At 40.7% G+C, this 230,686-nt stretch carries 196 protein-coding genes, 2 tRNA genes, 3 rRNA genes, 1 pseudogene and 1 riboswitch (2 of these 203 cut by a window edge); of the genes and pseudogenes, 109 read left to right on the forward strand and 93 right to left on the reverse strand.

The window, feature by feature from the left end:
* Positions 1–483: the 3' portion of an ABC transporter ATP-binding protein gene (locus tag QZL88_RS13190; RefSeq protein ID WP_296941832.1), read on the forward strand. Its footprint begins 1,242 nt before the window's first position; the window shows 483 of its 1,725 coding nt (coding positions 1,243–1,725); its start codon lies beyond the left edge, outside the window; it ends in the stop codon at positions 481–483.
* A 3-nt stretch (positions 484–486) separates the two neighbouring features.
* Positions 487–2,259 carry an ABC transporter ATP-binding protein gene (locus QZL88_RS13195; protein WP_296941834.1) on the forward strand — a complete coding sequence of 591 codons (1,773 nt, stop codon included), beginning with the start codon at positions 487–489 and terminating at the stop codon, positions 2,257–2,259.
* A 280-nt stretch (positions 2,260–2,539) separates the two neighbouring features.
* Here QZL88_RS13195 and QZL88_RS13200 read toward each other — a convergent pair whose 3' ends face one another.
* The gene (locus QZL88_RS13200; RefSeq protein ID WP_296941836.1) at positions 2,540–2,791 is read right to left on the reverse strand and encodes a hypothetical protein; all 252 of its coding nucleotides are present in this window, start codon (positions 2,789–2,791) and stop codon (positions 2,540–2,542) included.
* Between the two features lie 1,257 nt (positions 2,792–4,048).
* Here QZL88_RS13200 and QZL88_RS13205 point away from each other — a divergent pair.
* The 11 genes from QZL88_RS13205 to QZL88_RS13255 all read left to right on the forward strand — a co-directional run bounded on the left by QZL88_RS13205 (position 4,049) and on the right by QZL88_RS13255 (position 12,343).
* Positions 4,049–5,467: a S8 family serine peptidase gene (locus tag QZL88_RS13205; protein ID WP_296941839.1), complete on the forward strand. Its 1,419-nt coding sequence runs from the start codon at positions 4,049–4,051 to the stop codon at positions 5,465–5,467.
* Positions 5,467–6,834, forward strand: coding sequence for an exodeoxyribonuclease VII large subunit (gene xseA / locus QZL88_RS13210; protein ID WP_296941841.1), 1,368 nt, complete (start codon positions 5,467–5,469; stop codon positions 6,832–6,834). The genes QZL88_RS13205 and xseA overlap by 1 nt, the downstream gene beginning before the upstream one ends.
* A gap of 25 nt (positions 6,835–6,859) precedes the next feature.
* On the forward strand, positions 6,860–7,912 hold the full coding sequence (locus tag QZL88_RS13215) for a WG repeat-containing protein (RefSeq protein ID WP_296941843.1): 1,053 nt from the start codon (positions 6,860–6,862) through the stop codon (positions 7,910–7,912).
* 19 nt (positions 7,913–7,931) lie between these two features.
* On the forward strand, positions 7,932–8,129 hold the full coding sequence (gene xseB / locus QZL88_RS13220; protein WP_296941846.1) for an exodeoxyribonuclease VII small subunit: 198 nt from the start codon (positions 7,932–7,934) through the stop codon (positions 8,127–8,129).
* Positions 8,126–8,797, forward strand: coding sequence for a 2-C-methyl-D-erythritol 4-phosphate cytidylyltransferase (locus QZL88_RS13225; RefSeq protein WP_296941848.1), 672 nt, complete (start codon positions 8,126–8,128; stop codon positions 8,795–8,797). The genes xseB (QZL88_RS13220) and QZL88_RS13225 overlap by 4 nt, the downstream gene beginning before the upstream one ends.
* Positions 8,798–8,866: 69 nt before the next feature.
* Positions 8,867–9,415 (forward strand): WG repeat-containing protein, encoded by a 549-nt coding sequence (locus QZL88_RS13230; protein WP_296945079.1) that lies wholly within the window; start codon positions 8,867–8,869, stop codon positions 9,413–9,415.
* Positions 9,416–9,434: 19 nt separating this feature from the next.
* Complete coding sequence (gene xseB, locus QZL88_RS13235; protein WP_296941846.1) at positions 9,435–9,632, forward strand: exodeoxyribonuclease VII small subunit; 198 nt, start codon at positions 9,435–9,437, stop codon at positions 9,630–9,632.
* A complete protein-coding gene (locus tag QZL88_RS13240) occupies positions 9,629–10,300 on the forward strand; it encodes a 2-C-methyl-D-erythritol 4-phosphate cytidylyltransferase (RefSeq protein WP_296941848.1) in 672 nt (223 codons plus the stop codon). Before xseB (QZL88_RS13235) ends, QZL88_RS13240 begins: the two co-directional genes overlap by 4 nt.
* A gap of 29 nt (positions 10,301–10,329) precedes the next feature.
* Positions 10,330–10,887: a hypothetical protein gene (locus QZL88_RS13245; RefSeq protein WP_296941850.1), complete on the forward strand. Its 558-nt coding sequence runs from the start codon at positions 10,330–10,332 to the stop codon at positions 10,885–10,887.
* An 8-nt stretch (positions 10,888–10,895) separates the two neighbouring features.
* A complete protein-coding gene (locus tag QZL88_RS13250) occupies positions 10,896–11,267 on the forward strand; it encodes a DUF1801 domain-containing protein (RefSeq protein WP_296941852.1) in 372 nt (123 codons plus the stop codon).
* A gap of 8 nt (positions 11,268–11,275) precedes the next feature.
* Entirely contained in the window at positions 11,276–12,343 is a 1,068-nt protein-coding gene (locus QZL88_RS13255) for a M20 family metallo-hydrolase (protein ID WP_296941855.1), read from the forward strand.
* Here QZL88_RS13255 and QZL88_RS13260 read toward each other — a convergent pair.
* The 4 genes from QZL88_RS13260 to QZL88_RS13275 all read right to left on the reverse strand — a co-directional run bounded on the left by QZL88_RS13260 (position 12,332) and on the right by QZL88_RS13275 (position 18,349).
* Complete coding sequence (locus QZL88_RS13260) at positions 12,332–14,308, reverse strand: KUP/HAK/KT family potassium transporter (protein WP_296941857.1); 1,977 nt, start codon at positions 14,306–14,308, stop codon at positions 12,332–12,334. The genes QZL88_RS13255 and QZL88_RS13260 overlap by 12 nt on opposite strands.
* Positions 14,309–14,591: 283 nt before the next feature.
* Positions 14,592–14,936, reverse strand: coding sequence for a hypothetical protein (locus QZL88_RS13265; RefSeq protein WP_296941859.1), 345 nt, complete (start codon positions 14,934–14,936; stop codon positions 14,592–14,594).
* A 1,002-nt stretch (positions 14,937–15,938) separates the two neighbouring features.
* Positions 15,939–16,088 carry a hypothetical protein gene (locus QZL88_RS13270; protein WP_006800180.1) on the reverse strand — a complete coding sequence of 50 codons (150 nt, stop codon included), beginning with the start codon at positions 16,086–16,088 and terminating at the stop codon, positions 15,939–15,941.
* A 1,019-nt stretch (positions 16,089–17,107) separates the two neighbouring features.
* The gene (locus QZL88_RS13275) at positions 17,108–18,349 is read right to left on the reverse strand and encodes a carboxypeptidase-like regulatory domain-containing protein (protein ID WP_296941861.1); all 1,242 of its coding nucleotides are present in this window, start codon (positions 18,347–18,349) and stop codon (positions 17,108–17,110) included.
* A gap of 157 nt (positions 18,350–18,506) precedes the next feature.
* Here QZL88_RS13275 and QZL88_RS13280 point away from each other — a divergent pair, with 157 nt between their 5' ends.
* The 5 genes from QZL88_RS13280 to QZL88_RS13300 all read left to right on the forward strand — a co-directional run bounded on the left by QZL88_RS13280 (position 18,507) and on the right by QZL88_RS13300 (position 21,068).
* Positions 18,507–19,163 carry a rhomboid family intramembrane serine protease gene (locus QZL88_RS13280; RefSeq protein WP_296941863.1) on the forward strand — a complete coding sequence of 219 codons (657 nt, stop codon included), beginning with the start codon at positions 18,507–18,509 and terminating at the stop codon, positions 19,161–19,163.
* Positions 19,164–19,308: 145 nt separating this feature from the next.
* On the forward strand, positions 19,309–19,638 hold the full coding sequence (locus QZL88_RS13285) for a hypothetical protein (RefSeq protein ID WP_296941865.1): 330 nt from the start codon (positions 19,309–19,311) through the stop codon (positions 19,636–19,638).
* A 53-nt stretch (positions 19,639–19,691) separates the two neighbouring features.
* Positions 19,692–20,366 (forward strand): OmpA family protein, encoded by a 675-nt coding sequence (locus QZL88_RS13290; protein WP_006800175.1) that lies wholly within the window; start codon positions 19,692–19,694, stop codon positions 20,364–20,366.
* A 201-nt stretch (positions 20,367–20,567) separates the two neighbouring features.
* Positions 20,568–20,816 (forward strand): GlsB/YeaQ/YmgE family stress response membrane protein, encoded by a 249-nt coding sequence (locus tag QZL88_RS13295; RefSeq protein ID WP_291107119.1) that lies wholly within the window; start codon positions 20,568–20,570, stop codon positions 20,814–20,816.
* Positions 20,817–20,843: 27 nt separating this feature from the next.
* A complete protein-coding gene (locus tag QZL88_RS13300; protein ID WP_291107116.1) occupies positions 20,844–21,068 on the forward strand; it encodes a hypothetical protein in 225 nt (74 codons plus the stop codon).
* 68 nt (positions 21,069–21,136) lie between these two features.
* On the opposite strand, the gene QZL88_RS13305 is transcribed toward QZL88_RS13300, so the two are convergent.
* Both QZL88_RS13305 and clpB read right to left on the reverse strand, forming a co-directional pair.
* On the reverse strand, positions 21,137–23,071 hold the full coding sequence (locus QZL88_RS13305; RefSeq protein WP_296941869.1) for a S9 family peptidase: 1,935 nt from the start codon (positions 23,069–23,071) through the stop codon (positions 21,137–21,139).
* A 179-nt stretch (positions 23,072–23,250) separates the two neighbouring features.
* A complete protein-coding gene (gene clpB, locus QZL88_RS13310) occupies positions 23,251–25,842 on the reverse strand; it encodes an ATP-dependent chaperone ClpB (RefSeq protein WP_296941872.1) in 2,592 nt (863 codons plus the stop codon).
* 835 nt (positions 25,843–26,677) lie between these two features.
* Positions 26,678–26,777: riboswitch (TPP riboswitch) on the forward strand.
* An 80-nt stretch (positions 26,778–26,857) separates the two neighbouring features.
* Between clpB and thiM the strand changes: the two genes are divergently transcribed.
* The 7 genes from thiM (at position 26,858) to pyk (ending at position 33,355) form a co-directional block, all read left to right on the forward strand.
* Positions 26,858–27,649, forward strand: coding sequence for a hydroxyethylthiazole kinase (gene thiM / locus QZL88_RS13315; protein WP_296941873.1), 792 nt, complete (start codon positions 26,858–26,860; stop codon positions 27,647–27,649).
* Between the two features lie 10 nt (positions 27,650–27,659).
* Positions 27,660–28,298 carry a thiamine phosphate synthase gene (gene thiE, locus QZL88_RS13320; RefSeq protein WP_296941875.1) on the forward strand — a complete coding sequence of 213 codons (639 nt, stop codon included), beginning with the start codon at positions 27,660–27,662 and terminating at the stop codon, positions 28,296–28,298.
* Positions 28,299–28,300: 2 nt separating this feature from the next.
* On the forward strand, positions 28,301–28,954 hold the full coding sequence (gene tenA, locus QZL88_RS13325; RefSeq protein ID WP_296941876.1) for a thiaminase II: 654 nt from the start codon (positions 28,301–28,303) through the stop codon (positions 28,952–28,954).
* Between the two features lie 83 nt (positions 28,955–29,037).
* Positions 29,038–29,847, forward strand: a complete 810-nt coding sequence (gene thiD, locus QZL88_RS13330) for a bifunctional hydroxymethylpyrimidine kinase/phosphomethylpyrimidine kinase (protein WP_296941879.1) — start codon at positions 29,038–29,040, stop codon at positions 29,845–29,847.
* A gap of 110 nt (positions 29,848–29,957) precedes the next feature.
* Complete coding sequence (locus QZL88_RS13335) at positions 29,958–31,220, forward strand: PLP-dependent transferase (RefSeq protein ID WP_296941881.1); 1,263 nt, start codon at positions 29,958–29,960, stop codon at positions 31,218–31,220.
* Between the two features lie 191 nt (positions 31,221–31,411).
* Positions 31,412–31,840, forward strand: coding sequence for a type II 3-dehydroquinate dehydratase (aroQ, locus tag QZL88_RS13340; RefSeq protein WP_296941883.1), 429 nt, complete (start codon positions 31,412–31,414; stop codon positions 31,838–31,840).
* Between the two features lie 48 nt (positions 31,841–31,888).
* Positions 31,889–33,355, forward strand: a complete 1,467-nt coding sequence (gene pyk, locus QZL88_RS13345) for a pyruvate kinase (protein WP_006800164.1) — start codon at positions 31,889–31,891, stop codon at positions 33,353–33,355.
* A gap of 96 nt (positions 33,356–33,451) precedes the next feature.
* Here the strand turns inward: pyk and QZL88_RS13350 are convergent, their stop codons facing one another.
* Complete coding sequence (locus tag QZL88_RS13350) at positions 33,452–33,805, reverse strand: cupin domain-containing protein (protein ID WP_296941886.1); 354 nt, start codon at positions 33,803–33,805, stop codon at positions 33,452–33,454.
* A 230-nt stretch (positions 33,806–34,035) separates the two neighbouring features.
* Here QZL88_RS13350 and QZL88_RS13355 point away from each other — a divergent pair, with 230 nt between their 5' ends.
* The 3 genes from QZL88_RS13355 to QZL88_RS13365 all read left to right on the forward strand — a co-directional run bounded on the left by QZL88_RS13355 (position 34,036) and on the right by QZL88_RS13365 (position 36,407).
* The gene (locus QZL88_RS13355; protein WP_296941888.1) at positions 34,036–34,680 is read left to right on the forward strand and encodes an O-methyltransferase; all 645 of its coding nucleotides are present in this window, start codon (positions 34,036–34,038) and stop codon (positions 34,678–34,680) included.
* A gap of 104 nt (positions 34,681–34,784) precedes the next feature.
* Positions 34,785–35,138 carry a 30S ribosome-binding factor RbfA gene (gene rbfA, locus QZL88_RS13360; protein ID WP_296941889.1) on the forward strand — a complete coding sequence of 118 codons (354 nt, stop codon included), beginning with the start codon at positions 34,785–34,787 and terminating at the stop codon, positions 35,136–35,138.
* Positions 35,139–35,141: 3 nt separating this feature from the next.
* On the forward strand, positions 35,142–36,407 hold the full coding sequence (locus QZL88_RS13365; RefSeq protein WP_296941890.1) for an FtsX-like permease family protein: 1,266 nt from the start codon (positions 35,142–35,144) through the stop codon (positions 36,405–36,407).
* Here the strand turns inward: QZL88_RS13365 and QZL88_RS13370 are convergent.
* Both QZL88_RS13370 and QZL88_RS13375 read right to left on the reverse strand, forming a co-directional pair.
* Positions 36,402–36,887, reverse strand: a complete 486-nt coding sequence (locus tag QZL88_RS13370) for a GNAT family N-acetyltransferase (RefSeq protein WP_296941891.1) — start codon at positions 36,885–36,887, stop codon at positions 36,402–36,404. The two genes, QZL88_RS13365 and QZL88_RS13370, sit on opposite strands and share 6 nt — an antisense overlap.
* 3 nt (positions 36,888–36,890) lie before the next feature.
* Entirely contained in the window at positions 36,891–37,310 is a 420-nt protein-coding gene (locus QZL88_RS13375) for a hypothetical protein (protein ID WP_296941892.1), read from the reverse strand.
* Between the two features lie 108 nt (positions 37,311–37,418).
* Between QZL88_RS13375 and QZL88_RS13380 the strand changes: the two genes are divergently transcribed.
* The 8 genes from QZL88_RS13380 (at position 37,419) to QZL88_RS13415 (ending at position 44,441) form a co-directional block, all read left to right on the forward strand.
* Positions 37,419–37,781: an MmcQ/YjbR family DNA-binding protein gene (locus QZL88_RS13380; RefSeq protein ID WP_296941893.1), complete on the forward strand. Its 363-nt coding sequence runs from the start codon at positions 37,419–37,421 to the stop codon at positions 37,779–37,781.
* 17 nt (positions 37,782–37,798) lie between these two features.
* Positions 37,799–38,395, forward strand: a complete 597-nt coding sequence (gene yihA, locus QZL88_RS13385; protein ID WP_296941894.1) for a ribosome biogenesis GTP-binding protein YihA/YsxC — start codon at positions 37,799–37,801, stop codon at positions 38,393–38,395.
* Between the two features lie 36 nt (positions 38,396–38,431).
* On the forward strand, positions 38,432–39,076 hold the full coding sequence (locus tag QZL88_RS13390; RefSeq protein ID WP_296941895.1) for a carbohydrate-binding family 9-like protein: 645 nt from the start codon (positions 38,432–38,434) through the stop codon (positions 39,074–39,076).
* A gap of 161 nt (positions 39,077–39,237) precedes the next feature.
* Entirely contained in the window at positions 39,238–39,885 is a 648-nt protein-coding gene (locus QZL88_RS13395) for a DUF47 family protein (protein ID WP_296941896.1), read from the forward strand.
* A gap of 12 nt (positions 39,886–39,897) precedes the next feature.
* Positions 39,898–40,935, forward strand: a complete 1,038-nt coding sequence (locus tag QZL88_RS13400; protein ID WP_296941897.1) for an inorganic phosphate transporter — start codon at positions 39,898–39,900, stop codon at positions 40,933–40,935.
* 37 nt (positions 40,936–40,972) lie between these two features.
* Positions 40,973–42,139 carry an acyltransferase gene (locus QZL88_RS13405; RefSeq protein WP_296941898.1) on the forward strand — a complete coding sequence of 389 codons (1,167 nt, stop codon included), beginning with the start codon at positions 40,973–40,975 and terminating at the stop codon, positions 42,137–42,139.
* 137 nt (positions 42,140–42,276) lie between these two features.
* A complete protein-coding gene (gene rpsA / locus QZL88_RS13410) occupies positions 42,277–44,079 on the forward strand; it encodes a 30S ribosomal protein S1 (RefSeq protein WP_291107217.1) in 1,803 nt (600 codons plus the stop codon).
* 125 nt (positions 44,080–44,204) lie between these two features.
* Positions 44,205–44,441 carry a hypothetical protein gene (locus QZL88_RS13415; RefSeq protein WP_006800149.1) on the forward strand — a complete coding sequence of 79 codons (237 nt, stop codon included), beginning with the start codon at positions 44,205–44,207 and terminating at the stop codon, positions 44,439–44,441.
* 69 nt (positions 44,442–44,510) lie between these two features.
* On the opposite strand, the gene QZL88_RS13420 is transcribed toward QZL88_RS13415, so the two are convergent.
* Positions 44,511–46,016 (reverse strand): catalase, encoded by a 1,506-nt coding sequence (locus QZL88_RS13420; RefSeq protein ID WP_296941899.1) that lies wholly within the window; start codon positions 46,014–46,016, stop codon positions 44,511–44,513.
* Positions 46,017–46,224: 208 nt separating this feature from the next.
* Between QZL88_RS13420 and QZL88_RS13425 the strand changes: the two genes are divergently transcribed.
* Entirely contained in the window at positions 46,225–46,521 is a 297-nt protein-coding gene (locus QZL88_RS13425; RefSeq protein ID WP_296941900.1) for a DUF2007 domain-containing protein, read from the forward strand.
* 42 nt (positions 46,522–46,563) lie between these two features.
* On the opposite strand, the gene QZL88_RS13430 is transcribed toward QZL88_RS13425, so the two are convergent.
* The 6 genes from QZL88_RS13430 to QZL88_RS13455 all read right to left on the reverse strand — a co-directional run bounded on the left by QZL88_RS13430 (position 46,564) and on the right by QZL88_RS13455 (position 55,888).
* Positions 46,564–47,760, reverse strand: coding sequence for an ABC transporter permease (locus tag QZL88_RS13430; RefSeq protein WP_296941901.1), 1,197 nt, complete (start codon positions 47,758–47,760; stop codon positions 46,564–46,566).
* A gap of 21 nt (positions 47,761–47,781) precedes the next feature.
* Entirely contained in the window at positions 47,782–48,951 is a 1,170-nt protein-coding gene (locus QZL88_RS13435) for an ABC transporter permease (protein ID WP_296941902.1), read from the reverse strand.
* 96 nt (positions 48,952–49,047) lie between these two features.
* Positions 49,048–50,040 carry an HlyD family efflux transporter periplasmic adaptor subunit gene (locus QZL88_RS13440; RefSeq protein WP_296941903.1) on the reverse strand — a complete coding sequence of 331 codons (993 nt, stop codon included), beginning with the start codon at positions 50,038–50,040 and terminating at the stop codon, positions 49,048–49,050.
* A gap of 123 nt (positions 50,041–50,163) precedes the next feature.
* Positions 50,164–51,555 carry a TolC family protein gene (locus QZL88_RS13445; protein WP_296941904.1) on the reverse strand — a complete coding sequence of 464 codons (1,392 nt, stop codon included), beginning with the start codon at positions 51,553–51,555 and terminating at the stop codon, positions 50,164–50,166.
* A gap of 299 nt (positions 51,556–51,854) precedes the next feature.
* Entirely contained in the window at positions 51,855–53,009 is a 1,155-nt protein-coding gene (locus tag QZL88_RS13450) for a Gfo/Idh/MocA family oxidoreductase (RefSeq protein ID WP_296941905.1), read from the reverse strand.
* 53 nt (positions 53,010–53,062) lie between these two features.
* Positions 53,063–55,888, reverse strand: coding sequence for an FAD-binding and (Fe-S)-binding domain-containing protein (locus QZL88_RS13455; protein ID WP_296941906.1), 2,826 nt, complete (start codon positions 55,886–55,888; stop codon positions 53,063–53,065).
* Between the two features lie 1,202 nt (positions 55,889–57,090).
* On the opposite strand from QZL88_RS13455, the gene eno reads away from it, so the two are divergent.
* The 6 genes from eno to pepE all read left to right on the forward strand — a co-directional run bounded on the left by eno (position 57,091) and on the right by pepE (position 64,126).
* Entirely contained in the window at positions 57,091–58,386 is a 1,296-nt protein-coding gene (gene eno / locus QZL88_RS13460; protein WP_296941907.1) for a phosphopyruvate hydratase, read from the forward strand.
* Positions 58,387–58,524: 138 nt separating this feature from the next.
* Complete coding sequence (locus tag QZL88_RS13465) at positions 58,525–59,553, forward strand: N-acetylmuramoyl-L-alanine amidase (RefSeq protein ID WP_296941908.1); 1,029 nt, start codon at positions 58,525–58,527, stop codon at positions 59,551–59,553.
* A 240-nt stretch (positions 59,554–59,793) separates the two neighbouring features.
* Positions 59,794–61,371, forward strand: coding sequence for a hypothetical protein (locus QZL88_RS13470; protein ID WP_296941909.1), 1,578 nt, complete (start codon positions 59,794–59,796; stop codon positions 61,369–61,371).
* 2 nt (positions 61,372–61,373) lie between these two features.
* The gene (locus QZL88_RS13475; RefSeq protein WP_296941910.1) at positions 61,374–61,904 is read left to right on the forward strand and encodes a hypothetical protein; all 531 of its coding nucleotides are present in this window, start codon (positions 61,374–61,376) and stop codon (positions 61,902–61,904) included.
* Between the two features lie 180 nt (positions 61,905–62,084).
* On the forward strand, positions 62,085–62,987 hold the full coding sequence (locus QZL88_RS13480; RefSeq protein ID WP_296941911.1) for a hypothetical protein: 903 nt from the start codon (positions 62,085–62,087) through the stop codon (positions 62,985–62,987).
* 431 nt (positions 62,988–63,418) lie between these two features.
* On the forward strand, positions 63,419–64,126 hold the full coding sequence (gene pepE / locus QZL88_RS13485) for a dipeptidase PepE (protein ID WP_296941912.1): 708 nt from the start codon (positions 63,419–63,421) through the stop codon (positions 64,124–64,126).
* A gap of 18 nt (positions 64,127–64,144) precedes the next feature.
* On the opposite strand, the gene QZL88_RS13490 is transcribed toward pepE, so the two are convergent.
* The 7 genes from QZL88_RS13490 to QZL88_RS13520 form a co-directional block, all read right to left on the reverse strand.
* Complete coding sequence (locus QZL88_RS13490; RefSeq protein ID WP_296941913.1) at positions 64,145–64,771, reverse strand: 4'-phosphopantetheinyl transferase superfamily protein; 627 nt, start codon at positions 64,769–64,771, stop codon at positions 64,145–64,147.
* Positions 64,771–65,568, reverse strand: a complete 798-nt coding sequence (locus QZL88_RS13495; protein WP_296941914.1) for a DUF5040 domain-containing protein — start codon at positions 65,566–65,568, stop codon at positions 64,771–64,773. Before QZL88_RS13495 ends, QZL88_RS13490 begins: the two co-directional genes overlap by 1 nt.
* Positions 65,569–65,657: 89 nt before the next feature.
* The gene (locus QZL88_RS13500) at positions 65,658–67,439 is read right to left on the reverse strand and encodes a biotin/lipoyl-containing protein (RefSeq protein WP_296941915.1); all 1,782 of its coding nucleotides are present in this window, start codon (positions 67,437–67,439) and stop codon (positions 65,658–65,660) included.
* 388 nt (positions 67,440–67,827) lie between these two features.
* Positions 67,828–68,391 (reverse strand): YdeI/OmpD-associated family protein, encoded by a 564-nt coding sequence (locus QZL88_RS13505; RefSeq protein ID WP_296941916.1) that lies wholly within the window; start codon positions 68,389–68,391, stop codon positions 67,828–67,830.
* An 840-nt stretch (positions 68,392–69,231) separates the two neighbouring features.
* A complete protein-coding gene (gene gltA, locus QZL88_RS13510; RefSeq protein ID WP_296941917.1) occupies positions 69,232–70,704 on the reverse strand; it encodes an NADPH-dependent glutamate synthase in 1,473 nt (490 codons plus the stop codon).
* A 68-nt stretch (positions 70,705–70,772) separates the two neighbouring features.
* Complete coding sequence (locus tag QZL88_RS13515; RefSeq protein ID WP_296941918.1) at positions 70,773–71,555, reverse strand: sulfide/dihydroorotate dehydrogenase-like FAD/NAD-binding protein; 783 nt, start codon at positions 71,553–71,555, stop codon at positions 70,773–70,775.
* Between the two features lie 260 nt (positions 71,556–71,815).
* Positions 71,816–73,471 (reverse strand): hypothetical protein, encoded by a 1,656-nt coding sequence (locus QZL88_RS13520; RefSeq protein WP_296941919.1) that lies wholly within the window; start codon positions 73,469–73,471, stop codon positions 71,816–71,818.
* A 271-nt stretch (positions 73,472–73,742) separates the two neighbouring features.
* On the opposite strand from QZL88_RS13520, the gene QZL88_RS13525 reads away from it, so the two are divergent.
* Complete coding sequence (locus QZL88_RS13525; protein WP_148401903.1) at positions 73,743–74,186, forward strand: hypothetical protein; 444 nt, start codon at positions 73,743–73,745, stop codon at positions 74,184–74,186.
* Positions 74,187–74,417: 231 nt separating this feature from the next.
* Here QZL88_RS13525 and QZL88_RS13530 read toward each other — a convergent pair whose 3' ends face one another.
* Positions 74,418–75,341 carry a putative sulfate exporter family transporter gene (locus QZL88_RS13530; RefSeq protein ID WP_296941920.1) on the reverse strand — a complete coding sequence of 308 codons (924 nt, stop codon included), beginning with the start codon at positions 75,339–75,341 and terminating at the stop codon, positions 74,418–74,420.
* Positions 75,342–75,345: 4 nt separating this feature from the next.
* Entirely contained in the window at positions 75,346–75,765 is a 420-nt protein-coding gene (gene ybeY / locus QZL88_RS13535; protein WP_194224399.1) for an rRNA maturation RNase YbeY, read from the reverse strand.
* Between the two features lie 213 nt (positions 75,766–75,978).
* Here ybeY and fbp point away from each other — a divergent pair, with 213 nt between their 5' ends.
* The 3 genes from fbp to QZL88_RS13550 all read left to right on the forward strand — a co-directional run bounded on the left by fbp (position 75,979) and on the right by QZL88_RS13550 (position 79,093).
* Positions 75,979–77,010 carry a class 1 fructose-bisphosphatase gene (gene fbp, locus QZL88_RS13540; protein ID WP_296941921.1) on the forward strand — a complete coding sequence of 344 codons (1,032 nt, stop codon included), beginning with the start codon at positions 75,979–75,981 and terminating at the stop codon, positions 77,008–77,010.
* 65 nt (positions 77,011–77,075) lie between these two features.
* On the forward strand, positions 77,076–77,627 hold the full coding sequence (locus QZL88_RS13545) for a YcxB family protein (protein ID WP_296941922.1): 552 nt from the start codon (positions 77,076–77,078) through the stop codon (positions 77,625–77,627).
* Between the two features lie 269 nt (positions 77,628–77,896).
* The gene (locus QZL88_RS13550; protein WP_296941923.1) at positions 77,897–79,093 is read left to right on the forward strand and encodes an MFS transporter; all 1,197 of its coding nucleotides are present in this window, start codon (positions 77,897–77,899) and stop codon (positions 79,091–79,093) included.
* A gap of 4 nt (positions 79,094–79,097) precedes the next feature.
* Here QZL88_RS13550 and QZL88_RS13555 read toward each other — a convergent pair whose 3' ends face one another.
* The 5 genes from QZL88_RS13555 to zupT form a co-directional block, all read right to left on the reverse strand.
* The gene (locus QZL88_RS13555; RefSeq protein ID WP_296941924.1) at positions 79,098–80,483 is read right to left on the reverse strand and encodes a hypothetical protein; all 1,386 of its coding nucleotides are present in this window, start codon (positions 80,481–80,483) and stop codon (positions 79,098–79,100) included.
* A 10-nt stretch (positions 80,484–80,493) separates the two neighbouring features.
* Positions 80,494–81,360 carry a hypothetical protein gene (locus QZL88_RS13560; RefSeq protein ID WP_296941925.1) on the reverse strand — a complete coding sequence of 289 codons (867 nt, stop codon included), beginning with the start codon at positions 81,358–81,360 and terminating at the stop codon, positions 80,494–80,496.
* 205 nt (positions 81,361–81,565) lie between these two features.
* Positions 81,566–82,420: a hypothetical protein gene (locus QZL88_RS13565; protein WP_296941926.1), complete on the reverse strand. Its 855-nt coding sequence runs from the start codon at positions 82,418–82,420 to the stop codon at positions 81,566–81,568.
* A 162-nt stretch (positions 82,421–82,582) separates the two neighbouring features.
* Entirely contained in the window at positions 82,583–88,144 is a 5,562-nt protein-coding gene (locus QZL88_RS13570) for an MG2 domain-containing protein (protein ID WP_296941927.1), read from the reverse strand.
* A 154-nt stretch (positions 88,145–88,298) separates the two neighbouring features.
* Complete coding sequence (zupT, locus tag QZL88_RS13575; protein ID WP_006800118.1) at positions 88,299–89,093, reverse strand: zinc transporter ZupT; 795 nt, start codon at positions 89,091–89,093, stop codon at positions 88,299–88,301.
* Between the two features lie 215 nt (positions 89,094–89,308).
* Between zupT and QZL88_RS13580 the strand changes: the two genes are divergently transcribed.
* The 6 genes from QZL88_RS13580 (at position 89,309) to QZL88_RS13605 (ending at position 94,814) form a co-directional block, all read left to right on the forward strand.
* Positions 89,309–90,037 (forward strand): type 1 glutamine amidotransferase, encoded by a 729-nt coding sequence (locus QZL88_RS13580; RefSeq protein WP_296941928.1) that lies wholly within the window; start codon positions 89,309–89,311, stop codon positions 90,035–90,037.
* Positions 90,034–91,422 (forward strand): MFS transporter, encoded by a 1,389-nt coding sequence (locus QZL88_RS13585; protein ID WP_296941929.1) that lies wholly within the window; start codon positions 90,034–90,036, stop codon positions 91,420–91,422. Before QZL88_RS13580 ends, QZL88_RS13585 begins: the two co-directional genes overlap by 4 nt.
* Before the next feature lie 559 nt (positions 91,423–91,981).
* Positions 91,982–93,268, forward strand: coding sequence for an Nramp family divalent metal transporter (locus QZL88_RS13590; protein WP_296941930.1), 1,287 nt, complete (start codon positions 91,982–91,984; stop codon positions 93,266–93,268).
* A 76-nt stretch (positions 93,269–93,344) separates the two neighbouring features.
* Positions 93,345–93,797 (forward strand): hypothetical protein, encoded by a 453-nt coding sequence (locus QZL88_RS13595; RefSeq protein ID WP_296941931.1) that lies wholly within the window; start codon positions 93,345–93,347, stop codon positions 93,795–93,797.
* Between the two features lie 23 nt (positions 93,798–93,820).
* A complete protein-coding gene (locus tag QZL88_RS13600) occupies positions 93,821–94,120 on the forward strand; it encodes a Dabb family protein (protein WP_296941932.1) in 300 nt (99 codons plus the stop codon).
* Position 94,121: 1 nt separating this feature from the next.
* Entirely contained in the window at positions 94,122–94,814 is a 693-nt protein-coding gene (locus QZL88_RS13605) for a DNA alkylation repair protein (RefSeq protein ID WP_296941933.1), read from the forward strand.
* Positions 94,815–94,865: 51 nt separating this feature from the next.
* Here the strand turns inward: QZL88_RS13605 and QZL88_RS13610 are convergent, their stop codons facing one another.
* The 15 genes from QZL88_RS13610 to pgeF all read right to left on the reverse strand — a co-directional run bounded on the left by QZL88_RS13610 (position 94,866) and on the right by pgeF (position 114,324).
* Entirely contained in the window at positions 94,866–97,079 is a 2,214-nt protein-coding gene (locus QZL88_RS13610) for a TonB-dependent receptor (protein ID WP_296941934.1), read from the reverse strand.
* Between the two features lie 107 nt (positions 97,080–97,186).
* Positions 97,187–97,645, reverse strand: coding sequence for a hypothetical protein (locus QZL88_RS13615; protein ID WP_296941935.1), 459 nt, complete (start codon positions 97,643–97,645; stop codon positions 97,187–97,189).
* Positions 97,646–97,889: 244 nt separating this feature from the next.
* On the reverse strand, positions 97,890–100,361 hold the full coding sequence (locus tag QZL88_RS13620; protein ID WP_296941936.1) for a bifunctional UDP-N-acetylmuramoyl-tripeptide:D-alanyl-D-alanine ligase/alanine racemase: 2,472 nt from the start codon (positions 100,359–100,361) through the stop codon (positions 97,890–97,892).
* Positions 100,362–100,380: 19 nt separating this feature from the next.
* Positions 100,381–101,361: a GSCFA domain-containing protein gene (locus QZL88_RS13625; RefSeq protein ID WP_296941937.1), complete on the reverse strand. Its 981-nt coding sequence runs from the start codon at positions 101,359–101,361 to the stop codon at positions 100,381–100,383.
* 188 nt (positions 101,362–101,549) lie between these two features.
* A complete protein-coding gene (locus tag QZL88_RS13630; RefSeq protein ID WP_296941938.1) occupies positions 101,550–102,323 on the reverse strand; it encodes a LytTR family DNA-binding domain-containing protein in 774 nt (257 codons plus the stop codon).
* Positions 102,324–102,336: 13 nt separating this feature from the next.
* The gene (locus tag QZL88_RS13635; protein WP_296941939.1) at positions 102,337–105,129 is read right to left on the reverse strand and encodes a histidine kinase; all 2,793 of its coding nucleotides are present in this window, start codon (positions 105,127–105,129) and stop codon (positions 102,337–102,339) included.
* Positions 105,130–105,657: 528 nt separating this feature from the next.
* Entirely contained in the window at positions 105,658–106,857 is a 1,200-nt protein-coding gene (locus tag QZL88_RS13640) for an acetate kinase (RefSeq protein WP_296941940.1), read from the reverse strand.
* Positions 106,858–106,861: 4 nt separating this feature from the next.
* The gene (locus tag QZL88_RS13645) at positions 106,862–107,827 is read right to left on the reverse strand and encodes a 3-hydroxyacyl-CoA dehydrogenase NAD-binding domain-containing protein (RefSeq protein WP_296941941.1); all 966 of its coding nucleotides are present in this window, start codon (positions 107,825–107,827) and stop codon (positions 106,862–106,864) included.
* A 17-nt stretch (positions 107,828–107,844) separates the two neighbouring features.
* On the reverse strand, positions 107,845–108,855 hold the full coding sequence (gene pta, locus QZL88_RS13650) for a phosphate acetyltransferase (protein ID WP_296941942.1): 1,011 nt from the start codon (positions 108,853–108,855) through the stop codon (positions 107,845–107,847).
* Positions 108,856–109,192: 337 nt separating this feature from the next.
* Positions 109,193–109,915: a hypothetical protein gene (locus QZL88_RS13655; protein ID WP_296941943.1), complete on the reverse strand. Its 723-nt coding sequence runs from the start codon at positions 109,913–109,915 to the stop codon at positions 109,193–109,195.
* A gap of 665 nt (positions 109,916–110,580) precedes the next feature.
* Positions 110,581–111,213 (reverse strand): hypothetical protein, encoded by a 633-nt coding sequence (locus QZL88_RS13660; protein ID WP_296941944.1) that lies wholly within the window; start codon positions 111,211–111,213, stop codon positions 110,581–110,583.
* A gap of 21 nt (positions 111,214–111,234) precedes the next feature.
* Positions 111,235–112,110: a carbon-nitrogen hydrolase gene (locus QZL88_RS13665; RefSeq protein WP_296941945.1), complete on the reverse strand. Its 876-nt coding sequence runs from the start codon at positions 112,108–112,110 to the stop codon at positions 111,235–111,237.
* Positions 112,111–112,193: 83 nt separating this feature from the next.
* Entirely contained in the window at positions 112,194–112,418 is a 225-nt protein-coding gene (locus tag QZL88_RS13670) for a hypothetical protein (protein ID WP_296941946.1), read from the reverse strand.
* 11 nt (positions 112,419–112,429) lie between these two features.
* The gene (locus tag QZL88_RS13675) at positions 112,430–113,467 is read right to left on the reverse strand and encodes an agmatine deiminase family protein (protein WP_296941947.1); all 1,038 of its coding nucleotides are present in this window, start codon (positions 113,465–113,467) and stop codon (positions 112,430–112,432) included.
* Positions 113,468–113,514: 47 nt separating this feature from the next.
* Positions 113,515–114,324, reverse strand: a complete 810-nt coding sequence (gene pgeF, locus QZL88_RS13680) for a peptidoglycan editing factor PgeF (protein WP_296941948.1) — start codon at positions 114,322–114,324, stop codon at positions 113,515–113,517.
* A 46-nt stretch (positions 114,325–114,370) separates the two neighbouring features.
* On the opposite strand from pgeF, the gene QZL88_RS13685 reads away from it, so the two are divergent.
* On the forward strand, positions 114,371–114,910 hold the full coding sequence (locus tag QZL88_RS13685; RefSeq protein ID WP_296941949.1) for a hypothetical protein: 540 nt from the start codon (positions 114,371–114,373) through the stop codon (positions 114,908–114,910).
* Positions 114,911–114,995: 85 nt separating this feature from the next.
* Here QZL88_RS13685 and obgE read toward each other — a convergent pair whose 3' ends face one another.
* The 6 genes from obgE to rnr all read right to left on the reverse strand — a co-directional run bounded on the left by obgE (position 114,996) and on the right by rnr (position 121,867).
* A complete protein-coding gene (gene obgE, locus QZL88_RS13690) occupies positions 114,996–116,153 on the reverse strand; it encodes a GTPase ObgE (RefSeq protein WP_296941950.1) in 1,158 nt (385 codons plus the stop codon).
* Between the two features lie 111 nt (positions 116,154–116,264).
* Positions 116,265–116,837 (reverse strand): adenylate kinase, encoded by a 573-nt coding sequence (locus QZL88_RS13695; RefSeq protein ID WP_006800095.1) that lies wholly within the window; start codon positions 116,835–116,837, stop codon positions 116,265–116,267.
* A gap of 68 nt (positions 116,838–116,905) precedes the next feature.
* Entirely contained in the window at positions 116,906–117,445 is a 540-nt protein-coding gene (gene hpt / locus QZL88_RS13700; protein ID WP_296941951.1) for a hypoxanthine phosphoribosyltransferase, read from the reverse strand.
* Positions 117,446–117,595: 150 nt separating this feature from the next.
* Positions 117,596–118,288 (reverse strand): AIM24 family protein, encoded by a 693-nt coding sequence (locus QZL88_RS13705; protein ID WP_296941952.1) that lies wholly within the window; start codon positions 118,286–118,288, stop codon positions 117,596–117,598.
* Between the two features lie 137 nt (positions 118,289–118,425).
* Positions 118,426–119,595: a heparan-alpha-glucosaminide N-acetyltransferase domain-containing protein gene (locus QZL88_RS13710; protein WP_296941953.1), complete on the reverse strand. Its 1,170-nt coding sequence runs from the start codon at positions 119,593–119,595 to the stop codon at positions 118,426–118,428.
* Positions 119,596–119,716: 121 nt separating this feature from the next.
* Positions 119,717–121,867 (reverse strand): ribonuclease R, encoded by a 2,151-nt coding sequence (gene rnr, locus QZL88_RS13715; protein ID WP_296941954.1) that lies wholly within the window; start codon positions 121,865–121,867, stop codon positions 119,717–119,719.
* Between the two features lie 190 nt (positions 121,868–122,057).
* On the opposite strand from rnr, the gene tsaB reads away from it, so the two are divergent.
* The 4 genes from tsaB (at position 122,058) to QZL88_RS13735 (ending at position 126,173) form a co-directional block, all read left to right on the forward strand.
* Positions 122,058–122,765 carry a tRNA (adenosine(37)-N6)-threonylcarbamoyltransferase complex dimerization subunit type 1 TsaB gene (gene tsaB, locus QZL88_RS13720; RefSeq protein ID WP_296941955.1) on the forward strand — a complete coding sequence of 236 codons (708 nt, stop codon included), beginning with the start codon at positions 122,058–122,060 and terminating at the stop codon, positions 122,763–122,765.
* Between the two features lie 135 nt (positions 122,766–122,900).
* A complete protein-coding gene (locus tag QZL88_RS13725; RefSeq protein WP_296941956.1) occupies positions 122,901–123,263 on the forward strand; it encodes a BlaI/MecI/CopY family transcriptional regulator in 363 nt (120 codons plus the stop codon).
* A gap of 19 nt (positions 123,264–123,282) precedes the next feature.
* Positions 123,283–125,004 carry a M56 family metallopeptidase gene (locus tag QZL88_RS13730; protein WP_296941957.1) on the forward strand — a complete coding sequence of 574 codons (1,722 nt, stop codon included), beginning with the start codon at positions 123,283–123,285 and terminating at the stop codon, positions 125,002–125,004.
* A 239-nt stretch (positions 125,005–125,243) separates the two neighbouring features.
* A complete protein-coding gene (locus QZL88_RS13735) occupies positions 125,244–126,173 on the forward strand; it encodes an energy transducer TonB (protein ID WP_296941958.1) in 930 nt (309 codons plus the stop codon).
* A gap of 209 nt (positions 126,174–126,382) precedes the next feature.
* On the opposite strand, the gene recG is transcribed toward QZL88_RS13735, so the two are convergent.
* Positions 126,383–128,479, reverse strand: a complete 2,097-nt coding sequence (gene recG, locus QZL88_RS13740; protein WP_296941959.1) for an ATP-dependent DNA helicase RecG — start codon at positions 128,477–128,479, stop codon at positions 126,383–126,385.
* 642 nt (positions 128,480–129,121) lie between these two features.
* On the opposite strand from recG, the gene QZL88_RS13745 reads away from it, so the two are divergent.
* On the forward strand, positions 129,122–131,125 hold the full coding sequence (locus tag QZL88_RS13745; protein ID WP_296941960.1) for a sulfatase-like hydrolase/transferase: 2,004 nt from the start codon (positions 129,122–129,124) through the stop codon (positions 131,123–131,125).
* 49 nt (positions 131,126–131,174) lie between these two features.
* Here the strand turns inward: QZL88_RS13745 and nagB are convergent, their stop codons facing one another.
* The 4 genes from nagB to QZL88_RS13765 all read right to left on the reverse strand — a co-directional run bounded on the left by nagB (position 131,175) and on the right by QZL88_RS13765 (position 137,347).
* Entirely contained in the window at positions 131,175–131,966 is a 792-nt protein-coding gene (nagB, locus tag QZL88_RS13750; protein ID WP_296941961.1) for a glucosamine-6-phosphate deaminase, read from the reverse strand.
* 94 nt (positions 131,967–132,060) lie between these two features.
* Positions 132,061–134,043: a glucosamine-6-phosphate deaminase gene (locus QZL88_RS13755; RefSeq protein WP_296941962.1), complete on the reverse strand. Its 1,983-nt coding sequence runs from the start codon at positions 134,041–134,043 to the stop codon at positions 132,061–132,063.
* A 52-nt stretch (positions 134,044–134,095) separates the two neighbouring features.
* Positions 134,096–134,920 carry an ROK family protein gene (locus QZL88_RS13760; RefSeq protein ID WP_296941963.1) on the reverse strand — a complete coding sequence of 275 codons (825 nt, stop codon included), beginning with the start codon at positions 134,918–134,920 and terminating at the stop codon, positions 134,096–134,098.
* Positions 134,921–135,289: 369 nt separating this feature from the next.
* Positions 135,290–137,347: an acetate--CoA ligase gene (locus QZL88_RS13765; RefSeq protein WP_296941964.1), complete on the reverse strand. Its 2,058-nt coding sequence runs from the start codon at positions 137,345–137,347 to the stop codon at positions 135,290–135,292.
* Between the two features lie 510 nt (positions 137,348–137,857).
* Between QZL88_RS13765 and QZL88_RS13770 the strand changes: the two genes are divergently transcribed.
* The 5 genes from QZL88_RS13770 (at position 137,858) to rrf (ending at position 143,193) form a co-directional block, all read left to right on the forward strand.
* Positions 137,858–139,384, forward strand: a 16S ribosomal RNA gene (locus QZL88_RS13770).
* A 199-nt stretch (positions 139,385–139,583) separates the two neighbouring features.
* Positions 139,584–139,657, forward strand: a tRNA-Ile gene (locus QZL88_RS13775).
* Between the two features lie 103 nt (positions 139,658–139,760).
* Positions 139,761–139,834: transfer RNA gene (locus QZL88_RS13780), tRNA-Ala, on the forward strand.
* 185 nt (positions 139,835–140,019) lie between these two features.
* A 23S ribosomal RNA gene (locus QZL88_RS13785) occupies positions 140,020–142,908 on the forward strand.
* Positions 142,909–143,084: 176 nt separating this feature from the next.
* A 5S ribosomal RNA gene (gene rrf / locus QZL88_RS13790) occupies positions 143,085–143,193 on the forward strand.
* The 16S, 23S and 5S rRNA genes sit together here with 2 tRNA genes alongside, the layout of an rRNA operon.
* 232 nt (positions 143,194–143,425) lie before the next feature.
* Here the strand turns inward: rrf and QZL88_RS13795 are convergent.
* From QZL88_RS13795 to QZL88_RS13815, 5 genes are all read right to left on the reverse strand, one after another.
* Positions 143,426–144,202: a Cof-type HAD-IIB family hydrolase gene (locus QZL88_RS13795; RefSeq protein ID WP_296941965.1), complete on the reverse strand. Its 777-nt coding sequence runs from the start codon at positions 144,200–144,202 to the stop codon at positions 143,426–143,428.
* A 131-nt stretch (positions 144,203–144,333) separates the two neighbouring features.
* On the reverse strand, positions 144,334–145,416 hold the full coding sequence (locus tag QZL88_RS13800) for a membrane dipeptidase (RefSeq protein WP_296941966.1): 1,083 nt from the start codon (positions 145,414–145,416) through the stop codon (positions 144,334–144,336).
* 98 nt (positions 145,417–145,514) lie between these two features.
* On the reverse strand, positions 145,515–146,618 hold the full coding sequence (locus QZL88_RS13805; protein ID WP_296941967.1) for a D-TA family PLP-dependent enzyme: 1,104 nt from the start codon (positions 146,616–146,618) through the stop codon (positions 145,515–145,517).
* 299 nt (positions 146,619–146,917) lie between these two features.
* Entirely contained in the window at positions 146,918–147,388 is a 471-nt protein-coding gene (locus QZL88_RS13810) for a RidA family protein (RefSeq protein ID WP_296941968.1), read from the reverse strand.
* 31 nt (positions 147,389–147,419) lie between these two features.
* The gene (locus QZL88_RS13815; protein ID WP_296941969.1) at positions 147,420–148,739 is read right to left on the reverse strand and encodes a gluconate:H+ symporter; all 1,320 of its coding nucleotides are present in this window, start codon (positions 148,737–148,739) and stop codon (positions 147,420–147,422) included.
* 610 nt (positions 148,740–149,349) lie between these two features.
* On the opposite strand from QZL88_RS13815, the gene prfB reads away from it, so the two are divergent.
* From prfB to QZL88_RS13840, 5 genes are all read left to right on the forward strand, one after another.
* Positions 149,350–150,463, forward strand: a protein-coding gene (prfB, locus tag QZL88_RS13820) for a peptide chain release factor 2 (RefSeq protein WP_296941971.1) whose coding sequence is annotated in 2 segments (ribosomal slippage) — positions 149,350–149,412 and positions 149,414–150,463 — 1,113 coding nt in all. Because the reading frame shifts where the segments join, the coding sequence is not laid out codon by codon here.
* 48 nt (positions 150,464–150,511) lie between these two features.
* Positions 150,512–153,280 carry a prolyl oligopeptidase family serine peptidase gene (locus tag QZL88_RS13825; protein ID WP_296941973.1) on the forward strand — a complete coding sequence of 923 codons (2,769 nt, stop codon included), beginning with the start codon at positions 150,512–150,514 and terminating at the stop codon, positions 153,278–153,280.
* Positions 153,281–153,407: 127 nt separating this feature from the next.
* Positions 153,408–154,601: a low temperature requirement protein A gene (locus QZL88_RS13830; RefSeq protein WP_296941975.1), complete on the forward strand. Its 1,194-nt coding sequence runs from the start codon at positions 153,408–153,410 to the stop codon at positions 154,599–154,601.
* A gap of 60 nt (positions 154,602–154,661) precedes the next feature.
* Positions 154,662–154,958, forward strand: coding sequence for a GNAT family N-acetyltransferase (locus QZL88_RS13835; protein WP_296941977.1), 297 nt, complete (start codon positions 154,662–154,664; stop codon positions 154,956–154,958).
* A gap of 47 nt (positions 154,959–155,005) precedes the next feature.
* Positions 155,006–155,224: a (4Fe-4S)-binding protein gene (locus tag QZL88_RS13840; RefSeq protein ID WP_296941980.1), complete on the forward strand. Its 219-nt coding sequence runs from the start codon at positions 155,006–155,008 to the stop codon at positions 155,222–155,224.
* A gap of 69 nt (positions 155,225–155,293) precedes the next feature.
* Here the strand turns inward: QZL88_RS13840 and QZL88_RS13845 are convergent, their stop codons facing one another.
* The 3 genes from QZL88_RS13845 to QZL88_RS13855 form a co-directional block, all read right to left on the reverse strand.
* Positions 155,294–156,268: a helix-turn-helix domain-containing protein gene (locus tag QZL88_RS13845; protein ID WP_296941982.1), complete on the reverse strand. Its 975-nt coding sequence runs from the start codon at positions 156,266–156,268 to the stop codon at positions 155,294–155,296.
* 195 nt (positions 156,269–156,463) lie between these two features.
* A complete protein-coding gene (locus tag QZL88_RS13850) occupies positions 156,464–159,124 on the reverse strand; it encodes a transglutaminase domain-containing protein (RefSeq protein ID WP_296941984.1) in 2,661 nt (886 codons plus the stop codon).
* Positions 159,125–159,194: 70 nt separating this feature from the next.
* Complete coding sequence (locus tag QZL88_RS13855) at positions 159,195–161,942, reverse strand: putative LPS assembly protein LptD (RefSeq protein WP_296941986.1); 2,748 nt, start codon at positions 161,940–161,942, stop codon at positions 159,195–159,197.
* A gap of 190 nt (positions 161,943–162,132) precedes the next feature.
* Between QZL88_RS13855 and QZL88_RS13860 the strand changes: the two genes are divergently transcribed.
* Together QZL88_RS13860 and QZL88_RS13865 are read left to right on the forward strand one after the other, a co-directional pair.
* Positions 162,133–163,410, forward strand: a complete 1,278-nt coding sequence (locus QZL88_RS13860; RefSeq protein ID WP_296941988.1) for a M64 family metallopeptidase — start codon at positions 162,133–162,135, stop codon at positions 163,408–163,410.
* A gap of 92 nt (positions 163,411–163,502) precedes the next feature.
* A complete protein-coding gene (locus QZL88_RS13865) occupies positions 163,503–164,216 on the forward strand; it encodes a hypothetical protein (RefSeq protein WP_296941990.1) in 714 nt (237 codons plus the stop codon).
* Positions 164,217–164,300: 84 nt separating this feature from the next.
* Here the strand turns inward: QZL88_RS13865 and QZL88_RS13870 are convergent, their stop codons facing one another.
* Together QZL88_RS13870 and QZL88_RS13875 are read right to left on the reverse strand one after the other, a co-directional pair.
* The gene (locus QZL88_RS13870; protein ID WP_296941992.1) at positions 164,301–165,083 is read right to left on the reverse strand and encodes an NUDIX domain-containing protein; all 783 of its coding nucleotides are present in this window, start codon (positions 165,081–165,083) and stop codon (positions 164,301–164,303) included.
* An 8-nt stretch (positions 165,084–165,091) separates the two neighbouring features.
* Positions 165,092–165,937 (reverse strand): hypothetical protein, encoded by an 846-nt coding sequence (locus tag QZL88_RS13875; protein WP_296941994.1) that lies wholly within the window; start codon positions 165,935–165,937, stop codon positions 165,092–165,094.
* Between the two features lie 382 nt (positions 165,938–166,319).
* Between QZL88_RS13875 and QZL88_RS13880 the strand changes: the two genes are divergently transcribed.
* From QZL88_RS13880 to QZL88_RS13900, 5 genes are all read left to right on the forward strand, one after another.
* Positions 166,320–167,768 (forward strand): HD domain-containing protein, encoded by a 1,449-nt coding sequence (locus tag QZL88_RS13880; RefSeq protein ID WP_296941996.1) that lies wholly within the window; start codon positions 166,320–166,322, stop codon positions 167,766–167,768.
* Positions 167,769–167,853: 85 nt separating this feature from the next.
* Positions 167,854–168,315, forward strand: coding sequence for a hypothetical protein (locus QZL88_RS13885; RefSeq protein ID WP_006801192.1), 462 nt, complete (start codon positions 167,854–167,856; stop codon positions 168,313–168,315).
* A 3-nt stretch (positions 168,316–168,318) separates the two neighbouring features.
* Entirely contained in the window at positions 168,319–168,819 is a 501-nt protein-coding gene (locus QZL88_RS13890) for a dihydrofolate reductase (protein ID WP_296941999.1), read from the forward strand.
* Between the two features lie 83 nt (positions 168,820–168,902).
* Positions 168,903–169,055, forward strand: coding sequence for a 50S ribosomal protein L34 (rpmH, locus tag QZL88_RS13895; protein WP_081852563.1), 153 nt, complete (start codon positions 168,903–168,905; stop codon positions 169,053–169,055).
* Positions 169,056–169,139: 84 nt separating this feature from the next.
* Entirely contained in the window at positions 169,140–169,637 is a 498-nt protein-coding gene (locus QZL88_RS13900; protein WP_296942003.1) for a CvpA family protein, read from the forward strand.
* On the opposite strand, the gene trxA is transcribed toward QZL88_RS13900, so the two are convergent.
* A complete protein-coding gene (gene trxA, locus QZL88_RS13905) occupies positions 169,630–170,067 on the reverse strand; it encodes a thioredoxin (protein WP_296942005.1) in 438 nt (145 codons plus the stop codon). The two genes, QZL88_RS13900 and trxA, sit on opposite strands and share 8 nt — an antisense overlap.
* 147 nt (positions 170,068–170,214) lie before the next feature.
* Between trxA and QZL88_RS13910 the strand changes: the two genes are divergently transcribed.
* The 9 genes from QZL88_RS13910 to QZL88_RS13950 all read left to right on the forward strand — a co-directional run bounded on the left by QZL88_RS13910 (position 170,215) and on the right by QZL88_RS13950 (position 179,172).
* Positions 170,215–171,045, forward strand: a complete 831-nt coding sequence (locus QZL88_RS13910) for a 1-acyl-sn-glycerol-3-phosphate acyltransferase (RefSeq protein WP_296942007.1) — start codon at positions 170,215–170,217, stop codon at positions 171,043–171,045.
* A 6-nt stretch (positions 171,046–171,051) separates the two neighbouring features.
* Positions 171,052–172,116: a GNAT family N-acetyltransferase gene (locus tag QZL88_RS13915; RefSeq protein ID WP_296942009.1), complete on the forward strand. Its 1,065-nt coding sequence runs from the start codon at positions 171,052–171,054 to the stop codon at positions 172,114–172,116.
* The gene (locus QZL88_RS13920) at positions 172,064–172,528 is read left to right on the forward strand and encodes a methylated-DNA--[protein]-cysteine S-methyltransferase (protein WP_296942011.1); all 465 of its coding nucleotides are present in this window, start codon (positions 172,064–172,066) and stop codon (positions 172,526–172,528) included. Before QZL88_RS13915 ends, QZL88_RS13920 begins: the two co-directional genes overlap by 53 nt.
* On the forward strand, positions 172,529–173,107 hold the full coding sequence (locus QZL88_RS13925) for a Maf-like protein (RefSeq protein WP_296942013.1): 579 nt from the start codon (positions 172,529–172,531) through the stop codon (positions 173,105–173,107).
* Between the two features lie 58 nt (positions 173,108–173,165).
* Positions 173,166–174,317 carry a HAMP domain-containing sensor histidine kinase gene (locus tag QZL88_RS13930; RefSeq protein ID WP_296942015.1) on the forward strand — a complete coding sequence of 384 codons (1,152 nt, stop codon included), beginning with the start codon at positions 173,166–173,168 and terminating at the stop codon, positions 174,315–174,317.
* Positions 174,318–174,409: 92 nt separating this feature from the next.
* Entirely contained in the window at positions 174,410–175,780 is a 1,371-nt protein-coding gene (locus tag QZL88_RS13935) for an MFS transporter (RefSeq protein WP_296942016.1), read from the forward strand.
* A 396-nt stretch (positions 175,781–176,176) separates the two neighbouring features.
* On the forward strand, positions 176,177–176,446 hold the full coding sequence (locus tag QZL88_RS13940; protein WP_296942018.1) for a co-chaperone GroES: 270 nt from the start codon (positions 176,177–176,179) through the stop codon (positions 176,444–176,446).
* 29 nt (positions 176,447–176,475) lie between these two features.
* Positions 176,476–178,110 (forward strand): chaperonin GroEL, encoded by a 1,635-nt coding sequence (gene groL, locus QZL88_RS13945; protein WP_296942020.1) that lies wholly within the window; start codon positions 176,476–176,478, stop codon positions 178,108–178,110.
* A 144-nt stretch (positions 178,111–178,254) separates the two neighbouring features.
* Complete coding sequence (locus QZL88_RS13950; RefSeq protein ID WP_296942023.1) at positions 178,255–179,172, forward strand: FkbM family methyltransferase; 918 nt, start codon at positions 178,255–178,257, stop codon at positions 179,170–179,172.
* Positions 179,173–179,192: 20 nt separating this feature from the next.
* Here the strand turns inward: QZL88_RS13950 and QZL88_RS13955 are convergent, their stop codons facing one another.
* Both QZL88_RS13955 and QZL88_RS13960 read right to left on the reverse strand, forming a co-directional pair.
* Complete coding sequence (locus QZL88_RS13955) at positions 179,193–180,302, reverse strand: glycosyltransferase (protein WP_296942025.1); 1,110 nt, start codon at positions 180,300–180,302, stop codon at positions 179,193–179,195.
* Positions 180,303–180,376: 74 nt separating this feature from the next.
* The gene (locus QZL88_RS13960) at positions 180,377–180,988 is read right to left on the reverse strand and encodes a hypothetical protein (protein WP_296942028.1); all 612 of its coding nucleotides are present in this window, start codon (positions 180,986–180,988) and stop codon (positions 180,377–180,379) included.
* 313 nt (positions 180,989–181,301) lie between these two features.
* Between QZL88_RS13960 and QZL88_RS13965 the strand changes: the two genes are divergently transcribed.
* The gene (locus QZL88_RS13965) at positions 181,302–183,515 is read left to right on the forward strand and encodes a RelA/SpoT family protein (RefSeq protein ID WP_296942030.1); all 2,214 of its coding nucleotides are present in this window, start codon (positions 181,302–181,304) and stop codon (positions 183,513–183,515) included.
* A 701-nt stretch (positions 183,516–184,216) separates the two neighbouring features.
* On the opposite strand, the gene QZL88_RS13970 is transcribed toward QZL88_RS13965, so the two are convergent.
* The 12 genes from QZL88_RS13970 to trpB all read right to left on the reverse strand — a co-directional run bounded on the left by QZL88_RS13970 (position 184,217) and on the right by trpB (position 195,989).
* The gene (locus tag QZL88_RS13970) at positions 184,217–185,827 is read right to left on the reverse strand and encodes a phosphoethanolamine transferase (protein WP_296942032.1); all 1,611 of its coding nucleotides are present in this window, start codon (positions 185,825–185,827) and stop codon (positions 184,217–184,219) included.
* A gap of 60 nt (positions 185,828–185,887) precedes the next feature.
* On the reverse strand, positions 185,888–186,661 hold the full coding sequence (gene trpA, locus QZL88_RS13975) for a tryptophan synthase subunit alpha (protein ID WP_296942034.1): 774 nt from the start codon (positions 186,659–186,661) through the stop codon (positions 185,888–185,890).
* Positions 186,658–187,275, reverse strand: a complete 618-nt coding sequence (locus tag QZL88_RS13980; RefSeq protein WP_296942036.1) for a phosphoribosylanthranilate isomerase — start codon at positions 187,273–187,275, stop codon at positions 186,658–186,660. Before QZL88_RS13980 ends, trpA begins: the two co-directional genes overlap by 4 nt.
* Positions 187,272–188,051 carry an indole-3-glycerol phosphate synthase TrpC gene (trpC, locus tag QZL88_RS13985; protein ID WP_296942038.1) on the reverse strand — a complete coding sequence of 260 codons (780 nt, stop codon included), beginning with the start codon at positions 188,049–188,051 and terminating at the stop codon, positions 187,272–187,274. The genes QZL88_RS13980 and trpC overlap by 4 nt, the downstream gene beginning before the upstream one ends.
* A complete protein-coding gene (locus tag QZL88_RS13990; protein WP_296942040.1) occupies positions 188,048–189,250 on the reverse strand; it encodes an MFS transporter in 1,203 nt (400 codons plus the stop codon). Before QZL88_RS13990 ends, trpC begins: the two co-directional genes overlap by 4 nt.
* Positions 189,250–189,822 carry an NAD(P)H-dependent oxidoreductase gene (locus tag QZL88_RS13995; RefSeq protein WP_296942043.1) on the reverse strand — a complete coding sequence of 191 codons (573 nt, stop codon included), beginning with the start codon at positions 189,820–189,822 and terminating at the stop codon, positions 189,250–189,252. The genes QZL88_RS13990 and QZL88_RS13995 overlap by 1 nt, the downstream gene beginning before the upstream one ends.
* Position 189,823: 1 nt before the next feature.
* Entirely contained in the window at positions 189,824–190,150 is a 327-nt protein-coding gene (locus tag QZL88_RS14000) for a chorismate mutase (RefSeq protein ID WP_296942045.1), read from the reverse strand.
* 10 nt (positions 190,151–190,160) lie between these two features.
* Positions 190,161–191,159: an anthranilate phosphoribosyltransferase gene (trpD, locus tag QZL88_RS14005; protein ID WP_296942047.1), complete on the reverse strand. Its 999-nt coding sequence runs from the start codon at positions 191,157–191,159 to the stop codon at positions 190,161–190,163.
* A 117-nt stretch (positions 191,160–191,276) separates the two neighbouring features.
* Positions 191,277–192,638 (reverse strand): TrpB-like pyridoxal phosphate-dependent enzyme, encoded by a 1,362-nt coding sequence (locus tag QZL88_RS14010; RefSeq protein WP_296945081.1) that lies wholly within the window; start codon positions 192,636–192,638, stop codon positions 191,277–191,279.
* Between the two features lie 82 nt (positions 192,639–192,720).
* Positions 192,721–193,332 carry an aminodeoxychorismate/anthranilate synthase component II gene (locus tag QZL88_RS14015; RefSeq protein ID WP_296942049.1) on the reverse strand — a complete coding sequence of 204 codons (612 nt, stop codon included), beginning with the start codon at positions 193,330–193,332 and terminating at the stop codon, positions 192,721–192,723.
* A 64-nt stretch (positions 193,333–193,396) separates the two neighbouring features.
* Positions 193,397–194,803 (reverse strand): anthranilate synthase component I family protein, encoded by a 1,407-nt coding sequence (locus QZL88_RS14020; protein WP_296942051.1) that lies wholly within the window; start codon positions 194,801–194,803, stop codon positions 193,397–193,399.
* Positions 194,804–194,807: 4 nt separating this feature from the next.
* A complete protein-coding gene (gene trpB, locus QZL88_RS14025; RefSeq protein ID WP_296942053.1) occupies positions 194,808–195,989 on the reverse strand; it encodes a tryptophan synthase subunit beta in 1,182 nt (393 codons plus the stop codon).
* A 269-nt stretch (positions 195,990–196,258) separates the two neighbouring features.
* On the opposite strand from trpB, the gene QZL88_RS14030 reads away from it, so the two are divergent.
* Positions 196,259–197,248, forward strand: a complete 990-nt coding sequence (locus QZL88_RS14030) for a metallophosphoesterase family protein (RefSeq protein ID WP_296942054.1) — start codon at positions 196,259–196,261, stop codon at positions 197,246–197,248.
* 8 nt (positions 197,249–197,256) lie between these two features.
* Here the strand turns inward: QZL88_RS14030 and QZL88_RS14035 are convergent, their stop codons facing one another.
* Complete coding sequence (locus QZL88_RS14035; RefSeq protein WP_296942056.1) at positions 197,257–197,868, reverse strand: polysaccharide deacetylase family protein; 612 nt, start codon at positions 197,866–197,868, stop codon at positions 197,257–197,259.
* 61 nt (positions 197,869–197,929) lie between these two features.
* Positions 197,930–201,394, reverse strand: a complete 3,465-nt coding sequence (locus QZL88_RS14040; protein WP_296942058.1) for a DUF2723 domain-containing protein — start codon at positions 201,392–201,394, stop codon at positions 197,930–197,932.
* A 210-nt stretch (positions 201,395–201,604) separates the two neighbouring features.
* Here QZL88_RS14040 and QZL88_RS14045 point away from each other — a divergent pair, with 210 nt between their 5' ends.
* The gene (locus QZL88_RS14045; protein ID WP_296942060.1) at positions 201,605–202,282 is read left to right on the forward strand and encodes a DUF6146 family protein; all 678 of its coding nucleotides are present in this window, start codon (positions 201,605–201,607) and stop codon (positions 202,280–202,282) included.
* Between the two features lie 174 nt (positions 202,283–202,456).
* Here the strand turns inward: QZL88_RS14045 and QZL88_RS14050 are convergent, their stop codons facing one another.
* The 3 genes from QZL88_RS14050 to QZL88_RS14060 are packed head-to-tail and all read right to left on the reverse strand — an operon-like array spanning position 202,457 to position 204,315.
* The gene (locus QZL88_RS14050; RefSeq protein ID WP_296942062.1) at positions 202,457–202,912 is read right to left on the reverse strand and encodes a thioesterase family protein; all 456 of its coding nucleotides are present in this window, start codon (positions 202,910–202,912) and stop codon (positions 202,457–202,459) included.
* A 6-nt stretch (positions 202,913–202,918) separates the two neighbouring features.
* Entirely contained in the window at positions 202,919–203,212 is a 294-nt protein-coding gene (locus QZL88_RS14055) for a DUF721 domain-containing protein (protein ID WP_006801155.1), read from the reverse strand.
* Positions 203,209–204,315 carry a DNA replication/repair protein RecF gene (locus QZL88_RS14060; RefSeq protein WP_006801154.1) on the reverse strand — a complete coding sequence of 369 codons (1,107 nt, stop codon included), beginning with the start codon at positions 204,313–204,315 and terminating at the stop codon, positions 203,209–203,211. Before QZL88_RS14060 ends, QZL88_RS14055 begins: the two co-directional genes overlap by 4 nt.
* Positions 204,316–204,976: 661 nt before the next feature.
* Between QZL88_RS14060 and QZL88_RS14065 the strand changes: the two genes are divergently transcribed.
* The 3 genes from QZL88_RS14065 (at position 204,977) to QZL88_RS14075 (ending at position 207,580) form a co-directional block, all read left to right on the forward strand.
* Positions 204,977–205,882 (forward strand): ATP-binding cassette domain-containing protein, encoded by a 906-nt coding sequence (locus QZL88_RS14065; protein WP_296942065.1) that lies wholly within the window; start codon positions 204,977–204,979, stop codon positions 205,880–205,882.
* 91 nt (positions 205,883–205,973) lie between these two features.
* Positions 205,974–207,302, forward strand: a complete 1,329-nt coding sequence (locus QZL88_RS14070) for an ABC transporter permease (RefSeq protein ID WP_296942068.1) — start codon at positions 205,974–205,976, stop codon at positions 207,300–207,302.
* A 59-nt stretch (positions 207,303–207,361) separates the two neighbouring features.
* Positions 207,362–207,580: a hypothetical protein gene (locus tag QZL88_RS14075; protein WP_296942070.1), complete on the forward strand. Its 219-nt coding sequence runs from the start codon at positions 207,362–207,364 to the stop codon at positions 207,578–207,580.
* A gap of 362 nt (positions 207,581–207,942) precedes the next feature.
* On the opposite strand, the gene QZL88_RS14080 is transcribed toward QZL88_RS14075, so the two are convergent.
* Both QZL88_RS14080 and dnaG read right to left on the reverse strand, forming a co-directional pair.
* Positions 207,943–208,617: a porin family protein gene (locus QZL88_RS14080; protein WP_296942072.1), complete on the reverse strand. Its 675-nt coding sequence runs from the start codon at positions 208,615–208,617 to the stop codon at positions 207,943–207,945.
* Positions 208,618–208,682: 65 nt separating this feature from the next.
* Positions 208,683–210,680: a DNA primase gene (dnaG, locus tag QZL88_RS14085; protein ID WP_296942074.1), complete on the reverse strand. Its 1,998-nt coding sequence runs from the start codon at positions 210,678–210,680 to the stop codon at positions 208,683–208,685.
* Between the two features lie 169 nt (positions 210,681–210,849).
* Here dnaG and QZL88_RS14090 point away from each other — a divergent pair, with 169 nt between their 5' ends.
* The 3 genes from QZL88_RS14090 to QZL88_RS14100 all read left to right on the forward strand — a co-directional run bounded on the left by QZL88_RS14090 (position 210,850) and on the right by QZL88_RS14100 (position 215,463).
* Complete coding sequence (locus tag QZL88_RS14090; RefSeq protein WP_296942075.1) at positions 210,850–212,460, forward strand: CTP synthase; 1,611 nt, start codon at positions 210,850–210,852, stop codon at positions 212,458–212,460.
* 122 nt (positions 212,461–212,582) lie between these two features.
* Entirely contained in the window at positions 212,583–214,517 is a 1,935-nt protein-coding gene (gene yidC, locus QZL88_RS14095) for a membrane protein insertase YidC (protein ID WP_296942076.1), read from the forward strand.
* 88 nt (positions 214,518–214,605) lie between these two features.
* On the forward strand, positions 214,606–215,463 hold the full coding sequence (locus QZL88_RS14100) for a beta-1,6-N-acetylglucosaminyltransferase (protein ID WP_296942078.1): 858 nt from the start codon (positions 214,606–214,608) through the stop codon (positions 215,461–215,463).
* Here the strand turns inward: QZL88_RS14100 and QZL88_RS14105 are convergent, their stop codons facing one another.
* Entirely contained in the window at positions 215,464–215,835 is a 372-nt protein-coding gene (locus QZL88_RS14105; RefSeq protein ID WP_296942080.1) for a 2-amino-4-hydroxy-6-hydroxymethyldihydropteridine diphosphokinase, read from the reverse strand.
* A 159-nt stretch (positions 215,836–215,994) separates the two neighbouring features.
* Here QZL88_RS14105 and QZL88_RS14110 point away from each other — a divergent pair, with 159 nt between their 5' ends.
* From QZL88_RS14110 to QZL88_RS14125, 4 genes and pseudogenes are all read left to right on the forward strand, one after another.
* Entirely contained in the window at positions 215,995–216,498 is a 504-nt protein-coding gene (locus tag QZL88_RS14110) for a hypothetical protein (RefSeq protein WP_296942082.1), read from the forward strand.
* An 88-nt stretch (positions 216,499–216,586) separates the two neighbouring features.
* Positions 216,587–217,462, forward strand: coding sequence for a hypothetical protein (locus QZL88_RS14115; RefSeq protein WP_296942084.1), 876 nt, complete (start codon positions 216,587–216,589; stop codon positions 217,460–217,462).
* A gap of 215 nt (positions 217,463–217,677) precedes the next feature.
* Positions 217,678–218,211: pseudogene (locus QZL88_RS14120) on the forward strand (phBC6A51 family helix-turn-helix protein); the annotation flags it as partial.
* A gap of 149 nt (positions 218,212–218,360) precedes the next feature.
* Positions 218,361–220,163 carry a hypothetical protein gene (locus QZL88_RS14125; RefSeq protein WP_296942086.1) on the forward strand — a complete coding sequence of 601 codons (1,803 nt, stop codon included), beginning with the start codon at positions 218,361–218,363 and terminating at the stop codon, positions 220,161–220,163.
* A gap of 51 nt (positions 220,164–220,214) precedes the next feature.
* Here the strand turns inward: QZL88_RS14125 and QZL88_RS14130 are convergent, their stop codons facing one another.
* Positions 220,215–222,278, reverse strand: a complete 2,064-nt coding sequence (locus tag QZL88_RS14130) for a UvrD-helicase domain-containing protein (RefSeq protein WP_296942088.1) — start codon at positions 222,276–222,278, stop codon at positions 220,215–220,217.
* 131 nt (positions 222,279–222,409) lie between these two features.
* On the opposite strand from QZL88_RS14130, the gene QZL88_RS14135 reads away from it, so the two are divergent.
* Positions 222,410–222,994, forward strand: a complete 585-nt coding sequence (locus tag QZL88_RS14135; RefSeq protein ID WP_296942090.1) for a phosphoglycerate mutase family protein — start codon at positions 222,410–222,412, stop codon at positions 222,992–222,994.
* A 4-nt stretch (positions 222,995–222,998) separates the two neighbouring features.
* Here QZL88_RS14135 and QZL88_RS14140 read toward each other — a convergent pair whose 3' ends face one another.
* Positions 222,999–223,760, reverse strand: a complete 762-nt coding sequence (locus QZL88_RS14140) for a LuxR C-terminal-related transcriptional regulator (RefSeq protein WP_296945083.1) — start codon at positions 223,758–223,760, stop codon at positions 222,999–223,001.
* A gap of 131 nt (positions 223,761–223,891) precedes the next feature.
* Between QZL88_RS14140 and QZL88_RS14145 the strand changes: the two genes are divergently transcribed.
* The 8 genes from QZL88_RS14145 (at position 223,892) to QZL88_RS14180 (ending at position 228,039) form a co-directional block, all read left to right on the forward strand.
* Positions 223,892–224,134 (forward strand): hypothetical protein, encoded by a 243-nt coding sequence (locus tag QZL88_RS14145; protein ID WP_296942092.1) that lies wholly within the window; start codon positions 223,892–223,894, stop codon positions 224,132–224,134.
* A 34-nt stretch (positions 224,135–224,168) separates the two neighbouring features.
* Entirely contained in the window at positions 224,169–224,543 is a 375-nt protein-coding gene (locus QZL88_RS14150) for a hypothetical protein (RefSeq protein ID WP_296942094.1), read from the forward strand.
* A 148-nt stretch (positions 224,544–224,691) separates the two neighbouring features.
* On the forward strand, positions 224,692–225,036 hold the full coding sequence (locus QZL88_RS14155; protein ID WP_296942096.1) for a helix-turn-helix domain-containing protein: 345 nt from the start codon (positions 224,692–224,694) through the stop codon (positions 225,034–225,036).
* Between the two features lie 303 nt (positions 225,037–225,339).
* Positions 225,340–225,945 (forward strand): BfmA/BtgA family mobilization protein, encoded by a 606-nt coding sequence (locus QZL88_RS14160; protein ID WP_296942098.1) that lies wholly within the window; start codon positions 225,340–225,342, stop codon positions 225,943–225,945.
* Positions 225,946–225,950: 5 nt separating this feature from the next.
* Complete coding sequence (locus tag QZL88_RS14165) at positions 225,951–226,832, forward strand: DUF5712 family protein (RefSeq protein WP_296942099.1); 882 nt, start codon at positions 225,951–225,953, stop codon at positions 226,830–226,832.
* 334 nt (positions 226,833–227,166) lie between these two features.
* Positions 227,167–227,454, forward strand: a complete 288-nt coding sequence (locus tag QZL88_RS14170; RefSeq protein WP_296942101.1) for a helix-turn-helix domain-containing protein — start codon at positions 227,167–227,169, stop codon at positions 227,452–227,454.
* Positions 227,451–227,729 carry a DUF3876 domain-containing protein gene (locus QZL88_RS14175; RefSeq protein ID WP_296942103.1) on the forward strand — a complete coding sequence of 93 codons (279 nt, stop codon included), beginning with the start codon at positions 227,451–227,453 and terminating at the stop codon, positions 227,727–227,729. The genes QZL88_RS14170 and QZL88_RS14175 overlap by 4 nt, the downstream gene beginning before the upstream one ends.
* A gap of 13 nt (positions 227,730–227,742) precedes the next feature.
* A complete protein-coding gene (locus tag QZL88_RS14180) occupies positions 227,743–228,039 on the forward strand; it encodes a helix-turn-helix domain-containing protein (RefSeq protein ID WP_296942105.1) in 297 nt (98 codons plus the stop codon).
* Positions 228,040–228,110: 71 nt separating this feature from the next.
* Here the strand turns inward: QZL88_RS14180 and QZL88_RS14185 are convergent, their stop codons facing one another.
* Entirely contained in the window at positions 228,111–229,331 is a 1,221-nt protein-coding gene (locus QZL88_RS14185; protein ID WP_296942107.1) for a site-specific integrase, read from the reverse strand.
* A 246-nt stretch (positions 229,332–229,577) separates the two neighbouring features.
* Between QZL88_RS14185 and QZL88_RS14190 the strand changes: the two genes are divergently transcribed.
* Both QZL88_RS14190 and mnmE read left to right on the forward strand, forming a co-directional pair.
* On the forward strand, positions 229,578–229,775 hold the full coding sequence (locus QZL88_RS14190; RefSeq protein WP_296942109.1) for a hypothetical protein: 198 nt from the start codon (positions 229,578–229,580) through the stop codon (positions 229,773–229,775).
* A gap of 500 nt (positions 229,776–230,275) precedes the next feature.
* Positions 230,276–230,686: the beginning of a tRNA uridine-5-carboxymethylaminomethyl(34) synthesis GTPase MnmE gene (gene mnmE / locus QZL88_RS14195; RefSeq protein WP_296942110.1), read on the forward strand. It continues 981 nt past the right edge of the window; only the first 411 of its 1,392 coding nucleotides appear in the window; its start codon is at positions 230,276–230,278; its stop codon lies off the right edge, out of view.

Below are 230,686 nucleotides of genomic sequence, written 5' to 3' on the forward strand. Positions count from 1 at the left end.
TTGCAAAAGAACGAATTGTTTACAGGAACTATCATAGACAACCTCCGTTGGGGAAAACCCGATGCTACGACAGAAGAGGTGGAGGAAGCTGCTAAAGCGGCACAGGCCCACGACTTCATAATGTCCTTTACAGACGGATACAATACACTCTTGGGAAGGGGTGGTATAAATGTATCAGGCGGACAGAAACAACGGATTTGTATAGCCCGCGCCCTGTTACGCAAGCCTAAGATTCTCATTCTCGACGATAGCACCAGTGCTGTGGACTCGGAGACCGAGCAAAAGATCCGCCACAACCTTGATAACCTGCTCCACGCCACAACCGTATTTATCATCACACAACGTATAAACACGATGCAGTCTGCCGACAGGGTTATTGTGCTCGAAGACGGAGAGATAGATGCCATCGGCAAGCCATCCGAACTGATAGAGAGATCGAAGGTATATAAGGAAATATATAACTCACAGCAAATAGCATTCTGAGATATGGCACACGGAGACCACTACAAGCATACAGGAAAACCAACGGAGGGAAGGAAAACATTCCTGCGGCTAATGTCATATCTTACCTGCGATAAGAAACTGCTCTCGGTGATCGGCTTTCTTATTATTGTCAGCATAGTATCCAGCCTGCTGGGTTCATATATGCTTCGTCCTATTATCAACGACTATATTCTGCCAGGTGATTTCAACGGGCTTGTAAAAATACTTCTCGTATTGGCAGGTATTTATCTGGCCGGGGTCGTAGCTACTTATATCCAGTACATTCTTCTGAATAAAATAGGGCAGAATACAGTGACCCGCATGCGTACCGACCTGTTCAAAAAGATGGAACAGTTGCCGATCAAATATTTTGATACTCATCAGCATGGCGACCTGATGAGCCGTTATACGAACGATATAGACCAGATAAGCACCGCACTTACCGACAGCCTGTCCGATATGCTTTCCAGCGCACTGATGCTGGTAGGCATCTTTGCCCTGATGATATACATCAGCCCGATACTAACGTTGGTAACCCTGATTACCGTTCCGCTTATGTTTATCAGTGCCAAACTGATCGTAAAGCGGAGCCGTAAGTACTTCAAGGCTCAGCAAGAGAGACTGGGTGAGGTAAACGGATACATCGAAGAAATGATAAGCGGGCAAAAGGTAATCAAAGTATTCGGACACGAAAAGAAAGTAGAAGCCGACTTCGATGTAATCAATCAGAATCTGAAAGGGAAATCTGAGAAAGCCCAGTTCTATTCGGGTATGATGATGCCCGTAATGCAGAACCTGAACACACTTAACTATGTCATTATTACTATTGTGGGGGCATTGCTTGCCATATTCAGAGGTTTTGATGTCGGTGGACTTGCCGCCTTTCTGCAATATTCACGCCAGTTCGGCCGGCCGATAAACGAGCTTGCGAGCCTGTACAACAGTATACAGGCTGCAATAGCAGGGGCTGAACGTATCTTTCAGGTGATAGATGAAGAACCTGAACAAGCCGATGCACCCGATGCTATCAGCCTCCGTAATGTAAATGGCGATCTGGAAATGAAAGACGTCTACTTCGGCTACAAACCTGAGAAACTTATCCTGAAAGGAGTATCCCTGCATGCTACTCTGGGGACTAAGATCGCACTGGTGGGTGAAACCGGTGCCGGTAAAACAACGATACTCAATATGCTGCCCCGCTTCTTTGATATCAAATCGGGAGAAATAACTATAGATGGTATTTCTACCCGGAATATCAGACGTGAAGATCTTCGCCGGTCGATGGCTATTGTTTTGCAGGATACTCATCTATTTACAGGGACTGTGCGCGAGAATATCCGCTTCGGTCGGCTCGATGCAACTGACGAAGAGGTAGTACAGGCCGCAAAACTGACAGCCGCACATTCTTTTATCAAACGTTTGCCGCAAGGTTATGATACTGTACTCGAAAATGATGGGGCAAATCTTAGTCAGGGGCAACGTCAGTTGCTCAATATTGCCCGTGCAGCTGTAGCCGACCCTCCGATACTACTGCTCGACGAAGCTACAAGTAATATCGATACTCGCAGTGAACTGCTTATACAGAAAGGGCTCGACCAACTGATGGAAGGACGTACCAGCCTGATTATAGCCCACCGCCTGTCTACAATCATGAATGCGGATAGAATTCTGGTAATGGATCACGGACAAATCATAGAGCAAGGCAGCCATAAAGAATTGCTGGATATCAAAGGCAAATATTATTCTTTATATCAGGAACAATTCGAAGAATTTTAATTTTTTTCTACGCGGAATTAAAATTCCTTGTATTCCTTTTGGCCAAAGCCCCAAAAGGAACCAAAAATGCTTTAGCGCCCCGCTTCAAAGGCCGACCCGTAACGGACTAAAAAACGAAACGGAAAAACTCGCACTAAACATTCTAAAATCCGAATTAGCAGATAAGCTCAAACACGTTTCCGTTTTTTCGGATTTTAGCCCCACGGGTACCCCGTCCGTGAAGCTAACGGCGCAGGCTGAAGCGTATTTATTCCAGAAAGAGCTTTGCTCTACTAGGGCGTCAGCAGACGCGCATTAGTTCCGCAGGCGGGGCACCCACACGGAGCAGACGGCGTGGAAAGGGACGGGGCGATAGCCCATTCGTTACTTTCAGCCGGCAAGCCGATTGTGGGTCGCCGAAGGACTTAGCGCTAGCTTTTTGCTTACTTTTGGGCAATGCCAAAAGTGAGGACAAGCCCGGGAGGGCGCGGAAGTCGTGAGCTAAAATTTCAAATAATGAACAAAGATGAAAGTTATGCTTAGTATAATTCAACGTTTTAAGTAGCGATGCAGAAATAAAATTTATTTTGGTTACGCCGAGTCACGAAAAACACCTAATGTAATTGAACTTTTTCATTCAACAGTATAGCCTTTAATGAATAATTGGTATTATTGTAAACTCTAATAATTACAACTAAAATAAACGACTAACAAGTATTATCTTTACTTTTGTATAAAACAAATAACAACATGAAAAAGGTAACATTACTTTGCGGCCTGCTCATCTCGGTCTCAGCCTTGCTTGCTCAGGATTACAACTACAAATTCCGACTGACACTCAAAGATAAAGGACAGACATCCTATACAATAGATAAGCCTGAAGAATTCCTTTCTCCCAAAGCAATCGAACGCCGCCAGAGACAAGGGTTTACTATAGATGCTTCCGACCTTCCAATTTCTTCGGAATATATCAAAGCCATAGAAAATGTCGGAGGAGTTATCGTAGCCAAAAGTAAGTGGATGAAAACAGTAGCTGTCCATTGCAGCGACAGTATGCTGGTAGATAAATATAAAGAACTACCCTTCGTATCCGATGCCCTCTTTGTCTGGAAAGGAAAACCGAAGGCTGAAACAAAAACGGACAGTATTGTGAATTATCCGTCCACAGAAACGGTAGCATTTGGCGACTACTATTCAAAATCAGGTACAAATATCGAGCTGAACAACGGGCAAGTCTTGCATGATGCCGGATTCAAAGGCAAAGGTATGACTATAGCGGTTATCGACGCCGGATTTAATCACTTACCTCAGATAGAGATGCTCAACAATCTGGATATAAAAGGATACAAAGGCTTTGTGTATGAAAACGAAGACCTGTTCAACAATGCTAACCAGCATGGACTAAATGTATTATCCTGTATAGGCACAAACAAGCCTATGCAGTTTGTTGGCACCGCGCCCGAAGCCGGCTTTTGGCTGTTTGGCTCGGAAGACTCCCGCAGTGAATTTCCAATAGAGGAAGATTATTGGGCTACAGCAATAGAATATGCCGATNCGTGAGCTAAAATTTCAAATAATGAACAAAGATGAAAGTTATGCTTAGTATAATTCAACGTTTTAAGTAGCGATGCAGAAATAAAATTTATTTTGGTTACGCCGAGTCACGAAAAACACCTAATGTAATTGAACTTTTTCATTCAACAGTATAGCCTTTAATGAATAATTGGTATTATTGTAAACTCTAATAATTACAACTAAAATAAACGACTAACAAGTATTATCTTTACTTTTGTATAAAACAAATAACAACATGAAAAAGGTAACATTACTTTGCGGCCTGCTCATCTCGGTCTCAGCCTTGCTTGCTCAGGATTACAACTACAAATTCCGACTGACACTCAAAGATAAAGGACAGACATCCTATACAATAGATAAGCCTGAAGAATTCCTTTCTCCCAAAGCAATCGAACGCCGCCAGAGACAAGGGTTTACTATAGATGCTTCCGACCTTCCAATTTCTTCGGAATATATCAAAGCCATAGAAAATGTCGGAGGAGTTATCGTAGCCAAAAGTAAGTGGATGAAAACAGTAGCTGTCCATTGCAGCGACAGTATGCTGGTAGATAAATATAAAGAACTACCCTTCGTATCCGATGCCCTCTTTGTCTGGAAAGGAAAACCGAAGGCTGAAACAAAAACGGACAGTATTGTGAATTATCCGTCCACAGAAACGGTAGCATTTGGCGACTACTATTCAAAATCAGGTACAAATATCGAGCTGAACAACGGGCAAGTCTTGCATGATGCCGGATTCAAAGGCAAAGGTATGACTATAGCGGTTATCGACGCCGGATTTAATCACTTACCTCAGATAGAGATGCTCAACAATCTGGATATAAAAGGATACAAAGGCTTTGTGTATGAAAACGAAGACCTGTTCAACAATGCTAACCAGCATGGACTAAATGTATTATCCTGTATAGGCACAAACAAGCCTATGCAGTTTGTTGGCACCGCGCCCGAAGCCGGCTTTTGGCTGTTTGGCTCGGAAGACTCCCGCAGTGAATTTCCAATAGAGGAAGATTATTGGGCTACAGCAATAGAATATGCCGATAGCGTGGGAGTAGATGTGGTAAATACATCGTTAGGATATAACAACTTTGATAAGCCTGCAAAAAGCTATACCCATAAAGATCTTGATGGTAAAACGGCTCTCATTTCACGGGCGGCAGACAAGGCGTCTCAGAAAGGGATGCTGGTAGTAATCAGTGCAGGCAACTCCGGCGATTCGGAATGGAAAAAGATAACCCCCCCATCCGATGCAGTGAATGTGCTGACTGTGGGTGCTATACAACGCGATTCCACAGTTGTCGGTTTCAGCTCGCGTGGCCTTACTGCCGACCTGCGGATCAAACCTGATGTGATGGCATTAGGACTAGGGGCGGCAACTATCGATGACAAGGGACATGTAAGTTTCAAGGCCGGAACTTCATTTTCATCTCCTATCATGTGCGGGATGGTCGCATGCCTGTGGCAGGCATTTCCAACATTGACTAACCGCGAAATAATAAGTATTGTACGCGAATCGTCCGACAATTTCGAAACCCCCGACCAGGACTACGGATTCGGCTTGCCCGACATGGGAAAGGCAATGTCTTTTGCCCAATCTTTAGCGGAAAAGAAAGAAAAAACAGCAAATCAGGTTAAAGAAGCTTCAAAGAAAAAGTGATGAACAATCAGGCTATATCTCTATATGAACTGAACAGCCTTATAAAAGGAGTGCTTAACGACACCCTCCCCGAAATGGTATGGATCAGAGCGGAGATGAGCGACGTACGGGTCAATCAGAACGGGCATTGTTATCTGGAATTTATAGAAAAAGACCGTGCAGGTAAAACGCTTGTGGCCAAAGCCCGCGGTATGATATGGGCAAATACCTTCCACCTGTTAAGGGCTTATTTCGAAAACTCTACCAAACAGACTTTTTCTTCGGGCCTCAAAGTATTGGTGCAGGTGAGTATCGAATTTCATGAGTTGTATGGTTTCAGCCTTACGGTTCACGATATCGACCCCAGCTATACGTTGGGAGACCAAGCCTTGAATCGGGCTACCATTCTCAAGCAGCTCGAAGAAGACGGAGTCCTTTATCTTAACAAAGAACTGGAATTGCCTCTTCCATTAAATCGCATCGCCATTATTTCTTCTCCTACAGCAGCGGGTTATGAAGATTTTCTCGATCAACTGCATAAGAACGCTTTTGGATTTGTATTTTATACAAAACTTTTTCCGGCCATCATGCAAGGCGACAGGTCTGAAGATTCTATTATTTCAGCTCTGGAGCATATATACGAATATCAGGATTGCTTCGATGCAGTCGTCATCATAAGGGGAGGGGGAGCTACATCCGATCTTAGCAGTTTCGATTCTTATCTCTTAGCTGCCAGTTGCGCTCAATTTCCACTGCCTGTTATTACGGGGATAGGACACGAACGGGACGAAACCGTTTTGGATATTGTAGCGCATACCCGGGCAAAAACGCCGACGGCAGTAGCTGAATTTCTGATCGCGAACCTAACGGAAACAGCAGCAGAGTTAACTGAAATATCTCAGGATATAGTATCTTTGGTTTCGCAACGGCTACAGGATGAAACCGTACGCCTGAGTGTATTCGAGACTAAAAATTCATTCGCCCTGAAAAGCTGGTACAAAGAACAGCTCACAGTCCTTTCTTCTGCCAGAAATGTATTGGCAAAAGGAATGATACGGATACAGCGCGAAAATCAGAATAAGTTTGTATTCCTCGAAGACAATTTGAAGAGAAAATCGTTACAGTTATTGAAAGATACCCAAAGCAAATTTTCCCTGCTGGAGGATAGTTTGAAGAGAAGTGCACAACAGCAATATAAAGAAGAATTAATTAGATTGGAAACGTTGGATAAACAGTTACATTTATCCTCACCCGAAAATATATTAAAAAAGGGTTATACCTTGACTATAAAAGACGGAAAAGTAGTAAAACAAAGCGGGATGCTAAGAAAGGGTGATGAAATCACGACTTTTTTCCCGGATGGAAAAGTAGAGTCTATTGTAAAATGAGGTTATACTCTCTTAAAATAACACTATGAACACAGATAAAAAACCGATTTCTTATTCTTATGCTTTCAGTTTTATGGACGGAATGGCGCATATAATACGCAAGTCGGGTACAGGATTTATAAATAAATACGGAGAACTGGCGGTTCCATGTGTCTACGAAATGGCATATAGCTATTTCGATGGACTGGCAATGGTCCAGAAAGACAAAAAAAACGGCTTCATTGACAAAGCCGGAAATACAGTTATCCCTATCCAATATGAATATGCCGATGCCTTTGCCGACGGTCTGGCAGGAGTTTCCAAAGATGGCAAATGGGGCTTTATAGATAAGCAGGGAAAGCAGGTCATCCCATATTTGTATGATGGCGTAAACTGGTTTTCGGAAGGTCTTTGCGGTGTATTTAAGGATGGTAAAGCAGGGGTAATAGACAAGCAGGGCAACGAAATTATACCTTTTGGCATCTATGAAGAGGTAATGGATTTTAACAATGGCCTTGCCTATGCCTGTAAAGACGGGCATGGCGGATATATCGACCGATCAGGCAATGAGGTTATCCCTTTTGTGTATGATTGCAAAGGCAGCGGTCTGTTTAAAGAAGGTCTTATCTGTATTTCGAAAGAGAATAAATGGGGAGTATTGGACAGTTCAGGCAACGAAGTTATCCCTTTCATCTATGATGATATGGCTGTCGAATTTTCCGAAGAACTCCTTGCTGTAGGAAAAAATGGGAAATACGGCTGTATAGATAAACAAGGAAGTGAAGTTGTTCCTTTTATATATGACGACCTGCGTAATTTCTCGGAAGGGCGCGCGGCTGCACGTATGGGAAATGTCTGGGGTTTTATAAATAAGGAGAATAAGGCGGTTGTGCCTTTTGCTTTCGAAACGGTTTACAGCTATTCCGAAGGACTGGCATTAGTCATGCAAAAAGGGCGCAATGCTTATTTTATAGATAAAAACGGAGAGGTCAATATTGCTTTAAAGAGAAGCTATAATATTCTCGATTATGCAAAGATGGGTTTTCTGGCTCTCGCTGTCGCAGGATTAGTCTTTATGCTAATCAGGGCATTGATATAGAATGAAATAAATAAATGATATGGCAAAGAAAGAACAAACATACGGAGAAGCGATGCAGGAGCTGCAAGACATTATGTACCGCATCGAAAATGAAGAACTTGATGTGGATGTGCTTCTCGAGGAGGTAAAAAAGGCCGCTACACTTATCAAATTCTGTAAAGATAAATTACAGAAGACTAATGTTGAAATACAAAAAATACTGGATAAAATAGAATGAGCAGCAAGAGTGTCATTATCGTTGCAGGCGGCAAAGGTTTGCGTATGGGAAGCGATTTGCCCAAACAATTTATCCCGATCGGGGGTAAACCGGTTTTGATGCGTACTATCGAGGCTTTTCACGCTTACGATAGCAATATTGTTATTATCCTTGTGCTACCTTACTCTCATCAGGTATACTGGAAAGAACTATGTGCCAATTACCATTTCGGGATACCACATACAATTGCGATGGGTGGAGAAACCCGCTTTCATTCGGTGAAAAACGGATTAGGATTGGTTAATGGAGGTATAGTGGCCGTACAGGACGGAGTGAGACCCTTTGCTTCAAAAGAAATGATTGCACGGTGCTTCGATGCTGCTGAAGAATATCAGGCCGTTATCCCGGTGATAGATTCAACGGATAGCCTTCGGGAGATGACTGAGGGTACAAAGAGCAAGATAATAGACCGTTCCAAAATTCGATTGGTGCAAACTCCACAGGTTTTTCATACGGATATATTGAAAAAGGCATATGAAACGGAATTCAAAGATACATTTACCGATGACGCATCAGTAGTAGAATCCATGGGTATAGATGTGCATCTGGTAAGAGGCGAGGTGACGAATATAAAAATTACAACTCCGCTGGATCTGAAGATTGGAGAGTTGATCGTGAGAGTTGAATAGTTTTGTTTTTTAATTAAAATAAATAGGCTGTGAATTTAGACAAGATACCGGAAGGCCGTNGGCGGATATATCGACCGATCAGGCAATGAGGTTATCCCTTTTGTGTATGATTGCAAAGGCAGCGGTCTGTTTAAAGAAGGTCTTATCTGTATTTCGAAAGAGAATAAATGGGGAGTATTGGACAGTTCAGGCAACGAAGTTATCCCTTTCATCTATGATGATATGGCTGTCGAATTTTCCGAAGAACTCCTTGCTGTAGGAAAAAATGGGAAATACGGCTGTATAGATAAACAAGGAAGTGAAGTTGTTCCTTTTATATATGACGACCTGCGTAATTTCTCGGAAGGGCGCGCGGCTGCACGTATGGGAAATGTCTGGGGTTTTATAAATAAGGAGAATAAGGCGGTTGTGCCTTTTGCTTTCGAAACGGTTTACAGCTATTCCGAAGGACTGGCATTAGTCATGCAAAAAGGGCGCAATGCTTATTTTATAGATAAAAACGGAGAGGTCAATATTGCTTTAAAGAGAAGCTATAATATTCTCGATTATGCAAAGATGGGTTTTCTGGCTCTCGCTGTCGCAGGATTAGTCTTTATGCTAATCAGGGCATTGATATAGAATGAAATAAATAAATGATATGGCAAAGAAAGAACAAACATACGGAGAAGCGATGCAGGAGCTGCAAGACATTATGTACCGCATCGAAAATGAAGAACTTGATGTGGATGTGCTTCTCGAGGAGGTAAAAAAGGCCGCTACACTTATCAAATTCTGTAAAGATAAATTACAGAAGACTAATGTTGAAATACAAAAAATACTGGATAAAATAGAATGAGCAGCAAGAGTGTCATTATCGTTGCAGGCGGCAAAGGTTTGCGTATGGGAAGCGATTTGCCCAAACAATTTATCCCGATCGGGGGTAAACCGGTTTTGATGCGTACTATCGAGGCTTTTCACGCTTACGATAGCAATATTGTTATTATCCTTGTGCTACCTTACTCTCATCAGGTATACTGGAAAGAACTATGTGCCAATTACCATTTCGGGATACCACATACAATTGCGATGGGTGGAGAAACCCGCTTTCATTCGGTGAAAAACGGATTAGGATTGGTTAATGGAGGTATAGTGGCCGTACAGGACGGAGTGAGACCCTTTGCTTCAAAAGAAATGATTGCACGGTGCTTCGATGCTGCTGAAGAATATCAGGCCGTTATCCCGGTGATAGATTCAACGGATAGCCTTCGGGAGATGACTGAGGGTACAAAGAGCAAGATAATAGACCGTTCCAAAATTCGATTGGTGCAAACTCCACAGGTTTTTCATACGGATATATTGAAAAAGGCATATGAAACGGAATTCAAAGATACATTTACCGATGACGCATCAGTAGTAGAATCCATGGGTATAGATGTGCATCTGGTAAGAGGCGAGGTGACGAATATAAAAATTACAACTCCGCTGGATCTGAAGATTGGAGAGTTGATCGTGAGAGTTGAATAGTTTTGTTTTTTAATTAAAATAAATAGGCTGTGAATTTAGACAAGATACCGGAAGGCCGTATTTTTCAGAATAATACACGTGAAGATATCAAGCGTTGGGGCAACCAACTCCAATATTTCCATTACATGCGTTCGAGAGGAGGGCATAACTGCGAAGGCGACTCTTTTTGTACCTACTTCAAATATGCCGATAGAGAAGATCTTGCGAAAAAGCTAGCGGAAATAGGGGTAACACTTAATAAGATTGAAGAAGGTTGTATTCCGTTTGACCCTACAGTCTCCTACTCTTTTGACGATCTGGACAAACTGAGAATTACGATCAATCATTTTATTGATCTGGAACAGCCTCAGCATGTTTCTATTTTGAATCATAAGGTACATATATGGGTATTACCCAACAGCTTCGAATTGTCGGTATCAGGAACAAAAGCAGGATTAGCATATAAGGTGTCGGAAGATGATTTTCAGGTTTGCTTAGCATTAGAGAAAATATTTGAATCGCTTGACTGGAGTACGATCATGGATAAGGATATTACACATCAGGTACATTGTATATCCAAGCAATTATATCCAGAACTATTCGAATAGGAAATGACATGATAGATATACTTTCAAATTATTACCTGAATAAGAAAGAACCTCAGAAAAGCTGCTTATTAGCCTTGCGTAGCATTATCCTGAATATGGACAAAGATGTTTCGGAGACTGTAAAATACGAGATGCCCTGTTTTTGTTACAAGAAAAAAATGTTTTGCTATTTGTGGACGGATAAAAAGACCGGCGAACCTTATATTTTAATGGCTGAAGGCAAGCTTCTCAACCATTCTGAATTGGAGCAGGGTAGCCGTTCGCGAATGAAGATATTGAGAATCGATCCGAATGAAGATCTGCCAATCGAAACCATTGAACTTATATTGAATGATGCATTGAATTTGTACAAAAACGGAATAATAAAAATCAAGAAATAAAACCATTTATGGAACACGATATCGACGCGCTATACTACAATGCTGTAGACTTATTGAAAGAAATGATAAAAACACCTTCTTTCAGTAGGGAGGAACATAATGTAGCTGAGGTTGTAGCAGCTTGTATGCGTAAAGCAGGTTATGAACCACAGCGAAAAGGGAATAATCTTTGGATACAGTCGAAAGACTTTGATGAGGCCAAGCCTACAATCCTTCTCAATTCGCATATAGATACCGTACGCCCTGTATCGGGATGGACTAAAGATCCTTTTACACCTGAGGTGGATGATGACACATTATTCGGGCTAGGGAGTAACGATGCCGGAGCTAGTTTGGTCTCTCTTCTTCATACATTCTTTATCCTGACTGCGAAGAAACAGGATTATAACCTTATATTCCTGGCCTCGTGTGAAGAAGAGGTTTCGGGAAAGGATGGAGCAGAAGCTATAGTATCCCTTCTACCCAAAATAGAATTCGGTATTGTGGGAGAGCCTACACAAATGAATCCGGCCATTGCAGAGAAAGGACTTCTGGTACTCGATTGCACTGCATACGGAAAAGCAGGTCATGCTGCCCGTAACGAAGGAGAAAATGCGATATACAAAGCGTTGAAAGATGTAGAGTGGTTCAGAACATATCAATTTCCCGAGGTCAGTGATCTGCTGGGTCCTGTAAAAATGACAGTATCGATGATCAATGCCGGAACACAACACAACGTAGTTCCCGACAAGTGTGATTTTGTAGTAGATGTCCGTAGCAATGAATTATATAGTAACGAAGAACTGTTCAACCTGATAGACCGGCAGACCGGATGCGAAGTGAAACCTCGTTCGTTCCGTCTCAATTCATCCCGTATCGCACTGGAAAATCCGTTTGTTCAACGTGCCATAATGATAGGGAAAGAACCGTATGGCTCACCTACCCTATCAGACCAGACATTTATGCCGTTCCCTACTCTGAAGATGGGACCTGGAGATTCGGCCCGTTCGCATACGGCAAACGAATATATCCTGCTCAGTGAGATACGGGAAGGGATAGAATTATACGTGAAACTACTCGACGGTTTACGACTCTGATTCTTCCGCCGATTGCTTCAGCAACTCTTTTAGCTGCTCCTCGGTATGATCGACCTGCCTTAACGGTACGGTTTCCACTACAGCCAGTGATGGGTCTATATCATACATCTGGGTGTCGGAAGTGGTGAGCTTCTTCACCAGATTATAGCAGGCGAGTACGATCTGACGCGACGGATTCATATGCACGTTGCGGAATATACGGTCCACTACCATATATTTGAAATCCCCTCTTTTATCATTTCCTTCCTGCATAGAAGGGTAACGTGTGGTAAGATCGACAAGTCCGTGGCGCTCCAGCTCATTTGCAATTAGTGTTACATACTTATCGGTATGAATACCCAGTTTAAATCCCGCTCTGATATTGATACGGAATACCTTTTTTGGCGCATACACTGTTGTTTCATAACTGAATTCGTATGGCTCATCGGTCCTCTTGATACGGACAAACCAATAAGTATCGGCGCGCTTAGGAGTTCCTTTAAATAAAGAGTACGCTATCTTACTTTCAAGGAAGTTCTTGTTGTTGGCTTTTACAATATATACCAAATGAGTTGCCGCTTTAGGTACGGTTTCATCCTTACTGATACGGATAATCTGATTGATATATTGTTCGTCTACCTGATCGTAAACTGTATAGTGGCGTTTAATCCTGCGTCCGTTATACCATGAGTACATAAACAGCAATAATATACCAGCTATAACGATAGGTACAAAACCACCATGGGCAAACTTCTGCATATTGGCAAGGAAGAAACTGAATTCAATAACCACAAAGAATAAAGTCAACGGAATACTGAACCACAAAGGTCTGTTATTCTTCATAAAATAAAGGAATAGCAGTACGCTTGTCATCAGCATGCTCAAGGTAATAGCAAGCCCGTAAGCCGCTTCCAGTTTCATAGAAGACTGCATGGTAAGAATGATAATGATACACAGCACCATCATCATATGGTTGATAGAAGGGATATATAGTTGTCCTTTTATATTAGTCGGATATTGAATTTTTACATTTGGCCAGATATTAAGGGAGATAGCCTCACTGATGACCGTGAACGAACCGCTGATAAGTGCCTGACTGGCTATAATAGCGGCAAGTGTAGCCATCAGCACCCCAATAAGGCTAAACCATTCGGGCATCATGGCAAAAAACGGGTTGATGTCGTGAGTTACTTTGCCGTGACTGTTAATTATCCATGCTGCTTGTCCCAGATAGTTGACTATAAGTGCTATCTTCACATATATCCACGATACGCGGATATTCTTCAGTCCGCAATGCCCTAAATCGGAATAAAGGGCTTCTGCTCCTGTAGTACAAAGAAATACGGCACCCAGTATAATCATGGTCTGGGGAACGGCAATGAGAAAGTTAATCGCATACATAGGGTTGAATGCCCTCAATACTGTGACGTCAGTGACTAGCTGGCTCATACCCATAACTGCCATCATCGTAAACCATACTATCATCAACGGACCGAAATATTTGCCCAGAGAGCCTGTGCCGAATGGCTGGACCAGAAACAGTAGGAGAACTATAGCTATAGTGACGGGTATAACAGGAATATGCGGGGCAATTGTATTCAGTCCTTCCACGGCAGACATTACGGTCATCGCGGGAGTAATAATTCCATCGGCAAGCAATGTGGCTGCTCCCAGCCCTGCCAGAACATATGCCCAACGGTATTTCTGCCGCACCAAGGCATATAGTGAGAGTATTCCACCTTCCCCTTTATTATCGGCGCGAAGGGTAATGATGACATATTTAAGGGTTGTCTGGATAGTCAGCGTCCAGATGACACAGGACACAGCGCCCAAAATATAATCGGGACGTGTAAGTTGTCCGGCAGGCAAGGCATTGAGTATAGCCCTCATCACATACAACGGGGATGTACCTATGTCGCCGAATACGATACCGATGGCAAGCGTTACACCGAGAGCGCTAAACGGGACTTTATGATTTTCTTTCATGCATTCTCATATTGAAAATTGCCCCAAAAGTACAAGATTATTCCATATAAAAGTACTATCTACGGTTAATTTTTCTTACAGTCTATAGATTGTCTATTCATCTCTTTTCAACTGACTTAAGAACTTCATACTATTTTACGGACAAATAAACTTCAGAGTTATCAACAGTTTTGAAGCACGAAAGTTTTAATATCAGGACTGACGTTTTTGTTTTTAATGTGATAAAAAAATAAAAACCGGATATTGTGTATCCGGCTTTAGGCTCAATTTATAAAGGAGAATATTATTTCATGGTGATATATTCTTTTGCACCTTGTATAAGCAATCCGATACCGCCTCCAAGCAATGCTCCAATGATGGCCATATCTATTATTCCACCTTTATCCCAAACGAAGGAGGTTACTACAATTCCTATAGGTAATAAGACAGCTCCGATAATCAGTGACCTCAATCCTGCACTTTTGCGATAGCCTTTCAGCCTGAACAGGGCGTCATCTATAGCTTCGTTGTTTCCGGGATAGTCGTAAGCCAATAATTCACGGATTTTATCCATATTGGTTATCTTCTTCTTTTTGAACAAGTGAAGTGCATCAGGGTACAAATCTCCCTTGTAATGTGTATTGTCCATAGTTTTGAAAATATTGTTTTGGTTTCTAAAAATAATGTTTGCGTAAGGTAAATGTTTTGATCATAATAGCCAAATAATGGCTAATCAAAAATAAGTTTTATCTTTTTCTGAAAGCTTTATCTATACTGTGAAAGAGAATATGAATAATGAAAAAGAAGTTGTCTAGACTTTTTCAATCTGGTAACATTATGAAAAAATACCCTCTTTGTCATTTTGAACAGAGTAAAAAATCTCTCGAGAAACGAGATGCTTCCTATCGTCAGCATGAAAAAAAGATATGAAAATAAAAGTCTAGACGACTTCAGTATTATAAAATAATGAATAATGCGAATCAGTAGTTGAGTTTAAAGGTTGAATTATACTAAGCATAACTTTCATCTTTGTTCATTATTTGAAATTTTAGCTCACTACTTCCGCGCCCTCCCGGGCTTGTCATCACTTTTGGCATTGCCCAAAAGTAAGCAAAAAGCTAGCGCTAAGTCCCTCGGCGACCCACAATCGGCTTGCCGGCTGAAAGTAACGAATGGGCTATCGCCCCGTCCCTTTCCACGCCGTCTGCTCCGTGTGGGTGCCCCGCCTGGGGAACTAATGCGCGTCTGCTGACGCCCTAGTAGAGCAAAGCTCTTTCTGGAATAAATACGCTTCAGCTTGCGCCGTTAGCTTCACGGACGGGGTACCCGGAGGGCTAAAAGACGAAAAAAACGGAAACGTGTTTGGGCTTATCTGCTAATTCGGATTTTAGAATGTTTAGTGCGAGTTTTTCCGTTTCGTTTTTTAGTCCGTTACGGGTCGGCCTTTGAAGCGGGGCGCTAAAGCATTTTTGGTTCCTTTTGGGGCTTTGGCCAAAAGGAATACAAGGAATTTTTAATTCCGCGTAGAAAAAAAGTATAGTACAATTCAACGTTTAATTCACCAATCAATTTAAATAGCCGATTGATACAAACAACATGGAGTAAGGCAAAAGTGTATGATGCCTTACTCCACGTTGTTTTTCAAGAGCTGTTATTTATGAGATCGACCCAAATAATAAGATAACAGCAGCGACCCTGCCTGCAAGGCAACTAATACCCAAAAGGCATTCTGCCTTCTGTTTTTTCGTTTCAAAGCTTTTAGTTCTTTCGTTTCTTTATCATTCAGTTCAAAATCTTCCATAATCCTCAAGTTTTTATAAATCAGATGTTAATTTAAATGGTTTATCTTATAGAAACAATCGAAATGCTGATTTTGATTAAAAATCGCGTATATTTTTCTTTAATTAAGGATTTAAAGGTATACGTAACAGTACGGATTGGTCATTTTTTTTGAAAAAAGTTTATCTATACAGTAAGCTATTAGCCTTTAGCTGTTAGCTTATAGCTCTTTGAAATGTTGATGGCCCCTACATTGGCTTCGCTTCGCTCTGTCGATTTTGACTCCGTCGATTTGCAATTCAATTCTCCCCTCGGGGCAGGGCTGTTAAGTTCTAATTTTTCATACCCTCTGTGTCATGTTGAACGGAGTGAAACATCTCGTTTCTCAGGGTCGAGATCCTTCGTTCCACTCAGGATGACAGCAGAAAATAACAGAACAAAGTAGAGAACTTAACAACCCTGCCCCGAAGGGAGGCTACAGAGAGGGTAAAAGCTAATTGTTAATTGCTCTTTGTGTTACCTTTACATACGCTTCGCTCCTGTGACCGTTGGTTGTTACCTTTTGGAAAAGGCTGTAGGGGCGGAATATCTTCCGCCCGAAATAGAAAAAGGTCTGCGGGCAGAAAATATTTGGCTCTGCCGATTTTCAATTCGGCCCTACAAGAGAATGCAAAACCTGTTACCTTTGTTACTTTTTAACCACATATGGTTAACAGATGCAAAAACAACATGATGAAAACAATAAAAAAACTGTCAGATGTGTCAGATTTTAACTAAATATAGTTAATAAACGTAAATAAAATGATGGGCGATGAGTTTTAAGTAGTGGGTAATGAGTTGAAAGTTATATGAGATACGAGTAGACAAGACACGAGATACAAGTTGTTAACTGATGACTGTTAACTGAAAAAAGTGTTACTTTTGTTACCTTTTGAAGGAAGATACGAGATGCTCTGCTCAGAATGACAAGCTAATTGTTAATTTTTCATTCTTAATTGTTTTCTGTGTTACCTTTTCGTTCTTCTCCTTTTATCTATCGGCTTATATAAAGATTAGTAGAGCTGCTAATGGAATAACTAAAGCATACTTGCCAAGGTAATATGGTATCCCTCTGGCCTTTTTAGGGGAGTTGTCGCCTAAAGAGAGTTCTCCGGTAAAAGCATAATTATTCCAGTCAGAATTGGACTCTTGATTGAAAGACCAGAAGTCCTCCTGAGTAGAATCAGGGAAATAAAACAGCTCCTGACAGTATCCGCTTAATTTCCGTTTTTTTATTTTTATCTGGTCAACAGTACCTATACAGTTAACATCACAGTGATAAACTATTTCTTCCTCATTTCCAAATTTATTCACCGCTCTGAATTTATAATAAGTATAGCAGTCTTTCATATAGTATTTGCCATTACTGGCTTTGGCAAACTCGAACCGCCCTACTTTTCTCAGTACCTGAACCATCTTTCCCAGATATCTTTTTGCAGGTTGCGATGCCAGAATAGAATCTACGGATTCTATCTCCATCGATTTAATGGTCATATCGCTTTTGTTGATCCGCACTTCTCCATTTGCCCAGCCATCTTTTCCGGCCAGAGGTTCTATATTCAATATTATAAGAGAGCTGTCCGATGTATATGTTCTTGTTGTCTCATTATTGATGCTTTTACCGAACGAGAGCAGGTGCGAGGCATGGTATTCAGCTCCATATAGTTCGGAGGTAGGGGTTACGGATTTTTGTAGTCGTCTGATGTCTACTATATTATATGTATAAGGTATCCGTTCCTTTTTTAAGGATTTCTTTAATACTTTTTCATCCAGAATGGTTGTGTATTTGAGGTATATCTCGTTTTGGAGTGTGTCGGTAGTTTTTGTTTGCAGGAAATGTAACAGGTATCCAACGGAGTGGTCTGTAACCAGATTCTTTTTGGTATTGAGCATTACTTCTTCTAGCAACATGTCTGCATCATACGGGCTGATAACAACCGGACTGAGGGAGACCGGATTCAGTTCCATGACAACAGTTGGCTGCTGCCGTAGGGCGGACTTCGATATGGACCTGGATTTGTAACCAATGCATTGGAAGTAGATGATATCCTCGCTGTCTCCGGGTATAGAAAACTGTCCGCTGGCATTGGTATATGCATATTCTTTCGATGAGGCTCCGTATTGGACGATAACGTCCGGAACAGGCTTTTTGGTATCCTTATCCAAAACAATACCATTGATAGGTGTTTGGGCAAGGGTATATATACATAGAAATAAGAGAGGGAATATAATTACTCTTTTCATCTATTCGCTATTTAGGTTGTTATCAGATAAACGTCGCTAAACAATATTTATTGAGATATTATATGACAAAAATCAAATTTATATCTTTCGGAATCAAAATCAACAACTAAATACTCTTTTTTATACCTTTGTCCTGATTATTAAAAATTGACGATATATGGCATTCAATATTGCGGATATACTACCTATCATTATCATCGTGCTTACTGTGCTTACCAGTATAAAGGGGTTTAATGATATGGCCTTCTTCGACAGGTATAAATTTGAAGTGGGAGCTATATTGGGTAAATCGAAACAGTGGGACAGGCTGTTGACTTCGGCAACATTGCATGGCGATTACATGCATCTCATTTTTAATATGATGACTTTGTATTTCTTCTCCGGTGTAATCATACAATCTTTGGGTATCTGGCAATATTTGACAATTTATTTCTTATCCATCATAGGAGGAGGCTTATTGTCCTTATGGGTTCACCGTAAAGAATATTATTATAGTGCTATCGGTGCTTCGGGTGGCGTTGTAGGCATCTTGTTTGCCGCCATAGCTTTATATCCGGATATGACGCTTGGGGTGATGTTTATCCTTCCCATGAAAGGATGGATCTTCGGAATACTCTATCTGGGATATTCCATATACGGTATGCAGACCAGACAAGGGAATATAGGACATGACGCGCATCTAGGAGGTGCTGCTATAGGGCTTATTCTGGCTATAGTTTTTGCACCGGTAATACTTCAGATCCATACATTATATATCGGAATAATGATAATTCCTTTGATTGTTTTGGCATATCTTGTTTTAAGAAAGAAATAATTGTACATTTGTTATGTTTTTTAACACAAACGGAATGACAAATCAAAATGTCTTAGTCTGTAAAAACTATTTCGTTCATTGAACATAGCACTTATTACTTTGTTATTAAATTATACATATATTTTGTAAGTAAAAAGCAATAATAATGAGCAACGAGAAAGACCTTATACAGTACGACGAGGATGATGCAGTAAAGTTTATACAGAACTATCTTCCCCAGGAAATGAAAGGAAAGTATACAAACGATGAGATAAATTATATCATCGATATTGTGTATGACTTCTATGATGAAAAAGGATTTATGAGCGATGAAACCGATGAAGAATCGGTTGTAAATATCGATGAAGATGAAATTGTCGCCTATGTCCTGAAATATACCAAGAAGGACAAAGTGAATAATTTCTCAGAAGATGAAATAGCCTTTATCATACAGGGAGAACTTGCTTATTGCGATTCAATAGGAATATTTGAATAAAGAAAATATCACAAACAAAAAGTATACAAATAATAATTAAAATTTTATCAATTATGAAACAGTTTTCAATTCTTGCAGCAATATTTATGAGTTGCGCAGTTATATTTTCTAGCTGTGGAGCTAGTGATACAGTAAAAGGTGGTGGTATCGGAGCAGGAGCAGGAGGAGCTCTTGGCGCAGGTATCGGAGCCATTATCGGTGGAGGTAAAGGTGCTGCATGGGGTGCAGGTATCGGAGCTGTAGTAGGAGGTACTGCAGGTGCTGTTATCGGAAACAAAATGGATAAACAAAAGAAAGAATTGGAACAGATCAATGGTGCTCAGGTTGAGTCTATCAATGACGGGCAAGCTATCAAAGTTACTTTCGAATCAGGTATCTTGTTTGCTACTAACTCAAGCACACTGAATTCTGCTTCTCAAAGTGCACTGACAAGCTTTGCAACTTCTTTGAACAACAATCCTGATACAGATGTTCAGATATACGGTCACACAGACAATACTGGTTCTGATGCGATCAATAATCCATTATCTGAAAAGCGAGCACAATCGGTTTATAACTTCCTTCAAACTAAAGGAGTGTCTGGTAGCCGTATGGTATCTCAGGGTTTCGGTTCTACTCAGCCTGTTGCTGACAATAGTACTGTTGCAGGAAGAAGCCAAAACCGCCGTGTTGAGATCTATATCCTTCCTAATGAAAAGATGATCAAAGACGCTGAACAAGGTAAGTAATAGCTTTGTAAATACAATAGATAAGGAGGCTGTTCATAACGAACAGTCTTCATTTTTTTATATAGCTGAATTTTTTGTCTGCTGAAGAAATAGCGAACTTTTTTAACATTCCGGATGTTATATAAATGACTGCTTTAATAAAAGCAGTAGGTTACAGGAGATTTCAAACTTCACAATATTAACAAGTAAATATAAGAAATTATGGGATTTATATGGTCAATTATAATCGGTATTCTGGCCGGATTTATCGCCGGCAAAATAATGAAGGGTAGTGGTTTCGGTCTTATCCTTAACCTTATAGTCGGAGTTGTTGGAGGTTTACTCGGCGGATGGATATTTACGTTGCTCGGCCTGGGTGTAAATGGTATTATAGGTAATCTGGTAATGTCCACAATCGGTGCAATTGTACTGCTTTGGATAATATCCCTGTTTAGCCGCAAGAAAGAATAGAATTACTAATTGATAAATAGAATAATTATGAAGAAAGTATTGATAGGAGCAGCTTTGGGTGCTGCAGCAATTTATGCAGTAAGCAGACTGTACAAACAAGGTAAATTAGACGGGTTTTGCGACGATATGAATAAATTTGCCAGCAAAGCAAAACGAAACCTGAAAAATGTAGCCGATGTAGGCAAGAATCAGGTGGAATATATCAAAGACCGTGTTGAATATGAGTTGAATAACGGAAAAGAGAGCAAATAATACACAGATAAGAAAATATAAGAATGGGTAACTTAGTTGTTACCCATTCTTATTATATATAGAAGATATTATTTCTTCTCTGCTTCCTGTTTCTCTTTCAAGTGTTCTCCTAAGAATGTTTCCATAGCGCGATAGAAATCGAATCTGTTTTCCTCGTTATGAAACCCGTGACCTTCATTATCCTTTACCATGTATTCGGTTTCTATTCCTCGTTTTTTCAGAGCCTCCACCATCTGGTCCGATTCGTCTTTATTTACACGCGGATCGTTTGCTCCCTGTGCGATAAATAACGGAGCTTTTATCTTATCTACATGAAATACCGGAGAAGAACTCGCCAGCAGAACACTATCCTTTTTCGGATCTCCCACCATTTCATACATCATATCTAGCATTGGTTTCCAGTATGGAGGTATCGTATTAAGGAATGTAAACAGGTTTGATACTCCTACATAGTCCACACCGCAGGTGTAGAGGTCAGGAGTGAATGTAAGGCCGGCTAAAGTAGCATATCCTCCATAACTTCCTCCATATATAGCAATCTTGTCGGGGTTAGCTATTCCTTTTGCTTTGAGCCATTCCACACCGTCCGTTATATCGTCCTGCATGGTTTTTCCCCATTGCTTAAATGATATTTCCCAGAACTTCTTGCCAAATCCGGTAGAGCCACGGAAATTCATTTGAAACACAGCATAACCTCTGTTTGCGAGAAACTGTATCTCAGGATTGAATCCCCATCCGTCTCGCGCCCAAGGCCCTCCGTGTGGATTAACTACTACAGGCAGATTTTTTGCAGTCTCCATCGTATATCCCTTCGGAAGTGTCAGGTATCCTTCTATTTCCAGCCCATCACGTGTTTTATATGTGATGCAGTTCATTGTTGCCATGTTGCTTTCATCCAGCCACGGGTAAATATCAGCGATATGTGTCAATATGTCTTTTTCCACATCATAGACATAATAAGCTCCCGGTGTCTTGTCATTGTACGTGCGGACAATAAGCATATTTTCATCCTTGTTCTTGCTGTTAATCCCAAACGGCTTGTTCGCTACCTTCGAAGATATTTTATCATATATACCTTTCAGCTTGTCGTCAAAGAAATGACGTTTGATACCATCGTGCCCCTGATATGCAACCAACTGCAATTTCTTGTCTTTGTTTGAATATGATGCTCCGGATATATCGTATTTCTCGTTTTCATAGAGTACCTCTTCTTCTTTCATTGTCTGAAAATCGAATACGATCAATGCATCTTTATCTCTGCCTATATTCGATGTTGCGTATAGCTTTTGATTGTCAGATGTAAAGAAATATGGGTTGAGCGTTTCTTTGAAACTGGTAGTTATAAGGACTTTGAAAGCATCCTCTTCTTTGTCTCTGTACAGAAGGCTTTGGTTCACTCCATCAAGCGAAAGGGCAACGCGTAATTTGCCATCATGGTCGGTCATCCATCCTTGGATATTGCCCGGATTTTCAGCAAGTATAGTCAATTCTCCCGTTTCAATATTCAAACGGTAAGGATCGAAGATCTGAGGATTTCGCTTATTTAGTCCGATAATAACCTCGCTGTCTATTTCCGGCAGGTCATCAATGATTTGAGTACGCACTTTTTCGAATGCAGTGAGTGGCAGAGGGTTGCTGCCATCTATATTCACGCCATAAAGCTGATAGTTTTCGTCACCTCCGGTATCTTTCAGGAACAGGATGCGATTGTTATTACCCCACAAATATCCGGCAATATCCCTCTCTGTTTCGGAGGTAATTCTTACGGCCGAATCTTGCCCTATTTTCTGCACATAGATATTCATCCTTTTTTCGTATGGAGCAGTATAAGAAAAGTATTTTCCATCAGGCGAAATCTGGTATGAGGCCTTTTCCGGGTTTCTGAAAAAATCTTCTAACGGTAATATTGGGGCCGGAACCGGGGCCTTATTGCACGAGGTAACTAACCCAAATGTTAAACAGAATAAAGCGATAATGCTAAATGTGAATGATTTCCTTTTCATAGTTAAAATGATTATATTACTACTATAAGTACTTGTCGTACAAATGTATTAAAAAATCACAAGATTAGTTTTTTTGTTTAAAAAAGTTCTTTCAGTGCCTTTTGTAGGTAATCCAGATGTCTTAAAACAGACAAATCCGGTTGATTAAGAAATCAATCGGATTTGTCATATCTGTCTTTTTAGTTCTTAAAACTCAACTCCCCATCCTTCATGTCTATTATGATGGGATTCTCCTTATCCACTGTTCCGGCAAGCAGTTGTCTCGATAGTGTATCCAGTACGGTACGCTGTATAACACGCTTAACAGGACGTGCCCCGAACTCAGGATCGTAACCCATTTGCGCAATTCCGGTAATAGCTTCTTCTGTAAATTCCAGTTTCACCCCATTGCCTTTCAGCATTTTCACTACGCCTTCGAGCTGCATGCGGACAACCTGTTCTATCTGTGCCAGATTTAATGGCTCAAACATAACTGTCTCATCGATACGGTTCAGAAATTCGGGGCGCATATTCACTTTTAGCATATCCAACACTTCGCGTTTGGTTTTCTCTACTACTTCGTCGTGGTTCTTTGGTGTTATTCCGGCAAAGTTTTCACGAATCAGGGGAGAGCCCATATTGGACGTCATAATAATGATTGTATTCTTAAAGTTTACTACGCGACCCTTATTGTCGGTCAGTCGTCCGTCGTCTAATACCTGCAATAAGATATTGAAAACATCAGGATGCGCCTTCTCTATTTCATCGAATAAGACTACCGAATACGGCTTACGGCGGATAGCTTCTGTCAATTGTCCCCCTTCGTCATAACCGACATATCCCGGAGGTGCCCCGATAAGCCGGGTAGCACTGAATTTTTCCTGATACTCGCTCATGTCGATACGGGTCATCATATTCTCGTCATCGAACAGGAATTCGGCGAGTGCTTTCGCCAGTTCGGTCTTACCCACACCTGTTGTACCCAGAAATATAAACGAACCGATAGGTCGTTTAGGGTCTTGCAGTCCTGCACGGCTACGGCGTATAGCATTTGATACGGCAGAAATAGCTTCATCCTGCCCCACAACACGCCTGTGCAATTCTACTTCGAGATTCAGTAATTTTTCCCGTTCGCTTTGCAGCATCTTGTTCACAGGGATGCCTGTCCAGCGGGAAACCACATCAGCAATATCGTATGAATCTACTTCTTCTTTTATCATTGCCTGATTTCCCTGCATTTCATGCAGTTGTCCTTGCAATTTACCAATACCATCTTCCAATTCTTTCAATTTACCATAACGTAGTTCGGCAACTTTTCCATAATCGCCTTCGCGCTCGGCTTTTTCCGCTTCGAATTTGGTGTCCTCTATTTCTATCTTGTTCTGCTGAATCTTATTGATGACTTCTCTTTCCGATTGCCACTTGGCTTTCAGGTCTTTCTCCTCATCTTTCAGCCTGCTTATTTCTTTCGATAGCTCTTGTTCCTTCAACTTGTCATTCTCGCGGCGTATAGCTTCACGTTCGATTTCGAGTTGTTTGATCCGGCGGCTCTTCTCGTCCAGTTCTTCCGGTACGGAATCCACTTCCATACGCAGTTTTGCCGCAGCCTCGTCCATCAGGTCAATAGCCTTGTCAGGCAAAAAGCGGTCGGATATATAACGGCTCGACAGTTGCACGGCAGCAATAATAGCCTCGTCTTTGATACGCACCTTATGGTGGTTTTCATATTTTTCTTTCAGTCCCCGCAGGATAGAGATTGCATCGGCCTCGCTCGGTTCATCTACCATTACAGTCTGAAAACGGCGTTCCAAAGCCTTGTCCTTTTCAAAATATTTCTGATATTCGTCAAGTGTAGTAGCACCTATCGAACGTAACTCTCCTCTTGCCAACGCCGGCTTTAAGATATTGGCAGCATCCATGGCTCCCTCACTTTTACCTGCGCCTACCAATGTATGTATCTCGTCGATAAATAAGATAATCTCCCCTTCCGACTTGGTAACTTCGTTCACTACAGATTTCAGTCGTTCTTCGAATTCACCTTTATATTTAGCCCCTGCAATCAGTGCTCCCATATCCAGTGAGTAAATCTGTTTGCTTTTCAAGTTCTCGGGAACATCGCCGCGTACAATACGATGCGCAAGCCCCTCTGCAATAGCGGTTTTACCCGTACCCGGTTCACCTATCAGTATGGGATTGTTTTTCGTACGGCGGCTAAGTATCTGCAATACCCGGCGTATCTCGTCATCGCGGCCGATAACAGGATCCAGCTTTCCGTCTTTGGCTCTTTGAGTCAGGTTTATAGCATACTTCTCCAAAGACTGGTAAGTGTCTTCGGCTGTCTGGCTGGTTACATTCGTTCCTTTACGTAGTTCATTGATTGCCAGTTGCAATCCTTTTTCGGATACGCCTGCATCCTTGAGCATCTGTGCCGCCGTGCTTTTGCCTGATAATACACCTAATAATATATGCTCGAGGGAAACATACTGGTCACCCATCTTCTTTGCATATTCAGCAGCTTTTTCCAGTGCAGCATTACTTTCGCGGCTGAGAAATGCTTCGCCTCCTCCCGAAACTTTCGGGAAAGAATCAACCTCTTTACTCAATACATTTGTTAAATGACCGGGATTAGCCCCCAGTTTCTGAAAGAGGAAATTTACGACATTTTCTCCGGTCATGATGACTCCCATGAGGATGTGAGCCGGTTCTATAGACTGTTGGCCTTTGTCTTTTGTGATCTCAATGGCTTTTTGTATCGCCTCCTGAGATTTGATTGTAAAATTATTGAAATTCATATGTTTAGTTTTTTTTGTTTGCTTATATTTAATAAAACTGTTGTTTAGTATTTGTTGTTCAAAATATTTGCCAAGTTGATATTTTTGACAAAATGTCATATTGTTCGTCGTTTTTAGTCTTACGCAAATGGCGATTTAAAAACTTGACAAACTTGACACTTTTTACATGTTTTTTATCCTGTTGCTTTTTTGAAAATCCTCCGTAACTTCGTCTTAATCAGGGATGAGAGATAACGCTCGCAAAGATGCAAAGGCGCAAAAGGTAACAAAGGTAACAGGTTCTGCATTCTTTTGTAGGGGCGGAATATTTTCCGCCCGCAGACCTTTTTCTATTTCGGGCGGAAGATATTCCGCCCCTATAGCCTTTTCCAAAAGGTAACAACCAACGGTCACAGGAGCGAAGCGTATGTAAAGGTAACACAAAGATCAATTAACAATTAGCTTTTACCCTCTCTGTAGCCTCACTTCGGGGCAGGGCTGTTAAGTTCTAATTTTTCATACCCTCTGTGTCATGTTGAACGGAGTGAAACATCTCGTTTCTCAGGGTCGAGATCCTTCGTTCCACTCAGAAACAACGTTCGGCAGAGCGAAGCGGAGCCAATGACAGCAGAAAATAACAGAACAAAGAAGAGAACTTAACAGCCCTGCCCCGAGGGGAGAATTGAATTGCAAATCGACGGAGTCAAAATCGGCAGAACGAAGCGAAGCCAATGGAGGGGTCTGTAAATACATCAAAGAGCTATAAGCTAACAGCTAAAGGCTATCAGCTCTGATTATATAGATAAACTTCTTTCAAAATACGACTTGTTTCTCCAATAATTTCGTTAAGTTTGCATGTCACTGTTAGGGGTGTTCTTTTTCGGAAAGAGCTGAGATTAAACCCTTGAACCTGATGTGCTGTAATGGGCATCGTAGGAAAACGGTCGTATTTTAGATTTTTAGTTATAACAAACATATATCTATAAGCCGTTTCGTACTATTCGAAGCGGCTTTTTATATTTAATATTATCCGGATATGATTGATATTCAAAATTTAGTAAGGGATTTAAATGCTGTCAGAAGCAAATCCGCGTTGATTCATAACATCACAAATTATGTAGTGATGAACAATACAGCTAACGGCTTACTGGCTGTTGGGGCATCCCCTGTTATGGCGCATTCGCTCGAAGAAGTCGCCGAAATGGCGAGTATAGCATCTGCATTAGTAATAAATATCGGAACTCTTGAGCCTCAGTGGGTGGAAGCTATGCTAATAGCGGGTAAAACCGCTCTGGCTAAAAATACTCCGATCGTTTTTGATCCGGTAGGGGCAGGGGCAACCACATACAGGACGAAAGTGTGTAAACAGATTATCGAACAATGTAAACCTTCCATTATTCGGGGGAATGCGTCCGAAATAATTGCCTTATGGAATGCGAATGTACAGACTAAAGGTGTCGATAGTACCGACTCTTCCGATTCTGCTCTCGATTCAGCAAAAGCTTTGGCTAAGGAAACAGGTGCAGTCGTTGTTGTCAGTGGGCAGACCGATTATATAACTGACGGTGAGGATACGCGCACCGTAGAGAATGGCAATCCGATGATGGCACGCGTAACGGGGATGGGCTGTACTGCTACGGCGGTTGTTGGGGCCTTTGCTGCAGTCAATGGCGATATGCTCGAAGCTGCTACACATGGTATGGCTGTTATGGGTATTGCCGGAGAAATTGCCGCCCGTAAGTCTTCCGGAAACGGAAGTTTACAAGTTAATTTTCTGGACGAGCTTTACAATCTGGATGAAGCGGTAATAAAGGATAATATAAAGTAAACAAAATAGGATGGCGACATTCGATTTGAGCCTCTATCTGGTTACCGACCGTTCGCTTTCACTGGGGCGGCCGTTGGAGACGGCTGTTGAGGAAGCCGTGAGAGGTGGGGTGACGATGGTACAACTGAGGGAAAAGGATGCTTCTACGCTCGATTTTTATAACCTGGCGATGAGATTGAAATCCATACTGAAATCTTACAATGTACCTCTTATAATAAATGACAGGCTCGATATAGCATTGGCTTGCGATGCCGAAGGCTTACATGTCGGACAAAGTGATATGCCCTACGCAGTTGCCCGCAAGCTACTTGGTAAGGATAAGATTATTGGCCTTTCTGTTGAAAGTATTCAAGATGCGATAGATGCTAATAATCTCGATGTAGACTATATAGGCATTTCGCCTGTATTCGGTACACAGACTAAAACAGACACAGCGCCAGCTTTGGGTTTGGAAGGAATACGTGAAATAACCCGCATATCCGGACATCCCAGTGTGGGAATAGGAGGTATCAACCTGACGAATGCGCAGGATATAATACAGGCAGGTGCAGATGGTATATCGGTAGTGTCGGCTATTATGTCGGCTTCTGATCCGCAGCGATCTGCTCGTCAGCTAAAAGAAACCATAAACAAATCAAAAAATAGATAGCTATGAAATGGAGTGAACAGGCATGGAATGCAGCAAAACCCATATACAATAAAATATTGGAGCAACCCTTTATTCAGGGATTGATAGATGGTACACTCGACAGGGAAAAATTCATCTTCTACATTCAGCAGGATGCCCTATATCTTGCCGAATATGGCAAGGTATTGACCGGAATAGCTTCAAAGCTCAGTAACCCTGAACATATAGAGGCTTTTATCCACTTTGCCGGAGATAGTATAGCTGTAGAAAAGGCGTTACACGAAAGCTTCGTCAGTAAAATAGCTTCTATTTCGAAACCTGAACCATCTCCGGGTTGTTTATTATATACTTCATTTCTTTTGAGGCAACTGGCAAGCGCTCCTGTGGAGGTAATTGCTGCGGCTGTATTGCCTTGCTTCTGGATTTACAAAGAGGTGGGAGATTATATCCTCGAACATCAGGTAAAAGGTGAAAACCCTTATCAGGAATGGATAAATACATATGGCGGGGAAGCATTCGAACAATCTGTAAAAACAGCTATTTCCATTTGCGACGAACTTGCGCATAGATGTACTCCGGAGCAACGGCAAGCAATGACCGATGCATATGTCATGTGTTCCAGAATGGAATGGATATTCTGGGATAGCGCATGGCGATTGGAGAAATGGGCGGTATAACATATAATGGAAAGTTGAGGATGGAAAATTGAAAGTTATCATATTCCGTTTTCAATTCTCAACTTTCAACTTTCAATTAAAATATGAAACACTATAAAACAGCACTTACCATTGCGGGAAGTGATCCCAGCGGGGGAGCAGGGATACAGGCCGACCTGAAAACTTTTTCGGCCTGCGGTTGCTACGGAGCAACGGTCATTGTGGCCGTAGTAGATGAAAATACAATAGGTGTAACGGATGTGCATCCTATCCCCGTTCCGTTTGTGTCGGGACAGATAAAATCTGTGTTGGATGATATCGGCGCCGATGCGATAAAGATCGGGATGCTCCATTCTTCGGAGCTCATATTGGCCGTGAAGGAAACATTATCACGATACGATATAAAAAATATTGTCCTCGACCCTGTAATGGTTGCCACATCCGGCGATAAACTCCTACAGGATGAGGCGATTGAAACATTGAAAAGCGAGCTCATCCCTTTTGTCAGGGTTATAACCCCGAATATTCCCGAAGCCGAGATATTGTTGGGCAAAAAGATCCGAAGTCAGGAGGAGTTGCCAAAAGTTATTAAAGACCTTTCGTTTGGGAATAAAGTGTCCGTATTGCTGAAGGCCGGCCACCTGACCGAGGACAAACTGACCGATGTATTCTACAACGCCGAGACCAATGAAATAATAGAACTGAGTTCGCAACGTATCCATACAAAGAATACGCATGGGACGGGTTGTACATTCTCTTCTGCCATAGCCGCATTTTTGGCTCACGGGCTTCCTCTCAACGATGCTATTAGGCAAGCAAAAGAGTATATGAGCAAGGCTATTGAGGCCGGAGCCGATTATGAAATAGGTAAGGGGCACGGGCCTGTACATCATTTCTTTAATTTCTGGGAATAGAGAGTGTCTGCCATATTTATGGTATTTAGGATTATATTTCATCACATTGTAATGAATATTCCATAAGTCTTTTTTACCTTTGAGCTTTAATTTTCAAATGTCATAAACTGATGGCTCAAGACGACTCTCAAAGTAAGAAATTTTCTACCCGCATTATCAGCGAAAAGTTTAATAAACAGGATGTACACGGTGCTATAGCAATGCCTATATACCGTAATGCAGCCTTCGAATTTTCCGATTCGGAAAGTATTGCCGCCGCATTTCAGTATAAAGAGGAGGTGGCATCTCATACCTATACCCGGATAACGAACCCTTCGGTTGAGAATTTTGAACGTAAAATAAAGGCAGCATCCGGTGCTGAAAATGTAATGGTGGTAGCTTCCGGTATGGCAGCTATATCCAATACATTTCTTACAATAGCTTATGTCGGAAGTAATATTGTGACTTCTCCGCATCTGTTTGGAAATACTTTTTCGTTGTTTAAGTTTACGCTTGCGGCTTTCGGGGTTGAAGTGCGTTTTGTGAATACAGATAATATTGAAGAAATAGCATCGGCGATTGATGAAAATACCTGTGCTTTCTTCTGCGAACTGATAACAAACCCCCATTTGGAAATAGCCGATCTGCCCGAAATATCGAAGGTGTTGAAGGTGCGTAATGTGCCGATGATTGTAGATACTACTATCATTCCGTGGTGTGGTTTCGATGCCCGCAAAGCCGGAGTGGATATCGAAGTGGTATCGACTACGAAATATATATCAGGCGGTGCAACTACAATTGGTGGTGCTATTCTCGACTATGGTACTTTCAATTGGGCACAGAATAAGCGATTGGCTATAGTCGCCCATCAAGACGGAATTTCGCGATTTTCATTCAAACTGAAACGTGAGATTGCACGTAATATAGGTGCGGCTATGGATCCCGAGGCTTCCTACTTGCAGGCGTTGGGAATGGAATCGTTGCAGTTGCGTTACGAAAGAATGTCTGCTTCAGCGTACGAGCTGGCACAATTCCTTGCTGGCCGGAAAGAAGTTGTAAAAGTGGGTTATCCGAAATTGGAAAGCTCTCCTTATAAAAAAATATCGGATACACTATTTCGTGGTAATCCCGGCGCTATGCTCACTTTCAGCCTGGAGAGCAAAGAAACATGCTATAAATTTATGGACCGACTACAGGTTATCCGTCGTGCAACAAACTTGTTTGATAATAAAACATTGATAATCCATCCCGAGTCCACAATCTATGGGACATTTTCACCTGAACTGAAAGTAGTGATGGGAATAGAAGATAATCTGATGCGTTTATCTGTCGGATTGGAAGACGTTTCAGATTTGCAGGCTGATATAATACAGGCACTGAATGATTTGAATTAATATCCAATCGTATCAGATGCTTTGGGTGGGGCAGTATAATCAAAATAAATTTTACTACTGCTTTCACTATTAAAAACGTTCATTAATTTACATTAATTGTAAAATATTAGTTACTTCTTTCAAAGAAAAGTAGTACTTTTGTCCTCTAAACAAACAAAATAGCTGAATTCGGCGCTAAATAGCTGATAAAAATGAAGATACTGATAATAAACGGGCCAAATTTGAATTTGTTGGGTAAAAGGGAACCGGATGTTTACGGGAATACTTCTTTCGAAACATACTTCTCCCAGTTGCAACAAACTTATACGGACTGCGAACTATCATATTTTCAATCTAATCACGAAGGAGCGCTGATTGATAAAATACATGAGGTAGGTTTTTCATTTGATGGAATCGTCTTAAATGCAGGAGCCTATACGCATACATCTGTTGCCCTTCATGATGCTATCAAGGCTGTGAATACGCCTGTAGTGGAGGTGCATATATCCAATATCCACACACGGGAAGAATTCCGGCACAAATCAATGATTGCGGCAGCATGCAAAGGATCAGTAGTCGGCTTGGGGCTATTTTCATACGAACTTGCAATAGACTTTTTTCGAAAGACAAAAAAGGCCTGAGAAGATTAGAATTAAAAAAGAACTATATACATTAATTAAATTGCATTTATGACTCAGAAGAAAACGAAAATTGTAGCTACAATTTCAGACATGCGTTGTGATGTTGATTTCATTAAGTCGTTGTACGACGCAGGAATCAACGTTGTTAGAATGAATTCGGCCCACATGACAGAAGAAGGCTTTATTCAAGTAATGACAAATGTACGCGCAGTATCTCCTTACATTGGTATCATGATGGATACTAAAGGTCCGGAAATACGTACAGCTAAAAATGCGTCAGGAGAAAAAATCATTGTAAAAACAGGCGATAAAGTTAAAGTTGTCGGAGATTTGAATTTCCTTTCCACACAAGAGCAAATTGGTGTTTCTTATCCAAGTATCGTACAGGATGTGCCTGTAGGTAGCACGCTTCTCGTTGATGATGGTGAAACTGCAATGAAAGTTATTGACAAAACGGCTGATTACCTTCTTTGCGAAATCCAGAATGATGGAACTATCGGTAACCGTAAGAGTGTAAATATACCGGGTGTTAGCGTAAATCTTCCTTCTATCACAGCAAAAGATAAGAGAAGTATCGAGATCGCAATAGAAAACAAAGCTGATTTCATCGCTCACTCATTCGTAAGAAACAAACAAGACGTTTTGGATGTACAGAAAATCCTTGACGAATATAACAGCCCTATCAAGATTATCGCTAAAATCGAAAATCAGGAAGGTGTTGACAATATCGACGAAATCTTCGAAACTGCATACGGCGTAATGGTTGCGCGTGGTGACCTTGGTATTGAAGTACCACAGGAAAAAATCCCGGCAATCCAGCGTTTGCTTATCCGTAAGTCTATCGAATACAAGAAACCGGTTATCGTAGCAACTCAGATGTTGCACACAATGATCGAGAATCCACGTCCTACACGCGCCGAAGTAACAGATATCGCAAATGCGGTATACTACGGAACTGATGCTGTGATGTTGAGTGGTGAAACAGCTTACGGTAAATATCCATTGGAGGCTGTTCGTACAATGGCTCAGATCTGTGCTACTACAGAGCAATCTAAACTGGACGAAAAAGTTATTCCTGTTCCGTTTAAAGATGAGGAATATGATACTACATCATTCCTTGCAAAACAAGCTGTAAAAGCTGCAACTCAGCTGGGTCTGGCTGCTATTATCACTGATAGTTATACTGGCCGTACAGCTCGTACAATTGCTGCATTCCGCAGTAAATGTCCTGTTTATGCTGTTTGCTGTAGTAATGAAGTTGCCCGTCAACTTTCGGTATGCTACGGAATACAGGCAAGTTATCAGGAATCGACCGGGTTTACAACTCACCAGCATAAGCAATATTTCTTGAAAGCTCTTAACTCTATGTTAGACAAAGGGCTGGTTAAGAAAGATGATCAGGTTGCTTACCTTAGTGGTTCATTCGGAGAAGGTAAAGGAACATCTTTCCTTGAAATCAACGGTGTTGGCCGTGTAGTAGATGCAGGTGATGCTTTTGAGGTGCCTGTAGACTAAGTTTGAAAGTTATAAGTGATGAGTTTGAATGATAAGTTTTGATTTGTCGCTTTGTCAAAATAAAGAAGGATGCTTGATTAAGCATCCTTCTTTCGTTTATTCCACATCCGTTCTGTCGTTAGTCGTGTCGTTGTCCGGCTGCGATACAAGGATGAAGTCGATAGAGTCCTGCGTCTCATTAGCAATGTAATGCTTCATCATGGGTTCTATCAGTATGCCCTGCTGTTCCTTTACTGTCACTTTCTTACCGTCTACATTAAAGATTGCAGTACCTTTCAATACAAAGAAGAATTGCCGTGAGGATGAGTGGAAGTGTAAAGTTTCCCGTGTCCCGGCCGGCATAGTTTCGATTTTCACTGATAAGGAATCTCTGTTCATGAGAATCCAACTGCTACAATTATCGCCCCAGAAATAATGAGGCGCCGATTTTTTATCTATCACTCTGCTCATAATTCTATAAAATTTAAGGTGCAATGTCTTAAAATTAAGAAATATATCGGAAAATATCGTTGTTTTCTAAAAATAATTGCGAAATGATTATCTTTAGCCTGTATTAAGGTTGCAGGTCTATTTCTTGTTTCTTATTTCTTATTTGCAACAGCAATAGTCGGTTACGATGAAATGATGTCGCACTGAATACTTTCTTTTACTTAGCTTATTCAAATTTATTATAATAAATAATGTCACTCGACAAAAACGAAGCCATAGAAAATTATATTCTCTCCCATATAGATGATGAAGGGGATTTGTTGAAACAACTTAATCGGGATGCACATGTAAACCTCTTGAAGCCACGTATGCTGTCGGGGCATCTGCAGGGCAGGATGTTGAATATGTTTTGCCGGATGATGCAGCCGCAATATATATTGGAAATAGGAACATACACAGCTTATGCGACTCTTTGTCTGGCTGAGGGTGCTGCCGATGATGCAGAGATTCATACCATAGAGGTAAACGACGAACTGGAAGATTTTATAATGAAATATCTTCACAAAACGAAACTGAAAGATAAGATACATCTGCATATAGGCGATGCAATGGAGATTATACCCCAAATAGACCGCATGTTTGATATGGTATTTATCGATGCCAATAAGCGTCACTATATAGAATATTACAATCTTATATTTGATAAGGTACGGCGGGGTGGACTCATTGTCGCTGACAATACCCTATGGGACGGGCATGTACTGGATACTCCGAAACCCTCAGATAAACAGACTATCGGAATACAGGCTTTTAATGATATGCTTGCTAAAGATGACAGGGTGGAGAAAGTGATATTGCCTGTAAGGGACGGATTGACTCTGATATGGAAAAAATAGCAGGCTGGTATTTTATCTTTACAGCATAAAGGATAACCATTGTTAACTGTTGACTGATTACTGTTAACTGAAAAGTATTACCTTTGTACCCAAAATAATATAACATGGATACTACCAGACAACAAAAAATAAACCGCCTTATCCAAAAGGAATTAAGTGAAATATTCAGGAAACAGACACAGCAGATGAGAGGTGTACTCGTTTCTGTGAGTACAGTGCGTGTTAGTCCCGATTTGGGATTGGCAAAGGTGTATTTGAGTATTTTCCCATCCGAACAAGGGAAGGAGATTCTTGATAATATTAAAACCAACGTAAAAGCTTTGCGTTTCGATCTAGGCCAAAAGGTAGGTAAGCAGTTGCGTGTGATTCCCGAATTAAGCTTTTATCTGGACGATTCGCTCGATTATCTGGAGAATATAGATAAACTGCTCGGAAAAGATAATAAGACAGAAGAATAAACTTTGAACCTTTCGCTTCACATAGCCCGGCGCTATCTTTTTGCCAAGAAGTCGCATAATGCCATCAATGTTATATCCATGATATCGGTGTTTGGGATATCTTTGGCTACAGCAGCTTTAGTTTGTGTGCTTTCTGTCTTTAACGGGTTCACCGGGGTTGTTTCCCAAACATTCAGCGCATTTGATCCCGAATTGCAGATAACTCCTGTAAGTGGAAAGGTGTTTGATCCTAACAATCCTCAAATGGAGGAAGTGAAGAAGATAGCTGAAATAGCATTTACTTCCGAATCACTCGAAGAAAATGCCCTGTTGAAAAACGGGGATCGTCAGGAACCTATCATACTAAAGGGGGTATCAAAGAAATTTGAAAACCTTGCGGATATCGATAAGTTGATTATAGACGGCCGTTTTCTATTAAGGGAGGATACTTCCGGTGCCGTTGAAGCCATCGGTACTGATTCAATGAATGAGTGGCATATAGACAATGGAGTTGTTGGAGCCGGTCTGGCGATGTTTCTCGGTGTGCGTGCCAACTTTGTCGATCCGGTAGAAATTTATGTACCAAAAAGGAATGTAAGGGTTAATCCGGCTAATCCTTCTACGGCTTTCGACCGTTCCGATGTATTTATAAGCGGAGTGTTTGCCCTGAATCAGGCAAAGTATGACGATCAGATGATGATTGTTTCCATAGACCTTGTGCGCGAACTGTTGAGGTATGAGAACGAAGTGTCTTCTATTGATGTAAAGCTGAAAGATGCAGCTGAAGTAGACAAGGTGCAGGCGAAGATAAAGTCTGTTTTAGGTGATAATTATCTTGTTAAAAACCGCTTTGAGCAGCAGGAGGATCTGTTTCGTATGGTGAGTATAGAGAAATGGGTTACTTTTCTTATATTGGCTATAATACTCGTGATTGCGGTTTTTAATATCGTAGGATCATTGACGATACTTATTATAGAAAAGAATGAAGATATCAGGATTCTGAAAAATTTAGGAGCTGATAATAAACTTATACTGAAAGTTTTTCTGTTCGAAGGTGGTCTGATAACTTTTGTGGGTACTATTGCAGGGATAATACTGGGCCTTATAATATGTCTGTTGCAGCAGTATTTCGGATTGTTACAACTTGGCTCTACGCCAGGGACATTTGTTATGGATGCTTATCCGGTAGTGGTGGAGCCGCTAGATGTTTTGCTCATATTTGTCACTGTAAGTATGATTGGCCTTCTTGCTGTTATCTATCCTGTAAATAATCTGCGCAAACGCTTATAATATCAGTTGCCAGAATTCCACATCGATTAGACTGTCAAATTTTACTCCCGATTCTTTAAAATTACCTATAAGTTCGAAGTTGAATTTACGGTGCAGTTTTTGGCTCTCGGGATTTGGGAGAGAGATGACACCTATCAGGGAATGGATATTTATCTTCTGCGCCCTGTTTATCAATTCCTGATAAAGAATGCTGCCTATTCCGCTTCCGGTTGCTTTGTGGTCAAGGTATACGCTGGTTTCCAAAGTTATATCGTATGCGACCCGTTCCCGCCAGTTATTAAGATATGCATAGCCGATAACAATACCGTCTTGCTCATAAACGAAATACGGAAAATTTTTACCTGTTACCTTTTTTATGCGTTCCTTTATATCCTGTTCACTTACCGGATCGTATTCAAAAGTCACAATGGTTTCCTTTATATAGTAATTATATATATCTGCAATTCTCTTTGCATCATCCGGGGTTACGTCTCTGATCATAAATTACTGTGCTACAAGCGGTGGAATTTCATCTGTCTTATTGGGTATTACAGGGTCTACAGAGACAATGCTGTCGACAACAAATTTAGAGTAACCGCGCCAGGGCAATCTGCCATAATATTCTTTATAGTGGAGTTTTACGTTCTGGCCACTCATGCCCATCAGTTTTATAGCCAAATCCTTATCGTCTATCGAAAATTGAAATTCATTTGACTGGAGACCTTGCATGCCTTGGCCGAATCCGGACTGGATAAGCTCTCCTTCATAGGTTTTGAAGATAACGCCTTTGTGTTTTACATTATTCAATATGCCCGCTTTAACGCCTGAATCGCTGAATGGAACAAAATACCAGACGTATCCGAATATGAGAAGGCCAGCTATAATGATGGCCACGATGGTTGTAATGACTTTTTTTGCTGTCATAATTCTTTATGTTTTATGTTAAAACAATATATAAGATGTTATGTTCAGAAAACAAAGATATTCATATTTTTAGACTATTTTTGTGTTGAGGTACCAAAAGTAGACTTTATGAATATAGAAGAACTAAGGGATTATTGTATATCCGTAAAAGGTGCTACCGAATCTTTCCCGTTTAATGAAATGACACTGGTATTCAAAGTAATGGGTAAAATGTTTGCATATACACGGTTGAAGCCCAAGGATGGGGGATTTAGTGTCGATCTGAAATGTGATCCCGAGAAATCAGCCGATCTGCGGGAAAGGTACCGAGGAGTAGGGCATGGCACTCACACTCAGGGCTTATTGTGGAATAAGGTTTGTTTGGATAGTGATGTACCGGACAATCTGATAGAAGAGTTGATAAAACATTCAGTGGATGAGGTGATAAAGAAATTGCCTAAAAAGAAAAGATACGAATATTTGAATCTATAAAATAAGAGGATAAGATAATGATTATAAAAGATGCTCAGTTTGTAGTAAGTAATACCGATTACCGCAAATGTCCACAGGACGGAAAGCCCGAATATGCATTTATCGGACGGTCCAATGTCGGCAAATCTTCGCTAATTAATATGCTGACAAACAGAAAAGGACTAGCCATGACTTCCTCCAAACCGGGGAAAACACAATTGATAAATCATTTCATAATCAATGATGAATGGTATCTGGTCGATTTGCCCGGATATGGTTATGCTCAACGCGGGAAAGAAGGACGTGAGCAAATAAGGAAGATTATTGATAGTTATATCATAAACAGGGCAGAGCTTACCTGCTTATTCCTATTGTTGGATTCCCGTCATGAGCCACAACAGATAGATATTGAATTTATGAACTGGCTGGGTGAAGAAGGTGTGCCGTTTGTGATTGTGTTCACCAAGATAGATAAATTGAGTAAAGGTGCATTGAAAAAGAATATGGAAGCATATACAGATAGCCTGAAAGAAACATGGGAGGAAATCCCCCCTATATTTTATTCATCTGCCGAACATCGGTTGGGGGTAGATGAAATATTAGGTTATATTGAACAAATAAATAAAAGCTTATAAAAGAAACTGATATTTAAAACCTAAATCGAATACGCTATGCTGTTCGTACCAATGATTAATGTGGCTGATGCCAATGATTACATAAGTGTAATTGAATGTATGCAAGAGGTGCAAGGTAATAAAGTGGCTTGCGTAAACTGGCCCGAACTTTATCCTTCCCGGCCCGAAGTCGCCTTTAAGATAGCCCATAACGGAACACATCTGTTCCTTCAATTCTTTGTGGAGGAAAATGAAATTCTGGCTGAAGCGAGTGAAGATAACGGCCCTGTCTGGAAAGATTCATGTGTCGAGTCCTTTTTGTCGTTTGGAGATTCTCTTTACTATTATAATCTGGAAGTATCTTGCATAGGTAAAGTTCTTTTGGGTTACAGGGAAAATAAAGCGAATTCTGTGCGTGCGACTCCGGCTCTTTTATCTACTATAAAACGATATCCGAGTTTGGGTGCAGAGCCCTTTGGTAAGAGACAGGGGGATTTTAAGTGGAATATGTTAATCGTTGTTCCGGTTTCTGCTTATTGGCAATCCGGGTTAGAGACATTCAGTGGGGTTAAAGCACGTGGCAATTTTTATAAATGCGGCGATAATTTGACTATTCCGCACTATCTTTCATGGAATCCGGTTGAGACTAAAACGCCAAATTTTCACATGCCTTTATATTTCGGGGATATACATTTTGAATAAAAATGCATAATTGAAGCTAATTGTCAAATTTAGAGGGAGATATCGTTTTTATTTTTATGTTAAAAAAGCTTTCATCGAATAGATTTTTTTTTATCTTTGCATGCGTTTGGAGTTGCATTCTTCTTGTACTCCTTTTCAAATATGGATATATTTAAATTTTTATGAAAAATAATTTCTTCGATAGGTTTAAACCTAAAGAAAACAAGTTCTTTCCGCTAATGAGTGAGATGGCTCAGATAATTTTGGTTGCATCTGACCTGATCATCGAGTGTGTCCAAGTTACTAACCACAATGATGCTGTAGAGTACTACAAGAAAATTAAAGAACAGGAACGCAAAGCGGATGCTATCCAAAACAAAATTTTTGAAGAGTTGAACGAAACGTTTATTACTCCATTCGACAGGGAAGATATCAATCATCTTTCGTCTACGATGGATGATGTAACCGATCTGATCAACAGTTGTGCGAAACGTATCATGCTTTACAGTCCGAAGGTAATGCCTGAGGCTGCAACACGTCTGGCTATGTTTGTCCGTGAATCTGCCGGCTTTTTAGTTCAGGCGATAGATGAACTGGATGTGTTGAAAAAGAGTACGGTGAAAATCAAGGAATACTGCGAACAATTAGCTGTTATTGAGAAAAAAGCAGATGACGTATATGAGCATTTTCTTATCGACCTGTTTGAGAATGAAACAGACGCCATCGAAGTTATAAAACTTAAAGATATCCTCCATGAACTCGAACGGGCCACTGATGCCTCCGAAGCAGTCGGGAAGATTATAAAGACAATGATTGTTAAGTACTCATAATCAAACCTAGAAATGACATTACTGATAATAATTATTGTTTTAGCCATTATTTTCGATTTTATCAATGGATTCCACGATGCGGCTAACTCGATAGCCACAGTCGTATCCACAAAAGTTCTTACCCCTACCCAAGCCGTTATCTGGGCTGCATTTTTCAACTTTGTTGCTTATTTTATCGCCAAATTTATTATCGGAGGTTTCGGTATTGCTGATACTGTTTCTAAAACCGTGGATATGAGTTTTATCGCCAATCCTTCGCATGTTATTATTGCCGGGCTGGTAGCTGCTATCACATGGAATCTGATTACATGGTGGCTGGGTATACCTTCGTCGTCATCGCATACACTTATCGGTGGATTTGCCGGAGCCGGTATTGCCGCTTCTGGCTTTCAGGCAGTGCATGCAGGGGTGATAGGCGTTATAGCATTGTTTATTGTTGTGGCTCCTCTGATAGGTATGGTTGGTGGTAATTTTATTACATTGCTGACGCTTCATCTGGTGAAAAAGGTTAAGCCGAACAAAGCAGATCGGTGGTTTAAAAGACTACAGCTTATATCATCCGCATTACTTAGTATAGGACACGGTCTTAATGACTCTCAGAAAGTGATGGGTATCATAGCTGCTGCATTGATTGCATTTTCTCAAACGAACGTAGATGTGCATCCGTGGTTGCAAATGAGCTCGATGGCAGATATGCACGATTGGGTTCCTCTGGTTTGTTTTACGGCAATAGCAGTCGGTACCATGTGTGGAGGATGGAAGATAATGAAAACAATGGGTAACCGTATTACCAAAATTACACCGATAGAGGGCTTTTGTGCTCAGTCGGCCGGAGCATTGACTTTGTTTATTACTGAGATACTGCATGTGCCTGTGAGTACAACGCATGTGATCACCGGGAGTATTATCGGAGTAGGTTCCATAAAGCGCCTTTCGGCTGTGCGCTGGGGTGTAACAAAAGACTTGCTTGTTGCCTGGATTTTGACTATTCCCGTGAGTGCAGTTATGGCTATGCTTTTTTATTACGGACTAGGTCTGTTTATTGCATAGCTCGCTGATTCCCCTATTGACACAAACGTATTTTTTTATGGCAAAAGATCAAATAGAGCACTCCGGTGCTCTGATGAAAAGTGATAAAGTTTACTTTCCGAATCTGAACGGATTGCGCTTTTTCGCTGCTTTTATTGTTCTTTTGGGGCATCAGGAGCAAATGAAGTCTTATTATCTGGGAATGGATCCTTATCTCTTGGTTAAAAATCCGGATTCAGGACAACTGGGGGTTATTTTATTCTTTGCTTTGTCCGGATTTCTTATCACTTACTTATTGTTGATGGAGGAAGCCAAGACGAAAACAGTCTCTGTTAAGGACTTCTATATACGGCGTATTTTACGCATCTGGCCCCTATATTATTTTCTTATTTTGCTTGTCTTTTTTGTGTTGAGGTTTATTCCTTTTTTTGATTTGCCTCATGTCGATGTGGATACAGCTTACTCTCCCCGGAACCTTATATTATATTTACTTATTCTGCCTAATGTGGTGATTCATGCGCTCGAATCGGTAATCCCATATATAGGGCATACATGGTCGATCGGGGTAGAAGAGCAGTTTTATATTTTATGGCCTCTGTTGATGAAGTTTGTGAAGAAGAAAGAAAGGCTGCTCTTTGGTGTGATAATAATATATTTGTTGGTGAAATTCGCCTTACTTCCATATTTGCAAGAGGCAACAGAAAGCTATTATATATACCTTTTTTCTAAAGTATGGAATAAATTCAGTATCGATTGTATGGCTATCGGAGGTTTGTTTGCTGTATGGCATTACAAGAAGAGAGCTATACTTAAGTACCTGTACAACCCGGTATTGAATTGGTCAATAGTGCTTTTTGTGTGTGCAGTTCTTTTCTCTACATTCCGTTTACCATATGTCAATTATGAGTTTTTTGCAATCCTGTTCGGGATATTGATTCTGAATTTGGCAACAAATCCGCATCCGATAATAAATTTTGAAAATAAGGTATTTAATTATCTGGGCAGGATATCATATGGCCTATATATGTATCATATTATAGCAGTCATCATATCTGTAAAGCTGCTGGACTATATGGGGATTCATGCGTGGGGTGTTCAGACCTGTTTTTCCCTGGGTATAACTGTGCTGATTTCAACTCTGTCGTATTATGGTTTCGAACAACGTTTTATACAGATGAAAGGAAAGTTTTCCAAGATATTGAGCGGGGATAATGTTCATAAATGAGAAAAAGATTATTAAAATATACTTCAGAATTGCTTTATATTCTGAAAAACAATATCTTTGCACCGCTTTTCGAAGCAAAAAATGTTTAACTTTTTAATGATACTGATCAGGACAGGCGCCAGATCGAATTTTGAATGATTGATAATTTAAAAAATGTACAGCCGGTTGTAGATTTCGACTGGGATGCGTACGAAAAAGGAGACTCTTATACAGGTAAGAGCAAAGAAGAACTTGTAGAAACCTATGACCAGTCGCTGAATAAAGTAAACGACAAAGAAGTGGTAATGGGTAAAGTAACTGCTATGAACAAACGCGAAGTCGTAGTTAATATCGGTTACAAATCAGACGGTGTTGTATCAATGAATGAATTTCGTTACAATCCTGATCTGAAAATTGGTGACGAAGTAGAAGTATACATCGAAAGCCAGGAAGATAAAAAAGGACAGCTTATCCTTTCTCACAAGAAAGCGCGTGCTACACGTTCTTGGGATCGTGTTAACGAAGCTCTTGAAAAAGATGAAATCATCAAAGGTTACATCAAATGTCGTACTAAGGGCGGTATGATTGTTGACGTATTCGGTATTGAGGCATTCTTACCGGGTTCTCAGATCGACGTGAAGCCTATCCGCGATTACGATGTATTCGTTGGTAAGACAATGGAATTCAAAGTGGTTAAGATCAACCACGAATTTAAAAATGTTGTTGTTTCACACAAAGCTCTTATCGAAGCTGAACTTGAACAACAGAAGAAAGATATTATTTCGAAACTTGAAAAAGGTCAGGTACTTGAAGGTACAGTTAAGAACATCACATCTTATGGTGTATTTATCGACCTTGGCGGCGTAGACGGACTTATTCACATTACAGACCTTTCTTGGGGACGTGTTCAACATCCGGAAGAAGTGGTTAAATTGGACGAGAAAATCAACGTTGTTATCCTTGACTTCGATGACGATAAAAAACGTATTGCTCTCGGCTTGAAACAGCTTACTCCTCATCCTTGGGATGCTCTTAGCGCTGAACTTAAAGTTGGTGATAAGGTGAAAGGTAAAGTTGTTGTTATGGCTGATTACGGTGCATTTATTGAAATTGCTCCGGGTGTAGAAGGTTTGATCCACGTTTCAGAAATGAGCTGGGCACAACACCTTCGCAGCGCACAAGACTTTATGAAAGTTGGTGATGAAGTAGAAGCAGTAGTGCTTACTCTTGATCGCGACGAACGTAAAATGTCTCTTGGTATCAAACAATTGAAACCAGATCCATGGGAAAATATCGAAGAAAAATATCCTGTGGGAAGCAAACATACAGCTAAAGTTCGCAACTTCACTAATTTCGGTGTATTCGCTGAAATAGAAGAAGGTGTAGACGGACTGATCCATATCTCAGACCTTTCTTGGACTAAGAAAATCAAACACCCTAGCGAAGTAACTGCTATAGGTGCCGACATCGAAGTACAGGTACTTGAGATCGACAAAGAAAACCGTCGTTTGAGCCTTGGTCACAAACAACTTGAAGAAAATCCTTGGGATGTATTTGAGACTATCTTTACTGTAGGTTCAGTACATGAAGGGACAGTTGTTGAAATGGTTGACAAGGGTGCTGTAATCTCTCTTCCTTATGGAGTAGAAGGTTTTGCAACTCCAAAACACTTGGTGAAAGAAGATGGTTCTCAAGCGAAAGTAGATGAGAAACTTGACTTTAAAGTAATCGAATTCAACAAGGATTCTAAACGTATTATCGTTTCTCACAGCCGTGTATTCGAAGACGAAAAACCGGAAGCTAAGGAAGCAGCAGCTGAAAAGAAAGCTAGAAAAACTGCGAAGAAAGAAAAAGACGAAACAGTAAGTCAATCTTCTAATATGGAAAAAACCACATTAGGTGATATCGAAGAACTGGCAGCTCTTAAAGAAAAACTTTCAGGCGGAAGCGACGCTAAATAAGAACTGATATTCTATCTATAGAATAGGGGACGACTGTAAAAGTCGTCCCCTATCTTTTTGTTTATATAGTATTACTTGCTAATTTTATGTATATTTATAAACAGTATTCACTAAAGAATAACATTATGGATGAGCTGGTAACTGTAAAAACGTCTGATTTTGAGGCTGATCTGGCTATTGCAAAATCATATTTGATAGATAATGGCATTGATTGTGTCGTTAATGGGGAGTATATTACAATTTCCTTACCCGAGGGGGGAGGAGCAAGGTTGCAGGTGATGTCCGGTGATTATAACCGCGCAATAGAATTACTCATTAAAGGGGGCTTTGCAAAGCGTGAGGATTATGATTTCCGCGAATGAGTTATTTTAATATATAAAGCAAGGCGGCCATTTATATTAAATGGCCGCCTTGCTTTGCTGATAATATAGTTAATTGGTAGTAGCTTTCACCCTCTCTTCCTGATTCATTGCGGCCAGATTTTTTACCTTCGTAATATCCAGTTTCAATCCTTCGGCAACACGTGTTCCGTATTCCGGATGCGCTTTATAGAATATCGCGCATTGTCGGTATTGAATGCGTTGTTGAGCATTTTTGATATGCCCTACTATATTGCTTATGAGATTGCTTCTGTCGTAGTCTGACATGGCGCGTGAATATAAAGCTCCGGCTTGTACAAAGTCTATATCTCCCAATGGGTATTCGTGACGAGCGGCCATTCCCTGCACATCAATTGCGGGAGGTGTGAATTTTGCATCCGGTGCAGGCCCGTTGAAGGAATTTGGATAATAATTAGGCGCACTTTCCTGGCTCCCGATATTCATATGTCCGTCACGTTGATAATTGTGCATAGGGCATTTAGGTGCATTTACAGGGAGCTGGTCGAAGTTTGTGCCCAACCGGTGCCTCTGTGTGTCCGGATAGCTGAAAAGCCGAACCTGAAGCATCTTGTCGGGCGATGAAGCTATGCCTGGTATGAAATTACTTGGAGAGAAAGCCGCTTGTTCTATTTCGTTAAAGTAATTTTGCGGATTTCTGTTCAATACGAATTTACCTACAGGGATGAGTGGATAGTCGCTGTGGAACCATACCTTGGTAATATCGAAAGGATCGAATTTATAGTTATCGGCTTCTTCCGGTTTCATAATCTGCACATAGGCGGTCCAGGAAGGAAAATCACCTTTCTCAATACTGTTAAACAGATCGCGTGTCGCGTAATCAGGGTCAGTGCCGGCCAGCTCGGTAGCTTGCTGGTCTGTCAGGTTCTTTATTCCCTGATCTGTTTTGAAATGCCATTTTACCCAAACATGCTCTCCTTTTTCATTGTACCACATATATGTATGGCTCGAAAAACCATGCATATGACGATAACCGTCAGGTGTCCCTCTGTCAGAGAAAAGAATTGTAACCTGATGGATACTTTCCGGAGTGAGTGACAAGAAGTCCCAGAATGCATCTGCATCTTTCAGGTTGGAAAGCGGATTTCTTTTTTGTGTATGGATAAAATCGGGAAACTTTATACCGTCTCTGATAAAAAATGTAGGGGTATTATTACCAACCATATCGTAGTTCCCTTGATTAGTATAAAACTTAAGAGCGAAACCACGAGGGTCGCGAGCAGTGTCGGCTGATCCTTTTTCGCCTCCTACAGTGGAAAAGCGCGCGAGCATCTCTGTTCGTTTGCCTACCTGTGAAAGGAAGTCCGCACAAGTGTACTTTGTCACATCGTGTGTTACTTCAAAATAACCGAATGCACCGGAACCTTTGGCATGTACAACTCTTTCAGGAATACGTTCCCTGTCGAAATGAGCCAGTTTTTCTACGGTATGTACATCGGATAGCAAAGTCATCGTGTGTTTTTGGGTGGTGATAGAGGCCTGGTCATTGTCTACGGGATTTCCCTGATTTGTAGTTAGAATCTTTTTGTTTTCTTCCATAATGTAGTGTGTTTAAAGTGGTATATAAGTTCAAATAACTGTTTGATCCGGATGTGTATAGATAGTCTTAATTATTAAAACAATCAGAGCGGTGTTTTGTTTTGGTAATGTTATACTATTTTCAGATCAGAGCTTAACAAAGGCGGATGATGGCTTGGATAAATTATAGGTTATATGTATCTTTAAAAATAACTAATCGTATGATACTATGGGCGAAATGATAACTGTAAAGACTTCTAATATTCCGGGGGAACTGGCTGTCGCGAAATCATATTTAGAAGATAATGATATTTATTGTTTTCTGAAGGATGAGTTGATAAATCAGGTTCATCCCTATGCCGTAGGCGGCATAAAGCTACAGGTAAGGGAAGAGGATGCGGAAGAGGCTATCAAACTTTTGCTTGATGGAGGCTTTGCCCGGAAAGAAGATTATGAAATACCTGAATCCACCTTGTTTTTGGTAAAATGGTATGAGAAAATAACCTCATGGTTTGGGAAGAAATAGAAATGCTATTTTACTCCTGCCGGGTAGTAAGGAATCAAAAAATTACTTTCTAACCATTCCCCTGTATTCCGGGTCGTAATTTTGTATCCACCACTTATACATGAATACTGCGGTGATGCAATATATTCCGGCCTGTATCCACAACGCGATATATTCGAACCAGACGTCGCTTAATGTCGCTCCCATTGTATTTATCTTTATAAAACCGTGAATGCCCGGTGTAGATGGAGCTATATAGGCAATTGCCTTTAGAGGTTCGGGAATTGCCGTCCATGGCCATGATATGCCGGAGATGAATATAAAAAGTACACTGGTGAATACGAACAACATCATGCCAAATTCCCGTTGAGAGCAGAAGTATGACAATGTCATGGCAAAGAATGTTGCAGCTAGCAGAAACGGCATCAGAAATGCAGCTATAGTGAAAGGGTCGCCTATCTGAGGGAATTTGAAAATGTAAGGGATAACTCTCAGTACCCATACAGATATAAGCATGTAGAGCGAGGCATAGCAGAAAGCTTTCCCTATTGTCAGTTTTAATGGATGGACACTTTTACCTTCTGCAGTATGGGAGGCGATGGTAAAACGTTTCTTGTCGTTATGAGTGCCTACGATAGTAGCTATGCCTAATATCAGCGTCTGTTGTATAATCAATATTAAAATCGCCGGAACAAGGAAACTGGCAAAGCCATTTTGCGGATTATACATCGTTACCCACTGGTTTTCTACAGTCTGACGTGTTGCGGCATCTTCTTCCTGACTGCCTCCGCCTGTTTCTGCAACCCGTATATCGGCTCCCATATCGAGGGATACCTCTGTTGCACTTAAGAGCATAGCTTTATAAAACAGCAGACTGCTCATGTCGGAGAATACACTGATCTGTGTTTGTTGCTGTGTGTTTATATTTTTGCTGAAATCTCTCGGGATATACATGATGCCGTATGCCTCTTTCCTTCTCATGGCTTCCCGCGCTTCTTCCATATCGGTTGCATATCCGATAATCTTCACATCGGCTGTAGCATCTACTTTTCGTTTGAATTCACGGGATAAGACCGAGTTGGAATCGTCTACGACTACCACTTTGACTTCATGTACAGTCTCGTTATTATATATAAAACTATATAAAACAGGGTAGGCGAGAGGCACAATGAAGAACAGGAGTATGACGGCTCCATCTTTGAAGACAACCTTTAGTTCATTGATCCAAACATAATATATATCGAGCAGTAATTTCTTCATGCTGTTTTTATATTTTAGTCTTTACTCTTCATATATATTATCCGTCAGCATTTTTCTGATCACACCGAAGAAAAAGACCGCAAGCAATAGAAACATGAGTAAGGCTGCATACTGATACATGGAATATCCTACAGGGACACCATTGAGTGCCTGGTCTACATATATAAGAAAGAAATGACGCAGAGGGAAAAAGTTACTCAACGCACTTAAACTACCATCCATTGCCAACGTGGAAAATGAAAATCCGGTGATAGAGAACGATACCATTCCTATAAGGCTTGCAATACTTAAAGACAAGCGATAGTTGCGGAATATACCCAGCAGGATAACCCCCATTCCCTGTGCAGCCAGAATCAGGCAGAAATAATTCAGGAACATTGGCCAGAATCCACTATGCAGTGGGAACTTATTGATATAATAGAATATTGATATGAAAAAGAAGGCAATACCCGTATAGATAATCGTATATGGCAATAATTTTCCAATGATTACCTTTAATATCGAGTTGTCTCCCATTGCCATCAGATAACGTCCGTTACCGGCTTTTATTTCCGAACCGAAACAGGATACTGTAAACATCAGTATGATTAGCTGCAGTATTCCGGGCATCAGTATATTATTCAGATAAACCGAATAGTTGAGCCAAGGGTTACCCAAGGGGTGCGCATCTATCGTTATCGGTTGTAGTATCGGCATTATTTGGTTTTCTGTAAATCCCTTTGCTTCGGCTGTTTGTAATCCTACCGAGGCGGAGGCCAGCGTAGATATTGTCTTTAAGTCCTGAAACAGGAGAGAGCCGGATATAAGGAATGCATTGTTTGTATAATATACAAGTTTAGGGCGGTTTCCCGATATGGCGTCTTTTGTAAAATCTTTTGGGATGGTCAATATCGCATATATTTCCATCCGCTCCATCTGCTGTCTTGCTTCCCTGAAAGAAAGGCTTTTGTATTTGATGTCTGTTTTCTCAAAAGCATCTAGCTGACGGATCAGCGTACGTGTTGTGGTTGTATTATCAAGGTCTACTACGGCTATAGGGATGCGTGACGGCAGCCCGCTGCTCATCATCCACAATAATATGATCATGGATAGTAAAGGAGCGACAAATATCCCCCAGATACATATCTTGGAGGTAGAGATGCGCAGCCATTCTCTTTTGAATATTGTGAATATACCAGTCTCTTGAGTCATCTTATTTTTTAAGTTATGCTGGCTATTAGCTTTTGGCTTTTGTTGCTTCGCACCATTGGCACATCGGCATATTACCAAATTGGCATATTGATATTTTTATTCTTTTATGATCAGGGACATTCCCGGAAGCACATCTATCGATTTATCATTGAACCGGGCTTTCACTTCAAACGTTTTACGGTCGTATTGCCCTGTAGTTTTTGTCGCTTTCCATGCGGCATATGAACCAAGGTCTTTCACATAGTAGACGGTCATCTCCACTTCCTGATCCAGTGCCGGCACATACGCCTTGAATGTTTTACCCAGATCTTTATAATCTTTCAGGCGGTCTTCGCGGATGTTGAATGAACCCCATTTGTCATCCAGTTTGGCTACATTCATTATTGGGGCTCCTGTTCCTACAAGTTCGCCTTCATTAGGGAATTTCTCGGTTACTTTACCGTCGGTCGGTGATATCAGGAAGCTTTCCGATATGTATGAAGCTACTTCTGCAACTGCACCTTTTGCCCTCTCTAGTAAAGCCAGAGCTGCTTCTTTGTCTTCTCTTTCAGCTCCATTCACAGCCATGTCATACTGTGATTTTGCTGCTTTTTCCGTAGCGATAGCGGCATTAAGCTGAGCTTCTACTTCGTCCCGTTTTTGGGCTGTTACTACACCTTTGTTATATAAATTTTGTACTCTCGTGAACGACTTCCGGGCTATGTCTACGCCCACTTTGGCTTTTTGCCACATTTCATATGCACCTTGAATTTGTTCCACACGCGCACCTTTTATAGCTTTCTGATTCTGTGCGGCAGCACCCTGTTCAGCTGCACTGGCCTGAGCCAGTTTGGCATCTATATCCGGGATGCTAAGTATAGCCAGTGTATCCCCTTTCTTTACAAAGCTACCTTCGTCTACGAGGTATCGGGAGATACGTCCAGGCACTTTACTGGATATGCGGACCTCTGTAACGTCGGCCTCTCCTTGTATGATGTTATCTTCCTGATTGAGGAAAAAGAAGCCATAAAGGCCCACTACAATGATTATTGTTGCGAAAACCAGTATTGGTATAAGTTTCGATCCTGATTTTTTGTTTTCTGTATCCATATTTTAATTAGTTACGAGTTACAAGTAAACAAGTTACGAGTTGCTTGCGCCATTTTTAATTTTTATCTTGCCATTTCTCTTTTATGCTCTCCTTGTAGCCTCCCCTTGGGGAGGTTGGTGGGGTTATAATTTTCGCCCTAACGCTTTATTCAGATATATTTTGCAGAGGATGATATCTATTTGCGCATCTATCTTATCGGAGTGGGCCGCGAGCCATGCTGTATGCGCTGCCATTACATCGGATGCCGCAATTACGCCTTCCTCAAATCCTACATTAGCATATCGCAGGTTTTCATCGGCTTTTTCTGTGTTTTTTTGTGTAGATGCCAGTTTCTTATTAGCTTCGTTCAGCTTATATACCGACTGGTTTATCTGTAATGTGATTTTCTCTTTTGCTTCAGCCAGTTCAAATCGTTTAATGCGGGTTTCAGCTTTTGCTGCATTTAGTTTTGCTGAACTGGAAACAAAATTCAGAGGAACTTTTAGCACCACTCCGACATTCCACATTCCCCCGAATTTTTTCTCAAAACCATCAAATAAATTCGGATTTGTCCAAAGGTAGTTGGCTGTAAAAGCCAGATTAGGCATAAAGTCGGCCTGTGCTATCTTTTCCTGTTTGCCATATATTTTTGTGGCCAGTTCCAGGCTCCTGATTTCAGTCCTGTTGGTTAATGCTTCCTCTATATTAGGTATCGTCTCATTTTCGCCATTGGTGATCAAATTTTCGAGATTTTCATCTTGCAGCGTGATTTCATCGCTGATTTCCAATCCGCATATTTGAGTCAGCAGCATCTTGGCAAGACTAAGCCCGTTTTCTGCTTTGGTAAGTGTCATCTCCGCTTCGTTAAGTTTTACATTTACGGATAAGCGGTCGGCCTTAGTTACAACGCCCTCTTGCTCCATAGCTGAAATGTCAGAGTCCATTTTTTTCATCAGATCCACATAGGCCCCGGCTAATTTTCTTTTATTTGCAACCGATACTACTTGCCAGTATGCATTATCCACTTCTACGATTACATCTGTCATCTGGGTTTCTTTCATTGTTTTGGCAAGTTCTTCGGCGTAAGAGCGCAAATCGTTATAAGCGATTATTTTTCCACCCATAAATATCGGTTGGGTAAGGTTGAAGCCTCCTGCCCAGATATTTTTTATATCTACTTCTCCCATCTTCCAGATACCATCCCTGATGTTATCAGGAATAGGGATGGAAGATATTTCTCCAATAGGTACGGGCAAGGGGATTGCACTGGGTATGGCGGAAGATGAGATCAGATGCAGATTTTTCTGGTTATGCATATACCCTCCCAGAAATTGTATTTCCGGAAAGAATTTGGTTAATGCGTCTTTCTTATTGTAATATGCAATCTTTTCCTGTTCCGATGCTATTTTCAATGCCTTATTGTTTTCTATCGCCAATTGGCGGCATTGCTCCAGACTAAGAAGTTGCTGTGCAGCAATGTTTGTGTTGAAAACGAATATAATAAGGAGAATCGCTCCACAACTTTTTTTAATCATATTGGGTTAATCTAATAAATCAACAATTGATTGCCTATGCAACTATTTGCAAAATTATATACATTTTCTAAATTATGATAATTACAATCACTTTTTACTAATAATTTAACATTTAGTAAAAAAAAAGGTTCATATTGATAGACATTATTTTACAAAGCCTGGACAAGTCTATGTACACATGAAAAATAGTGAACAATAAGAAGGCTAATATGTTTTCAACTTCATAAATTTAGCTACAGAAGTAAGTTGTTAAGATCTATCATTATAGATGCATTGCTGCGGATTTAATTAAAACGGATCTAACAAATCATCCTCATCCACTTATCTTCACTTTCTGATGACGCTACAACGGTTTCTATAAATTGCATACCTCTCACGCCATCTTCTACGGTAGGAAAATCAAGATATTCAGGTTTCGGCTCATTTCCGTTCAGAATACAGCCTAAAGCCAGCGAAAAGTTCCGGTAAATATTAGCGAATGCTTCTATATAGCCTTCGGGATGACCTCCGGGAACACGTGTGCTGTGTTGTGAGAGGGAAGACGTATAGCCTGATCCTGTACGGATTATTTCATTCGGTTTATCAGCCCATTTAAGGATTAAAGTGTTTGGCTCTTCCTGTCGCCACGATAAACCGCCTTTTTCTCCGTAAATACGGATTGTCAGGTCGTTTTCTTCTCCAATGGCTATTTGTGAGGCTGCCAGCATACCTTTAGCTCCTCCTTTGTAGCGGATCATAACTACCCCATCATCGTCCAATATACGATTGGGTACGAATGTGTTTAGCTCGGCACATAATTCATCCACTTCCAGGCCTGAAATGTATTCGGCCAGATTGTAAGCATGTACGCCTATATCTCCCATACAGCCACCCTTGCCGGCTCGCCGGGGATCTACTCTCCATGCGGCCTGTTTGTTTTCTCCGGCAATATCTTCCGACAGCCATCCTTGCGGATATTCCGCATATATACGGCGGATTTTACCAAAATCTCCTCTGTGGACACGATGGCGTGCTTCTTTTATCATCGGATACCCGGTGTATGTATGTGTTAATGCGAATAAAAGCCTAGTTTCCTTAACTTTTTCTCTTAATTGGTATGCCTGCTCCAAAGTGAAAGTCATAGGCTTATCCAATACTACATGGAATCCATTATTGAGGGCCAATATCGCAGGTTCGAAATGTAAGTGGTTCGGCGTTACAATAGCCACAAAATCCATTCGCTCTCCTTCGGGAAGCAAAGCCTCTTTCTCTATCATCTCGGTAAATGTCCGGTATGCCCGGTTCTCAGGAATAAATAATGCCCCGGCTGTAGCTTTCGTGTTTTCGAAAGAGGAGCTGAAGCATCCGCATACCAACTCGATTTGCCCATCGAGAAACGCGGCAATACGATGTACAGGACCGATAAAGGAGCCTTCTCCTCCTCCAATCATTCCCATTCTTATTTTTCGTCCCATGATGCAGGTATTTAGATTGCAATAATTAATATTGAGATATTCGAAAACGCTTTTCAGCGTGTCACTTCGTCTATCAGATAAAAAATAGATTTAAAATTGATGTCGCTGTATTCACTCATTCCTATCTCGCAGGTGCGGCTGGTAGAATACCCGTCTTTGCAGTCGGCAGGAACCTGTTCGGACAGATGCCTTAATCCGTGCTTGTTCAGTTCGGGATAAGTAAAGCCCCTGTCTCCGGCAAATCCGCAGCAGTTACTTTCTACAAAGGCAACCTCTTTCGAGCACATTTTAGCAAGTTGTAGCAACTTTTGTTCCATCCCGATTTTCTTAACAGAGCAAACCGGAAATACAGTTACTACTTCCCGTGGGTTATTGACTTGTAGCTTAGGCATTACAAAGTCGATCATAAACTCTATAGGGTCGTATATCTTCAGGTCTTTATTCGTATAGGCCTCATGGAAAGTATAGAAACACGGGCTCATATCAAATAGCACGGGGTATTTACCTCCCTCAGACGCTTTATATAATGCGTCTTCCAGTTCCTTCGATTTACGTGAGCCTTCCTCTTTCAGCCCTTTACTGCTAAATGCCATGCCACAGCACAGATGGTTGATGCCTTCGGGATAGATAATGGTAAAGCCTGCGCGCTGGAGTAGCTCTTTGGTCTTTTGAGTAAGTTCCACATCTCCTTTTTCATAACCGTTCGATTTGCCCATCGAGCGATTGATGCAGGACGGAAAATAAACGACTTTATCGGCTTGTCCCTCGTTGACTACAGAGTCTTTTATCTTGTGTGCGCCCCTTGGCATATCCTTGTTCCATTTTGGAATGTTCTTTAATGATGCGGTTCTCATTGCTGATGCGATACCTCCCATCAGTGTATCTCCCAATATGGTGTGGAAAGCATGTACGAAGTTGAGTCCGCCCCGCATCAGAGAAGTCGTTCCTGCCATGCGATTACCTATATATGAAGCGACACTTTTGGCTGTATCCGAAGCCTCGTTATGTCGCAGGTCTTTTACGAACTTACCCGTATCTATCTTTACAGGACATATCAGCCCGCAAAGGCCATCGGTTGCGCAGGTTTCGTCCGAATAATATTTTGCGTCATGCAGCATTTGTTTCAGCCGTGCCGGATTCTCTCCTTGTGTTTTTAGTCTTGATATTTCACGGGCAATGACGATACGCTGGCGAGGCGATAAGGTCAGGCCTTCCGAGACACAATTCGGTTCGCAGAAACCGCACTCCATACACTTGTCTACGATTTCATTTACGGCAGGTAACGGTTTCAGGTTCTCGAGATGTATCTTCGGATTCTCATTGATTACCACGCCTGGGTTGATAAGGTGGTAAGGGTCGAATATCTTCTTTATGCGGAGCATTATCCTGTAGGCAGCTTCGCCCCATTCTTTCTCCACAAAAGGAGCCATATTGCGGCCTGTTCCATGCTCGGCCTTGAGTGAACCGTCAAACTTGTTGACAACGATATCCGCAAGTTCGTCCATCATATCTGCATAGCGTTGTACTTCGCTCGGTGTGCTGAAATCCTGTGAGAAATTCAGGTGCAGATTGCCTTCCAGCGCATGTCCGAAAAGTACTGCGTCATGGTATTCATATTTTTTGAACAGGGCTTTCAGGGCAATACATGCTTCCGCGAGACGGGGTACAGGAAAAGCGACGTCCTCTATGATGCAGGTTGTCCCTGTTTTGCGCAGGCCGCCGACAGAAGAAAGCAGACCTTTGCGGGCTTTCCAGTTGAAATTATATTCTTTCGGGTCGGAAGTAAATCTGTATGGTTGTATGGTGGGGATCGTTTCTACAGCCTTTCGCACAGCGGTTTCTCGGGCATCCATATCCGCTTTTTCGTTCGCCTGTATTTCTACCAGCAGCACGCAAGCGGTTTCGGGCATTGTACGGAAATAGTCGGGGGCATCAGGATCGTCTTCTACTGATCGGATACTGTCTCTGTCCAGTAATTCAACTGCTGAAACAGGACTTTCACGCAGAAGCGGAACAGCTTCACATGCCAGTTCGATGGTTTCGAATATCATCAGGGCACAAGCCTTGTATTTCTCGTCGGTAACGGTATGATAGGTGATGTCGGATATAAAGGCGAGTGTCCCTTCCGAGCCTATCATCAGGTGTTTGATGATATCGAAAGGGTCTTGGTAGTCTACCAGAGCGTTAATGCTGTAGCCGGTTGTATTTTTAATTTTGAATTTACGCCTGATGCGTTCGTCTAAAACAGTGTCAGACTTAATATCGTCCCTTAATTGTTCTATTTCCTTTATTATGTCGGGGTGTTTTGCATTGAATGCTTTTTTACTTTCCTCGTCGGATGTATCGAGAATGGTGCCATCGTAGAGTACGATACGGATATCAGCAATTGTTTTATATGAGTTCTGAGCTGTGCCGCAACACATCCCGCTGGCATTATTGGCGGCTATTCCACCAATCATGGCTGCATTTATCGATGCTGGATCAGGACCGATTTTCCGACCGAACGGTTGCAGGTAGATGTTAGCCCTGGCGCCTGTGATCCCCGGTTGCAGCCTGATTTTCATGCCATCATCGTCCAGAATGGTATATTTACGCCATTCGTGAGTTGCTACCATGAGTACTGAGTCGGAAATTGCTTGTCCCGAAAGGCTTGTACCTGCTGCCCGGTATGTTACGGGAAGATTCAAACGTCCGGTTTGGCGGATTACCTCTACGGCTTCCTCTTCTGTATGTACTTGTACTACTATTTTCGGAATCAGCCGGTAAAAGCTGGCGTCAGTTCCGTAAGCTAATAATTGCAACGGATTTGTAATAATGCGTTTGGCCGGAATTGTTTTCGACAATTCGTCTTTTAATTGCTGATAATTAGCAGGTAGCATGGCAATAGTTCTTTAGTTGATTGGAAATAAACAGTTTGAAATAAAACAGATGCAAGTTATAAAACATATTTGAGAAATCGGTGCTAATAGCGGGTGGATAATAGGGTCTCTGGCAAAAATACTTTAGAAAACAAAAACAAAGTTGTATGAAACTGAATTGACTTTATCTAATATAGTAAATGTGATAATAAGTTTTATGTAAAAGGTTCAATTTCATTAGTCATTTTCTCGCAATGGCATAATTCAAATAAATTTGATTCTGCCTTCATTGCTTAACGAAAATGTTCGTTTTTTTTTCAACTACGCGCAATCGAAGATTGCTTGTGTTCCTTTTGCCCAAAGCCGCAAAAGGAACCAAAAACGCTTTAGCGCCCCGCTTCAACGTCCGACCCATAACGGGCTCAAAGTCTAAACAAAAAAACTCGCTCCAGAATTTGTATAATACGAATCAACAGATAAGCTCAAACACGTTTTTGTTTTTAACGTCTTTTTCTCCCTATGGGTACCCCGAACTTTAAGCTAACGGCGCCAGCTGACGCACGACAAGGCTTGGTGAGGCGTCAGCCCTCCGTGCATATGTTCCCTAGGCGGGGCACCCAATCCGTAGGCGTAGGCGAAGAGCAAAATAGGGTAGCTGCTATAGATATCTGATTGTGATACAAATGCCTATTCCAGTATTATTTTGCTCCGTCGTAGCTTCGGTTTTGGGTCGCCGGGGGACGAAGCACTAGCTTTTTGGTTCGTTTTGGGCAATGCCAAAATGAACAATTAGATGAAACGAAGTGGAGACTAAAAGATCGAACATATAACTTATATACACTTCGTTTCTGTGATTATTATTTCAATTACTGATTGGAATAAATGATGAATGGCTGTTTAAAAAAATACAAAACCTATAAATTCCACCTTATTAGTTCTTTAAATACAAGAAAAAAGACTAATTTTGTGGGTCAAATTTAAGAGCCTGTTTAAATTTTAGCGAAAATTTTTCCGAGGGCTCTTTTATCTAAATCTTAGCTACTTTTTGTATTCCTTTGAGCGTCTTTTTTTACTTTTTTTTGATTTAGCCCGCTAAATCCGCAAGTAAAAATCAAAAAATCCATCTCAAAATAATTATAAAAAAAGTTCAGTTATAAATTTTAAACAGACTCTAACAAACGAAAAAACGAAATACATTATTCATTTTTAAACAAATAAAAACAATGAGAATCGAGAAAATTTTCGCACGTGAAATCTTGGATTCAAGAGGAAATCCTACAATTGAAGTTGATGTAACCCTTGAATGCGGTATCCTTGGCCGCGCTGCTGTACCGTCAGGTGCTTCAACAGGAGAAAACGAAGCTTTGGAACTTCGCGATGGTGACAAAAAACGTTATGGAGGTAAAGGTGTAACTAAAGCCGTAGATAATGTAAACAAAATAATAGCTCCTGCCTTACTAGGCGAATCTTCTCTTGACCAAAGAGGAATCGACAGCAAAATGCTTAAACTGGACGGAACTAAAACCAAATCTAAACTTGGTGCCAACGCTATTCTTGGTGTTTCTCTTGCTGTAGCTAAAGCTGCTGCTAACTATCTTGAACTTCCTTTGTATCGCTATATCGGTGGTACTAATACTTATACACTACCTGTACCGATGATGAACATCATCAATGGTGGTTCTCACTCTGATGCTCCTATCGCATTTCAGGAATTTATGATTCGTCCTATAGGTGCAAAATCATTCAAAGAAGGTTTGAGAATGGGTGCTGAAGTATTCCATGCATTGAAAAAAGTGCTTCACGACCGCGGACTAAGCACAGCAGTAGGTGATGAGGGTGGTTTCGCTCCAGCTCTTAATGGAACTGAGGATGCATTGGATTCTATCCTTAAAGCAATCAAAGATGCAGGTTACAAAGCCGGAAAAGATATCACTATTGCTCTTGACTGTGCTGCTTCTGAATTCTTCAACAGAGAAACTAAAGTTTACGACTATAGCAAATTTGAAGGAAAAGGCGGTGCAAAACGCAAAATTGCAGATCAGGTTAAATTCCTTAAAGAACTGACTGAAAAATACCCTATCGACTCTATCGAAGACGGTATGGACGAAAGTGACTGGGATGGCTGGAAAAAACTTACTGATGCTATCGGTGACAAAGTTCAGCTAGTAGGAGACGACTTGTTCGTAACTAACGTAGACTTCCTTCAAAAAGGTATCGAAAGCGGATGTGCTAACTCTATCCTTATCAAAGTAAACCAAATCGGTACACTTTCCGAAACATTGGATGCTATAGAAATGGCTCACCGTGCAGGATATACAAGCGTAACATCTCACCGTTCGGGTGAAACAGAAGATGCTACTATTGCTGACATCGCCGTTGCTACTAACTCAGGACAGATCAAAACAGGTTCTCTTAGCCGCACAGACCGTATGGCTAAATATAATCAGCTTCTTCGTATCGAAGAAGAACTTGGCGACAAAGCTGTTTATGGCTGGAAACGCGTTCAACGCAAAAAATAAGAAGTCAATTCTTAATATTATAGAAAACCGATGTCTGAAAAGGCGTCGGTTTTTGATTTTTATACGAATCTGCATATATTTGTGCAAGCCTGCATGAAGGGGGCTGTCATAACTTTACCCGGCAGCTTATTTAAGCCTATGAATCGGATCATTTTTATATTGCTTTTCTTATTCTCTATTTCATCTATTAGCGTTTTTGCCCAGAACGATAAGGATACCCCACGCAATGGAGAAGGTATTCATTTATTCTTAAAGAGGAATAAGCGTACGAGTAGTGTGCAATACGAGCAGTTTTTGGAACTAAATAAAGGTAAATTCGGAAGAAATAACTCTCTTCTGAAAGGTGTTTCATATACACTCCCCCCATTATCCGGCAAGCTGAATCCGGAAACTCAGGATAAGCCCCTAGATAAACAAAATAGCAAGACAAAGACTAATGAACTTTTCGGAAACAAGTATCAGGAATATACAGTTAAATCGAATAAGCTGAAAGGTACCTGTTTCTATCTTTCGAGTGGACATGGTGGTCCTGATCCCGGTGCTATCGGGAAGGTAGATGGCTATGAGCTTCACGAAGATGAATATGCCTATGATATAACCCTGCGACTTGCCCGCGCCCTACTCGAAGAAGGCGCTACCGTGCATATGATTATACAGGATGCGATGGATGGTATCCGGGACGAGAGATATCTTTCGAACAGTGATCGCGAAACCTGTATGGGTGACGTGATTCCACTCAATCAGGTGAAAAGATTACAGCAACGGAGTGATAAGATAAACAGTCTGGCAAAAAGGACGAAAGAGAAATATAAAAGGGCTGTCTTTATCCATGTGGATAGCCGTAGTCAGAAACAGCAACTGGATGTCTTTTTTTACTGGGCACCTAAAAGCAGCGGTGGTAAAAAACTGGCAAATACAATGAGAACCACATTCGAAAGCCATTATGATAAGCATCAGCCAAGCCGGGGGTTTACAGGAACGGTCAGTGAGCGTAGTCTCTTTGTATTGGATAAAACGACTCCGGTGGGTATCTATGCGGAACTGGGTAATATTCAAAACAGTTTCGATCAGCGTAGATTTTTAGATCCGAATAACCGTCAGGCTTTGGCAAACTGGATGTGCCGTGGATTTATTACGGATTATGAGAACTGGAAGAAGGGGAAGTAATTCTGTTTGTAAAAAAAATAACAAAACAAATCTTAATTTTTAAAAATATCCGTTATCTTTACTATCGGTCGGATATCTTATAGCAGTGAGAAATCAGGCTCGTTTGATTGATTTAACGGAGAGGTGTTTGTAATGATAGTATTTATACCAGGATAAATTGTGACAATTTCCCTGCCTCCTCCATTGTGCAACCTTTACAAACGCCGGTTATGGGAATCACCGGTATAATACCTAAAAAACATGAACAGAAAAACGCTGAAACGGATTGTGGTCATGCTCGTGACATTAACCATTTTATATGGTTGTTCCTCCGATGACGACAGCCATGTTACCACTGAAAAGCCTGTAGAACCCCTGACGGTCAGCGGGGCAATGGACTGGTACAATGAAACTGTAGGCAGGCTGGAAAAGCAGAAAAGTACAACTGATAATTCTAAAGATATTTCGTACAAGCCATCCGGAAAGCTTGCCGAATTGTTTGCCGACGAACAATGGTATGCCGTAGAGTCACCATTGGATTTCGGAGACCGTAATCTGATGATTATGACCCCCGAAGTGAGTAATTATGCCGATACGAACGGCGATGACAACGTAAAGCAGGTGCTGAAACTGGTTGTGCTCAGAAACAAAGAGACCGGCGAAACGTTTAGCTTTATAATGGCTGTGGTACCCGAACTGGACTATATGCTGCGCAAAGGCGATGAACTGGACAAAGCTACCTATCTGTCGCCCAATTCGGATCTCGATGGTTATGTATTCTTCTATACGTTGGACGGTGAGCTTATAAACGGCTGGCTGTACAAGGGGGGAAAAGTAACAGGAGGTATTAACTTTTCCGGAGAAGGGCCGAGGACAAAGATATTGAGAGCCATGTATATGGAAGTTAGAGTATGCGGATATTATGAGGTCGAATGCGGTGGAGGAGGAATCAAAGCCGACTGCTATAGTTATATTCAGGTTATATATGTAGACGACGGCATAGGAAATCCTTCTTCAGGGGGCGGAGTCAATAATAATGGAAATCCTCCTTCAGGTGGTGGTAGGCCGGGTTCCGGGTTGCCGATAAAGCCATTACCTATAGATGATTATGAGGGGGCGGAAAGAATCCCTGAGACTCGTACCGATTGTGGCGAAAATTCTACACAGAATGCTAATGCAGCAGAGAACGCAATGAATAGCCCTGATGTGATGACGAGCTTAAACGCTCTCAGAGAGTATGCAAAAAACGATGAAAACGAATGGGGTATGCGGATTGATTTCGTGGATGGGAAACCCAAAGCTTATGCGTTGCACGAAGGTGGCACGGGTTCTGTACCAATAAATTTCTTTGAAGATACTGCATATGATTTACATAGTCATCCTAATGAGACCAGGGAAGGGTATCACAATTATACGGGCTTTTCGATGGGAGATATTCATGGTGCTTTACAAATAGGGGGCGAAGCCAGTTTTTATAACTATAAGGGTAGTATAGTTGTTGCCTACGATGGCAGCGAATACCTGCTGGCTATAAACGACCGCGTAAAAATACAGAAATTTTGGGGTAATGATGCAACCAAAGAATTGTTTAAGCCAGGTAAGAGTGCTTATTTCGAAGACTCAAAAATGGATGCTGATTATAGGAAGATAAGAAAGCAATTGGAAGATAATGTATTTTCCAGAGACAATGCGCATGATTATGCCATGTCTTATCTGTTAGACAAATATAATACCGGATTAAAAATATCGAAGAAAGAAAAAGGTGAAAGTAGTTTTAAAGAACTGAAAACAGAAAAGAATAGTATAAAGAGTGATTATAAACCAACAAAATGTCCATGATTATGAAAAAGATAATTTTATTAATAGCATTTATTAGTATAAGCATATTAGGTAAAGCCCAGTGCAATTTACCTTATAAACCCTTATCAGAGTTTAGTAAAGATACCACTGCTTTTATTATTTATAACTTTATGGATAGAAAAGATTGTTATAAGGGGAAAACATTAAAAGAAGTAACAATAGATTTGGGAATACCCGTTATAGACTATACACGAGCAGATATTGAACGAGGAAATTTATTTGGATATATATATATATATATATATGATGACTCTATTGTTAGAAAGTTATGGGATAGTAACAAAGATGATAATGCTATTAGAATTTTTTGGGAAACACCAATAAATGTTCGCCATCCGGATTACAAAAGGCTAATAGGTACTGATTGGGATAAAGCATATGAATATATGAAAGACATGCAGATTAAGGAATTAGAGGTGCCAATTTCCCGTTACAGCAAATACTACGAAAAGTATAAAGAAAAAGAAACAAAGTCATACGACCCCAATAAAAGAAAAGAAGGAGTTTGGTAAACTATTGTAATATTCATAGCAGGGGGGTATTCCTCTGCTAATTCTCCATTGAATTATGAAAAAGATTATAACATTGTTTTTATTGATAATAACTTTTTTAAGTGTGAAGTCTTGATATAATTTGTCTTATAGTCCATTATAGGGCTTTAGTCATCAATATAAACTCTATAAACAGAAAAAATGAAACGAAAATTATTATTGTATTTTGTTATATCCATTTCATTTATAGCACAGGGATTTTCTCAGAAATTGGAAGTTACTTCCCGTTACGAAGACAGGAATGTTGTCTTCGATGCTACGTTCGATGGTACAGGCACCTATACACTTGTCCTGTCATTCTCGGAGTTACAGGGATACAAAAGCCGTTCGGGCCGTCAGGCCATCATCAACATCCCCTCACCTTTTTCCGGTAATTCGATTTACAAGCTGACGGAGATAGATGGAGCCAGAACTTCTACCTATCGTTATTCTTATCAGTATTTTCAGGGAAAATATAATGCTAAACCGGATGAAAATTTTCCATACCTGCTTCCTGTAAAACCGGGAAATAATGTCCGGGTATTCTGGCTTGAAAATTTAGAAGTAAAACTCGGAAAGTCTGTTGCTGACAAGATTTTGGGTGCAACTTTCAGTTATACGGGAGTAGATACGGTGTATGCAATACGAAGCGGGCAGGTTGTAAGCGTAAAGAACGGCACACGCGACAGGATAATACCGGAGGCAGGAACAGTGTATTATGACGAAGCCTCCCAAAGTCTTATAGAGGTAGAGCATAAAGACGGAACTATTGCCCGGTATGTGTGTATGACGTCAGGAAAGAGCCTATTGGAAGAGGGCGACAGGATAATTGCCGGACAGCCGCTTGCTGTTTTTACACAAAAGGATGATAATCAAGAAATGAAAGTGGGAATACATCTTTTTCGTTTGGGGAAGAAATTCGAATATGAGGTGATTATGCCGAAATATTATACCGATAGTGGACTGATACAACCTGAATACGGGAAAGAATATGTTGGTGCTTCTGCAAAGGAAATAGTGGAGAAGGAATTGACGAAAAAGGAGAAGAAAAATCTGAACTTGTAGATGTGTCTGTCTTTATTTTATAGCTGGTAGCTTTTTCTTTATCAATTTTTATTTACTTTATCTATATCTATAGCCTTGACTGTTAGTCGATAGCTGGCAGTTCTTTGAAAGATTGATATGAGGATTTAAAAATTGAAAAGATATAAAAAGCGTCACCTTTGTTACCTTTTAATAGTTACGGGTTACAAGGTGTTAACTGCTAACTGATATATGTGTCACCTTTGTTACTTTTTTAGCGAGCGTTTCTTTAGCACAGGATAAGATAGATAATACAGAGCTAAAAAAAGCGACAGTATAAAATAGTGTAAAAAGTGTCAAGTTTGTCAACTTTTGAATGTAGAGTACTGCATTTACTTATTGTAAGCTGAAAAAGGATACACCTTTTCTGTAAGTTTAAATAGTTTCGTATATTTGTGAAAAACGTTATTATTATGAGATTACTATTAATCAGCAATTCGACCAATCCCGGAGAAGCTTATCTGGATTATCCGAAGTATAATATTAAAGAATTTTTAGGAGATAGACCGGTTAAGGCATTGTTTATTCCTTATGCGGCAGTGACTTTCTCGTATGATGAATATGAAGAGAAAGTAAATAACCGCTTCCAAGATATAGGGCATAGTGTCGTTGGTATTCATCATTTCGAAGATCCGAAGAAAGCGGTTGAGGATGCTGACGCTATTATAGTTGGCGGAGGAAATACATGGAAGCTCGTGCGTATGATGCGAGATAACGGCTTGATCGACCTTATCCAGAAAAAGGTAAAAGGAGGAACACCATATATTGGATGGAGTGCAGGTTCAAATGTAGCTTGTCCTACATTGCGTACGACGAATGATATGCCTATTATCGACCCTAAAGGTTTTGATGTAGCTAATTTAGTCCCTTTCCAGATCAATCCTCATTATCTGGATGATCATCCTTCCAATCATGGGGGAGAGACCAGAGAAGTGCGTATTAACGAGTTTATCACCGAAAATCAGGATATATATGTAGTAGGACTGCGTGAAGCAACGATGCTTAATATTGAAGGTGATGTATTGAAACTGATAGGGAAAAGATCTGCCCGCATATTCAAATATGGCCAGGAACCAAAGGAACTAACCGATAAAGATGATTTTAACTTCTTGATGAAATAAAGATGTTTGTCTGGGGGATTAGTTCTGCTCTTCCAGGCAAACCATAACAAAATCCGGTTCCACTTTGTAATAAGCTGTGAACTGATGCCCTGAACCTGTACGGTACTCCGATGCTTCGAATATACCTTTCTGTCCGGGGATAAACTGTCCGACAAACAGATGTTCCCTGAAATCAATACTATCTGCGTCCAGAAATTTGAACATGGCTTCTTTGGCCGACCAGTGTAGGAGGAGATGTGCCAGTTCGTTATCTTTATCTATATACTCACCTTTCCCTATGACACGGTTTTGTACACGCATTATCTTATCGGATATCTGTTCTATATCGAGTCCTATTGGCTTTTCTCTATTAATGGCTACAGCAACGAATTTTTTGGTATGTGATACACTTATATGGAACGACTTGTCTGTCAGGTAAGGTTTTCCCGACGGGTTGTAATATACCTGCTTTTCTTCACCTGCCAGTTCTTTGATCAATAGCCGGGCAGAGAGTATTTCCAAAACACGGGATTCGGACTTGATGGAATATATGTTCTCAACCCAGTTATGATGAGATAAGGCCGAGAGAAGTTCTTCCCTGGTCTCTTCTATTTTCCATACACCTATCAGTGTAGCTGCGGTTATATATTCCTTGTAGTAAAGCATTACGGTTTCAAAGGTAAAACTTTTTCCATCAACTCAGCAAAGATGGCAGCCATACGTTGCTGAATATATTTATCCTGTCCTTCATCGGGATGCCAGCCAAATTCTTCCCTGTTAATTGTCTCATTATTATGGGCGTATAATATGCTGTATTGCTTACCGGTAACAGGGTGCAGATGGTTTCGTGAAAAGCCTATGTATCTATCGAATTCCACGATGGGGAATCCCCATTTTTCGCCCAGTTTACGAATGGCCGGATTGAAAATGGTACGGGCATCGTGCCAGTGGGTACACATAACGATTACCACAGGCTTGCCGTTTTTTGTACCATAGTATTTAGAGTCTTTGTCGAACTTCAGATTATAGCATTCGGTAATGTAGCGTTTGATCACATAATCGTATGCTGCTGCATAGTTGGAACGGTCGAATGGGACAGGGTAATCTTTGTAATTCAGCTTTAGCCCTGCCGTATCGGCAACATTCTCGTCGTGAACATGCATGATGACGAATGCATCTGTCTCTTCCAACTCTTCTTTGGTATATAGTTCCCCTTTAGCCATTCGGTTTGCAGCATCCGAGATCGCTGTGCCGCCTATGGCAGTATTGATCGGTTTCGCGTTCAGTTGTTTGCACGCAAGTTCGAACCAGCCGTTGTTAGATGAGGCAAAAGATGCTCCGGTCAATAGAATAGTGTATTTATTATTATATTCGCTTTTTCTGGTATCTCCTTTTCTATCCCGGCACTGTGCGTTTGAGAATATCATAAGGATTAGCGATAGGCAAAGTAGTACTTTCTTCACTGCTGCTTATTTTAATTATGTAACTGACATAAAAAGAGGAAAGGAGCTCTATTGTTATAAAACTCCTTCCCCGATATACTTATGGAATATTAGTTGACGTATGCCAATACTTGGTTTTTCTGAACTTTTGCACCTTGCTTAGTTTCTATCTGAATGACCTTACCGGAAGAAAGAGCCTTCACTTCTTCTATGCCATAGTAAGTCTGAACGAAGCAGATAACATCGCCTTCTTTCACCTCTGTACCTATTACAGGAGCAGTAGATACATCATCTACATCCACCTGCCAGATCACCTGGCCACTCACTGTAGCCTGAATAGGTTTTGCATCAGGATATTTCGCCTGGATAGCTTCAGCATCGAATGCAGGTACTTCGATTACCTGACGTGTAACGATAATAGGAGCACCGGCTTTTTCCTTCTGTTTCTCCAAATCTTCGTTGAAACGTTCTTTAGCCAGGCCGGACTTATAGTCACGGTATTGACGGTCATGCATTGCAAGTTCGAACAATTCTTCATCATCCTGACCGTAATCCCATCCGTTGTCGTCCATCTCTTTGCGGTATGTATCCAACGCATCAGGATATTCATCCTGAGGATTACCTGTATAGAATTCAAGATTTTTAGACTTGGCCAGTTCAATGATTTCGTCATCCAGTTTGCCCGGAAGTGTTCCTGTTTTACCCAGAATCATATTCCAACTGTCTTTGTCGATATTGGAGAAACGAGGTTGTCCCTGAGCCATAGCAAAGATATTCATCAGTGCGATGTTCTTCACGTATTGGCTGAATGGTGTTACTAATGGCGGATAACCAAGTTTAGGCCATATATATTCTACTTCCTCGAATAGCTGGACTACGAGGTCGTTCAGTGTTACTTCGGCTTTTCCATTGTTGCGAAGTGCCATATTGATAGCAGAATGCATACCGCGAAGGTCGGCCATCATAGAGCCCATCATACCACCCGGAAGACCACAGCCTACAAGCAGAGAGTTCAGGAATTTATTGGATGGGTCGATCCAGTAGCCTAAGAAGTCGTCGATGAAAGACTGTGTAAGAGCACGAGCTTCCATATATGCATTCATATTGATATCAGGAACAGAGAAGCCGGCATCTTTCAGCATGGCCTGTATTGTGATAACGTCAGGATGTACCATTCCCCAAGCTAATGGTTCGATAGCAGTATCCAGATAATCAGCCCCAGCTCTTGCAACTTCGAGCATAGATGCAACGGAGAATCCGGGGCCTGTATGTCCGTGATATTCGATAGGGATATTCGGATGTCTGTCCTTTAATGCTTTTACAAGTTTACCGAGGAAAGCGGGGCGGCCTACTCCGGCCATATCTTTTAAGCAAATTTCGTCTGCGCCGAAATCGATCAGTTTATCAGCGAAATTTACATAATAGTCAACAGTGTGTATCGGGGAATGTGTGATACAAAGAGCAGTCTGAGAAATCATACCTGCTTCTTTTGCATATTTTACCGACAATTCCAGGTTGCGGGGATCGTTCAGTCCGTCAAAAGAGCGGGAAATGTTTGTGCCCTGAGCTTGTTTTACCTTGAACATCAGATTGCGTACATCTTTCGGAACGGGATACATACGAAGGGCATTTAATCCACGTTCGAGCATATGAGTCTGTATTCCCACCTTGTTGAACGGTGCTGTCCATTCGCGAACCGCTTTGTTTGGATTTTCTCCGTAAAGCAAGTTTACTTGTTCGAAAGCTCCACCGTTTGTTTCAACACGGGCAAAACAGCCCATATCGATGATTACAGGTGCAATTTGTGTTAATTGGTCAACACGCGGCTGGTACTTTCCGGATGACTGCCACATGTCACGATAAACGAGGCTAAATTTAATTTCTTTTCCCATGACTGTTTTTAGAGTTATATTGAAAAAGAGCAGCATAAAACGGCTTATGCAGACTCTAAAATCTATTAATTCATCAACTGTATATCAATCTATTGATTGCCTCACAAATTTAGGTTTTTATATCTGAATAAAAGAATAAAATAATTATTAAAATTATCAATTTGTCATAAAAAAAGCGTAATGTTTCCGTTTTTTATCCGCTACCTGTGAGGCTTGCACAAAGAAGGTAAAAGTGAGCATCTTTTTGTCTGATAAATCTTATTTTTTGATCAATGAGGGTTTTGTAATGAATAGAAGGAATAATTACTATCTCGTTTTATTTCAGCTTGCAGTATATCTACAGTTTGAAAAAGTAACACATGTAACACTTTTTTGCATTTTATTCGGATTAATAGTATTTTTCAATTCCACCGAATCCTGTTATTATCTTATTCTCTTTTGTTTTTTTTGTAAAGTTGTTTAATCGCTTTTCAAATTCTTCCGGTCGTTTCCTTGCTGCTTCAATGTATGCAATCCGGATACGTTTATATGGGTCGGAAAAACGTTGATAGTTTTTCCATGCTATATTATCTTCTTTCAATCTGCCAATGATATCATTTGGAAAAATAAAAGGATCAGACAAGACATCTCGTATTTTATCCTCAAACTTTGGATGTATCATTTTATTTTCCAATAACCATTTAAGTCTTTCTTTGTTGGCCTGCGAGTATGTACTTTTCGAATTTCTGGGCGTGAAACGCTGAATTTTATGCTCTTTATCAAGCGATTTTATTGTACTGTCAATCCATTCGAAACAGAGTGCTTCTTCGACAGCATCGTTGTATATAATACTTTTTTTGCCTGATGATATGCTGGGGAATACAAACCAGATTTCATAGGCAGTCTCAAAGTTTTCGATTAGCCATTTTCGCCAATCTTTTCTATTTTCAAAGTACTTTATTTCTATTGACATAACAGGTTCATTCAAGCTGATTATTATACTGCCTTTACTTTCATAATAACGGAGCGTTTATATGTCAGTATTCTCTCCCGGAGACGCTAAGGCGCAATAAAGGTAACAAAAGTAACAGATGTTTCAGTTAACAGTAAACAGTTAGCAGTTAACAATGCCGCGGCTTCCCATACTGAGAGAAACGAAGTGTCCCGTCAGAGAGTAGTTGGCAACTTTTATCTTATATCTTTCTCCCAAAAAGTAACAAAGGTAACAGTTTTCTATCCTTTTTGCCCTTTGTAATTCCCTTCGTGTGCTTAGTGGTTAAATTTCTTTACCACAAGGGACACAAAGAGTTACACAAAGAACACTATATAAAAAGTAACAAAGGTAACACAAAGAGTAATTAATAATGAATAATTAATTATTAGCTTTTACCCTCTCTGTATCCTCTCTTCGGGGCGGGGCTGTTAAGTTCTAATTTTTATACCCTCTGTGTCATGTTGAACGGAGTGAAACATCTCGTTTCTCAGAGTCGAGATCCTTCGTTCCACTCAGGATGACAGCAGAAAATAACAGAACAAAGAAGAGAACTTAACAGCTCAGCCCTTCGCGGAGAATTAAATTGCAAATCGACGGAGTAAAAATCGACAGAGCGAAGCGAAGCCAATGGAGGGGCCATCAATATTTCAAAGAACTATAAGCCAACAGTAAAAGACTAATAGCTTACTGTATAGATAATTTTTTTTAAAGAAAATAATTTTCGTGCGGTTGCCTTAATAAAGAGTGTCGTGTATAAATAAAAAAGAGATTATAAATCTCTTTATAACCTCTTTTGTCTTATCCTAAATTTTCTTTTGTTTAATTTCTTAACGCTTTATCCATTGCTGCTGCGGCTTTTCTTCCATCACCCATGGCAAGGATTACGGTTGCTCCGCCACGTACAATATCCCCTCCGGCATACACTTCCGGTAAGGCTGACTGCATGGTGTCTTGATTTACAACGATTGTCCCCCATTTAGTAACCTCCAGCCCTTTGAATGTAGACGGGATCAACGGGTTAGGTGAAACACCTACACTCACAATTACCTGGTCTACATCGAACCACTCGGTTGCGCCTTCGATGGCAACCGGTTTACGGCGGCCCGAAGCATCAGGTTCGCCCAGTTCCATTTTTTGAAGAAGCATACGCTGTACACGTCCGTTCTCGTCTCCTTCGTATCTGAGCGGATTGTGCAGAGTATGGAATATTATACCTTCCTCTTTGGCATGTTTCACTTCTTCGATACGTGCCGGCATTTCTTCTTCCGAACGGCGATATACAATATATGCTTTTTCTGCGCCTAGTCGTTTCGCTGTACGTACGGCATCCATCGCTGTATTTCCTGCTCCGATGACAGCAACTTTCTTGCCCATCTGCACAGGAGTGTCACTTTCCGGATTCGAGGCATCCATAAGGTTTACACGGGTAAGGAACTCGTTGCATGACATCACGCCGATAAGGTTCTCTCCCGGAATATTCATAAAATTAGGCAATCCTGCGCCGCTGGCAGCGAATATTCCTTTAAATCCGTCGCTCAGTAAATCCTCACGCGAAATAGTTTTACCTACTATACAGTTGTTGATGAACTTCACACCCATTTCGCGAAGGACATTTATTTCAACATCGACTATCTCGTTAGGGAGGCGGAACTCGGGTATACCATATTTTAATACACCACCGATCTCGTGTAATGCTTCGAATACAGTGACGTCATATCCCAGTTTGGCCATATCTCCGGCAAAAGCCAGTCCGGCAGGGCCTGACCCTACTGTTGCGATTTTGATACCGTTGGCAGGGGCTAATTCAGGTAAGGACATTTGTCCGCTTTCGCGTTCGTAGTCTGCTGCGAACCGTTCCAGATAGCCGATAGCAACAGGCTCTTTTTTCATCTTTTGTATATAGATACATTTTGCTTCGCACTGTTTTTCCTGTGGACATACACGTCCGCAAACGGCCGGCAAAGCACTGGTCTCTTTCAGCACTTTTGCAGCTTCGAGGAACTCTCCCCGCTCAATATTTTTAATAAATGAAGGTATCTGTATGTTTACAGGGCAACCCTCCATACATGTAGGGTTGGCACAATCGAGGCAGCGTGCAGCCTCGAACATTGCCTGCTCCTTTGTCAATCCCAGGTTTACTTCTTCTTTTAATGAATGGCTCCTGTATTCGGCATCCAGTTCAGGCATATGTACACGCGACCTCTCGCCACGCTCTTTGGCTTTCATGCCTCTGCGTAGTTCGTCTCTCCAAGGTTCACTACGTCTTGCCTGTATGTTTTCTTGTTCTGTCATAACTTATATTTCGCTGATCGCTATTGGCTTATGGTTGTTAGTCTTATGGTTTGTTTTTAGTCTTCTGCTTAATTGTATGCTTTCAATCTCATCAACATTTCATCGAAATCAACTTCGTGAGCATTGAATTCCGGACCATCTACGCATACAAACTTGGTTTTACCTCCAACAGTGATGCGGCATGCACCGCACATTCCTGTCCCGTCTACCATTATAGTATTCAGGGAGGCCATTGTAGGTATATTATACTTCTCGGTAAGAAGGGATACGAATTTCATCATAATGGCAGGGCCTATGGTTACACACAGGTCTACCTTTTCCCTATTGACTACCATTTCGATTCCATTTGTAATCAGTCCTTTATACCCATATGAACCATCGTCGGTCATAACAATTACCTCATCGGAATATTCTGCAACCTGCTTTTCGAGGATTACCAGATCCTTTGTACGTGCAGCCAAAACTGAAATTACTTTATTTCCGGCCTTCTTCATGGCTTCTATAATAGGCAGCATGGGTGCAATACCAACACCACCGCCTGCACATATTACGGTGCCGTAATTTTCGATGTGGGTAGCTTGTCCCAAAGGTCCTACAACATCTGTGATATAATCACCTGTGTTGAGGTCGCAAATCTTTTTAGATGATGCACCTACAGCCTGTATAACTATTGTTATTGTACCCTTGGCCACATCAGAAGCGGCAATTGTGAGAGGAATACGCTCTCCTTTTTCGCCTACCCGTACAATTACAAAGTGTCCGGCTTTACGACTTCGTGCTATCAGAGGTGCTTCTACCTCAAACTTTACTACATTTTCAGAGAAATACTCTTTGTCTACAATTTTATTCATTCCAGAATATTAGTTTAAGAGACTATTTAGATTTTATGATTAGTTTTTTAGTGCTATAAACAATTTATCTATTCACTTGTTATATTAAAAATATGGCGAACGGGCTGTTGAAATATCAAAATGTAGCCTTTTCATCGAAAAAATATGTGATTAGGGTTTAAAAAGATTCTTTTGTCAAGATATTTTAAAGCCTGACATGCAAAGTTACGACAAAGTTTATTTACTAAGTCATTATCTGCTATAAAATATCATATAATTTGTTAGTTTAAGTTTTTGTGGAAAAATTCGACAATGTTTCCATAACCTTCTATTTCCAATTTCTTACGGATAACAGACTTCTTCATCTGGATGGTATTGATGCTGAATTCTAATATGATAGCTATTTCGTTATTGCTGAGCCCTGCATATTCAAGGCAACATATACGGATTTCAATTTCGTCGAGCTGAGGATACTTTTTTCGGATTGTATCCGGAACACCTTTATATAACTGGTTCATTATATCAAATAATTTATTCCAGTCAAGATTCTCCTGATTGTATACTATTTCGTTTACTTTTTTCAATAGTTTCTGACCATGTTTCTTTTCCTCTCCTTTCAATTCTGTTTTAAGTAAAGCGACCTTTTTGAAAATATCGAAGTGCTGGAATAAAACTTTTCTGAAGGAGTTTTCTTTCTCATCAATGTTGTTGGCCATTTCCTGCATTTGAAATATTTTTTCCTGAGCAACAGCCAGTGCCGCTCTGTCTTTAATTCTCTTCCGGTAAAAAACAAAACTCATAGCCAGAATAAATATAAACATCAGTAATATAATGAGGAATGCTGTTTGTCTCTGAATAAGAAGCCGGTTGTTTTCGTTCTGTAACAGCTCGATGTCATATTTTTTCTGAACATCGAGAGCTATATGATTATTTGTGTCTTTGAGCATCTTTTTCAGGAGTGCAGTATATTCTTTGTAATCGCTTAATGCCTGTTGATAGTTTTTGTCTTTTTCTGCTGTCTTAGCCAGTAGTTGATAGATTATTAATTTTAACGGGTGGTTGTCATACCCTTCTATCAGCGTCAGTGATTTATTGATATAGAATAATGTGGAGTCTTTGTTCTGTTCATCGTCGAATGAATAAGCTATGTTGAGATAGTTTCTTGCTACCTCTTCATTATCATTTAAGTAAGGTATAGAATGCCTGAAATATGCTCTGGCTTGGTCTCGTTTGCCAATGCTGCCGAGAGCGAAACCCATGTTGCGTATAATAAAAGCTTGTTCTATAGAGTCGTTGTGCTCCTTGGCCAGAGATAAGCCTTTATTGTAATAGTAGAAGCTACTATCCATATCTCCTTTTGTTAGCAGATTGGAACCTATTTTGTCATAGGCTATGATTTCATTCTTATAGTTTCCTGCTTTATTGAAATGTAGAATCGCTTGTCTATATTTGATAATTGCTTCGTCATTCAAAAGTTGATCCTGATAAAGGTCTCCTATGTAAACCTCTATCAGTCCCTTAAGGGCATTGTTGTCGCTCTCCTTTGCGTAAGTTTCAGCATTTAAGTATGTACTCATAGCCATTTGGGTGTCTCCTCGTACCGCCAGAACATATCCGCTGTATAGGGAAGCTATGGCTGTATTTTCCATATCACCTTTGTCTTCGTAATATTTCTTTGTTTCAAAGATTATAGTGTCATTCGTTATATCTTCCAATGTTTTGTCTTTGGCTTGTATATGCAGAAGGATATATTTGTTGTAGAGTTCTTTGTCCAGATCTTTAGGGTCAATCTCATTGTTGAGTATCTGTAAAGCCCCTTTGGGGTTTTGTTCTAAAAGGACTTCTGCCCGGCTTAGTGTTTCTTCCGTTTTTTCGTTCGGGTTACAAGATAAAAATGCAGCGCACAGCATGAATATAACCCCGATATTTCTATACATAATTTCACTCATTTGAAGGATAATTGTTGAAAAAGACTTCATAGTTACTTAAAAAAAGGCTTCAAAACAAGAAATATGGTATAATTTTTCTAAGAAAAAATCTATATAAAATGACATATTTATAAATATAATTATTTTATAATTAAATATATATGTAAAATAGGACTTATAAAAATCTATATCATTCAAAAAAACATTGCATTTGTTTATTTCATCCATTAGTTTTGTATCAGACTTACAGAGAAAGACAACCTTGCAATTCCTTGTGGCTATGAGAAAGATTTATCTGTGTTTTTTGGTTTTGGTTGTTTCATTTATTATAAACACGTATATGTATTCGTTCAATAGTAAGAATAGTTATTACATCCTAAGTGTGAATGATGATGATGTTGACTGGGAAATTACAGTAAAAATCCTCACAGGATCCAATAGACCAAGGATGGCAGATGCCGGCAAGACTGTATCTCTCTTTAAGCCTGTACAGATTTATCAAAGTAATTTTGGTTTAAAAGTCAATCTGTTCATTTACGGAAAGATAAATATCAAAATTGTTGATAATGCAGGTATGCCGGTTTATTTACGGCAATTTACACCGGATGGTGTGAATACTAAAGTTGAAATAAATACCTCCGGATGGAATAGTGGTAGTTATACTATTACTCTATCAGATGCAACAGGAACAAATATTGCTGTCGGAGAATTCGATATACGTTAGGTTTATTAGGCAAAGATACTTTTCCCGCAAGACTTAGCTTACTTACAATTACAATTTATTATTGGGGAAGTCTTTTGCAACAGCTACTTGCAAATAGCTATGGAAAGGGTGAATCTGGACAGATTTGCCCTTTTGCATTTTAGAGACTATTGAATTATAGCGAAATGAACGCTAAAAATCTATCTTAAAAGCAGTTTAAAACAGACTGGAGGTATAACTCAAAACAGTTTCTTAGAAAACAAAGCGGATCCAGCAATACGAAAGAACGGCGATTATGATCCATAAGATTATACCCAGCAGGAATGTGTTCACACCTGTTTCCTTTACTTCTTTCATATTTATGGATGTACCTATAAAAAATAAAGAAATCATCATTCCTTTCTTGCCGAGCCAGCTTAAATGGTCGTTAGTCTCGGCCATTCCCGGTATGTAATTACCTATAATGATAGCAACGACGAATAGGAAGATGAACCAGGGGATATTTATTTTAGATGCTTTGTTTTTATTGAAGAATGCGATACACAAAGCTAAAGGGATAATCCATAACGTACGGGTAAGTTTTACTGTAGTACCTACCTGTAAGGCTTGTTCCCCATATGCGGAGCAGGCGCCGACTACAGAACTGGTGTCGTGGATGGCAATGGCGGCCCAATAGCCGAAATGTGTCTGATCCATTTCCAGTAAATGGCCGATCACGGGGAATATAAATAGTCCCACGGCATTTAATACGAATATCACAGCCAGAGAAAAACTTATTTCGTTGTTTTTTGCCCCTAATACAGGTGCTATTGCAGCTATGGCACTTCCTCCGCAGATAGCGGTCCCTCCCGAAATAAGCATGGTTGTATTTTTCTGTACCTGAAGAAATCTTCCGAGAATAATACCGCAAACCATGGTGACGGCGACAGAGACAACAGTGATCATAAATCCTGTTTTTCCCGTTTGCACAACATCGTGTACCGACATGGAAAATCCCATGCATACAATTGATGCCTGTAGTAGATATTTTGTTAGTTTTCCTGTTTTTACAACCTCTTCTCCTTTATAGAAGATAGCAAGCAATATACCGATAAACAGGGCCAAAGGAGCGGAGAAGAACGGGAAAAGACAGCAGATAGGAATGACGTAATATAATTTACCCAGATATTTTTGCATGATTTTATTCCTCCAGCATTTTAAGTGCTTTGTTCTCGCACCCGGTCATAAATTCGCGTTCACCGGGGCCTTTGTCGTTGATCCCGCACAGGTGAAGGATTCCATGTATGATGATCCGGTGGATTTCTTCGTCGTAATTTGTCTCAAACTGTTCGGCATTGCTCTTTACCGTATCCAGGCTTATGAATATATCTCCCGATATAGTCTCGCCCTCAGTATAGTCGAAAGTAATAATGTCTGTGTAATAATCGTGCTGTAAGTATTGATTATTTATTTCCAGAATTTTCTTGTCGGAGCAAAAAATGAAGGAAATATCTCCGACCTTTTTTTTATAAGAAGCCGCTACGGATTTTATCCAGCTTGTGGTCTCACGCTTTTTTATAGAGGGTAGTTTTACCTCTTCCGCCTGATATATTATCGCCATAACCGATTTTTGATTAGAGAAATGATTTTGCAAAGGTAAATTATAATAAAATCAGGAGCAAGAAAATATCGGGAAAAGCAATATGATTCCGACTACAGGCGCTATAGACGGTATTTATCTGATAATAAATAAACCTTATGCAAGAAGCCGCTAAACAATATAAATAATCATTATCTTTGGTGCATTAATAACATAACTAACGCATTTAATAGTATGAAGAATATCGCAAGAAAAACTCTCGACGAGTTTATTATTGAGAGACAAGAGGATTTCAGGTACTCTACAGGTGAGCTTTCCCGTCTTTTGAATTCTATATTGCTTGCTGCCAGAGTAGTAAGCTATAAGGTGAATAAAGCCGGACTTGTAGATATACTTGGTGCAGCCGGTAATGTGAATGTACAAGGCGAAGAACAGAAAAAGCTGGATGTATATGCCAATGATGTATTTATACAAACGCTGGTTAACCGGGAAATTGTTTGTGGTATTGCTTCCGAGGAGAATGACAATTTTATAACCATACAAGGGCTGGACGAGGGTCATAACAATAAATATGTAGTACTGATGGACCCTTTGGATGGCTCTTCAAATATTGAAGTAAATGTATCTGTGGGGACTATTTTCTCCATCTATCGGCGTATTTCACCAATAGGATCACCCGTGACAATGGAAGATTTTCTCCAGCCGGGGGTCAATCAGGTAGCGGCAGGATATATTCTGTACGGTACATCTACCATGATAGTATATACAACCGGACGCGGGGTAAACGGGTTTACGCTGAATCCGGCTATAGGCAGCTTCTATCTGTCGCATCCCAATATGAGATGCCCTAAAAATGCGAAGATATATTCGGTGAATGAGGGTAACTACGTTCATTTTCCACAAGGTGTAAAAGATTATATCAAATATTGTCAGGAAGAGAAGGAAGATCGTCCTTACTCTGCCCGGTATATAGGTAGTCTGGTTTCCGATTGTCATCGTAATCTGATCACCGGAGGTATCTATTTTTACCCGTCTACTCATAAGTCGCCAAAAGGAAAACTGAGGCTGCTCTATGAGTGCAACCCTATGGCTTTCATTACCGAGCAGGCCGGAGGTAGTGCCACAGATGGTGTAAACCGTATTTTGGAGTTGCAGCCTACCGAACTTCATCAGCGCACACCATTCTATTGCGGAAGCTCGAATATGGTGGAGAAATTGAAAGACTTTATAGCTCAGGCAGAAGAAAAGGAGAAGAAACAGCAATAATATAAAAATATAAAGCTCCCATTGTTTCAAAATTGACAATGGGAGTTTTTCTATATAGTTTATCAATGTTAGAATTGAATTATGAACTCGAAGAAGAAGATTTACTTCAACTTCAATTGTACTTTGCGTCGAAAGACGAGATGCAAATAAAACAACGTAGGAAAGAGAAATACAGAATGATAGGCCTGTCGCTCCTGTGCGGGCTTTTGTTGTTTTTCGATGAAGGCTATCGCCTGCTCTCGTATCTTTTCCTTGGCTCATCTCTTCTCTTTTTTATTATTTATCCATGGTGGTCGGTCTGGTTCTATAAGCGGATGTATAGAAAACATATATCTGAAAGTATGCGGGCAGAATTTCCTTATAATACAAAGCTTTTATTGGGAAGTGATCTTATTGAAATTGAAACAAAGAAAGGCCATCGACATTATGATGTAAAAGAGATGGATACTGTCATTGAAACGGAGCATCATTTCTTTATAGAGATGAGCCGTCAGGTAAGTATTATAATTCCGAAGCACCGGATAAATAATGCAGAGGAAGTAAAGATGCAATTGTTACGATACAAAGAGAATAATCCGTTCTCTTTTGTTGAAGATATGGATTGGAAATGGAAATAGGGGAGTAAGCCTGTTTCAAATATTTCATTATAGATTATAGTTACTTACATATGTTATACTTATCCTGCAACTTTATCTATGTATATAGCCAATGGCATTTCGCTGTTAGCTTATGGTTCTTTGATATATTGATGGCCCCTCCAACCTCCCCGAGGGGAAGCTACAGAGAGGGTAAAAGCTAATAATTAATTATTCATTATTCATTATTCATTATTAATTGCTCTCGATGTTACCTTTGTCACCTTTTAAGAATATATTAATAGTAGAAAATGGTTTTATCTAACGACGAAAATAAACAGTATCTGGCAAAAAGTACACTTTGGCTGATGGCAGTCGGAGCCGGACTGGTTGTCGCAAATAACTATTATAACCAGCCTTTGTTGGGGATGATAGCTAAAGAGTTTGGCGAATCCGAAGCTGCCGTCAGCAGGGTAGCCATGTTTACCCAGATAGGTTATGCGGCAGGGCTTCTGCTCATAATCCCGTTAGGTGACATGTTCAGACGGAAAAAGATAGTACTGATAGACTTTATATTTATCATCCTCTCATTACTTATTTTTGCTTTTAGCAAATCTCTGACCGTAATGATTGTCGCCAGTTTTTTCATAGGGCTTACATCTGTAGTACCACAGATCTTTGTGCCCATAGCCGCCCAGTTATCCGCCCCTGAAGAAAAAGGCAGAAATGTAGGAATAGTAATGAGCGGCCTGCTTATCGGAATATTGGCCTCACGTGTTTTTAGCGGCCTGCTGGGAGAATATCTCGGCTGGCGTGAGGTGTTTTACATTGCAGCCGGAATGATGGTTGTATTGGGTATTCTTATCGCATGGCTGTTGCCTAATATGCAACCGACCTTTAAGGGGACATATAGTCAATTAATGGGGTCTATATTCCGCTACACAAAAGAAATTCCCAGCCTCCGATTGGCGTCGTTACGGGGTGCATTAGGATTCGGTTCATTTTCCATGTTCTGGACCACCCTTACTTTCAGGCTCGAACAGGCGCCGTTCTTTCAGGGAAGCGATGTCGCGGGTTCGCTGGGGCTTGTCGGCATAGTAGGTGCATTGGCGGCGTCGGTTACCGGCTCTGTGTCGGGGAAAGTAAATAAGAATAAGATAATCCTTATTGCCAGCTTGTTAATGCTTCTGTCGTGGGGAATATTCGGATTCTCCGGAAATACTTATATAGGGCTGATTGCAGGTATTATCCTTCTCGATATGGGGCTACAGGGAATGCATGTCACCAACCAGACCATCGTTTTCTCTACCCATCCGGAGGCTTCCAACAGATTAAATACGGTATATATGGTGTCCTATTTCATAGGAGGCTCTGTCGGTACATTCCTCGGAGGCATAGCATGGCAATACTACGGATGGAATGGTGTTGTGAGTGTTGGTGGGCTGCTTATCCTGCTTTGTTTATCCATACATATATTGCTTTGCAACAGGACTAAATACAAGATGTAGGCACTTACAGCTTTTCTGTCCGTTTTATCCTGGACATCAGCAGAGATATTGCCGTACCTATTATGGCAAAGCCGAGTAAAAGGAATGGCATGTACCATACGATTATATCGAGCTGTATATGCCAGAACGCATGTTCTTTGAAGATAATGAACCATGATAAAGGGCACACCACCGAGGTAAATGTAGCCAGAGTCAAAGCGGTATATCTTCGGTCATGCAATTTACGGGTAAGAAACCAGATAATGCCTGCACATATGATGATAATGAATATCAGATATGCGAAACGGAAACGGATGAAAACAGGGGTGAATCCCCAATCCCAGCTATTCTCGCGAAGATAGTATTTGATAACATTGTTCCATACAAACGATAGTGACGAAGGATCACTGTTTGTCCCTTCCTGATCGGAGAACTCGACAAACGATGAACGACGGATAAAGGCCGTTTGCAGGTAGCCTAGTGCTCCGCCCAAATTGCCCAGATAAGTCCATAGCTGAAGAATAAGAATAAGGAATTGTACTAATGCCGCACCCAAAGCGACTAATCCGGCTTTGAAAGAGAATATGAAGAATTCTGCGAACCGTTGCCTTTCCAGATAGGAATAATAAACTATCGGAATAAAGATAGACAGCATCGTTGTAGAACTGAACTCCAACCCGGAGAAGAAGAACTTGACAAGGATGGCAATGAACAACGTAACAAATATCCGTTTATCGGATATAGTCCCCGGTAATGAATGCCTTTTTTCCAGAATGAGCAGTAGGGCAAGGAACGGGACATAAAAGTTCCATAGCGACCACCATAGCCCGTTTCCGCCAAACATAACGATCTTTGGCGAAAGGAATATAAGCAGGAAAGAGATAATGGCAGAAGTAATCCCGAAGTTGCGTAATACCCACCCGATAAAAACGAGGAAGCCTATTGCCATCAATATGGCATTCAGAAAACGGAGTGTCTGATAGTTGGTTTCGTTGCTGAAAGGGAGAACTTTCTGTATCAGGTAATAGAGAGAAGCCTGTCCACCGGAATGGCTCACATAGACACAGTATCCGTCGGGAGCATCCTTCTCGCCAAGATAATACTTAATCTGATCGAACTGGTTTTCGGATACAATGGAATCCCGCAAGCCCAGATCATTGACCCGCAGTTTATCCTTTATGCTATCGGGTCTGAGGTAATTCACACCCATGAATCCGGATGAAGCGAAGAATCCGTCTTTCTCGGCCTTTACCATCCGGCCTATCAGAAGGCCTTCCTCAAAGGTTTCGTACTCCTTGTAATGAATAGGGACGGCCACCTTGAAAAGGTTGCTATAAAAGCTGAAGGTAAGCAGTAGGAATGCGATACCAAAGAAGATGAAACGAGCCTTTCCGGCCTTGTTAGTATTCATAATGCGCTTGTTATTTTCCTAAAAGGTCTTTGAAGAAATACTTTACCTTCCACCAATTGGTATAAAGCTGCCTGTAACGGTAACGGTGTTTGTAGTGGAAAGTCGATTCATAATACAGATTGCGGGTGGCCCATATCGGATAATCTTTTAGCAAGCCCCAGTCGTAATGTTCATCGAAAGGGCAAATCTCATTCAACGAAACTTCAGCTATCTTGTATTTTTTTGCCAGCATGGAATATATACTCTGGTCGTGACGGTTCTCTACAAACCCTTCAAGATTAGGAGAGCGCGATGGTTCATCCGTGATAATGCTGTAATCGTCCAGATACGGTTGATACCAATCCTTTACGAACTGCATTACCAAAGGGCTTTTCTTAAAGAAAATGGCAGTGGATTCGAATTGGGGAGTATGAGTGAAAGTCTTATCGTTACGCACACCGTAATAGTCGAAGATATCGCCTTTCGTCCATTCGTTGTCGCAGCGTATCATTTCGGGCATATCGTTTGTAGGGATAACCTGACCTCTGAAGCCAAGGATACCTGTTTCCGACTTATCCACTATGTCGTAATATTCCAGCATACGTTTGCGCCCGTCCGGATTATAAAAGCAACCTAAATCAGCATACAGCAGCACATCCCCGTCATTCATCCTTTCCAGTGTCTGCAATACCAGATAGGGCTTCCAACACCAGTAGCCGAATCCACGGGAATAAGGAATCAGATACCGCCCCCACTTCTTTTTGAAGTCAGCATCGAGGTCTTTGTCGTTATAGGTATATATTTCATCGAAAACATTCAGGCTCTCAGCGGATTTCCGGTATCGTTCCGCTCCCTTGAACATAGGGTAATTGCCGAATGTGCATAAAACTCTCTTCATTTAAGTAACTGTTTAAATTTTACCGAAATTATCTCTTACATAACCACTTTCATTCTTTGGCATTCTCTTTATGGTTCTTTTGAGCATGTTTTCTACTTTTTCCTTTTGGTTTAGCCCGCTAAACCTGCAAGAAAAAATCAAAAAATCTATCTCAAAATAACTCATAACAGAATACCAATAAAATCTAAACAGTTACTAAGTCGTGTTAATTGTTGAATAAGTCTTTGAACCAGTATTTCACCGCCCACAATCTGCGGTAGAGTTTCCTCAACCTGAAACGGTGCTTATAGTGGTATTTGCTTGTATAATATTTATCGCGGCGAGCCTGTATGGGGTAGGTATCCAACAGGGACCAGTCGCGCTGAAAAATCTCGTTTGTAGAGATCTCGGCTATGCCGTATTTCTTTCCTAGGATGGAATAGATGCTCTGATCGTGCCGATTCTCTTTGAAGCCGGGCAAGTTTGGTACTCGTGATGGAGAATCGGTGGCCAGACTATAATCGTCCAGATATGCCTGATACCAGTCTTTTACGAACTGCATCACCAAAGGGCTTTTCTTAAAGAAAATGATTGTGGATTCAAACTGGGGTGTATGGGTATATGCCTTATCCTCATATACATTATAGTAGGCAAATATATCGCCTTTCGTCCACTCGTATTCGTAATAGAGTGTTTCAGGCATACCGTTATAAGATACTTCCTGACTCTTAACACCGAGAATCCCTGTGGGCGTCTTCTCCACCATATCATAATATTCCAGCAGTCGTTCACGTCCTTTAGGGTTGAAATAGCAACCGATATCAGAATAGAGGAGTACATCGCCATCCTGCATTCCTTCCAGAATTTTGAGAATGAAATAAGGCTTCCAGCACCAGTAACCGAATCCACGGGAGTAAGGGATAAGGTATCTGCCCCAACGTTTATAGAAGTCTTTGTCCAGATCTTTTTCGCAAACGGTATGGATATCATCGAACATATCCATGCTTTCGCACATCTTCCTGAAACGGGGGAAACCTTCTGTTAAATAATAGCTGCCGAATGTACAGACTGCTCTCTTCATTGATGTTGTGTTATTATAGGGTACAAAAATAGGGTATTTATTTGATAAATACCCTATTTTTGGTTATGAGTTACTTCGCCCTTTGGGCAGTTACAAGTTACAAGTTGACGAGATACAAGTAAACAAGGACTTGTCGCTTCGCACCATTTGCTAATTTTCTAATTATTGCCTTACTTCCACCCAGCGGCCTGTGGTACGGCTTTGCTCCGACGGATTGTACATTGGCTCGTTACTTATTGCCGGAAGGTAGAACCTACCGCAATATGCAGCCTGCAACCTGATGCGGAACGAAGATGAGTAACCGGAACCGATATTGTAATAAGTATATACCCTATCGTCTCTTATATCCTGATAATTGAACGAGCCTGCTGTCCTGTTATCTGCTTCGTTGAACAGGCGGGTATTGAATATCTCCCATCCCGAAGGGAATATCTGGCTCAGCGTCATATCGGTCAGGTATTGACCCGATATGTTCTGTACGATTATGTTGGCAAAGAATTCCGTTCCTTGCTTCAGGGAAGTGACATCTATTTCTTTACCATTCTCGTCTACATATTTGACATATAGATTTGTTCCGTTGCTCTGAGCCGGAGTATTATCTACGATCGGCTGAGTACGTCCAAGCAAGCGAACGAAGATTTGTCCCTGTCCTTTGTTCTTAATAGAAACATGAACTTTCTCCTGTGGTTTCAAGGCTATTTCCTGGAATACGTCTCCCGAATTACCCGTCTTTTGCTTCACGCCGTTCAGTTCCCAGTCGTAAGAGATTACACCCTTGCCCATCTTTTCGGCAAGTTTTGACATAGCTATTAATCCAAAGGCGGCCGACTGTGTTGTAATATATCTGCCACTCAGGCTTTCCGATACCTTAAATGACAAGGCCAGCGCCCTTTCAGTTTTTCCTAACAGCAGATAAGTCTCCATTATCATTGACATATCACGTGATGAACTACCATACGTATTGTTGTTGAAAGAATAAGGGCTAACCTGATCGCTCAGATTAGTTATCAGCTGATTTGCCGCATCTTTCTTTCCGGCGAGGGCATAAGCCGCAGCCAATCGCCAACGAGCCTGTGCCGACAACCCGCTCATCTCCTTCAGACGGTTCATAGCTCCCAATTCCGGTTCTCCGGCAAGGGCAAGCGTATATAGGCGATATGCCTGTTGTAGGTCGGCCATCGAATTACTGTAATATGAAGTATAGAGGTCGCCCCTGTTCCATGACTGCGCGGCTTTCTTCTGGAATTGCTTCCATTTGTTTATTACCGATGCCGGAACATCACGCCCTGCCCGTTGTGCTTCTACAAGGAAATGTCCTGCATATGTAGTTACCCATTCATTCGGTACAGTATTACCCGGCCAGTATGCGATGCCTCCGTCTATCAGTTGGCGCGAAGTAATCATTCTTATACCTTCACGAATGTTATTATCCATCACATCTTTCTCCCTGTTGGAGAATGGACGGAATGCCTGCACATACAACAACGGGAACACCCTCGATGTAACTTGTTCGGAGCATCCGTGCGGATAGTCGTGCAGGTATGACAGGTTCTTATTAAGGTCTACACCCGGCATGCGGGATATCTCCAACTTAGCCCAATCCTCGTCTCCGATAGCATCGAAAGCTATGTTCAATTCAGAGGTTCCGTCGGCTGGTACTAAAGCCTGCGACGACAATAGTACAGGTGGATTAGGATTGCGCACTTCTATATCGATGGTCTCTGTCGCCGCTTCTCCGTTGCCAGTAGCCTTGATTATTATCTTTTCAAAGCCTGTTTTCTTACCCACCTTCACTTTGAAGTAAACCATCTTATCGCCTGTCTGGGTAAAAGCTACCGATTTGGTAGTTCCCTCTGTGAACTGGAACAATCCTTTCGACTGTGCTGTCAGGCTTACATTCTTTATCTTCTTGTCCATAGCGAATACATTGACAGGAAGCAATATTTCTTCGTCTGGCCCTGCCACGCGCGGCAAGGTAGATAGTATCATCAACGGATTACGTACAGGCACAGCCTTTTCGGCACTACCATATGCCCCTTTCGGATTTCCGGCAACAACCATTACACGTACCGAACCGAAATATGGCGGCAAGGTAATCTTATGTGTATCGGTCTTTCCTCCGCTAAGAGTAAACGGCCCTAAGTATTTCACCACCGGTTTGAAGCGGCTCATTGTATTATTACCCGGTTTCAGTGCTTCGTCCCCTCCTATGCTCAATAGTGGCCCCAACTTTCCTGTTTGGGCACCTACCACCATATCGAACATATCCCATGTGCGGACGCCGAGTGCCTGACGTGTGTAGAATTCGTCCCATGCGTTCGGGGTACGGAACGAGGTCAGGTCAAGTAATCCTTCATCTACAATAGCAAGGGTATAAGTCATCTCTTTACTGTTCTTTTCGGATACAGACACTGAAAACTCTTTCTCCGGACGGAGTTCATCCGGCATGGTTATCACAGGAGTCAGTTTGGTCTCACTATTCTCTACATTTATATTCAATACGCCATACATGCGGATAGGCAGGTCGTTATCAGTCTGCGAATGCGGCTGAAACAGGCTGGCAAAGATATAGAAGTTAGGCGCCATGTCTTCTGTTACCTTGAATGTATGTTTTGTGTCTTCTTTTGCCGTTGTAGTCACCCATTCACGTGAAATGATGCGGGAACCGTCCTCAAGGCTTATTAACGCCCGTCCATCGGAACTTTTAGGGAGGATAACCGTAACTGTTTCCCCTACTTTATACGATTGCTTATCCGTTGTGAACGAAAGCATAGTCAATCCGCTAGGGTCTTCCTTGTCGGAACGCCCACGCCACGACGGCCAGTCGGCATATAACAAGCGTCCTGAGGTATGTCCTCCCCCGTCAGTAACCATTATCAGATAGCGACCCCATTCAGGATAATCGACACGGAACTTTACTTTCGCCTTGCCTCCACCCGAAGTGGAAATCTTTTGGTCTAGAATGACCTTGGTAGATGTATTGTTGACATATGAGGCCAGATTATCATTCGAATTCCACCACCATGACCAGTTCAGTTTGTATATTTTAACTTCCAGTCCCGAACGATTTACAGGCTTACCTGCCGGAGTGAGGGTAACTATATCTATCATGTTATCCTTATCGGTTTCGAGCCATCCATATTGGGAATCGGTCGGAGACTTGATTCCAATATAAGCCGAAAATGGCGAATAAGCCGCAGTCTGCGTATAGATGCTGGCATCGCCTCCCGATTCGAATACACGCGAAACAATATTCGCCCGAAGCATACCCGGAGCACTTGCCGCCTGAGGCAGATTCGCCCTTACGGTCGCATTGCCGGAAGCATCCAGCCTGCCATCGAAGACAGTGTATGTATCGGACGCAAAGTTTGATGCTGGATTGTTAAACGTATATTGTTCATAACCTTTAAACGGAGTGCGTACTGAACTCAATGTCATCTCCACTTTAGCCGCCAGGTTTACTGCCGGAGCACCATGCAGCCATTGCGACGATAATGAGCCGGAGAATGAACCTGAACCTGCATCAATCATATCACCTACTTCCAGACGGATTTTCAGTCGGTTTGGTTTCACTGTCTCTATTTTCAGTGTTTTATAGAATGTAACACCTCCTACTTTTACCCGTGCCTGCCAGTTACCTGTAATGGCATTGGCATCTGTTGCCATACGGAACGGATAGAAGCCATTTTTACCCGTAGTGGAAGTATATCGTTGAGCCATTTGCCCGCGAGGGGTGTAAAGTTCGAGTGAAACAGGATGTTCTTTTGGTAGAGTCTTGGCCTTATCTTCCAATATGAAGGTTACGAATATGGAATCGCCGGGACGCCATACGCCACGTTCGCCATAAATATATCCTTTGAGTCCTTTTTTTATCTCCTTTCCGCTAACATCGAAGTTGCTTAATGAAAGGGAAAGATTTGAAGTTACTTTCAAATAGCCTTTTTCCTTTTCGCGGGATGCAATTACCACAAATGGCACGCCACCTTTGTAATCTATATCGGCGAACCCGTTTCCATCTGTCTTTCCGCTACCGATACGTTGCATTTGATAGTTATATATGTCTACTACACCGCCCGATATAGGCTGGGTGCTAAGGATATCTGTGAGAGCCACGAACATTTTCTTTTCAGCACCCAGTTTTGCTGTTACTCCGATATTGGATGCCAGCACGACACAACTGTATGTCTTATTCATATAGAAGGTAGGATCACATGGGTTTTCTCTTTCTTCCCAGTTATAATTGTCCCAATCCCAATCATCGGAATAGTAATATCCCGGCCTGTCCCATTTTACTTCGTCCTCTTCCGAGAGTTGGTTGTCGAAGCGTTCGAGCGTTGCTTCTTCAGGTATCTGCGGAGTAGTGCCGCCACATGGATAAAGAGAATACTCTTTCTTCATAGAGAACTCGACTTTGTAGACAGCTCCCGGGTCTTGCTTTATCATTGTAGCCAAATCGAGAGAAAAGTTGTTCCACTCTTCGAGTTTCATTGTAGGATCTTCGTCCAGACGAATACGTTTCTTTAATATAAGACGGCCGAAACGTTTCAGTTCGTCGCTCTCTCCAAAGTCATTAGCTTGCAGATAGCCCAGTATATTGTTTTCGAATATCTTAATCACCTTTACATCTACTGCCCACAGATTAACTGCCTGAAATGGGATTATCAGGTTGTCGGAATTAGGAAGGATATTTCCTGTGCTCAACAGTTTTATCTCCGGACTGTTCTTCTGAAAATTGACACTATAGGTATAATCGTCTTTGAGTGATATGTTGGCAACACTTTTTATCTCCTTGAATATCTTGAGTTCGACACTTGTGCCTCTCGTAGTTTTGTCCAGATACAGTCTCAACACATTTCTGTCTATGTCGAAAGAAAAACTTTCGATAGCCCCGGGTTTTACCAGGCCTTGTATATTCTGGCTGAGCGAGAGCGGGTCGCTAAAGGTAACACGGATACACTCTTGCGGATTGTATTCCATAGCTACATCTATTACTTCAAACTGTGATATTTTAGGGATCACTATCTTTATATCTTCATCTTTTTTCAATCCGATAGCATCTCCTTTTACATGTAGGGTATATTCATTATCTGAATTGCCCCGGTAAAGGCTATCTACTAAAAGGCTGAAGCGTCCTTTTGTTTCAGTCGGTGTAATCTTAATCTTCGCGTCCCCGGCCTTATCTCCGCCCGAGAGTGAAAACATTTTGGTTACATTATCGAGTTGCGCATCATCGGCCAGCAATACGGTTCCCTGCACAGCGTTCCATTTAAGGTCGGTTTCCTTTATCGGAGAATACGGCATCAGGCTGACGCTATAATTTTGTTCCGGAATATGAAAGTGAAAATAAAACTCTTTGAACTCGCTTTCTACTTTCAACACCTTATCCAGCTTGAACCAGGCTTCGTATTCCTGTCCCTGCTTCAGTTCTCCGGCATCGGGAATGAACTTAATGGTACGGGAGCTTGACCAGTAAGCCTTTCCTTTTATTGATGGGGAAAATTTGAATAATTCCTGATCGATCTCCTTGTTCAATTCCACCGTCGGAATATCCTGAGTAAGTTCTATTTGTATTTCTGAGGATGAGGAAACCTTTCCGTATGTAAATGCCGCAATGTATTTTGCAAACTCGGAATTAATTTCACGTGTACCGCCCTTCTTACATGAATTCACGATAAAAAGACACGATAAAAGAAAAACAGGGATGAGGAAAAGATTTTTTTTCATAGCTATATTTATTTGTGTCCGTTGCTATTTTATTATATACTAATTCACAAATATAAAAGAATATTTGCGATTAGCAGAAGGCTGAAAGGAGTAATTGTAGGAAGTGGCCATTTCCGGTGACGAAATGGCTATACGGCTTCATGTAATTTATTAATTACACAAACAGATATAAACTAAAAGCCATCACCAGCATACCTGCTACCAATCCCATGATAGAAATATGGTGTTTTCCGTACTTCTCGGCACTAGGGAGCAATTCATCGAGGGAGATAAATACCATAATTCCCGAAACGGCAGCAAGGATAATCCCGTTCATAGCCGGAGTCCAGAACTGCATGAGGAAGAAATATGCGATCAACGCACCGAAAGGCTCGGCCAGCCCGGAAGCGAACGATAGCCAGAATGCTTTTTTGCGGCTGCCCGTAGCGTGATAGATAGGCACGGCAACGGCGATTCCTTCGGGAATATTATGTATGGCAATAGCAATGGTTATGGGTATGGCAACATCGAGGGAGCCAAGTGCAGATGTGAAAGTCGCGATACCTTCGGGGAAATTATGTATGGCAATGGAAAGGGCGACAACAATCCCAGTACGTTTCAGCGAACGTTTTTTATCCATATCTTCCACACCTTGAATCTCATGTGGATTTAATGACTTGGGAATTGCAAAGTCAATCATATTTATGAGGGCAATACCCGCAAAAAAAGCAAGTATGAGATAGAGCGTCCCCATTTTTTCGCCATAGACCGATACCAGTTCCAGTTTACCTTGCGGCATCATCTCCATAAATGAGACATACAACATAATTCCGGCCGAGAAGCCCAGAGATGCACACAGGAATTTTGTATTCGTATGTTTGGCAATCAGCGCTATAAGGCTGCCTATACCAGTCGATAGCCCGGCAATAGCTGTAAGTATAAATGCAAGTAGTATATTCTGTTCGGTCATTATTCTCCTGAAACGTTAAGATTGCAAAGATAAGGGATTACCGTGAGGTATGGTAAACATTTACAGCATGAAATGAAGAATGTCCGATTAAATTTCTTTTAAGTATAAACAATTTGATAATTTTATGAGTTCAATAACATTAAGTGTTTTCGAGACCTGGGATAAACGAAACAGATTTTGCTTTTACTCCCGTGGCTTAAATGCATTCATATAAAATGACGTATACTATCGCTATGGCAAATAAAAGCAATTACAGAATCCATTTCATACAACATATTCCCTTCGAAGGGCTTGGATATATAGATAACTGGATAAATGAAAACGATTATGAACTATCCGTAACCAGGATGTATGGTAATTACCGATTCCCAGGATTATCTGAATTCGATCTTCTCATCATTATGGGAGGCCCTATGGGCACATACGAAGAAGATAAATATCCGTGGCTGAAAGAAGAAAAAGCATTTGTGAAGGAGGCTATAAATGCAAACAAGGCTGTTGTGGGTATTTGTCTGGGTTCACAAATCATAGCCAAAGCATTAGGGGCAAAAGTATATCCGAATAAGGAAAAAGAAATAGGCTGGCTGCCTGTTACTTTCTCCGATGCCCGGTCGCAAGCCTTATTCACCTCTAAGGATAAATCACCAATCGTTTTCCAATGGCATGGAGATACCTTCGACCTCCCTGTTAACGCAAAGTTGCTGGCCTCGAGTGAAGCATGCAAGAATCAGGCGTTTTTGTACAAAGACAATGTGCTGGCTCTGCAATTTCATCTCGAAGTAACAGAAAAAAGTTATGCGGAAATGCTGGACAACGGGCTGGACGAACTAACTGATGGAAAATATATCCAGACAGAAAATTACATACGAAGCAATACCCATTACATTCCGGAATGTAACCGGATGATTAAGTCCGTGATGGACAAACTTATTGAAAATATATGACACAGAAAACATATAACACAGGTACAGGCGCGCTGATATTCATTATCTGCCTGTCGGCCTCTCTGGTTCCATTCATGGGTTCGGCTCTGAACCTTGCTTTACCATATATAAACAGCGACTTATCTCTCGATGCGGTTATGTCCGGATGGGTACCGACTTCTTATATGCTTTCGACAGCCATATTACAGATACCATGTGCCCGTATCGCTGATATGATAGGGCGCAGAAAGGTTTTTGTATGGGGCGTCATTGTACTCACTGTATTTTCTGTTTTAAGCGGCTTTGCCTCTACGGGAACAAGCCTTATCATATACCGCTTTTTGGCCGGAGTGGGCAGTGCGATGATGTTCGGTACAAGTACAGCCATACTGACCTCATCCGTTCCCGCCGAAAAACGAGGTAAAGCATTAGGTATGGTTGCGGCTTGCGTATATTTTGCGCTTGCGGCAGGTCCATTTATCGGGGGAATACTTACCCAGTACTTCAACTGGCACAGCATATTCTTTGTGTCGGCGGCACTCAGCCTGATTGTAGCTGTCGGCGGTATAGTGATAATTGAAGATGACTGGAAGGAGGAAGGAAAGAGTACATTCGATATTGTCGGGTCTATACTGTTTGCCATAGCTCTTTCATCTTTGATATATGGTTTTTCGGAACTTCCTCATGTCAGCGGATTCATTTTTATCGGTATCGGCATTGTTGTAATCCTTTGCTTCGCTATATATGAGAAAAAACAGGAATTTCCCGTTTTCAATATCAGGGTATTCCTCGGCAACAGGGTATTCCGCTTATCCTCCCTCTCTGCACTGATCAACTATTCAGCAACTTTTGCCATATCCTTTATGCTCAGTCTCTATCTGCAATATGTGCGTGGCCTGTCGCCCCGCGATGCCGGACTGATACTTATCGTGCAATCGGTGGTACAGGCGGTAGCGTCACTTAAATCGGGAAGCCTGTCGGACAAAATGTCCGCGACATTTTTGGCAACCCTCGGTATGGGAATTATAGCTGTAGGATTAGTCGGATTATGCTTTATTACAGAAACTACCAACCTGTATTATCTGGGAGGTATACTTATATTATTAGGGCTGGGATTCGGTATTTTTTCCTCACCGAATACCAATATCATTATGAGCTCAGTAGAGAAGAAACATTACGGATTGGCCTCGGCCACTATGGGAACAATGCGTCTTACAGGGCAGGCGTTCAGTATGGGTATCGCTATTATGGCTATTTCGATAATGATAGGAAATGTGCAGATGTCCCCTGCTCTTTCATCTCAGTTTATAGGCAGTATGCGGATAACATTTGTTATTTGTCTGGTGTTATGTTTGTTCGGTGTATATGCTTCGTCGGCAAGGGATAGGAAGAAAAAAGATGTGTAAAGGTATTCCGGAAAGTTTATCTATGTATATAGCCAATAGCATTTAGCTGTTAGCTTATAGCTCTTTGAAAAAATGAATTAGCAGATTTGTAAATTAGCATATTAGCAAATGAGTAAAAAGTGTTACATGTGTTACCTTTTTTATAGTTACAAGTTACTTCGCTCTGCGGGCAGTTACGAGTTACAAGTTAGTTCACTGTTTACTGCTAACTGTTTACTGACATATCTGTTACCTTTGTTACCTTTTAACCCAATATAGTCAATGAATGTAAAAACAACAAAATGAAAACAATGAAAAGCTGTCAGATGTGTCAGATTTTAACCAAATACAGTCAATAAGCGTGAATATAGTGATGGGTTAGAATTGCGTCTTTGCGTCTCTGCGTGAGAATACTGTTAACTGCTAACTGAGAGTCACTTGCGCAACAGCCAAAGCTAACGGCTAAAAGCTATCAGCTAATAGCTGAAATATGTGTTACCTTTGTAACCTTTTGCTTATTTGCAAAAGATTTCTAAACACAGAATAAAAGGAATAAAAAAGTAATAGGAGGAAAAAAGAAATGAAAAACCTCTTTAAGAAGATAAAGAAAGATTATAATACAATCAACCCCAAACAAAAATCGGGGGTTCTTGAGATATTGAAATATATCGGACCGGGACTACTTGTTACGGTCGGGTTCATTGATCCCGGTAACTGGGCCTCAAATTTTGCGGCAGGATCAGAGTTCGGCTACGCTCTGTTGTGGGTGGTTACACTATCCACCATAATGCTGATTCTCTTACAGCACAATGTCGCCCATCTCGGTATTGTTACAGGATTGTGTTTGTCGGAAGCGGCAAATAAATATTTACCGAAGACCGGTTCACGCATTGTCCTCTGGTCTGCTATCGGTGCATCTATTTCCACATCGCTGGCCGAAATATTAGGAGGAGCAATAGCCTTGAATATGTTGTTCGATGTGCCGATTAAGGTAGGGGCAGTTCTTGTGGCAATCTTTGTATTTGTAATGATGTTCTCCAATTCTTATAAGAAGATAGAACGCTATATTATTTTCTTTGTTTCCATGATCGGTCTTTCCTTTATATATGAACTCTTCCTTGTGGATATTGAATGGGGTGAGGCGGCAAAAGCATGGGTCGTACCGTCTGTACCGCAAGGCAGTATGCTGATAATCATGAGCGTGCTCGGAGCCGTAGTGATGCCTCACAACTTGTTCCTGCACTCGGAAGTTATACAAAGCCGCCAATGGAACTTACAGGACGAAAAAGTAATGGAGAAACAACTGAAATACGAGTTTTTCGATACCTTTTTCTCTATGCTTATAGGCTGGGCGATAAACAGCGCCATGATATTATTGGCTGCATCTACGTTTTTCAAGCAGGGAGTGGTCGTAGATGATTTGCAACAGGCGCATTCCCTTCTGCAACCCTTATTGGGCAGTAATGCCGTTGTTATATTTGCTGTCGCTCTGTTGCTGGCCGGAATATCGTCTTCCATGACATCGGGTATCGCAGCCGGTTCTATCTTTGCAGGGATGTACAATGAACCATACAATATAAAGGACATACACTCTCGCATAGGAATACTTATTTCCTTAGGTGTGGCTTTAATCATTATATTTATGATAGGCGACCCGTTCAAAGGACTGATTATTTCGCAGGCAATACTGAGTATGCAGCTTCCTATAACAGTCTTTCTGCAAGTTCGGCTCACATCATCGAAAAAGGTAATGGGGAAATACGCGAATTCGTTACGAACTAAGATATGGCTTTACGGTATAGCGTCTATTGTGACATTTCTGAATATACTTTTACTCGCAAGTTTTTTTACAGACATCAAATTATAGGATAAGATTGTTACTTTATTACCAAATACCTATCTTTAAGGCCGTAATCCTATCCCATTTTATAAAATAGAAGCATATGAAAAAGATTATATTATTTATCCTCTGCTCTACTCTGATAACAGGAGTATTGACAAGTTGCGGACCGAAGGCAAAAACAGAAACCCCGGCCGAAACGGTGAAAACAGAAAATAAAGCAGAAGCTCCAAAATCTAAATTTGTAAAGCTGGCCGAAGAAACGAATAAGAGCATGCCGATGCCGCTACCCGGAGGTATCAGGATGGATAAAGCGGAAGCGGTATCTAAAAATGAGTTCAAGTATTACTATACATTTACTCAGACTCCGGCTGTTACGGCCGAAGAATTTGTAAGAAGCACAAAGCCTGCTCTTACCCTTGCTTTGCAAAGCACTAAAGGAAAAGATCTGGATATGTTCAAAGATGATAAAATGACATTGGTATATGCATATTATACAATGGACGGAAAACTTTTTGCAGAAGTAAAACTAATGCCGGAAGATTATATTAAATAACAATAAAACTAAATTCAACTATAATGATCAAACATATTGTAATGTGGAAACTCAAAGACGAGGCCCACGGAAACGGCAAGGCTACTAATGCCGGACTGGTAAAAGAAAAACTGGAAGCCCTCAGCGGAAAAATCGACGGCTTACTGAAAATAGAAGTCGGTATTGATTTTCTGGGAGGAGGGAATTTCGATGTAGTACTCTATTCTGAGTTATCAAGCAAAGAAGCGCTGGATACCTATCAGAATCATCCCCTACATCAGGCAGTGCTTCCGTTTATCAGGGAAGCGGTTATGGACAGAAAAGCGGTAGATTACGAGGGGTAAAATGGAACAGGAAGAAATAATAAGGGATATCCGTCAGCGTTGTCGCAAAGCCATGAACGGTATCGCCTCTACCAGTATGCGTCAGCGAGGCATATCTTATAAAGTGAATTTCGGGTTAAACATACAACAGATAAAAGAATTGTCCGGCCGTTACAAACCGGATGCAGAATTAGCTGAAACGCTCTGGAAAGAAGATACCCGCGAACTGAAAATACTGGCTACTTTTTTATATCCGGCTGATACATTCACAGAAAATGTTGCTGATAAATGGGTTACTGAGATTCCGAATCAGGAGATAAGGGAGCAACTTTCCCTTAATCTGTTACAAATCCTTCCTTTTGCCGGCAAGCTGGCTTTGGAATGGGGTAACAGCAAAGACGAGAGTATCCGCACAACAGGTTATTGGCTACTGGCCCGCCTGTTTCTAATAAAGAAAACCGGCAAACAGTCTGCAAATGGTTATACATTTATATGGGATGATGTTATTTCAGATAATATGTTTCTTCGCAATGCAGCGTCGTTGGCATTGAAGCATTTAGGAAGACAATCGAAAACAGATGCCAATATAATACTGGACAAGCTATCTATATATAAAGACGATAGTGACTTGATAAAGCAAGAAGCATATAATAGTCTGGCTTTCGAATTTGAGTATTATAGCCTCCCCAACCCCTCCGAAGGAGGGGCTTCATGAGAGACTCTATACCGGACACCTCCCCAAGGGGGAGGCCGGGAGGGGGCTCGTTTACTTCCCTATAGTATATCTCAGGCCGGCATAGAACTTACGTCCCATTGTAGGGCCCCAAACCATTGTAGCGTCAAAATCATCTCCGAATGGATTTTCGGAAGATATGATAGGATTCTTCTGTCGGAAGTCAGTTATATTTTCTGCACCTACATATACACTCCAGTTTCGGAAGTTCTTGGTCACCTGAGCATTCAGGATAGTAAACGAATCGAATCTGGTATCCCACAGCGGATTTGCTGCATCGGGCGTGGGCATACGTCCGCCACCGTTAAATTGAGATGTGAGGTCGAACACCCATTTCCTTAAAGGTGTTTCATATGAAGCTGTAACCAGTGCCTTGTAATCGCTGATAAGAGGCTTCTTCATCAGTTTGCCGCCATAATTCGTCTTTGCGTCAGTCCAACGGTAAGCTCCCAATATATTGAAGCCTTTGAATAAAGGATAAGATGCCTCTATCTGGAAGCTATTGGCGTATGACTTTCCTTGCAGGTTATAGAATTGTACTGCATGAGGGTTGCTGTCCACGTCTGTTACTACCTGATTATCGAAGTCGGTACGGTACCATTCTCCGGAAATAGTAAGCTCTTCGCCTTTGACCGGGATATGGAAAGATATGCTTGTACCGTAGTTCCATGCCGATTCCTGCTTCAGATTATCGGCTATCTCTATTTTCCTGCTACTGGCCAGATAGAAACTATTCTCCGGCATAACAAATACAGTCCGGTAGCCTTTGCCTGCCGAAGCTCTCATGTTCAGCCATTCTACTGGCATATATTTCAGATGCAGGCGCGGGGTTACAAACATTTTGTCATGCAGGGAACTATAATCGGTACGCAGACCTGCCAGCGCAATAAACTTGTCATCCTTATTGAATGTATACTGGAGATAACCGCCTGTTGTAGTTTCCTGATCCGGCTGATTGGTAATAGGCTGAGCCAGATATATGGACTGGTTGTATTTATCCCAGTTCATGCTGAGGCCTGCGCTTAACTGATGCGCCTTTCCAAGCCCGGTTTCATACATCAATGAGGCATACAGATTGTTACCGTACACATTATATTTATTGGCTGCATACTGTGATTTCTGGTCGTGGTACGATCCTGTGAATATCAGTGCCACATTGCCATTTCTTTCTTCATCGACAATATAAGAGTTCTTTGTATAAAACTCTCCACGATTTGCATTCACAGTTATTTCATAAGGGTTATCCTTATTCAGTGATGAAGGAGTCAGGGTATGCATAGTCTGTCCGCTGGTACGGTAATCCTGTACAAAACGTACGCCAAATTGAGATGCATAGCGTCCCGACATATAATGCCAGCGATTCATCAGGTTGAACTGATGTTTCTTCGGTGCATCCAGGAAACTATCGTTATTATCATCATGTGAAGCCGACTCATTCGAATAATGAAGGAACAGACCTGTATTCAATTTATCATTCAATATAAAGGCTGCGTCGGCATTTCCTTCATACCGGCCTGCATCACTCGCAAACAGATTCAGACTGAGGGGATCGGCGCTATTCGGTTTCTTGTATTCCACATTCATTTGCCCGGTGATGGATTCATAGCCGTTTTTCACCGATGCTGCTCCTTTGGATATCTGTATGCTTTCCATCCACGGGCCGGGAATATAATCCAAACCATAAATAGAAGCCGGACCGCGAAAGTTAGGATAATTCTCGGTAAGGGTCTGCACATATGTTCCAGCTAAGCCTAAAAGTTGAATTTGCTTTGCCCCTGTCACAGCATCACTGAACGATACGTCTACCGAGGGATTGGTCTCAAAGCTTTCGGATAGATTACAACATGCGGCACGATGCAGTTCCTTGGTTGTTATCTTCTCGGTATTCAAGAGGCTGGTACGGGACTTAATCGTTCCCGGAGGGGTCTTTTCTATAATGACCTCACCCAATTCATTATCTTCATCCAGTGTTATATTCTGCATATCTGCAAAATCGTGGATGTGGACGACCTTATTTTTAAAGCCGATATAGTTCACTTCGAGCATATGATCTTTATGGGGCGTACCGCTTATTTCAAAGTAGCCTTTTTCATCTGTGATCACACTCGTTTTGGAATTTTCCCAATGTACGTTGGCGCCTATCAAAGGCTGTTTTTGAGCGTCATAAACATATCCTTTCAGTATGTCTTTACCGAAAGCCAGTGTGGGAAGAAGTAGTAATATTATAAATAGTTTTATCGTTTTCATTTGATTCTCTTTATTAGTAATGAGTTAATAAGTACTTAGTAGTAAGTACAAAGCATTAAGTACAGGATTATCTGAATATCCTGTATAACATAACTAAGGTAGAGAAATCAAATGATAAGTACCCGGATAAGGGACAAGTAATCCCTCGGAGGAATTTCGGGAGGTGATTCAAACTGAGTATATTCATCGGTATATTCTACCTTTTCGGGTAAAATATTCGAAGTGACAGCCAGTGAAGCATCCGAGATCCACACAAAAGGAGTTGCCACCTGAGGACGGAATGATGAGGCATCTATATCTATAGACAAGCGGGATGCCGAACAGTGTGTTTCGCTTTTAAACGAAGTTTCACACGTGTCGTGATGCGCTGTATCTTTAACAGAACAGCAGCCTGAAACTTCTTCAGTTTGACTAGCCTGTGCGCAGCATACATGTTGTTCGGTCATAAAAAGGGTCTGGCCACTGCAAGTAGTACAGCAGTAGTTTATAATTGTCACCCCTGCACCTGTGAAAAATACAGTTGCGGCGGCAATCAATAATATAAGTGTTTGACCAAACTTTTTCATTTCAACTACAAAGGTAATTATTTTTATATAACAGATAAGTTTTTAAGAAGTTTTAGCAGAAACATACTTATGATGTATTTCTTCTATACAAGTTTATCTATAAATAGAGCTGATAGCCTTTAGCTGTTAGCTTATAGCTCTTTGAAAAATTGTAATTGTATTTAAAAATTGATAAATAAAAAGTATACGAAAGTTGTCAACTTTGTCAGTTTTTCGCCATACTGCCTTTCAAGAGAAAAACTGATTACTCTTTATAATATATATGCTTAACCCTGTTGGATATCGATGTAAATATCTCATAAGGGATCGTATTTATTTTTTTTGCCAAATCGGTTACCGGAAGATTTTCTCCGAAGATGGTAACAATATCCCCTTCTTTGACTTCTACGCCTGTAACGTCTATCATTGTCAGGTCCATGCATATATTACCAACAATAGAGACCTGGTGCCCGTTCACAAGGACAACCCCTACACCGTTTCCAAACTGCCGACTGATACCATCAGCGTAACCAATCCGGATAGTGGCTATTGTAGCATCGTGGTCGAAATGTCCCTTACGCCCGTAACCAACGGTTTCTCCGGCCTTGATGTGTTTTATCTGCAAAATAGTGGTTTTCAGCGTACATACATTGCGAAGCCCGTTCAAGCCACTGGCACTGACACCATACAGGCTGATACCTAAGCGTACCATATCGAGTTGTTCTTCCGGGAAACGTTCTATTCCTGCCGAGTTGAGAATATGCTTCATCACCGGATAATGGCAACTGTCTTCCACTTCTCCGGCTATCTTTTTAAATGTCCTGATCTGCTGAATGGTGAAATCATCAAAGTTCCAGCTTTCACTAGCGGCCAGATGGGAGAATACGGATTGTATGCGTACACCGGTCTGCCCTTTGACGCGATCCATTAATTCAGGTATATCCTCTTCTGTAAATCCGAGACGATGCATACCCGTATCTATCTTTATATGTATCGGGTAGTTGGTTATACCCTGCAATTTAGCCTCTTTAATGAAGGCATCCAGTATTCTGAAATTATAGACCTCTGGTTCTAAAGAGTATGTAGCAAGTTCCTCAAAGCCTCCGACTTCCGAATTGAGGACTATAACAGGAACTTTTATACCTTGTTTACGCAAGACTACACCTTCCTCGGCAACTGCGACTGCAAGATAATCACATTTATGGTACTGGAGCGTTTTTGCTACCTCGGACGAGCCTGTGCCATATCCGTCGGCCTTGACCATACAGATCATCTTAGTTTTTGGATTAAGCTTGGAACGGTAAAATTTAAAGTTATGGACAATAGCATCCAAGTCCACATCCAGTACGGTCTCATGGGTCTTTACCTCCAGCAGTTTATTTATACTCTCGAAAGAGAAGCTTCTCGCCCCCTTCAACAGGATGAACATATCATGGAAATCGTGCCAGATGTTGGAGTGTATAAAGTCTTCGGTAGTATTAAAGAACAAACTTTCGGTGTCTTTAAACATCTCCTTGTGAGCCGATATTTCCTGACCTATACCGATCAGAAGGTCTATTTTCTTATTCAAAACCAGATTGGCGGCCAGATAGTACAACTCGCGCGGAATAAGTCCCGATTGCGGAATGTCGGATATAATAAGTACCTTTTTCTGTTCGCTGGTGGTAGCACGCTGTGCAAGAAAGTCCAATGCTATATTCAAAGAATTGATATCCGAGTTGTACGAGTCATTGATGAGAGTAGAATTATTCTTCCCCTGACGCACATCGAGCCGCATAGCTACAGGCTCGAGAGTCGACATGCGCTCATTTATGTCAGGAAGCGACATATGAAGATAGAATGCTGTAGCCAGTACATGGATCGCATCTTCGATAGAAGCATCGTCAGAGAATGGAATCACCAGCTTAGATGCCATACCCAAAACAGAATAATGAATAGTCGTTGATTTTTCCTGCTTCTCTATTTTCATTATGTACAACGGACTCTTACTTGAACCCCTGCGTGACCATGTTAGACGTTTATGTGACAGACACGCAATTTCCATACATTCATCTATCAGTTCATTTTCTTCTTCGCAAATGATAACATCGCAATTGATAAACAGTTCCAGTTTCTCCAGACATTTCTGCTTCATGGATTTAAAGCCTTCCTGATGAGCCTGTCCGATATTGGTGAGAATGCCTATAGTAGGACGGATAATCGCCTCCAGCTTCGACATCTCTTCCGGTTGGGAAATCCCTGCTTCAAAAATACCGAGTTGCGTATGATCATTCATTTGCCACACCGACAGCGGTACTCCTATCTGGGAATTGTAACTGCGGGGCGAATGGGTTATATTAAAGTCCTGATGAAGTATCTGGTATAACCATTCTTTGACTACTGTTTTTCCATTGCTGCCTGTTATACCAATAACAGGGATATCGAATTGATTGCGATGATATGCCGCAATACGCTGCAATGCAGCCAGGGTATTTGTTACTACAAGGAAGTTCGCATCGTTATAATTCTCCCAGTCCGGCAACATTTGAGAAACCACAAAGTTGCGGACTCCCAGTTCATATAGTTCGTTGATATATTTATGTCCATCGTTATTCTTCGTGGATAAGGCAAAGAATAATGTTTCAGCCGGATAAAACACTTGCCGGCTATCGGTAAGCAATATACTTATGTCGGCATCGTTCAGCTCGGATGCAATAGCATCGAGTATCTTTGCTATTTTATGAATGGAATATTTCATGTCTGTCTCTTCTTTCTTTTTATAGACGGCTCTCTAATTCAGAGGCTTCGTCACTACAGCAAATGTATGGATATTTCTCGTTGAAGGCTTTAATCTTTAACAAAGTTTGCCTTAAAAAATGCTTATACTCATCGGTTTCAGCATTGAAAGGCCGATGATTGAGAGCAAGATGTATCTTGTTCCATTCTTCTATTACCGGATGAGTTTCGGCTCTAAAATACGTATCGGAAAATCGTTCCCATATATAGTTGATCGCCATTGTATTCGGATGCGTCATATCATCATTATAGAATCGGTAATCACGCAGTTCATCTAGAACAATTTCATAGGAGGGAAAGTAGTGCAACCCTGTTGCTTTCTCCCTTAATTTATCAATAGCGAGGAGCAATGTCGATTTGCTAAGTTGATTTTCGTGGGCGCCATCTTTCATGTGGCGGATAGGGCTTATGGTAAACAGGATTTGGAGAGTCGGGTTTATCAGTCTTAGTTCATCTATCAAGGATTTCCAGTCATTCACAATATCATCGACAGAAAGCCGGTATCTGTCAAAATCCGATGCGGGCAGTTTATGGCAATTGCCTACGACCATATTGCTTTTTTTCGACCGGAAGACATATGCCGTGCCGAATGTGATGAACAGAATATCTGCCTGTTGTAAATCAGCAGAAGATTTTTCGATTTTTGTGTTTATTCCTCCAATACATTTATCTATATCTGTATTAGAGAATATACTATGATGGAAAAAGCTATGATAAAGCCCTTTGTATTCGAAAATATCGTTTTCGGTGAATTTCTTTTTTTCGATGAGTAGCCTTAAAGCCTGACTGATCGATTGGGGGTTGTAAAGTACACCAAACGGATTGAGATTTACATTAAATTTATTATCGGCAAGCAATCTTCCTATATTCTCAATAAAGCAGGAACCAATCATTAATATGCTGCTTCTATGAGAAACTGTCAGGTCTGATTTTGGTATTTCTATTTTTGTCCTGAATTCCATTTGTTAGATAAGATATGGTTGCACAAAAATAAGAAAAAGGAAGATAAGAATGGGGTATATTCTAATGATATATTTTATATCTTAAATTATTAGTTTGTATTTAAAATTGAATCTTGTGCCGCTTTAAACTCAGGATATTTTGGGTTAGAATGTTTTTTTTGCGAACGGTTATATAATCTAACGAAACCCTAGCGTTCTTTGAAATCATTTTTATGTAAAACACGTAATACCATCTCTCGTCGCTGACGGGATATCGTGATACTCGACCCATCTTTCATCAATATATACCCTCCGTCGGTTTTCACAAAACTTTTTACTTCATTCAGGTTTATCAGATGGGACTGGTGTACCCGAAGGAAATTTATAGGAGAGAGTAATTCGTCGTATTCCTTAAGAGTCTTTGAGATCAATAATTTCTCGCCACTCTTGAGATAGAAAAATGTATAATTCCCATCCGATTCGCACCGGATAATATTCATAATCTCTACGAATTCAATTTTATCGGACAGAGGCAGGGCTATCATCTTCTTATTATCCTGTTTGCTTCTGTTATTCAGTAAATTAAGCATTCGTGTATTATTTTGTTTACCGCGTATTGTTTCTATCGCCTTATCCACTGCTTTCAATAACTCCATCGTATCTATTGGTTTCACAATGTAATCCAGTGCCGATATTTTGATTGCTTTAACTGCATAACTGGTGAATGCGGTCACAAAAATCACTTCGAAATCAAATTTGGAAAGACTCTCCAGCATAGAGAAGCCATCACCGCCCGGCATTTCCACATCAAGAAAGACTAGGTCGGGTTTTAATTCTACGATATTCTGCCGGCCTTCAAGCGCCGACGAACATAAAGCAACGATCTCAACCGTAGGACAGTATTCAGAGAGAAGCCGCTGTAGGTTTTCACGATTATTTTGCTCGTCTTCTACAATAATTGCTCGTATAGGAATATTTGTCATCTATATCTTAGTTTTAAACGGGTATCGATATTGTAACCATACACCCGGTGATTTTACGATCTGTTTCAATATTCTCTATTTGCAAACCGATCTCGAGTTTCAATTCTTTGTTTAACAGCTTCAGCCGTTCACGGATTGCCTGTAATCCAAATCCTGCTTTTGCCACGTCTTCCGGCACAAAATAACCATTTCCCGTATCTTTTACAGTTACATATAGCACTTGTCCGGTCATGGTAAAGGTCAACTTTATATGTCCACCCCCCTTAGGAACAACCCCATGTTTCACTGCATTTTCAACAATCGGCTGAATCAACATTCCGGGAATTTCCTCGTTCTCCACGTCGATGCTCTCATCTATATCGATAGTATACTTGAAAGGTATACGCAACTGTTCGAGGCGAAGGTATAACTCCAATTGCTCTATTTCCTCTGACAGAGTAATCAGTCTCTTCTCCGATGTTGATAATACCAGACGAAGCAGTTTTGCAAAGTTAACCAAATAGTCATTCGCTTCTTTATCCTTCTTCTGATTTATAAGATTCTGAATGGAACCTAGAGCATTGAAAGTAAAATGTGGATTCATCTGGGCGCGGATAGCTTTTAGCTCAAGCTCCGAAATACGTCTCTTGATGCGTTCGCGGCGTTGGATTACCAGTCGTACGATGAAAAATGTAAGTATTACAGAGAAAAGCGAAGATATAATAATAGGCACCAGAATACCGCTCGAAGCGGTACTCTGATTCTTTTGTTTTTGAATATCTTCTTCTATTACTGATAAGATAAGAATGCCTGAGTCGTTATAGTTACCCAGTACCCTATCCAGAATAGTCCCATCACTTCTCATTATGATATAACATCCTTTTCGGGTGATAACTTTATCATAATAATCACGTAATTTATCGTCGGATACAAAAGTGATATACTCCTGCGCATTGTTACTTTTTTCAAAAAGGGATTTCCTTGATTCGGAAGTTATTACGCAGGGCGTTATTTTATCCCGGAGATAATCATTTTCCTTATCTGATTCTTTATACGGATTCTTCAGTTGAAGGTTAAAGGATTCTGTTAATCCTTCATCTACAAGCAATACGATATAACTATCAGATGCATTTTTCAATGGTATATAGTTCTGAATTGCCAGATTAAGATTTTTAATATTCGCTCCGGGTTCTACTTTTTCCACCTGTTCATGCATAGAAGTTATGCTTGTACGTAATCCGGGTTCAGAGCATTTTCTCAGGAAGTCGTCGTATTCTCTCTGGCTATCCTCCAGATGAAAGCCTGTCATCAGATATTTTAGTGTCTCAGAGGTCAGATAAAACCGTGGATATCCCCAGAATATGGCATCAGCAAAGTAATATTTGGGAATATGTTCTTGAAGATACCTCATTCCGGTAAGCACATCATCATTTGTCTGCCATGCTTTGTAGCTATAATAGCTATTCAAAAACTTTCCATAAGTATAAGGCTGGTATAAGTAGTCGGAAGCAGGAAATATACACCCAAATTCTTTACTCGTCCAGTCTATTTGATACTGTAGAGGCATTGGTTTCATAAAGTCCCCGATATTCTGCTGCGTTATAACATTATGCATGTTTACTTTTTCGGACAAATACCAATAGTTGTATGATAGTTCTGCCGATCTTACCCAATAAGCATTCATTCCTTTGCTATAAGTTTGCAGCAGGATCTGATGTTTGGCTTTACCTTTGTTGAAAAAGTCGTCTATCTGTTGCTGAGTAATTTTGCATATTTCACCATAGTTCCGTAACCCTTTTTCCTCCTTATAAAACTTTACGATTTGGTTAGTATAGGCTGAATTGGCACTGCCCCTGCCTGTAAATAAATAGTCATTTTCTGCAGTATTATATTCTATCTTTATTGAATCATCAGGTGTGAGGTCCAGTGAAAGGCCATTAATTTCCATCCTTTTTGGTGATGGCAGGAAGAATTCAAAGGTATATGAACCATCAGATGACTTTTTTGCAGGCCTGATTCTTTCGTCATTATTAGTTATAAAGATACGATCCTCGGGTATATCTTTTGAGGGCGTATATATCAGACGTACATTCGGCTGAAGATCAAAAGACGCAGAAACTAGCTGTACGAATGTAGGAGCTTGGGTGTTCTGGAGAGTGACCGAATTTCTTAAATCGACAAACCATGATATCAGACTGCCTTCTCCGCTCTTTTCTATCCAGTTGTTGAAGAATCCTTGGGCTGCAGTTTTCAAAATCGCTTCAAAATCTAATGTAAGATCTTGCGGAGGTCCCCCTCCTCCTATTATTTTCACCCCTGTTGTTATCTGTAGTAAATCGCTATACCATTTTTTTCTGTCACGAGTAAATATTCCACTTTCTTCAGAAATGGGGAAAAAGTTAGTACTTACTTTCCCATCTTTTATACTTGCAGAAAGGATAACGTTGTTATCTCTAAATAAATAGAATATGCTTTCACCATTTGCATAACGACTAAAGAAATGAGAGTCATAATAATTATATACCTTAAACGGGCTATATGGGTTTAGATCATATTGATCCTTATCCTGAAAATGTGCAAACCAATTGGTAGGTTTGATTCCAAATCTGACAGAGTCTTTATCCACAGAAAGGACATCGAACTGTACTTCTATCTTTTGTACCTGATCGAAATCCCATATCGAATTATGTCCAACCGCTCCATCTGACACAGTTACTTTAAGCCTGAATGAGTCGCCTTGCCTCAGTTTGTCGAAGGTTCGCACCTCTTTGGCTTGGGCAAACATAGAGGTTAACACCAGCAATAGAATCAATAGTCTCGTTTTCATAATAACAAATTTAATTAATAACTTAAATCTCAAGTCAAATCTATGATTTAATATTATTCTGGAATGTTGTTATTATTATATAGCTATCCGGAGCTATTAAATGGTTATAAGAGGTTATTATCCGAAACAAGTCTTTCCGCATGATCATACCAGTCATATAGCGATGAATAAACCTTATTTATAAAGTCCTGAAAATATTTTTATATTGTAATTTATGGGATTTATGTGTTTTCGGAGTAATGGTATTTATTTAATCAAACTGCTATAAAAAAGAAAAGGTTGTCATCCCGACAACCAATCTTCATTGTTAACCTTAAATCTAATACTATGAAAAACACATTACAAAGATAAGGGGCGTTTGGGAATATTCCAAATAATATCAAGTGTTATTTTAACAGTTTAAATTTGTTTAACGGAGACCTTCGGAATATCTGCTCAAATGTTAAATATCCTTGCGTATTATAAACAAATAAAAAAGGCCTGAAGCCAGGCCTTTTTATATATTTCATTGATTATTAGGTGTTATGGTTATCTGTTTACGATATCCATAGTATCCGAAGCAATCATAAATTCTTCATCAGTTGGTACAACCATCACTTTTATTTTAGAATCCGGTGTGGAGATTACAGCTTCTTCCCCATAGATCTTCACATTTTTATCTGTATCGAGTTTTATGCCCAGAAATTCTAGGTCGAGACATATTTCTTCTCTAAGGTAAACGGCATTTTCTCCTATACCTCCTGTGAAAAGTAAGATATCAAGACCACCCAAAGCTGCCGTATACGCCCCTATATATTTCTTGATACGGTAGAGGAACATATCATATGCTAATTTGGCCTTTTCATTCCCTTCTGCAATAGCGGCTCTGATTTCACGCATATCAGATGAAACGCCTGAAACACCCAGCAGACCGCTATGTTTATTTACGAGAGTAGAGATTGCCTGTGTACCAATATTTTCTTTTTCCATTATGAATGAGATTATACCGGCATCCACATCTCCCGAGCGTGTACCCATTAACAAGCCTTCGACGGGGGTCATACCCATCGATGTGTCTACAGAAACACCGCCTTTAATAGCAGCCAGAGAGCCGCCATTACCGATATGTGCTGAAATAATCCGTTGATCCTCGTATGGAATGCCCAACGATTCACAGGCCTTACGCGAAACATAACGGTGACTCGTACCATGGAATCCGTAACGACGGATGGCATATTTCTGATACAGAGAGTATGGTAGGCCATACATATATGCCTTTGGCGGCATTGTCTGATGAAAAGCTGTATCGAATACACCCACCTGAGGAATATCTCCCATCAGTTCCTTTACAGCATAGATACCGGCCAGATTGGGTGGGTTGTGTAATGGTGCAAGTTCTATGCATTCTTCCATCTTTTTAATCACCTCATCTGTGATGAATACACTGCTGTTGAATTCTTCTCCTCCATGTACTACACGATGTCCTACAGCGTCTATTTCACTTAATGATTTTATACAACCATATTTTTCACTAAGAAGGACTCCGAGAATATATTCTATACCGGCCTGATGCTCGAGTATTTCTCCTTCAAGGACAACTTTATCTCCGTTGGCAGCAGGAAATTTAAGGAAAGAACCTTTCAGTCCTATCTTCTCTACGCCTCCCTGAGCCAAAACCTCCTTGCTTTCCATATCGAAAAGCTTATATTTTATAGACGAACTACCACAGTTCAATACTAATATCTTCATACTGTTAAATTAAATTGTTTGGACCAAGTTGTTTTCCTGTTTCATCATAGACATAGAATCCTCTTCCCGAAGATACGCCTAACTGCTTAGAACGGTACAGGCGCCACAAAATCGGAGCAGCCTTATATTTTTTGTCCCCGTATTCATGGAACATGTCTTCCATCAGCATAACCAGTTTCTCAATGCCTACGATATCGGCAAGGTGAAAGATGCCATAACGCTGGCCGTAAATAATAGTAAACTCTTTGTCTATATCTTCGAGCGACGCTACGTTCTCCATCCAGATATTACACGCCTCGTTCAGCATTATTATCATCAGGCGGAAGCTCACAAGACCACTGCTTTCATGCACCGGAATCGGCGTATATTTAATCATATGGGCAAACAGATATATCTTATCTACCGCCTCTTGTGATGTAAATGTACCCCTTACTACTTCGAGCAAACGGGCATCGGTATGTGTAATCGGAAAATGAAGACTTATGCAGCGTTCTTTATGCGTCAACTCTGCTGCCAACTCACTTATAATGACAGTAGTGGCATTTGTAGCTATAATAGCATCCGGCGCAAGTACCAGTTCCAGGTTTCTGAAAACCTCCTTACGGAGTTCGGTACTGCGTTCACCGTTAGCTTCGTAACGGATACATTCTATCACAAAGTCACATCCTTTGAGGTCACTGTAATTGAGAGAGCCTTTTATACGCCCCATAGTAGCCCGCTTCTCGCTCTGGGTCAAACCCCAGTTTTCAATCTTGGTATCCAGTCCGTGACCAATATCTTTGAGTGCTTCCTGAATTCTTTCTTCCGAAACTTCTATAAAAACAACTTCCATCCCCGACAAAGCCGTAAGACTAACAATATGTCTGCCATCACGCCCACAGCCTACAACTCCGATTTTGGAGAAAAGAGACCTTTTCTTATGTTTATTGCTTAACCCGTATTCTTCAATAGGTTCTATGATTTCTGCCATATATAATTTATTGATTGTTACTTATTCTTTGCCGCTATGGCCTGATTTGCCGCTATGGCTACCATGTTATAAACATCACTCACTGAGCATCCGCGCGAAAGGTCGTTTACCGGAGCTGCCATTCCTTGCAGAATAGGGCCAACGGCTTCTGCATTACCCAAACGCTGAACTAGTTTATATGCAATATTTCCCACTTCGAGTGAAGGGAAAACAAGAACATTGGCATGTCCTGCGACTTTACTGCCGGGTGCTTTTTGCTGACCTACAGATGGTACTAAAGCAGCATCGGCCTGCAATTCCCCGTCGATATTCATCGTAGGGTCAATTTTCTGTGCAAGCTGAGTTGCTTCTATTACTTTGTCTACCATCGGATGTTTTGCGCTTCCTTTTGTAGAAAAACTCAATATGGCTACCTGAGGTTCTTCTCCGACCAATGCACGGGCTGTCTGGCCTGTAGCAACTGCGATCTCAGCCAACTGTGATGCGGTAGGGTCAGGTGTAACAGCGCAGTCGGCTACAACAAGCAATCCGTCTTTGCCGTACTGTTTCTGAGTAGTAAACATTAAAAAAGCACCTGATACCACACTGATTCCGGGTGCTGTTTTTATAATCTGAAGCGCAGGACGAAGCACATCGCCTGTCGTATTTTGTGCGCCGGCTATCTCTCCGTCGGCGTCTCCGTTCTTTATCATCAGGCAACCGATATACAATGGGTCTTCTGCCAGTTTAGAGGCTTGCTCGATTGTCATACCCTTGGCTTTTCTCAATTCGAAAAGGAGATTCGTATAAGCTTCCTTCTTTTCATAGTTCTCAGGGTCAAGGATTGTTGCTTTGTCTATATTTTTCAGGTTCAAACTTGCTGCCAGTTCCTTTACCTCTTTTGTATTCCCTATAAGAATAATTTCAGCAACTCCGTCTGCCAATAACTGATCGGCAGCTGTTATAGTTCTTACCTCTGTTCCTTCGGGAAGGACAATCCGTTGTTTGTTTGCCTTGGCCCTTTCTACAATTTGTTTAATTAAGTCCATATAATAGATGTTTTTACTTGTGTTCTTGTGCAAATGGGATATTACGTCATTTTTTACGCGTGCGCAAATATACTAAAAATGCAAACTAGAGATTGCATTTTTGTGTAAGAATAATCGTTTGAAATGCAAAATATACTAAAAAAGCGAGTGGCAATAAATGCTTGAAAAGATTTTATTATAGGTAAGCGGAAGTAAATATTACCTTAGACCCCGACCCGTTTTATATCTTTTGTATATGTATTTTTATCTATCACTTTATACCCTCTTGATAAATTCTCATTTCGAGAAATATTGTTCAGAAAAGCGAATTGGGGAACCGCCTCTGGCTATCGTAAATTTAATCGGAATAAGGAACGTTCAGTATCCAGTTTCTGATCATATCCTTGTCGAAAATCTTTCCTATAACTCTGTATTTCGAATCATTTAAAGGATTACGTCCTATCAGCGGTTCTGACATTACCCCGATTTTAGGCTTATAGTAGTTGGCATGTACAAAAGACATTTTATCATTTATATAATAAATATAACCTACATGAGAATCCAGCCCGACAATGTATAGTCCCTCGCCCTTCGATTCTATATAGGCTATAACATCTTTCATCGGCTTTTGTTGAAAACGCCTGATATCTGTTGATACTTTTTTTATTAAATATTCCGATGCCTGTTGTGCCCACTTTATACGGGGGATGTTAAAACCCATGTCGCGCAGGCTAGTGGTGATAAAGTAACCGCAGGCAATACTTCCTTCTTTCGGAGTCTGGCTATGTCCGTGAAATGTCCATGGGGTATCGTACCACGACCGGAAGAAATCATCTGAGATAGCTAATAAATATTTCTGTACTTCACTCACAATGCTATCCTGGCTTTCTTTATTGCTTTTGTTGTATGCTTCTCTAAAAGTCTCACGCTTGCCTTGTACTTCTGTTTTTAGCTCAGAGTATGGCTTATGCTTCTCCTCTATTCTCTCTTTCCATAAAGATATAGCCTCTTGTTTACGGGATTCCGCCGAACATGAAAATGGTATAAGGAAAAAAGAGAATAGTAAGATCTGATACATCATAATTAATGCGAATCGGTAGTTAGAAAGCAACAAAGGTAACAACTTTTTCAGTTATCAGTTAACAGTCATCAATTAATGGTACTCTCACGCAAAAGGTAACAAAGGTAACAGATATATCAGTTAACAGTCAACAGTTAGCAGTTAACATCTTGTATCTCGTATCTCGTTTACTTGCATCTTTCTCCAAAAGGTAACAACCAACGGTCACAGGAGCGAAGCGTATGTAAAGGTAACACAAAGAGCAATTAATAATTAAGAATGAATAATTAATAATTACTTTTTGCCCTTTCTGTAGCCTCCCTTCGGGGCAGGGCTGTTAAGTTCTAATTTTTATACCCTCTATGTCATGTTGAACGGAGTGAAACATCTCGTTTCTCAGGGTCGAGATCCTTCGTTCCACTCAGGATGACAGCAGAAAATAACAGAACAAAGTAGAGAACTTAACAGCTCAGCCCTTCGCGGAGAATTGAATTGCAAATCGACGGAGTAAAAATCGGCAGAGCGAAGCGAAGCCAATGGAGGGGCCATCAATATTTCAAAGAGCTATAAGCTATCGGTTAAAAGTCATATATAGATAAAGCTATATGAATAAAGTAACGTCTGATGTTTAAAAACTGATTCACATTACATTTATTCTGTTGTGATTTTAATCATTATCAAACAAATTAGTTTAGCCATAAAATCAAATGTCCAAGTACTTTCCATTCGCCACTGTCCTTATCCAATATAACAATCTTGCCCGCTCCGTTAAGAGGGTTGATATATATGATAAAATGAACGAGAGCATATTTGCTGAAATACGAAACTTTCGATAATTGGAAAAAGCCAGCTCGACCCGGGTATTTTTTGAGAAATGTTCTGTATGCCTTGTCTGGATTACCCTTGCGGAACATTTTACATATATCCTGACTTTTGACGATAGTTACCGAAGGTGAAAAGCCAAGGCTATCTCCCTCCAGCGACACGGGTTCGTAAACTTGTCGGGTGAAACGGAGCATTGCCTCTTGAAACGTCATATCACAGCAAATAAGAGAATCTAAATATTTACCATCTTCATCCCATTGTGTGGAAAGCGCCAAAGCAGACACCATATCAGCTGCTATATCATCAAATAATTCTTTATCAGATAATCCTTCGACCAACTTATCTGTTAACACAATATGGGAAATAGTATCCTGTTTCCATCTATCCATTTGATCTTGGATTACAAGGTGGTATATTTCATAATCCTGTTTTGTCTGACTAAAAGAAAACGTACCGGTAAGTAAAAATGAGATAACAAGTAGTACTATTCGCATATCTTGTTCCTATAAAGTATCTTAATCTATAAACCGTTTTGTTATATCCCCGAAATAATCGATACGTCTGTCTCGGAAGAATGGCCACCAGCGCCTTACCTGTTCTGAGCGTTTCATATCTATTTCCACAATCCGGACTTCTTTTTTGTCGTTCGTAGCCTGCCATAGTATTTCTCCCTGAGGGCCTGCCACAAAGCTGTTTCCCCAGAATGTAATACCATTTGTTTGTCCCGACGGGTCAGGTTCATAACCTGTACGGTTGACAGATACCACATGCAGTCCATTTGCTACGGCATGTCCCCGTTGGGAGATTACCCATGCCCCTAGCTGGCGGTCTTTTTCTTCCTGCGAGTCGGTCGATTCCCAGCCTATGGCAGTAGGATAAATGAGTAAGTCGGCTCCTGCCATTGCCATCAGGCGGGCAGCTTCAGGGTACCACTGATCCCAGCAAACCAGTACACCCAGTTTTCCCAAAGATGTTTCAATGGGTTTGAATCCCAGGTCTCCCGGAGTGAAATAGAATTTTTCATAATAGGCAGGGTCATCGGGTATGTGCATCTTGCGGTATTTTCCGGCAATAGTCCCGTCTTTTTCCATTACTACAGCCGTATTGTGATACAAACCGGGTGCGCGGCGCTCGAAGAGGGAGAGGACAATAACGACTCCGAGTTCTTTTGCCAGTGCTCCAAACTCGTCAGTCGACGGGCCGGGAATTGTTTCGGCAAGGTCGAAAATATTAGTATCTTCTACCTGACAGAAATACAGTGAATTGTGCAACTCCTGCAAAACGATAAGTTGAGCACCTTGTTTTGCGGCGTCTTTTACTTTATTCTTAAGACCTTCAATATTCTTCCGAATGTCGGGTGTATTGGCCTGTTGTATTAATCCTATTTTCATTTTATATGTGAGTTACAAATTATAAATCATATGGCTTTGTACCATTGGCACATTGGCATATTTGCTAATTGGCAAATCAGTAATCAATCCGGCAACTTAATCGTATCGGGTGACATTTCTATATGTTTTTCGAATTCTTCTATTCGCAGTTGTATATCATCTAAAAATTCCTGTGTACAGCCACTTTTCTTAGCATCTTCGTAATATCTTTTCAGTAGAGGCAGGAACAGTATATCATTCCCCGAAAATACCATTGCTGGAACATCGTTCTTTATGCATCTGAATAATAATGCTTTCTGATCTTTCATCTGAATAGTATTTAGATAAAACCTTCGGGATACTGCATTGTAATACAATGTAAGGAGCCATGCTGTCTTATCAGCGGCAAGCAATCCACACCAATAATCTCCCTTGCCGGGAAAGCCTTCTGTAGTTGCTTACGGGCTTCTTCGTCCCTTTCTTTATCATTATAGAACGGTAGTAATACCGCATTATTCATTATAAGGAAATTGGCATATGTCGCGGGTAGTCTTTGATTATCCTCGTCATATGCAGGTTTTGCCATAGGTAAAGTTACCAGTTTATATGGGTTTCCCAGATAATCGGTAAATGTTTTCAGTTGCTCCTCCATTTTGGTAAGAGCATTGTAATGTTCATCCGATGTATCCTCACATTTTACATAAGCTATTGTGTGTTCATCACAAAAACGGGCAAGTGTATCGATATGGCTGTCGGTATCATCTCCGGCAAAGTAACCATGGTCAAGCCATAATACTCTGTCGAGGCCAAAGGCTTCTTTCAGATATTCTTCTATACTTTCTTTCGAAAGATATGAATTTCGGTTTGGAGATAACAAACATTCTGACGTGGTGAGCAGAGTCCCTTTTCCGTCCGATTCTATTGCTCCACCTTCGAGAACAAAATCTTTTTTGTTTATTAGTTCTACATCGGAGGTGAATATCCTTTTTGAAAATAATCCTCTGGTTATCTGATTATCGAAATTAGAAGCAAATTTCAAACCCCATCCGTTGAAAGTAAAATCATATACATATTTTTTACCATCCTTAATAACCGATATGCCGCTATGGTCACGTGCCCAGGTATCGTTTGTAGGTAATTCAACCAGCGTGAGATTGCTAAATAATTCTTTGTGCCCTCTCAATTCAAACTTTACGCTTTCGGCATTATAGCATACTATGATAAGCTTTTGCCTTTTTAGTATTTCTGTCGCTATGTTTACATAGCAGGCGGTTACTTCTTCGATCATATATTCCCAATCGGTACCAATATGGGGCCATGTGAGTTGTATTGCGCTTTGAGGATACCACTCGGGTGGTAAAAGTATAGGGTGAGCCATTCGTTTTTATTCTAAAATGTTTATCAGATAGCAAAAATACAAAATAATTATCTTAATATACCACCTGTAACCATTCGTCCTGAGTGAATAGTCTGACGTCGGGCAGAGAAAAATAGCTGAGGATTCGAGTAGGTACAGAGGTTTGCAATTTCAATATTCTGAACAGGTATGCCTGCATCATTCAAAATAAGTTTGTTTGCCTGCTGCAGATTCAGATGCATTTTCCCGGTCTCAGTGTTCCGGTAACCGATATCCTCAATTTGAAAACCTGCTTCCTGAAAGATTTCTACCACATCTTCACCCACTTCGAAGCGTTCCTGAGATATGCATGGTGCTATGCCTGCAAGTAGGTCTTTGGGATTACAGCCAAAATGTTCAGTCATCTTTATTGCGGTCTTTTCCGCAATCCGGGCAACAGTACCTTTCCATCCGGCATGAATGGTAGCCAATACTTTTTTGTGCGGGTCGTATATCAATACCGGCACACAGTCGGCGGTCGTAACTCCTATGCATATATTTTTCCGGTCAGTGATAAGGGCATCTATACCATGTAATTTTTTTTCTTTTTCCTCATCACTAAGATTTAAAAATTGTTCGTCTACAATGAATATTCTGTCATCATGGGTTTGGTAGGGAATGTACAGATTTTCTACAGAAATGCCTGCTACATTTGCAATACGTTCTCTGTTTTCTTTCACATGATCAGGATTATCTCCAGAATACAAACTAAGATTGAGAGAACTATATTCGCCTGTGCTAACCCCTCCTTTTATGCTGGACGAAAAATGAAACAGATTAGAGTTGGGAAATATGGAGAAGCGGAAGAGTCCGATATTATTTAGAGAGAAATATTCCATAGTTAGCTTTTTTACTTATAATGAATTTATTAAACTACATAAAGTTATGAAAAAGATTTTGTTATTATTATTTATTCTTGCCTCTTCGTCTGCGACATATGCGCAAACAGGAGATGAATCTTTGTATTATAACAATATAGAGGTCTATAAAGATTTGCAGCTTTCATCTGGGCAAGCAGCACAAATCAAGGAATTGAAAAGAGAGGTAAAGAAACAGTTTCAGGCAATTGGCCGCGACAGAACCATTTCGGGTTATGAAAAAGGGCAACGTAAACGAGCTTTGGCTCTAAAGCATAAATCGGATATAGAGAAAATCCTGACTAAAAACCAGATTAATACATTTGAATATAAATACGGGAAAATGTCAAAAAATGATGGACTGAAAGATATTATCGGAGATACTTATGAGCATAAACTGGAAACGCTTGAAAAGCGATATGAAGCAGAAAAGGATGCCATAGAGGATAATGACAGTTTGAGTAAGTCAGAGAAAAAAGTAAGACTGGAGTCTTTGAAAGATACTTATAAATCACAGAAAGAATCATTGAAAAGAGAAAAAAAGTCTGCAAAAAACGCTTTTTCCTGATAATGAAGTAAAAGTTAAGGCCTGCCGGATATTTCCAGCAGGCCTTTGTTTTATCTTGAGACAGTCGAATCAAAGGGCTGTAACCTTACTCAGTTTCATCCTCTTCGTAGAAGAATCCATCCACTTCCTCTTCATCATCCCAGTCTTCTTCCTCGTAGTCATCTTCCGGTATAGAGTCGTCCTCTTCATCAAATTCCACGGTCTTTATATCCAGATTGCGATGTGTTATATTGAATGACTTCTGATATTCTCCGTCGGCATTCAGTTCGCGCCATAATAAATCTTTCAGTGCCACAAGGTTATAGCTTGTTATGGATGAAATAAAGATATGAGGTATCTCCGGCAGATCGGCTTCCAGAGCTTCCATCAGTTCTTCGTCCAGCATGTCGGATTTAGATATGGCCAGTACCCGCCGTTTATCCAGTAATTCGGGATTGAACTGAGCCAGTTCGTTGAGGAGAACCCTATATTCCTGATGAATGTCGTCCGCATCGGCGGCAATAATGAACAATAATAATGAATTCCGCTCGATATGACGCAGGAAGCGTAATCCCAGACCTTTACCCTCACTTGCTCCCTCTATAATACCCGGAATGTCGGCCATTACGAACGATTTGTAGTCACGGTAACTAACAATTCCTATCTTTGGTTCCAGCGTAGTAAACGGATAATTAGCTATTTTAGGCTTTGCTGCAGTCATTACAGATAGCAAGGTAGACTTTCCTGCATTTGGGAATCCGACCAGCCCGACATCGGCCAATACTTTGAGCTCTAATATCACTCTGCGTTCCTGATATGGTTCTCCCGGTTGAGCATACCGTGGTGCCTGATTAGTTGGCGTTTTGAAGTGGTTGTTTCCACGGCCGCCCTTACCACCTCTCAGCATGATAACCTCCTGGCCGTCTTCGGTTACATCACATAGATATTCTCCCGTTTCGGCATCATAAGCCACTGTTCCGCAAGGGACATCGATTATCTTGGTTTCACCTTTTTTGCCGGAACTTAACCTGCCGGAACCACTTTCACCGTGTCCTGCAAGAATATGGCGTTGAAACTTCAGGTGGAGTAATGTCCATAAGTTCCGGTTGCCCCGTAATATCACATGACCACCATCGCCGCCATCTCCACCATCAGGGCCTCCTTTAGGTATGTACTTTTCACGACGGAAGTGAGTCGATCCTCTACCACCCTTGCCCGAACGGCAATAAATTTTGACGTAATCTATAAAATTTGAATCTGCCATACTGTTTTGGTTGTCTCCTGCTTGTATTGTAAGGGAAACTTTTGATTTGTATTTAGATAACAAAGGAAGTTATAAGATAGTTCCTATAACTTCCTTTTATATTGGGGAATATTATTTCACTTTGTCTACAGCCTCAGCTATAAGACCGAAGATTTCTTCCACAGTACCTACTCCCTTTATAGACGCAAGTTTGCCTGTGTTTTTATAATGTTCCTTTAACGGAGATGTTTGATTTTTGTAAACGTCGAGACGGGATTTGATTGTTTCCAGATTATCGTCTGACCGTCCCGATTGTTGTCCGCGTTTGATGAGGCGGTCTATCAGTTCCGGTTCGTCCACTTCGAGGCTGACAACAACAGATACATCCTGCCCTCTTTCTTTCAGCATCTTTTCCAATGCTTCACCTTGAGCAATAGTGCGGGGAAATCCATCGAAGATAACTCCCGATGCATCTTTTTTACTGTCCAGAACGTTTGCCAGCATGCCGATAACTACATCATCAGGTACAAGTTGTCCTTTCGATATATAGCCTTCAGCCAGCTTGCCCAGTTCTGTTCCGTTCTTCATTTCAGCGCGTAAGACATCGCCTGTAGAGATGTGTGCCAAATTATATTTCTTGATGAGGTTCTCGCTTTGAGTGCCTTTTCCTGAGCCCGGAGCTCCAAAAATTATAATATTCAACATATTAATTAAGTTACATGTTACAGGCTCGGGTTACACAATTGTAATAGTGTGGCCTGCAAGATTTATATTTAAGAGTTCTTTATTTTATATATGTCCGGAAGATTACGTCCGTATCCGTCGTAATCGAGCCCGAAGCCAACGATAAAATCGCTAGGTATCTCCAAGGCTACATAATCCAGTTTTATATCATGTTTCAATGCGTCTGGCTTAAGTAAAAGTGTGGTAACCAATATTCTTTCAGGTTCGTCACAAACCAGTTGGTCAAGCATTAGTGACATGGTATAGCCTGTGTCTACAATGTCTTCCACAATGACAACTGTCCGGCCTTTAATATCTTCTTCCAGCCCGTATATTTCTTTTATTTTTCCGGTTGAAGAAGTCCCTTTATAAGATGACATCTTTACAAAAGATACTTCGCAAGGGATAGATACGCGCTTCATCAATTCAGAGGCGTACATAAACGAACCATTTAGCACGCAAATGAATAAAGGGTCTTTGCCGGCCAAATCTTTATTTAATCTGGCAGCTACATTGTCAATTGCTTTTTCTATAACCTCTTCTGTGAGAAAAAGATCAAATTCTTTATCCTTAATAGTCACCGTTTTCATAGATGATTTTACTCTAAATTGTTATTAAACTGCAAAAGTAGCATAAATCAGTTAATTGTCTATCATAATGATGGTATTTTAAATGTCTAAAAAAAGAAAAAACGGGAAAACTGCCGTTGTCCCGTTTCTATAAGTATCTGAAATAAATGCTTACTGAGGAGTTCCATATACTTCTTCACATGGTTGGATAATAACCCATCCATCACCTTCAAACATCATCTGGAAGCTTTCGCCGCTACCTCTTCCGATAAGTGTTTTAAGGGATATGTCAGTCTTCATCTGAGGGGCAAGGTTGCCCGACCATGCTACTGTTGCATTAGGGTCAGTGAAGACAGGTTGTCCCGGTTTCACGATCAATGTCATTGGGTTGCCATGAGTTGTGATGGCAATATGTCCGGTTCCGCTCAGGCGAGCCTGAAATAATCCCCCACCCATGATGCCTGCAACGCTTTTCATCATCTTTACTTCCGATTTTACTGATTCTTCGTGAGCGAGGATATCATTGCCGTTTACATTGATAGATTCATTTTCGAGATACAAAATGCGTACTCTTTTTTCGAAGTCGGCAGCATATATACGTCCGGTACCTGTGGTTTTCATCATTGTAGTGCCTTCTCCCGATACAGTTTTCTTAAGCAGGTTGCCGATACCTTTGCTCAGCATACCTTCTCTTTCAAATTTTACGTTTCCGGTATATGCAACCATTGCTCCTTTTTTCAACATTACCATTTGGTTGTTGATGTTAAGTTCGAGCATATATGGACTTTCTAATTGGAAAAAGTCATTTTTTGACTCGTCTTGTGCCGTTTCTTCAATGAAAGCCTTAATCGAATACTTGTTCATAGTGTAAAGTTTTAAAAATTAATAAATTAATGGTTTGTTCGTAGTTGTGATTTATTAAAAGTTCTAAAAATAGAGAAATTATCCTAAACATGAAAATAATACTATCCTGTTAGGTCACTTTTTTTGAAATAACTTCATTATATCTTTATATAGATGTTTTTCTTATAAAGGATGTTTCCTACAATCCAGCAGATACCTACAAAAATGAGAGCATATATCAATGCGCCGAAATAGTCTCCCAGATATGGTTGAAGCAGAACGGAATATATATATCCTTTGGCTGAGATATATTCTCCATTGTAAGGGAATACCGCCTGATAAGCCAGTGTACCCATCACTCCGGCCATCACATATATAAAGAGAGGATTAACCCCGAATGATTCGAAAAATACACTCCATTTTCTATGTCCCTTTATATCGATTATCCATATCAATAATGCAAGAAGCAGAGAGGCCAGCCCACATGTTGCTAAAACAAATGTAGGTGTCCATATCTTCTTATTGATAGGACAACCGTAGCTGAGTAGAAATCCTGCAAAAGTGAGTATTGTGCCGACTATAAACAATTGGGATATCCGTTTTTCATTGTCTTTAGTATTCATTATGAGTGCACCGCAACAGAATCCGATGAGGACGTGAGCTATCGCCGGGATGGTGCTTAATAGCCCTTCAGGATCTATAGCCAGTCCCGAATCTTTGTACATGTGATTTACACCCAATATAGCCTGGTCTACTATAGATACAATGCTGTCTTCGCTTTTCTCGAACCCGTTCCCGAAGACAAGTAGCAGAAAATAAGCCAGTAATGTTGTACCTATTATATATGGAATATATTTATGCTTTACAGTAATGGCTATAATGGATGCAGCACCGTAAGTCAACGCCAATCGCTGCATAACCCCTAATGTGCGGAGATGCCCGAAGTCCGTTATAGCCCTGAAAAAGCGTTCCCAGAATCCCAGATTGTCAGGCTCCAGCATGTGGTACGTACGGAATGATAATCCGAGCCATGAAAGACCGAGTCCGATTAAGAATATGACAATCGTTCGTTTAAGAATCTTTAAGAGAGTCGGAGTATTGAACTCGAAATTAAATTTCCGCAAGGAAATATAGGTGGATATTCCCATGATGAACATGAAGAACGGAAATACGAGGTCGGTGGGTGTTAGCCCGTCCCAGGCAACGTGTCTTAGCGGGGCATAGGTATACTCTCCTGATCCGGAATTGTTGACCATTATCATTCCGGCAATTGTGATGCCACGGAGTACATCGAGAGACAATAGTCTTCCTGAAGGTTTTTGTGTCATTTTTTATGTATCTGTTAGAAATAATGTTAACGGTATGCAGAGTACGAAAATAGTCGTTTTAAGTATTTCTGCAAAACAGCACGCCGGTTTTAACATCAAGATGGCGTGCTGTTTTATAAGTTTACTCTTCTACTAGGGCAAAATCCAGTTGTTTACGTTCAAGATTTGCCCGTGCTACTTTTATTTTCAGAGGGTCGCCCAGACTGTAAGTGCGTTTGTTGCGGCGTCCGCGCAAACAATAATTCTTTTCGTCGAATTCATAGAAATCATCGTCCAGATCGCGGATAGGAATCATTCCCTCACATTTATTCTCATTTATTTCGGCATATAGCCCCCATTCTGTAATCCCTGAGATAACAGCGTCAAATACCTGTCCCAGTTTGTCGGACATATATTCCACCTGTTTGTATTTTATAGATGCTCTTTCGGCATTTGCTGCCAGTTGTTCCATTTCCGAACTGTGTTCGCATTTGCTTTCGTAAAGCTGTTTGCTCACACTGCGTCCTCCATCCAGATAGCGGGTAAGCAAACGGTGAACCATCATGTCGGGATAACGGCGGATAGGGGAGGTAAAGTGAGTGTAGTACTCAAATGCCAATCCGTAATGTCCGATGTTTACTGTAGAGTATATCGCTTTGGCCATGGCGCGGATGGCAATGGTAGAGATCAGGTTTTCTTCGGGCTTGCCGCTTACCTCGTCCAGCAGGTGATTAATCGATTTGGATACATTTGTTTTCGACCCATCCACCTTTATTTTATATCCGAAACGGCGGATAAATTCAGAAAGGTTCTCCATCTTTTCCGCATTCGGCAGGTCGTGGATACGATAGACAAATGTTTTTGCATTCTTATTTTTCGGTACATTTCCGACAAATTCGGCAACAGTGCGGTTTGCCAGAAGCATAAATTCTTCGATCAGTTTATTCGAATCCTTGGCATATTTGAAATATACGCTGATTGGTTTTCCTTTTTCGTCTATTTCGAATCTTACTTCATGGCGGTCGAATGCGATTGCTCCGTTGTCGAAACGTTTACCTCTTAACTTTTTAGCAAGGTCGTTCAGTTTCAGTACCTCTTCTTTGTAATCACCTTCGCCGGTCTCTATTATGTCCTGTGCTTCTTCATAAGTGAAGCGCCTGTCGGAATGTATAACTGTGCGGGCAATTCTGCTTTTCTTAATATTTGCATCGTCATCGAGTTCGAATATAGCAGAATAGCATAATTTATCTTCATGCGGACGAAGCGAGCACAGTCCGTTGCTGAGTCTTTCAGGGAGCATAGGGATGGTTCTGTCGACCAGATAGATAGATGTGGCCCGGCTTTCGCCTTCTTTGTCTATAATATCGCCTTCCTGTACATAATGCGTCACATCGGCAATGTGTACTCCGACTTCCCAACGGCCATTTTTTATCTGTTTGATAGATAGTGCGTCATCGAAGTCTTTCGCATCGCGCGGGTCTATTGTGAATGTAAGTGTATTTCTGAAATCTTCACGCTTGGCTATTTCTTCTTCAGTGATTTCATCTGGTATTTTATTCGCAAATGCTTCTATTTTTTCGGGATATTTGTATGGCAGGCCAAATTCAGCTAAGATAGCATTCATTTCCGTATTGTTCTCCCCGGCCTGTCCCAGTATGTCGAGTACTTTTCCTATCGGATTTTTTGCTTTCTGAGGCCATTCCACTATTTCTACCAGTGCTTTGTCCCCGTCTTTACCTCCATTCAGTTTGTCTTTTGGGATAAATATATCATTAGCCAGTATTTTACTGTCCATTACCAGAAAAGCGAATTGCTTCTGAACATCCAGTGTACCTACGAAAGTAATTTGCTTACGTTCCAGTATCTCCAGTACTTCGCCTTCTGCTTCACGTCCTTTGCGTTTAGCCAGTATCTGTATTTTCACACGGTCGCCGTTCATGGCATGTGCAGAGTTGCGTTCGGCTATGAAGATATTGTTGCTTTCGTCTTCCGGTTTGAAAAAGTTCTTCCCGTTACTCCTTCTTTCGAATGTGCCTTCAAGAAAAATTCCGCGATTATTGGATTTATATTTTCCACGTACAGGCTCTACAATGAAGTCATCTTCGAGAAGGTTGTAGATAATATTCGTCACTAGCTGCTTTTCAGCAGGCTTTTTGAACCCGAGTTTTTCGGTGATTTGCTTTGGGCTGAATGATTCTGATGAATTTCTATTGAAAAAGTTTACAATGCTGTTTACTATATCTGCTTTTGTTTTTCTTTTATCAGTTTTGTGAGGAGCTTTGTTCTTACTCATATGTGATTTATTTCATTAATTTCTATTGTCGGGCAAACATTAACGGGTTGAGAATGTTATTACCCCGGTTGTTATACTAAATACCAAATGTACAAAAAAGAATTAAATTGTACATCTGATTCTTTGTGAATGAAATACTTTTGTCAGAATTTATGTAATTTTGTTTTTGAATTAACTGAAATATAAGATTATGCCTTGCATATTAAATATAGAAACAGCTACGGAAGTGTGTTCAGTAGCGGTGTCCAGAGATGGACAAGTGATTTTTCAAAAGGAAGAAACCAAGGGACCTTCCCATGCCGTTTTGTTAGGTACATTTGTAGATGAAGCAGTGAATATGCTTCGCGCTCAAAATTTGCAACCTGATGCCGTGGCGGTTAGTTGTGGCCCCGGTTCATATACAGGGCTTCGTATTGGCGTATCGGAGGCGAAAGGGCTTTGCTTTGGGCTGAATATCCCGTTGATTGCCCTGAATTCTTTAAAAATAATGGCAAACGGCGTATCTAAAATGAAAGATTTGCAGGATTACACGTTGCTTTGCCCGATGATAGATGCCCGCAGAATGGAAGTGTACGATGTATTATTAAACAAAGAATTACAGGAAGTGCGTCCTGTTAGCGCCGATATTATTGACGAAAATTCTTTTACCGATTATCTGGACAAGGGTAGGATTGTTTTCTTTGGTAATGGGGCGGAAAAATGTAAGGCTGTATTGAAAAGTGAAACGGCTTTGTTCTTAGACAATGTCTATCCACGCGCATTGGATATGATTAGCCTGGCTGAGGAAGCCTACGTCGCCGGAGATTTTGAAGATGTAGCTTATTTTGAACCTTTCTATCTGAAAGAATTCGTAGCTACTACTCCTAAGAATAAGGTGTTGGCCGATATGGGTAAGTAACTGCTGATTTTAGGGCATCCAAATAAGTTCTTTCTCTATACTTATTATGTAAAAAATGTCATTAAATATTTTGATGATAAAAAAAAATCCGTATATTTACGAAAAAATAGTAGTTTTACGCCAAACTTGTAAAATATGGAAAAGCTTACTCATCAGGAAGAATCTATAATGCTGCACATCTGGCAGCTTAAAGAGTGTGTAGTAAAAGATATCATAAATGAGATGGATGAACCTAAGCCTCCCTATACGACAGTGGCTTCCGTCGTTCGTAATCTGGAGCAAAAAGGTTATCTGAATTCAAAGAAATATGGCAATGTGTGGGTGTATACTCCGAAAATCAAAGAAGATGAGTATAAGAAGGCATTTATGTCTAATGTAGTAAAAAGTTACTTTGAGAATTCATATAAAGAGCTTGTCTCTTTCTTTGTAAAGGAGGAAAAAATATCCCCAGAGGAATTACAGGAAATAATGAAGATGATAGAAAAGGGCAAAGGTTAATAATCAATACTACGCTACCATGGATCACACAATTTTAATATACCTTGTCAAGGTGTCGGTTGCTCTGGCACTGTTTTACGGACTGTATGTTCTTTGTCTGAAGAGGGACACATTTCTGAAACTGAGGAGAATTTACTTCTTATCAGCCTTATTATTTTCTCTGTTATTCCCTGCCGTTACGATCGAATTGTCTGCTTCCGGTGATACTCCTGTACAGATTCCGACATACTGGTTGTCGGATATTGAAGTCGGGAGCGTAGTTGATGCGGAGGCTTCGACGGAGGCGGCTGTGAGCATGTGGGTTGTTGTTTTAGCTATACTTGCCGCCGTATCGCTTTTTTGTGCAATTAAATTTTTTGTGCAACTATTCAGTTTGGTTAAGTTGAGAATTGCGAATGAGACTGAAAAATTGTCCACTTACCGCATTGTAAAAATGAAAGATAGGCGGGCATCCCCATTTTCTTTCTTCAACTGGATTTTTATCAACTCTGATGCCCATAATCCGGTCGAACTGGCTGAGATAATTGCACATGAACAGGTGCATGTAGATCAGTATCATTCTATCGATGTGGTGCTATCCGAAATCTTATGTATTTGTTTCTGGTGGAACCCGTTTGCATGGTTGTTGAAGAAAGAAATAAAACTGAACCTGGAATATCTGGCAGATAAAGGTGTGCTGGAGTCAGGATTCGATTCGAAAGAATATCAATATATATTATTACAAGTCTCAAATAGAAGTACCGGTATACCACTTATTAATAATTTCAACGTTTCACAACTTAAACAACGCATTATGATGATGAATAAAAAGAAAAGCTCAGTATTTACATCTGTAAAATACCTGCTGGTTGTTCCGGTATGCGCAACATTGCTTTTGGGCAACGCAGTACAGGCAACTACATCTTTAGATAAATTTTCGATAGATGAAATATCCGAAGTGATGGATGGTGATCAGGCGCCTCAAAAGAAAGGGGATGTGTATGTGACAGTAGAGCAGATGCCTTCGTTTCCCGGAGGATTAGATGCTCAACAGCGTTTTATTTCCGGAGGTTTGAAATATCCAGTAGAGGCTCAGACTAAAGGTATTCAGGGAAGAGTGACTGTTCGCTATGTGGTGAAGAGCACCGGCGAAATATCCAATATAGAAGTAATAAGGGGCATTGATCCTTTATTGGATAATGAGGCGATCCGTATTGTGAAATCCATGCCTAAATGGGAACCCGGCAAGCAAGGTGGAAAAGCGGTAGATGTGTACTATACATTACCTATTGTATTCAGGCTTGCGGGTGCTACTAAAAAGGTGGAGTCCGGTGGCGATCCGAATGAAATTGTTGCGGTCGGTTATGGTGCACCACAAGAGAAGAAAGTAGAAGTTGCATCCTTGAAAGAGGGTTCTCCAAACGATAAAATGAAGCCTTTTTTAACCGTAGAACAAATGCCTGCTTTTCCCGGAGGAGAACCGGCTATGCATGAGTATATCAGTAATAACCTGAAATATCCGGAAGATGCTCAAAAGAATGGAATTCAAGGACGTGTGGTAGTCCGCTTCATAGTGAAGAGTACAGGTGAGGTGAGTGATGTTTCAGTTATTCGTGGAATAGACCCGAGTATGGACAAAGAGGCTGCCCGTATGGTTGGCTCCATGCCGAAGTGGACGCCCGGTAAGCAGAACGGGCAGGCTGTGGATGTATATTACACGTTACCTATCGTTTATAAGCTGAACAAAAGTGATAAAAAATAAATAAAGGCTAATCACTAATTACTACTATTCTAAAGAGGCAGACAGCAGTACTTTCTGCCTCTCTTTTTTAATTACTTAGTATAAGTACTTTCAATGTTGCATCCCTTTTTATCTATTATCCACGACTTAAAAGTCATGGTAGATTAAATGGCTGGCAGCAACGCTGCTATGTTTTATTTAATAAAAACTTTATTTGTTGAAGAGAGAAAATAGATAATGTCTGACGAATTATAACTAAAATGATGAAAAAAGTAAATTTCAAATACACAATCATTCTTTTGTGGATTGTGGTAGTTACTGCGTGCAGTGGTCACACTTCGAAAGAACAGCAAAAATCCGAACCCGGAATACACGACGAAGAACAAGACTTAACAGGTAATGCCAAGACATTGTCGGATTCTGTTCATATAGAGGGCGAAAGCAGGATGACAGATGTTTCGCAAGAAGAACCAGTAAAAGATGTTCGTATTTTCAGAGAAGACGGTACTTTACCGGAGTATTCGGGAGGCGATGTATGGCAATATATGAATGACAATGTGCGTTTTCCGGCAGGAACAACCTTAAACAGGAGCGATAATAGTATTATTGTGCATTTTATCGTAGAAAAAGATGGTTCTTTGAATAGTTTTAGTCTTTATGCCGGAAGTTATCCGGCTCTGGATGCCGAAGTGTTGCGCGTGGCAAAAACAATGACAAAATGGCGTCCCGGTAAACTAAATGGAAAAATAGTGCGCACTACTTATTTGCTTGGTGGCGTCTATCATTCGGAAGATGGCAAACTAAAATTGTATCCTTTGCCACCACCCCAAAAAGAACAATACCAGGGTGAAGTTTTTGCTTTTGCCGAAAAGAATCCACAGTTCCCTGACGGAATGAGTAAGATGCAAAAGTTTATCACCGACAATATGCAATATCCTGATGAGGCATTAGAATATAAGGATGAAGGAAAGGTAATGGTACAATTTATTATATCCCCAACAGGAGAAATCTCTGATATATTCGGGGTTGTCCGTTGCCGGTTTAATGAACAATGTCCTTCTACTTCCTTAGTCCTGGCAAAAGAAGCAGAACGGATAGTAGGACTGATGCCTCATTGGATTCCGGGCGAAAATAAAGGGAAAAAAGTAGCAGTGAGGTACGTTTTACCGATTAACTTTAAAATTCCATAACCTTTTTTATCAATGGCTGAAAGAAAACTATGAAGCAGGAATTTTTCAGCAAGATACAACCAACAAATAATGTGCTGGATTGCTTTGTTGTGATTTCAAACAAACTTGTAGATCATAAAAAACTATTCCATTGTTTCGTAGACTGTTGAATAGAACTATTCTTCCGGATTTGATGTTGTATCTCTATAATGAAGGAACGGCTTCGGCATTTAACTGATCTGTCCCCAGTTATACCTGTTCCCTCCGAGCTTGCGCAATTGCTTTCGCAAGATGAGGTTATCGGGCTTTTCCATCGATGGGTCTTCATCTAATACGTTTTGTGCGATTTCCCGTGCATACTGTACTATTTCCCCATCTCGTACCAGATTGGCTATTCGCAGATTGAACGGGATACCGCTCTGTTGCGTGCCTTCAAGGTCGCCCGGGCCACGCAGTTTAAGGTCTGCCTCGGCTATCTCGAATCCGTCGTTGCTCTCTACCATAATGTTGATTCGCTTGCGGGTATCAGCCGATAGTTCGTAAGGAGTGACCAGAATACAATAAGACTGGTCGGCTCCGCGCCCTACGCGTCCCCGTAACTGGTGCAATTGCGAAAGTCCGAACCGCTGCGCCGATTCTATCACCATAACTGAGGCGTTGGGCACATTTACACCTACTTCGATAACTGTAGTGGCAACCATTATCTGAGCTTCGTTAGAGACAAAGCGTTGCATTTCGGCATCTTTCTCTTTCGGCTTCATCTTGCCATGAACCTTACATACCGTATATTCGGGAAATACTTCTTTTATATGTTCGAAGCCTTCTTCCAGATTCTTTAAGTCAAGTTTCTCGCTTTCCTCAATGAGTGGATACACCATATATACCTGTCGTCCTTCCTGTAATTGCTTGCGGATGGATTCGTACAGCGCGCCCCTCTTTTTATCGTACTGATGGATGGTTTGTATTGGTTTTCGTCCAGGAGGCAGCTCATCTATTATAGAGACATCAAGGTCGCCATATACAGTCATCGCCAGTGTGCGCGGGATCGGTGTGGCTGTCATTACCAGTATATGTGGCGGATTGGTGTTTTTTGTCCATAATTTTGCCCGCTGAGCTACGCCGAACCGGTGCTGTTCGTCTATCACTACCAGCCCCAGATTGCCGAATTGTACAGTGTCTTCTATCAGGGCGTGTGTACCTATGAGGATTTGCACGTCATTCGTCAACAGGCCGCTATGTATGCGTTCCCTGTCTTTTTTCTTTGTAGAGCCTGTCAGTAGTTCTACATTCACATCCATTCCGGCAAGAAATTCTTTGATTGTGTGATAGTGCTGTGTTGCCAGTATTTCGGTAGGAGCCATCAGTGCTGCCTGAAAACCATTGTCCAAGGCGATTAGCATCAGCATCAAAGCTACGAGCGTTTTTCCGCTGCCGACATCACCTTGCAAGAGGCGGTTCATTTGTTCGCCGGTAGCCATATCCTGCCGTATTTCCTTTATAATGCGTTTCTGGGCATTGGTCAGTGGGAAGGGGAGGTTCTGTTCGTAGAACGTATTGAGGTAGCCTCCGACTTTGGTAAATACAAAGCCTTTCAGTTTTGACTTACGGTCGGCAGTATATCTCAGTATATTTAGTTGTATGTAAAACAGCTCTTCAAATTTAAGCCTGTACTGGGCTTCCCGCAGCAAGGTCGCATTTTCGGGGAAATGCACATTGCGCATAGCCTGTTTCAGCCCCATGAGGCGAGCGTCCTGTATTACCTTTTCGGGTAATGTTTCCTGCAGGTTCCTGATAATGGAAGTAAAGGCGGCAGCCATCATTTTCTGAATCGCTTTGGAGTTCAGGTAATGATTTTTCATTTTCTCCGTCGTGTTGTAGTACGGCATCAGGCCGGTCGGCCGCTCTTCTTCGTTGATGTAAGGGTCTATATCGGGATGCGCGATATTGAACTTATCGCCGAACATGGTGGGTTTTCCGAAAACGATATAGGGTAAATTCAGTTTATACTTTTCTTCTATGAATCTTGCTCCCTGAAACCAAACAAGATCTATATATCCCGTGCCGTCGGTAAAGTGTCCAACAAGCCGTTTTTTATGCCTTTCGCCATGTGTTTCAAAGCCTGTTATCCTGCCCCTGAGTTGTATATAAGGCATATTGCCGTCTATTTCGTGGATAAAATAGATGCGGCTGCGGTCGATATACTTATAGGGAAAGTAATAGAGGAGATCTTCTACCGAGAACACATTAAGTTCTTTATTTAGTATCTCAGCCTTTTTAGGACCTACTCCTGCTAGAAACTTTATATCGGTCTGTGAAAAATCAGTCATTTTACCTGTCAAAAAACATATTAACGTGTAAAGTTACAAGAATTTGTGAGGTATAGCATAAGGAACATGAAAGATATTTATCTATATATAATGGCTGATGGTTGATTGCTGTTGGCTGAAGGTTCTTTGATGTATTGGTATAAGTATTGAGTAGTAAGTTTTAAGCTATATGAGATACAAGTAGACAAGATACGAGATACAAGTTATTAACCGATGACTGTTCACTAACGAGATGCTTCGCTTTGCTCTGTAAGACAAGCTAATTATTAATTTTTCATTCTTAATTATTAATTGCTTTCCGTGTTACCTTTGTTACTTTTTAATTATATATAGTTAACGGATGTGAAAATGACAAGATAAAAACAAAGGAAAACTTGTCAGATATGTCAGGTTTTAACGAAATATGGTTAATAAACGTAAATATGATCATGGGCTGGAATTTGCGTCTTTCCTCGAGAACATTATTTATTGTATCATTTGTAACTTTTTCAAAATTTCAGCAAGGTTGATTGCCTTATGTTAATTACTAGCGAAAAGGTTGTAAAGTAGATTATTCATAATTTATATTTACTGACATTTTTTTATCTTTGCAATCTATTTGAACAATAGAAGCCTTTAACACAAATATTCTTTACAAATAAGATGGATTTAAAAAAATATCTGACTAACCTGTATCCTATAATAGCATATATCTTCAAGATACATTTGCTTGTGCTACTTATCTTTCTTATAATCAGGTTGATACTGTTGTTTACAAACTGGCATAATGTGGAGTATGTAGATCGTGAATCTATAGCAGGAGCTTTCCGTTTAGGTCTTTATATAGATAATATTCCGGTAGCGTGCATTAGTACTCTTGCTATAATCTTTGCTTGCTGCCTGTCTTTTTTTGGAGCAAATAGGAAAATTTTCCGGTGTTGCTTCAATACCTATTATATAGGTATCTATGCGGTAATAATTGGATTTACAATAGCCGATATACCATATTTTAATTTCTTTTTCAAGCATCTGGATGTATCTATCCTGGCTTGGTTGAGTAACGATACAGAGGGGTATCAGATGATTCTGGCAGAGTCGAGTTATTATAAATATTTCGCTTTATTCTTCATAACCGTTCTTTTATTTGGCTTGTGTGTCGTATATTTCTCTAAGAAATGGAAGAATTACAATGCAGATGACTCAGTAAATAGTAAATTGAAGATAGCGAAATATGTTCTTATCCCCATTGTTTTACTCGCAGTCTGCTATACAGGTGTAACGAAGAAACAGAGGTTTGTTTATCCGATTACTTTATGGACACCTTATCTGGGCTCAAGTTCTTTTACAAATGAGTTAACTGTGAGTCCTGTATATAATTTCTGGTTGAGTATGATTGTACCCCAATATAAAGACCGTGAGGTGAATCATCTGATATCACTGGACGATTCGTTCGAGCTTATAAAGAAGGATTTTGTATATCTGGATTTTATAGAAGATGATTCCCGTATCCGCCGTAGGGTAACCAGTGTGGAAGACGAGATCACGCCCAATATCGTACTTGTTATAATGGAGGCGATGTCTTCTTATTTCATTACAGAAACCCCACGCCTTACGCCTACTTTGAATGGACTGATAAGCAAGTCATATTATTTCAAGAATATATATTCTCAAGCGATACATACAAATCAGGGTACATTCAGTTCATTGTACGGCATACCTTCGCTTTTCGATAGGGTGATTATGGATAACAGGGTTGCTACCGGCGGCTCTAATGCCGTGCCGCTTCCATTATGTGAAGGCCTACCGTATAATCTGAACAAGAAAGGATATGTGTCGTCATTTTATCTGGCTCATGAAAAAGCATATAATAATATGGATATGTTCTTTAGTCTGAATGGATACGAGATGAAGAATCTTCATTCGCGGGAGAATTATCCGCCATCGGAGTATGTTAGTCCCTGGGGCGTCAATGACGGATATTTATTTAAATATGCAGCCAATACTTTAGGAAATACCGATGGGCAACCGTTTTTTGGAGGAATACTGACTATATCAAATCATCCTGATTATATAATACCGGATGAATTTAAGTATATAAGCAAGAACGATTCGGAGCAGGCTGTCTTTTATTCCGACCAGTGCATAAAACAGTTTATGAATGATGCGGCTAAACACGATTGGTTTAATAATACCATATTTGTATTTGTTGCAGATCATGGACGCCTCGAGGGTCAGGCCCTGTATGAGATGCCTCTATCATTCAATCATGTTCCGCTTATCATCTATTCGCCTTTGTTCGATGATGCACCGAAGATTATTGATACATATGGAGGGCAGATCGATATATTTCCTACAGTAATGGGTTTGCTGAATATGGATTATGAAAACAATTCTCTGGGTATAGATCTGATGAAGGAAACACGCCCGTATGCAGTGTTTTCATCCGATGACAAACTTGGCTGTGTAGACGATAACTTCCTCTATTGTTACAATACCTTGTCGAAGCAGGAGTATCTGTATGATTACAAGGCTAATAATCCGCAGAATATAGCCTCGGCTCATCAGGAGGCTTTCGATAGTATGCGTGTATATGCATCCGCGACAGTTCAGGTGACGAATTATTTGTTGAAGAATCAATTGTTAAGGAAAAAACAGGGTGAAAATTAAGGGAGGCTGTTACAGCCTCCCCGGATATATTTGCAGACAATCTGATTGTTTAAAGATTCTCTTTTTCAATATCTTTAAAGTATTTATACGTACCCACTTTCAGTTCGTCCGTAGCAGCTTCATCACATACGATGATTCCTTTCGGATGCAGTTGCAGGGCTGTGATAGTCCACATCTGATTAACGGAACCCTCTACAGCTTGGGCCAAAGCTCTGGCTTTATTGTGCCCGTTTACCATGATCAGGACTTCCTTTGCATCGAGGATAGTGCCTACGCCAACGGTCACAGATGTTTTTGGTACCTTGTTTACGTCATTGCTGAAGAAGCGGGAGTTAGCTATGATTGTATCATGGGTCAATGTCTTGATACGTGTGCGGGATGATAGAGATGAACCCGGTTCATTGAATGCAATGTGTCCGTCCGGGCCTATTCCTCCAAGGAATAAGTCTACACCTCCAACAGCTTTCATTTTAGCTTCGTAAGCAGCACATTCTGCTTGCAGGTCGGATGCGTTGCCATTCAGTATGTTCACATTAGCAGGGTCTATGTCCACATGATTGAAGAAATTGTTCCACATAAAGGTATGGTAGCTTTGCGGATGGTCTTTCGGCAGACCGACATATTCGTCCATGTTGAATGTGACTACATGCTTGAATGATACCCGTTTCTCCTGATAGTGCTTAATCAAACCGTTGTACATGCCTAAAGGAGAAGAGCCTGTGGGTAGTCCTAAAACAAATGGCTTATCAGATGTCGGATTAGCGCCATTGATTTTGTTTACAACATAGTTAGCTGCCCATTGGGATAAGGAATTGTAATCGGGCTGGATAATTAGTCTCATGATATATCAGTGTTTATTATATTATGGCAAAAAATAAGACAAACCTTCCAAAGATAGCTCTTATATCCAGAAAGGCTTGCCTTTTAACTATAATCTATAGAGGATGATATTCTACAAAGGCTTCAATTGCTTCATACGAGGCAAGTCCTAACTGGCGGTACAGTTCTGCTGTAGCCTTGTTCCTGTCTTCGGAACGCTGCCAGAACAAGCGTTCGTCATTTCCTAAGAACGGTGCGCTTTCCATTTGCGATTGATGTTTTAGGATCGCATTCCGTTTAGAACGGAGTTCTTCAGGAGAGATAGGTACAGCCATTTCTATATGGTCTATTTCCCATTCGGCCCATGCACCACGGTACATCCAGAAGCGGCAGTCTTTGAGCCATTCTGCACCCTTTAACTCATCTACTGCTGCCAGGATGGCATCGAGACATACTTTATGTGTTCCGTGTGGGTCGGCCAGGTCTCCTGCAACAAATACTTCATGAGGCTGAACCGATTCCAGATATTGTTTCACTATTTTCACATCGGCCTCTGATATAGGGTTTTTCTTGATACGCCCTGTTTCATAGAACGGAAGATCAAGGAAGGTCGTTTTGTGCGTATCCATACCTACATAGCGGCAGGCAGTAGTTGCCTCCTGACGACGGATATGTCCTTTCAGGAACAAAATGTCCGGAGTGTCTATATCTTCTTCGTCCTTGTCGTGTAGCAGATATTGGAGTATATCCGCATATTTCTTTTTCAGAGCCTCATTACCTGCATCATATTTTCTTCTTACATCCTCAAGGAAAGATACATAGCGAATAACCTCTTCATCGCCTACGGCGATGTTTCCCGATGTCTGATAAGCAACATGTACATCGTGTTTTTGATCCACTAGTCTTTTGAAAGTTCCTCCCATAGAGATCACATCATCATCAGGGTGAGGACTGAAAATTATGACGCGTTTAGGATATGGTTTTGCTCTTTCCGGACGATTGGTATCATCGGCATTCGGTTTTCCACCCGGCCAACCTGTTATTGTATGTTGCAGGTCATTGAATATCTTAATGTTTACATTATATGCAGAGCCATATAGAGCCAAAAGTTCTTCCAGTCCGTTGTCCTGATAGTCCTTGTTCGTCAGCTTCAGTATCGGCTTGTTCACTTTGAAGCATAACCATACAATAGCTCTACGGATAAGTTTATTGTTCCAATCACAGTTTGTTACCAGCCATGGATGGTTGATGCGTGTGAGTTCAAAAGCTGCATTCAGGTCGATATGTACTTTCGCATTTTCATGGGCTTGCAGGCACGAAGCAGGTATGGCATCTGACATGGTTCCTTCCACCACATCTTTAACGCTTCCGGCTTTATCTTCACCCCAGGCGATCAGGGCTATCTCTTTCGCTTTCATGATTGTAGCTACACCCATTGTGACGGCGCTGACAGGTACTTTATCTATAGTCCCGAATGTATTGACAGCCTCTTTCTTAGACTGTACGTCCAATAGGATCAGGCGGGTTTGTGAATTCATGCTCGAGCCGGCAATGTTAATGCCAATATTACCCGCACGTCCCAACCCTAGCAGAAGATAATCTATTCCTCCTACATTGTGGATGGTTTGCTCATATGTTTTGCAGTAGTTCAGTATTTCCTCTTTCGACACGGAACCATCAGGAGAATATACGTTTTTAAGATCTATATCAACATAATCCAGCAGGGATTCTTTTAATAGTTTCAGATTGCTGTTGGATTGAGGTGCTATAGGATAAAACTCGTATATATTAAATACAATTACGTTTTTAAAGCTTAAATTTTCTTCTTTATGTAAACGGATAAGTTCCTGATAGATAGTTTGAGGGGAATGTCCTCCAGGGAGGGCAAGCACAAACGGTAATCCCGTAGCTTGTTTTTCCTTTATTTTTTTGGCTATTTCTCTCGCTATATGCAAAGATGCCTCTACAGAGGACTCATAAACCTCGGTGGGCACTTTTTCGTAGCGGGTCAGGGCAGATAGCTCAAATTCATTTTCAGGACGGTAGTAGCGCAGGGGTACTCTGTCCAATACAATTTGCGAACTTAAATCTAATCTCATATCAAAGGTTTTATATATAATTATTTATGAATAAACATTCTTATTAAATGGCTTAAACAACCAGGGCTGCGGCTCCGAGCAGGTTGATATCTTCCTTCTTGGATAAAAGTATTTTTACCCGCTCAACAGTTTCCTTGAAGGGGAATTTATATACGCTTTCATACATATTATCTGCAAAAAGTTCGTATCCTTTCACAATATTGCCTCCTAATATAATAGCCTGAGGATCATAGGTGAAAAGAATAGTTTTCATAAGGTTGCCTATATGTTCGCCGAGTTCGTTCCAAAGGGCCAGCATTTTGTCATCTCCTTGCAAGGCTAGTTCGTATGCCTCTTGAGCGGTTGTATTATTGCGTACAAAAAACTTCTGTCCGCAATAGCGTTCATAGTCGGAGTACAGATAGGGGAGACTTCCTATTTCTCCGGCTCCTGTATTATATCCGTTGTATAACTCATTGTTTATGATAATACCCGCTCCCACTCCGATACTTAGCGTTACGCAGACAATGTCACGGTAAAGAGTGCCTTCCCCATAGTAGCGTTCTCCAAAAGCGAAGCAGTTGGAGTCATTGTTTACAAAAACCGGGATTCTGAATTCTTTTTCAAGGATATCTTTTAAAGGTACCTTTTTCCATGACGGAATGTTGATCGCATCCTGTATGATTCCTTTACTGGTTTTGACAATGCCAGAAACGCCTATTCCTATGCCGCGAATGTTAGAGTTTATTATTGTGCCGATCGTTTCTATCAGGTGGTCTATGATGACGCCCTCGGGTTCGTCGGCTTTTGTGGGAACCACTAATTTGCGGAATATTTGACCTCCATCAACAATTCCTAACCGCATGCTCGTGCCATCTATGTCTATTCCAATTCTCATAATGTTAAGATGTAGTACGTTAATTTGAGATGACTAACTAAAATTAATATTATAGCTTATCTTAAAGTATTGTCTTTAGCTGTGAATGATACTTAATCAGATCATCTCTTTGTTTTCCATAATAATATTACAAATATATACTTCTAAAGAGGAAAAACAGCAAATCAATTGTTAATTAACATCTAAAAGTAAAAGATTGTTCGGTTGGTTGAATTTTGTTGAAGATTGCGCCACTTATTAAAGTGTAAGGGGAGTGGCTGGTTTGCTTAAGTCTATAGTATCTTTATTATTTTGGGCTATTGTGTAAAATAAACAGCGCTTATTTTTAGATAAGCGCTGCCTATTGTGTGTTGAGCTGGGTGTGCCTTTTTATTTTTCTATTCTTATTCTGGCATCTACTGCTATTACTTTATCTTCATTTGCCAGTAGAGGATTGATGTCCATTTCCTTTATCTCGGTAGCAAATCTTAGTAGAATAGATAGCCGGACAATTATCTCTGTGAATAATTTCTCGTTTAGTCCCTTTTGCCCTCTGGTTCCCTGGATTATTTTATAGGCCCTGAGGGAGCGTATCATGGATGATGCTTCGTTGAAACTTAAAGGGGCGAGCCCCGAAGCCACATCCTTCAATATTTCTACGAAGATTCCGCCCAAGCCGCACAAAACAATATGTCCATATTTTGATTCATATTTTGCCCCTATAAATAGTTCTTGCCCCGAAAGCATAGGTTGTATCATTACTTCGGTGGTTTCCGGTATTTTCATGAGTCTGTCAAACTCAAGGGCAAGATGGTCGTCAGATCTTATGTTAAGGACTACGCCTCCAACATCCGACTTGTGTACCGGGCCGACACACTTCGCTACAATTGGATAACCTATTTTGTTTGCAAAGCTGATAGCCTCCTCGTCATTATTAGTAACCAGTTCTTGTACCTGAGGTATTCCGGCTGCATCGAACAATTGTCTGATTGTGTCACTGTCTATATATCCATCAGAGGTATTGTCTATAATGTTTCTGATGCGTGGTATGTCTATTTTTATGTCCTCCATTTTCCCTACCGATGGGGGAGTCCACGACACTACCTTTGATAAGGCATTTGCCAGGGCGTATTCATCAGTAAAGTTTACATGTCCTTTTTTGACGAAGTTATCCATTTCTTGCGAAGCCGCGATGACTGAAGGTAGGATAGGGTATATGGGTAGCTTGCATGTTTTTATTTTTTGGTCCAATATTTCATAGGCCTCAGCCACATTGCTTACACCCGGATTGCCATATATAACGGCAATGCCATCAATTTCTTTGAAGCGTTTTTCGCAAAAATCAATGCAGGTAGCCATGTGTTCCCCTGTTCCTGTTCCGATAATATCTATGGGGTTGGATACAGCTGCTCCGGGTAGAAGGTGTTTTTTTAGCTCAGCTGCGAGTTCTTTATTCATCTCCGGAACGTCAATATTTCCTTTCGATAGGGCATCGGTTAGAATTACTGCCGGTCCCCCAGCTTGAGTGATGATGGCCAAATTTCGCCCTTTTATTTCTTTAAGGGTGAGTACGGCAGCTACATTGGCCAGTTCTTCTCTGGAGTAGCAGCGAATGATTCCTGCTTTTCTGAAGAGTGCTTCCACGGCAGAATCAGAACTTGCTATGGCTCCGGTGTGTGATGAGGCTGCCCGGCTGCCTGAACTGGAACTCCCTGATTTTATGGCGGCGATTTTGCATCCTTTGCGGATGAGGGATGCAGAATGGTTGAGGAAGCGGTCTGGGTCTGCTATTTTTTCCAGGTATAATAGTTTGATCTTGGGGCTGTATTCTGGGTCGAATTCGTTGTCCAAGAATTCCAGGATGTCTTCAACGCCTACCTGCGCTGCGTTTCCTATCGACCATGCAGAATTGAATCTTAGGCCAATCCGCATAGCTGATTCTATAATATATGTAATAGTGCCCCCCGAACTGGATATGATATCTACACCTTGAGGGTCCAGGTTTGGGATCGGACGGGTAAAAATGCTCTGATGTTTAGTGTTGAAGTAGCCCGAGCAGTTAGGGCCTATCATGATTGCCTCGGCTTTATTGACTATGTTTACTAATTCCTTTTCCAATTTAGCCCCATCTTCAGACTCCTCACTAAATCCTGCCGAGAAAACGATAAAGGCTTTTACTCCTTTTTCCTTAGCCAGATATTCCACGGTTTGTAGGCATTGGCTTGCTGGAACTGAAATGATAGCCAGGTCAGTTTGCGGGATATCCTCAATGCTTATATATGCTTTTGTGCCCTGTATTAAGCCACCTCTGGCGTTGACAACATATAAATCTTTGTCGAATGTACCCGTGGTTAAATTGTGTAAAACACTGCCTCCAGGTTTCAAAATGTTATCAGAAGCGCCCACTACTACGATGCTTTTAGGGTTGGTTAGCTGTTCATAGATCATAAATCGGTTATTTTGGTGTTATTTTGCGTAAAAATAGTGATTTATATGATATCTAAAGCTACCATATATATAATATAAAACATAAAAATAGTTGAACTTGTTTATGGAAGGTCGCTTTCAAAACTATTTTGCTATTTTATGTAAACTTTTTTATGTTTAACAACATGTTGTATTCTAGGCGTATACTTGCGCTAAGTCTACTTTGTCTAAAAAATATTTTAAAAAAAGGTTATCTAAAGTTTGGAGTGTAATGAATTGTTTCCTACTTTTGCACCCGCTTTACCACTAAAGGGCACGCTTAAAGAAGGGTGTTTGCGTAGGGAAAGAGAGAGGTCTTTGAAGGAAATGAAATAACAACATTATAGAGTGTAGTACACAATTTGGGTTTTTATTAAATTAAAGATCCGAAAAAACTAGAGATAGTTAAAAAAGGTGCTACCGTCAATTACTATTACCCAATAGTAATAAAAAAAGCTTGAACAGGATCAAAAGACTTAAAAAAAAGAATATACAAAGAAGAGTTTGATCCTGGCTCAGGATGAACGCTAGCGATAGGCCTAACACATGCAAGTCGAGGGGCAGCAGAGAGTAGCAATACTTAGATGGCGACCGGCGCACGGGTGAGTAACGCGTATGCAACCTACCTACAACAGGGGAATAACCCGGAGAAATTCGGACTAATACCGCATAAAACAGGGGTCCCGCATGGGAATATTTGTTAAAGATTTATCGGTTGTAGATGGGCATGCGTTCCATTAGGAAGTTGGTGAGGTAACGGCTCACCAATCCAACGATGGATAGGGGAACTGAGAGGTTTGTCCCCCACACTGGAACTGAGACACGGACCAGACTCCTACGGGAGGCAGCAGTGAGGAATATTGGTCAATGGGCGAGAGCCTGAACCAGCCAAATCGCGTGAAGGAAGACTGCCTTATGGGTTGTAAACTTCTTTTATCAGGGAATAAAAAGAGTTACGAGTAACTTATTGCATGTACCTGATGAATAAGCATCGGCTAACTCCGTGCCAGCAGCCGCGGTAATACGGAGGATGCGAGCGTTATCCGGATTTATTGGGTTTAAAGGGTGCGCAGGCGGGCTTTTAAGTCAGCGGTGAAATCCCAACGCTTAACGTTGGAACTGCCGTTGAAACTGGGAGTCTTGAGTATAGATGAAGTAGGCGGAATTCGTTGTGTAGCGGTGACATGCTTAGATATAACGAGGAACTCCGATTGCGTAGGCAGCTTACTAAGCTATAACTGACGCTCAAGCACGAAAGCGTGGGGATCAAACAGGATTAGATACCCTGGTAGTCCACGCCGTAAACGATGATTACTAGTTGTATGCGATATACCGTATGTGACTAAGCGAAAGCGATAAGTAATCCACCTGGGGAGTACGCCGGCAACGGTGAAACTCAAAGGAATTGACGGGGGCCCGCACAAGCGGAGGAACATGTGGTTTAATTCGATGATACGCGAGGAACCTTACCCGGGCTTGAAATGCATCTGAATTACGAGGAAACTTGTAAGCTAGCAATAGCAGATGTGTAGGTGCTGCATGGTTGTCGTCAGCTCGTGCCGTGAGGTGTCGGCTTAAGTGCCATAACGAGCGCAACCCACATTGTTAGTTACTAACAGGTCAAGCTGAGGACTCTAACAAGACTGCCGTCGTAAGATGCGAGGAAGGTGTGGATGACGTCAAATCAGCACGGCCCTTACGTCCGGGGCGACACACGTGTTACAATGGGTGGTACAAAGGGCAGCTACTTGGTGACAAGATGCTAATCTCCAAAGCCACTCCCAGTTCGGATCGGAGTCTGCAACTCGACTCCGTGAAGCTGGATTCGCTAGTAATCGCGCATCAGCCATGGCGCGGTGAATACGTTCCCGGGCCTTGTACACACCGCCCGTCAAGCCATGGAAGCTGGGGGTATCTGAAGTGCGTAACCGCAAGGAGCGTCCTAGGGTAAAACCGGTGACTGGGGCTAAGTCGTAACAAGGTAGCCGTACCGGAAGGTGCGGCTGGAACACCTCCTTTCTGGAGATACTGTTCGAGTTGGGTAGACCTTTAAAAAAAGGTGCTGCACTCTTAAATGATGTTGTTGTTTTAAGATATACTCAGTTTACGGGAGTAGGTAGAGGGTTAGAGTTTAAATATACTGTTAACTGTTCACTGCTCACTGTTCACTGACCAAGAGAAACCAAGAAGCTGGCAATCAGTTTCAGGCAGAACCGCCAGTCCTATAGCTCAGTTGGTTAGAGCGCTACACTGATAATGTAGAGGTCGGCAGTTCAAATCTGCCTGGGACTACCGCAATGCAGAGGCATCGCAATTAATAATTAACAGTTAACAATTAACAATAACGGTAAAAACCAATTCTTAATTATTAATTCATCATTATTAATTACCTTACGGGGGATTAGCTCAGCTGGCTAGAGCACCTGCCTTGCACGCAGGGGGTCAACGGTTCGAATCCGTTATTCTCCACACTTTCAATTGAGGATTGACAATTAATAATTGACAAAAAGAACTGTCAACTATCCACTATCCATTCTCAATTAGAAAAACGATCTTTGACATGATGTAAAAAAAGAGCAAGTAAAGTTAGATTATGATATAATCTATCAAACCCTGCTAATAAGCCCCCTTCGGGGAGTTTATTAGATAGAAAAAAAGAAAGTAGGAAAGGGCACATGGGGGATGCCTAGGCTCTCAGAGGCGAAGAAGGACGTGATAAGCTGCGATAAGCTACGGGAAGGTGCAAATAACCCTTGATCCGTGGATTTCCGAATGGGGCAACCCAATATCCGAAGAGGATATTACACTATGTATGTAGTGAGCAAACGCGGGGAACTGAAACATCTAAGTACCCGTAGGAAAAGAAAATAAAAATGATTCCCAAAGTAGTGGCGAGCGAAATGGGAAGAGCCCAAACCGGTATTGTTTAGGCAATACCGGGGTTGTAGGACTGCGCTGTGGCAAGAACGATTTGAAGTAGAACGTTTTGGAAAGAACGATCATAGAGGGTGATAATCCCGTATACGAATCATATCCGAAGCCTAGCAGTATCCTGAGTAGCGCGGGACACGAGAAATCCTGTGTGAATCTGCCGGGACCATCCGGTAAGGCTAAATACTCCTGAGAGACCGATAGTGAACCAGTACCGTGAGGGAAAGGTGAAAAGCACCTCGAACAGAGGAGTGAAAGAGACCCTGAAACCATGTGCCTACAAGCGGTCGGAGCATTAAATTGTGACGGCGTGCCTTTTGCATAATGAACCTACGAGTTACTCTTACTGGCAAGGTTAAGTACAAAGATGTACGCAGCCGAAGCGAAAGCAAGTCTTAACAGGGCGCTTTAGTCAGTAGGAGTAGACGCGAAACCAAGTGATCTACCCTTGGGCAGGTTGAAGTTTGGGTAACACCAAATGGAGGACCGAACCGGTAAGCGTTGAAAAGCTTTCGGATGACCTGAGGGTAGGGGTGAAAGGCTAATCAAACTTGGAGATAGCTCGTACTCCCCGAAATGCATTTAGGTGCAGCCTCGGCGAATTACTTATGTCAGGTAGAGCGACTGATTGGATGCGAGGGCTTCGCCGCCTATCAAGTCCAGATAAACTCCGAATGGGCATAAGTTAATACCGGGAGTGAGGGCATGGGTGCTAAGGTCCATGTCCGAGAGGGAAAGAACCCAGACCATCAGCTAAGGTCCCCAAATACATGTTCAGTTGAATTAACGAAGTATGACTACTAAGACAGCTAGGATGTTGGCTTGGAAGCAGCCATTCATTTAAAGAGTGCGTAACAGCTCACTAGTCGAGTGGTCGTGCGTGGATAATAATCGGGCATAAACATGTTACCGAAGCTATGGGATAAAATATTATCGGTAGGGGAGCATTCTACTCAGCGTTGAAGGCGAGGCGTAAGCCTTTCTGGAGCGTGTAGAAAAGCAAATGTAGGTATAAGTAACGATAAAGGGGGTGAGAAACCCCCTCGCCGAAAGACTAAGGTTTCCTGATCAACGCTAATCGGATCAGGGTAAGTCGGACCCTAAGGTGTAGCCGAACGGCGAAGCCGATGGAAGAACCGGTTAATATTCCGGTACTGTTATCTAGAGTTATGTGGGGACGCAGGAGTGACACTGCTGCCAAGTGACGGATTACTTGGTTAAAGGAAGTAGACGTTGATTACGGTAGGCAAATCCGCCGTGAGAGTTGAAACTGATAGTACTACAATCCTTCGGGAGCGTAGATAATGCAGGTAAACAGACTGCCTAGAAAAACCGCTAAACGCTAATCTATATAGCAACCGTACCACAAACGGACACACGTAGTCGGGTTGAAAATACTAAGGCGCTCGAGCGATTCACAGTTAAGGAATTAGGCAAAATGACCCTGTAACTTCGGGATAAAGGGTGCCAGCTTCACGGCTGGCCGCAGAGAATAGGTCAAGGCAACTGTTTAACAAAAACACATGGCTATGCAAATTTGAAAGAAGACGTATATAGCCTGACACCTGCCCGGTGCTGGAAGGTTAAGAGGAGATGTCATGAGCAATCAGAAGCATTGAATTGAAGCCCCAGTAAACGGCGGCCGTAACTATAACGGTCCTAAGGTAGCGAAATTCCTTGTCGGGTAAGTTCCGACCTGCACGAATGGTGTAATGATCTTGACACTGTCTCAACTGTGATCTCGGTGAAATTGTAGTATCGGTGAAGATGCCGATTACCCGCGATGGGACGAAAAGACCCCGTGAACCTTTACTATAGCTTTACATTGATTCTGGGCACTTGATGTGTAGGATAGGCCGGAGGCTATGAAGCGGGTACGCTAGTACTTGTGGAGCCAACCTTGAAATACGGCCCTTTAATTGTTTGGAATCTAACCTGCGGATGCAGGAACAGTGTATGGTGGGTAGTTTGACTGGGGTGGTCGCCTCCAAAAGAGTAACGGAGGCTTCTAAAGGTGTGCTCAGGACGATTGGTAACCGTTCGTAGAGTGTAATGGTATAAGCACGCTTGACTGAGAGACCCACAAGTCGATCAGGTAGGAAACTAGAGCATAGTGATCCGGTGGTTTCAGTATGGAATGGCCATCGCTCAAAGGATAAAAGGTACTCCGGGGATAACAGGCTGATCATTCCCAAGAGCTCATATCGACGGAATGGTTTGGCACCTCGATGTCGGCTCGTCACATCCTGGGGCTGGAGCAGGTCCCAAGGGTTGGGCTGTTCGCCCATTAAAGTGGCACGCGAGCTGGGTTCAGAACGTCGTGAGACAGTTCGGTCTCTATCTATCGTGGGCGCAGGATATTTGCGGAGATCTGACACTAGTACGAGAGGACCGTGTTGGACGGACCCCTGGTCTACCGGTTGTTCCGCCAGGAGCATCGCCGGGTAGCTAAGTCCGGATTGGATAAGTGCTGAAAGCATCTAAGTACGAAGCCGACTTCAAGATAAGATATCCATTAAGGGTGGTTGTAGACTACGACCTAGATAGGCTACAGGTGTAAAGGCAGCAATGTCATAGCCGAGTAGTACTAATTGCCCGGACGCTTTCAATGGTGCCAGTAGACTCACCGTAGTAAACTGGCACCGAACAACAAACCAGAGGTTTGCTATATTAGACAATAATCATAACAATACTTACTCTTTTACATCAGTCAATATAGTTGAAAATTGAGAGTTGACAGTTACATATAAACCATTGTCCACTATCAACTATCCACTATAAAAAGCATTCAGGTGGTTATAACACCGGGGCTCCACCTCTTCCCATTCCGAACAGAGAAGTTAAGCCCGGTCGTGCCGATGGTACTGCGCAAGTGGGAGAGTAGGTTACCGCCGTTTTAAGAAGAGAAGTCCTTCACTAATAGCAGTGAGGGACTTTTTTTGTGTTGATAGATACCACATGGATTATCATACTGATAGCTATATGTATTTCCGAAGACTTTTATCTAAAAAAAATATTTCAAAGAGCTGGGATTGCGCAATATGGGTGCTTATTCTATGTATAGATAAAATAGAATCCAGAATATACACTTTTTAGAATCTTAGTTTTTTATTGGATGGAGTTTTACCTTTAAATGATATTGAAGTGTTGCAAAGCTTTTAATATGCCATCATTATCAACAGAATCCGTTACATAATCTGCTATACTTTTAACCGAGTTATCGGCATTTCCCATCGCTACTCCAATTCCGGCATGACGAAGCATTTCTACATCATTGCCGCCATCGCCAAAAGCGATTGTTTCGCTGGCTGTAAAACCAAAATATTCACCGATCCGATCAATTCCTACACCCTTGTCGATACCTGTTGATATTACGTCTGCAAATGTGGGATACCAACGCATAGCACTACCGTTAGGTAAAGATTGCATGACTTGTTCTTCTTGTTCTTTTGTAAAGAATGCGGTTAGTTGGAATAATTCTTTATCTCTGTAGTATTCTAATGGTTGGGTCGGTATTTCTATAAAATTCAGGAGCTTGAATAAATATTGAACATCTGTATTCACCATATTTACAGATAGCTTATTCTCTTCAACAAATAGACAAGGAAATGGATCGATATTTTCCAGATAATCGATGAAAGTTTCAATGTCAGATTGAGGAATGCTTTGTTTAAATATAACCTTGTCTTTCCCGGCAAGGCAATAGCAGCCATTCATTGTAATATAACCATCAAAGGACACATCTCCTAAATTATTGATTGCTGAAAAATGTCGTCCGGTAGCAACAAATACTTTTATCCCTTTTTTACGGATCTCCTCAATTGCCTTGACTGTAGACTCAGGCATGCGGTGGGTTTTGAAACTTACTAATGTACCGTCTATGTCAAAAAATATTGCTTTTATCATGAAGTGAATTAATTGTGTTAGATAACTTAGACAAAAGTACAAAATATAAGCAGGATATCCTGTCTGTCTAATAATGAAAGACCTGAATCTCAATTTTCAGGTCTTTTATAGATTATCGTTCTCTGTATGTTTTACAGAGCTTTCTTCATAAAGCGAATCCAGTTTCCGGACGCTATTTTCTCAATATCGTCATCACTATATCCTCTGTTTTTCAACATCTGTGGAATTTTCTGTAAGTCGGCAATTGTTTTCAGATCATGCGGGCATTGTTCCGTGCCAAAAGCGCCATCGAGATCGCTTCCTACTGCTGCGTGATCAGTATTTCCTGCTATCTGACAAACACGGTCTATATTATTTATCATTATTTCCAGATTGCAGTTCATTCCCTCAGGTGTGGAGACACCACGAACCCAGTTGGGAACCATCATCCATGCATCCAGTGCTATTCCGATAACAGCTCCGCGTTCAATCAGCGCTTTAATCATTTCATCACTGAACTGTCGGTTATGGTCCACAAATGCCCGGCAATTGTTATGGCTGGCCCAAATATTTCCTTTATATATTTCCAGTGCATGCCAGAATGCATCATCGTTAAGATGTGTTGCATCGAGAATCATGCCCAAGCGATCCATTTCTTTCAATAATTCTATCGCCATTTGATTGAGACGCCCCGAAGAGTCTGTCCCATTCGCATACCTCCCGGGACCGTAATGAGCCGGGCCGATAGCTCTCAATCCATAGTTGTAAGCTCTTTCTATATAACTTACATTTACAATTGAATCTGCTCCTTCAAGGCTTAAAATATAACCTATCGGTTTATTGTCATTCGGTTCGTCATTCATCCATAGAGCCAGATGCTTTTCTAAAGATTCTTTGTCTCTTATCATCACCATCTGTCCTTCTTCCTCCATGGTTTTGTACCAGGCTAACTGACCTTGGGTTTGCGCCCACGCCTGTTCGGGGGAGTGCCAGCCCGCACCGGGTAGAGAGCCGTTCTTTTCTATAACTCGCCCTATCTGTGTGGCTACGACCAAACCAATATTCCCTTTTCTCAGTTCGGGTAATGTTGTTGTTGCCCTTGACCTGTCAGGCTTGTCGGTCATACCTGCTTCACTCTTGTTAATTTCTTCGACCGGCCAGCGTAAATCCCTGTTCCATTCCAGGGCATTCATACTAAGGTCGAGATGTGCATCTACGAAAAATAGTTTAGACATTTTATTAAGATTTAAGTTGTATAAAGGATTTATCGGCATGTAGGGGCGAATAAATATTCGCTCGTAACATCAACATGCTATTAATTATTATCAATTGCTTAATAGTTTATAAAACGGTTTCTTGCTATTATTTTCCATTCGTTTGTTTTCTCATTATGATCTATCACATATGCCTTGTCGTATAAAGCAACAGTGGGGCATATATGAACCGGAATTCCGTATAAGACAGTTCCTATCCGATATATATTACTGTCAGGAACACTTAATACGAGATGTTCTTCACTTTGAGCAATAGGTGTTGCTTCACTTGCATTTAAAAAATGGACTCTCGGTAGTGGATTTTCGGCTCCAACAGACTTATACCCTAAATCAATGCATATATGTGTTGAGTCAATAATAGAAATCACCCTGCTGATAACTACTGCTGCATATCTGAAAGGCAAGTCTTCAAGCATATGTTTGTATCCCCAGTCCCAGAATACAAACGTACCCGGACTACACTCGCAATTCTCACGGTGTGTATGTATAGGGAATGTCGGCGTTCCCCCCATAACCAGGATGATAGGATAGGGGAGCAGCGGCTTGATTTTCTTATATACCTTTTCAGCTAAAGCATATGAAATATCGCTGTTTTTACGGCGTGTCTCTATGTCTTCATCGTGTATATGCCCGTCATAGCCATGTAATCCTGCGATACGAATCTGAGGCAAATCTATAATCGATTTGACCAGATCTATTGCTTTTTCGGGCTTGATCCCTGTCCTGTTCATCCCGATGTTAAGATCGATGAAGATATCTAATGTGATATTATTTTCTCTGCATAAACCGGAGATGATTTTTGCATTTTCTTCATTGTCTACAAGGCATGAAAACCGTGTATCAGGATATGCTTTTATCAATTCTATCAGGCGTGCGATTTTGGGGCCTACAGGCTGGTATGCTAACAATACATCCGGTGCGTTCACTAATGCCAGCATTTCTGCTTCGGCAATAGTCGCACATTTATATTTGGTGATACCCGATTTTAGCATCATGGCACAAACTTCCCCCATCTTATTTGTTTTCACATGAGGGCGGAGTTTATCTGTACCCCCGGCTATTTGTATTACCAAATCTATATTCTCCTGAATCCGTTCCGGATATACCGCAAGGGCAGGGGAATCGATCTGTTCTATATTGCTTATTTTATACCAATCAGCCATAATTTTATTTAAATGTATATTGTTAAAACCTGACAAACTTGACACATTTTTCAGTTTTTTTATCTTATCATTTTCTTTTTAAAAAACTCTGTGTAACTCTCTTTACTTCGTAGTGAAAAGTCTCTCGCAAAAACACTAAGGTGCAAAAGGTAACACATGTAACACTTTTTCTACTATTCTATAAGTATTACTTTTTTCTCAAAACTTGACAAAAATTACACTTTTTGACCTGTCAACTTTTTACTTAATACTTAAAATGCTCAAAGAGCTATCAGCTAAATTGTATAGATAAAAATATATCAGTATAATTCAAACAAAGCTTCTATCTCGACCGGAATATTATCCGGTAAAGAACCAAATCCTACTGCACTTCTCGTTCCTACGCCATTCTCTTCACCCCATACCGAAGCAAAGAGCTCGCTACATCCGTTGATGATATATGGATGATGCTCAAAATCGGGAGTGCAATTTACCATTCCCAATACTTTTATCACCCGTCTCACTTTATTCAGGCTACCAAGGTTGGTTTTGATTGTAGACAACATTGTTAGTCCTACTTGGCGTGCAGCCAGCTTACCTTCTTCTTGAGAAAGTTCTCTACCTATCCGTCCGATAATTAAAGATTTATCATCCTGTACAGGGCCATGCCCCGACAGATAAAGATATTTTCCGTCTATAATGCAAGGCTTGTATACTCCTTTGGGAGCCGGAGCCGGAGGAAGTGTCAGACCTAATTTTCCAAATTGTTCGTCAGCATTGTAAATACTCATCAGTTTATTGTTTTAATTATTGATATTTTTTTTAAATGATAAAACTTAGTAATAATACACCTATCAATCCTGCAATGGATACAATCGCTTCCATCACCGACCATGATTTGATTGTATCTTTCAGACTCAGGTTGAAATATTCTTTAAACATCCAGAAGCCGGCATCGTTCACATGCGAAAACATTAAACTGCCTGCGCCCAACGATAAAACCATCAGATTCGGATTCACTCCCGATTGGATAACCAACGGCATGATGACTCCCGCAGCAGTAAGGGCTGCTACTGTAGCCGAACCGACACACCCCCTGATAATGGCTGCGATCAGCCATCCTAGAATAAGCGGGTGAACAGGTAATTGCTCCAGACTATTCGCCAGCTGGGTACTCACACCACTGTCTTCCATTATTTGCTTGAAGATACCTGCTCCGGCAATAATAAGCAGTATCATGGCAATATCTTTCACTGCATCGCCATATATATCCATTACTTCTTTGATACTCCTGCCTTGCCTGATACCTAAAGTGTATGTGGCAGCAATAACTGCTATAAGCATAACCAGTGACGGAGCACCGATAAATGATATAAAGGATTTTATCCCCGTGCTCATATTTGGAAGGCATAGTGGTATAACCGTCACTAATATCAATAGAAATACAGGTAATGTTGCACTGATAAAACTATTTGCTTTACCCGGTGTTCCAAAATTTCCGGAAGTCTCTTTTTGCTCAAACAGGGTTACAGGACCTGATTTTATATTCTTGAGTGTTTTCGAAAAAACAGGACCAGCGAGAATAATTGCGGGGATAGCTACAATGAGGCCATAAATTAAAGTCATCCCAATATCAGCTTTAAACATCGAAACTAAAGCTACAGGCGATGGGTGAGGAGGTAAGAATCCGTGTGTTACGGACAGTGCTGCCAGCATCGGTAAACCAATATATACAGCAGGCAACTTATATTTATATACTATCGAAAAAATGAGGGGGACAAGGAGTACAAAACCAATCCCGTAGAAAAGAGGAATACCGACAATGAAACCTGTGATCATCAGTCCCCATTGAATGTACTTCGTCCCAAAAGCGGCGACCATTACATCGGCTATTTTCTGTGCGGCTCCACTCTCTGCAACAAGTTTACCTAGCATTGCGCCTAATACGATAATCAGGGTAAGGTCTTTCATGATAGCCCCTATGCCATTGTTTACCGACACAGGAAGGTTTTCTAACGGAATGCCTAATGCTACTCCGGCAAGAATGGATACTATCAGAAATGACAGAAATGCGTTGACTTTAAAATATGAAATCAGCACGATAAGCAGTGCCAGACTTAGGATGATAATGATAAAAGACATTGCTCAAGGTTTTATATATTTGAGGTTCAAGCTATATTGTAGCTCTGAATGGGTTCAAATGTGTTTTTTCAATATGTCAAATGTAACGAATATCTTTAATAAATCAAGCGAGCAGGTGTTAATTAACATTTATGCATTAAGGAGAGGGAATAGTTTAAATGTTTTGGCTGATATGTGGAGACGTTCAATTCTTTTCTACATGGCTACACTCCTTCGTTATTTTTTGTTCTAATCTTATCTCATCTCTGCCGTGCCCTTCCGGGCTTATCCTTATTTTGGGCTTTGTCCCGATAGTGCGTCAGCCTGTGCCGTAGGCTTCACGGGCGGGTCGGCCTTTGAAGGGGGGCGCTAAAGCGTTTTTGGTTCCTTTTATGGTCTGTGGGCAAACAACGTTCGACGGAGCAAAGCGTATTCAAAAGGAACACAAGCAATCTCTGATTGCGCGTAGTATAAAATAATTCAACATTTAAACAAAACTACTGATTCGAATTAAAAAAGAAACATACACACTATTTTATCACATTACAAAATACTTATAACTTATAACCCGTAACTTACAACTTATTTTTACCTTTGCATCTCAATTTAGTAATAACTTAAAAGGTAACTTATGATTACATCAGACCAACTCAAAGAAGTGTTGGAACGCGAGGAAGCGTTAAGGAGGCATCTTTGACGTCGATGCGAAAAAAATACAACTCGAAGAAGAAGAATTAAGAACGCATGCACCTGGTTTTTGGGACGATGCAAAGGCTGCGGAAACCCAAATGAAGATTATCCGCGGACTCAAAGGCTGGATAGAAGGATACGAAGAAGTAAAAGGTGCAGCTGAAGAATTACAGTTAGCATTTGATTTCCAGAAAGAAGGAGTAACTTCCGAAGAAGAAGTAGATGCAGCATATGAGAATGCCGTGAAACTTGTAGAAAATCTGGAACTAAAAAATATGCTTCGCCGCGAAGAAGATAAGCTCGGTGCAGTGTTGAAAATAAACAGTGGAGCCGGAGGTACCGAAGGGCAGGACTGGGCTTCGATGCTCTTCCGTATGTACCAGCGATGGTGCGATGCCAGAGGTTATAAAACAACCATCACCCATTGGCAGGATGGAGATGAAGCCGGTATTAAAACAGCTACATTACAGGTCGAAGGCGAGTATGCATACGGTTATCTGAAGTCGGAGAACGGCGTGCACCGTCTTGTTCGTGTATCGCCATATAACGCTCAGGGCAAACGTATGACCTCATTTGCTTCGGTCTATGTAGTACCCTTAGTCGACGATACTATCGAGATAGAAGTAAATCAGTCCGACATTACATGGGATACGTTCCGTTCCAGTGGAGCCGGAGGCCAGAATGTAAATAAAGTGGAGACCGGGGTTCGCCTGCACTATAAATACAAAGATCCTGAGACAGGAGAAGAGAAAGAAATCGTAATAGAGAATACAGAAAGCCGTTCCCAGTTCGGAAACAAGGACAATGCGATCCGTTTGCTGAAATCGCAGTTGTACGAAATGGAACTGGAAAGACGTAGTCGCGAACAGTCGAAGATAGAGGCCGGTAAGAAGAAAATAGAATGGGGTTCGCAAATCCGCAGCTATGTATTCGACGACCGCCGTGTGAAAGACCATCGTACAAACTACCAGACATCGAATGTGAATGCTGTAATGGATGGTGACCTGGACGATTTTATCAAAGCATATTTAATGGAGTATGGAGAAGAAGCCTGAAAAGGTTTCTTTTTCATTTCACAATTATACCCTAAAATGACCTTAATTATGATCAGGAAAGCATATCGGATGAGTGCTGTTCTGTGCATTGCATTATTGGCAGCAATGCCGGGAATAGCGCAGAAGAAAGTGTTAGACCATTCTGTTTATGATACATGGAAAAGCCTTTCCAATATCGAAATAACAAATGACGGAAAGTATAGCGTTGTCGTAGTAAAGGAACAGGAGGGAGACGATTATCTCCTCATCCGGAATCTGAAAAGCCAAAAGGAACTTATCCTTCACCGTGGTTATACATATACTATTACTCCTGACCAGAAGAATGTAGTAGCTCAGATAAAAGCACCTTACGCTGTAACCCGTCAGGCAAAGATAAAGAAAACGGCCGATGAGAAATTGCCTAAAGACTCTTTGGTGATAATATCCCTCGATAAATTTACTCTGTCTAAAATACCGAATGTGAAGAGTTATAAGCTGGGAAAAGACTATTCCGACTATATTGCCTACACATTGGACGATACAATAAAAGTAAAGGACAAGAAAGACATAAAGGCATATTCACTTATCTTCCGTAATCTTTATTCGGCAAAAGAAGATACAATCAAACATGCGACCGAATATGTATTCAGCCGCAACGGTAAAAGTCTTGCAACAATACTGAAACCGAATGCCAAAGATACAGTAAATAAAGCGGGAGTATTATTCATCAACCTGAGTACTCTGGATAAGAGAACAGTGTCGACAGGAAAGACAATATATAAAAATCTTGCATTGTCGGAGTCCGGAAGTAAACTTACTTTTCTTGCCACAGCCGATAGCGTAAAGAAAGAAACCAAGGATTACAGCCTGTTTTATTTCGATACGGCATTGGATTCGGCAAAACTTATTGCAGATAAAAATGTTTCAGGAATGCCTGATAAATGGAGTGTGAGCGAGAACTACTCGCCTATTTTCAGTAAAGATGAGAAGCGCTTGCTATTAGGTACTGCACCCGTGAAATTGCCAAAAGATACAACTATCCCTGATTTTGAAAAGGCTCAACTCGACCTTTGGCATTGGCAGGAACCACAGATACAGCCCATGCAGCTGGTTCAACTGGAAAAGAAAAACAAACAAACTTATCTCTCATATATAGATTTAAACAATAATAAGTTTTATCAGTTGGCAACCGAAGATATTCCCGAAGTAAATATCTCAGGAGAGAATAACGGAAAATATGCATTGGGAGTTTCTGACCTCAAATATGAAATTGAGCAGCAATGGGATCTTTGGGCAGGATCGAGAAATGATATCTGGCTTTTCGATCTGGAGAATAATACAAAGAAGCAAATAAAAACGGGATTAGAAGGACGGATTTATTTCTCTCCCCAAGGCAATTATCTTTTATGGTATACTCCTCAAGATAAAAAATACTATGCTTATTCCTCGAAAACAGGAAAAGAAGTATGTCTGACAGATGGCCTTGGCGTAAACTTCTGGAATGAAAAAACAGATACACCGATACAGCCTTATCCATATGGCCCTGCAGCATGGATGGAAAATGATGCGGCCGTTCTGGTTTACGACAGATACGATATATGGAAGCTTGATCCTGAGGGTGTAAAGAGACCCGAAAATCTGACAAAGGGGACTGGACGCGAAAAGAAAACCGTACTCCGATATATTAAGACTGACCCGGAAAGCCGCTTTATAAAACCCGATGAAAAATTATTACTCTCTGCTTTTGATGAGACCAGTAAGGAAGCCGGATTTTATGAATGGAATAAATCGAAAGTAGTTCCTCTGATAATGGGTAAATATACATATACTACGCTGGTAAAGGCAAAAGATAAGGATGTATATTGTTTTACGAAAAGCAATTTCAACACTTCACCCGATCTATATGTAACTACCGATCGATGGAAGACAGATGCGAAATTGTCGGATATCAATCCACAGATGAAAGAATACAACTGGGGTACGGCAGAGTTAGTGTCGTGGACCATGTTTGATGGTAAGACAACTCAGGGTATTGTATATAAGCCCGAAGATTTTGATCCTGCAAAGAAATATCCTGTAATGATTTACTTCTATGAGCAGCATACCGATAATCTTTATCAGTATTTTCCTCCTGCGCCCAGCCGTTCCATTATCAATATCCCGTTTTATTGCAGCAGGGGCTATATTGTATTTACGCCTGATATAGTATATACAACAGGTCATCCCGGCGAGAGTGCCTATAACGCTGTCGTTTCCGGTGCGCAAAAACTGGCTGAGAACCCATGGGTGGATAAAAATAATATGGCTATACAAGGACAAAGCTGGGGTGGCTACCAGACAGCTTACCTGATTACCCGTACCAATATGTTTAAAGCTGCGGGAGCCGGAGCGCCTGTATCTAATATGTTCAGTGCATATGGTGGCATCCGTTGGGATACGGGAATGAGCCGCCAGTTCCAGTATGAGCAGACGCAGTCGCGCATAGGTGCTACCATGTGGGAGGCTCCGGAACTGTATAAAGAAAATTCTCCAATCTTCTTTGCCGATAAAGTGCAGACTCCTTTGCTTATCATGCATAACGATAAAGACGGCGCTGTGCCGTGGTATCAGGGTATCGAATATTTTATGGCTCTCCGCCGTTTACAGAAGCCGGTATGGATGCTTCAATACAATAATGAGGCGCACAATCTGAAAGAACGGAGAAATACCAAAGACCTGAGCATACGTTTGCAGCAATTTTTCGACCATTACCTGAAAGGCGACCCGATGCCTGTATGGATGAAGACTGGTGTGCCGGCTACAGAAAAAGGCCGGAATTATGGCTTCGATCTGGAATGAAGATATTGAAAATATATAGGAGAAGACAGACTTTTTTAGTCTGTCTTTTTTATGTCTTATTGTTTTTGAACAAAGCATAAATCAAATCGTTAATTACATAACTCAATCTAATAAATTATATTAGCTTATGGCTCACTCTTCACATACTTCTCATTCTCTCTTGCGCAAGCGTGGTGACGGAATTGCTACTGTTTCTTTCTCTGAGCTGCTTTTCGATCTTATATATGTATTTGCTGTAACACAGTTATCTCATTACTTTTTGCATCATTTGAACTGGACAGGCTTTTTGCAAAGTGCCGTACTCTGGTTTGCGGTATGGCTCGGCTGGCAGCATACTACGTGGATGACAAACTGGTTCGACCCGAATATCCGCAGCATAAGAGGTATCCTGTTTGTGCTGATGATGATCGGGCTATTGGTTGCGGCAGCCATTCCGGAGGCTTTTGGAGAAAGGGGATGGATATTTGCCTTTTGTTATGTGGTCATTCAGGTGGGACGTACGGCGTCCATTTTATTTATGCTAGGCAGGAAGCATCAGTTAACACCAAATTACACCCGTATATTCGGCTGGTTTATCATATCGGCAGTCTTTTGGATCATCGGAGCTTTTCAGGCAGGGGATATGCGGCTGTTATTATGGGCGATAGCTGTCCTGTGTGATTATACCGCACCTATGTTCGGCTTTTACCTCCCGTTTTTTGGACGTTCAGACTCGGCTAAAGACTGGACAATAGACGGGCATCATCTGACTGAAAGAAGTCAGCTGTTTGTTATCATCGCTTTCGGGGAAACGATTTTGATGTCCGGCGCTTCATTAAGTGAAATCGAAGTCTGGACAGCTCCTGTTGTTTTAGCGGCGCTTATATCATTCGTCAGTAGTCTGGCTATGTGGTGGATTTATTTCGATGCAAGCAGCGAAGCCGGAGCGGAAAAAATAATGAAAGTGGATAATCCGGGCTTGCTGGGCTTGAAATATCACTCGATACATGTTATCTTAGTGGGTGCGTTGATACTTTGTGCGGTAGGAGATGAACTGGTGGTCAATCATCCGTTGGGACATATGACTGCATCTGCAGTATTTGTAGTAATCGTAGGGCCGATCATTTACCTGATTGCAAATATGGTATATAAATGGTTTACATGCAGGATTATAGCAAAGTCTCATATTGTAGCGATTATGGCTTTAGTTGTCCTTATTCTGTTTAGTCCTTATCTAAACCTTATTGTCTGCAATGCATTGTCTGTATCTATATTTGTGTTTATCAGTATTTATGAAGTGGTTGATTCTAAAAAGAAAGGCCAGAAGAAAATAAAAGGATAAACAATATGCAACTGCAGGACGTTTATAAATAAACTACAAACTAAAAAAACTTATTCAGCAATGGAAAATTACGAATTAATCAACAATACAGATGAGAATCAATATGAGTTTCATGTAGGAAAATATCTTGCTAAGATAGAATACATAAAAACAAATAACGGGGAAATATACCTGACCCATACAGAAGTTCCTGTAGCTCTCGAAGGACAGGGTATAGGTAGCCAGCTAGTAGAAAAAGTACTTACAGATATAGAAAAGAGCGGGTTGCGCCTGATCCCTCTTTGTCCTTTTGTGGCAGGATATATAAAAAAACATCAGGACTGGAGACGTATTGTTATGAAAGGGATCAACGTATAATATATACAGGAAATAATAAGATCGACTAAATATACAAAACTAAAAACATGGAAAAGAAAATTGAATACACCAATGGTGAACTTACCATTGTATGGCAACCTGAGCTTTGCCAGCATGCAGGTGTTTGTGTAAAAATGCTGCCTAAAGTATATAACCCTAAAGACAGGCCTTGGGTGAAACCGGGCAATGCGACTACAGAACAATTGATAGCTCAGATAGACAAATGTCCTTCGGGTGCATTAAGCTACCGATTGAATAAAGGCTGAATAATGTTGACATTAGATAAAGGGTGTGGCTTTTAAACGAACCACACCTTTTATTTTTAAGCGATATTGTTAAACCTCGGATTCTGTCATATCTGTTATAAATTTTCTTTGTGCATTGAGAAACTCTGCCTGAAGATATTCGTTAGACTTTGTAATCAATGTCGAATACTTAAGCAGGGATTCAAGCCATTTTTTTTGTAATGTGCAAGCCTCTTTATTGAAAACTACTATTGGATTGAAAGTGTACGACCAATAGCGGGCACAGGTAGTGCCATCGTATTCCAGATAAGCACAATTAGATTCTATTGGTAACGCTGATAAATATATATAGATGTTTGATCCGGCTTCATTTACTCCGGTTTGTAACAATTGTTCTATGCCATCCACCACCAGCAACAGTTCTTTCTGTATTGCTAAAAATTCATTGTCATTAATTAACTTTCTTTTATGATAATAAAGTACTTCTTCTGTGGTAGGGAGAAATGTATTTTTATCCAGAATAAATTTAATATTATTTACTCTCATGTAATTATACATGTAGTTTTTGTATAAGGTTTCCAGTTGTGAAGGAAAAGTCAAATCGGACAAATAGAAATTAATGGGTACCTCGTGAGTCTGGTGAATCCATTTGAAATAGCGGAACTTTCTGATGTTTTCATATTGCATGCTAAAGGCAAAAGGAATTCTGCTGCTCGAAGCTATCATCTCGGATTCATTGGCTTTGCGCAATTTTTGACTGATGTCTGCCATGTTTTGCAGTAACTTTCCATAAGATTCGATTGGGTCGGATGTACCATTTAAATACAGATCGAAAAAAGCCCGTTTATTGTTATGCTGTCCTATTATGTCGTCGGCAGATATTCCTAGTTTTATTGATATTGCAGCTACTTCTTCGAAGGTAAAAGGTATGCTGTTTCTTACCCTGCGATAGGCTGATTCCCGGCTTAGGTCGAGAAGATCGCATAAAAATGGAATGATTCTCTCTTTTTCAGGCAGAGACTCATATATAGCAGATACTACCTTTTGATTTAAACTCTCTTTCATATCATGATCATTTACAATAAATAAACTTACGAAAAAGGAAAATGTTTAATATTTGGATTTAGATATACTTTATTTGTAATAATTAAGAATATACCTTTGTTCATGGCTATTATATCCGAATTTACCGTAATAGCATCTGTTCTGATGACTATTACGGTAACACTCTTTATCCGGTTTACTCTTTGTTTCGGGAGATTATTTTTTCGTTGCTTTTTCTTCTTCTATTGTTTTAATTATATTCTCTCCAATACCTATACGATACCCCTGAGACGAATATAATATGCCTCCGTTTGTAGACAAATAAACAGTCAGAGGGAAATTGTTCGAGAAATCTATCTGCAAAGCTCCTGCAACAGCATTAAGCAATACGCGTTTGTTATCAGTCATCCACAACGATTGTTTTGGCAAGCCCTTAAATACAGAGGCATCAAATGCTTTACTCAGTTTATCGTCGGGTACTGCAAATAATAATCCGCCGTTCCAGTCCTCAATAGCTTGTTGTACGGCAGGCAGATCCTGAAGGATATGCTTGGTCGGCTCTTTGTCAGGATCGGCAAAGCAGATAACCAGACCTTTTTTGTTGGTCAGCTCTTTCAATGTTTTTTTGCTACCGTCATTCAATGTGACTATAGTATTCGGGTCTACGATCCCTTGTACCTGAATACGTCCTTCCACCTTAGGCAGTTTGATTTCTATGGCTCTGGACTCCTTACCTTTCACTTCTATGTAGCGTGTGTCGATGGTTACAGATCCATCATTTCCCCTGCTGCCTGTCATTATACGGTAATAACCCTCGTCAACGGATATTTTTGCAGGCAGGCTCTTTATCTCATTCTCATAGTCGAGTGTGACAAAATTCCCATTGTCGAAACGGGCGATTGTAAAATGCGTATAGTATCCCGGTTTTACGATATTATCCTTTGCACTAGTAAATGTTATAGTCGCTTTTGGCTTTTCCGCGGCTAGTTCTTCAAAAAATACATCTGTCCACAAATTATCCTCTGCCTTGAGATATTGGGGACGGCTGGTAGCCGGGTCTATACGGGTCAGTATATCCATTGAACGGCATAGGGCAACAAAGAATATATCCCTCGAATGTTTATCGGAAACCTTTAGCTCGTAAACTCCTTGAGGCGATACAGGGCATTTGAAGTAGTTTTGTTCATTATCCACTTTTATATTGGTGCGGACAAAATCGACCACAGTCTGTATATCTGAGCGCGATTTGTTAACAAAATCCTCCGTCAGCACTTTTTTGAAATAGCCGCGCCACGGACGGATTAGTTCCAGGCTGATGCGTGGTGATAATATATATTGTGCATAACGCTTATGGAAGTCAGGTATTCCTCCCGGCCAGGAGCCATTGACGATCAGGTGATCAGATAAATATCCGGTGGGAGTGTCACGCAGGTCTTTGTCTTTTAATGATTCGATGAATGGGTATAAGTATCCGTTGCCGTTTTGAGATTTAAGGAATACGGATATCTCCTGCCAGTTCCCTTGCGATTTAGATAAATACTCCCATGTTTTGTCAGCATTCAGGTTATTCTCTCCGGCAAATTTACGAGCGTCAGCCTCATTTATAAATGTATTCATATACCCATTACGGATAGAATCTTCATGAGCAAGACGTTTCGCATTCCCGGCAATCTTTTCAGTAGATAATTCTTTTACTGATTGTTCGGCAGGTGCTTCCATAATGATGGACTCTTCGAATTCCCCGCCTTGTTTTTCTTTTAGGGTGACTGTTAATTCCCCGTCACCTGGAGTCGATTTTGCATAGCCGTATATATCATGTTTATTTGCCCACACAAGTATATCTCCCATACCCGAAACAATAGATGTACTACCGTCCTCTTTTGTAATACCTGTTGCAATAGGGTAAAATTCGGCATAATTATATACATTAAAGTTCACAGTTGCTCCGGCTACAGGTTTGCCTGCTTCGTCCACCACCTTTACTTTTATATCACGGGTAGCAGTATAATTGCCTAATAGATTAATCACGGAATACAGATCGGTTTGTACATTTTTTTCTTCAGGGCCATTATATAACCCGAAGACATTGGTATGTACCATCATTGCCCGCTTTGCAGGTGCGGAAAACCATGCCACATCGAGTTCGGGTTCGGGTTCACAGGCGCCGATATAGTGCCATTTCCCGTCTACCCATGCTTCGACCCAAGCGTGGTTATCATCGGTGTGTACCCAACGCGGAGTATAGCATTGACGTGCAGGAATACCTACGGCTCGTAAGGCTGCTGTAGTAAATGTGGATTCTTCTCCGCAGCGGCCCCAGGATGTTTTGGCTAAGGCTAAAGGAGAGGATGTCCGTCCGTCCGTTCCCCTGTATGTTACTTTCTCGTGGCACCAGTGATTGACTTCGAGTACTGCTTGCTCCATTGTCAGGTTCTTCACCCGGTCTTTTAATTCTTCGAAAAAGACCTGGCGGGCGGAGTCTAGGTTCTCATTGTTTACCCGGTAAACCAGTACGAAATGACGGAAAATATCATCAGGTATTTTCTTTCCCCAATCAAAATAGTCACGGGCATTGAATGCAGCATCTACTTGTCCGAGGAAAAAATCGCCGTCATAGTCGGCTAGGTCGGAAAGCGGCATATAAGCATACAGGAATTCCAATGCTTCTCGTTTCTCTACAGGCAAATCAGGTTTATCTAGTACAGAGAATAGTTGCTCGCTACGGCCGGCAGCCAGTTCTTTTCGTTTAAGGAATTGCTCGTGCACTTCTTTTCTGTACTTTTCGTCTTTCAGAAAATGAGGATTCGACTCACTACATGCACTGATAAAAATCAATATAGAAGATAGGATAATAGAGTAGAAGCTTATTCTTTTCATGTCTATTAATAAATTAAGGTTTTAAATTAAACACCCGTCAGCAAAAATAGTTGACAGACGATAGACCGGATTAATCCCAGTTAGGATCGTAACTGGACGAACGGCCTCTTTGCTCATATTTCAAATCCTGCAATAGGGACGAGCTTGCCCGTAATGATACATAATATGATTTATAGGCGCCTACAGGGTTAAAGCTGGCGGTAATTGACCAGCAATGGAGGTTGCGGGTAAGGTTACAGCTCATATATGCGATTTTTTTAGCATCGAAGTCGTAACTGGTGTTGAAATTGAAATTCCAGTTTTTTGTAGGTTGTATGCTTCCGCTTAATCCGAAGTTTTTGGTTATCCGCCCTTTATATTCCATCTTGTCATAATCAAAATCCCCGTAATTATAATTCATGGAGAAGTTGAAGGCCAGGTTCCATTTAATTTCATTTTTTATATAACCGTCTTCATCGTATTGGTTATCATCTTTCTTTTTTTCCAGCAGGCTGCCTTTTTTCTGTTCTCCGGCTTCACCTTCAGGGCTGTCTGTATCCGTCTGGCTGCCTTCCTTTTTACCGCCTTCTTTCTCTATATCTTTACCAAACAGCTTTTTAAAGGTGTCCTGATTAATGGATGGAGATATGGAATATCCCGTACTTTTCAGTCGTCCTATACCCTTACCGTGGCTGATACGCAGCTTGTCAACCTTTGTAGGACTGCCATATTGGTCCAATCCATACATATACGGGTCAAAAGCGGCACCTATATTTACTACAAATGATTTACTGAATTTGAAACGGGCATTTACAGCAATGTCGCTCCATTTGAGGGAGTCGGCCATCATATTATTGCTAAAATTGATGCTTAGATTGTCTATCAGGCTTATCTTTTTGTATCCGGTCGAATCTTTTTCGGACGCGACTTTCATTTCCAGGTTATTCTCAAAGTTGAATGAAACCATTCCTGAAGCACCCATCGGAGCTGTACCAAACATACCCTGCGAATAAGGAGAATATACATATTCCATTTGTTGCCCTTTCGAATCGATATATTTATATCTTTCGTAGAATCCAAACATAGGGTCACTGAAGTCGGGGGCATAACTTAGACTGATACTGGGAGTGAATACATGGCGGATTCGTGTTGTTTTGGAAAAAACAGGTATATATTCACCATATAATTTAGTTTGGAAACTCAATGCGGCATTGAAATCATAGACACGCTTGAATGAATATGTCGTATCGCCCCGCATACTCATATGCGTGTTTGTCTCAGGATTCCATTGTTTTTGTATCTTACTGGTATACCAACGTTCCGTATAATTTATAGATGGCGTGATATTCAGATAATTGAAAGCGCTGAATGTAGCAGAGACCGGAATGGAATGTTTCATTGCATTTTTCCAATCCTTTTTTAAGCTGGATTTAAATAACAGGTTTTCTTTTGTATCGATACTGTTTCTGAAATCTCCGGTATAACTTAGTTGTATCTTCTCATACCAGCGCTCTGCTCCGGCCGCTTCCTTTCTTTTGAATGGCGCTACACGGCTCATAGTTACGGTCAGGTTCGGCAAAGTCATGGAGATGGACGAGTCTTGGCTACGCTGTGCCACATTCATAGAGGCAGATATACTCCACGCCGAATTTGGTATTTTTTGAGTCAGATTGACGCTCGAACCTTTCGTGTTACTTGTACCTTGGCGGGTATACCGGTTGTCAAGGCTGTTGTTATTATAAGAGCTTGTCGCAAAATTCACACTTGCAGAGAGTGTCCGGAACATATTCGCTTTAGGGTCTTGCGAGTGGGTCCAGTTGATGGCGAGGTCTTTACTTATCGATTGGTCTACATCCTTTTCCCCGTATTTGTTATACAGGTAATTGAAGTCGAACGAGCCGGAATACTTATAACGTTTACGGTATGATGAACGGGCCTTGAGCGCCCACGAACCTTTTGTATAAATATCACCCGTGAGGGCAAGGTCTATATTGTCATTAATGGCGAAGTAATATCCTCCGTCGTGCAGGTTGAATCCTCTGTCCATCTCGTCTCCGTAAGACGGCATGATGACTCCCGATGAATATTTATCGGAAAATGGAAAGAATCCGAAAGGAAGTCCCAGAGGTAAGGGTAATCCTTCGATAACGAGATACGCAGGCCCTGTTACTACATTCTTTTTCGGTTTTACCTTTGCTTTTGTCAGTGCCAGATAGAAATGCGGGTGTTCGTGGTCGTCGCAGGTTGTATATTTACCATCGAGCATAAAGAAAGAGTTGTCCTCCTGCTTCTTAGCTCTTCCCGCTATTACATAACCTTCCCCCTGAGTGGTAACGACATTGGTGATATATGCCTTTTTTGTTTTGAAATTATACTTCATATCTTTCGACTCATAATCCGTCCCTCCATCGGAAAAGATGGGGTAGCCGAATTCGTTCCCTACCGAATCCAGACCGTATGAGGCATAAACCAGACTACTATCCATATTCATGGATAATTTCTCGCCTTTTAGTGTTATTTCGGTATATTTTACTTCCGCAGAGCCATATAAATAGCCCCAATTGCTGGCCATAAGTACCACAGAGTCATTGGCTGTATAGTCTACTACGGCATCCAACGCATTCTTTTTTTGTGCAGTAGAGTCTTGTAGTAAAGAGTCGTTGTGGAGTTTCAGGGAATCATTCTTCGGGAGGGAATCTCCCTTCACACGGGGCAGGGTGTCGTTGCTATATATTAAATTTATAGCACGATGCTTAGTATAGGCATATTGTGCACCCCAGAAAGGCACAGAGAACAATATACATAGAAAAATGTATGCTAAGATGCGAACTTTTCTCATCTACAAAACCTCATGCTTATATATTCGGATGCAAAGCTAATCAATTAAACATGAAAGCAGAATACGAAAAAACAAAAAAAGTATAAATTTTTGTATTCAGACTGAATATTCACGATCAATCTTATTGCCCGGAGTCCGGATATTTATGTATATATTTTCTATCTTTGTTCCTTATTAAACGAATCTTTCTATGAAATATTTTTTACTTGCCCTTGCACTCTTCTTCTCAATAGCAGAATCACAGGCTCAGAACTTTGAAGATTATTTTGTCGATAAAGCTTTGCGTATCGATTATATTTTTTCCGGAAATGATGAATCTCAGGTTGTCGCTCTCGACCAGTTGAATCAGTTGCCTCATTGGGCAGGGCGCAGACATAACTTGTCGCAGCTTCTTCGTAAAGGTAATGGACAAATATGGGTGACAGATGTAAAAACCGGAACATGTATCTATACCGATGCTTTCAGTACTTTGTTTTCAGAATGGCAGACTACGCCTGAGGCTAAGGAGGTTAGGAAGAGTTTCGAGAATTCATTTCTTATACCTTATCCTAAAGGGAAGATATCAGTGGAGATAAAACTGAGAGATAAGTTTGGTGTATACAAGACTGCGATCAGGCACGATGTAAATCCGGATGATATTCTGATAAAGAAAAAAGGACTGAAGAATATTCCGGCCTATACAGTCATACATAGGGGCGATTCGGTTAATAAATGTGTGAATGTAGTTATTTTGGCTGAAGGATATACAGCTTCTGAGATGGCAAAGTTCAGAGAGCATGCGCAGATAACTTGTGAACAAATATTCAGTCATAGCCCGTTCAATGAGCTGAAAGATAAGTTCAATTTTTATGCGGTGGAAACGATTTCCGAGGACTCCGGTGTGAGTGTGCCGCGCGAAAACAACTGGAGTAGGACAGCTTTCAGTTCCCATTTCGACACATTCTATTCCGACCGGTATCTGACGACATCTCATGTAAAAGACATACATGATGCTATTGCCGGAATACCATATGCACATATTATTATATTAGCAAATACAGATGTGTACGGAGGTGGAGGGATATTTAATGCATACACATTGACTACCACCGGCCATGCTGCCTTTAAGCCTGTTGTAGTCCATGAATTCGGGCATAGCTTTGCCGGATTGGCCGATGAATATTTTTATGACAGCGATGTGTTGGACAATACATACCTGCATTCTGTAGAGCCATGGGAACCCAATATTACCACCTTGGTCGACTTTACCGTAAAGTGGCAGGATATGCTTGAGCCTCAGACTCCGGTGCCCACAAATGCTGATCTTGCAGATAAATATAATATAGGAGTGTTCGAAGGTGCAGGTTATTCGGCAAAAGGTATATATCGCCCTGTTATCGATTGCCGGATGAAGACAAATACATGCAAAGACTTCTGTCCTGTATGTCAAAGAGCTATACTGCAACTCGTAAAATTCTATACTGAGTAAAAAAAATACAGTCAGGATTTTATTTATAAGGATAAAACCGCTATTTTTGTCGCTGCTAATTCTGAATATTAAAATATATAACTAATAATACAATGTCTTCTAAAAAGAAACAAGCTGAAATACGGGAAGAAAAGGACTGGGAGAAAATCGACAGTGCCGTTCATAGATCTGAAAATTTTATCGAAAAATATCAGAAACAGATATTGATCGGAATCGGTATTGTTGTGGTAGTTGTCAGTGGATATCTGGCATTCCGGCATTTCTATCTCGGGCCAAAGAATGTAGAAGCACAGGTTGCTTTGTTCAAAGGGGAGCAATATTACAGAAACGGACAGGATTCCCTTGCCATCTATGGTGATGCAAACGGATATGTAGGTTTTGAATCTATCATTAGCGACTATGGGGCTACCAATGCCGGAAATCTTGCAAAATTATATGCCGGTATCTGTTATGCTAACTTGGGCCAGTATGATAAAGCTTTGGATCATTTGAAAGGATTTAGCGGAAGTGACAAAGTATTGTCTCAATTAGTAAATGGAACTATCGGAGACTGCCTTAGCAACACCGGAAAAGAAAATGATGCTGTTTCTTATTATGTGAAAGCAGCTAAAGGTGTTGACAATCCTTCACAAAGTCCGATCTTATATAAGAAGGCGGGCCTTATATACCGCAACCAAGGCAACTACGACAAAGTGGTTGAAACATTTACTACAATCAAAAATCAATATATGAATTCACCAGTTGCAATGGAAGCTGATAAATATATTGAAGAAGCTAATCTGATGAAAGCCGGAGGAGCAAAATAAGAGGAAAGAAAATTACCGAGATATACAAAAAGCGCAGAAGTTGATATTTCTGCGCTTTTTGTATTTAATACTTCCTTGGTCTATTTAGAAATTATTACTCATCACCTGTATACCGTATTTTTCGGCCTCTTCGTACTTCTCTTTTATAAACATGTATAAATTGGGGGATTTATGAGCACCCGCTTTTCTTGTTTCATTCAAAGGCTGGATATAGCCGATCGACAACATTTTGCGCTGAAAATTACGTCTGTCTATCTCCCGTCCCAGAATGGCTTCGTATATACATCTCAGTTCGGGCATAGTGAATTTTTCAGGTAGCAATTCGTAACCCATTGGTATAAATCCGATTTGTCTACGTATAGTAGAAATAGCTGTATCGATAATTTCTTTATGATCTGCATATAGAGGCGGTATTTCATTGATGTCGAACCATCCGGCCTCTTCATACTCTTCGTTAGCAAATAATTGAGCTTCGTTATATTTGATAAGGGAATAATATCCCAGACTTATAAAGCGGTCGAGATACCATTGGCCTTTGTCTTCCTGAATATTAAACCGCTTAAGTATATCGGCATTTTCCTCTACACCTATGCGCCCTTTTTTTCCAAAGAAATAAAATTGTTTAAGATACACATCTTCAAGTCCGGTACGGCCCTTTAGTACCCGTAAAGCAGATTCATCGGGATCCTCGTCTTTTGCTACAAAGCCCCCGGGAAGCATCCATTTCTCACTGACTTTAAATTTGCATAACAATACTTTAAGACGTCCCGAATCAAAACCCAGTATGATACAATCGACGGATACATTCGGTATGAATATACCCGATCCTTGATCCAGGGTCTCGAAAGGTGGCTTTTCTTTTTCCATAAGTTTTTTCATTTGATGACATTGTCCGGGTTTTCCTTGTCCTTTTTATTATCGAGATAATAAATATGATACTCTGCTTTCTCTTTAGCTGTTTTCAGGCTGTCGAGTTGTAACATCATTGTTGATAACTGAAAAGATTTAGAAATTGCGGACTTCGTAGTTTGCGATAAGGTATATGTATATTTTCCCTGTCCCTCGAGTGTGGCAGTCAGGGGATTGTTTGAATTTGTGAATATAAATCCGGCTACGCCATTTTCGCTGGTTCCCGCAAAGCGGATAATCTCATACTCTTTTCCCATATTGGAAAACCTGTAGTTTAGCCCATCATCGGTCACCGCCAACGATTGAGCAAAGGAGCCGTCTTTTGCAGATATTTTTATACGATTATGTTTTTGTTTTGACCCTACAAAAACGCTTTCTATGTATAATACGCCATCCTCCCCTACTCCCGAACGTAGCATTGTGCCGGTAATAACTCCACCGGTAAGGCTTTCTTTAGGAATAAATACTCCTGTTTCCTGATATTCTTTGTTGCGTTGAAATGAAAAAAGGGTTTTTATTTTATCCAATGTAGGTTCATGCATGGCAATGAGTGAATCGCATTGGGTGATTATCTGTTCGTTCTCTGCCCTTCTTACCGTGTCGAGAAAAGCCAGGCTGGCCCGTATCTGGTCAAATGCTTTAGGATACAGTATTTTCACGCTGTCTATTTCCTGTTTAGCCAATGTGTACTCTTTGTTGGCATAGAAACGACGGGCTGAGTCTAAGCGCAGTTTGGCTCCATCATCTTTTGCTCCGCAAGCAAACAAGAAGATAAAGAGAAACACCATTGTATTTCTTAAAATTTTTTGCATAGGATGTTGCTCTGTTTTAGAGAGAAAGTATTCTGGGTAATCTTCTTTAATTGTGTACCAAATTACAAATTATTTTGATTTTAACAGAATTATTCTCAAATAATTTAACTTTTCGATATTAAAAATAGACAAAAATATCTTTCGGCATATACTTTTAACAGGAAAAAGAAAAAGATGTTTCTAGTTGGGTGAAATTTATCGTCCACAGACGTATTATTCTTGTTTGATAATTCTTATTGAGACAGGATTGTCGAATGATAATTGATTAGTAGAATTTATTATCTTTGCACTTTCTAACCTCTCGAAATCAGAACGATTGAAAAGATTTATTACTTAAATAGATCGCATCGTTTACTAAAGAGGGCTATGTAGTAAAATTGAAATGATAAACCTCAACAATAAAGAAATACAACGTGAGTTGAAAAAAAAGTTCTCCGGGAAAATATTTGAAATAATTTCTCAGGTTGCAGATGATATGCAATTGGAGTGTTATGCTATTGGAGGATACGTCCGTGATATATTCTTGCACCGTGCGTCAAAGGATATTGATATTGTTACAGTAGGCAAAGGGATCGAACTGGCTCAGGCTGTGGCCAGAACGCTAGGTAAAAAAGCTCATCTCTCTGTATTCAAAAACTTCGGGACAGCACAGTTTAAATATAAGGATACCGAAATAGAATTTGTAGGGGCACGCCGCGAGTCTTATCAAAGGGATTCCCGTAAGCCGATTGTAGAAGACGGGACGCTGGAGGACGATCAGAATCGCCGCGATTTTACTATAAATGCTTTAGCCGTTTGCCTCAACAAAGACAGGTTCGGAGAGTTGCTCGATCCGTTCAACGGGCTAAAGGATATGGAAGACCTGATTATCCGTACCCCACTCGATCCGGATATTACATTCAGTGACGATCCGTTGCGGATGATGAGGGCAATCCGTTTTTCTTCACAGCTGGGCTTCGATATCGAGCCGGGAACATTCGATGCCATCACCCGTAATAAAGACCGCATTGGCATAATATCGGGTGAACGCATCATTGATGAATTAAATAAGATCGTACTGTCCCCCAAACCATCTGTCGGATTTCTACAACTCGACCAGACAGGTCTGTTAGCTATTATATTTCCGGAATTAGTCGCACTCAAAGGAGCTGAGACTAAAGAAGGGGTAGGGCATAAGGATAATTTTTATCACACTTTGGTCGTTCTGGACAATATCTCGAAGAAAACCAACGACCTGTGGTTGCGCTGGTCTGCCATTCTGCATGATATAGCCAAGCCTGCAACCAAACGTTTTGATAAAAAGCTGGGATGGACTTTCCATAATCATAATTTTATAGGGGAAAAGATGATTCCCGGAATATTCCGCAGGATGAAACTTCCCCTGAATGAGAAAATGAAATATGTGCAAAAGATGGTGACATTGCATATGCGTCCACAGGTGCTTGTGGATGAGGATATAACCGACTCGGCTGTGCGCCGCTTATTGTTTGAGGCGGGAGATGATATCGAAGATCTGATGACGTTGTGCGAAGCTGATATAACATCTAAAAATCCGGAAAAGGTACGCCGTTATTTACGAAACTTTGAACTGGTACGCCATAAATTAAAGGATATAGAAGAGAAAGACCATGTACGTAATTTTCAGCCGCCGATCGGAGGCGAGGAAATTATGGAGATATTCGGGCTTGCTCCGGGTGTGGAAGTGGGGCGGTTGAAGTCATCTGTAAAAGACGCTATTCTGGATGGGGTCATATCAAATGAATATGATGCCGCTTATGAATATCTGGTAGCAAAAGCTAAAAAGATGGGGTTAAAACCGAAGGAGAAATAAAATTTCGTAGTTTGTTGTGGATTTATTTACTAATTTGCCTCTTATTAAGAAAAGCAAATTACCTGAATCTAAAAGAAACAACATTATGAAAACTAGATTTTTTATCGTTTTGGCTTTAATTATCCTGACAGGATGTAGTTCTTCGAAACAATCGGCTAAGAAAGGCTGGGGTACTTACGGTAGCCCTAATGTAGAGCAAAAACTCTTGAATAATGAAACTTTCGTGGTCGACGTTTACAGCGATGATGCCACATACGGATACACTCAGGAGAATCCGATAATGGTGGGAGGGGGTGTCCTTAGTGGCGCCAGAAACGAAAGGCGGTTTCTGAATGCGCTGATGGGACCGGACGGAGAGCCGATCACCTATACAAGACTGGGGAGCTGTTGTGGGTTCAAAACAAAAAACGGATTGTTGGATGATGGCGGACTTCTTGATATGTATCAGGTTGCGCACAAAGGCTTGGAGAAAGAAGTTATCTTATATATTAATATGTACGACTCGGATACATTGAAGATCCCTGTCGGATTTAAGAAGAAAAAATAAAATATGACAGTAAAATCTATTATAGTAGCAACGGATGAAGAGAATGCAATAGGTAAGGATAACAATCTCCTTTGCCATCTGCCTAACGATCTGAAGTATTTCAAAAAAATAACGGATGGCCACCCTGTGATAATGGGGCGGAAAACATTTGAGTCGTTGCCTAAAGGAGCTTTACCCAACAGACGGAACATCGTTATTAGCAGAAATAAAGAATTGCATTTCGACAGGTGCGAGATGTGTTCTTCTGTCGAAGAAGCTGTTGCACTATGTAAAGACGAGTCTGAAATATTCTTTATCGGCGGCGGTTCTGTATATAGGGAAGTTATCGATGTTGCAGACAAATTATATCTGACCCGCATCCATCACCGGTTCAAAGATGCTGATACTTTCTTTCCCCAAGTTGACCCTGAAGTGTGGGGAGAAGTATCGAGAGAAGATCATCCTATGGATGAGAAACATAAATATGCATATAGTTTTATAACTTTCGAGAAAATAAAACGTTAATATACTTGCTTATATTAAATAAACATCCTATTTTTGCAACCCGAAACTGAACAAAGAAATAATAACAGAAAATATATATAGCGATGAAAAGAACTTTTCAACCATCAAACAGAAAGAGAAAAAACAAACATGGTTTTCGCTCAAGAATGGCTACAGCAAACGGACGTAGAGTGCTTGCAGCCCGTAGAGCCAAAGGTAGAGCTAAACTTTCAGTTTCAGACGAATACAGCAAATAATATTTGTAAAAAGATATTTTGCTCAGGCAAACAAAGTAAGAATTAATACTAATTCTTACTTTTGTTGTTTATAGGATAATAGTTATGGAGTTGAATTGGTTCGATCTGGTAGTTGTAATTCTCGTATTAGTAACACTGATAAAAGGATTCTTTTCGGGATTGGTGATGCAAATCGCTTCTCTTGCAGGGATTATATTGGGAGCTATCTTTGCCGGAAAACTATCGGAATACATCGCCCCCTGGCTTATTAATCTGAGCGACGGGTCGCCTCATATCATTGGCCCTCTTTCATATATTGTAGCATTCATAGCGATATTGGTTGCATTATTCTTTGCCGGGAAGCTGTTGGAGTCTTTCGTGGATGCACTAAAAATGACTATATTGAACAGGTTAGCAGGAGCCTTGTTTTGTGCCGCAAAGTGGATTGTGGTATTCAGCATTGTCCTGAATCTTGTGGCCGAGTTTGACCAACATAAGCGAATAATAAAAGAGGATGTGCGTGAGAAATCCCATACCTACCCTCTTGTAACTGAAATAGCAAAGACTGTGATCCCGTACCTGCGTTTCGACTGGATCAGTTAGCTTTCTTTGCGGAGTATTCCTTGATTACTTCGACCAGTTTATCTTTAGACACCAATCCCATGATGCGGTCTACTTCTTTTCCATCTTTGTAAACGACTATGGTAGGCAATGCCTGTATACCCTTGTCTATCGAGAATTTCTTGTAATTATCTACATTTACCTTGCCTATCTTAACAGAATCCTTGTATTCCGTAGCGATTTCATCCAAGATTGGAGCCATGCGGCGGCAAGGGCCACACCATGCTGCCCAGAAGTCTACAAAGACGAGGCCCTTGGCTGTCTCGCTTTCATAATTTGATGCGGACAATGTTACGATAGGCGATTTACCTTTCGGTTCATCCTTAGTTTCTCCCGATACATCGATACTTGTCAGGGTGAATATGCCTAGTAATGCGATGCTGAGGATAGAAAATAATATTCTGTTTTTCATTATTCTATTATTATATATTTTGTAATAAGAACACAAATATAATAGGTAAAATCAATTAAAACATATCAGTTATGACTATTTATTGATTTTTTGAAGTAATAATAACTCAAAATCAATTAATTTTGTGATTCATATGATTTTTCAGAAATGGCTCAAGAACCACTTATACTGGATTTGGATAAAGTACTGGAAGAAAAAGCGCCGAAGATTTATAATAAAATACCACGCTTTGTTATAAATTATCTGAAGCGCAAGATTCATATCGATGAGTTAAATGAAATACTCAGGATATATGCAGATAAGGAAGGTGTCGATTTTATGCAGGCTGTGGTCGGCTATTTCAATCTTACGTTGGAGGTGAACGGTCTGGAGAATATCCCGAAAGACGGACGCTTTATATTCGCATCCAATCATCCGCTTGGAGGGCTTGATGGCATTTGTCTGTCAGCAGTTATCGGAGAAAAGTACGATAAGAAGATAAAGTATGTGGTAAATGATGTATTGTATTTCATCCGGAACCTGCAACCTATTTTTCTCCCGGTTAATAAATACGGAAGGCAGTCGAAACAGGCAACCCTTACATTGAATGAAGCTTATGACTCCGATGATCAGATCATCACTTTTCCCGCAGGCCTTTGCTCCCGAAAGGAAAAGGGACAGATATACGATTTACCGTGGCAAAAGAATTTTATACTCAAGGCTGTTGAATCCGGGAGAGATGTTGTTCCTGTATATTTTGATGGGAAAAATTCAAATTTCTTTTATAGATTTGCAAATATAAGAAAGCGATTAGGGCTAAAGTTCAATGTGGAATTGATACTTTTACCCGACGAAATGTTTAAGAATAAAAATACAAGTTTTTCTATTACATTTGGCGAGCCAATTCCGTATTCGACTTTCGATAATTCGAAAAGCGCTTCGCAATGGGCCGGATATGTAAAAGACAAAGCATATAGATTAGCGAAATCAAACAGATAATATTAGATGGAAAAAATCATCTCACCAATAGATAAAAGTCTCTTAAAAGCCGAATTGACGAAGGACAAACTTCTGAGGCATACCAATAAGGCGAATAATGAGATTTATATAATCACACATCACAATTCACCTAACGTGATGCTGGAAATAGGCCGCTTGCGTGAGATTGCATTCCGTTATTACGGAGGAGGGACGGGTTTGTCTACCGATATTGACGAGTATGATACAATGGACAATCCTTATAAGCAGCTAATAGTCTGGAATCCCGAGGCGGAAGAAATAATAGGAGGATACCGTTTTATCTGCGGACCGGATATTTGTTTCGATGATAATGGCGAGCCGGTTCTGGCTACCTCCCATCTGTTCCATTTCTCCAAAAAGTTTATAAAAGAATATCTGCCTTATACGTTCGAACTCGGCCGTTCGTTCGTCACTTTGGAATATCAATCCACTCTTGCAGGTTCGAAAGGTATATTCGCACTCGATAATCTTTGGGACGGATTGGGGGCACTGTCTGTGGCTGACCCGTCTATGAAGTATTTTTTCGGAAAAGTCACCATGTACGATACCTACAACACGCAAGCCCGCGACATGATCCTTTATTTTCTGGGGAAATATTTCCCTGATCCGGACAAGTTAGTTTGGCCGAAACAGGCACTTCGGATAGAGACGGATGAAAAGAAACTTATACGTTTATTCGATGAAGATACATTTAAGGCTGATTATAAAATCTTAAATACGTCTGTCCGTAGGCTAGGACTTAATATTCCGCCACTTGTAAATGCTTATATGAGCCTTTCGCCCCAGATGAAAGTGTTCGGTACGGCCGTAAACGATACTTTTGGTAACGTGGAGGAAACGGGCATACTTATCAATGTGGATGAAATACTGGAAGAAAAGAAGAAACGCCATATAGAATCATATTTGCGAGACAAACCGTCGAAACGTTTCCTTAAACGCCTGCGCCAGATGATAAATTGGAGCTGGTCGAAATACGAAGATAAACCGAAGAAAAAAAATGAAGGCTTTTTTACAATCTCCCGTCGGAGTAATAGAAATAGAAGAGACTAACGGCTTTATTTCTGCTCTGCGGATTGTCTCTGAGATAGTACAAACAGACGAGACTTTAGTTTCGGTTCTAGATGAAGCTATAAGGCAGCTGAAAGAATACTTTGCCGGTGAACGGAAAACCTTCGACTTGCCTTTGGCTCAGGAAGGGACTTCTTTTCAAGAAAAAGCCTGGGACTACCTGAATACGATTCCGTATGGAGAAACCGTCTCCTACAAACAAGAAGCAATAAGTATAGGCTCTCCGAAAGGGTGCCGGGCTGTCGGCTCTGCCAATGGAAAAAACAATATAGCCATAATCGTTCCTTGCCACCGTGTGGTGAATGAAGGGGGAAAGCTGGGCGGATATGCCTACGGCCTTGAAGTGAAAAAGAAATTATTGGAACTGGAAAGCCGTCAAAAAAAAATATTCTGAATGCTCGACCTATCAAAATATAAGATCATACTTGCATCCAACTCTCCCCGCAGAAAGGAACTTCTTTCAGGATTGGATATTGCTTACGAAATAAAAACGCTTCCCGATATCGACGAATCGTATCCCGATCATCTACAGGGTGAAGATATTGCGATATATATAGCTAAAGAAAAAGCCGAGGCATATAGGACCTTTCTGGATAATGACACGCTTCTGATAACAGCTGACACAATCGTTCTCCTCGATGGAAATGTATATGGCAAACCTCTTGATGAAGAAGATGCCAAGCGGATGCTCCGCGATCTTTCCGGTCAGACGCATTCGGTGGTAACAGGTGTTTGCATAACTACAAAAGAGAAACGGAGAGCATTCGGTGTTTCATCCGAAGTGAGATTTGCACAGCTCGAAGAGGATGAAATAGAATACTATGTGACTAAATATAAGCCCTTGGATAAAGCCGGGGCATATGGTGTGCAGGAATGGATCGGTTATATCGCTGTGGAATATATATCGGGGTCTTATTTCAATATCATGGGATTACCCATACAGCGCTTGTATCAGGAACTGAAGAAAATCTGATAATCAATATTATTCCCTTCGAAAATGCGTTAAAGAATAAAACAATTATCTTTATTGCATGAAAATATTTGAGAACAATAAGCTCTTATTGCGGTATATCCTTATTATAGCAGCTATAATAATAGCTTTCGGGTCGCTTATTGTCTCTCATTATCTGGTAAAAGACCTGTCGAAAGAAGAACGCAACAAGATAGAAATCTGGGCTGAAGCTACCAAAGAGATGGCCAGCAACAATGAAAACCTGAATATGAATCTGGTAATACAGATTCTGAAAAGCAACACGACTATCCCTGTCATTTTATACGACAAAAAAGACAATTACTATACTTCCACAAATATAGAACTTCCTGAGACCGGCGAGCAGGAGTTTCTAAAACAACAGTCCCGGGCTTTTGAAAAAAGGCACAAACCTATTGTTATCGAAGTTGAGGATTTTGACCAATATGTATATTACGACGATTCCTACACCCTGAAGAGGTTGCAATTATATCCGTATGTTCAGGTGAGTGTACTGATTATATTTATGATAACTGCCTTTTTTGCATTGTTTACCACAATGCGAATGGAACAAGACCGCCTTTGGGTAGGGTTGTCGAAAGAAACGGCACATCAGTTAGGAACGCCGATATCATCGTTGTTGGCGTGGTTGGAGTATCTCAAATTAAAAAATGCCGATCAATCCATCTTACTGGATATGGAAAAAGATGTGAACCGCCTGCAAATGATAACGGACAGGTTCTCGAAAATAGGTTCTGCACCATCTTTGGAACGAAAGGATATAAATGAGATCGTAACTCAATCTATAACCTATCTTGAAAAGCGAATTTCGAAAAAAGTCATTTTTGAACTCCGTTTATCTGCTACGCCCCTTTATGCAAACGTAAGTGAGCCTTTATTAAGCTGGGTGATAGAGAATCTGACAAAAAACGCGGTGGATGCGATGGAAGGTCAGGGTGAGATCATTTACACCTTGTCCGATAAAGGTAAAATAATAAGCCTGGATATACGGGATACCGGTAAAGGTATTCCAAAATCAAAATTCAAAACGATCTTCAGTCCGGGATTTACCACAAAAAAAAGAGGATGGGGCCTTGGGCTGTCTTTGGCGAAGCGTATAATAGAATCGTACCATAGAGGAAAAATTTATGTGAAATCATCGGAGATAGGTGTCGGTACTACTTTTTGTATTGAGTTAAAAAGGTCTAATTAACATATTCCGTAAAGCATATAACCTTTATAAACAGGATTATTTTCTTATTTTTGTGACTATTCGTTTAAATTTTAACAATTCGATCAAATCTAATGACTAAATTTTCAAGGGCCTTTTGGGTTGCCAATTCCGTCGAACTACTCGAACGGCTGGCGTATTATGCCGTATTTATTGTAATTACCCTTTATTTATCCAATGTTTGGGGTTTCTCTGATATCGAAGCTGGTATCATTTCGGGTATATTTTCAGCAATGCTATACTTCCTTCCCACTTTTGCAGGAGCATATGCAGATAAAATAGGCTTCCGTTCATCCATTATACTAGCATTTGCTTTGTTAACAGTCGGTTATGGAGGCCTGGGACTTTTGCCTACTCTGTTGGAGAGCGCGGGACTGGTGAGTTACGGGATGACAGCCACTTTTACCGGCCTTGAAACAAGTTATTTGCGCTGGAGCATTGCTCCCATTCTGGTACTTATCGTTATAGGCGGAGCATTTATAAAAGCTGTTATATCGGGTACGGTAGCGCGTGAGACTACATCGGAAAACCGTGCGCGCGGATATGCTATCTTTTATATGATGGTAAATATCGGGGCATTTACAGGCAAAACCGTTGTTGATCCGCTACGCAGAAGCATGGGTGACGAAGGGCTTGTGTACCTAAATTTCTTTTCTGCATCAATGACTTTTCTGGCTTTGATAGCAGTTTTCTTTTTCTATAAATCGGTAAAGACCGAAGGCAAAGGGAAAAGTTTTGCCGAAATAGGAAAAGCTCTGTGGAAAGTTTGTCAGAATGGACGTCTTATAGCACTGATAATTATCATTAGTGGTTTCTGGATGATTCAGAGCCAGATGTATGCGACTATGCCTAAGTATGTGATCCGTATGATCGGTGAAGGTGCTTCCCCGGGTTGGTATGCCAATGTGAATCCGTTGGTGGTATTTGTATGTGTCAATTTTGTCACCTCATTTATGAAAAGGCGTACTGCACTCACGTCCATGACTATAGGGATGCTGATTATACCGTTCTCGGCATTGGTTATGTCGTTTGGCAACCAGATTGGGACTGATTATGTGATGGGATTGCACCCTGTTGCATTTATGATGATAGTGGGTATTGCCATGCAGGCATTAGCAGAGTGTTTTATTTCACCCCGCTTCCTTGAATATTTTTCGTTGCAGTCTCCAAAAGGAGAAGAAGGCCTTTACTTAGGCTTCAGCCACTTACACTCATTCTTTTCGTACCTTTTTGCTTTCGGGTTGTCCGGGTTCTTATTAGAGAAATATTGTCCGGATCCTAAGACATTTACATCGCAGGTAGAATATGCTGCTGCGACAGTAAACGCACATTATATATGGTATGTCTTTGTCGGGATAGGTCTGATTTCTGCCATCGCACTTGTCATATATGGGCGGGTAGTAAAGAATATGGACAAAAAGGAACTGAATCCGGAGACTGAATAATAATAAATTACTTTATCTATATGTAAGCTAACGGCTAATAGCTGTTAGCTTATTGTTCTTTGAAAAAAAATAATTAGTATTTAGCAAATAAGTGAAACAGTGTAACCTTTGTTACCTTTTCGAAGTAGTAAGTATTGAGTAATAGGTGTAAAGGGCTTCTAATTGTTAACTGCTAACTGTTTACTGACATATGTTACCTTTGTCACTTTTTAACAAGTAGTAAGTTGAAAGAGCCGTATTTATGTTTACTGCTAACAGCAAATGACTACTTGTCAGTTTTCACACATTCCTTATTCTGCTTTTTTGACAGAAATATACTTTGGCACGCATTTCGCTTATCTCTAATCAGAAAATATTTAAAATTTAATATATAACAATTTAAAATCTTAAAGAATCATGAGTATTAAACCATTAGCAGACAGAGTGCTTGTAAAACCGGCCGCTGCAGAAGAAAAAAGTGTGGGAGGTATCATTATTCCTGATACTGCAAAAGAAAAACCGCTTAAAGGCGAAGTAATTGCCGTAGGAAATGGAACAAAGGACGAAGATATGGTTGTAAAACCGAAAGACAATGTGCTTTATGGTAAATATGCCGGAACAGAAATAGAACTGGATGGCGAAGTTTATCTGATCATGCGTCAGTCTGATATTCTTGCAATTATTTAATACGAACAATTTAATAACATAACAAAGTCATGGCAAAAGAAATCAAATTTAATATAGATGCTCGCGACGAGCTAAAGAAAGGTGTTGATGCATTGGCTAATGCTGTAAAAGTAACACTTGGGCCTAAAGGTCGCAATGTTATTCTTGATAAAAAATTCGGAGCTCCTCACATCACAAAAGATGGTGTGACCGTAGCTAAAGAAATAGAATTGGAAGATCCGTTCCAAAACATGGGAGCACAACTTGTAAAAGAAGTAGCTTCTAAAACAAACGACGATGCCGGAGACGGAACAACTACAGCTACAGTATTGGCTCAGTCAATTGTTAGCGTAGGTCTTAAAAACGTTACAGCAGGAGCCAATCCGATGGACCTGAAACGTGGTATCGACAAAGCTGTTGCTAAAGTTGTAGAGAATATCAAAGCGCAATCGGTAACAGTAGGCGATGACTTGCAAAAAATAGAAAACGTAGCTAAAATTTCTGCAAACGGCGATGAAACTATCGGTAAACTGATTGCTGAAGCTATGGGCAAGGTGAAAAAAGAAGGTGTTATCACTGTTGAAGAAGCAAAGGGAACTGATACTTACGTTGACGTAGTAGAAGGTATGCAATTCGACAGAGGTTATATTTCTCCTTACTTTGTAACTGATACGGAGAAAATGGAAGCTGACCTTGAAAATCCGTATATCCTGATCCACGATAAGAAGATCTCTGTATTGAAAGATATTCTTCCAATACTTGAAGCTGCTCTTAAATCGGGACGTTCACTACTTATCATCGCAGAAGATATCGATTCTGAAGCTTTGACTACATTGGTAGTAAACCGTCTTCGCGCAGGCTTGAAAATCGCAGCAGTGAAAGCTCCGGGATTCGGTGACCGTCGCAAAGAAATGCTGGAAGATATCGCTATCCTTACAGGTGGTACAGTAATCACAGAAGAAAGAGGTCTTTCTCTGGAAGCTGCTACTATCGATATGCTTGGTACTGCAGACAAAATTACTATCAACAAGGATACTACAACTATCGTAAACGGTGCCGGAGCAAAAGAAGCAATTTCTGCTCGTGTAGGTCAAATCCGTTCACAGATGGAGAAAACAACATCTGATTATGATAAAGAAAAACTACAGGAGCGTCTTGCTAAATTGGCAGGTGGTGTAGCGGTTCTTTATGTTGGTGCACCTTCCGAAGTGGAGATGAAAGAAAAGAAAGACCGTGTTGACGATGCTCTTTCTGCGACTCGTGCCGCTATCGAAGAAGGTACAGTACCGGGAGGTGGTGTAGCTTACATCCGTGCGATTGACGCTCTTGAAAATATGAAAGGCGAAAATGAAGATGAAACTACAGGTATCGAAATCGTGAAACGCGCTATTGAAGAGCCACTTCGTCAGATTGTTGCTAACAGCGGTAAAGAAGGTGCTGTGGTAGTTCAGAAGATACGTGAAGGTAAAGGTGACTATGGTTACAATGCACGTGCCGACAAATATGAGAACCTGAATGCATCAGGGGTAATCGACCCAGCCAAAGTGGCTCGAGTTGCTCTTGAAAATGCAGCTTCTATTGCAGGTATGTTCCTTACTACAGAATGTATCATAGCTGATAAGAAAGAAGAAAACCCAATGCCAATGCCTCCAATGGGTGGCGGAGGAATGGGGGGAATGATGTAATCAATCCAATCTAACATATTATGAGTAAAGGCGGGTAATTTAAAAAATTATCCGCTTTTTATATTAATAATTCGGAGTAAATGCCAATATAACTGAAGAATATCTATAATCTTTTTATCTTTGTATACTAAACCTGAAAAACTCATGGTATTTAAGAGGCTAGCTTCTATTACTGATTTATACTACTACAAGAAAATAAGACGAAAACGAAAGCTGGATAAGGAGTTGTATGATGACAATCCTTGCTGGTCGCTACGTCGCGATATGCTCAGGTATTATAAGGCCCGGAAGGTAGAAGACCCTGAGCTTAGATCTGCCATACAATATATAAAGAAGGAAGGTACAACCATATTCCCGTATTCATATGCAGAAAAGTATGATTTCAGGGATGTCGTTGTATATACAGATGATGAGACTACCCTGAAGTATGTGGAATATCTAGGCTACAGGCTTTATTACCCGATTGAACTAAGTGATAAGGAAATACAGAAGATTCACAGGAATCTTTTGATAGAGCAGGATCCTTTATCCCCTCATTGTTATCTGTCCGATGATTTTCAGGTTGGCCCTGATGATGTTGTCCTTGATGTAGGCGCAGCCGAAGGCATCTTCTCTTTATCGATTGTAAATAAGGTTCGTAGTATAATCTTGTTTGAAGTCGAAGAGCGATGGATAGAGGCTCTGAAGAAGACATTCGAGCCGTGGAAAGAAAAGGTAAGGATAATAAACAGATATGTATCTGATGAAGATAGTGAAGAAACCATAACACTAGATTCCTTAGCCGGAACCTTTGGTTCTGATTCAATATTTCTTAAACTGGATGTAGAAGGTGTAGAAAAGAAGGCTTTAGCAGGCGCGCAGAGTATCCTGACATCAGATAAATATCATACAAGAGCGGTTATATGCACTTATCATAAACAAATAGACTATACTGAATTGTCATCGCTGATGGAAAACTTGCACTACAGGATTCAGACGACAAACGGATATATGTTCTTCGTACACGATCCTGATATTGCTCCTCCTTTTTTCAGGAAAGCAATGATTCGTTGCTGTAAATAGTTATTCGCAAAAGGTTATTCTTATATGCCTTCTTTTTGTCTCCAGAAATCCAGATATTTCTTCGCCACTGTCACGTAATCATGGTTCGTTTCTACAAATTGACGGCTCTTTCTCGATATCTCCGGAATATCTTTTTTGTTTAATACCAGCCATTCCAGTTTGTCGAATACATCGTCTTCGTGCGGATGTACGTTTACGATCGGCTGATTGGACGTGTCACCATATAGGTCATAGATATATGGCTCTCCTCCGCCTACAACTACTTTTCCCTGAGCCATTGCCAATAGCGCGTTCATTGCAGGTGTGTGTGAATATAACTGGTCGAGCACTACATGCGCCTGAGACATCAGTTGCTGATACACATCGTAGCTGACAGATTCGACCCGCGTAACGATTACTTTATCCGGGTATTTGTCTTTGATTCTGTCCAGTGCCTTCTCCATCACATCGGTACCTTTAAACTTCTCACGGACTTTATTGATCCCGATAAAGAAGTTCACTTTTTCGGGCTCTTCGGGTATCGGTTGGAATTCTATTCCCGCCGTATTCATCGGCAATGGAATGTACCGCAGCTTATCGGAGAAGAAAGGTTCATACGCCTTGTAATATTCATACAGGCAGGCTACAATCCCATCTGCGTCTTTTGCCAATGCCCGGTTAAATGTTTCGAGCGGCGTGCCTATCCATTTATCGATGAACCGTTGATTGAAATCGACATTGATCGCTTTGCCATCGACAAAGAACTCGGAATAGTCAAATATCTTATTTCCCAAGCAGGCGCTTACCCAATATGAGTCGTCGCCAAAAGCTCCCATAAAGACTTTCTGATTGTTCTTCTTTAGTTTTTTATATAGATAATTGTTGATCCGTACGTTTTGGGTAGTGAAGCAGGGATTTATGAGCTGTACAACATCATACCCTTTGAAACTTTTGAATCTGCTGAGGACAGACATCATGCTGGAGAGAGTATCTATTACTCCCGAACTTTTGCGACTTAAATCCACATCGCGCGGATAGTTTTTAAAGCCGTCGCCGTCCGAAGCTGTAAGTACTTCATGTCCTAAAGAACGCAGACCTTCAGCCAGAGTAAGATGCGCACGGCTGTATTCGCCTATCAAAAGAATCTTCATATAGTTTGTATTATATTTAGATGCAAAGATAGGGATTTTAGTTATAAATTATACGTTTTCAGAAGGACAGACATTTAGTCAGTGATTACCAGATCTTTCTTCTTGATAATAAATGTATATTTATCATCGATATACAATACTGGGATCAGTCCATCTTCGCGCCATGTAGAACTTCGCCTGTTCAGATCTCTGTTGCTGTATGCCCTTACGCAAAGATCGGAACCGCTTTCGTCGTTATGGATCAGTACGGTCTTTTTCCTGAAGGGTACACTCTGATTGTTCAAAATGTCATCTGTGGATATATCCTTTATTTCGTCCGCAATATAATGTTTGTTATGCCTGTGACTGTCTTTTACAAATGCAGTATAGGTGTATCCATCTTTTTCCCCGATAGGTTTGGCCAGACAGATAAGGAAGGAGTCGGGCTTGTTAATTGCCGTTTTTTGAATATGCTTCTTCATGGCCTTCAGCAATATAGTCCCTACTACAAAGAGTAATAAATATGGGATAATGTACCACGATACCAGCTTGTCGAGGTTAAATAAGTACAATATGCCGACCAATCCGACAAACAGGAGGCATATTGGGGTAACCATCAGTATGTTTTTCCACCATAGGGTACTATTCAGATAATTCTTCTTGAAACTATAATCTTTTTCGAGTTTTGCGTAATCATTCGGTTTCATATTGTAATTGCTTTGTTTTCAAATAATAATTAATTCTATACAAAAATAGTTCGAAGTATACTTCTATCTTGATTTTACTCCCTTTTTTTACCGGACTGTTATATTAAATTAATTTCCTTTCACAACTCTTATTTGTTGCATGGCAAAGTTAAATGCTTTGCCTGATTTTCTGTTGCTTAATGCTAACCAAATTGAGAAAAATGAAAACATATGGCAAAAAAAGACATTATACTATCAGAAAAGAATTAATTTTATACCCGATTATCAAGAATAATGTATTATCCCTTTAAACACATATAAGCAGTACGGAGCAATGGATAATAACAATAACCCTACATATAATGCGGATGGACTGACCTATTCCAAGTTTAAACGACTGGTGAAGGGCCTGACGGCAAATCTTACGGCCGAAGAGTTGAAAAAACTTCACTCGGTGGTGAAGAGAGCCATGTCGGAAAACGTCTATCAAAAAGATGAGAAGATAGGCAGTATAACAGATCTTACTGTAAGTACGAGCATCATACTGATGGAAGAACTAGGACTGAAGAGCGCATCCATAATCGCGCTGATTCTTTATCGTCCTGTTGTTCATAAAATAATTACGGATGCTGAAGTAAAAAAACTTTTCGGGCAGGATATTGCCGATATCGTTACCGGGCTGATAAAGGTAAATGCACTGGAAATGAACGAATCGGCGATGGCTTCGGACAATTATATAAAATTGTTGATCTCATTAGCCGAAGATATGCGGGTAATCCTTATCAAGATTGCCAGCCGCCTCCATAAAATAAGATGTGCAGAGAAGTACAGTGAACAGTACCGGTTGAAATTAGCGGTTGAGGTTTCGTATCTGTACACCCCTTTGGCTCATAAACTAGGATTGTATAATATAAAGACCGAACTCGAAGACCTCTACCTGAAATATACCGACCGTGAGGCTTATGATTATATCCTTAGTAAATTGAGTGAGAGTAAGGACGCCCGGGATAAGTACATCGCGGAATTTATTGATCCCATAGATGCTAAACTGAAAGAAACAGGGCTAAAATATGATATAAAAGGACGTGTAAAATCCATTTCGTCCATCAATAATAAGCTGAAAAAACAGAAGATAGACTTCGAATCTATTTATGACCTTTTTGCCATCCGTATCATCCTTAATTCGGAGATGGAAAAAGAAAAAGCCGAATGCTGGCAAGTATATTCTATTGTGACGGATATGTACACCCCTAACCCGAAACGGCTCAAAGACTGGCTGTCCATCCCGAAAAGTAATGGTTACGAATCGTTGCACACCACAGTTATGGGACCCGAATCGCGCTGGGTAGAAGTGCAGATCAGGACTAAGAGGATGGATGAAATAGCCGAGCGAGGACTTGCCGCCCACTGGAAATATAAGGGAGTGAAGAGCCAGTCGAAGATGGATGATTGGCTGACCAGCCTCAGGGAAATGCTGGAGAATAAGAATCTGGATTCGGGGGAGAAACTTGAGAATTTCAAATTGGATCTCTACGATGAGGAGATTTATGTGTTCACGCCCAAAGGTGATTTGCATAAGTTGCCGTATGGGGCTACTATTCTCGATTTTGCCTTTGCTATACACTCCCGTATAGGTTCTACCTGTGTATCGGGAAAAGTGAATGGGAAGAATGTATCTATTCGCCATAAGCTCAAGAACGGTGACCAGATAGAAATAGTTACTTCTCCTAACCAGTCTCCGAAACAGGACTGGCTAAACTTTGTCACTACCTCCAAAGCAAAGAATAAGATTCGTCAGAGCCTGAAAGAAGAGGCTAACAAACAGGTGGAGATAGCTAAGGAGATGCTCAAACGCCGCGTCAAGAATCGTAAGATAGAAATCAACGAATCTATAATGATGCGGATGATAAAGAAGCTCGGTTTTAAGACCATCACCGATTTTTATATAAAGATAGCAGAAGAGAGCCTCGATATAAATTCGGTAATAGACCAGTACCTAGAACTGGAGAAAAAAGAGACCGAACAACATGATAGGCACGAAGCGGTCAGTGCGGAAAATTACGTTCCTCAAAATCTGGAAATAGCAAAAGAAACGCTAAGTAAAGAGGAACTTATACTCGACAAAAACCTTACAGGTGTGGATTATAAATTGGCCAAATGTTGTAATCCTATTTATGGAGATGAAATATTCGGCTTTGTATCTTCACAGGGGATAAAAATACACCGCAAGAACTGTCCGAATGCTCACGATATGTTCTCACGTTTCGCATACAGGGTTATCCCAGCCCGATGGTCGGGAAAATCGGGTTCTACTTATACGGTTACCTTGCGTGTGATAGGAAACGATGATATCGGTATTATCAATAACCTGACATCCATAATTTCCAAAGAATCGGGTATCAATATGCGTTCTATCAGTATAGATTCTAATGATGGACTCTTTCACGGAAGTATATCCGTAATGCTGAATAATACGGATATGCTGAATGGCCTGATGAAGAAACTCAAAACGGTGAAAGGGGTAAAAGAAGTGAGCCGGCTGAGTTGATTTTTTGGAAAGAGAATGATATACATATTGTGGGGACGAATTCCAATTCGTCCCTGCTTTTTTGAAAAAACTTTATCTATATTATTTAGCTGATAGTTTTTAGCTGGTAGTTCTTTGATGTATTGATGGCCCCTCCAACCTCCCCTCGGGGTAGGGCTGTTAAGTTCTGATTTTTTATACCCTCTGTGTCATGTTGAACGGAGTGAAACATCTCGTTTTTCAGGGTCGGGATCCTTCGTTCCACTCAGGATGACAGCAGAAAATAACAGAACAAAGTAGAGAACTTAACAGCCCTGCCCCGAGGGGAGGCTACAGAGAGGGTAAAAGCTAATTGTTAATTTTTTATTCTTAATTATTAATTGCTCATTGTGTTACCTATGTTACCTTTTCGAAAACCGTAGAGGCGGAAAATATTTGGCTCCGCCGATTTTCAATTTGCCCCTACAAAAGAATGCAAAACCTGTTACTTTTGTTACTTTTTAGCAAGTAGTAAGTTTTAGATAATAAGTTGAGAGTTATATGAGATACGAGTAGACAAGATAAGAGATACAAGTTGTTAACTGATGACTGTTCACTGACGAGATGCTTCGCTCTGTTCAGCATGACAAGCTAATTATTCATTCTTCATTCTTCATTCTTCATTCTTTTCAGTGTTACCTTTGTTACCTTTTAACAGTTACAGGCTACTTACTGCTTTCGGGTTACCGTCCCGGTAGTAAATCTTTATATAGGTAAGCATTTTTATCCACATGGAAAATATATTTCCCGTCTTCTACGGCTTTCTTTGCAACTTTGTCAGATACATCATAGCCCATTATTTCGGAGATGATAAATATACTATTCGAATTGTTTATCAGGGAAGTTTCAGTATCTACATACCGTCTCACAATAGAATCGACAGGAACAGGGCTATTGTTGATAGTCACTAGTGGGGTGTCGAACAAGTTATGATCCATAACCAGTACTCCATGCCCACCACCTTCTACCAGTTCGGCATGGTCGGAGAAATAATAGAGGACAGACGAACTGTCTTGCTTCATTATCTGATAGATAGAGTGCAGCAGCCTGTCGGTATGATGGATTGAACGGTCATATTCTTTGGTCTTGGTCTTGCTGCCGGGCAAAGCTCTTTCATCCGCATCATCGTAGCGTTCGCCATAGGGTACATGGCTACCGTTGAGATGGATAACAAAGAATTGCTTTTTATCTGGCTTGTATGTCTCTTTCAGATGGTTGAGCAAGGTAAAATCCTCCCTTATTATGGCTTTCTCGTACATCGATTGAGATGCGTTTGCCGACACGAATCCGATATAGCTGTCGCTTTCGCCCAGCTTATCCTGATTGGAGAGCCATATAGTCTCATATCCGGCCTTATTGGCCATGTCGATAATATTGAAATTCTCGAAGAATGGCCTTATATCGTTTGGAGTGGAAAACGAAAGGATGATACGCAGGGCGTCACGGGTAATGGATGCGGGAGAATATGCATTGTAGTAATTTAGAACTACCGGTTGAGCTAAAGCCAGGCTATCGAAAAAAGGGCTGGTCTTTTCTTTGTAGCCATAAAGCGAATAGTGTGACCGGGAAGCGCTTTCTCCTATGATGAAGAATATCTTTTCGGGACTTTCTTTGCTTTCAACGAAAGTGATTCCGGCTGGCATCCGTTTCTCCAGTTTCAAGAACTGTTTCATCTGGTATCTCTCGTGTTGGTATGCAATGAACGTGGAAATATCGATATAAACAAGCGGAAAGTTGGCTGCGATAACGGCATTAGTCCCGATTACAGGAAATGTCTCTATAAAATTCTCCCATTTCAGGGATTTTACTTTCCAGTAACCGATAGCGGGCATTATTATAACCCAGTAACCGAATAACAGGATGACGGATGTTTTTCGCGAAAATTTGCTTTCTTTCAATTCCCGCTGCGACATCAGTATAAGGAAAGTACTTGCAGCCAGACATCCCAAGGCGGCGAATATGGCTTCAGACATTACGCCGACCGCTTCCGAGGCATTTGTCTCCAGTACGGAGGCCATTGTGCCTATCGACATCTGGTTGGAATAGACAAAGGCAAAATAGGCATCGAATGAAACGATGATGGACAGTATGAGTGACAGCCACAGGGTATATCTGGTCTTAGCCAGGATGTTGAGAACAAGGATGAACGATAATGCATTGATTAAAGCAGGCTTGCTGACTATGTACAACGCCAGAACGGATATTGTACAGAAGTAAGCAAGGCAAAGGATGGTAAACTTATATTTATAAAGAAAGTTGCCTGCCTGTTTTATATAATCAATGGATTTCGACATTCTTATCTTGAAAGAGTTGTGTTATAATTAATTAAGCCACGAAGATACAAATTTTCTTTGTTAATTATTTAATGTCTCTTTCAATGCTTTAACGGCTGCCTTTATATCTTTGCTTTCTTTCAGCAAAGTAATGAATTTGCTGCCGATGATTGCTCCGCTGGCATTTGCCTGTGCTGCATCCAATGTCGCTTTGTTAGAAATACCGAATCCGATAAGGCGCGGGTTACGTAGGTTCATGGAATTGATACGTCGGAAATAATCCTGTTTCTTTTCGTCAAAACTCTTTTGAGCGCCTGTTGTCGCAGCGGATGATACCATGTAGATAAAACTGTCGGTATGTTCGTCTATCAGGCGGATGCGTTCTTCCGAAGTTTCAGGTGTGATAAGCATCACTATCTTGATATCGTATTTATCGGCAATGGGTTTAAATTGATTGATATAATCATTGAAAGGGAGGTCGGGAATAATAGCCCCGTCTATACCGGTTTCCTTACATTGTTTACAGAAGTTTTCAAATCCGTATTGCATAATGGGATTCAGGTAGCCCATCATAATAAGGGGGATATCCACCTCTTTGCGGATATCTTTCAACTGGCTGAACAGGACTTTGAGCGTCATACCATTCTTTAATGCTATCGTTCCGCTATCCTGAATGGTAGGGCCGTCGGCCATAGGGTCGGAGAACGGGATGCCGATTTCGATAAGGTCAATGCCGTTGGCTTCCAGTTCGCGGATAACATCGCATGTATCGTTCAGATTGGGAAATCCTGCTGTAAAGTATATGGATAATATATCTTTCTGTTTTTTTTCGAATAGTTGTTTGATCCTGTTCATAGTTCTAATGCTTTTATAAATTGCTGTAATCGTATTATATCTTTTAGTCCCGGCTCTGTCTCGAATTTACTGTTGAGATCGATTCCGTAGAACTTCGGGTGTTGTATTTTCTTTATGCTTTCAGTGTCTCCGGCGGAAATCCCTCCACTAAGGAAGAAATTGCATTTGCCTGTATATGCATCCAGTATCTGCCAGTCGAATTTTAGTCCCGAACCTCCATGTTGAGCTGTCTTTGTATCGAAGAGGAAATAACTGCACACATCTTCATAGGCTGTTGTCTGGTCGAAATCGGAGGTGTCGGATACGTTGAAAGCCTTAATAACGGGTATCGTTTTATCCAGTTCTTTACAGAAATCGGCAGATTCGGAGCCATGTAATTGAACCAAGGTGAGATTGTACTTATTCACCTTCTCCATAATAAAATCAATGTCTGAGTTGACGAATACACCTACACGCTGGATATAAGGCGGCAATGTATTAACATCGTCGAATGTCAGCCCATCGGCAAACCGTGGAGATTTATCATAGAATATCATTCCCATATAGCTGACCGGAAGTTTGGACAAATCCCTTATATTACCGGGATACTTCATCCCACAGACTTTTATCTTCATGCCAGTTGTTTTATAAAGTCTTCGAGAGCCTTGCCTGGATCGCCGGTTTTCATAAAGTTTTCACCCATAAGGAATCCTTTATATCCTGCCTGACGGAGATCAATTACTGTCTGAGGTTGAGAAATACCGCTTTCCGATATTTTTACAAATTCGCCGGGGATTTTATCTGCCAGATCGAATGATATCTGTACATCAGTGGCGAAGGTGCCGAGGTTACGGTTGTTGACACCTACTACATCTACTTTGTCATTGATATGGCCTAACTCTTGCTCGTTGTGTATTTCGAGCAATACATCGAGTCCTAACTCCTTAGCTTTTGCCGCCAGTTGTTTCGTTTCCTGCACAGTCAATGCCGAAGCAATGAGAAGTATCGCACTTGCTTCTGCCTGTCTTGCCTGATAAAGCTGATACTCGTCAATCATAAAATCTTTTCTCAGCAGAGGAGTTTGGGTTAACTCTCTTGCTTGCGTCAGATCCATGAGATTGCCTCCGAAAAAGTCCATGTCGGTAAGTACTGATATAGCACTCGCGCCGTTTTTTGAGTATAGTGGAATAACATCGGAGATTTCAGCATCCTTAAATATCCAGTCGCGGGATGGCGAGCGGCGTTTGAATTCGGCGATGATCCCGGTCGGTGAATCTGCCAATGCAGCCTTGAACGAGTTTATGCGGATATCTGTAATCTTTTTCTCCATTTCACTGATAGAAACCAGCGATTTTTGCCTGGCAACCTCTATCTTTTTGTTGGCGATTATCTTATCTAATATATTGCTCATTTTATGTCTGTTTTACGGGGTTCAACCTTATCATATTTTAGTATCTTAATAGTTGAAGCTAATACAACTATACATATTCCGAACAGTCCTATCAATGCATAGGAATAGCGGAGGTTTGTAGCACTGGCGATGTATCCTATCAGCGGAGGCCCCATCAGAAATCCGAGGAAGCTGACACTGGATACGATTGTCAGAGCAATACTTGTCGGTATCTTAGTTCTTTGTCCGGCAATGCTGTATATGGTAGGGACGATTCCGGCAGTTCCGAAACCTATAATCATAAATGCAATAATGGTAGTTATAAAATGGGGAAAAGCTACCGCGGTAAACAGACCAACAGATATAAGGATTCCTCCTGTTTGTATAACTCTTTTTCTACCCCATTTCTGGGTTGCTTTATCTATCAGGAAACGACCCGATGCCATGGTTATCATATAAGCAGCCAGTCCTATTGGTGCCAGATGATTTGGTGTACCCACTACATCTATGAGATACAGTCCACTCCAGTCGGACATCGCTCCTTCTGCTGCCATTCCGCAAAATGCCACTATGCCTAGCAGGAAAAGGAATGTTTCGGGTTTATCTTTCTTCTTATCAGCTGCTTGGGTAGGGTCTTTTTCTTTCTTCAGGTCTGCCTGCAAAAACGGCCTGTTGATGATTAGCGTAATAAAGACAAGTAGTCCGATAATTGCAAAATGATAGATGGGCAACAACTTCAATGAGGCCATCAGCAGCCCGACACTGGCTCCGGTGAGTCCGGCAAAACTCCATCCTCCGTGAAAGGATGCCATAATAGGTTTGTTGTAAGTCGTTTCCAGAGTTACAGCCTGCGTGTTGACTGATATATTGCAGAAGTTTCCGAAGAAACCGAAAACAATAAGGCTGATAATCAGTGCATATTCACTGGCTGATAACCCGATGAACAGCAGGGCTACTACATATCCTATAAGAGCTATAGGTAATATCTTCTTACTTCCGACTTTCGAAATAAGCAGGCCGGAAATTGTCATTCCGCATATTTGCCCTATTGGTATCATCAGTAGAATTGTGCCCCATGCTGCATCTCCCAGTCCTAATGTTGTTTTTATGTCGGGGATGCGGCTCGCCCAACTCGAGAAGCATAATCCTGTGCAGAAATACAGGCAAAAGATTGCTATCCGTATGCGTCCTTTTGATATTGTTTGTATTTTATTCTCCATTATTTACGAGCGATAAGCTCTATTTTGTTCAACCATTTTTCCCGCTGTTCGGGAGTCGATGTTTTTATTGTTGCCAAATAAGTAGTCCGGATATTCTTTATTCCGCAGAATGCTCCGATATCTTTCCTGATCATCTTCCCTCCAATGTCTTTTACGATCCATTTGTAATAGAATACAGGGGCATCCATTGTGCTGATTATTTCGGAAGTCTTTCCTGTAAACAGTTTCTTGGGAAACGGCGACTTTTCCTGATACTCGAATGTAAATCCCGGGAGGAATATACGTTCTATGAACCCTTTCAATAGTGCTGGTGGTGATGCCCACCATGTAGGGTAAATCCAGACAATATGTTCTGCCCATTTCAGCTTTTCCCATGCTTCCAGCAAATCAGGCTCTAACTCTGTCCGCTTACGGTAACCGTACATCAGGATGGGATTGAAAGCCATATCCGAAAGGATAATTTCTTCTACTTCATTCCCTTTCGCTAAAGACCCTTTTTTGTAGCTTTGGTGCAATCCGAAACAGAAGCTTTCCCTGTCGGGATGGCCGTTAATAATTAGTACCTTTTTCATCTTAGTAATACGACTGCTTTATTTCTTTATATAAAGAATTGAACTCGGCTAATTCTTCATTGATAAACGCATTTATCATAGCCCTGTACACTTTCTCTGCCACCACAGGGTTTAGACCGGATTCTTCAGCCAAAGTTCTCACTTTGGATATTACGGAGCTTACTCTGTCAGAAGCAACAACATCCTGCGCCGATTGTTTGAACCGGGTGGCTTGTGATACAAATTTACTACGTTTTGCAATCAATCCGACCAGTTCCGCATCTATTTTATCAATGTTCATCCTCACTTCGTCAAGAGAGCAATGCAGGGCTTCATTTTGTGATTTCATACCAAAACTGTTATGTATTTAACGTCAGGAACTTCAAAAACGTTTCCTTCGTTTTTCCGCTCTCTAACGATTCGCGTGCCTCAGCAATTGCATCCTCGAAAGAAAGTTGCGGATTTATAGTTTGTATTGCTGTTGCCGCATTTGCTATCACGGCATTTGCCTGAGCTTTGGTTGCCGTGTTACTGATAACGTTATCGAATATCTTTGAAGCATCTTCGGGAGTATTACCTCCATCCAGTTCCATCTCCAGGCAACGGTCAAATCCGACCTGTTCGGGAGTATAGATTTTCTCTTCAAATTTATTGATTATCTTGAAATCCCCTGTTAGTGAAATCTCATCGTATCCGTCTAAACCATGTACGATAGAATAATCAACATCGGTCTGTTGGTACATGTAGGAATACAACCGCGCCATTTTCAGGTTGAAAACACCCAATACCGTCCTTTTGGGTTTTATAGGGTTTACAACAGGCCCCAGCATGTTGAAGAATGTCCGTACTCCCAGGGCTTTGCGAACGGGCGCAACCACTTTCAGGGCATTGTTGAACAATGGGGCATGCATATAAGCGATATTGGTTTTATCAAGCGACTCTTCCAGCTTACTGACATCGGCGGTGAATTTAACTCCATGCTGTTCCATCACATTCGATGCGCCACTGACCGAGGTAGCTCCGTAGTTACCGTGTTTGGCTACTTTATATCCTGCTCCGGCTGTAACAAAACAGGCAAGAGTGGATATATTAAAGGTATTTTTGTTGTCGCCGCCTGTACCTACAATGTCTATCGGATTATATGCGGCCAGTGCATCTACATTTGCCCGCAAATCCAGCAGTGCATCTGCAAATCCGAGGAATTCGTCTACACTGATGCTCCGCATAAGGAATACGCTGATAAACGCGGCAATCTGGGATTCATTGTAGTTGCCTGCTGCCATATTGGTCAGTATTTCTTTTGCCTCGGTACGGTTGAGGTACTGATGTTCGAAAAGCCTGTTGAGTATCTGTTTCATAGAGTTGGCTCCTCCAACCTCCCCGGAGGGGAGGCTTTGACGAGGGTCTTTTTATATTATTTGTTATATTTGTTTTCTGACGCTAGTCCGAAAGTCCCCCTCCGGGGGATTAGGGGGCTACACTAATTTTTCCAATGTATCCGTTGTTTTGGCAATTTCTTCGTCGCTCAACTCATGGTTAGATAATTCTCCATCGAAATAACGGTCATAAGAAGCCATATCGATAAGTCCATGACCTGAGAGGTTGAACAGAATTGTTTTTTGCCTGCCCTCTTCTTTTGCTTTCAAGGCTTCCTGAATGGCTGCATAAATGGCATGCGATGATTCAGGGGCCGGAATTATACCTTCCGATTTAGCAAATAATATGGCGGCCTCGAATGTATCTAGCTGCTTCACATCCACAGCCTCTATATATCCGTCTTTTTTCAATTGGCTGACGATAGTTCCCGCTCCATGATAACGGAGTCCTCCGGCATGAATATTAGCGGGTGCAAAATTATGGCCTAAAGTGTACATCGGCAGAAGAGGGGTATATCCTACTTCATCCCCAAAGTCATACTCAAATTTACCACGGGTTAATTTCGGGCATGACGCTGGTTCTGCCGCCACAAGACGGATATCTTTTCCTTCGGTCAGTTTATGACGCAAGAATGGAAACGTAATTCCGGAGAAGTTAGAGCCACCTCCGAAACAACCGATTACTACATCCGGATATTCTCCTGCCATCTCCATTTGCTTTTCTGCCTCCAGACCGATGATGGTCTGGTGAAGCGATACATGATTCAATACACTGCCTAAGGTATATCTACAGTTTGGAGTATTTAAAGCCAATTCCACCGCTTCGGAGATAGCTGTTCCAAGGCTTCCCTGATAATTAGGGTTTTCTGTAATAATCTTACGTCCCGCTTTGGTACTCATGCTTGGCGATGCTATAACCTCCGCGCCATATGTCTGCATGATCGAACGACGGTAAGGTTTTTGGTGATAGCTTATCTTTACCATATAAACAGCCAGATCCAGACCAAAGTGATTTGCTGCGTATGATAAGGCGGCACCCCATTGCCCTGCGCCAGTTTCGGTTGTTATATTTGTTATCCCCTGCTCTTTACAGTAATATGCCTGTGCTATTGCCGAGTTTAGTTTGTGTGAGCCTACAGGGCTGACACTTTCATTCTTAAAATAGATATGAGCGGGAGTATCCAGCGCCTTTTCCAAACCATAGGCACGTACTAATGGTGTAGGGCGGTAATTTTTATATAATTCCCTTATTGGTTCAGGGATTTCTATCCAACGGTCGGTATCGTTTAATTCCTGTTTGGCAAGTTCTGTCGCGAATATTGGTTCTAAGTCACTTACTTCTAACGGTTTTTTTGTTCCCGGGTGAAGTGGCGGTAGCGGTTTGTTTTTCATATCCGCAACAATGTTATACCAGCTTCTGGGAATGTCGTTTTCGCTTAAAAGGATTTTCTTGTTCATGATTTTGTTAGTTAACGAGTTGACGAGTAAACAAGTAGACAAGTTTAAACTCATATCTTGTATCTTGTTTACCTGTATCTATAAATTAGTTATTTAAAAAATTTCTTACTATCGTTTCACCGGTTGGTGTCAGTACCGATTCGGGATGGAATTGGACCCCATGTATATCATATTCTTTATGACGGAGCGCCATTATCTGTCCGTTATCGTCTACCGCGGTAACTTCGATGCTTTCCGGTAAATCATTATTATCCACTATCCATGAATGATAACGCCCCACTTCCAGGGTTTTATCTAACCCGTTGAACAGGTAATCGGGCCTTATAACTTCTATTCTGGTGGCCACCCCATGATAAACATCTTCCAGATTGGACAGTTTCGCACCAAAGGCTTCTCCTATTGCCTGATGTCCCAAGCAAACACCAAGTATAGGTTTCTTTCCTGCATATTCTTTTATCAGAGGTAAAAGCAATCCGGCTTCGGACGGGATACCCGGCCCTGGAGAAAGTATTATCTTGTCATACTTTGCAATATCTTCCAAAGCAATTTTATCATTTCTATATACATCCACATCAGTAAAACCTAATTCTTTAACCAGATGAACAAGATTATATGTGAATGAGTCGTAGTTGTCGAAAATGAGGATTGGGCCCCTCCTAGCCTCCCCTAAGGGGAGGGATTGATTAGATGGCTTCATAATATATATTTTTTTCATTTTTCTGTGCTTGTCTTGAATTCCCCCTTCGGGGGATTTAGGGGGCTTAATTTTTTAATTCTACTGCTGCTTTCACAGCTTTGGCCAATGCTCCCAGTTTATTTTTTACTTCCATGACTTCTGTTTCAGGGTTCGATTTGGAAACTATTCCTCCTCCTGCCTGATAATAAAGTGTACTGTTACGGCTAAGGAAAGTACGGATAGTAATGGCCTGATTGAGGTCGCCATTGAATCCGATATACCCGATACAGCCTCCATAAACACCACGCATTTGCTTTTCTATGTCGCGTATCAGTTGCATAGCTCTTACCTTAGGCGCACCGGATAGTGTTCCTGCGGGAAAAGTGTCTGCAAAAACAGAAATGTTATTCCTGTCATTGTCTACTATACCGCTCACACGAGAAACCAGATGGATAACATGTGAATAGAACTGTACATTTTTATAGAAATCCACTTTTACATCGTGGCAATTACGGCTGAGGTCGTTGCGGGCAAGATCGACGAGCATGACGTGTTCGGCATTTTCCTTTTCGTCTTTGAGTAAATTCTCGGACAGAATGCGGTCTTTCTCATCATCTCCTGTACGGAAATAAGTACCGGCAATAGGGTCTATATATGCTTTCCCTTTTGTTATTTTGCAGTGTGTCTCGGGTGAAGAACCGAAGATTCGGAAAGAACCGAAATCGAAGTAAAATAAATATGGGGAAGGATTAATGGAACGCAAGGAACGATATACTTTAAAGTCATCTCCTGCAAATTTCTGCGTAAAGCAACGTGAAAGGACAATCTGGAACACATCCCCCCGTTTGCAATGGGCAATTCCTTTCCGTATCATTTCCTGATGTTGTTCGTCCGTAATCATCGATTGCTCAGAACCTATGGCCTCGAAATTGTATGACGCTATGTTATTATTCATTACAATAGCTTCTAGCTCAAGCGTCTTTTCTTCTGTTCCTTCCACAACATTCTCGACGATGGTCAATTCATTTTTCAGATGATTGATGACGAGGATAAAGCGATACAGAATATAGTAAAACTCAGGAATATCGGCATTGTTTAATTTATTATTAATAGGGTCGACGGCCTCAAAATATCGAATTGCATCGTATGATGTATAACCGAAGAATCCGTTTATATTTGTCTTGTTTTCACCCTGCACATCAAACTGACCTATAAAATCGTGGAATTTATCTGTTAGTTTTTGTCCCTCAGATAACGTTTCCTGTTTGGTTGTATTGTCAGGGTATGTATAGGTTATTTCATTATTGTCTACCTTGAAACGGGCAATAGGACTAATCCCAATGAATGAAAAACTGTTTTCTCCTCCGTGATAGTCGGAGCTTTCGAGTAAAGCCGATTCTGGATATATATCTCTAACTTTTAGGTATATGCCGACGGGAGTTTGTAAATCGGCGAGGAGATTTTTGGTTTTGACTTGTATGTTGTATTTCATTCCTTTATTTTTTGTAGTTTATATACGTTTCCATATCCTTATCGCCACGTCCTGAGAGACAAAGCACAACAACATCTTCTGCTTTAAATTTCATCTTATCCAAAGCTCCTAATGCATGAGCCGATTCTATTGCAGGAATGATTCCTTCCAGTCTTGTCAGTTCAAAGGCTGCCTGCATCGCTTCGTCGTCGGTTACGGCTAATACTTCCGAACGCCCTGTCTGAGCCATATGCGCATGTATAGGGCCGATGCCCGGATAATCGAGTCCGGCGGAAATGGAATAAGGCTCTTCGATCTGTCCGTCTTCCGATTGCATTATCAGCGTTTTACAACCATGTATGATACCTAGCTTTCCTAAATGGATAGTAGCGGCCGACTCACCCGAATCTATACCTTTACCGGCTGCCTCGGAGAGTACGATTTTTACATCGGGTTCATCTATAAAATGGTAGATTGTCCCTGCGGCATTGCTGCCCCCGCCAACGCATGCCATTACATAATCGGGTGCTTCGCGGCCTTCTTTTTCAAGCAATTGCTTGCGGATTTCTTCACTGATAACAGATTGCAAACGTGCAACCATATCGGGATAAGGGTGAGGGCCTATGGTAGAACCTATCACGTAATATGTGTTTGATGGATTGGAACACCAGTCGCGGATAGCTTCATTTGTAGCATCTTTCAGAGTCATGTTGCCACTGGTAACAGGTACTACCTTTGCTCCCAGCATTTCCATTTTCTGCACATTCAGTTTTTGACGTTCTACATCCGTAGCTCCCATATACACAATGCATTCCAGATTCATCAGCGCACATACTGTTGCAGTAGCTACACCATGTTGTCCGGCCCCGGTTTCCGCAATGATACGGGTTTTGCCCATACGTTTCGCGATCAGGATTTGTCCTATTGCATTGTTTATTTTATGTGAACCTGTGTGGTTAAGGTCTTCACGCTTCAGGTATATTTTACAGCCATGTTTTTGGGAGAGTCTTTCTGCAAGGAAAAGAGGAGAGGGGCGACCTGCGTAGTCTCTGAGCAAATCTTCATATTCTTTACGGAAAGAGGGATCATCTATAATCTCCAAATATGAATTCTTTAGTGTTTCCACATTGTCGTAAAGTATTTCGGGGATATAAGCTCCTCCGAAATCTCCATAAAAACCATTTGAGTCAACTGTAAAATTTTTCATTATATATTGTTTTATTTTTCTTGTCATAAAAAAAGCCTATCGTGAGTTACGACAGGCTTTGTATCTTTATAAATTTTCATTTTAATACATACCGGATTAGCTCACGACTTTTTGAGTTGAGAGTGCCACCACCAATATGCATTTGTTGATTGAAAATTCATTCTACTTTCTTTTTGTTTTTGCAAAGATATAAAAAAAATGAAACGAACAAATAATCATTTATATTTTTTATCTTAGATGATTATTTAAAACTTCAAAAAACGGAAACCATGCGCTTTTTAATTATTGCCCAATTATTTCTTTTTTCATTATTTATCCAATCCCAGAATATACCGTTAAAATTTAATCAAAACGGAAATTTTAAGATAATACAGTTTACCGACATTCATTATCAAAAAAAGAATCCGGCTTCTGCAGTTGCCATTGAGCTGATAAATGAAGTGTTAGATACAGAGAAGCCTGATCTGGTTGTTTTTACAGGGGATATTATTTATGCAAAACCTGTGACAGAGGGGCTTGATGATATTTTTAACCCCGTTATAGAAAGAAAGATTCCGTGGGCATATATTTTCGGAAATCACGATGATGAACATGGAATGTCCCGGGCAGAACTAATGGATTATGCGGAAAATAAACCTTTCTGCTTAGCCCAAGCCGGAGATAAATCATTGAAGGGTGTGGGCAATTATATACTGGAAGTGAAGTCCTCGCAGGAAAGCAAGAATAGTGCAATCCTTTATTTCTTCGATTCAGGAGCATATACACCTATAAAAGGTTTGGGTACTTACGATTGGTTTGCCGCTAATCAGATAGAATGGTATAGTAATCAAAGTGCCGCATATACAAAAGAGAACGGAGGAGTTCCTTATCCTGCACTGGCCTTTTTCCATATCCCGTTAGCTGAATATCCTCAGATGAAAGCTGAAAAATATGATCAGCTAATAGGGAGTAAAGATGAGAAAGAATGTAATGGGAAACTGAATACCGGTATGTTTGCAGCTATGCGTCAGGCAGGAGATGTAATGGGTACATTTGTAGGTCACGACCATGATAATGATTACATCGGTAATTACCATGATATATATCTTGCATATGGCCGTTTCTCAGGAGGAAATACTGAGTATAATAATCTAGGAAAGAACGGATGCCGTGTGATAGAGCTAAAGGAAGGTAAACGGGAATTTTCTACATATATCCGTCTGTTGGGTGGAGAGATATTGTATCCGGTAGAGTACCCGAAAACATTCTCCAATAAGTAATTTCCGATTTACAATAGCTTAAAGGTATAGCCCTGTTCTTTCAGCCATTCGATGCTGCGGGGCAGGGCATATTTCATATTCTTCTCGGCTTTTAACGAATCGTGGAATACTATTATAGAGCCGTCGCGGGTATATTTCTTTACATTTTCCAATACATTTTCTGGAGTCATTCGTTTACTGTAATCCCGTGTGACGACATCCCACATAACGATTTTGTAGTATCTGCGTAATGTGAAGAACTGCGGTATCCTCATATGCCCGTGAGGAGGGCGAAACAGATCTGATTCAATGTATTCCGATGCCAGCTTCGTATTTTCCAGATATCTCTTCGAGAACTTTCTGATACCCTGTATATGATTGAAAGTATGGTTGCCTACGCGGTGCCCACGGTCGATTACCATCTTATAGATGTCCGGATACTTTCTTACATTATCTCCCACACAGAAAAAAGTAGCCTTGATATCGTACTTATCCAGCAGGTCGAGTACCCACGGCGTGATTTCGGGTATAGGCCCGTCGTCAAACGTGAGATATATTGTCTTTTGACCTTCAACAGGTTTTCTCCAAAATGCTCCGGGAAAGAGCATACGGTATATAAATGGCGGTTGTTCTATAAACATGACGAACGTATAAATAAAGGATTTTCGGGATATGTTCCGAAAATCCTTTATTTACCTTATTTTATTTGCTATAATATTTTTGTAAAAGCTCAGGTTTATATTTCTGCATCATTCCTCCGATACGTTCTATCTTAGTTTCCGCATCTTTGCGAAGAGCAGTGTCGCTTTCGACCATATATAAGCCTCTCATCGAAATGCGCATCAGATAGTCGAGCGGATGGCTTCTGTCGCTAAAGCTAACCCGGTTGCTCATAAACAGTTCGGCGTTGGCTACTACTTTTTCCAGATATGCTTCGTATCTTGCCTTGTCGTAACGTTGGTATGTATCTAATATCTGGATTTCGGTATTCACCAAGTCTCTGATATCGGAGGTGCAATTTATCATAAGATCCTGTTTCATACTAGCATACCATTGCAGGTTGCCATCTACTCTGTACAGGATTTCATCAATAACTTTCTGAGCCTTTTCCGGTTGCCCGAGTTCATAATATGCATCGGCAAATGAAACCGATTCCCCTCCGCGAGGAACTGTATTGGCCGGAATTGCTTCCATACATCTATCCAGGGCCTGTATAGCTTTGTCTTTCTTTCCTTCCATCAACAGGGCTGTAACCAGACGATCAAACATCAGGCGGAATGTACGGCACATGCGAAGGTTGTTTTCATCCAGATACACTTTCGGATTTTCAATACCTCCCCATTTATATTTATTTACCATATTGTCGAACATCACATCGGTATTTACTCCTGTGCTGTCTACAATACCCGGTGTGATACGGTAATTGATACCTTCCAGCATCGACTGGGTAGTTAATCTTAATGGTGGTTCACCGATGGTTACGGCATAGTATATAGGGCGTTTCCAGTCATCTTTATTGATATTATAAAGCATGTCTATAATCATCATTTCCTGACGATATATACCGCCCTTATTATCTCCCAGATTGAAAATAAATTCAGGTTTTGGTCTTGTACCCAATGCATTCCAGTCTACTTTCGATTCATCGATTGACATTCTGAAAATACTTGAAGGAACTATTATTCCATTCTCAACATACGGATTGCGCGGAGCATAGTTATCCATCGTTTTCAATATATTAAGCACATCGCTCACTTCCATAGTGTCTTTGAATGCCTGAGTATCGTAATAGTCTGCATAGTTGACTCTTCCCGCCCATGCTGAAGACTCTTTCGTATTCTGCAAATCACGCGCCAACAGGCGTTCTATATCACGTTTGGTGAATACATAAGCCGATTGTCCTTTATCTCCATGATAGCGGTCTTCCTCCCATTCTATTGGCAGAGGGGAAGAATCGTATGCCTGACGGCGCATCTGATCCACATACCAGTCGGTTTGCAGGTAACTTAAGTTACATACACGCACATCGGTGCGGAATCCTTCCACTTCCTGAGCATACCACAGTGGGAATGTATCGTTATCCCCCATCGAGAACAAGATACTGTTTGGTTCGCAACCACGCAGGTAATTCATCCCGAAGTCACGCATCGTGTATCTGTCCGAACGGTCATGATCGTCCCAGTTTTGTCCCGCCATTTGTATAGGAACCAATACGGTAACTACAGTTGCTATGGCGGCGGCCGGAGTCTCCGGTAATACTTTCTTCAACAGGCGCCAGATAAATGCAACCCCAAATCCTATCCAGATACAGAACGCATAGAACGAGCCGGCATATGCATAGTCACGCTCACGCGGTTCGAACGGTTGCTGGTTGAGATATATGATAATGGCCATACCTGTCATAAAGAACAGCATAAATGTAACAAGGAATTGCTGCTCGCCTTTTTTTCCTCTTGTCAATTGGAATGCTATACCCAGAATACCGAGTATAAGAGGCAGCATATAGTATTTGTTATGACCTTTGTTTTCTGCTATATCGGGAGGCAGGTTGCCTTGAGGGCCACGCCCGAGTAATTCATCCACAAAGCTAATGCCTGTAATCCAGTTTCCATTACTAGGCCCACCTTGTCCCTGAACGTCATTCTGGCGTCCTGAGAAGTTCCACATAAAATAGCGGAAGTACATAAAATCCAACTGATAATCGAAGAAGAATTTCATGTTTTCGAACATTGTCGGAGGTACGGAAGTATCTTTTATGTCGGCCCATATCTGATAACCGAGCAGATGCCTGTCTTCGGTAGAGTACATACGTGGCAGCAACATTGTATTGGTATAACCGTATGTGGGAATAGTGCCTGTCACTATATACTCGTCTTTTTGATCCGGTGATTTTTTTACGACTTTATCGAAGCTTTGCTTTTCACTCACCGGTGGTTCAAGACGGCCATTCGCATCTCTTTTTTCGGAAGAAGCATATGTCTTGCCATAAAATAATGGTCTGTCGCCATATTGTTCACGGTTGAGGTAACTGGCCAGTGTAAATACGTTTTCCGGAGAGTTCTGATCCATCGGCGTATTGGCAATGGAACGGATAGGGATAAGTGCAAACGATGAATATCCTATCAAGATTACCATCAGGCAAAGTATGGTCGTATTCAGAAATCTGAAACTGATTTTCTTGTAAAGAACAAAGAATGCTATAAGCCCGCCAAGCAATGCGATCCATAGGAGGATGTTGTCTCCGATGAAAGTAACACCGCTTAGGGCCATACAGATTACAAATGCTACTTTTGCCCTGTTGAGGTTGCCTTTAGCCGAAAGGGTTTCATAAAGTCCCCATATAATGGATATAACTATTAGCAATATATATGTAAGAGCTCCTGTGTTGTAAGACAAACCAAATCCGTTTACGAATAGTTTTTCAAACCAACCGCCTACTTTGGTAAAGCCCGGTATGATACCATACATCAGTATTACCACCAGAAACAGAGAGCCGGCCAAAGCTATTAATGTACCTTTAAGGTTTACATTTTTCGATTTCTTAAAGTAATATACCAGTACAATAGCAGGGATACACAGCAGGTTAAGCAAATGGACACCGATAGACAATCCCATAGCATAAGCTATAATTACCAGCCATTTGTCGGAACCTTCCTTATCCGCTCTGTTTTCCCATTTCAGTATCAACCAGAAAACCAGTGCGGTAAACATAGATGAATAAGCATAAACTTCTCCTTCCACAGCCGAAAACCAGAATGTATCGGTAAACGTATATGTCAGAGCCCCGATAAGACCGCAACCGATGATAGCGATAAGCTGACCAAGAGTCATTTCCTGTTCGGTATCGCTATATATAAGCTTTTTGGCTAAATGTGTTATAGTCCAGAAAAGGAACAGGATAGTAGCAGCACTTAGCAATGCCGACATACTGTTTACCATCATTGCCACCTGTGATGTATCGGAAGCAAACAATGTAAAGAACTTACCTGTAAGCATAAAGAAAGGTGCGCCAGGAGGGTGTCCCACCTCTAATTTAAAGGCAGACGTGATAAACTCGCCACAGTCCCAGAAGCTGGCTGTAGGTTCGATGGTCATTAAATAAACAATAGCGGCCACAGCAAAACTGAACCAACCAAAGACGTTGTTTATCAGGTTATATCTCTTCATAGTTGAAACTGGTATATGATAATAATCGTTTATTAAACGGTTGTTTTTTATACATTTGGGTGCAAAGATAGTTAAAACACTGAAAGTATTGATTAGGCGTGCTTTGTTTTTGTTTGTCAAATTAAAAAACTTCTTAAAAAAAGGATAAGTTGCATAAGATGGGATATGGATTACTTTCATTATATTTGATGAATAATAAACCCCGTTTTTATGAAAAAGCATTTATTGGTAATATTAATGCTGGCTTCTTTAGGTTGTTTTGGCCAACAAGACATAGCTGTTTCTGTAAAAATGAGAACGGTAGACGTATTATCATCTTCTAATAAAGTGCCGGATTTTAGGTATTTATCTCATGAAAAGATCTTACTAGTAGGATACGCTGAAACGAAAAGGATAAAAGTAAAAAATCTACCCAAGCCTGTATTTGTTATTGATGGTCTGGTAATGGATAATGATAGCGTTTGCAGAGTAGATCCAAATACAATCAAATCGATATCTATAATAAAAAAGGAACAGGCTGGTATAGCTGGTTTGCTTTTTAAGGATTATGTAATAATCACAACCAACTTTAATGAAAAAGAAACTTTGGAAGGCTTAAAAGAATATGAGGTTATTGTTTTCGATGCAGGTTACGAGGCATTTTTAGCCATACAAAAGCCAATAGAGTTTTATTCCCCGTTTACACTAAAGGCGAGAAATGCAGTTATGACTTCGGAATGGAATACCCGGTGTAGCCTTCCGTCTATTTATGATTCTCGTATTTATGAGAGTAAGGTAGATTATAATTCAGAAATCGAGTATAATATGGAGGTCGAGTATAAGTTATATATGTTCTTTAAATATATGGAGAAGGAATATAATATTTCGTTAGCAGGAACAATGCTATAAATAAATGTTGGATTACATTAGTCGTTTTTGAGTCGTCTACACTCCTCGATTGTTAATTCGAGACTCGGCATAATCAAAATAAATTTTGTTTCTGCCCTCGCTACTTAAAACGTTCATTTTATATATATATAAGAGGGTTGTCAAAATTTATTGATACACCCTCGTTTATTTTCATTATTCGGCCAGCACTTTTTCTTCTTCCAGTCCTTCATGCTCCGATATAATCTTTCGCCAGGTATCAGGAATAGGCATCGATGCCTGTGTGTGCGCATCGTATGTTACGAAAACAGATTTGCAACGGCATTTCACTTCTCCGTTTTTTACATTTCTTATCTGTTGGAGAAATACTCCGCTTTTATCTCCCAATTTGGTGACTTTCGAGTCTACAACTATATTTTCTCTGTAGTATACAGGGGAAAGGAAATCGACTTCGATATGAGCGACCACAATCAGGCCGTCTGTCCAGCTGATATCGGATTTTCCTTTTATTGTCTCGAAATATGTAGTCTTGCCGAGGTCGAAATAACTGAAGTATACATTGTTGTTGATATGCCCTAAAGCATCTATGTCACTGAAGCGGATTTGAATAGGAAGCGTTTCTTTAAACGTTTCGGGTTTTATTTCTTTCATTTTAATTTATCTGAATATGATATCATTTACTACATGCATACCCGCATGTTCATTCAATTTAGTTATAAGCCTGTCTTTTGCCATCATTAATTCGGAACGGAGAACGGATGAACTCAAAGACACATAAAGAACACCGTTTCGCAGGTAAATGTTTGTCGTATATGAATTAATCATCTTGCCAAGCAATCTCGGCCAGCCTGTAACAGCCCTGCTTTCGGCTAATTTTCTCTTTATAAATTGATTTTCCTCAAAATACTGCCTTAGCACTTCCCCTATACTTTCCGTATTCCGTTTTCTCATAGCGCAATATTCTTTTGGATTACTTCGCCTTTTTCTACTTCATACAGATGATAGTTGCTGTTTGTGCGTGAGAGTATTTCATCCAGATGCTCACGATTAGTGTCGGTTACGAATATCTGCCCGAAATCTTTATCCAGTACCAGTTTAATAATCTGCTCCACCCGGGACGAATCCAGTTTGTCGAAAATATCATCCAGCAATAATACAGGAGTAGTCTCAGTGGCTTTGTGCAGGAAGTCGAACTGCGCCAGCTTCAATGCCACTACATACGTTTTATTCTGTCCCTGCGAACCAACACGCTTAATAGAATAGCCGTCCATCTGCATATCCAGATCATCTTTATGTATGCCGGCAGTTGTATAACCTAAAATTTTATCCCTCTGCCTTCTTGATTTAAGCAATTCCGGGAAATCGGGATTTTCGAAATGGGATTCGTATTTCAGCTCCACCTTCTCGTTCGAAGAACAGATAAAATCATAAAACTTCTGGAATGTAGGAATAAATTTATCGATAAAATCCTTCCTCTTCCTATAGATAATCTTTCCCTCATTGGCCAGTTGCTCGTCCCAAAGGCCGAGAAGGGTATCGTCGACCGGGGCATCCACTTTCAGCAACGCATTCCTCTGTTGCAGAGCCTTGTTGTACCGGATAAGCGAGTACAGGTATTCTTTATCGAATTGAGAAAGGAACAAATCCATAAACTTGCGTCGCTCGTCGCTACCTCCGTTTATCAGTTCGGTGTCGGAAGGCGAAACCATTACCAACGGCAATAAACCGATATGGTCCGACAACCGTTCGTATTCTTTCTTATTTCGTTTGAATTGTTTTTTTTGTTTTCTGCGCAGGCTGCAAAAGAATTCTTCCTGTTTATCTCCGATTTCATACCAGCCTTGTATAACAGCAAATTCTGCATCGTGCAGTATATTCTGAGAGTCGATAGGGTTGTTGTGACTTTTGCTGAACGACAGATAGTAGATCGCATCCAACAGATTGGTTTTTCCCATACCGTTACTTCCCAGGAAACAATTTATCTTGGGCGACAGAGTAAGCTCGGCTTGCTCTATATTCTTATAGTTAAGTATGGATAAACGCTCTAATATCATGCATGCAAAAAATAATGGTTTTGCAAAAGTACAATTTTTTGCCGGAGGAGACAGCTTTTAAAGATAAGTAATTAGGGCAAACACACGAAAATTACTCTTTTTAAAAAAGTTTATCTATATGTAGAAGCTTTTAGCCGTTAGCTAATAGCTGTTAGTTCTTTGATGTATTGATAGGCCCTTCCAACCTCCCCTCGGGGTAGGGCTGTTAAGTTCTATTTTTTTATACCCTCTGTGCCATGTTGAACGGAGTGAAACATCTCGTTTTTCAGGCGGGATCTTTCGTTCCACTCAGGATGACAGCAGAAAATAACAGAACAAAGTAGAGAACTTAACAGCCCTAGCCCTAGCGGAGAATACAGAGAGAGTAAAAAATAATAGGTAGAAAAAGTGTTACCTTTGTTACCTTTTAACCAAATATAGTTAAAAGATATAGAAACAACAGGATGAAAGCAATGAAAAAAGTGTCAGATGTGTCAGGTTTTAACAATACATGGTTAACTGATGTGAAAAAAATGAATGATTATAGTTGCCAATTTCCCTTTACTCTAAATTCGTAACTATATATTCGCATATCTCTTTATTTTTTTATTCTTTTGTGATTTTATAGAATATTCACCGACTAACAAGGTAGAGTAATTTAAGCAAATTAATATAGATCAGAATGATGTATCTTGAAACGCAGGATATCGTAAAACAGTACGGAGACTATACCGCCCTTAACGGAGTAAGTGTGCAGGTACCCAAAGGCTGTATTTATGGATTACTGGGGCCGAATGGGGCCGGCAAATCGTCTCTTATTCGCATAATAAACAGAATAACAGCTCCCGATCAGGGAAAAGTCTTTATCAATGGCAGGGAATCTGTTGCCGATGACATTTTTAATATAGGTTACCTCCCCGAAGAAAGAGGCCTGTATAAGAAGATGAAAGTAGGGGAGCATATTATTTTCCTCGCCCGCCTGAGAGGTCTGTCAGTTGAAGATGCGCATGAGAAAACCCAGCATTGGCTTCGCAAGTTCGATATTCTGTCATGGGAAAACAAAAAGGTAGAAGAGTTATCGAAAGGGATGCAGCAAAAAATACAGTTCATTGCCACTGTAATACACGAACCTGAATTGTATATCCTTGACGAACCTTTCAGCGGATTCGACCCGGTAAACGCAGAGTTGCTTAAAAATGAACTTCTGGAGTTGAAAGCAAAGGGTAAAACCATTATACTGTCTACCCACAATATGGAATCGGTAGAAGCGCTTTGTGACGAAATATCCCTGATCAATAAATCGAAAGTTGTATTGCAGGGCAATGTGAAAGAGATACGCGCGCAATATAGAAAACATATTTTCAGACTCAATGTATCAGGCGATAGCTTCGATATGGAATCTGCCCATTTTACCATATTGTCACAGTCTGTTGATAAAAGCTCAGTGGAAGTACGCATCCAGCGAAATGACGAAGCGTCCAACTCTGATCTGCTACAGGAAGTTGCCCGGAAATATGAGATCATTTCTTTTGAGGAAGAATTACCTTCTATGAATGATATTTTTATTCAAGCAGTAAGCAATAGATGAAGTTTAACAATATACTATCAAATCTAACCTACGATTGTTGTTTTGCAACAAAAGTAATAAATAGGTCTGCGACCTTGTTAAAACCAGCCGAATGAAAGCATTGAAATTAATTATAGCAAGAGAATTCTCGTCCAGGGTAAAGACAAAGGCTTTTATCCTGACTACATTATTGACTCCCTTCCTTTTTGCCGCTGTAGTTGCATTGCCAGCTGCCATAGCAATGCTGAGCGATAATGATGATATAAAAAAGGTTTATGTAATAGATAATACAGGATTATATTCCAACATGTTCGAATCGTCTAAAAACTATGAGTTTGTACAGGTATCTGCTGCTGACAGTACAGCGACAGGTAAGGAAAAGGGTACGGCGTTGTTGCAAATAAACGGGGATTTGAATCAGAATCCCAACGCAGTTACATTCTTCTCTGAAAAGCAACAGCCTCCCCGCGAATTGACGGCATATATAAATGATGTGTTGACCGAAGCGGTGAGAAACAAAAAAATTGATGACTTTACGTCAGAGAGCAATCTCGAACCGCAATTAGTAACTAATTTGCAGGAAATACTGAAATCTAAAGATAAAATCTATATCTCTACTATCCGTTGGGATGAGACAGGGAAAGAAACGGAAACTCTCGGCGAGATAGCTACTGTTGCCGGAATGGCGCTTACCTTCTGTATGTTTTTCTTTATCATGATGTACGGTTCTATGGTGATGCAGAGTGTGGTAGAGGAAAAAAGCAACCGCATAATCGAAGTGATCATTTCTTCGGTTAAGCCTTTCGACCTGATGATGGGTAAAATAATAGGAGTGGGACTTGTCGGGCTTCTTCAACTGATTGTATGGCTTGTTATAGGCGGAGGTGTAATGATTGCCATTAAGATGGTTTTCGGCGTTAATATGGATGTGAGCGCCTCTGTGGATGCACAACAGGCAATGGCATTAATGAAAAGCAACAATGTTGAGATGACTTCTTTCCTTAATGGCTTTTTCAGCATCAACTGGGTACAGGTTGCAATATGTCTTATCCTCTATTTTACAGGGGGGTATCTCCTGTTCGCATCCTTGTTTGCTATGTTTGGTTCGGGAGCGAATGATTCGCAGGAGGCCCAGCAACTTATCATGCCTGTTATGATTATACTGATGGTAGCGTTTTATACAGGTTTTGCGGCCGCCCGCAATCCGGAAGGGGCTATGGCCTTCTGGTGCTCATTGATTCCGTTCACTTCTCCTGTGGTGATGATGGTCCGCGCTCCGTTCGAAGTGCCTTTGTGGGAACTGGGATTGTCTGTTGCGTTATTGTTCGTCACATCCGTCCTGATGGTAAAACTGGCTGCTAAAATATACCGCGTCGGGATACTGATGTATGGTAAGAAGGTTTCTTTTATGGAAATGCTGAAATGGCTGAAGTATAAATAATGTCAGTCTGTTATTGAATTTTGACGTTCAATTATGCTATGCATAACTACTATCTTAATTTGAAATTAGAGGCATTAGCTCATCTCTGCCGCGCCCTTCCGGGCTTGTCCTTCCTTTTGGCATTGCTCAAAAGGAAGCAAAAAGCTAGCGCTAAGTTCCTCAGCGACCCACAATCGGTTTGTCGGCTGAAAGGGACAAACGGGCTATTGCCCCATCCCTTTCTACGCCGTCTGCACCGTGTGGGTACCCCGCCTGCGGAACTAATGCGCACCCGCTGACGCCTTCGTAGGCAAGCCCTTGCATGAATTAATGCGCGTCAGCCCTGCGCCGTAGGCTTCACGGACGGGGTGCCCGTAGGATGAAAAGACGAAAAAACGGAAACGTGTTTGAGCTTATCTGCTAATCAGGATTATAGAATCTTTCTAGCGAGTTTTTCCGTTTCGTCTTTTAGTCCGTTACGGGTCGGCCTTTGAAGCGGGGCGCTAAAGCGTTTTTGGTTCCTTTTGCGGCTTTGGGCAAAAGGAACACAAGCAATCTCTGATTGCGCGTAGTATAAAACAATTGAATGTTAAAGTTCAACTACCGATTCGCTTAAATAATTAATAATTATTTGTGTTTCTCTCGTTTACTTATAATTCGACTATATCTTTACACCCAAAGAGAGATAGACACTATTGTTTCTCACTTTAAGATTGTCATTTAGCATTTCTCTTTTCCATATTCTGGTAAAACCCGTATCGGAGCCGATAATGAAAACGAATCTCGATAATTCGGCCTGTAATTCTATTCCTAGTCCTACATCGGGTCTGTTCCATAGTCCGTCACCAGCAAATGTATTGCCTTTATTGCTTTCGGGGGTGCCGTCGAGCGTGGTCAATGTTGTCTTTCCTGCTATTCCATAAGCCACGTATGGCCCCATGGCAAAGCCAAAGTGGGTATTGTTGGGGAAGTTGAACTTATATGTGAAATAGATGGGTAGCTGGATATACATCGCCTCCATTTTTGCTTCCATATTTCCTGCCGTTGTAGATAGCCTGTTTACTTTGGCTCCTTTGGTGGTGAAGCTAAGTCCTGTTTGTAGATAGACATCATTACCTAAAGTGATGTCGGCAATACCTCCGAAGTTATATCCGAACCTGACTTTACCACTCTTGAATCCATATTCGTTTTTCCATGCCGAAACATTGGAGAGGTTCATTCCACCTCTTATCTGAAAGGTGACATACTTTTGTTTTTCAACAAAGAATTGTGCATTTGCATTGCCGCTTATCAGTATTATAATTGAAATAATCAGTAGCCTCAAGGATGTTTTCATAGGAATTCTTTTACGTTTTTTATTTATATAGTAACAATATAGTGCTTGTGTTATTATCCGGTCAATTACCACCTCAGGATGATCCGTTCTCCCAGAGCCTTTGCCAGTGCTTTTTTTACTTCTTCCAGTTCTTTTATCTGCTGCATCAGTTCTATGGCGGTGTCCCAGTTTCCTTCTTTTTGTTTTACAGCCATTTCATCTTTTATTTCCTTTATTTTCTTGGTTATATATGCATTTTTCAACTCTGTGACTATGCGAGGGACATCTTTCCCCAAATGCTTCTCTTCGGCAAGGGGAGTGTCCTCCTTTTTTGCATTTTCTCCGAATTGTTTGATATGCAGTTTGCTTAACTGATACCTGTCGCTAACCAGTTCCGCGGCTATCTTGCTAACCTGCGCATCGGTGTGTGCCAGAAAGTAGCGGGCTGGAATGAACGTTTCATCTACCGAACGTTCTATCGCTTCTTCCAGCATCAGTGTATAGAGGGGATTGGTAAACCAAAAGCCATCGCGCTGGAGATCAAATTTTACCCAGTCTATTACTGTTGTAGGCATGTCGCCCGTAACGGGATTTTCTTCCCCTCCCTCTAGCATTATCTCCATACCGAAGCGGACTATGTAATAAAGGATAGCCAGTTCGAATTTGTCTATCGGTGTTTTCTTTACTACCGTTTTGTTGTGGATTAAGGGTTGCGACAAGTCATTATGGGCAGCCCGCATTTCCTCTTCCATCTTTTGTGGGGCTGTTTTTTCCAGATAGGCCAGTCGCTTTTTGGTCACTTCCTGTACCAGAATGCGTTCATCTACATCCAGCAGAATACTGCAATCTTTGATGTAGACTGTGCGTATAATATTGTCGGGTATAATGGAAATACTATTTACTATATCGGAAATAAGGGCGGCTCGCTTGATAGGGTCATTTCCGGCTTCTTCCAGTAATAGTTTTGTTTTGAAACGCATGAAATCGACCTCGTTGGCCTTGATATAGTTGGTTAGCGATTCCGCATTTTGTTTCTTGGCAAAGGAGTCGGGATCTTCTCCGTCGGGCAATAATATCACTTTGATATTCATGCCATCTTCGAGGAGCAGGTCTATTCCCCGTAATGCCGCTTTTATCCCTGCGGCGTCACCATCATAAATAACCGTAACATTGTCCGTAAAGCGGTGAATCAGCCGTATTTGCCCGTTTGTCAATGCTGTCCCCGAAGATGCGACAACGTTTTCTATTCCTGCCTGATGCATGGAAATAACATCGGTATAGCCTTCCACCAGATAACAGCAGTCGGCCTTGGTTATGGCCTGCTTAGCGAAGAAAATACCGTATAGTTCATTCCCTTTATGGTATATCTCACTTTCGGGTGAATTGACATATTTACCTGTATTCTCAGCTTTTTTAAGTATACGTCCGCCAAATGCAATTACTTTGCCCGATAGCGTGTGTACAGGGAACATGACACGGCCACGAAAACGATCGATCAGTTGGTTGTTGTGCTCGCTTTTTATAGCTAGTCCTGTTTTTACGAGGTAATCTTCTTTATATCCGTTTTTTAATGCTTCTTGAGAAAAAGCATCTCTCTGTTCGAGACTATAGCCTAACTGAAACTTTTCTATAATATCTTCTCTGAAACCGCGCTCTCTGAAGTAGCTCAGTCCGATAGACTTTCCTTCTATATGATTGTGGAGAGTGTTGACGAAATAGTCCCGTGCATAATCGTTGAGGATAAAGAGGCTTTCACGCTCATTATAGGCTTGTTTCTGCTCGTCGGTGAATTCGCGCTCTTGTATCTCTATGTTATATTTTTTAGCCAGATATTTTAATGCTTCGTAATATGAGAGCTGCTCATGCTTCATTATGAAGTGAACAGCCGTACCTCCTTCGCCACAGGCAAAGCATTTGCAAATATTCTTGGCGGGAGAAACGTAAAACGATGGTGTTTTATCTGTATGGAAAGGGCACAAGCCCACAAAGTTTATCCCCCTTCGTTTGAGGGTGACAAACTGCGACACTACATCAACGATTTGAGCAGCGTCCATTATACGGTCTATTGTACCTTGATCTATCATGATTTTTTACTGCTACGAAAGTAATAAAAATATCCCGATCAAGATATTTAATTTATGTGAATAGGAATCTTAATGGTTACTGTTAAACGAAAATAAAACAATGTATCTAAATATTTTTTGTACTTTTGTGCTTTCTTTTTAGAGTCTAAAAAATATAAAACGAAAAGTCGTGGCTAATACGAAGTATATATTTGTAACAGGAGGAGTTATATCTTCCTTAGGTAAAGGTATTATAGCCTCCTCGTTAGGTAAACTACTACAGGCAAGGGGTTATAAAGTGACAATCCAGAAACTGGACCCATACATCAACATCGATCCCGGAACTCTGAATCCATATGAACATGGAGAATGCTATGTGACTGTCGATGGCCACGAAGCAGACTTGGACCTCGGTCACTACGAGCGTTTCCTTAATCAGCCTACACATAAGGACAACAATATCACTACAGGGCGGATTTATCAGAATGTGATAAACAAAGAACGTAAAGGTGATTATCTCGGAAAAACGGTGCAGATCGTGCCCCACATCACAGATGAGATAAAGCGCAACATTAAAATGCTGGGTACAAAATATGACTACGATTTTGTAATTACCGAAATCGGAGGTACTGTTGGTGACATAGAGTCATTGCCTTTCATCGAAAGTGTGCGTCAGTTGCGTTGGGAGCTAGGCAAAAACTGCCTATGCGTGCATCTTACCTATGTGCCGTATATCGCTGCGGCAAAAGAGGTGAAGACTAAGCCTACACAGCATTCTGTGAAACAATTGCAGTCGGAAGGGGTACAGCCCGATATGTTGGTTCTCCGTACCGAACACCCGTTGAATAAAGACATTCTGAAAAAGGTGGCATTGTTCTGTAATGTGGAGGTAGATGCCGTTGTGCAATCGGTGGATGTGCCTACAATATATGAAGTGCCATTAAATATGCAGGCGCAGAACATGGACGAAATCGTGTTGCGTAAACTGGGTATGCCTATCGGGGATAAACCGGTAATGCAGCCTTGGCGCGATTTCCTTGATAAGAAAAAACATGCCAAAGAGACGGTTCGTATTGCACTGGTCGGTAAATATGTCGAATTGCCGGATGCGTACAAATCTATCAATGAATCGTTGTTGCAGGCAGCGATATACAATGATCGCAAGCTCGATTTACATTTTATACTCTCTGACAAATTGACCGCAGACAATGTGGAAAAGATGCTTGGTTCCATGGATGGCATAGTTGTTGCTCCGGGATTTGGGCAGCGCGGAGTGGACGGGAAAATACAGGCGTTGAAATATGCCCGTGAACACGATGTACCTACATTCGGTATCTGTCTGGGTATGCAATGTATGGTTATCGAATTTGCCCGCAATGTGCTGGGACTGGAGGATGCTAACTCAACGGAGATGAATCCTCATACACCATTCAAGGTTATTGACCTGATGGAAGAACAAAAGAATATCACAAATATGGGTGGGACAATGCGTCTGGGAGCCTATAAATGTGAATTGGAAAAAGGTTCGCAGGTGTATAAAGCATATGGTAAAAAGCTGGTAGAAGAACGCCATCGCCATCGTTTCGAATTCAACGGTGATTATAAGGAAGATTTCGAAAAGAACGGAATGAAGTGTACCGGAACAAATCCGGACATGGGATTGGTAGAGGTTGTGGAAATACCCGGAAAGAAATGGTATCTGGGTGTACAATTCCATCCTGAATACAATAGTACGGTAGTATCGCCTAATCCTTTGTTCATCAGTTTTATAAAAGCAGTAATTGACAATAAGAAAAAATAAGATTGAACGTTTTAAATAGCGGAAGCAGAAGCAAAATTTATTTTGATTATGCCGGGTCATGCAAAACGCCCAATAGAAATTGAAAGGAAAAATCGCAAATATTAAATTTATAAAAACTATAAATGGATAAGAATACGATTATCGGGTTTGTACTCATCGCTGCCGTAATCATTGGATTTACGTTGCTGAGCAGACCTTCGGCGGAAGAACTTGCTAAGCAGAAAGAACAATATCGGAGAGACTCGATAGAATATGCGCAGACCAAAGAGCGGGAAAAAGAACTAAGCAACCTGAAAGATACAGCATCGGAAGTAAAGAATGAAAATCCGGTGGATGATTTCTTTGCGGCTCCTGTTCAGGAAGCTGATTCTGTCCTTGCAGCAATGGATTCATTGTGTGCGCAGCAGGCAGAACAGCTGATAACGTTGGAAAACAGTAAGTTGAAAGTTGTTTTCTCTACTAAAGGAGGGAAGATGGTAAGTGCGCAGTTGAAAGAATATTCCCGGTATGATGGAGATTCTCTGTATCTGTTCAATAATGATGCCGAGTTCTCGCTTCAGCTAACCAATAAGCAAAACAAGGTACTTCACACCAATAATCTGATATTTACGCCGATCAAGACAGAGGGAGATAATTCTCTTATCATGCGTTTCTCATATTCGCCAACCCAACATGTCGATTTTATCTATAAACTGGCAGAAGACGATTATATGATGAAATATGATGTCAATCTGGTTGGTTTGCAACCGATGCTGGACAGAAACAAATCGGATGTGATAGAGTTGTACTGGGCACAGAAGATGCGCAGACAAGAGAAAAGCGTAAAAAATGAACAACGTTATTCGCACATCTATTATAAATATATAGGGGGTGATGTGAAAGAACTAAGCAGCGATAAAAGTGAGCAACTGGAGGTGAAAGAGCCTGCTAAATGGGTTGCTTTCAAGAATCAGTTCTTTGCTCCTATACTGATTGCGGACGAGAAGATCGAAACTGCCCTTCTCGATTCTAAAGTTTTAGTAACTGATGAAAACAGTGAATACCTGAAGACCGTTGAAGCTACAATATATGCTCCGGCAACAGTAGACATGAATGCCGGAACCATAAGCGCCGGATTCACATATTATCTGGGGCCTATGTCATTCTCTTTGTTGAAAGGGTATGACAGCCACATAGACGATGTGAACAAACAGCTAGATCTGGATAAGCTTGTGCCACTGGGCTGGACACTGTTCCGCTGGGTGAATCAATATTTTGTGATTCCGATCTTCAACTTGTTGAGGGGTACGGGAATGTCGATGGGTATTGTTATTCTGCTATTGACTATAATTGTGAAACTGGTAATAGCTCCTCTTACATTCAAGTCGTTCATGTCGTCGGCTAAGATGCGTGTGCTGCGCCCTCAGGTAGAGGAAATCGGAGCCAAATATCCGAAGCAGGAGCAGGCGATGGAAAAACAGCAGGCTACAATGGCACTTTATAATCGAGCCGGGGTAAACCCGATGAGCGGATGTATTCCGTTGCTTTTACAGATGCCTATACTGATTGCACTCTTCTCATTCTTCCCGAATGCGATAGAGCTTCGCGGACAAAGCTTCCTTTGGGCTACCGATCTTTCCACATATGATGCCATCGTGGAATGGAAAACACATATTCCATTGATAGGTACGCATATCAGTTTGTTCTGTATTCTGATGACAGTGACCAATATCATTTACACGAAATTCAATATGGAAATGACCAATACCGGGCAGCAACAAATGCCGGGGATGAAGTGGATGATGTATCTGATGCCGTTGATCTTCCTTTTCATGCTGAATGATTACCCATCGGGTCTTACATATTATTATTTCCTTTCGTTATTGGTTACAATATTATTGACTATTGCCTTCAGATATATAATAGATGAAGACAAGGTGCTGGCTAAGTTGGAAGCCAATAAAGCAAAACCGAAAAAGAAATCGGGTTTCATGGCTCGTTTGGCAGAGGCTCAGAAACTTCAGCAACAACAATTGAACGAGAAGAATAAGTCTAATAGTACCAAGAGAAAGAGGTAAGTTAGACGTCAAAACATATAGAAGAAAAGGTTATTTCGGTTGAAGTAACCTTTTTTTATTTACTTTTGTGAGAATCCTATCGCAGAATATGAAGATTTGCTACCTAATATTAGCTCATAATAATTTCAGGCATTTAGACCGTTTGATAGATGTTCTGAATGGCGCGGATTGTACTTTTTTTATTCATTTGGATAAAAAGGTAGTGTCTGAGTATTTTCCTCAACATAAGAATGTGGAGGTAATCCCGGAACGCACTGATATCAATTGGGGCGGATTTAGTATGGTAGAAGCTACTCTGGCTCTGATGAAGCGAGGTGTAGAATGTTCTCCCGATGCAGATTATTATGTATTGATTAGTGGAGTAGATTATCCTATCCGGTCTAAGGAGTTCCTTTATCAACAGTTGGAAAAGGGAAAAGAGTATATTGATATTGCTCCTGTCCCTGTGCCGTTCAAGCCGATGGAGCGCTATGAATATTATTTCTTCGATTACGATCGTCGTAACCTGAAGCATTATAATCCTAAATTTCTTGCCGAAGTATTGCTTAAAAAGCTGAAAATAAAAAGAAAAGCACCTTTCAGGGTGTATGCCGGTACACAATGGTTTGCCCTTACCCGCGAGTGTGTACACTATATTTTGACGACAGTAAGGGAGGATAAGCGATATACAGACTTCTTCCGTCATACATTAGTTCCTGACGAGGCTTTTTTTCAGACAATTATCGGGAATTCTCCGTTTCGGCAAAATACAGCCGCAAGCCTTACTTATACAGATTGGGAGGTTGCTGTTCCTCCGGCCACAATAGAAGAGCGTCATGTTGACTTTCTGGGAAGCCATATCGAGTTCAATGATGAATACGGGCAGCGATTTCCTTATTTTGCACGGAAGTTTAATGACGGCAGTGAAAAATTGCTGGAAGAGATACAAAACAGGTTGTGGGGATAATCATTTATCCAAACTGGCAAGCAGGTCTGCAATATAGCTTCGGGTGAAATCTTCCGGTTTCAACACATTATTGTTCCATATTACAAGGTCGATGTCTATTTTCACGATTCCGTTTTTTTTATCAGCTTCGTTTCTCCCCATATCCTTTTCTATAGATTTCAATAAGCGGATAACTTCGTCCTTGTCCCTATCTGTGTAGATAACGGCAAGCTGGTTCAGGAAATCGTTATTGTAAGTTGTACCGTATGGCATGGTGACAGAGGTATCGGAATAAGATATATCTGTAAATATATTATTCAGAAACTGATGGCACAGGCTTAAATTCGATTCCCGGTCTTCGTTTGTACCGATGCTGAGTAATGCTTTGTTCATAACCGGTGCAAATATACATTCCATTTTTTGAATCATAGTATATACAGGTCAATAAATTCTTCAGAATTGAGTTGAGCGATAAAGAAATTGTGCTTGATAAATATGGAAAAATGCATAGTTTTCCCTCTAATTTATATAACCTTATAATTTAAAATAATAATGAAAAGATATTTATTTTTATTGCTGATTTTAGCCTTATTATGTTGCTCAAATACACAGAATAGATTTGACGTTCCGTCTGGCTTTTATTTTGAAATTAGTAATGGTGCAAATGATAGTTATAATTCAAAGACAGCCTTATTTAAGAGACGTTATTCAAATGGCGCCAAATCTTATGAAATATCCCTTAATGATGCTGAAAGAAGAATAATCTATAACTTGTATCAGGAAATTCATTTTCAAAGTTTTCCCCAAAAGTTTGAGATAGATTGGAATTCTACAGATGCTATTGCAGTAGTTCTTCCAAGCTTTGATACTTCGCTGGAAATCTGTGAAAACGATAGTTGCAATAAAGTTATTTTAGATCTTATAGATCTGGAAAATCCTATAAATGATAAAGGAAAAGCACAGCAATATAAAAGGCTGTACGATAAAATATGGCAGATAATTATAAATAAAGAAGGGTATACGGATATACCGGATTCTGATCTTATTTATTTCTGAAATTGAATTAGAATTATCCAAGGATCAGAAAGAGCTTTTTTTTAATAAAACTGATTCGTACTTTTATATATCACTAATAGTCTATATTATGAAGAAAGCCATTGTTTTGTTCTTATTATGCCTGCTTTTTAGCCAATCATACTCTCAGTTTAATTTATTAGAGGAGGCATATAAAAAGAAATCGAAGGAAAAACTAAATGAGTTCTTTAATGATTGGCAAAAAGAAACCCCTTCTATTTCAGACGCGGAATTTGAAAATTTAACTGATAGGGAAAAAGAAGTATACAAGGTATTCGGCGCTTTTTATAATCCTGTAAATTTGCAAACAATCGGACGCTCCGAATGGGGGGATACGATATATCAGTCTGTAAAATATCTAATTGTACAGAATAGTATTCAATACAGAATACAAAACAGAGTGTTTTTTACAGAAGAAGAGAAAGTGGCGGTTTACAAAAAGCTTCAGGAGGAATACGGACAACAGGGACTGGATAGTCTGAAGTTACAAAGTATTCCTGCTTTTGCAGAAGAATGGGTGACGGAGGAACTGATTGAAAATGAAAATGTTCATACTGATACCATCACTGATTTTAGACCTGTTCTTTTTTTTAGTGATAAAAAAGTGGTGTATCTTAATTCTTTATATAATATAGGATTAACTCACTTTTTAGGTACTCATATCATAAAGAATAAAGATAGGCTTACGTATGCGTACTATCTTTCAGATAAAGAGATTGGTAAAAGGCAGACTTTTCTGGAACAAAATATAAAAGTATGGAGAGGGCATTGGGGTGCTTATTGGCAACTGTTGACATACCCTGAGGTGAATATTATAGTATTTGATAAAGAGATGAAATATGCTAGAGTTTTCTTTAGAATAGTTTATGAGGGAGGAGAGGCATTATTAAAGAAAGAAGAGGGGGAATGGAATATTATATCTTCCAAACTGACATGGATAGAGTGAGTAACTCTGGATTTGACCAATTGTCTCTTGTCTACTTATAATTCCGCTTTTTATTATCATAAGCTCTTTAACGGATTATAAATCCTGACAGTACAAGCTTTCGGATTGCAAATCCGAAAGGACGAAGGACGAAAGCTCTGTGCGAACTCCAAATTTATCAAAAAACTTTATCTATATAAGAAACTAATTATTAACCATTAATATTTAAGTATCTTATGAAGTATAAAGAAAAAATTGCCTCGGAGATTATCCGGATGATAGAACAAGACTTGTGTAGCATATCAGAAATCTGCAAATCATTTAAAATCAGCCGTAAGACATTTTACGAATGGAAAAAGATCAAACCTGATTTTAAAGAAGCGGTAGAAGAAGCCATCGACCACCGCGAAGATGTGATGGTAGCCTCGGCTCGGATAGGGCTAAAACAATTGCTGGAAGGCTATGTACAGAAAAAGGAGAAGATTACCTATATCCCCGATAAGAATAATCCGGTGGAAGATGTAGAGAAATGCAGGGTAGTGGAAAAGAAATTCTGTCCGCCGAGTATCCGTGCGATAAAGTATGTACTCGACCGCGAAGAAAGGAAAAAAGACAAAGACCGCTTACTGGCATCGGAACGCCGTCCGCTGATTATCGAAGTACAGGATGAGGAAACCAAACGTGAGCTGATGATCTTGCAGGAGAACGGCTTCCGTTCGGGCGGCTCGCTCAATCCGGAGGTAGTAGCTGCTGTGGACAGGAAGCTGGAAGGAAGATGAACGAATCATCTAATTGCCACATATCTAATATCTTAGATTAATCAAATATTCAGTCCCATGCTACATCCCAAGAGACAATATCTCTATATTTCTCTTTTCTACATAACCGAATGAACTACAAGTACAAAGATAATCAAAATATGGAAGTTCAAGTACATAAAACAGTAAATAATTCACTTTCAACGATCATTTCTCCGTATCTTTGTGATTCAGAAAAAATAATGGAAAAATTAGTAATCAAAAGACAAATATCATACTCCTGTATATTTCCTGATGGATGTGATAAATTAGAGGATATTCTTAAAACTATTCCTTCTAGAAGTGCTATTGCATGGGCATCATATATGTTTACAAAGAAAAGTATGATGACTATTGATCAAAGGGAACATGATTTCTTCATTCCTCTTTTGTTTCAAATGAACAGAAAGCTTCAACATACTATCACTAATTACTTGCAGCCAATATCAAGTGAATTAGATAATTACGTGTTTATAGATAAAGTGGTATTGCTTACTCTAATAGAATATTTACTAGAAAATCATAATGAAAGTAATGTGGATGTATTTGAATCTAAGGATGATTTCTCTAATATGTTTATTGCGTATCTATTATGCTGTGATGAAAAATTAAGGCACACAACTAAAGAATTACTTGAAATTAAGGATATTGACTCTCAAATGGCTTTTCACTTACCTGAGCAATTGAGATATAATGATATATATTATCCTAAAGACTACAGAGTTGAATTTATAAAATTTTATTATTTCATGGTTTTTTGTGAAGAGAATAAAATTTTTAATAATTACTTAAATCTATTTCTTCAAGAAAATCAAATTGCAAAATGGGATAATTATCTGTATTTTATTTTTGATACTTACTGTTCAATGTATACAAATGAAGAAGGATGTACTAATAAAATAAAAATTGAACCGAGTCTATATTATGGGAGAAAGTACTTAAATTCAATGTGTGTTGATGTGAAAATTTTTAAAAGGAGTACTGATTTTACCCATCTTAGGAGTAAGCCAATTTATTATCATGGCGATAATACATATAGCATTATATCTCCGGGATTCTTTGTAGATAAAATGTTTCAAAGTTTCTTATTTGATTTTGCATCTACACTAAAAAATCACAAGGCAACCACCAAAATAAATAGTTATCCTGAATTAAAATCGTTAGTGGGAAATTTATTTACGGAAAATTATCTATTTTATGAAGTAATGAATGGATGTTTTTCAAAAACATGTAAAAAATTAATCTCTGGACAAGAATTAAAAACATTCTTATGCGATGGAGAACCTGATTTTTATATTAGAAAAGGCAAAAACATATTCCTCTTTGAATTTAAAGACGTTATGTTAAATGCAGAAATAAAGCACTGTGAAAGCTTGGAACAGATTAAAAATGAGATATTGCAGATATTTGGAACCTCAACCGTAGAAAAAAGTACTGGAAAACAAAAGAAAAAGCCACAAGCAAAAGGAATAACACAGTTGCTAAATGTGATTGAAAAAAAGTTAGATGTAATAATTCAAAAGGCAGACAGAGTTGAAATAACCGATAAGTTTAATATTTATCCTATTATTGTTTATCAAGATTGTTGCTTTGATATTGAAGGTATTAGATATATGCTCAATAATAGGTTTGAGGAATTAAAACAAATGAGATTTATTTCTGAACATTATTCGGTCAAGCAATGTGTTATGATACCTCTTGAAATGATGATAAAACTAGAAGATTATTTTCATGATGGTAGATTTCAATTAGACAGCCTTATAAATGACTACATAGCAGAGTGTAATCAGTCGGAGCAAAATAAACTTCTGCCTTTCAATAAATTCATGATGAGACAGGCATGGAAGCTTGGATATAAGAACAATATGAGTTCAAGGTTTAAAAAAGTTTCAGATTTTATGATAGAAAAGAATAAATCAAAATAAATATTCCTTGTTTATTTATTTAGGATTGAAGAGAAAGAATCTTTCTCTAATTTATATATTAATTAATGATGTTAATCTTCCGGTATAAGTCAGTGTCAGTTTGTGCATTGCCCTCGTTACGGCCACATAAAGCATACTCCGGTCAATCTCCGAATGGTAGTTTTTGGTATCGGCTTGTGGCACGATCACTTCGTCAAACTCCAATCCTTTCGCCATGTGCGCCGAAGTTATGATAATACCGTTTACGAAAGCGGAACTTTGACTGGAAAGAAAATAGACCTCATCCGTATAGGATTTCAATCTTTCTGTTAACTCCTGCGCCTGTAATTCGGTTTTACAGACTATACCCAACGATTTGTTGTTGGACTTTTTGAAAACGGAAAGTAAATTGGCAATGCCGGAAATTTCATCATCCTGATTTTTGAATTTTAATATCTGCGGTTTTTCTCCATGCCGTGCGACTGGTTCCAGTTCGTCATTTGCCCGGATGCTTTGTGCGAACTCCGTTATTTCATAAGTCGAACGGTAACTTTTACATAGCTTCATTACTTCCCCTGTTACAAATGCCTTTTGAATCATATCTGCGGTCGATGAGCCGTAAGGATTAACCGACTGGCTGGCATCGCCGAGAACCGTTTTCCGGCAGGGGTAAAGTTTCTGTATCACTTTATACTGTATCAGGGAATAATCCTGCATTTCATCTATCAAAAGATGTTTCACACGGTTTTGGGTATTGCTCCCCTCCAGTGCCATGTGCAGGTATGCCAACGGAGCTAAATCTGCATATTCAAGTGTGCGGTTTTTCCGCATCTTAAACAGTGCCGGTTTCCCGATCCATGCGAAAAAATCTTTGTAGAGCTGTATGTCGTTATTCCCGGCAAACATCTTTTTAATCTCTTTTTTCAATAGGTTACGTTCGGCGGTGGTAACCGTAACCCGGTATTGGATTTGTGCCATTTCCAAAATATAGTCGGTCATGGTTTCAAATCGTTGACGCATCGGGTAACGGTTGAAACGCCTGAACTGTTCGTCTATAAACTCTGCCGGAATAGTAACGTATTTAGTAAGTTTTACATCCACAGCTTTAAAATAGTTATTCTCCACATGTAGGATAAATCGGTCGAGTTGGGATATAAAATCAAAGGAAGCTTTGTATTGTATCCGGTCGATAAAGCCCGGAGCGGGTTTGGTTAATAGTTCGTTGACTTGCTCAAAAAAGGTCTGGTTCTTATATTTGTTGTCCAATATGCCGGAAAGTATCTGGTCCATACTCGTTTCGGGTACGGTTTCTTCGCCAAGTTCGGGAAGTACATTGGAAATATAGTCGGCAAAAACCTTGTTGGGCGATATAATTAGTATGTCTTTCGATGAAATACTGCCATTGAAAGCGTACAACAGGTAAGCGATGCGGTGTAGGGCGATAGAGGTTTTACCCGATCCGGCAACTCCCTGTATAATGAGTGCGTGGGCATCTTCATTTCGGATAATCCGGTTCTGCTCCCTCTGGATGGTCGCCACGATGTTCCTCATCTTATCGTCCGCATTGGAACTCAGCTCCTTTTGCAGGATATCATCGTGAACGGTCAGCGAACTTTCGATCATATACTCCATTCTGCCGTTGCGGATGCGGTATTGCCGTTTCAGGGATATATCGCCTTTTATCTCGCCTGCCGGGGATATATAATCGGCTTCTCCCAATTCATGGTCGTAGAACATACTGGAAATCGGAGCCCGCCAGTCATAGATCAGATTCGTTTTGCTTTCTGGGTCATAGAAGGTATGGATGCCGATATAGACAGGCATTACCTTACTGCTTGGCATACCCTCTTTAAAATCGATCCGTCCGAAGTAAGGTATATCCAGTATCTTACCCAACCGCTTACGTTTGTCGATTACGCTTTCGCCCAATGCGAAATGATTCAGAATGCTTTCCCGCATAGAACGGATTTCGTGCGGGTCGATATCCTTATTCGACCATAAGTAGTCCTTATACTCTGCCAGTGTATCCACATGGTCTTTGACCGATACATCCGCATGATTAATCGTGTTTTTCAGGATACTGATAACCTGCTGCAAATACGCTCTTTCTTGTTTTTCTGTTTTATTGAATACCATAAATCTGTGATTGTTACGTTAAAAAAGACACAAAAGGGTTGGCAAAATTACCGGATTGCTTTGATTTGCTAAATAGCTATTTATAGCTATATATCGCCCTGAATTTGTATCTTTGCACCTTTACAAGGAAGATGGATATTCTTACAGTTGCAGAACAGAACCGGCAAACCGCTTGGGAAATACTGGAAGCCACCGGAATTATCCCGGCATGGGAACGTATCGGTGCGGAAGTTCATATTGTAGGCTCGCTCAAATCGGGTTTGATGATGAAAAGCAGGGATATTGATATGCATGTCTATACCGATAAACTTGACATTGCAGAAAGTTTTTCTGTAATACAAAAATTGGCTGAAAATCCTGGCGTGAAAGAAATCCATTACAAAAACGGGATCAACACGGAGGAAGAGTGTATCGAATGGCACGCTATATATGAAGATACCGATGCGAATAACTGGAAGTTCGATATGATCCATATTCGTAAGGGATCGAGGTACGACGGAGTAGTGGAGAAAGTAACCGATGCGATTATTTCGCGACTTACGCCTGAAATCAGAAATACGATCCTGCAAATAAAATACGATATGCCGAACGGGGTTCAAGTTCCGGGAATAGAGATATACCATGCCGTATTTACCGGAGGTGTCGGAAATTACGAGGAATTGGAACGGTGGCGCAAGACAAACCCGCTGACCGACAGTTTGGACTGGATGCCGTGAATAGCTATAGTGCCCCGAAACCACCGATTAAATTTACCGCTTCCATAGCGTTATCAACATGAAGTTTTGCCAATATGTTTTTCCGGTGGTTATTGACAGTGTAGATGCTTAGATTCAACTTATCGGCAATTTCCTTGCTCAAATGCCCCTGTCGAATCAGCAATAGGATTTCCTTTTCACGTTTCGTCAATTGCTTTTCTACCGGAATAGGTAAAGATGTGAGCGTTTCGTTTGTTTTGATATTGACAACAGTACGCTTGACGTGGTTTGTGGGCAACTGATTTGGGGATATTTCCATAATTCCCATAACAATCCAAGCCTTGCCATTTTTATCGGTTTGGATAACCTGATGGCGGCTTATTACATTTATATACTGCTTTTTTGTATTGAGCATCCGTAGCTGGAAAATCTGCTTGTAATCGTTCCTTTGTTCTGGAGGAAGCGAATAAATAAACTGCCCGTGTTCTATTTGGTATTCGGTCAGTTCTTTCCGGTCATCGGGATGAATCCTTTCTTCCAGAAAATCGCCATGCTCTTGTATCACTGTTATCTTTTCAGGCTCATATCCGAAAATAGCGGAAAAACTTTCCGAAGCGAAGTCATATCTTCTTTGGAATACATCGACCGTAAAAATACAACTCCCGCTTATCCGGGCAAATTCCCGTATGGATTCCCTTTTCTCATTCCACAGATCGTAATCCACGTCAAGACCGCTTATCTGCTGTCTTGACCATAATTCTTCGGGGGTTATATCGTGCTGATCCATAGTGCAAAGGTAGCTATAAATAGCCATTTACAAACCATCTAACTTATTATATATTTGGATGCCACTAAGAAAATCCATAGTCAAACGATGATAATATAAAATTCACTTATTAATCATAAAATCTGACATTTATGGATCATTTAAAAAACACGAAGTTATTCAGCTTATTGTCTGATGCTTCACCAGTGACAAACAAAGAAATGCAAAGTGCCTATGAAAGTTTTATAGACCAAGCAGTAATCCTTAATCAGTCCGAATCTGACTACACAAAAATCTTTCGGATATTGAGTTTTACTCGTATTGAGTTTGATTCTCTAAGAGTGTCTTCTCTTTACGGGCAGGGGGAAAAATGTCTTGAAATTCGTCTTCCTTAAGAAAATCATCCTCTTCCTTGAATCAGAAATTGAGTTGCTGAAACTCCAAATCCAACATCCCGCACAGTTCCACCCGACTAGTACGCAAACTTTCAAATCCACCTTATCACTCATTCCCAAGTCTGAAAATCTGGGTGTTATGGGTATGACCGAGATTCTCACTTCATTAAGTTTGTTGGGAGGAATGACCGATAACACCGGAGAAGATCCCACCACAATAGCTTTTGCCGATACCTTTGAACAGGCTTTTGGATTTAGCTATAACGATATTTATGACCGCCAATATGAATTGTTCCGGCGGAAACCTTGCAATCTCACTAAAACGCTTGATGCCATGAAAACCGCTCTGATGAAAGAGTATAAAAAGCGTAAATCCCAAAGGGATAAAAAAGAAAATGAAAAAAGATGACTTTGTAAGCGGTTGATATATAGCTGATTGTTTTTTCAAGTAGAGGGGTCTGTACCGGACTCCTCTATTTTTATTGCTTCGTTCTGCTGAATTTTGCTTCATCAATCGATTGAGAATAAGAATGTTTAATCTGAAAAATGGAGCAATTATGTATTTAGATAACGAAGATTTTGAAAAATGGATGGAAAAGCTATCCAAAAAACTGAACGAAATAGGGGCAGACCTTAAATCGCTCATCAATACAAAAGAAGTATTCGATGATGAAGAAAGGTTATTGGATAACCAAGATTTAGCTTTTCTTCTGAAAGTATCGAAGCGAACATTACAACGATATCGAAGCAGTAAAAAACTACCCTTCTTTATGATAGCCCACAAGACCTATTATCGGACTTCTGATGTGCGGGAGTTTGTGCGTTCGCACATGGATTTTCAAACCTATCAGGACTTTGAAAAGAAGCACCCAAAGGATGATAAGGATAAAAAAGATAAATGATTCTGCTCTTTATGCTTTAAGCAGAATAGCGCAAGCGAATAAAGGCTTGTTTTAAGTTTACGCCTTCAAAAGTAGCTCCGCATTTAACAGAAACAACTTCGCCTACCGGCTCTGTTTGTTTCGCTAAATTAAGCAAGAGGGAACTGGACAAGTCCTGTTCTTCCCTCTTGCCCTGCGGGGCAAAGCCTTCGGCTTTAGCGGTTTGTATTAAACCGCTGTAATTAGTCTAATAATTAGCTTTTGAATATTATCGCTAATTATCAGGCATTTAAAGGTATGAATTCCCATGAAAAAGTAATTATCATGCAAAATAAAGGTCAGAAGATAATATATACTACCGTTTCCATAGACAAGGAAACGGGTCGGTTAGTTGAAAAGATATGTAAACGCTATTCGCTGAAAAAGAGTGAAGTTGTAAAATTGGCATTCGGGTATATTGACAAGGCTCATATCAACCCTGCCGATGCTCCTGAATCCGTAAAATCAGAACTTGCCAAGATTAACAAACGACAGGATGATATAATCCGATTCATCCGAAGATACGAAGAAGACCAGCTAAACCCGATGATACGCACAAGCCATTCAATAGCTGTCCGCTTCGATACTGCCATAAAAGAGCAGAAAGAATTAATAAGCTCGGAGATAAATATCTCACGGGAGTTACAGGATAATGTTCTGAAAAAAATAAGCGAAACATTCAACCAACATGCAGAAGTGATTAATAACCAAGCCAAACAAATAAACGACCTTGTCCAAGCTATAAATTTATCTTCCAGGAAACAAGAACGGAACAATAATAAACTCCTGAAACTGATTTCCCTTTATTCGGAATTGACTACCTGCGGAGTAATGGATGGCAAGCGGAAAGAGAACCTGAAAGCAGAAATAAACGACCTGATAAACGAGTAACTCCAATGAACATAGATTTCCCGCCACCGTCCAAAGGCACATACAACAATGCAGGCAGTAGCCGGAGATTAGCCGACTATTGCGAGCATGAAGATTTAGAACGTATGGAGCAGGGAATCTATACCGAAGGATTTTTCAATTTGGCAGACGATAATATCTACAAATCACAGGTTGTAAAAGATATAGACGGCAATATCGGTCAGCTAATGAAAACGGATGCCAAGTTTTACGCTATCCACGTCAGCCCATCGGAGAAAGAACTCAAAGCAATGGGTAATACCGAACAGGAACAAGCCGAAGCCATGAAACGATATATCCGGGAAGTAGTCATTCCTGAATATGCCAAGAATTTCAATAAAGGACTATCGGCAGAAGATATTAAGTTTTATGGCAAGATACATTTCAATCGGGACAGGTCAAACAATGAACTGAATATGCACTGCCACTTGATTGTCAGCCGAAAAGACCAGAGCAACAAAAAGAAACTATCCCCGCTTACCAACCATAAGAATACCAAGAAAGGAGCAATCAAAGGCGGTTTTGACCGTACTAACCTGTTCCGACAGGCAGAACAGGGTTTTGATAGGTTATTTAACTACGATAGGCAACTAACAGAATCTTTTGAATATTATAACACCATGAAGAACGGTAATATATCCGACCAACTTAAAATGCAGGAGCAACAGATTTCCGATGAAAGGAAAAATACAAATGTGCAAGTAGGCATGTATGTAGATGAGCTGGAAAGTAAACTATCTGCCAACCTATCCGAATTAGGTTTATCCTCTGTATTGGGCATTATATCTCCCGAACCGAGCAATACACTTGATGAACAAATACCCGTGAAAAGAAAAAAGAAGAAGCCCAAACGAGGGTTCAAGAGGTAATGTGATTCTTTATTCATTTGATTTACAAAAGTACATTCCGGCAATAGAACGGAAACACCAAGCCGCAAGCGGTTTTTAGAAATTTCTTCCTTTCCGTACCGGAAAGAGTAAATTTCTAAAAAGTGTTGCCTTATCTATTCCCTGCATGAGTGAAACGTATATCAATTGAAAAAAGAGAAAAAACATGTGTTGTTAGATGATGAATTACGCCAACCTATTCCACTTCCAGCCACTGCATCAAACTTCTGAAAATCAATTCATATTTTACTTTTCTTTGCCGGTAGTTCATTGCAATGGAACAGATTTAAGTAATAACATTAAAAAGAAAACAAATATGGAAGTAATAGCAATAGAAGGCAAAACCTTCGGACTGGTAAAAGAACGGTTCGAGTCTTTTGCCAAACAAATCAAACAATGGTGCGGAACGGATCAGCCAAATAACAAATGGCTTGACAATCAGGATGTATGTACTCTCCTGAACATTTCCAAGCGGACATTACAATATTACCGCAACACAGGTAAAATATCTTTCTCGCAAGTCAACAATAAATGCTACTATAAAGCATCTGATGTTGAGAAACTACTCAATGATTCTAAAATCTCAAAATCCGGTAAGAAATGAAAGAGCAGTCATTTGATTTAAAAGTTCTGTCCGGAAATTGGGAAAGTGTAAACCTAAATCCGACAGTTATCATTTATCGGGATGGAGAACATTATATGCTAAGTGTAATCCACATGAACGAAACGAGTAAACAGGCAACTCCTGCTACTTATGAAATTCAGGAAGATGAAGGCGGTTTCTTTATCAACTACAATCTGAAACGGGTAGCTATCAACTATGATAAGAAACAGGATTTATTAACTATCTCTGCATTGGGCGACTATATGCGGAACTAAAATCGTTTTTTATATGGAAATATTAGATAAGAAATCCGAGGTAATAACCTCATTGTTTCGTTCATTAGACGAAATACAGGATGCTATCAGGGAAGCCTTTAAGCGGAGGACACCGCACCTGAATGGAGAAAAGTATCTTACAAACAACGAAGTAAGTAAATTGCTTAGCCTAAGTACACGCACGCTCCAAGATTGGCGGGATAACGGAGTTATCAGTTACATACAAATATCAGGTAAAATTCTCTATCGCCAGTCTGACATACTGAAATTATTGGAGGATAATTTTGAAAAATCATGGCGTGAAGAGTAGAATAAACCACTAAACAAGAAAAGCGAGTTTTTAAGGCTCGCTTTTCTTGTTTTGGAACAGATAATTATTCTTTATCCAAATTTAGCTTCCACCTGTTGCATATCCCGCAAAATAGAACTATCCAGTACTTTAGCATAATGTTGTGTCATTTTTGTATTGGAATGACCGAGAATTTTAGCCACATTTTCTATCGAAACATTATTGGCTAAAAAAACAACGGTAGCCGCCGTATGACGGGCTGTGTGAGTGCTCAATTTCTTCGTAATTCCGCACAGATCAGCGATTTCCTTCAAATAACTATTCATCTTTTGATTACTTAAAACAGGTAACAAAACATTCTGTTTTAGACATTCGGGATGGTCTTTGTATTTATCAAGAATAACCTTTGCTGCACTGATTACAGGAATATTGCACATATTCCCTGTTTTTTGGCGAGGTTTACGAATCCACAATGTTCCGTTATTATCAGTGACCAAATGGGAGGAACTTAATTGCTTAACATCTATAAAAGCAAGACCAGTCAGCGAGCAGAAACAAAATATATCCCGGACTACTTCTAACCTTTTAATAGTAAACTCTTTATTCATTATCCGTTCCAATTCTTCCTGACTTAAAAAATCGACATCAACTTTATCATGTTTGAACTGGATTCCCATAAAAGGATCTTTCTTTATCCATTCATTGGCAAGGGCAATGCGGATAATCTTCTTTAGGTTTTTCAGGTGTTTCAATGCCGAGTTATGTTGCAGGTTTCGTTCCGCTTTCAGGTAAAACTCAAAATCCTGAATAAACACACGGGAAACCTCTTTCAGCAGGATATCTTCTTTTTTCGTGGTGTGTTTGATAAATGCTTTTAGGGTATTCAACGATGTTTCAAACTTTTCGACAGTTGAAGCGGAAAAGTCTTTTCCTATCAAAGCCCGGCAACGTTTATTATGCTCCGTATAGACTTCCACGAGTGTTTTTTGTGATTCATCCCGCCCATATAATTTATCCCTGATAGCGTCAGCCGTAACACGGACACCGTCTATTTCCAACTCCCGGTGGATTTGAAGCACTTTTGCCCGCATCGTATCAATATAGCGGTTCAGTTCTTTGCCGACCTTACCGGTAGAGGTACAGCACTCCCTTGTCTGATTCCAATGTTCAACCGCTACACTCCTTTTGATAGAAATATCAACCGCCCTGCAATTAACAGAAATACGCATACAAATAGGTGCTTCCCCGTTTTTCAACATCTTGTGCTTTCTAAGTAGAAAGTTCACGTTAAAGGTACTTTTCTTTAATCCCATGATAAACTCCTTTCATTCATTACAAAATTACTATTAAGAGTTCATTTACGGACTATGTAAAAATCTGAAATACAAGGAATAAGAATCCAGAAAGTGGGACATTTTGTGAGAATTATAAAGTCCCACGGATTAGCCTTTTTTGAATGCGTTTTTATGGGATTTTTTGCCGGGGTAGGTAAAAAGAAAAAGTCCCGTATTCTATTGAATATCAGGACTTTTCTTTGATTTTCTAAATCTATTGGCGGTATGGACGGAGAACGAACCAACGGTCACAGGAGCGAAACATATGTAAAAGTGAAAAGTGAAGAACTAAAAGTGGAAAATGAGCAAGAGCAAGTTATAGAACAGATGCCTGTCGCACAACCATCCGTCGCCCTGGTAGAGAAGGCTAAGGTGAATCTTTATCCGTTTTTGCCTCCGGGATATACATCGAGGACGGATTGAGAAAGGGAGAAGTAGAAAGTAAAGAGATCCGAGTAGACGAGGTACGAGATACAAGTTGTTAACTGATGGCTGTTAACTGACGGGATGCTTTACTCAGCAAGCTAATTATTAATTGCTTCCAGTGTCACCTTTGTTACTTTTTGGAAAAAGATACAAGTAAACGAGATACAAGATACAAGTTGCTAACTGTTTACTGTTAACTGTAAATAGTGTTCTTTGTGCGCCTCTTGTGGTAAAGAGATTTAACCAACTAAGTACACGAAGGAAATCACAAAGGGCACAAAGGCTAAAAATACTGTTACTTTTGTTACCTTTTTAACAAGTAATGAGTTTTAAGCAATAAGTAATAAGTTGAGAACTGTATTTCTGTTGACTGCTAACTGTTTACTGTTAACTGTAAATGGTGTCACCTTTGTTACTTTTTATTCTTCCGAAGAGGATTAGTTTTTTATGTAACAGAAACAGTGTAACTTTGAGGGGATAAATTGGGAGAACAAAATATGCAAGGAAATAATATTATAACAGCAGTATCCACTCCGGCCGGTGTGGGAGGTATAGCTATCATTCGTTTGTCGGGCAAAGGATGTATTGAGTTGACCGGGTCTGTATTCAAGCCATATGGAAATAAAAAGTCAGGGGAACAGAAGGCAAATACAATCCGTTTCGGATACATAATGAAGGATAATACAGTATTGGATGAAGTGTTGGTTAGTGTTTTTAAAGCTCCGCATTCGTTTACCGGTGAAGATGTTGTAGAAATCTCTTGTCATGGCTCTGTTTATATACAGCAAAATATTTTGCAGTTATTGATATCTAACGGTGCGGCTTTGGCTCAGCCCGGAGAATTTACACAACGGGCCTTTCTGAATGGTAAGATGGATTTGTCCCAAGCTGAGTCTGTAGCAGACCTG

Origin of the sequence: uncultured Dysgonomonas sp. (assembly GCF_900079725.1) — a bacterium.
Lineage (GTDB): Bacteria > Bacteroidota > Bacteroidia > Bacteroidales > Dysgonomonadaceae > Dysgonomonas.

Coding starts and splice junctions, on each gene's coding strand:
- QZL88_RS13835 (WP_296941977.1), top strand. CDS start 154,662: ATGGAAAATTACGAATTAATCAACAATACAGATGAGAATCAATATGAG.
- fbp (WP_296941921.1), top strand. CDS start 75,979: ATGAAGAATATCGCAAGAAAAACTCTCGACGAGTTTATTATTGAGAGA.
- QZL88_RS13205 (WP_296941839.1), top strand. CDS start 4,049: ATGAAAAAGGTAACATTACTTTGCGGCCTGCTCATCTCGGTCTCAGCC.
- QZL88_RS14065 (WP_296942065.1), top strand. CDS start 204,977: ATGATGTATCTTGAAACGCAGGATATCGTAAAACAGTACGGAGACTAT.
- QZL88_RS13450 (WP_296941905.1), bottom strand. CDS start 53,009: ATGGGACGAAAAATAAGAATGGGAATGATTGGAGGAGGAGAAGGCTCC.
- QZL88_RS13420 (WP_296941899.1), bottom strand. CDS start 46,016: ATGGAAGAAAACAAAAAGATTCTAACTACAAATCAGGGAAATCCCGTA.
- QZL88_RS13565 (WP_296941926.1), bottom strand. CDS start 82,420: ATGAAGAGAGCAGTCTGTACATTCGGCAGCTATTATTTAACAGAAGGT.
- QZL88_RS13815 (WP_296941969.1), bottom strand. CDS start 148,739: ATGTCTTTTATCATTATCATCCTAAGTCTGGCACTGCTTATCGTGCTG.
- QZL88_RS13480 (WP_296941911.1), top strand. CDS start 62,085: ATGAAACGAAAATTATTATTGTATTTTGTTATATCCATTTCATTTATA.
- recG (WP_296941959.1), bottom strand. CDS start 128,479: ATGACTGATTTTTCACAGACCGATATAAAGTTTCTAGCAGGAGTAGGT.
- aroQ (WP_296941883.1), top strand. CDS start 31,412: ATGAAGATACTGATAATAAACGGGCCAAATTTGAATTTGTTGGGTAAA.
- QZL88_RS13765 (WP_296941964.1), bottom strand. CDS start 137,347: ATGATCTATGAACAGCTAACCAACCCTAAAAGCATCGTAGTAGTGGGC.
- QZL88_RS13925 (WP_296942013.1), top strand. CDS start 172,529: ATGCTCGACCTATCAAAATATAAGATCATACTTGCATCCAACTCTCCC.
- QZL88_RS13795 (WP_296941965.1), bottom strand. CDS start 144,202: ATGATAAAAGCAATATTTTTTGACATAGACGGTACATTAGTAAGTTTC.
- QZL88_RS13645 (WP_296941941.1), bottom strand. CDS start 107,827: ATGGCAGAAATCATAGAACCTATTGAAGAATACGGGTTAAGCAATAAA.
- QZL88_RS13920 (WP_296942011.1), top strand. CDS start 172,064: ATGAAGGCTTTTTTACAATCTCCCGTCGGAGTAATAGAAATAGAAGAG.
- QZL88_RS13950 (WP_296942023.1), top strand. CDS start 178,255: ATGGTATTTAAGAGGCTAGCTTCTATTACTGATTTATACTACTACAAG.
- QZL88_RS13295 (WP_291107119.1), top strand. CDS start 20,568: ATGGGATTTATATGGTCAATTATAATCGGTATTCTGGCCGGATTTATC.
- QZL88_RS14060 (WP_006801154.1), bottom strand. CDS start 204,315: ATGATATTAGAGCGTTTATCCATACTTAACTATAAGAATATAGAGCAA.
- QZL88_RS13960 (WP_296942028.1), bottom strand. CDS start 180,988: ATGAAACCGAATGATTACGCAAAACTCGAAAAAGATTATAGTTTCAAG.
- QZL88_RS13395 (WP_296941896.1), top strand. CDS start 39,238: ATGAAAAATAATTTCTTCGATAGGTTTAAACCTAAAGAAAACAAGTTC.
- QZL88_RS13580 (WP_296941928.1), top strand. CDS start 89,309: ATGACGTATACTATCGCTATGGCAAATAAAAGCAATTACAGAATCCAT.
- QZL88_RS13710 (WP_296941953.1), bottom strand. CDS start 119,595: ATGACACAAAAACCTTCAGGAAGACTATTGTCTCTCGATGTACTCCGT.
- QZL88_RS13930 (WP_296942015.1), top strand. CDS start 173,166: ATGAAAATATTTGAGAACAATAAGCTCTTATTGCGGTATATCCTTATT.
- trpA (WP_296942034.1), bottom strand. CDS start 186,661: ATGAACAGGATCAAACAACTATTCGAAAAAAAACAGAAAGATATATTA.
- QZL88_RS13305 (WP_296941869.1), bottom strand. CDS start 23,071: ATGAAAAGGAAATCATTCACATTTAGCATTATCGCTTTATTCTGTTTA.
- QZL88_RS13250 (WP_296941852.1), top strand. CDS start 10,896: ATGATAGATATACTTTCAAATTATTACCTGAATAAGAAAGAACCTCAG.
- QZL88_RS13800 (WP_296941966.1), bottom strand. CDS start 145,416: ATGTCTAAACTATTTTTCGTAGATGCACATCTCGACCTTAGTATGAAT.
- QZL88_RS13865 (WP_296941990.1), top strand. CDS start 163,503: ATGTCTTCTAAAAAGAAACAAGCTGAAATACGGGAAGAAAAGGACTGG.
- zupT (WP_006800118.1), bottom strand. CDS start 89,093: ATGACCGAACAGAATATACTACTTGCATTTATACTTACAGCTATTGCC.
- xseB (WP_296941846.1), top strand. CDS start 7,932: ATGGCAAAGAAAGAACAAACATACGGAGAAGCGATGCAGGAGCTGCAA.
- QZL88_RS13625 (WP_296941937.1), bottom strand. CDS start 101,361: ATGGAATTCAGGACAAAAATAGAAATACCAAAATCAGACCTGACAGTT.
- QZL88_RS13270 (WP_006800180.1), bottom strand. CDS start 16,088: ATGGAAGATTTTGAACTGAATGATAAAGAAACGAAAGAACTAAAAGCT.
- thiM (WP_296941873.1), top strand. CDS start 26,858: ATGATTGATATTCAAAATTTAGTAAGGGATTTAAATGCTGTCAGAAGC.
- hpt (WP_296941951.1), bottom strand. CDS start 117,445: ATGAAAACGGTGACTATTAAGGATAAAGAATTTGATCTTTTTCTCACA.
- thiD (WP_296941879.1), top strand. CDS start 29,038: ATGAAACACTATAAAACAGCACTTACCATTGCGGGAAGTGATCCCAGC.
- QZL88_RS14175 (WP_296942103.1), top strand. CDS start 227,451: ATGAAAGAGCAGTCATTTGATTTAAAAGTTCTGTCCGGAAATTGGGAA.
- QZL88_RS14100 (WP_296942078.1), top strand. CDS start 214,606: ATGAAGATTTGCTACCTAATATTAGCTCATAATAATTTCAGGCATTTA.
- QZL88_RS14125 (WP_296942086.1), top strand. CDS start 218,361: ATGGAAGTTCAAGTACATAAAACAGTAAATAATTCACTTTCAACGATC.
- QZL88_RS13870 (WP_296941992.1), bottom strand. CDS start 165,083: ATGGAAAAAGAAAAGCCACCTTTCGAGACCCTGGATCAAGGATCGGGT.
- pta (WP_296941942.1), bottom strand. CDS start 108,855: ATGGACTTAATTAAACAAATTGTAGAAAGGGCCAAGGCAAACAAACAA.
- QZL88_RS13195 (WP_296941834.1), top strand. CDS start 487: ATGGCACACGGAGACCACTACAAGCATACAGGAAAACCAACGGAGGGA.
- QZL88_RS14030 (WP_296942054.1), top strand. CDS start 196,259: ATGCGCTTTTTAATTATTGCCCAATTATTTCTTTTTTCATTATTTATC.
- QZL88_RS13255 (WP_296941855.1), top strand. CDS start 11,276: ATGGAACACGATATCGACGCGCTATACTACAATGCTGTAGACTTATTG.
- QZL88_RS13620 (WP_296941936.1), bottom strand. CDS start 100,361: ATGAAATATTCCATTCATAAAATAGCAAAGATACTCGATGCTATTGCA.
- QZL88_RS13850 (WP_296941984.1), bottom strand. CDS start 159,124: ATGAAAAGAATAAGCTTCTACTCTATTATCCTATCTTCTATATTGATT.
- QZL88_RS13665 (WP_296941945.1), bottom strand. CDS start 112,110: ATGAAAATAGGATTAATACAACAGGCCAATACACCCGACATTCGGAAG.
- QZL88_RS13670 (WP_296941946.1), bottom strand. CDS start 112,418: ATGAAAGATCAGAAAGCATTATTATTCAGATGCATAAAGAACGATGTT.
- QZL88_RS14000 (WP_296942045.1), bottom strand. CDS start 190,150: ATGAAATCACAAAATGAAGCCCTGCATTGCTCTCTTGACGAAGTGAGG.
- QZL88_RS14140 (WP_296945083.1), bottom strand. CDS start 223,760: ATGGATCAGCACGATATAACCCCCGAAGAATTATGGTCAAGACAGCAG.
- QZL88_RS13530 (WP_296941920.1), bottom strand. CDS start 75,341: ATGCAAAAATATCTGGGTAAATTATATTACGTCATTCCTATCTGCTGT.
- QZL88_RS13465 (WP_296941908.1), top strand. CDS start 58,525: ATGAATCGGATCATTTTTATATTGCTTTTCTTATTCTCTATTTCATCT.
- QZL88_RS13830 (WP_296941975.1), top strand. CDS start 153,408: ATGGCTCACTCTTCACATACTTCTCATTCTCTCTTGCGCAAGCGTGGT.
- QZL88_RS13400 (WP_296941897.1), top strand. CDS start 39,898: ATGACATTACTGATAATAATTATTGTTTTAGCCATTATTTTCGATTTT.
- xseA (WP_296941841.1), top strand. CDS start 5,467: ATGAACAATCAGGCTATATCTCTATATGAACTGAACAGCCTTATAAAA.
- QZL88_RS13470 (WP_296941909.1), top strand. CDS start 59,794: ATGAACAGAAAAACGCTGAAACGGATTGTGGTCATGCTCGTGACATTA.
- QZL88_RS13990 (WP_296942040.1), bottom strand. CDS start 189,250: ATGGAGAATAAAATACAAACAATATCAAAAGGACGCATACGGATAGCA.
- ybeY (WP_194224399.1), bottom strand. CDS start 75,765: ATGGCGATAATATATCAGGCGGAAGAGGTAAAACTACCCTCTATAAAA.
- QZL88_RS13890 (WP_296941999.1), top strand. CDS start 168,319: ATGACAGTAAAATCTATTATAGTAGCAACGGATGAAGAGAATGCAATA.
- QZL88_RS14155 (WP_296942096.1), top strand. CDS start 224,692: ATGTATTTAGATAACGAAGATTTTGAAAAATGGATGGAAAAGCTATCC.
- QZL88_RS13900 (WP_296942003.1), top strand. CDS start 169,140: ATGGAGTTGAATTGGTTCGATCTGGTAGTTGTAATTCTCGTATTAGTA.
- QZL88_RS13980 (WP_296942036.1), bottom strand. CDS start 187,275: ATGAAGATAAAAGTCTGTGGGATGAAGTATCCCGGTAATATAAGGGAT.
- QZL88_RS13570 (WP_296941927.1), bottom strand. CDS start 88,144: ATGAAAAAAAATCTTTTCCTCATCCCTGTTTTTCTTTTATCGTGTCTT.
- QZL88_RS13845 (WP_296941982.1), bottom strand. CDS start 156,268: ATGAAAGAGAGTTTAAATCAAAAGGTAGTATCTGCTATATATGAGTCT.
- QZL88_RS13290 (WP_006800175.1), top strand. CDS start 19,692: ATGAAACAGTTTTCAATTCTTGCAGCAATATTTATGAGTTGCGCAGTT.
- QZL88_RS13380 (WP_296941893.1), top strand. CDS start 37,419: ATGAATATAGAAGAACTAAGGGATTATTGTATATCCGTAAAAGGTGCT.
- rbfA (WP_296941889.1), top strand. CDS start 34,785: ATGGATACTACCAGACAACAAAAAATAAACCGCCTTATCCAAAAGGAA.
- trpC (WP_296942038.1), bottom strand. CDS start 188,051: ATGAGCAATATATTAGATAAGATAATCGCCAACAAAAAGATAGAGGTT.
- QZL88_RS13735 (WP_296941958.1), top strand. CDS start 125,244: ATGATGAAAAAAGTAAATTTCAAATACACAATCATTCTTTTGTGGATT.
- QZL88_RS13240 (WP_296941848.1), top strand. CDS start 9,629: ATGAGCAGCAAGAGTGTCATTATCGTTGCAGGCGGCAAAGGTTTGCGT.
- QZL88_RS13375 (WP_296941892.1), bottom strand. CDS start 37,310: ATGACAGCAAAAAAAGTCATTACAACCATCGTGGCCATCATTATAGCT.
- QZL88_RS13590 (WP_296941930.1), top strand. CDS start 91,982: ATGAAAAACCTCTTTAAGAAGATAAAGAAAGATTATAATACAATCAAC.
- QZL88_RS13275 (WP_296941861.1), bottom strand. CDS start 18,349: ATGAAAAGAGTAATTATATTCCCTCTCTTATTTCTATGTATATATACC.
- QZL88_RS14035 (WP_296942056.1), bottom strand. CDS start 197,868: ATGTTTATAGAACAACCGCCATTTATATACCGTATGCTCTTTCCCGGA.
- QZL88_RS13840 (WP_296941980.1), top strand. CDS start 155,006: ATGGAAAAGAAAATTGAATACACCAATGGTGAACTTACCATTGTATGG.
- QZL88_RS13675 (WP_296941947.1), bottom strand. CDS start 113,467: ATGGCTCACCCTATACTTTTACCACCCGAGTGGTATCCTCAAAGCGCA.
- pgeF (WP_296941948.1), bottom strand. CDS start 114,324: ATGGAATATTTCTCTCTAAATAATATCGGACTCTTCCGCTTCTCCATA.
- QZL88_RS13915 (WP_296942009.1), top strand. CDS start 171,052: ATGGAAAAAATCATCTCACCAATAGATAAAAGTCTCTTAAAAGCCGAA.
- QZL88_RS14040 (WP_296942058.1), bottom strand. CDS start 201,394: ATGAAGAGATATAACCTGATAAACAACGTCTTTGGTTGGTTCAGTTTT.
- trpD (WP_296942047.1), bottom strand. CDS start 191,159: ATGAAACAGATACTCAACAGGCTTTTCGAACATCAGTACCTCAACCGT.
- QZL88_RS13350 (WP_296941886.1), bottom strand. CDS start 33,805: ATGAGCAGAGTGATAGATAAAAAATCGGCGCCTCATTATTTCTGGGGC.
- QZL88_RS14080 (WP_296942072.1), bottom strand. CDS start 208,617: ATGAAAACATCCTTGAGGCTACTGATTATTTCAATTATAATACTGATA.
- yihA (WP_296941894.1), top strand. CDS start 37,799: ATGATTATAAAAGATGCTCAGTTTGTAGTAAGTAATACCGATTACCGC.
- QZL88_RS13545 (WP_296941922.1), top strand. CDS start 77,076: ATGTTAGAATTGAATTATGAACTCGAAGAAGAAGATTTACTTCAACTT.
- QZL88_RS14160 (WP_296942098.1), top strand. CDS start 225,340: ATGCAAAATAAAGGTCAGAAGATAATATATACTACCGTTTCCATAGAC.
- QZL88_RS13430 (WP_296941901.1), bottom strand. CDS start 47,760: ATGAAGAAATTACTGCTCGATATATATTATGTTTGGATCAATGAACTA.
- dnaG (WP_296942074.1), bottom strand. CDS start 210,680: ATGATAGATCAAGGTACAATAGACCGTATAATGGACGCTGCTCAAATC.
- QZL88_RS14015 (WP_296942049.1), bottom strand. CDS start 193,332: ATGAAGCCATCTAATCAATCCCTCCCCTTAGGGGAGGCTAGGAGGGGC.
- QZL88_RS13585 (WP_296941929.1), top strand. CDS start 90,034: ATGACACAGAAAACATATAACACAGGTACAGGCGCGCTGATATTCATT.
- rnr (WP_296941954.1), bottom strand. CDS start 121,867: ATGAGTAAGAACAAAGCTCCTCACAAAACTGATAAAAGAAAAACAAAA.
- QZL88_RS13705 (WP_296941952.1), bottom strand. CDS start 118,288: ATGAACAAGTATTCGATTAAGGCTTTCATTGAAGAAACGGCACAAGAC.
- QZL88_RS13955 (WP_296942025.1), bottom strand. CDS start 180,302: ATGAAGATTCTTTTGATAGGCGAATACAGCCGTGCGCATCTTACTCTG.
- QZL88_RS13910 (WP_296942007.1), top strand. CDS start 170,215: ATGGCTCAAGAACCACTTATACTGGATTTGGATAAAGTACTGGAAGAA.
- QZL88_RS13630 (WP_296941938.1), bottom strand. CDS start 102,323: ATGACAAATATTCCTATACGAGCAATTATTGTAGAAGACGAGCAAAAT.
- QZL88_RS13335 (WP_296941881.1), top strand. CDS start 29,958: ATGGCTCAAGACGACTCTCAAAGTAAGAAATTTTCTACCCGCATTATC.
- QZL88_RS14105 (WP_296942080.1), bottom strand. CDS start 215,835: ATGAACAAAGCATTACTCAGCATCGGTACAAACGAAGACCGGGAATCG.
- QZL88_RS13725 (WP_296941956.1), top strand. CDS start 122,901: ATGGAAAAGCTTACTCATCAGGAAGAATCTATAATGCTGCACATCTGG.
- QZL88_RS13935 (WP_296942016.1), top strand. CDS start 174,410: ATGACTAAATTTTCAAGGGCCTTTTGGGTTGCCAATTCCGTCGAACTA.
- QZL88_RS13610 (WP_296941934.1), bottom strand. CDS start 97,079: ATGAAAACGATAAAACTATTTATAATATTACTACTTCTTCCCACACTG.
- QZL88_RS14020 (WP_296942051.1), bottom strand. CDS start 194,803: ATGAAATACAACATACAAGTCAAAACCAAAAATCTCCTCGCCGATTTA.
- tenA (WP_296941876.1), top strand. CDS start 28,301: ATGAAATGGAGTGAACAGGCATGGAATGCAGCAAAACCCATATACAAT.
- QZL88_RS13215 (WP_296941843.1), top strand. CDS start 6,860: ATGAACACAGATAAAAAACCGATTTCTTATTCTTATGCTTTCAGTTTT.
- tsaB (WP_296941955.1), top strand. CDS start 122,058: ATGCCTTGCATATTAAATATAGAAACAGCTACGGAAGTGTGTTCAGTA.
- gltA (WP_296941917.1), bottom strand. CDS start 70,704: ATGACAGAACAAGAAAACATACAGGCAAGACGTAGTGAACCTTGGAGA.
- QZL88_RS13995 (WP_296942043.1), bottom strand. CDS start 189,822: ATGAAAAAGGTACTAATTATTAACGGCCATCCCGACAGGGAAAGCTTC.
- nagB (WP_296941961.1), bottom strand. CDS start 131,966: ATGAGACTAATTATCCAGCCCGATTACAATTCCTTATCCCAATGGGCA.
- QZL88_RS14185 (WP_296942107.1), bottom strand. CDS start 229,331: ATGGGATTAAAGAAAAGTACCTTTAACGTGAACTTTCTACTTAGAAAG.
- QZL88_RS13490 (WP_296941913.1), bottom strand. CDS start 64,771: ATGCTTTACTACAAGGAATATATAACCGCAGCTACACTGATAGGTGTA.
- QZL88_RS14045 (WP_296942060.1), top strand. CDS start 201,605: ATGAAAAAGCATTTATTGGTAATATTAATGCTGGCTTCTTTAGGTTGT.
- trpB (WP_296942053.1), bottom strand. CDS start 195,989: ATGAAAAATTTTACAGTTGACTCAAATGGTTTTTATGGAGATTTCGGA.
- QZL88_RS14170 (WP_296942101.1), top strand. CDS start 227,167: ATGGAAGTAATAGCAATAGAAGGCAAAACCTTCGGACTGGTAAAAGAA.
- QZL88_RS13265 (WP_296941859.1), bottom strand. CDS start 14,936: ATGGACAATACACATTACAAGGGAGATTTGTACCCTGATGCACTTCAC.
- QZL88_RS13225 (WP_296941848.1), top strand. CDS start 8,126: ATGAGCAGCAAGAGTGTCATTATCGTTGCAGGCGGCAAAGGTTTGCGT.
- QZL88_RS13940 (WP_296942018.1), top strand. CDS start 176,177: ATGAGTATTAAACCATTAGCAGACAGAGTGCTTGTAAAACCGGCCGCT.
- eno (WP_296941907.1), top strand. CDS start 57,091: ATGAGAATCGAGAAAATTTTCGCACGTGAAATCTTGGATTCAAGAGGA.
- QZL88_RS14070 (WP_296942068.1), top strand. CDS start 205,974: ATGAAAGCATTGAAATTAATTATAGCAAGAGAATTCTCGTCCAGGGTA.
- QZL88_RS14130 (WP_296942088.1), bottom strand. CDS start 222,278: ATGGTATTCAATAAAACAGAAAAACAAGAAAGAGCGTATTTGCAGCAG.
- QZL88_RS13455 (WP_296941906.1), bottom strand. CDS start 55,888: ATGCTACCTGCTAATTATCAGCAATTAAAAGACGAATTGTCGAAAACA.
- QZL88_RS13660 (WP_296941944.1), bottom strand. CDS start 111,213: ATGCGAATAGTACTACTTGTTATCTCATTTTTACTTACCGGTACGTTT.
- obgE (WP_296941950.1), bottom strand. CDS start 116,153: ATGGCAGATTCAAATTTTATAGATTACGTCAAAATTTATTGCCGTTCG.
- QZL88_RS13825 (WP_296941973.1), top strand. CDS start 150,512: ATGATCAGGAAAGCATATCGGATGAGTGCTGTTCTGTGCATTGCATTA.
- groL (WP_296942020.1), top strand. CDS start 176,476: ATGGCAAAAGAAATCAAATTTAATATAGATGCTCGCGACGAGCTAAAG.
- clpB (WP_296941872.1), bottom strand. CDS start 25,842: ATGAATTTCAATAATTTTACAATCAAATCTCAGGAGGCGATACAAAAA.
- QZL88_RS13730 (WP_296941957.1), top strand. CDS start 123,283: ATGGATCACACAATTTTAATATACCTTGTCAAGGTGTCGGTTGCTCTG.
- QZL88_RS13280 (WP_296941863.1), top strand. CDS start 18,507: ATGGCATTCAATATTGCGGATATACTACCTATCATTATCATCGTGCTT.
- QZL88_RS13525 (WP_148401903.1), top strand. CDS start 73,743: ATGAGAAAGATTTATCTGTGTTTTTTGGTTTTGGTTGTTTCATTTATT.
- QZL88_RS14190 (WP_296942109.1), top strand. CDS start 229,578: ATGGACGGAGAACGAACCAACGGTCACAGGAGCGAAACATATGTAAAA.
- rpmH (WP_081852563.1), top strand. CDS start 168,903: ATGAAAAGAACTTTTCAACCATCAAACAGAAAGAGAAAAAACAAACAT.
- QZL88_RS13760 (WP_296941963.1), bottom strand. CDS start 134,920: ATGAGAATTGGAATAGACATAGATGGCACGAGCATGCGGTTAGGAATT.
- QZL88_RS13880 (WP_296941996.1), top strand. CDS start 166,320: ATGATAAACCTCAACAATAAAGAAATACAACGTGAGTTGAAAAAAAAG.
- QZL88_RS13415 (WP_006800149.1), top strand. CDS start 44,205: ATGGATGAGCTGGTAACTGTAAAAACGTCTGATTTTGAGGCTGATCTG.
- QZL88_RS13875 (WP_296941994.1), bottom strand. CDS start 165,937: ATGCAAAAAATTTTAAGAAATACAATGGTGTTTCTCTTTATCTTCTTG.
- QZL88_RS14055 (WP_006801155.1), bottom strand. CDS start 203,212: ATGAGAAAACGGAATACGGAAAGTATAGGGGAAGTGCTAAGGCAGTAT.
- QZL88_RS14145 (WP_296942092.1), top strand. CDS start 223,892: ATGGATCATTTAAAAAACACGAAGTTATTCAGCTTATTGTCTGATGCT.
- xseB (WP_296941846.1), top strand. CDS start 9,435: ATGGCAAAGAAAGAACAAACATACGGAGAAGCGATGCAGGAGCTGCAA.
- QZL88_RS13260 (WP_296941857.1), bottom strand. CDS start 14,308: ATGAAAGAAAATCATAAAGTCCCGTTTAGCGCTCTCGGTGTAACGCTT.
- QZL88_RS13860 (WP_296941988.1), top strand. CDS start 162,133: ATGAAATATTTTTTACTTGCCCTTGCACTCTTCTTCTCAATAGCAGAA.
- QZL88_RS13605 (WP_296941933.1), top strand. CDS start 94,122: ATGGAACAGGAAGAAATAATAAGGGATATCCGTCAGCGTTGTCGCAAA.
- QZL88_RS13970 (WP_296942032.1), bottom strand. CDS start 185,827: ATGTCGAAATCCATTGATTATATAAAACAGGCAGGCAACTTTCTTTAT.
- QZL88_RS13500 (WP_296941915.1), bottom strand. CDS start 67,439: ATGGGAAAAGAAATTAAATTTAGCCTCGTTTATCGTGACATGTGGCAG.
- QZL88_RS13810 (WP_296941968.1), bottom strand. CDS start 147,388: ATGAGTATTTACAATGCTGACGAACAATTTGGAAAATTAGGTCTGACA.
- QZL88_RS13435 (WP_296941902.1), bottom strand. CDS start 48,951: ATGACTCAAGAGACTGGTATATTCACAATATTCAAAAGAGAATGGCTG.
- QZL88_RS13805 (WP_296941967.1), bottom strand. CDS start 146,618: ATGGCTGATTGGTATAAAATAAGCAATATAGAACAGATCGATTCCCCT.
- thiE (WP_296941875.1), top strand. CDS start 27,660: ATGGCGACATTCGATTTGAGCCTCTATCTGGTTACCGACCGTTCGCTT.
- QZL88_RS13885 (WP_006801192.1), top strand. CDS start 167,854: ATGAAAACTAGATTTTTTATCGTTTTGGCTTTAATTATCCTGACAGGA.
- QZL88_RS13520 (WP_296941919.1), bottom strand. CDS start 73,471: ATGTATAGAAATATCGGGGTTATATTCATGCTGTGCGCTGCATTTTTA.
- QZL88_RS13615 (WP_296941935.1), bottom strand. CDS start 97,645: ATGAAAAAGTTTGGTCAAACACTTATATTATTGATTGCCGCCGCAACT.
- pepE (WP_296941912.1), top strand. CDS start 63,419: ATGAGATTACTATTAATCAGCAATTCGACCAATCCCGGAGAAGCTTAT.
- QZL88_RS13300 (WP_291107116.1), top strand. CDS start 20,844: ATGAAGAAAGTATTGATAGGAGCAGCTTTGGGTGCTGCAGCAATTTAT.
- QZL88_RS13745 (WP_296941960.1), top strand. CDS start 129,122: ATGGATTTAAAAAAATATCTGACTAACCTGTATCCTATAATAGCATAT.
- QZL88_RS13685 (WP_296941949.1), top strand. CDS start 114,371: ATGAAAAAGATTTTGTTATTATTATTTATTCTTGCCTCTTCGTCTGCG.
- QZL88_RS13695 (WP_006800095.1), bottom strand. CDS start 116,837: ATGTTGAATATTATAATTTTTGGAGCTCCGGGCTCAGGAAAAGGCACT.
- QZL88_RS13595 (WP_296941931.1), top strand. CDS start 93,345: ATGAAAAAGATTATATTATTTATCCTCTGCTCTACTCTGATAACAGGA.
- QZL88_RS14180 (WP_296942105.1), top strand. CDS start 227,743: ATGGAAATATTAGATAAGAAATCCGAGGTAATAACCTCATTGTTTCGT.
- trxA (WP_296942005.1), bottom strand. CDS start 170,067: ATGAAAAACAGAATATTATTTTCTATCCTCAGCATCGCATTACTAGGC.
- QZL88_RS13390 (WP_296941895.1), top strand. CDS start 38,432: ATGCTGTTCGTACCAATGATTAATGTGGCTGATGCCAATGATTACATA.
- QZL88_RS14115 (WP_296942084.1), top strand. CDS start 216,587: ATGAAGAAAGCCATTGTTTTGTTCTTATTATGCCTGCTTTTTAGCCAA.
- QZL88_RS13505 (WP_296941916.1), bottom strand. CDS start 68,391: ATGTCAATAGAAATAAAGTACTTTGAAAATAGAAAAGATTGGCGAAAA.
- QZL88_RS13405 (WP_296941898.1), top strand. CDS start 40,973: ATGGCAAAAGATCAAATAGAGCACTCCGGTGCTCTGATGAAAAGTGAT.
- QZL88_RS13425 (WP_296941900.1), top strand. CDS start 46,225: ATGGGCGAAATGATAACTGTAAAGACTTCTAATATTCCGGGGGAACTG.
- QZL88_RS13640 (WP_296941940.1), bottom strand. CDS start 106,857: ATGAAGATATTAGTATTGAACTGTGGTAGTTCGTCTATAAAATATAAG.
- QZL88_RS14050 (WP_296942062.1), bottom strand. CDS start 202,912: ATGAAAGAAATAAAACCCGAAACGTTTAAAGAAACGCTTCCTATTCAA.
- QZL88_RS13555 (WP_296941924.1), bottom strand. CDS start 80,483: ATGAATACTAACAAGGCCGGAAAGGCTCGTTTCATCTTCTTTGGTATC.
- yidC (WP_296942076.1), top strand. CDS start 212,583: ATGGATAAGAATACGATTATCGGGTTTGTACTCATCGCTGCCGTAATC.
- QZL88_RS13550 (WP_296941923.1), top strand. CDS start 77,897: ATGGTTTTATCTAACGACGAAAATAAACAGTATCTGGCAAAAAGTACA.
- QZL88_RS13655 (WP_296941943.1), bottom strand. CDS start 109,915: ATGATGTATCAGATCTTACTATTCTCTTTTTTCCTTATACCATTTTCA.
- QZL88_RS13635 (WP_296941939.1), bottom strand. CDS start 105,129: ATGAAAACGAGACTATTGATTCTATTGCTGGTGTTAACCTCTATGTTT.
- QZL88_RS14165 (WP_296942099.1), top strand. CDS start 225,951: ATGAACATAGATTTCCCGCCACCGTCCAAAGGCACATACAACAATGCA.
- QZL88_RS13445 (WP_296941904.1), bottom strand. CDS start 51,555: ATGATTAAAAAAAGTTGTGGAGCGATTCTCCTTATTATATTCGTTTTC.
- QZL88_RS13755 (WP_296941962.1), bottom strand. CDS start 134,043: ATGAGATTAGATTTAAGTTCGCAAATTGTATTGGACAGAGTACCCCTG.
- QZL88_RS13475 (WP_296941910.1), top strand. CDS start 61,374: ATGAAAAAGATAATTTTATTAATAGCATTTATTAGTATAAGCATATTA.
- QZL88_RS13560 (WP_296941925.1), bottom strand. CDS start 81,360: ATGAAGAGAGTTTTATGCACATTCGGCAATTACCCTATGTTCAAGGGA.
- QZL88_RS14135 (WP_296942090.1), top strand. CDS start 222,410: ATGGATATTCTTACAGTTGCAGAACAGAACCGGCAAACCGCTTGGGAA.
- QZL88_RS13370 (WP_296941891.1), bottom strand. CDS start 36,887: ATGATCAGAGACGTAACCCCGGATGATGCAAAGAGAATTGCAGATATA.
- QZL88_RS13600 (WP_296941932.1), top strand. CDS start 93,821: ATGATCAAACATATTGTAATGTGGAAACTCAAAGACGAGGCCCACGGA.
- QZL88_RS13515 (WP_296941918.1), bottom strand. CDS start 71,555: ATGAATAAAATTGTAGACAAAGAGTATTTCTCTGAAAATGTAGTAAAG.
- QZL88_RS13440 (WP_296941903.1), bottom strand. CDS start 50,040: ATGGATACAGAAAACAAAAAATCAGGATCGAAACTTATACCAATACTG.
- pyk (WP_006800164.1), top strand. CDS start 31,889: ATGACTCAGAAGAAAACGAAAATTGTAGCTACAATTTCAGACATGCGT.
- QZL88_RS13855 (WP_296941986.1), bottom strand. CDS start 161,942: ATGAGAAAAGTTCGCATCTTAGCATACATTTTTCTATGTATATTGTTC.
- QZL88_RS13285 (WP_296941865.1), top strand. CDS start 19,309: ATGAGCAACGAGAAAGACCTTATACAGTACGACGAGGATGATGCAGTA.
- QZL88_RS13355 (WP_296941888.1), top strand. CDS start 34,036: ATGTCACTCGACAAAAACGAAGCCATAGAAAATTATATTCTCTCCCAT.
- QZL88_RS14110 (WP_296942082.1), top strand. CDS start 215,995: ATGAAAAGATATTTATTTTTATTGCTGATTTTAGCCTTATTATGTTGC.
- QZL88_RS13965 (WP_296942030.1), top strand. CDS start 181,302: ATGGATAATAACAATAACCCTACATATAATGCGGATGGACTGACCTAT.